225 protein-coding genes and 5 tRNA genes (2 of these 230 running past the window's edge) are annotated in these 222,681 nt (G+C 66.2%); 124 read left to right on the top strand and 106 right to left on the bottom strand.

Features of this window, described 5'->3' with window-relative positions:
- The 3 genes in view from M8312_RS09595 to M8312_RS09585 are tightly spaced (at most 49 nt apart) and all read right to left on the bottom strand, a layout consistent with a single transcriptional unit that may run on beyond the window.
- On the bottom strand, positions 1–302 hold the 5' portion of the coding sequence (locus tag M8312_RS09595) for an arginase family protein (RefSeq protein ID WP_250117481.1). The gene continues 682 nt to the left of window position 1, outside the view; the window shows 302 of its 984 coding nt (coding positions 1–302); its start codon is at positions 300–302; its stop codon lies off the left edge, out of view.
- A 7-nt stretch (positions 303–309) separates the two neighbouring features.
- On the bottom strand, positions 310–1,521 hold the full coding sequence (nhaA, locus tag M8312_RS09590; RefSeq protein WP_250117480.1) for a Na+/H+ antiporter NhaA: 1,212 nt from the start codon (positions 1,519–1,521) through the stop codon (positions 310–312).
- Positions 1,522–1,570: 49 nt separating this feature from the next.
- A complete protein-coding gene (locus tag M8312_RS09585) occupies positions 1,571–2,011 on the bottom strand; it encodes an OsmC family protein (protein WP_250117479.1) in 441 nt (146 codons plus the stop codon).
- 164 nt (positions 2,012–2,175) lie between these two features.
- On the opposite strand from M8312_RS09585, the gene M8312_RS09580 reads away from it, so the two are divergent.
- Genes M8312_RS09580 through M8312_RS09560 form a run of 5 tightly spaced genes read left to right on the top strand, consistent with a single transcriptional unit; the run spans position 2,176 to position 7,019 of the window.
- Positions 2,176–3,120: a phosphoesterase gene (locus tag M8312_RS09580; RefSeq protein ID WP_250117478.1), complete on the top strand. Its 945-nt coding sequence runs from the start codon at positions 2,176–2,178 to the stop codon at positions 3,118–3,120.
- A complete protein-coding gene (uvsE, locus tag M8312_RS09575) occupies positions 3,117–4,295 on the top strand; it encodes a UV DNA damage repair endonuclease UvsE (RefSeq protein WP_250117477.1) in 1,179 nt (392 codons plus the stop codon). Before M8312_RS09580 ends, uvsE begins: the two co-directional genes overlap by 4 nt.
- Positions 4,296–4,347: 52 nt before the next feature.
- Complete coding sequence (locus M8312_RS09570; RefSeq protein ID WP_250117476.1) at positions 4,348–5,238, top strand: SMP-30/gluconolactonase/LRE family protein; 891 nt, start codon at positions 4,348–4,350, stop codon at positions 5,236–5,238.
- Between the two features lie 31 nt (positions 5,239–5,269).
- Positions 5,270–6,412 carry a sensor histidine kinase gene (locus tag M8312_RS09565; RefSeq protein ID WP_250117475.1) on the top strand — a complete coding sequence of 381 codons (1,143 nt, stop codon included), beginning with the start codon at positions 5,270–5,272 and terminating at the stop codon, positions 6,410–6,412.
- A gap of 7 nt (positions 6,413–6,419) precedes the next feature.
- A complete protein-coding gene (locus tag M8312_RS09560; RefSeq protein ID WP_250119760.1) occupies positions 6,420–7,019 on the top strand; it encodes a response regulator transcription factor in 600 nt (199 codons plus the stop codon).
- Positions 7,020–7,021: 2 nt separating this feature from the next.
- Here the strand turns inward: M8312_RS09560 and M8312_RS09555 are convergent, their stop codons facing one another.
- From M8312_RS09555 to M8312_RS09515, 9 genes are all read right to left on the bottom strand, one after another.
- Positions 7,022–7,384: a hypothetical protein gene (locus M8312_RS09555; RefSeq protein WP_250117474.1), complete on the bottom strand. Its 363-nt coding sequence runs from the start codon at positions 7,382–7,384 to the stop codon at positions 7,022–7,024.
- A gap of 101 nt (positions 7,385–7,485) precedes the next feature.
- Positions 7,486–7,561 (bottom strand) — tRNA-Phe (locus M8312_RS09550).
- A 41-nt stretch (positions 7,562–7,602) separates the two neighbouring features.
- Entirely contained in the window at positions 7,603–7,782 is a 180-nt protein-coding gene (locus tag M8312_RS09545; protein ID WP_250117473.1) for a DNA gyrase inhibitor YacG, read from the bottom strand.
- The gene (locus M8312_RS09540; RefSeq protein WP_250117472.1) at positions 7,769–8,707 is read right to left on the bottom strand and encodes a ribonuclease; all 939 of its coding nucleotides are present in this window, start codon (positions 8,705–8,707) and stop codon (positions 7,769–7,771) included. Before M8312_RS09540 ends, M8312_RS09545 begins: the two co-directional genes overlap by 14 nt.
- Entirely contained in the window at positions 8,700–9,272 is a 573-nt protein-coding gene (locus M8312_RS09535; RefSeq protein ID WP_250117471.1) for a Maf family protein, read from the bottom strand. Before M8312_RS09535 ends, M8312_RS09540 begins: the two co-directional genes overlap by 8 nt.
- Positions 9,273–9,281: 9 nt before the next feature.
- The gene (infA, locus tag M8312_RS09530) at positions 9,282–9,533 is read right to left on the bottom strand and encodes a translation initiation factor IF-1 (protein ID WP_168067748.1); all 252 of its coding nucleotides are present in this window, start codon (positions 9,531–9,533) and stop codon (positions 9,282–9,284) included.
- Positions 9,534–9,849: 316 nt separating this feature from the next.
- Complete coding sequence (locus tag M8312_RS09525; RefSeq protein WP_250117470.1) at positions 9,850–10,143, bottom strand: hypothetical protein; 294 nt, start codon at positions 10,141–10,143, stop codon at positions 9,850–9,852.
- Positions 10,144–10,467, bottom strand: coding sequence for a hypothetical protein (locus tag M8312_RS09520; protein ID WP_250117469.1), 324 nt, complete (start codon positions 10,465–10,467; stop codon positions 10,144–10,146).
- A complete protein-coding gene (locus M8312_RS09515; protein WP_250117468.1) occupies positions 10,464–10,655 on the bottom strand; it encodes a hypothetical protein in 192 nt (63 codons plus the stop codon). The genes M8312_RS09520 and M8312_RS09515 overlap by 4 nt, the downstream gene beginning before the upstream one ends.
- A gap of 307 nt (positions 10,656–10,962) precedes the next feature.
- Here M8312_RS09515 and M8312_RS09510 point away from each other — a divergent pair, with 307 nt between their 5' ends.
- Positions 10,963–11,169 carry a cold-shock protein gene (locus M8312_RS09510; RefSeq protein WP_250117467.1) on the top strand — a complete coding sequence of 69 codons (207 nt, stop codon included), beginning with the start codon at positions 10,963–10,965 and terminating at the stop codon, positions 11,167–11,169.
- 111 nt (positions 11,170–11,280) lie between these two features.
- Here M8312_RS09510 and M8312_RS09505 read toward each other — a convergent pair whose 3' ends face one another.
- The 6 genes from M8312_RS09505 to M8312_RS09480 form a co-directional block, all read right to left on the bottom strand.
- The gene (locus tag M8312_RS09505) at positions 11,281–12,327 is read right to left on the bottom strand and encodes a transporter family protein (protein WP_250117466.1); all 1,047 of its coding nucleotides are present in this window, start codon (positions 12,325–12,327) and stop codon (positions 11,281–11,283) included.
- 133 nt (positions 12,328–12,460) lie between these two features.
- Positions 12,461–14,623, bottom strand: a complete 2,163-nt coding sequence (locus M8312_RS09500) for a sodium-translocating pyrophosphatase (RefSeq protein WP_250117465.1) — start codon at positions 14,621–14,623, stop codon at positions 12,461–12,463.
- 164 nt (positions 14,624–14,787) lie between these two features.
- Positions 14,788–15,723 carry a thiamine-phosphate kinase gene (gene thiL / locus M8312_RS09495; RefSeq protein ID WP_250117464.1) on the bottom strand — a complete coding sequence of 312 codons (936 nt, stop codon included), beginning with the start codon at positions 15,721–15,723 and terminating at the stop codon, positions 14,788–14,790.
- A 102-nt stretch (positions 15,724–15,825) separates the two neighbouring features.
- The gene (gene nusB / locus M8312_RS09490; RefSeq protein WP_250117463.1) at positions 15,826–16,278 is read right to left on the bottom strand and encodes a transcription antitermination factor NusB; all 453 of its coding nucleotides are present in this window, start codon (positions 16,276–16,278) and stop codon (positions 15,826–15,828) included.
- A gap of 11 nt (positions 16,279–16,289) precedes the next feature.
- Complete coding sequence (locus tag M8312_RS09485) at positions 16,290–17,186, bottom strand: alpha/beta fold hydrolase (protein ID WP_250117462.1); 897 nt, start codon at positions 17,184–17,186, stop codon at positions 16,290–16,292.
- A 276-nt stretch (positions 17,187–17,462) separates the two neighbouring features.
- Positions 17,463–17,717, bottom strand: coding sequence for a hypothetical protein (locus M8312_RS09480; RefSeq protein ID WP_250117461.1), 255 nt, complete (start codon positions 17,715–17,717; stop codon positions 17,463–17,465).
- On the opposite strand from M8312_RS09480, the gene M8312_RS09475 reads away from it, so the two are divergent.
- Positions 17,691–19,211: a PAS domain-containing protein gene (locus M8312_RS09475; protein ID WP_250117460.1), complete on the top strand. Its 1,521-nt coding sequence runs from the start codon at positions 17,691–17,693 to the stop codon at positions 19,209–19,211. The genes M8312_RS09480 and M8312_RS09475 overlap by 27 nt on opposite strands.
- Positions 19,212–19,299: 88 nt before the next feature.
- Here M8312_RS09475 and M8312_RS09470 read toward each other — a convergent pair whose 3' ends face one another.
- The gene (locus tag M8312_RS09470; protein ID WP_250117459.1) at positions 19,300–20,199 is read right to left on the bottom strand and encodes a pirin family protein; all 900 of its coding nucleotides are present in this window, start codon (positions 20,197–20,199) and stop codon (positions 19,300–19,302) included.
- Positions 20,200–20,218: 19 nt separating this feature from the next.
- Entirely contained in the window at positions 20,219–20,503 is a 285-nt protein-coding gene (locus M8312_RS09465) for a BolA family protein (RefSeq protein WP_250117458.1), read from the bottom strand.
- A gap of 37 nt (positions 20,504–20,540) precedes the next feature.
- Between M8312_RS09465 and M8312_RS09460 the strand changes: the two genes are divergently transcribed.
- Positions 20,541–21,125, top strand: coding sequence for a DnaJ domain-containing protein (locus tag M8312_RS09460; protein ID WP_250117457.1), 585 nt, complete (start codon positions 20,541–20,543; stop codon positions 21,123–21,125).
- Here M8312_RS09460 and M8312_RS09455 read toward each other — a convergent pair.
- The 7 genes from M8312_RS09455 to M8312_RS09425 are packed head-to-tail and all read right to left on the bottom strand — an operon-like array spanning position 21,122 to position 25,194.
- Positions 21,122–21,769, bottom strand: a complete 648-nt coding sequence (locus tag M8312_RS09455; protein WP_349773279.1) for a glutathione S-transferase family protein — start codon at positions 21,767–21,769, stop codon at positions 21,122–21,124. The two genes, M8312_RS09460 and M8312_RS09455, sit on opposite strands and share 4 nt — an antisense overlap.
- Positions 21,763–22,428, bottom strand: coding sequence for a dihydrofolate reductase family protein (locus M8312_RS09450; protein WP_250117456.1), 666 nt, complete (start codon positions 22,426–22,428; stop codon positions 21,763–21,765). Before M8312_RS09450 ends, M8312_RS09455 begins: the two co-directional genes overlap by 7 nt.
- Complete coding sequence (locus M8312_RS09445; protein WP_250117455.1) at positions 22,421–22,918, bottom strand: VOC family protein; 498 nt, start codon at positions 22,916–22,918, stop codon at positions 22,421–22,423. Before M8312_RS09445 ends, M8312_RS09450 begins: the two co-directional genes overlap by 8 nt.
- Complete coding sequence (locus M8312_RS09440) at positions 22,915–23,721, bottom strand: VOC family protein (protein WP_250117454.1); 807 nt, start codon at positions 23,719–23,721, stop codon at positions 22,915–22,917. The genes M8312_RS09445 and M8312_RS09440 overlap by 4 nt, the downstream gene beginning before the upstream one ends.
- The gene (locus M8312_RS09435) at positions 23,714–24,076 is read right to left on the bottom strand and encodes a DUF1428 domain-containing protein (RefSeq protein WP_250117453.1); all 363 of its coding nucleotides are present in this window, start codon (positions 24,074–24,076) and stop codon (positions 23,714–23,716) included. The genes M8312_RS09440 and M8312_RS09435 overlap by 8 nt, the downstream gene beginning before the upstream one ends.
- A complete protein-coding gene (locus tag M8312_RS09430; RefSeq protein WP_250117452.1) occupies positions 24,073–24,747 on the bottom strand; it encodes a glutathione S-transferase family protein in 675 nt (224 codons plus the stop codon). Before M8312_RS09430 ends, M8312_RS09435 begins: the two co-directional genes overlap by 4 nt.
- Positions 24,748–24,750: 3 nt before the next feature.
- Positions 24,751–25,194 carry a VOC family protein gene (locus M8312_RS09425; RefSeq protein WP_250117451.1) on the bottom strand — a complete coding sequence of 148 codons (444 nt, stop codon included), beginning with the start codon at positions 25,192–25,194 and terminating at the stop codon, positions 24,751–24,753.
- A 156-nt stretch (positions 25,195–25,350) separates the two neighbouring features.
- Between M8312_RS09425 and M8312_RS09420 the strand changes: the two genes are divergently transcribed.
- The 4 genes from M8312_RS09420 to M8312_RS09405 all read left to right on the top strand — a co-directional run bounded on the left by M8312_RS09420 (position 25,351) and on the right by M8312_RS09405 (position 29,916).
- Positions 25,351–25,956 carry a winged helix-turn-helix transcriptional regulator gene (locus M8312_RS09420; RefSeq protein ID WP_250117450.1) on the top strand — a complete coding sequence of 202 codons (606 nt, stop codon included), beginning with the start codon at positions 25,351–25,353 and terminating at the stop codon, positions 25,954–25,956.
- A 10-nt stretch (positions 25,957–25,966) separates the two neighbouring features.
- Positions 25,967–26,971: a cobaltochelatase subunit CobS gene (gene cobS / locus M8312_RS09415; protein ID WP_250117449.1), complete on the top strand. Its 1,005-nt coding sequence runs from the start codon at positions 25,967–25,969 to the stop codon at positions 26,969–26,971.
- Entirely contained in the window at positions 26,972–28,789 is a 1,818-nt protein-coding gene (cobT, locus tag M8312_RS09410; RefSeq protein WP_250117448.1) for a cobaltochelatase subunit CobT, read from the top strand.
- A 203-nt stretch (positions 28,790–28,992) separates the two neighbouring features.
- On the top strand, positions 28,993–29,916 hold the full coding sequence (locus M8312_RS09405; protein WP_250117447.1) for an esterase-like activity of phytase family protein: 924 nt from the start codon (positions 28,993–28,995) through the stop codon (positions 29,914–29,916).
- On the opposite strand, the gene rpmB is transcribed toward M8312_RS09405, so the two are convergent.
- Positions 29,913–30,203, bottom strand: a complete 291-nt coding sequence (gene rpmB, locus M8312_RS09400; protein ID WP_250117446.1) for a 50S ribosomal protein L28 — start codon at positions 30,201–30,203, stop codon at positions 29,913–29,915. The genes M8312_RS09405 and rpmB overlap by 4 nt on opposite strands.
- 159 nt (positions 30,204–30,362) lie before the next feature.
- Here rpmB and M8312_RS09395 point away from each other — a divergent pair, with 159 nt between their 5' ends.
- Genes M8312_RS09395 through M8312_RS09385 form a run of 3 tightly spaced genes read left to right on the top strand, consistent with a single transcriptional unit; the run spans position 30,363 to position 32,544 of the window.
- Entirely contained in the window at positions 30,363–30,665 is a 303-nt protein-coding gene (locus M8312_RS09395) for a hypothetical protein (protein ID WP_250117445.1), read from the top strand.
- A 56-nt stretch (positions 30,666–30,721) separates the two neighbouring features.
- A complete protein-coding gene (locus tag M8312_RS09390) occupies positions 30,722–31,150 on the top strand; it encodes a nucleoside deaminase (RefSeq protein WP_502957407.1) in 429 nt (142 codons plus the stop codon).
- A 59-nt stretch (positions 31,151–31,209) separates the two neighbouring features.
- The gene (locus M8312_RS09385; RefSeq protein WP_250117443.1) at positions 31,210–32,544 is read left to right on the top strand and encodes a hemolysin family protein; all 1,335 of its coding nucleotides are present in this window, start codon (positions 31,210–31,212) and stop codon (positions 32,542–32,544) included.
- 36 nt (positions 32,545–32,580) lie between these two features.
- Here M8312_RS09385 and M8312_RS09380 read toward each other — a convergent pair whose 3' ends face one another.
- From M8312_RS09380 to purD, 3 genes are all read right to left on the bottom strand, one after another.
- Positions 32,581–33,120, bottom strand: coding sequence for a helix-hairpin-helix domain-containing protein (locus M8312_RS09380; protein WP_250117442.1), 540 nt, complete (start codon positions 33,118–33,120; stop codon positions 32,581–32,583).
- Between the two features lie 108 nt (positions 33,121–33,228).
- Positions 33,229–33,606: a hypothetical protein gene (locus M8312_RS09375; protein WP_250117441.1), complete on the bottom strand. Its 378-nt coding sequence runs from the start codon at positions 33,604–33,606 to the stop codon at positions 33,229–33,231.
- Positions 33,603–34,865, bottom strand: coding sequence for a phosphoribosylamine--glycine ligase (purD, locus tag M8312_RS09370; protein WP_250119758.1), 1,263 nt, complete (start codon positions 34,863–34,865; stop codon positions 33,603–33,605). The genes M8312_RS09375 and purD overlap by 4 nt, the downstream gene beginning before the upstream one ends.
- On the opposite strand from purD, the gene xseA reads away from it, so the two are divergent.
- Together xseA and M8312_RS09360 are read left to right on the top strand one after the other, a co-directional pair.
- Positions 34,858–36,258, top strand: a complete 1,401-nt coding sequence (gene xseA / locus M8312_RS09365) for an exodeoxyribonuclease VII large subunit (RefSeq protein WP_250117440.1) — start codon at positions 34,858–34,860, stop codon at positions 36,256–36,258. The genes purD and xseA overlap by 8 nt on opposite strands.
- Before the next feature lie 8 nt (positions 36,259–36,266).
- Positions 36,267–36,476: a DUF2093 domain-containing protein gene (locus M8312_RS09360; RefSeq protein WP_250117439.1), complete on the top strand. Its 210-nt coding sequence runs from the start codon at positions 36,267–36,269 to the stop codon at positions 36,474–36,476.
- Here the strand turns inward: M8312_RS09360 and M8312_RS09355 are convergent.
- Positions 36,473–37,951 carry a putative 2OG-Fe(II) oxygenase gene (locus M8312_RS09355; protein WP_250117438.1) on the bottom strand — a complete coding sequence of 493 codons (1,479 nt, stop codon included), beginning with the start codon at positions 37,949–37,951 and terminating at the stop codon, positions 36,473–36,475. The two genes, M8312_RS09360 and M8312_RS09355, sit on opposite strands and share 4 nt — an antisense overlap.
- A 9-nt stretch (positions 37,952–37,960) precedes the next feature.
- Positions 37,961–38,350 carry a hypothetical protein gene (locus tag M8312_RS09350; RefSeq protein ID WP_250117437.1) on the bottom strand — a complete coding sequence of 130 codons (390 nt, stop codon included), beginning with the start codon at positions 38,348–38,350 and terminating at the stop codon, positions 37,961–37,963.
- Positions 38,351–38,727: 377 nt separating this feature from the next.
- On the opposite strand from M8312_RS09350, the gene M8312_RS09345 reads away from it, so the two are divergent.
- The 5 genes from M8312_RS09345 (at position 38,728) to M8312_RS09325 (ending at position 46,244) form a co-directional block, all read left to right on the top strand.
- Positions 38,728–41,931, top strand: coding sequence for a TonB-dependent receptor domain-containing protein (locus tag M8312_RS09345; protein WP_250117436.1), 3,204 nt, complete (start codon positions 38,728–38,730; stop codon positions 41,929–41,931).
- 116 nt (positions 41,932–42,047) lie between these two features.
- Complete coding sequence (locus M8312_RS09340; RefSeq protein ID WP_250117435.1) at positions 42,048–44,051, top strand: tetratricopeptide repeat-containing sulfotransferase family protein; 2,004 nt, start codon at positions 42,048–42,050, stop codon at positions 44,049–44,051.
- A complete protein-coding gene (locus M8312_RS09335; RefSeq protein WP_250117434.1) occupies positions 44,048–45,205 on the top strand; it encodes an aspartyl/asparaginyl beta-hydroxylase domain-containing protein in 1,158 nt (385 codons plus the stop codon). The genes M8312_RS09340 and M8312_RS09335 overlap by 4 nt, the downstream gene beginning before the upstream one ends.
- 77 nt (positions 45,206–45,282) lie before the next feature.
- The gene (locus M8312_RS09330; protein ID WP_250117433.1) at positions 45,283–45,543 is read left to right on the top strand and encodes a hypothetical protein; all 261 of its coding nucleotides are present in this window, start codon (positions 45,283–45,285) and stop codon (positions 45,541–45,543) included.
- A gap of 38 nt (positions 45,544–45,581) precedes the next feature.
- Positions 45,582–46,244, top strand: coding sequence for a Fe2+-dependent dioxygenase (locus M8312_RS09325; RefSeq protein WP_250117432.1), 663 nt, complete (start codon positions 45,582–45,584; stop codon positions 46,242–46,244).
- Between the two features lie 5 nt (positions 46,245–46,249).
- On the opposite strand, the gene clpB is transcribed toward M8312_RS09325, so the two are convergent.
- On the bottom strand, positions 46,250–48,847 hold the full coding sequence (clpB, locus tag M8312_RS09320; RefSeq protein WP_250117431.1) for an ATP-dependent chaperone ClpB: 2,598 nt from the start codon (positions 48,845–48,847) through the stop codon (positions 46,250–46,252).
- Positions 48,848–48,910: 63 nt separating this feature from the next.
- Positions 48,911–49,660, bottom strand: a complete 750-nt coding sequence (locus tag M8312_RS09315) for a M15 family metallopeptidase domain-containing protein (RefSeq protein WP_250117430.1) — start codon at positions 49,658–49,660, stop codon at positions 48,911–48,913.
- A gap of 62 nt (positions 49,661–49,722) precedes the next feature.
- Here M8312_RS09315 and M8312_RS09310 point away from each other — a divergent pair, with 62 nt between their 5' ends.
- The 3 genes from M8312_RS09310 to M8312_RS09300 all read left to right on the top strand — a co-directional run bounded on the left by M8312_RS09310 (position 49,723) and on the right by M8312_RS09300 (position 52,360).
- Positions 49,723–50,040: a polyhydroxyalkanoic acid system family protein gene (locus M8312_RS09310; protein ID WP_250117429.1), complete on the top strand. Its 318-nt coding sequence runs from the start codon at positions 49,723–49,725 to the stop codon at positions 50,038–50,040.
- 71 nt (positions 50,041–50,111) lie between these two features.
- On the top strand, positions 50,112–51,422 hold the full coding sequence (locus tag M8312_RS09305; protein ID WP_250117428.1) for an FAD-dependent oxidoreductase: 1,311 nt from the start codon (positions 50,112–50,114) through the stop codon (positions 51,420–51,422).
- A 35-nt stretch (positions 51,423–51,457) separates the two neighbouring features.
- Entirely contained in the window at positions 51,458–52,360 is a 903-nt protein-coding gene (locus M8312_RS09300) for a diacylglycerol/lipid kinase family protein (protein ID WP_250117427.1), read from the top strand.
- Between the two features lie 57 nt (positions 52,361–52,417).
- Here the strand turns inward: M8312_RS09300 and M8312_RS09295 are convergent, their stop codons facing one another.
- Positions 52,418–54,490, bottom strand: coding sequence for a M13 family metallopeptidase (locus M8312_RS09295; RefSeq protein ID WP_250117426.1), 2,073 nt, complete (start codon positions 54,488–54,490; stop codon positions 52,418–52,420).
- A gap of 201 nt (positions 54,491–54,691) precedes the next feature.
- On the opposite strand from M8312_RS09295, the gene M8312_RS09290 reads away from it, so the two are divergent.
- Both M8312_RS09290 and M8312_RS09285 read left to right on the top strand, forming a co-directional pair.
- Positions 54,692–56,125: a M20/M25/M40 family metallo-hydrolase gene (locus tag M8312_RS09290; protein WP_250117425.1), complete on the top strand. Its 1,434-nt coding sequence runs from the start codon at positions 54,692–54,694 to the stop codon at positions 56,123–56,125.
- Positions 56,126–56,139: 14 nt separating this feature from the next.
- Positions 56,140–56,898 (top strand): DsbA family protein, encoded by a 759-nt coding sequence (locus M8312_RS09285; RefSeq protein ID WP_250117424.1) that lies wholly within the window; start codon positions 56,140–56,142, stop codon positions 56,896–56,898.
- Between the two features lie 3 nt (positions 56,899–56,901).
- Here M8312_RS09285 and M8312_RS09280 read toward each other — a convergent pair whose 3' ends face one another.
- Positions 56,902–57,906 (bottom strand): ligase-associated DNA damage response exonuclease, encoded by a 1,005-nt coding sequence (locus M8312_RS09280; RefSeq protein ID WP_250117423.1) that lies wholly within the window; start codon positions 57,904–57,906, stop codon positions 56,902–56,904.
- 63 nt (positions 57,907–57,969) lie between these two features.
- Between M8312_RS09280 and M8312_RS09275 the strand changes: the two genes are divergently transcribed.
- Genes M8312_RS09275 through pdeM form a run of 5 tightly spaced genes read left to right on the top strand, consistent with a single transcriptional unit; the run spans position 57,970 to position 62,081 of the window.
- Positions 57,970–58,167: a hypothetical protein gene (locus M8312_RS09275; protein WP_250117422.1), complete on the top strand. Its 198-nt coding sequence runs from the start codon at positions 57,970–57,972 to the stop codon at positions 58,165–58,167.
- Positions 58,164–60,590, top strand: a complete 2,427-nt coding sequence (locus M8312_RS09270) for a ligase-associated DNA damage response DEXH box helicase (RefSeq protein ID WP_284070213.1) — start codon at positions 58,164–58,166, stop codon at positions 60,588–60,590. The genes M8312_RS09275 and M8312_RS09270 overlap by 4 nt, the downstream gene beginning before the upstream one ends.
- Before the next feature lie 43 nt (positions 60,591–60,633).
- The gene (locus M8312_RS09265) at positions 60,634–60,912 is read left to right on the top strand and encodes a hypothetical protein (RefSeq protein WP_250117420.1); all 279 of its coding nucleotides are present in this window, start codon (positions 60,634–60,636) and stop codon (positions 60,910–60,912) included.
- 26 nt (positions 60,913–60,938) lie between these two features.
- Positions 60,939–61,391, top strand: a complete 453-nt coding sequence (locus M8312_RS09260) for a hypothetical protein (protein WP_250117419.1) — start codon at positions 60,939–60,941, stop codon at positions 61,389–61,391.
- A gap of 27 nt (positions 61,392–61,418) precedes the next feature.
- Positions 61,419–62,081, top strand: coding sequence for a ligase-associated DNA damage response endonuclease PdeM (pdeM, locus tag M8312_RS09255; RefSeq protein ID WP_250117418.1), 663 nt, complete (start codon positions 61,419–61,421; stop codon positions 62,079–62,081).
- Here pdeM and pabB read toward each other — a convergent pair.
- Complete coding sequence (pabB, locus tag M8312_RS09250; protein ID WP_250117417.1) at positions 62,078–63,796, bottom strand: aminodeoxychorismate synthase component I; 1,719 nt, start codon at positions 63,794–63,796, stop codon at positions 62,078–62,080. The two genes, pdeM and pabB, sit on opposite strands and share 4 nt — an antisense overlap.
- Positions 63,797–63,841: 45 nt before the next feature.
- On the opposite strand from pabB, the gene M8312_RS09245 reads away from it, so the two are divergent.
- From M8312_RS09245 to M8312_RS09215, 7 genes are all read left to right on the top strand, one after another.
- The gene (locus M8312_RS09245; protein WP_250117416.1) at positions 63,842–65,101 is read left to right on the top strand and encodes a dipeptidase; all 1,260 of its coding nucleotides are present in this window, start codon (positions 63,842–63,844) and stop codon (positions 65,099–65,101) included.
- A gap of 10 nt (positions 65,102–65,111) precedes the next feature.
- Positions 65,112–65,783, top strand: coding sequence for an MBL fold metallo-hydrolase (locus M8312_RS09240; RefSeq protein ID WP_284070173.1), 672 nt, complete (start codon positions 65,112–65,114; stop codon positions 65,781–65,783).
- Between the two features lie 133 nt (positions 65,784–65,916).
- Positions 65,917–66,096, top strand: a complete 180-nt coding sequence (rpmF, locus tag M8312_RS09235) for a 50S ribosomal protein L32 (RefSeq protein WP_250117415.1) — start codon at positions 65,917–65,919, stop codon at positions 66,094–66,096.
- A 17-nt stretch (positions 66,097–66,113) separates the two neighbouring features.
- Complete coding sequence (plsX, locus tag M8312_RS09230; protein WP_250117414.1) at positions 66,114–67,202, top strand: phosphate acyltransferase PlsX; 1,089 nt, start codon at positions 66,114–66,116, stop codon at positions 67,200–67,202.
- A complete protein-coding gene (locus M8312_RS09225) occupies positions 67,199–68,161 on the top strand; it encodes a beta-ketoacyl-ACP synthase III (protein ID WP_284070172.1) in 963 nt (320 codons plus the stop codon). Before plsX ends, M8312_RS09225 begins: the two co-directional genes overlap by 4 nt.
- A gap of 100 nt (positions 68,162–68,261) precedes the next feature.
- Complete coding sequence (locus tag M8312_RS09220) at positions 68,262–68,600, top strand: integration host factor subunit alpha (protein ID WP_250117413.1); 339 nt, start codon at positions 68,262–68,264, stop codon at positions 68,598–68,600.
- A gap of 8 nt (positions 68,601–68,608) precedes the next feature.
- The gene (locus tag M8312_RS09215; protein ID WP_250117412.1) at positions 68,609–68,968 is read left to right on the top strand and encodes a MerR family transcriptional regulator; all 360 of its coding nucleotides are present in this window, start codon (positions 68,609–68,611) and stop codon (positions 68,966–68,968) included.
- On the opposite strand, the gene M8312_RS09210 is transcribed toward M8312_RS09215, so the two are convergent.
- Positions 68,903–71,629, bottom strand: coding sequence for an ATP-dependent DNA helicase (locus M8312_RS09210; protein WP_502957405.1), 2,727 nt, complete (start codon positions 71,627–71,629; stop codon positions 68,903–68,905). The genes M8312_RS09215 and M8312_RS09210 overlap by 66 nt on opposite strands.
- Positions 71,630–71,831: 202 nt before the next feature.
- Here M8312_RS09210 and M8312_RS09205 point away from each other — a divergent pair, with 202 nt between their 5' ends.
- Together M8312_RS09205 and M8312_RS09200 are read left to right on the top strand one after the other, a co-directional pair.
- Entirely contained in the window at positions 71,832–72,527 is a 696-nt protein-coding gene (locus M8312_RS09205; protein ID WP_250117410.1) for a DUF4214 domain-containing protein, read from the top strand.
- A 24-nt stretch (positions 72,528–72,551) separates the two neighbouring features.
- Positions 72,552–74,168 carry a lysine--tRNA ligase gene (locus tag M8312_RS09200; protein WP_502957456.1) on the top strand — a complete coding sequence of 539 codons (1,617 nt, stop codon included), beginning with the start codon at positions 72,552–72,554 and terminating at the stop codon, positions 74,166–74,168.
- Here M8312_RS09200 and M8312_RS09195 read toward each other — a convergent pair.
- Together M8312_RS09195 and M8312_RS09190 are read right to left on the bottom strand one after the other, a co-directional pair.
- Positions 74,165–75,289, bottom strand: a complete 1,125-nt coding sequence (locus M8312_RS09195) for a S41 family peptidase (protein WP_250117409.1) — start codon at positions 75,287–75,289, stop codon at positions 74,165–74,167. The two genes, M8312_RS09200 and M8312_RS09195, sit on opposite strands and share 4 nt — an antisense overlap.
- 23 nt (positions 75,290–75,312) lie before the next feature.
- On the bottom strand, positions 75,313–75,468 hold the full coding sequence (locus M8312_RS09190; RefSeq protein WP_250117408.1) for a hypothetical protein: 156 nt from the start codon (positions 75,466–75,468) through the stop codon (positions 75,313–75,315).
- A gap of 62 nt (positions 75,469–75,530) precedes the next feature.
- On the opposite strand from M8312_RS09190, the gene M8312_RS09185 reads away from it, so the two are divergent.
- The gene (locus tag M8312_RS09185; protein WP_250117407.1) at positions 75,531–76,046 is read left to right on the top strand and encodes an Lrp/AsnC family transcriptional regulator; all 516 of its coding nucleotides are present in this window, start codon (positions 75,531–75,533) and stop codon (positions 76,044–76,046) included.
- Here M8312_RS09185 and M8312_RS09180 read toward each other — a convergent pair.
- Entirely contained in the window at positions 76,040–76,357 is a 318-nt protein-coding gene (locus tag M8312_RS09180) for a DUF305 domain-containing protein (RefSeq protein ID WP_250117406.1), read from the bottom strand. The two genes, M8312_RS09185 and M8312_RS09180, sit on opposite strands and share 7 nt — an antisense overlap.
- Positions 76,358–76,404: 47 nt before the next feature.
- Between M8312_RS09180 and M8312_RS09175 the strand changes: the two genes are divergently transcribed.
- Entirely contained in the window at positions 76,405–77,712 is a 1,308-nt protein-coding gene (locus M8312_RS09175) for a cystathionine gamma-synthase family protein (RefSeq protein ID WP_250117405.1), read from the top strand.
- A 3-nt stretch (positions 77,713–77,715) separates the two neighbouring features.
- Here the strand turns inward: M8312_RS09175 and M8312_RS09170 are convergent, their stop codons facing one another.
- Genes M8312_RS09170 through M8312_RS09160 form a run of 3 tightly spaced genes read right to left on the bottom strand, consistent with a single transcriptional unit; the run spans position 77,716 to position 79,876 of the window.
- Positions 77,716–78,381 carry an HAD family hydrolase gene (locus M8312_RS09170; RefSeq protein ID WP_250117404.1) on the bottom strand — a complete coding sequence of 222 codons (666 nt, stop codon included), beginning with the start codon at positions 78,379–78,381 and terminating at the stop codon, positions 77,716–77,718.
- Positions 78,378–79,145, bottom strand: a complete 768-nt coding sequence (locus tag M8312_RS09165) for an NTP transferase domain-containing protein (protein ID WP_250117403.1) — start codon at positions 79,143–79,145, stop codon at positions 78,378–78,380. Before M8312_RS09165 ends, M8312_RS09170 begins: the two co-directional genes overlap by 4 nt.
- On the bottom strand, positions 79,142–79,876 hold the full coding sequence (locus tag M8312_RS09160; RefSeq protein WP_250117402.1) for a CDP-alcohol phosphatidyltransferase family protein: 735 nt from the start codon (positions 79,874–79,876) through the stop codon (positions 79,142–79,144). Before M8312_RS09160 ends, M8312_RS09165 begins: the two co-directional genes overlap by 4 nt.
- A gap of 109 nt (positions 79,877–79,985) precedes the next feature.
- On the opposite strand from M8312_RS09160, the gene M8312_RS09155 reads away from it, so the two are divergent.
- Genes M8312_RS09155 through M8312_RS09140 form a run of 4 tightly spaced genes read left to right on the top strand, consistent with a single transcriptional unit; the run spans position 79,986 to position 83,415 of the window.
- The gene (locus M8312_RS09155; RefSeq protein WP_250117401.1) at positions 79,986–81,065 is read left to right on the top strand and encodes an ABC transporter permease; all 1,080 of its coding nucleotides are present in this window, start codon (positions 79,986–79,988) and stop codon (positions 81,063–81,065) included.
- Positions 81,065–81,865 (top strand): ABC transporter ATP-binding protein, encoded by an 801-nt coding sequence (locus M8312_RS09150; protein WP_250117400.1) that lies wholly within the window; start codon positions 81,065–81,067, stop codon positions 81,863–81,865. The genes M8312_RS09155 and M8312_RS09150 overlap by 1 nt, the downstream gene beginning before the upstream one ends.
- A 21-nt stretch (positions 81,866–81,886) precedes the next feature.
- Positions 81,887–82,840, top strand: coding sequence for an MlaD family protein (locus M8312_RS09145; RefSeq protein ID WP_250117399.1), 954 nt, complete (start codon positions 81,887–81,889; stop codon positions 82,838–82,840).
- On the top strand, positions 82,840–83,415 hold the full coding sequence (locus M8312_RS09140; RefSeq protein ID WP_250117398.1) for an ABC-type transport auxiliary lipoprotein family protein: 576 nt from the start codon (positions 82,840–82,842) through the stop codon (positions 83,413–83,415). Before M8312_RS09145 ends, M8312_RS09140 begins: the two co-directional genes overlap by 1 nt.
- 700 nt (positions 83,416–84,115) lie before the next feature.
- On the opposite strand, the gene pepN is transcribed toward M8312_RS09140, so the two are convergent.
- A complete protein-coding gene (gene pepN / locus M8312_RS09135; RefSeq protein ID WP_250117397.1) occupies positions 84,116–86,704 on the bottom strand; it encodes an aminopeptidase N in 2,589 nt (862 codons plus the stop codon).
- Positions 86,705–86,787: 83 nt separating this feature from the next.
- Between pepN and M8312_RS09130 the strand changes: the two genes are divergently transcribed.
- Complete coding sequence (locus M8312_RS09130; RefSeq protein WP_250117396.1) at positions 86,788–88,059, top strand: M48 family metallopeptidase; 1,272 nt, start codon at positions 86,788–86,790, stop codon at positions 88,057–88,059.
- Here M8312_RS09130 and M8312_RS09125 read toward each other — a convergent pair.
- Genes M8312_RS09125 through M8312_RS09115 form a run of 3 tightly spaced genes read right to left on the bottom strand, consistent with a single transcriptional unit; the run spans position 88,056 to position 91,233 of the window.
- Positions 88,056–88,985, bottom strand: coding sequence for a DMT family transporter (locus M8312_RS09125; RefSeq protein ID WP_250117395.1), 930 nt, complete (start codon positions 88,983–88,985; stop codon positions 88,056–88,058). The genes M8312_RS09130 and M8312_RS09125 overlap by 4 nt on opposite strands.
- Entirely contained in the window at positions 88,982–89,986 is a 1,005-nt protein-coding gene (locus tag M8312_RS09120) for a threonine aldolase family protein (protein ID WP_250117394.1), read from the bottom strand. The genes M8312_RS09125 and M8312_RS09120 overlap by 4 nt, the downstream gene beginning before the upstream one ends.
- A 50-nt stretch (positions 89,987–90,036) precedes the next feature.
- Positions 90,037–91,233 (bottom strand): glycosyltransferase, encoded by a 1,197-nt coding sequence (locus M8312_RS09115; RefSeq protein ID WP_250117393.1) that lies wholly within the window; start codon positions 91,231–91,233, stop codon positions 90,037–90,039.
- 139 nt (positions 91,234–91,372) lie between these two features.
- Between M8312_RS09115 and M8312_RS09110 the strand changes: the two genes are divergently transcribed.
- Entirely contained in the window at positions 91,373–92,107 is a 735-nt protein-coding gene (locus tag M8312_RS09110) for a DUF2334 domain-containing protein (protein ID WP_250117392.1), read from the top strand.
- A gap of 77 nt (positions 92,108–92,184) precedes the next feature.
- Here the strand turns inward: M8312_RS09110 and M8312_RS09105 are convergent.
- A tRNA-Thr gene (locus M8312_RS09105) sits at positions 92,185–92,259 on the bottom strand.
- A gap of 59 nt (positions 92,260–92,318) precedes the next feature.
- Between M8312_RS09105 and M8312_RS14435 the strand changes: the two genes are divergently transcribed.
- Positions 92,319–92,441 (top strand): hypothetical protein, encoded by a 123-nt coding sequence (locus M8312_RS14435; RefSeq protein WP_284070171.1) that lies wholly within the window; start codon positions 92,319–92,321, stop codon positions 92,439–92,441.
- Here the strand turns inward: M8312_RS14435 and M8312_RS09100 are convergent.
- Positions 92,438–94,231: an aminopeptidase P family protein gene (locus M8312_RS09100; protein WP_250117391.1), complete on the bottom strand. Its 1,794-nt coding sequence runs from the start codon at positions 94,229–94,231 to the stop codon at positions 92,438–92,440. The two genes, M8312_RS14435 and M8312_RS09100, sit on opposite strands and share 4 nt — an antisense overlap.
- A 46-nt stretch (positions 94,232–94,277) precedes the next feature.
- On the opposite strand from M8312_RS09100, the gene M8312_RS09095 reads away from it, so the two are divergent.
- From M8312_RS09095 to M8312_RS09080, 4 genes are read left to right on the top strand one after another with little or no spacing between them, the layout of a single operon-like run.
- Positions 94,278–96,350, top strand: a complete 2,073-nt coding sequence (locus M8312_RS09095) for a S9 family peptidase (RefSeq protein WP_250117390.1) — start codon at positions 94,278–94,280, stop codon at positions 96,348–96,350.
- Positions 96,347–96,754 carry an acyl-CoA thioesterase gene (locus tag M8312_RS09090; RefSeq protein ID WP_250117389.1) on the top strand — a complete coding sequence of 136 codons (408 nt, stop codon included), beginning with the start codon at positions 96,347–96,349 and terminating at the stop codon, positions 96,752–96,754. Before M8312_RS09095 ends, M8312_RS09090 begins: the two co-directional genes overlap by 4 nt.
- Before the next feature lie 10 nt (positions 96,755–96,764).
- Complete coding sequence (gene maiA, locus M8312_RS09085; protein WP_250117388.1) at positions 96,765–97,406, top strand: maleylacetoacetate isomerase; 642 nt, start codon at positions 96,765–96,767, stop codon at positions 97,404–97,406.
- A gap of 26 nt (positions 97,407–97,432) precedes the next feature.
- Positions 97,433–98,218 (top strand): class II aldolase/adducin family protein, encoded by a 786-nt coding sequence (locus tag M8312_RS09080; protein WP_250119754.1) that lies wholly within the window; start codon positions 97,433–97,435, stop codon positions 98,216–98,218.
- Here the strand turns inward: M8312_RS09080 and M8312_RS09075 are convergent.
- Positions 98,215–98,682, bottom strand: coding sequence for a hypothetical protein (locus M8312_RS09075; protein WP_250117387.1), 468 nt, complete (start codon positions 98,680–98,682; stop codon positions 98,215–98,217). The genes M8312_RS09080 and M8312_RS09075 overlap by 4 nt on opposite strands.
- 165 nt (positions 98,683–98,847) lie before the next feature.
- Entirely contained in the window at positions 98,848–100,332 is a 1,485-nt protein-coding gene (locus M8312_RS09070; protein WP_250117386.1) for an NADP-dependent isocitrate dehydrogenase, read from the bottom strand.
- Positions 100,333–100,429: 97 nt separating this feature from the next.
- Here M8312_RS09070 and M8312_RS09065 point away from each other — a divergent pair, with 97 nt between their 5' ends.
- Positions 100,430–101,305 (top strand): LysR substrate-binding domain-containing protein, encoded by an 876-nt coding sequence (locus M8312_RS09065; protein ID WP_250117385.1) that lies wholly within the window; start codon positions 100,430–100,432, stop codon positions 101,303–101,305.
- A gap of 74 nt (positions 101,306–101,379) precedes the next feature.
- Positions 101,380–101,456, top strand: a tRNA-Pro gene (locus M8312_RS09060).
- Between the two features lie 122 nt (positions 101,457–101,578).
- On the opposite strand, the gene M8312_RS09055 is transcribed toward M8312_RS09060, so the two are convergent.
- Both M8312_RS09055 and M8312_RS09050 read right to left on the bottom strand, forming a co-directional pair.
- The gene (locus M8312_RS09055; protein WP_250117384.1) at positions 101,579–103,318 is read right to left on the bottom strand and encodes a putative bifunctional diguanylate cyclase/phosphodiesterase; all 1,740 of its coding nucleotides are present in this window, start codon (positions 103,316–103,318) and stop codon (positions 101,579–101,581) included.
- A 133-nt stretch (positions 103,319–103,451) separates the two neighbouring features.
- A complete protein-coding gene (locus tag M8312_RS09050; RefSeq protein WP_250117383.1) occupies positions 103,452–103,712 on the bottom strand; it encodes a DUF2171 domain-containing protein in 261 nt (86 codons plus the stop codon).
- A gap of 125 nt (positions 103,713–103,837) precedes the next feature.
- On the opposite strand from M8312_RS09050, the gene M8312_RS09045 reads away from it, so the two are divergent.
- Positions 103,838–105,358 (top strand): S10 family peptidase, encoded by a 1,521-nt coding sequence (locus M8312_RS09045; protein WP_250117382.1) that lies wholly within the window; start codon positions 103,838–103,840, stop codon positions 105,356–105,358.
- 1 nt (position 105,359) lies between these two features.
- On the opposite strand, the gene M8312_RS09040 is transcribed toward M8312_RS09045, so the two are convergent.
- On the bottom strand, positions 105,360–105,830 hold the full coding sequence (locus tag M8312_RS09040) for a hypothetical protein (protein ID WP_250117381.1): 471 nt from the start codon (positions 105,828–105,830) through the stop codon (positions 105,360–105,362).
- A gap of 139 nt (positions 105,831–105,969) precedes the next feature.
- Here M8312_RS09040 and ruvB point away from each other — a divergent pair, with 139 nt between their 5' ends.
- Both ruvB and M8312_RS09030 read left to right on the top strand, forming a co-directional pair.
- Positions 105,970–107,010, top strand: a complete 1,041-nt coding sequence (gene ruvB, locus M8312_RS09035) for a Holliday junction branch migration DNA helicase RuvB (RefSeq protein WP_250117380.1) — start codon at positions 105,970–105,972, stop codon at positions 107,008–107,010.
- The gene (locus M8312_RS09030; RefSeq protein ID WP_250117379.1) at positions 107,007–108,134 is read left to right on the top strand and encodes a DUF3089 domain-containing protein; all 1,128 of its coding nucleotides are present in this window, start codon (positions 107,007–107,009) and stop codon (positions 108,132–108,134) included. Before ruvB ends, M8312_RS09030 begins: the two co-directional genes overlap by 4 nt.
- Before the next feature lie 6 nt (positions 108,135–108,140).
- Here the strand turns inward: M8312_RS09030 and M8312_RS09025 are convergent, their stop codons facing one another.
- Positions 108,141–108,347 (bottom strand): helix-turn-helix transcriptional regulator, encoded by a 207-nt coding sequence (locus M8312_RS09025; protein WP_250117378.1) that lies wholly within the window; start codon positions 108,345–108,347, stop codon positions 108,141–108,143.
- Positions 108,340–108,867 carry a hypothetical protein gene (locus tag M8312_RS09020; RefSeq protein ID WP_250117377.1) on the bottom strand — a complete coding sequence of 176 codons (528 nt, stop codon included), beginning with the start codon at positions 108,865–108,867 and terminating at the stop codon, positions 108,340–108,342. Before M8312_RS09020 ends, M8312_RS09025 begins: the two co-directional genes overlap by 8 nt.
- A gap of 115 nt (positions 108,868–108,982) precedes the next feature.
- Between M8312_RS09020 and M8312_RS09015 the strand changes: the two genes are divergently transcribed.
- Genes M8312_RS09015 through pal form a run of 6 tightly spaced genes read left to right on the top strand, consistent with a single transcriptional unit; the run spans position 108,983 to position 113,249 of the window.
- A complete protein-coding gene (locus M8312_RS09015; protein WP_250117376.1) occupies positions 108,983–109,444 on the top strand; it encodes a YbgC/FadM family acyl-CoA thioesterase in 462 nt (153 codons plus the stop codon).
- 26 nt (positions 109,445–109,470) lie between these two features.
- The gene (tolQ, locus tag M8312_RS09010) at positions 109,471–110,130 is read left to right on the top strand and encodes a protein TolQ (protein ID WP_250119753.1); all 660 of its coding nucleotides are present in this window, start codon (positions 109,471–109,473) and stop codon (positions 110,128–110,130) included.
- The gene (tolR, locus tag M8312_RS09005) at positions 110,130–110,570 is read left to right on the top strand and encodes a protein TolR (RefSeq protein WP_250117375.1); all 441 of its coding nucleotides are present in this window, start codon (positions 110,130–110,132) and stop codon (positions 110,568–110,570) included. Before tolQ ends, tolR begins: the two co-directional genes overlap by 1 nt.
- A gap of 5 nt (positions 110,571–110,575) precedes the next feature.
- Entirely contained in the window at positions 110,576–111,430 is an 855-nt protein-coding gene (tolA, locus tag M8312_RS14430; RefSeq protein ID WP_284070170.1) for a cell envelope integrity protein TolA, read from the top strand.
- A complete protein-coding gene (gene tolB / locus M8312_RS08995) occupies positions 111,427–112,722 on the top strand; it encodes a Tol-Pal system beta propeller repeat protein TolB (RefSeq protein WP_502957404.1) in 1,296 nt (431 codons plus the stop codon). The genes tolA and tolB overlap by 4 nt, the downstream gene beginning before the upstream one ends.
- Positions 112,723–112,733: 11 nt before the next feature.
- Positions 112,734–113,249 (top strand): peptidoglycan-associated lipoprotein Pal, encoded by a 516-nt coding sequence (gene pal / locus M8312_RS08990; protein WP_250117374.1) that lies wholly within the window; start codon positions 112,734–112,736, stop codon positions 113,247–113,249.
- 45 nt (positions 113,250–113,294) lie between these two features.
- On the opposite strand, the gene M8312_RS08985 is transcribed toward pal, so the two are convergent.
- Complete coding sequence (locus M8312_RS08985) at positions 113,295–113,606, bottom strand: SEL1-like repeat protein (protein WP_250117373.1); 312 nt, start codon at positions 113,604–113,606, stop codon at positions 113,295–113,297.
- 63 nt (positions 113,607–113,669) lie between these two features.
- Positions 113,670–114,521: a pantoate--beta-alanine ligase gene (panC, locus tag M8312_RS08980; protein WP_250117372.1), complete on the bottom strand. Its 852-nt coding sequence runs from the start codon at positions 114,519–114,521 to the stop codon at positions 113,670–113,672.
- A 72-nt stretch (positions 114,522–114,593) separates the two neighbouring features.
- Here panC and M8312_RS08975 point away from each other — a divergent pair, with 72 nt between their 5' ends.
- The 11 genes from M8312_RS08975 (at position 114,594) to M8312_RS08925 (ending at position 122,459) form a co-directional block, all read left to right on the top strand.
- Positions 114,594–115,376, top strand: coding sequence for a division plane positioning ATPase MipZ (locus tag M8312_RS08975; protein ID WP_250117371.1), 783 nt, complete (start codon positions 114,594–114,596; stop codon positions 115,374–115,376).
- A 58-nt stretch (positions 115,377–115,434) separates the two neighbouring features.
- Complete coding sequence (gene pgmG / locus M8312_RS08970) at positions 115,435–116,814, top strand: phosphoglucomutase/phosphomannomutase PgmG (protein WP_250117370.1); 1,380 nt, start codon at positions 115,435–115,437, stop codon at positions 116,812–116,814.
- 92 nt (positions 116,815–116,906) lie between these two features.
- Positions 116,907–117,455: a fasciclin domain-containing protein gene (locus tag M8312_RS08965; RefSeq protein ID WP_250117369.1), complete on the top strand. Its 549-nt coding sequence runs from the start codon at positions 116,907–116,909 to the stop codon at positions 117,453–117,455.
- Between the two features lie 64 nt (positions 117,456–117,519).
- The gene (locus M8312_RS08960; protein WP_250117368.1) at positions 117,520–118,167 is read left to right on the top strand and encodes a sigma-70 family RNA polymerase sigma factor; all 648 of its coding nucleotides are present in this window, start codon (positions 117,520–117,522) and stop codon (positions 118,165–118,167) included.
- On the top strand, positions 118,164–118,898 hold the full coding sequence (locus tag M8312_RS08955) for an anti-sigma factor (RefSeq protein WP_250117367.1): 735 nt from the start codon (positions 118,164–118,166) through the stop codon (positions 118,896–118,898). The genes M8312_RS08960 and M8312_RS08955 overlap by 4 nt, the downstream gene beginning before the upstream one ends.
- A 54-nt stretch (positions 118,899–118,952) precedes the next feature.
- Positions 118,953–119,447, top strand: a complete 495-nt coding sequence (gene msrB, locus M8312_RS08950) for a peptide-methionine (R)-S-oxide reductase MsrB (protein ID WP_250117366.1) — start codon at positions 118,953–118,955, stop codon at positions 119,445–119,447.
- Positions 119,444–120,049: a peptide-methionine (S)-S-oxide reductase MsrA gene (gene msrA / locus M8312_RS08945; RefSeq protein ID WP_250117365.1), complete on the top strand. Its 606-nt coding sequence runs from the start codon at positions 119,444–119,446 to the stop codon at positions 120,047–120,049. The genes msrB and msrA overlap by 4 nt, the downstream gene beginning before the upstream one ends.
- Before the next feature lie 37 nt (positions 120,050–120,086).
- Positions 120,087–121,058, top strand: coding sequence for a ketopantoate reductase family protein (locus tag M8312_RS08940; protein WP_250117364.1), 972 nt, complete (start codon positions 120,087–120,089; stop codon positions 121,056–121,058).
- Between the two features lie 66 nt (positions 121,059–121,124).
- Positions 121,125–121,694: a glycoside hydrolase family 108 protein gene (locus M8312_RS08935; RefSeq protein ID WP_502957403.1), complete on the top strand. Its 570-nt coding sequence runs from the start codon at positions 121,125–121,127 to the stop codon at positions 121,692–121,694.
- A gap of 117 nt (positions 121,695–121,811) precedes the next feature.
- On the top strand, positions 121,812–122,225 hold the full coding sequence (locus tag M8312_RS08930) for a holin family protein (RefSeq protein ID WP_250117363.1): 414 nt from the start codon (positions 121,812–121,814) through the stop codon (positions 122,223–122,225).
- A 158-nt stretch (positions 122,226–122,383) separates the two neighbouring features.
- Positions 122,384–122,459: transfer RNA gene (locus M8312_RS08925), tRNA-Thr, on the top strand.
- Here M8312_RS08925 and M8312_RS08920 read toward each other — a convergent pair.
- From M8312_RS08920 to M8312_RS08895, 6 genes are all read right to left on the bottom strand, one after another.
- The gene (locus M8312_RS08920) at positions 122,430–124,049 is read right to left on the bottom strand and encodes a recombinase family protein (protein ID WP_250117362.1); all 1,620 of its coding nucleotides are present in this window, start codon (positions 124,047–124,049) and stop codon (positions 122,430–122,432) included. The genes M8312_RS08925 and M8312_RS08920 overlap by 30 nt on opposite strands.
- On the bottom strand, positions 124,046–124,426 hold the full coding sequence (locus M8312_RS08915; RefSeq protein ID WP_250117361.1) for a hypothetical protein: 381 nt from the start codon (positions 124,424–124,426) through the stop codon (positions 124,046–124,048). Before M8312_RS08915 ends, M8312_RS08920 begins: the two co-directional genes overlap by 4 nt.
- Complete coding sequence (locus tag M8312_RS08910; RefSeq protein ID WP_250117360.1) at positions 124,427–124,804, bottom strand: recombinase family protein; 378 nt, start codon at positions 124,802–124,804, stop codon at positions 124,427–124,429.
- 310 nt (positions 124,805–125,114) lie between these two features.
- Positions 125,115–125,516 (bottom strand): hypothetical protein, encoded by a 402-nt coding sequence (locus M8312_RS08905; protein WP_250117359.1) that lies wholly within the window; start codon positions 125,514–125,516, stop codon positions 125,115–125,117.
- Between the two features lie 94 nt (positions 125,517–125,610).
- Positions 125,611–126,339: a ribonuclease H-like domain-containing protein gene (locus M8312_RS08900; protein ID WP_250117358.1), complete on the bottom strand. Its 729-nt coding sequence runs from the start codon at positions 126,337–126,339 to the stop codon at positions 125,611–125,613.
- An 81-nt stretch (positions 126,340–126,420) separates the two neighbouring features.
- Positions 126,421–126,966, bottom strand: a complete 546-nt coding sequence (locus M8312_RS08895; protein ID WP_250117357.1) for a hypothetical protein — start codon at positions 126,964–126,966, stop codon at positions 126,421–126,423.
- Between the two features lie 622 nt (positions 126,967–127,588).
- On the opposite strand from M8312_RS08895, the gene M8312_RS08890 reads away from it, so the two are divergent.
- The 11 genes from M8312_RS08890 to M8312_RS08840 are packed head-to-tail and all read left to right on the top strand — an operon-like array spanning position 127,589 to position 138,813.
- Positions 127,589–130,075 carry a TonB-dependent receptor gene (locus M8312_RS08890; protein ID WP_250117356.1) on the top strand — a complete coding sequence of 829 codons (2,487 nt, stop codon included), beginning with the start codon at positions 127,589–127,591 and terminating at the stop codon, positions 130,073–130,075.
- A gap of 32 nt (positions 130,076–130,107) precedes the next feature.
- Entirely contained in the window at positions 130,108–131,235 is a 1,128-nt protein-coding gene (locus tag M8312_RS08885) for an amidohydrolase family protein (protein ID WP_250117355.1), read from the top strand.
- Positions 131,228–131,581 (top strand): metal-sulfur cluster assembly factor, encoded by a 354-nt coding sequence (locus tag M8312_RS08880; RefSeq protein ID WP_250117354.1) that lies wholly within the window; start codon positions 131,228–131,230, stop codon positions 131,579–131,581. Before M8312_RS08885 ends, M8312_RS08880 begins: the two co-directional genes overlap by 8 nt.
- 32 nt (positions 131,582–131,613) lie before the next feature.
- On the top strand, positions 131,614–133,989 hold the full coding sequence (locus M8312_RS08875) for a TonB-dependent receptor (protein ID WP_250117353.1): 2,376 nt from the start codon (positions 131,614–131,616) through the stop codon (positions 133,987–133,989).
- Positions 133,990–134,005: 16 nt separating this feature from the next.
- Positions 134,006–134,746 carry an SDR family NAD(P)-dependent oxidoreductase gene (locus tag M8312_RS08870; RefSeq protein WP_250117352.1) on the top strand — a complete coding sequence of 247 codons (741 nt, stop codon included), beginning with the start codon at positions 134,006–134,008 and terminating at the stop codon, positions 134,744–134,746.
- 9 nt (positions 134,747–134,755) lie between these two features.
- Positions 134,756–135,412 carry a glutathione S-transferase N-terminal domain-containing protein gene (locus tag M8312_RS08865; protein ID WP_250117351.1) on the top strand — a complete coding sequence of 219 codons (657 nt, stop codon included), beginning with the start codon at positions 134,756–134,758 and terminating at the stop codon, positions 135,410–135,412.
- Between the two features lie 34 nt (positions 135,413–135,446).
- Positions 135,447–135,911 (top strand): MaoC family dehydratase, encoded by a 465-nt coding sequence (locus M8312_RS08860; protein ID WP_250117350.1) that lies wholly within the window; start codon positions 135,447–135,449, stop codon positions 135,909–135,911.
- Positions 135,901–136,422 carry a MaoC family dehydratase gene (locus M8312_RS08855; protein ID WP_250117349.1) on the top strand — a complete coding sequence of 174 codons (522 nt, stop codon included), beginning with the start codon at positions 135,901–135,903 and terminating at the stop codon, positions 136,420–136,422. Before M8312_RS08860 ends, M8312_RS08855 begins: the two co-directional genes overlap by 11 nt.
- The gene (locus M8312_RS08850) at positions 136,419–136,847 is read left to right on the top strand and encodes a Zn-ribbon domain-containing OB-fold protein (protein WP_250117348.1); all 429 of its coding nucleotides are present in this window, start codon (positions 136,419–136,421) and stop codon (positions 136,845–136,847) included. The genes M8312_RS08855 and M8312_RS08850 overlap by 4 nt, the downstream gene beginning before the upstream one ends.
- Complete coding sequence (locus M8312_RS08845) at positions 136,844–138,037, top strand: lipid-transfer protein (protein ID WP_250117347.1); 1,194 nt, start codon at positions 136,844–136,846, stop codon at positions 138,035–138,037. Before M8312_RS08850 ends, M8312_RS08845 begins: the two co-directional genes overlap by 4 nt.
- Complete coding sequence (locus tag M8312_RS08840; RefSeq protein WP_250117346.1) at positions 138,034–138,813, top strand: enoyl-CoA hydratase/isomerase family protein; 780 nt, start codon at positions 138,034–138,036, stop codon at positions 138,811–138,813. The genes M8312_RS08845 and M8312_RS08840 overlap by 4 nt, the downstream gene beginning before the upstream one ends.
- On the opposite strand, the gene M8312_RS08835 is transcribed toward M8312_RS08840, so the two are convergent.
- Positions 138,804–139,730, bottom strand: coding sequence for an alpha/beta hydrolase (locus M8312_RS08835; RefSeq protein ID WP_250117345.1), 927 nt, complete (start codon positions 139,728–139,730; stop codon positions 138,804–138,806). The genes M8312_RS08840 and M8312_RS08835 overlap by 10 nt on opposite strands.
- A 2-nt stretch (positions 139,731–139,732) precedes the next feature.
- On the bottom strand, positions 139,733–141,349 hold the full coding sequence (locus M8312_RS08830; protein WP_250117344.1) for a flavin-containing monooxygenase: 1,617 nt from the start codon (positions 141,347–141,349) through the stop codon (positions 139,733–139,735).
- Between the two features lie 230 nt (positions 141,350–141,579).
- On the opposite strand from M8312_RS08830, the gene M8312_RS08825 reads away from it, so the two are divergent.
- From M8312_RS08825 to M8312_RS08815, 3 genes are read left to right on the top strand one after another with little or no spacing between them, the layout of a single operon-like run.
- The gene (locus M8312_RS08825) at positions 141,580–143,181 is read left to right on the top strand and encodes a class I adenylate-forming enzyme family protein (protein WP_250117343.1); all 1,602 of its coding nucleotides are present in this window, start codon (positions 141,580–141,582) and stop codon (positions 143,179–143,181) included.
- Entirely contained in the window at positions 143,178–143,936 is a 759-nt protein-coding gene (locus M8312_RS08820; RefSeq protein WP_250117342.1) for an SDR family oxidoreductase, read from the top strand. Before M8312_RS08825 ends, M8312_RS08820 begins: the two co-directional genes overlap by 4 nt.
- A gap of 22 nt (positions 143,937–143,958) precedes the next feature.
- Complete coding sequence (locus M8312_RS08815) at positions 143,959–144,612, top strand: TetR/AcrR family transcriptional regulator (RefSeq protein ID WP_250117341.1); 654 nt, start codon at positions 143,959–143,961, stop codon at positions 144,610–144,612.
- Between the two features lie 233 nt (positions 144,613–144,845).
- On the opposite strand, the gene M8312_RS08810 is transcribed toward M8312_RS08815, so the two are convergent.
- From M8312_RS08810 to M8312_RS08745, 14 genes are all read right to left on the bottom strand, one after another.
- Positions 144,846–145,928: a hypothetical protein gene (locus M8312_RS08810; protein ID WP_250117340.1), complete on the bottom strand. Its 1,083-nt coding sequence runs from the start codon at positions 145,926–145,928 to the stop codon at positions 144,846–144,848.
- A 63-nt stretch (positions 145,929–145,991) separates the two neighbouring features.
- Entirely contained in the window at positions 145,992–146,327 is a 336-nt protein-coding gene (locus tag M8312_RS08805; protein ID WP_250117339.1) for a hypothetical protein, read from the bottom strand.
- A 77-nt stretch (positions 146,328–146,404) separates the two neighbouring features.
- The gene (locus M8312_RS08800; protein WP_250117338.1) at positions 146,405–146,653 is read right to left on the bottom strand and encodes a hypothetical protein; all 249 of its coding nucleotides are present in this window, start codon (positions 146,651–146,653) and stop codon (positions 146,405–146,407) included.
- Positions 146,654–146,656: 3 nt separating this feature from the next.
- Positions 146,657–147,295, bottom strand: coding sequence for a hypothetical protein (locus M8312_RS08795; protein WP_250117337.1), 639 nt, complete (start codon positions 147,293–147,295; stop codon positions 146,657–146,659).
- Between the two features lie 184 nt (positions 147,296–147,479).
- On the bottom strand, positions 147,480–149,456 hold the full coding sequence (locus M8312_RS08790) for a MobA/MobL family protein (protein ID WP_250117336.1): 1,977 nt from the start codon (positions 149,454–149,456) through the stop codon (positions 147,480–147,482).
- 324 nt (positions 149,457–149,780) lie between these two features.
- Positions 149,781–150,146, bottom strand: coding sequence for a DUF2958 domain-containing protein (locus tag M8312_RS08785; RefSeq protein WP_502957402.1), 366 nt, complete (start codon positions 150,144–150,146; stop codon positions 149,781–149,783).
- Between the two features lie 430 nt (positions 150,147–150,576).
- Positions 150,577–151,677: a BREX system ATP-binding domain-containing protein gene (locus M8312_RS08780; RefSeq protein WP_250117335.1), complete on the bottom strand. Its 1,101-nt coding sequence runs from the start codon at positions 151,675–151,677 to the stop codon at positions 150,577–150,579.
- Positions 151,674–153,005 carry a BREX system ATP-binding domain-containing protein gene (locus tag M8312_RS08775; RefSeq protein WP_250117334.1) on the bottom strand — a complete coding sequence of 444 codons (1,332 nt, stop codon included), beginning with the start codon at positions 153,003–153,005 and terminating at the stop codon, positions 151,674–151,676. The genes M8312_RS08780 and M8312_RS08775 overlap by 4 nt, the downstream gene beginning before the upstream one ends.
- Positions 153,002–153,727 carry a hypothetical protein gene (locus tag M8312_RS08770; RefSeq protein ID WP_250117333.1) on the bottom strand — a complete coding sequence of 242 codons (726 nt, stop codon included), beginning with the start codon at positions 153,725–153,727 and terminating at the stop codon, positions 153,002–153,004. The genes M8312_RS08775 and M8312_RS08770 overlap by 4 nt, the downstream gene beginning before the upstream one ends.
- Before the next feature lie 44 nt (positions 153,728–153,771).
- Positions 153,772–155,190, bottom strand: coding sequence for a hypothetical protein (locus tag M8312_RS08765; protein WP_250117332.1), 1,419 nt, complete (start codon positions 155,188–155,190; stop codon positions 153,772–153,774).
- Complete coding sequence (locus M8312_RS08760; RefSeq protein WP_250117331.1) at positions 155,187–156,572, bottom strand: ATP-binding protein; 1,386 nt, start codon at positions 156,570–156,572, stop codon at positions 155,187–155,189. Before M8312_RS08760 ends, M8312_RS08765 begins: the two co-directional genes overlap by 4 nt.
- Positions 156,572–157,774 (bottom strand): hypothetical protein, encoded by a 1,203-nt coding sequence (locus tag M8312_RS08755; RefSeq protein WP_250117330.1) that lies wholly within the window; start codon positions 157,772–157,774, stop codon positions 156,572–156,574. The genes M8312_RS08760 and M8312_RS08755 overlap by 1 nt, the downstream gene beginning before the upstream one ends.
- Before the next feature lie 16 nt (positions 157,775–157,790).
- Positions 157,791–158,246 (bottom strand): phospholipase D family protein, encoded by a 456-nt coding sequence (locus M8312_RS08750; RefSeq protein WP_250117329.1) that lies wholly within the window; start codon positions 158,244–158,246, stop codon positions 157,791–157,793.
- Complete coding sequence (locus M8312_RS08745) at positions 158,243–159,514, bottom strand: sigma 54-interacting transcriptional regulator (protein WP_250117328.1); 1,272 nt, start codon at positions 159,512–159,514, stop codon at positions 158,243–158,245. Before M8312_RS08745 ends, M8312_RS08750 begins: the two co-directional genes overlap by 4 nt.
- Positions 159,515–159,723: 209 nt before the next feature.
- Between M8312_RS08745 and M8312_RS08740 the strand changes: the two genes are divergently transcribed.
- The 7 genes from M8312_RS08740 to M8312_RS08710 all read left to right on the top strand — a co-directional run bounded on the left by M8312_RS08740 (position 159,724) and on the right by M8312_RS08710 (position 166,459).
- Positions 159,724–160,824, top strand: a complete 1,101-nt coding sequence (locus M8312_RS08740; protein ID WP_250117327.1) for a DNA cytosine methyltransferase — start codon at positions 159,724–159,726, stop codon at positions 160,822–160,824.
- 19 nt (positions 160,825–160,843) lie between these two features.
- Entirely contained in the window at positions 160,844–161,917 is a 1,074-nt protein-coding gene (locus M8312_RS08735) for a DUF262 domain-containing protein (protein WP_250117326.1), read from the top strand.
- Entirely contained in the window at positions 161,914–162,663 is a 750-nt protein-coding gene (locus M8312_RS08730; protein WP_250117325.1) for an MAE_28990/MAE_18760 family HEPN-like nuclease, read from the top strand. Before M8312_RS08735 ends, M8312_RS08730 begins: the two co-directional genes overlap by 4 nt.
- Positions 162,614–163,099: a very short patch repair endonuclease gene (locus M8312_RS08725; RefSeq protein ID WP_502957455.1), complete on the top strand. Its 486-nt coding sequence runs from the start codon at positions 162,614–162,616 to the stop codon at positions 163,097–163,099. The genes M8312_RS08730 and M8312_RS08725 overlap by 50 nt, the downstream gene beginning before the upstream one ends.
- A gap of 317 nt (positions 163,100–163,416) precedes the next feature.
- The gene (locus M8312_RS08720) at positions 163,417–164,532 is read left to right on the top strand and encodes an efflux RND transporter periplasmic adaptor subunit (protein WP_250117323.1); all 1,116 of its coding nucleotides are present in this window, start codon (positions 163,417–163,419) and stop codon (positions 164,530–164,532) included.
- The gene (locus M8312_RS08715; RefSeq protein ID WP_250117322.1) at positions 164,529–165,782 is read left to right on the top strand and encodes an ABC transporter permease; all 1,254 of its coding nucleotides are present in this window, start codon (positions 164,529–164,531) and stop codon (positions 165,780–165,782) included. Before M8312_RS08720 ends, M8312_RS08715 begins: the two co-directional genes overlap by 4 nt.
- Positions 165,779–166,459, top strand: coding sequence for an ABC transporter ATP-binding protein (locus M8312_RS08710; protein ID WP_250117321.1), 681 nt, complete (start codon positions 165,779–165,781; stop codon positions 166,457–166,459). The genes M8312_RS08715 and M8312_RS08710 overlap by 4 nt, the downstream gene beginning before the upstream one ends.
- Positions 166,460–166,476: 17 nt before the next feature.
- Here the strand turns inward: M8312_RS08710 and scpC are convergent, their stop codons facing one another.
- The 6 genes from scpC to M8312_RS08680 form a co-directional block, all read right to left on the bottom strand.
- The gene (scpC, locus tag M8312_RS08705; RefSeq protein WP_502957401.1) at positions 166,477–167,994 is read right to left on the bottom strand and encodes a succinyl-CoA:acetate CoA-transferase ScpC; all 1,518 of its coding nucleotides are present in this window, start codon (positions 167,992–167,994) and stop codon (positions 166,477–166,479) included.
- Between the two features lie 74 nt (positions 167,995–168,068).
- Positions 168,069–169,091 carry an alcohol dehydrogenase AdhP gene (adhP, locus tag M8312_RS08700; protein ID WP_250117320.1) on the bottom strand — a complete coding sequence of 341 codons (1,023 nt, stop codon included), beginning with the start codon at positions 169,089–169,091 and terminating at the stop codon, positions 168,069–168,071.
- 77 nt (positions 169,092–169,168) lie between these two features.
- Positions 169,169–170,161 carry a L,D-transpeptidase gene (locus M8312_RS08695; protein ID WP_250117319.1) on the bottom strand — a complete coding sequence of 331 codons (993 nt, stop codon included), beginning with the start codon at positions 170,159–170,161 and terminating at the stop codon, positions 169,169–169,171.
- Between the two features lie 158 nt (positions 170,162–170,319).
- Complete coding sequence (locus tag M8312_RS08690) at positions 170,320–171,360, bottom strand: YeiH family protein (RefSeq protein WP_250117318.1); 1,041 nt, start codon at positions 171,358–171,360, stop codon at positions 170,320–170,322.
- A gap of 37 nt (positions 171,361–171,397) precedes the next feature.
- Complete coding sequence (locus M8312_RS08685; protein ID WP_250117317.1) at positions 171,398–171,988, bottom strand: 3,4-dihydroxy-2-butanone-4-phosphate synthase; 591 nt, start codon at positions 171,986–171,988, stop codon at positions 171,398–171,400.
- Positions 171,985–172,542, bottom strand: coding sequence for an NADPH-dependent FMN reductase (locus M8312_RS08680; protein WP_250117316.1), 558 nt, complete (start codon positions 172,540–172,542; stop codon positions 171,985–171,987). The genes M8312_RS08685 and M8312_RS08680 overlap by 4 nt, the downstream gene beginning before the upstream one ends.
- Before the next feature lie 197 nt (positions 172,543–172,739).
- On the opposite strand from M8312_RS08680, the gene M8312_RS08675 reads away from it, so the two are divergent.
- The gene (locus M8312_RS08675) at positions 172,740–173,984 is read left to right on the top strand and encodes an MFS transporter (protein ID WP_250117315.1); all 1,245 of its coding nucleotides are present in this window, start codon (positions 172,740–172,742) and stop codon (positions 173,982–173,984) included.
- A 66-nt stretch (positions 173,985–174,050) separates the two neighbouring features.
- Here M8312_RS08675 and M8312_RS08670 read toward each other — a convergent pair whose 3' ends face one another.
- On the bottom strand, positions 174,051–176,570 hold the full coding sequence (locus M8312_RS08670; RefSeq protein WP_250117314.1) for a TonB-dependent receptor: 2,520 nt from the start codon (positions 176,568–176,570) through the stop codon (positions 174,051–174,053).
- Between the two features lie 111 nt (positions 176,571–176,681).
- Between M8312_RS08670 and M8312_RS08665 the strand changes: the two genes are divergently transcribed.
- The 9 genes from M8312_RS08665 to hslU all read left to right on the top strand — a co-directional run bounded on the left by M8312_RS08665 (position 176,682) and on the right by hslU (position 186,743).
- On the top strand, positions 176,682–178,733 hold the full coding sequence (locus tag M8312_RS08665) for an alpha-glucosidase (protein WP_502957400.1): 2,052 nt from the start codon (positions 176,682–176,684) through the stop codon (positions 178,731–178,733).
- Positions 178,730–179,746, top strand: a complete 1,017-nt coding sequence (locus M8312_RS08660; protein ID WP_250117313.1) for a LacI family DNA-binding transcriptional regulator — start codon at positions 178,730–178,732, stop codon at positions 179,744–179,746. Before M8312_RS08665 ends, M8312_RS08660 begins: the two co-directional genes overlap by 4 nt.
- Positions 179,743–180,648 (top strand): aldo/keto reductase, encoded by a 906-nt coding sequence (locus M8312_RS08655; protein WP_250117312.1) that lies wholly within the window; start codon positions 179,743–179,745, stop codon positions 180,646–180,648. Before M8312_RS08660 ends, M8312_RS08655 begins: the two co-directional genes overlap by 4 nt.
- On the top strand, positions 180,645–181,733 hold the full coding sequence (locus M8312_RS08650; RefSeq protein WP_250117311.1) for an LLM class flavin-dependent oxidoreductase: 1,089 nt from the start codon (positions 180,645–180,647) through the stop codon (positions 181,731–181,733). Before M8312_RS08655 ends, M8312_RS08650 begins: the two co-directional genes overlap by 4 nt.
- 452 nt (positions 181,734–182,185) lie before the next feature.
- A complete protein-coding gene (locus M8312_RS08645; RefSeq protein WP_250117310.1) occupies positions 182,186–182,413 on the top strand; it encodes a hypothetical protein in 228 nt (75 codons plus the stop codon).
- A gap of 71 nt (positions 182,414–182,484) precedes the next feature.
- Entirely contained in the window at positions 182,485–183,960 is a 1,476-nt protein-coding gene (locus M8312_RS08640; RefSeq protein ID WP_250117309.1) for a phospholipase D-like domain-containing protein, read from the top strand.
- Positions 183,960–184,880 carry an alpha/beta hydrolase gene (locus M8312_RS08635; RefSeq protein ID WP_250117308.1) on the top strand — a complete coding sequence of 307 codons (921 nt, stop codon included), beginning with the start codon at positions 183,960–183,962 and terminating at the stop codon, positions 184,878–184,880. The genes M8312_RS08640 and M8312_RS08635 overlap by 1 nt, the downstream gene beginning before the upstream one ends.
- A 23-nt stretch (positions 184,881–184,903) precedes the next feature.
- The gene (gene hslV, locus M8312_RS08630) at positions 184,904–185,437 is read left to right on the top strand and encodes an ATP-dependent protease subunit HslV (protein WP_284070168.1); all 534 of its coding nucleotides are present in this window, start codon (positions 184,904–184,906) and stop codon (positions 185,435–185,437) included.
- Between the two features lie 7 nt (positions 185,438–185,444).
- Positions 185,445–186,743: an ATP-dependent protease ATPase subunit HslU gene (hslU, locus tag M8312_RS08625; RefSeq protein WP_250117307.1), complete on the top strand. Its 1,299-nt coding sequence runs from the start codon at positions 185,445–185,447 to the stop codon at positions 186,741–186,743.
- Here hslU and M8312_RS08620 read toward each other — a convergent pair.
- On the bottom strand, positions 186,724–187,440 hold the full coding sequence (locus M8312_RS08620) for a TIGR02117 family protein (protein ID WP_250117306.1): 717 nt from the start codon (positions 187,438–187,440) through the stop codon (positions 186,724–186,726). The two genes, hslU and M8312_RS08620, sit on opposite strands and share 20 nt — an antisense overlap.
- A 130-nt stretch (positions 187,441–187,570) precedes the next feature.
- Here M8312_RS08620 and M8312_RS08615 point away from each other — a divergent pair.
- The 6 genes from M8312_RS08615 (at position 187,571) to recN (ending at position 193,225) form a co-directional block, all read left to right on the top strand.
- A tRNA-Pro gene (locus tag M8312_RS08615) sits at positions 187,571–187,647 on the top strand.
- 116 nt (positions 187,648–187,763) lie between these two features.
- Complete coding sequence (yajC, locus tag M8312_RS08610) at positions 187,764–188,111, top strand: preprotein translocase subunit YajC (protein ID WP_250117305.1); 348 nt, start codon at positions 187,764–187,766, stop codon at positions 188,109–188,111.
- Positions 188,111–189,700, top strand: coding sequence for a protein translocase subunit SecD (gene secD, locus M8312_RS08605; RefSeq protein ID WP_250117304.1), 1,590 nt, complete (start codon positions 188,111–188,113; stop codon positions 189,698–189,700). Before yajC ends, secD begins: the two co-directional genes overlap by 1 nt.
- 9 nt (positions 189,701–189,709) lie before the next feature.
- Complete coding sequence (secF, locus tag M8312_RS08600; protein ID WP_250117303.1) at positions 189,710–190,672, top strand: protein translocase subunit SecF; 963 nt, start codon at positions 189,710–189,712, stop codon at positions 190,670–190,672.
- Positions 190,673–190,752: 80 nt separating this feature from the next.
- On the top strand, positions 190,753–191,553 hold the full coding sequence (locus M8312_RS08595) for an outer membrane protein assembly factor BamD (RefSeq protein ID WP_250117302.1): 801 nt from the start codon (positions 190,753–190,755) through the stop codon (positions 191,551–191,553).
- A 22-nt stretch (positions 191,554–191,575) separates the two neighbouring features.
- Complete coding sequence (gene recN, locus M8312_RS08590) at positions 191,576–193,225, top strand: DNA repair protein RecN (RefSeq protein ID WP_250117301.1); 1,650 nt, start codon at positions 191,576–191,578, stop codon at positions 193,223–193,225.
- 12 nt (positions 193,226–193,237) lie between these two features.
- Here the strand turns inward: recN and sdhA are convergent, their stop codons facing one another.
- From sdhA to sdhC, 3 genes are read right to left on the bottom strand one after another with little or no spacing between them, the layout of a single operon-like run.
- Positions 193,238–195,037: a succinate dehydrogenase flavoprotein subunit gene (sdhA, locus tag M8312_RS08585; protein ID WP_250117300.1), complete on the bottom strand. Its 1,800-nt coding sequence runs from the start codon at positions 195,035–195,037 to the stop codon at positions 193,238–193,240.
- Positions 195,038–195,469, bottom strand: a complete 432-nt coding sequence (gene sdhD / locus M8312_RS08580) for a succinate dehydrogenase, hydrophobic membrane anchor protein (protein ID WP_250117299.1) — start codon at positions 195,467–195,469, stop codon at positions 195,038–195,040.
- Positions 195,466–195,861, bottom strand: a complete 396-nt coding sequence (sdhC, locus tag M8312_RS08575; protein ID WP_250117298.1) for a succinate dehydrogenase, cytochrome b556 subunit — start codon at positions 195,859–195,861, stop codon at positions 195,466–195,468. The genes sdhD and sdhC overlap by 4 nt, the downstream gene beginning before the upstream one ends.
- 159 nt (positions 195,862–196,020) lie before the next feature.
- Here sdhC and M8312_RS08570 point away from each other — a divergent pair, with 159 nt between their 5' ends.
- From M8312_RS08570 to M8312_RS08555, 4 genes are all read left to right on the top strand, one after another.
- Entirely contained in the window at positions 196,021–197,361 is a 1,341-nt protein-coding gene (locus M8312_RS08570) for a methyl-accepting chemotaxis protein (RefSeq protein ID WP_250117297.1), read from the top strand.
- Positions 197,362–197,452: 91 nt separating this feature from the next.
- The gene (locus tag M8312_RS08565) at positions 197,453–198,154 is read left to right on the top strand and encodes an SDR family NAD(P)-dependent oxidoreductase (RefSeq protein ID WP_250117296.1); all 702 of its coding nucleotides are present in this window, start codon (positions 197,453–197,455) and stop codon (positions 198,152–198,154) included.
- Positions 198,144–199,067, top strand: a complete 924-nt coding sequence (gene bla, locus M8312_RS08560) for a subclass B3 metallo-beta-lactamase (RefSeq protein WP_250117295.1) — start codon at positions 198,144–198,146, stop codon at positions 199,065–199,067. The genes M8312_RS08565 and bla overlap by 11 nt, the downstream gene beginning before the upstream one ends.
- Positions 199,064–199,945, top strand: coding sequence for a 50S ribosomal protein L11 methyltransferase (locus tag M8312_RS08555; protein WP_250117294.1), 882 nt, complete (start codon positions 199,064–199,066; stop codon positions 199,943–199,945). The genes bla and M8312_RS08555 overlap by 4 nt, the downstream gene beginning before the upstream one ends.
- On the opposite strand, the gene M8312_RS08550 is transcribed toward M8312_RS08555, so the two are convergent.
- From M8312_RS08550 to M8312_RS08540, 3 genes are all read right to left on the bottom strand, one after another.
- The gene (locus M8312_RS08550; protein ID WP_250117293.1) at positions 199,942–200,262 is read right to left on the bottom strand and encodes a UrcA family protein; all 321 of its coding nucleotides are present in this window, start codon (positions 200,260–200,262) and stop codon (positions 199,942–199,944) included. The two genes, M8312_RS08555 and M8312_RS08550, sit on opposite strands and share 4 nt — an antisense overlap.
- A 445-nt stretch (positions 200,263–200,707) precedes the next feature.
- Positions 200,708–202,702, bottom strand: coding sequence for an NAD-dependent DNA ligase LigA (ligA, locus tag M8312_RS08545; protein ID WP_250119746.1), 1,995 nt, complete (start codon positions 202,700–202,702; stop codon positions 200,708–200,710).
- 47 nt (positions 202,703–202,749) lie between these two features.
- Positions 202,750–203,460, bottom strand: coding sequence for a dienelactone hydrolase family protein (locus M8312_RS08540; RefSeq protein WP_250117292.1), 711 nt, complete (start codon positions 203,458–203,460; stop codon positions 202,750–202,752).
- A gap of 142 nt (positions 203,461–203,602) precedes the next feature.
- Between M8312_RS08540 and creD the strand changes: the two genes are divergently transcribed.
- Both creD and M8312_RS08530 read left to right on the top strand, forming a co-directional pair.
- Complete coding sequence (gene creD, locus M8312_RS08535; protein WP_250117291.1) at positions 203,603–204,958, top strand: cell envelope integrity protein CreD; 1,356 nt, start codon at positions 203,603–203,605, stop codon at positions 204,956–204,958.
- A 34-nt stretch (positions 204,959–204,992) separates the two neighbouring features.
- The gene (locus M8312_RS08530; protein WP_250117290.1) at positions 204,993–205,874 is read left to right on the top strand and encodes an LOG family protein; all 882 of its coding nucleotides are present in this window, start codon (positions 204,993–204,995) and stop codon (positions 205,872–205,874) included.
- A 32-nt stretch (positions 205,875–205,906) separates the two neighbouring features.
- On the opposite strand, the gene M8312_RS08525 is transcribed toward M8312_RS08530, so the two are convergent.
- The 3 genes from M8312_RS08525 to M8312_RS08515 all read right to left on the bottom strand — a co-directional run bounded on the left by M8312_RS08525 (position 205,907) and on the right by M8312_RS08515 (position 208,575).
- Positions 205,907–206,674, bottom strand: coding sequence for a c-type cytochrome (locus M8312_RS08525; RefSeq protein ID WP_250117289.1), 768 nt, complete (start codon positions 206,672–206,674; stop codon positions 205,907–205,909).
- Positions 206,675–206,744: 70 nt separating this feature from the next.
- On the bottom strand, positions 206,745–207,590 hold the full coding sequence (gene nudC / locus M8312_RS08520) for an NAD(+) diphosphatase (protein WP_349773278.1): 846 nt from the start codon (positions 207,588–207,590) through the stop codon (positions 206,745–206,747).
- Positions 207,580–208,575, bottom strand: coding sequence for an A/G-specific adenine glycosylase (locus tag M8312_RS08515; RefSeq protein ID WP_250117288.1), 996 nt, complete (start codon positions 208,573–208,575; stop codon positions 207,580–207,582). Before M8312_RS08515 ends, nudC begins: the two co-directional genes overlap by 11 nt.
- 132 nt (positions 208,576–208,707) lie before the next feature.
- Between M8312_RS08515 and M8312_RS08510 the strand changes: the two genes are divergently transcribed.
- The 5 genes from M8312_RS08510 to M8312_RS08490 all read left to right on the top strand — a co-directional run bounded on the left by M8312_RS08510 (position 208,708) and on the right by M8312_RS08490 (position 216,963).
- A complete protein-coding gene (locus M8312_RS08510) occupies positions 208,708–209,172 on the top strand; it encodes a DUF721 domain-containing protein (protein WP_349773277.1) in 465 nt (154 codons plus the stop codon).
- Between the two features lie 5 nt (positions 209,173–209,177).
- Entirely contained in the window at positions 209,178–209,930 is a 753-nt protein-coding gene (locus tag M8312_RS08505) for a DsbA family protein (protein WP_250117286.1), read from the top strand.
- Between the two features lie 31 nt (positions 209,931–209,961).
- Entirely contained in the window at positions 209,962–213,366 is a 3,405-nt protein-coding gene (smc, locus tag M8312_RS08500; RefSeq protein ID WP_250117285.1) for a chromosome segregation protein SMC, read from the top strand.
- On the top strand, positions 213,363–214,724 hold the full coding sequence (locus M8312_RS08495; RefSeq protein WP_250117284.1) for a cytochrome P450: 1,362 nt from the start codon (positions 213,363–213,365) through the stop codon (positions 214,722–214,724). Before smc ends, M8312_RS08495 begins: the two co-directional genes overlap by 4 nt.
- 115 nt (positions 214,725–214,839) lie before the next feature.
- Entirely contained in the window at positions 214,840–216,963 is a 2,124-nt protein-coding gene (locus tag M8312_RS08490; RefSeq protein WP_250117283.1) for a TonB-dependent receptor, read from the top strand.
- Here M8312_RS08490 and M8312_RS08485 read toward each other — a convergent pair.
- The 7 genes from M8312_RS08485 to M8312_RS08455 form a co-directional block, all read right to left on the bottom strand.
- Complete coding sequence (locus M8312_RS08485) at positions 216,960–218,399, bottom strand: UdgX family uracil-DNA binding protein (protein ID WP_250119744.1); 1,440 nt, start codon at positions 218,397–218,399, stop codon at positions 216,960–216,962. The genes M8312_RS08490 and M8312_RS08485 overlap by 4 nt on opposite strands.
- Positions 218,400–218,512: 113 nt before the next feature.
- Complete coding sequence (locus tag M8312_RS08480) at positions 218,513–219,757, bottom strand: putative DNA modification/repair radical SAM protein (protein WP_250117282.1); 1,245 nt, start codon at positions 219,755–219,757, stop codon at positions 218,513–218,515.
- A 64-nt stretch (positions 219,758–219,821) separates the two neighbouring features.
- Entirely contained in the window at positions 219,822–220,625 is an 804-nt protein-coding gene (locus tag M8312_RS08475) for a DUF1206 domain-containing protein (protein WP_250117281.1), read from the bottom strand.
- A 71-nt stretch (positions 220,626–220,696) separates the two neighbouring features.
- Positions 220,697–221,512: a COG4705 family protein gene (locus M8312_RS08470; protein WP_250117280.1), complete on the bottom strand. Its 816-nt coding sequence runs from the start codon at positions 221,510–221,512 to the stop codon at positions 220,697–220,699.
- Positions 221,509–221,910 (bottom strand): hypothetical protein, encoded by a 402-nt coding sequence (locus M8312_RS08465; RefSeq protein ID WP_250117279.1) that lies wholly within the window; start codon positions 221,908–221,910, stop codon positions 221,509–221,511. The genes M8312_RS08470 and M8312_RS08465 overlap by 4 nt, the downstream gene beginning before the upstream one ends.
- Positions 221,911–221,946: 36 nt before the next feature.
- The gene (locus M8312_RS08460; RefSeq protein WP_250117278.1) at positions 221,947–222,510 is read right to left on the bottom strand and encodes a demethoxyubiquinone hydroxylase family protein; all 564 of its coding nucleotides are present in this window, start codon (positions 222,508–222,510) and stop codon (positions 221,947–221,949) included.
- Positions 222,486–222,681: the 3' end of a disulfide bond formation protein B gene (locus M8312_RS08455; RefSeq protein WP_250117277.1), read on the bottom strand. The gene runs 299 nt beyond the window's last position; the window shows 196 of its 495 coding nt (coding positions 300–495); the start codon falls outside the window, past its right edge; its stop codon occupies positions 222,486–222,488. The genes M8312_RS08460 and M8312_RS08455 overlap by 25 nt, the downstream gene beginning before the upstream one ends.

The following is a 222,681-nucleotide window of genomic DNA, read 5'->3' as shown; positions in this document are numbered from 1 at the left end:
GCAAGGCTGCGAGGTCGCCGATGGACCGGAAAGGCATAAGGGAGAACGTCGCCTTCCCGCCCCGCCGATCGCCACTCGTCGTGCGCAGTCCGCAGCAGATCGAGGTAGTTGGCGTCATGCACCGGGCGCAACAGCGCCATCAGTTCGGCCTCGCTATGTCGCGGTGGGATCTCCACCTTCCCAATGGCGGAAAGGACCGAATCCACCCGCTCCGGCACGTCGGCGGCCGGATGCAGCGCGCCATTGAAGAACTCGGTTTGCGGCGCGTGCGCGCGCTGCCGCTCGTCCCAGAAGCAGCGCATCAGCGGCTCAGCGGGGCGAGGCGAACGGATCGTTGCATACGGTCGGGTCCTCGTCGGCGTCCTCGCCGAATATCTCGGCGGCCTCGTCACAGTCGATGACGGAAGCCGGTGCCGCGGGCGCAGTGCGCAAGACCAGGAAACCCGCCACGCCGGACAGCAGCGAACCTGCCAGAGTGCCGATCTTGGCCGCGTCGATCATCCCCTGGTCACTGAAGGCGAGGGCGCCGATGAACAGGCTCATGGTGAAGCCAATGCCGCACAGCAGCGCCGCACCATAGATATGCCGCCAGCTGACGCCCTCGGGTCGCACCGCCGCGCCGAGGCGGACGGCCAGCCAGATCGCTGCTCCAACGCCCAGCTGTTTGCCCAGGAAGAGGCCAAGCGCGATGCCAAGGGGAAGCGGCCTGGTGAGCTGGTCGAGGCCGTTGATGGTGACGCCGGCGCTGGCGAAGCCGAACAAGGGCACGACGCCGAACATGACGAGCGGGTGCAGACCATGCTCAAGCTTTTTCAGGGGTGAGACGGGCTCGCCACGTCCGAGCGGAATGGTGAGGGCCGCCAGAACCCCGGCAATGGTCGCATGGATGCCCGACTGGAACACGGCCACCCACAGGCCGCAGAACAGCAGCAGATACGGCCACAGCCGGCGCACGCCGAACATGTTGAGCCCAGCCATCAGTGCCAGCAGCACCGCCGCCGCGGCGAGCGCGGGCACACTCAAGCCGGCCGTGTAGAACAGCGCAATGACGATGATCGCGCCGATATCGTCAACAATGGCAATCGTCACCAGCAGCAGCTTGATGGCCGGCGGGGCGCGGCTGCCCAGCAGCGCCAGCACGCCTAAGGCAAACGCGATGTCGGTTGCAGCCGGGATCGCCCAGCCACGAAACAGCGCGGCATCGCCGACGGTGACCAGCAGATAGACAAGGGCCGGAACGGCCATGCCTGCCGCCGCCGCGATCATCGGCAGGCGGCGCGCCTCGGCCGTGGCGAGCCGGCCGTCATACCATTCGCGCTTCACCTCCAGCCCGACCAGCAGGAAGAACAGCGCCATCAGAGCGTCCGCGATCCAGTATTGAACCGACAACGGCCCCAGTTGGGCGTGCAGGAGACCTTCATAGGTATGGGCAAGCGGCGTGTTGGCGACGAGCAGCGCCGCCGCCGCCGCGCCCATCAGGGCGAGGCCAGCATTCCGGTCGGTATTGTTGCTGGGGGCCATGCACGCCTCATGGCCACCAGCTTTTACTCACGCAAGCCGACCGGAAGGTTCAGGCTGCGGCCGGCGCGCCGATCTCTACTTCCAGATTCATCTCGGCCTTGAGCAGCTTGGAGATGGGGCAATTCTTCTTCGCATCTTCGGCGAGTTCGCGCAGCTTGGCTTCCTCCACCCCCGGCACGTTGGCGCGCAGACGGAGGTCGGAACGGGTGACGGTGAAGCCCGCCCCATCCTGCTCCAGCTTCACCTTCGCTTCGGTCTCCAGCGTGCCATCCTCAATGCCGGCACCCGCCAGCGCAAAGCTCAACGCCATGGTGAAGCAGCCGGCGTGGGCGGCGGCGATCAGTTCCTCGGGGTTGGTTCCGGGCCCGTCCTCGAACCGGCTGTTGAAGCCGTAGCGCTGGTCCTGGAGGACGCCCGACTGGGTAGATATCCAGCCCTTGCCGGTCTTTCCGGTGCCCTCGTAACGCGCGCGTGCCGTGCGGGTAACCATGGCTTTATGCTCCTTCGATGTGGTCCAATGGACAGGTGGGGGGTCCGTGCCGAACTGCAACGGATCATGCGAAGGCTCGTTCATTCGGCATGGTTTGTGACGCCCCGAGTACCGTATCCGCCTTCCGCGGCTGGCTTGATCGGACTGGGGCAACACCGCTCCTCATGGGCCACTTCGACGCGGACGGCCTCGCAGCGCTGGCCATTCTCGCGCGATCGTTGCCGGGCAGCGAGATCCGGGTAGTCGGGAAGGGCGAAACGCCGTGGACCGATCACGTGCGCACGGAGCTGGAGCAGTGCCAGCCATCCGCGATTGTCGCCACCGACCTTGGCGTGCGCGAGGGTGACATCCTGCCTGGCACGCCGGCCTGCCTGATCGACCACCATGTCCCGACCGGCACGCCGGGCGAGGCGCTGGTGATCAGCGGCCACGGCTGCGAACCGGAACCCACCTCGGCGCTGCTGGCCTTCTGGGCGTGCGGGAGCCCGGATGATTTGCTCTGGCTCGCGGCCATCGGGTTGATCGGCGACATGGCGGAGGAAAAGGGATTCTCCGAGATGGCGGCGGCGCAGCAGCGCTATGGCAAGACGGCGCTGCGCAATGCGGTCAGCCTGATCAACGCGCCCCGCCGCACCGCCAGCGCCGATGCCTCGCCGGCACTCGCCCTGCTGATGAAGTGCGACAGTCCCAAGGAGCTCTTGTCGGGCGCGAACCCTGAAACCGCGCAGCTGGTCGCCGCGAAGGAAGAGGTGAAAGCCGCGATGGACGACGCGAAACGGGTCGCGCCAAAGGTGCGCGGTGACGTCGCGCTCATTGCCTTAGACAGTCCGTGCCAGATCCATCCGCTGATCGCGCAGCAATGGCGGACACGGCTCAGGGACAAGGTCGTGATCGCCGCCAACAAGGCCTACCGCCCGGGCTGGGTCCACTTCGCGGCGCGCACCGGCGGGACCCAGGACCTCATCCGCTTCTTCGCCGATCGTCGCCCCGAAGGCGCCGGCACCGAATATGGCAGCGGACATCGCGCGGCAAGCGGCGGTGCACTGCGCATTCCCGAGTGGAACCGCTTTGTCGCGGCGCTCGGCTTTCCTGAGGAGCAGATTGCATGACCAAGCTTCCCGCCCGTCCCCTGCGCCTCGGCTTTCCGGTCAAGGTGATGGGCGTACCCGGCCTCAGGGCCAATGACACCCGCCGCTGGCAGAAGAACCCGCACCTCAAGTGCAGCCTCGAATATCTCGACGCGATCCTCGACTATCTGAAGAAAGTCGAGATCGATATGTACCGCCTGTCCTCGGACATCGCGCCTTATGCGACCCATCCCGACATGCCGCAGTTCCACAACATGGTGGCCGAGAGCGACGCGGAGCTCGCCGCGTTCGGCCGCAAGGCGGGTGAGCTCGACATCCGTCTGTCCTTCCATCCATCGCAATATGTGCTCCTCAACAGCCCGAACCCGGAGCTGACCAAGAAGAGCATCTGGGACCTGTCCAGCCAGGCCGAGATGCTCGACCGCATGGGCACCGGGCCGGAAGCCGTGCTCGTGACCCACGTCGGCGGGGTCTATGACGATCGCGAGGCTGCCCGCGCGCGTTGGATCGACGGCTGGAACCAGTGCCCTGAGCATGTGCGGCGGCGCCTCGTGCTGGAGAATGACGACATCCGCTTCTCGGCTGCCGACGTCCTCTGGATCCACGAGCGCACCGGTGTGCGTTGCGTGTTCGATTACCAGCACTTCTGGTGCTTGAACCCGGAGCGGCTGGATCTGCGCGACACGTTCGAGAAATTTCTCGCCACCTGGCCCGATGGCGTGCGCCCAAAGATGCACTTTTCCTCTCCCCGCACGGAGATGCGTGAGGTGAAGCGCAAGATCACGGAAAAGCAGCGCAACGCCGCCAAGGCTGGCAAGGTCAGCAAGGCCAAGGGGCTGACCAAAGCGCCGGTCAAGGCGACCGCGCGGATCAAGACCGTGCTGCTGCCGCCGATCTGGACCGGCCACAGCGACTTCACCAACCCCTTCGAATTTGCGACCTTCATGCGCGCAGTCGACGGCCTGGAGTTCGACGTGATGATGGAGGGCAAGGCCAAGGACGTCTCCATCATCAAGCTTCGGCCAGACCTGCTACGCTTTGCTCCGGACGTCGCTGCGCGGTTCGGCATCACCGACGCCGACGCCGAGGAGCTGCTCGCCGAGGAGCGCGCGCTGGACGATGGCGTTGCTGCCGAGGAGGAGCCGGACGTGGATGAAGGTGAGCGGCTTCAGGAGCCCGAAGACGTGCTTGCCTGATCGCATTGAGCTTGGACGCCGTCGCTCCTAGGCTTGACGGAGGGAGACGGTGATGACGCAGGCACGCGTGCTGGTGGACGGCATCTACTTCGGCGAGGGGCCCCGCTGGCATGAGGGGCGGCTGTGGTTCAGCGACTTTCACGCCCATGCCGTCAAATCGGTGTCCCAAGCAGGAGACATTCGAACCGAGCTGACGCTCGACGACCAGCCGTCCGGACTCGGATGGTTGCCCGATGGGCGACTGCTGGTGGTCTCGATGCGGCAGCGCAAACTGCTTCTGCGGGAAGCGGACGGCAGCCTTGTGGTGCATGCCGACCTCTCGAGCGTGCACGCGATGCTGAGCAACGACATGGTCGTCGATGCAGCGGGGCGCGCCTATGTCGGCGACTTCGGATTCGACCTGCACGGTGAGATCCGCGCGCGGGGAGACCTGTCGGTTCTCGCCGACCACCCGACCGCCGCGATTGCGCTCGTTCGCCCGGACGGAAAGGTAGAAACGGCCGCCGAGGGACTTCACTTTCCAAACGGCATGGTGATCACCCCGGACGGCCGGACACTGATTCTTGGCGAAACCCTGAGCGGCCAGTTGACCGCTTTCTCCATCGGCTCGGACGGGCGCTTGTCCGACCGCCGCTTGTGGGCCCAGACTCTCACCAATCCTGCCGCGCCGCGCATCCCTGACGGTATCTGTCTCGATGCCGACGGCGCGGTGTGGATCGCCAATCCGACCGCATCCGAGTGCGTCCGCTATGCCGAGGGCGGGACGGTGCTGGAGGTGGTCGCCACCAGCCAGAACTGCTTCGCCTGCATGCTTGGTGGGGAGGACGGCCGGACCCTGTTCATGATGACGGCGCCGACCAGCGACTTCACCTCCGCTTCAAGCGCTCCTCGCGGACGCATCGAAGTCGCCGGCGTAAGCTCGGCAAGGGCTGGTTGTCCTTGAGGTTGGGGCCCGCAGCAGCCATCTTCAGTCCATGACTCCACCGCTTTCCTCGGCCGGCTGGAGCGAAGGCGAGACTCACCTCCGCTCCATTCTGGCCACCGTTCCCGACGCCATGGTCGTGATCGACGAGTCGGCGCGGATCCTGTCCTTCAGCGCTGCCGCCGAGAAGATGTTCGGCTTCGCGGAGGCGGAAGTGATGGGAGAGAATGTCAGCCTGCTGATGCCCTCCCCAGACCGGGAGCGTCACGACCGGTACATGGACAATTACCGCGAAACCGGAATGCGCAAGATCATCGGCATCGGGCGGGTGCTGACGGCGCGTCACCGCGACGGCTTCACCTTCCCGATCGAGCTGTCGGTCGGTGAGGCGAAGGTCGGCGACAAGCGCATCTTCACCGGCTTCATCCGCGACCTGACCGAACGCCAGCGATCGGAAAACCGACTTCAGGACCTGCAATCCGAACTCGCCCATGTTGGCCGGGTCAGCGAGGTAGGCACGCTCGCCTCCGCCCTGGCGCATGAGCTGAACCAGCCGCTCACCGCCATCGCCAACTACTGCGAGGGCGCGCGCGACCTGCTGGCCGGGGAGCCCGACGGCGAGGCACTGGCGATGGCGCGGGAGGCGCTTGACGAAGCGGCGCAGCAATCCGTGCGCGCAGGTCAGATCGTCCGCCGCCTGCGCGACTTCATCACCTATGGCCATACCGAAAGGAAGGTCGAGCGGCTGCCGAGACTAGTCGCCGAAGCCAACGCCCTCGCTCTCGTCGGCTCGCGTGAATATGGGATCGAGGTCGACGTCGAGCTCGCGCCTGACGCCGACCGCGTGCTGGTCGACCGCATCCAAATTCAGCAAGTACTTCTCAACCTCATCCGCAACGCGATCGAGGCAATGATCGACAGTCCGGTGCGTCAATTGACGATTGCCGCCAAGACGGATGGAAGTGGCATGGTCGAGGTCTGCGTGGCCGATACCGGCAAGGGCATTCCGCCCGAGAGCGTCCCCCAGATTTTCCAGCCCTTCGTCACGTCCAAGGAAAAGGGCATGGGCATCGGGCTGAGCATCTGCCGCACCATCATCGAGGCTCATGGCGGGCAAATCTGGTTCGATGCCGGACCTGACGGTGGTACCAACTTCCATTTCACCATTCCCGAGGCAGAGGCGATCAGTGAGTAGCGAGCAGATGCTGGTCCACCTGGTGGACGACGACGAAGCGATCCGGCGCTCGGCCGGCTTCATGCTCAAGACGTCGGGCTTCAAGGTCCTCGCCTACGAATCGGGGGTCGAGTTGCTCAAGAACGTTCGGGCGCTGGAGCCTGGCGCCATCCTCCTCGACATCAGGATGCCGCAGATGGACGGCCTCGAAGTTCAGCGCGCGCTTCAGGAGCAAGGCTGCCGCTTGCCGGTTGTGATCATGACGGGGCACGGCGATGTCACCGTGGCCGTTCAGGCAATGAAGGCGGGCGCCATCGACTTCATCGAGAAGCCCTTCGAGAAGCAAACCCTGCTGTCGGCGCTGAGCAATGCGTCCGAACGCCTGAGCGATGCGCAGGAAGGCGGAAACCGGGCTGAACAGGCGCGGGTGCGGCTGAACGTGCTGACCGCGCGCGAACGGGACGTGCTGGAGGGACTGGTCAAGGGCCTGCCCAACAAGACCATCGCCTACGATCTCGGAATCAGCCCGCGGACGGTGGAGATCCATCGCGCCAATCTGATGGACAAGCTCGAAGTGCGATCGTTGAGCGAAGCGCTGCGGATCGCCTTCGCGGCCGGGCTGGGATAGACCTAGCGCGACGCGCTGAGGCGGGCGACGCGGAATGGCAGCGGTTCGCCGCCGCGCTCGGAGACGGTGATCGAGGCCCCTTCGCGCAGAACTGGCATGTTGAGCGTCGAGAAGATGCCGCCTCCACTATCCTGCCGGGCGTAAAACGCGAGGTGTCCATCGACCTGAACGGCGTGGCCACTGAGATCGGGTTCGCTGGGCCAGAGACGGCGCACGGTAGCCTGCTGTGGCGCCCGGGTGAGCGCCTCAGCGTCGATCGCGCCCGAAGCGGTCAGCGGCAGGCGCAGGATGTAGGCGCGGCTCGCCGAACCCTTGGGAAAGTCGCGCGTCGCTTCCAGCTCTAGTCGGATGGACTGCCAGGTCATGCTGAACTGACCATGCCGCTGGGTGGCAAGGGACGGTATACGGGAGATTACGGAAGGTTCTGCCGCAGCCGGGCCTCGAACCATCGGTCGGCTGGCAACGATGGTGCCCAGGGACGGGGTCGAACCGCCGACACTGCGATTTTCAGTCGCATGCTCTACCAACTGAGCTACCTGGGCCCACGTTTCGCGGCCGGGAAGGCCGCTGGGCAGGCGGCTCCCTAGCTGTGCCCCTCGTCGCTGTCCAGCCCGGGATCGGCCGGCGGACCTGGAATGCGATAACCTTCGCCAAGCCATTGCAGCAGGTCGCGATCCTTGCAGCCGCGGCTGCAGAAAGGCTGGTGCGGGGGCGACGGCGGCTGGCCGCATAGCGGGCAGGGCTTGGGATCAGTCTTCGGCATGTCCGGACCAGATGGCGAGGGCGGGGTCCGCGCGCAAGGTGACGGCGCCGCCGCGCCGTCGGGCAAGCTGCTCGAGCCAGTCGGCATTGGCTTCCAGCAGCCGAATCACGGACGGCGCTGCGGCGATGGTCGTGGCGCCATGACCCTGTTCGGCCCGGCGAAGCAGTTGCCGGGCGGCAAAAGCCGGCCGGTCCAGCGCGAGTTCCAGCAGAGAGGCGTGCCGGCGTGGACGGATGAGCTGAAGAAAACCGAAGCCGTTGACCGCGGTCCGCTCGAAGCGCGTTCCGGCCAGCGCGGCGTCCAGCGCACCGGCGGCGGCGGTGCGGGGCTCCTTGCCGGCAACGGTCGGCAGGTCGATGCCGATCGACCCGCCGATGGAGAGGCGGCGGATGGCGCGGCCGGCCGCCCGTGCCCCCGCCACCGCGAGCTCGGCGGGAGGGAGCGAGCCGTCGACGTCGATTAGCGTCATTGCGGGTGTGGCGAACAGCGACAGGCTTCCGCCGGGGAATAGCACGCTCCCGCCTTGCGCCTCATCGACAAGATCGTCCCAGCCTGCTGCGGCCAGTTCGCCGGGGCGGGCTTCACGGCCAAGGTTCGGCGCGGAGTCGGCCTCCCCGCAGGCGAGGCGCCCCACGGGGCGCTTCCAGCGCTCCACGACCGCAATGGCCTCGCGGGTGATCTCCACCTGGAGCGAGGCGCCTTCGCTGATCCCGGCGGGCCGCTGGGGAAGAAGGATCTCCGTCCCGTCGTCCATCCGTGCGATCGCATTGCGGCCAGCCTGGCCGATGCTGGCGAGACGGGCGGCCACCACCGCGCCCGCCGGCAATATGCCGTCGAGCAGCACGCGTGCTTCGACGATCTCGCCGCCTTCGACCAGCGCGCAGCGGGTCTCCCCGATCCCGCGCTCGCTGATCCACTCAGGCAAGCGGGTAACCAGCGGCCTTGAGCAGGTGCCGCGTTTCGGCGAGCGGCAGGCCGACCACGTTGGAATAGCTGCCGGCGATGTGGCGGACATAGACCTCGCCATATCCCTGCAGCGCGTAGCCGCCAGCCTTGCCCCGCCACTCGCCATGAGCGGCGTAGAAGTCGATCTCTTCCCCCGACAACCGCTTCATGACGATGGTCGTCTCAACGAGGCGGGTGCGCAGCTTCTGGCCGGGCGCCGCGAGAGCGACGCCGGTCATCACGCGGTGGCGGCGCCCGCTGAGCAGGGCCATGCACTGCCGCAGGGTGGCCTCATCCTCGACCTTGGGGAGGATCCGCCGCCCGACCGCCACCACCGTATCGGCGGCGAGCACCAGCGCATCGGGCTCCCGCGCGGCGACGGCTTGCGCTTTCTCGGTGGCGAGGCGCAGCGCGTGGTCGCGGGGCAGTTCGCCGGCGGGCACGCTCTCGTCGATGTCGGCGGGCAGGATGGCGTCCGGCGTGACCCCGATCCGCGCCAGCAGGTCGAGCCGACGCGGGCTCGCCGAGGCCAGGATCAGCCGCATCGGACGACCTTAGCCGGTGTAGCCCGGCGGGCCTCCGCGACCGGGCATGAAGCGGTAGGTGATCCGCCCCTTGGTCAGGTCGTAGGGGGTCAGTTCCACCAGCACTTCGTCACCGGTCAGCACGCGGATGCGGTTCTTGCGCATCTTGCCGGCGGTGTGCCCCAGGATCTCATGGCCGTTCTCGAGCTCGACGCGGAACATCGCGTTGGGGAGCAGTTCGACCACCCGCCCGCGCATCTCGAGAAGTTCTTCCTTGGCCATGCAATTCCTTGTGTCTGAAGGTGAAGTCGCGGCCCCTTAGCGGGGACAGGGCCAAAAGGGAAGGCGGAGCGCTGCTGACAGAAGGCTCGAACTTTCCCTGGACGAAGTTTCCAAGTTTCCCTGGTGCGGGCGTCGAACGCCAGCTTATCCACAGCGAAGTTTCCAAGTTTCCCTGGTGTGGGGGTAACAACCGCCGCGAGGTTCCTTTCCTGCCCGCCCGTGAATCCATGATCGAAGACGCGGTCGCCGCAGGCCAAGCCAAGCAGCCCCAATCCTATTGTTCAAGCGGGGCGCGTAGGTCGACCCTGAACGGTCGCTACCTCAGGATGAGGAACAAGATGGCGCCGGCCAGAGCGACAAAAAGGAAGAGCAGCTTTCCCGCCAACGCCCGGCCAGAGCTGGGATGCGAGGAGTTTCGCGACAGGACGCTTCTTTCCTCCGCTCGCGTGGCGTCGCTCTTGCCGCTCTCCCGCTGCTCCAGCCAGCTATTGGCCCACAGGGTCCTGTTCTCACTATATTGGCCAGAGCTGAGCTTCTGCCGAACGTCGGCTTCGCCAGCGCTTTCGCAGGAGATGACAAAGCGCTCTTCGTTGGTGCGTGCGACGTTCAATCAAGTCACTCCATGATCTGGGGCGTCGGATGCCGCACTTGCGGCGTCCTCCGCGACTTCCGCTTGAGTGAGCTGAGGCGCAGCCCGGCGAACCTTCATCCCTGACTCAAGCCGCTCGAGCATCGCCGCGCGGGTTGTCCAGCTGGCCGAGCTCTGCTCGAAGACCCTCCTCCCGTTGACGGTGCCTGCGGCGGCTGCCTGATCCGCATCGGCCGCCGCTCGCTCACGGCAGCCGCTGGCAGTGTCGCGGTTCTCCTTCCGCGGGCTGGCGCTCGAGCTCTCGCCAGAACTGCTCCCGGACCCACTGCCCTCGGAACCGCTCATAGCGCGTGCCTTGCAGAGTCCATTCGGTCGGCATCGGCGTGCAGCTGGATCGCGATCCCCTCCAAGGCCAACGCACCTTTCGAGGTTCGAGCGACGCTGGCCAGGCGACAGCACGCCCTTGCCTGCCGCCGCAACTGACCGGCCTGGCGGTCACTGATGGTGTTGTTGAGCTGAAGACCGAGGATCATGGGACGCTCCTTGCTGTAAGCGGGAGCACAAGGTCTCTCGGTCGCACGAGCCTACTGTGAAAGTTTCGCGCGATCAGCGTTGATAACACGCAACGCTCACAATTTCCTAATCGCCTGGGGGGGCAGAAGTTCACCTCCAGATGATCGCGTGGACTAAAACAGACAGCGAAGTCGAAGTGCGCTATGAGGCCCGTGCTGACGGCTGCGTTGGAAGGGCACGGATGCCTTTTCTTCAGCTTCATTCAACTCAGTTGATGCTTTTAGCGAAAAGGTCCGGTGTTCGGATCACATATTGCAGGATTCATTTATGCCCACAGGAACAGTCAAGTTTTTCAACGAGTCGAAGGGCTTCGGCTTCATTCAGCCTGAGGATGGCGGCGCCGATGCGTTCGTTCACATCTCTGACGTCGAACGTTCGGGCATGAGCACGCTGCGCGAGAATGATCGTGTTTCGTACGACGTGGCGGAAGACCAGCGCGGGAAGATGAAGGCGACCAACCTCAAGTCTGCCTGACACAATGAGAAGGGGAGGCGTGCGCGAGTGCGCCTCCCCAACCCCGGGTTAGCCGGGCAAGGCTGGGCCGCCGTATCTCGATGCGATGTCCGCAATGGGTGGAAAGCGGACCTAGAAGGCTCGCGCCACGGCGAGCGATACGCGATAGCGGTTCTTGGGGTGCGAGGCGCGGATGCGCTGCCAGGCTGGGAGGCCAACCGACGCCCCGAAAGAAAAGCCGCCTGCCGAGGTGAAGCGGGCGCCCGGCGTGAGCCAGAGGGCTTTGCCACCGCTTTCCTCCTCGACCTCCCCTGCGATGGTCTGGCGACCTTCCCACTCTCCGCTCAGTTCGACGAAGCCGTCCCAACTCGCGTGGGCCGGGTGAGCGTGATGGTCGCCGTCATTGTCGCCATCGTCATCATGGTCATGGTGATGCGCCGGCTCGGCATGGTCGTGGTCCGCGATCCCAAAACGGTGGGAAAGGGCCACGCCGGCCTGGAAGCGGTCGCCGAGGCGAGTGTCCTGCGCTCCGCGGCCGGAGAATTGGTAGAGTGCGCTTGCCGCGAGTTGCACCGGACCAAGGGTCGAGCCGGCCGAGGCTCCGACGATCGGGTCCCAGCTGCCGGTTCCAGGCTGATGCTCGGTCTCCAGCCGCTCGCCGTCGGGGCTCCGCACCCCGGTGCGGCCGGTCGGCACCTTCAAACCAATGACGGCGGCCACGTTCAACCCGTCGCCATGGGTCAGCCGATACTTGGCCAGAACATTTAAGTCGCCGATGCCAGCAACGTTGCCCAGCTGCGTGACCTCGTTGATCGCCTGGCCATCCACATGGGAATGCTCCCCTTCGCGCAAGCCGTCGCGGCGGACGTAAGGCAGCTCGGCCGACAATGTCAGCTCATGGGTGATGCCATAGGCCGCGCCCACCGAGGCATTGAGATTGTAGTTGGTGTTGTGCGCGTGGATGTGCTGGCCAGCGAGCGCTTCCAAGACCGCGTCGGAGCGTTGCTCCGGGCGGGTAAAGGTCAGTCGAAAGCCGAGCGACCCATGCCCCTCGTCAAGTGTGTCCGGGCCAAATACGATCTGCCCGCCGCCAGAGGCAACTCCGCTGGGGCCCATGTGATCGGCGAGTGCAGGAGAAGAGACGAATGCCAGCGCAAGTAGCGCGAAATGGGAACGCATCGTGGCCCTATGGCTAGCCTCGCTTATGTCCGCAATGGGTCGAAAGCGGACATGCGGGCACTCGTCGGCCATGACATGAGAAAGGGGCGGCAGGACTGGCCCGCCGCCCCTTCCTGTTCGTCCGGCGCGCGCTTCAGCCCGCGGCGTGTCCCGCCAGCGCCGCGAGCAGCAGCAGCGCGACGATGTTGGTGATCTTGATCATCGGGTTCACGGCCGGGCCGGCGGTGTCCTTGTAGGGATCGCCGACCGTGTCGCCGGTCACCGCGGCCTTGTGGGCTTCGGAACCCTTGCCGCCGTGGTTACCGTCCTCGATGTACTTCTTGGCATTGTCCCAGGCGCCGCCGCCGCTCGTCATAGAGATGGCGACGAACAGGCCCGACACGATCACGCCCAGCAGCAGTGCGCCCAGGGCCGCGAAGCCCTGCTCACGCCCGGCGACGGCCGAGATGATGAAGAACACCACGATCGGGGTCAGCACCGGCAGCAGCGAAGGAACGATCATCTCGCGGATGGCGGCCTTGGTCACCAGGTCGACGGTGCGGGCGTAATTGGGACGGCTGGTGCCGGCCATGATGCCCTTGTCGTTGGCGAACTGGTCGCGGACGTCGATGACGACGTTGCCGGCCGCGCGGCCGACGGCGGTCATTCCCATCGCCCCGAACAGGTAGGGCAGCAGTGCGCCAAGCAACAGGCCGACCACGACATAGGGGTTGGACAGGCTGAAATCGACGGCGTTGGCCCCGATGCCGAGCTGGCCCGAGAACTCCTTCAGGTCGGTGGTGTAGGCGCCGAACAGCACCAGCGCGGCCAGCGCGGCCGAACCGATGGCATAGCCCTTGGTCACTGCCTTGGTGGTGTTGCCAACCGCGTCGAGCGCGTCGGTGCGATGGCGGACGTCGTCCTCCATCCCGGCCATCTCGGCGATGCCGCCGGCGTTGTCGGTGACCGGACCATAAGCGTCGAGCGCCACGACCATGCCGGCGAGCGCCAGCATGGCGGTCGCGGCGAAGGCGATGCCGATCAGGCCGGCCAGCAGGTAGGAGGCGATGATCGCAACGCAGATCACGATCGTCGGCATGGCGGTCGATTCAAGGCTGACGGCCAGGCCCTGGATGACGTTGGTGCCGTGGCCCGTTTCCGACGCCTTGGCGATGGAGCGGACCGGGCGGAAGTTGGTGCCGGTGTAATATTCGGTGATCCAGACCAGCAGGCCGGTCACGGCCAGGCCGATCATCATGCACCAGAACAGGTCCAAGCCGGTGAATCCGGCGGTCTGCGCGGCGACGGCGCCGGTGACGTCGGTACCGGCCGCCGAAGCGCCGCCGATCACCGCGCTGAGGTCGCCCAGCGTGTACTGGGTGACGAGGTACAGCGCGGGGACGGAAAGCGCGGCCGTGGTCCAGAAGCCCTTGTATAGGGCGCCCATGATCGACTGGCCCTTGCCCAGCGTCACGAAATAGGTGCCGATGATCGAGGTGATGATGCACACGCCGCCGACGATCAGCGGCAGGCTCATCAGCGCCAGGATGTTGCCGCCCGCGTTGCCGATCAGCAGCGCGCACAGCACCATGGTGGCGCCGACGGTCACGACATAGGTCTCGAACAGGTCGGCGGCCATGCCGGCGCAGTCGCCGACATTGTCGCCCACGTTGTCGGCGATCACCGCCGGGTTGCGGGGATCATCCTCGGGGATGCCGGCCTCGACCTTGCCGACGAGGTCGGCGCCGACGTCTGCGGCCTTGGTGAAGATGCCGCCGCCCAGACGGGCGAAGATGGAGATGAGCGACGCGCCGAACGCCAGGGAAACGAGGGCGTTGACCACGGCGCGGTCGTTGGGCGCATGACCCTCGACCTGCACCAGCACGTAGAAGAAGCAGGCGATCGCCAGCAGCGCGAGGCCCGCCACCAGCATGCCGGTGATAGCGCCGGAGCGGAAGGCGGTGGTGAGGCCGCCCTGCAACGATGTGCGCGCTGCCTCGGCGGTGCGGACGTTGGCGCGGACGGAGATGTTCATGCCGATGAAGCCGGCGGCGCCGGACAAGAGGGCGCCGACCACGAAGCCGATCGCCGGGACCAGCCCGAGGAACAGACCCACCAGCACGGCGACGACGACGCCGACGATGCCGATGGTGGTGTACTGGCGGCGCAGGTAAGCGCCCGCGCCTTCCTGAATGGCGGCCGCGATGTCGACCATCCGCTGGTTGCCCGCTGGCTGGGCCAGGACCTGGCGACTGGTGACAAGTCCGTAGAGTACGGCGATCAGTCCGCAGACGATCGCAATCACGGTAACAGTCATTGGGTGAACAACCCCCTTGTTCGCTGAACCGGCATCGCGGCGCGACACCGGGAGAGAAGACCGGCGGGAGTTGTAACGGCTTAACGGAAGCTGTCTAGGCCAGCCAAATGGCGCTCAATCCGCCGCAGATCAGGCCGGCGACGAGGATCGACAAGCGGCGCCAGTCAAGCAGTGCGATGTTCATGGCCCAGGCGCTCCGGCAGCGGGACGGCGCCCCCTTTGTCGGTGAGCACGAGGGTGTCGCCGTCGGTCAGGGTGCCGATGCGGGTCAGTCTGGGCTGCGGTGGTAAAGAAAGGGTTAGGGGGTCACTCCCGGGGGGCAGCGCGGCCAGCAGGGCATAGTCGTCGCCGCCCGTCGCCGCGAACAGGCGTTCGGCCCGACCGCCGCCGCGCTCGGCGACAAAGGCGCTGGACAAGGGAAGGGCGTCGAGATCGATGGCGGCGCCGCAACCACTGGCGGCGCACAGCCGCTGGCAGTCGAGGAGCAGGCCGTCCGACACGTCCATCATCGCACTGGCGAGCGGAGCGAGGGCGCGGCCGGCGGCGAGCAGCGGCACGGGACGACGGAAGATGTCGACCAGCACGCCGGCACTGGCCGGATCGCGGGTCAGCAGCGCCAGGCCGGCGGCGCTGTCGCCCAGCGTGCCGGCGAGCCACAGCTGATCGCCCGGCCGTCCGCCCCGCCGGTCAGGCGCCAGGCTGTCCACCCGGCCGACGACCGTCAGGCCAAGCACTCGCGGAGCGCCATGGGGGAGCGCGATGGTGTCGCCGCCGACCAGCGGCAGACCGTAGCTCTCGCAGGCCGCGGCAAGGCCATCGAGAAAGGCGTTTTCCCATTCGCCGTCGCCCGAGAGCGTGAGGGAAAGCAGCGCGGCGAGCGGCTCCGCGCCCTTGGCGGCCAGATCGGACAGGTTCACCGCGGCCAGCTTCCAGCCGACGGAAGCGGGCGGGTCGGTGGGCAGGTAATGCACACCCTCGGCGATGCTGTCGTGGGTCAGCACCAGGTCGCCGAGCACCGCCACATCGTCGAGCAGCCCGCGCGCGGCAGGATCGGTCGCGATGCGCCGCAGCTGGGGGAGGATGGCGGATTCGGAAGTCATCGGTCTAGCTTACCGCCATTGCGGGCGGAGCGAAGCCACTCACTTCTCGCTCCGCCGCGAGACGGCGCTCAATCGCCGCGCCCGTGGCTCGCAAGCGCCAGATTAGCGCCGCGCTTCCTTGGCGATGTTGTCGAGCAGGCCGTTCACGAACGCCACTTCCTTCTTGTCGAAGAAGGCGTGCGCAACGTCGAGATATTCGCTGATGACGCTGCCGACGGGCACATCGGCGCGGGCGATGAGCTCGTAGGTGCCGGCACGCAGGATGGCGCGCATCGGGCGGTCGAGCCGGTCGAGCTTCCACCCCTCGGCCAGCTTGCCTTCCACCAGCCCGTCGATCTCGGTCCGGCGGGCGTCGACGCCGCGCACGATGTCGTTGAAGAAGTCGACCTCGGCGTCGGCCAGCTCGTCGCCGTCGATGGTCTCGCCCAACCGGTGCTGGTGGAATTCGTGCAGTAGCTGCGGGAGCGGCTTGGGCTCCATCTCTTGCTGGTAGAGCGCCTGAACGGCGGCGAGCCTCGCGGCGGAGCGCGAGCGGGAGCGGGTTGGAGCGGCCATGAGGCGGGCGCCTATGCCCGTTCGGGCTCGTTAAGGAAAGTCTCGAGGGCGCCTGCCACCGCTTGCGGCTTCTCCCACGGGACGAAGTGACCGGCATCTTCGACCCGCACGACGCGCAGGTCCTCGACCAGCGTATCGAGACCATCGAGCTGGAGCGGCAGTAGCGCCTTGTCCTTCATGCCCCAGACCACCAGCGTCGGCACCGTCACCCTGGGAAAGGCCCGAAGCAGGAAGTCCGGCAGGGGCACGGTGACGCTGGGCGGCGGGACCACCACGGCCGCGCCGCGATACCAGTTGAGCATGGAGGTGAAGACGCCCGGCTGGCTCCATTCCTCGATATATTCGGCGCGCTCCTCCGGGCTGATGAGCGCAAGGTCGACGTGATTGCCGAAGCTCTTGTCGAAGAAGGTTTCCCAGCCCATCGCCTCGACCGCAGCCTCGAAGCCCGGCGTGCGGAAGGCGGTGATATACTGGCTGGCCGCGCGCTGGTCGGCGTCCTCGATCAGGCTCTTCTGGAAGATGACGGGGTGCGGCGCGTTGATGATGGCGAGGCGGGTCAGCCGCGGATCGCCCTTCAGCGCCGCGGCCCAGCTGACCGCGCCGCCCCAGTCGTGCCCGACCAGGCAGAAGTCGTCGAGGCCGAGCCGGTCGACCAGCGCGAACAGATCGGCGACGATCTTGTCGGTGGCGTATTCGCTCTTGTCCTGCGGCGCGTCCGATCCGGCAAATCCGCGCTGGTCGGGCATGATCAGCCGGTACTTGCCTTCCAGCAGCGGGACCATGCCACGCCAGGTCCGGTGGCTCTCGGGAAAGCCGTGCAGCAGGATGATCGCAGGCCCGTCCTCCGGGCCCGCGAAGGCGACGTTCAGCGTGACGCCGGTCGGCAGCGGGATCTTCTCGAAGCGCACATCAGCCTCCGTCGTTGCGAACTCGGTGAAGCAATCCAGTTCCCGGGGCTGCCGTCAAGACGAGTGGCTCGCGGGGTCTCCTCCCTGCCCAGCCGCACCTACCAGACTCTCCTGCCATACAGGTAACCGCCTCGGCCCTGAACAGACAGTTCAGCCGAGCATCTGAGCTCGCCTGGAACGCCCTCCGCTGCTCGTCCGCAGCGCATGGGGGGGCTGATACTGGACGACCGCCAGAGCAACCTTTAGGGCGCTCGACCGCTTAATTCCCCTTTGCAATCATCGGAGTGACGAGTCCTGGATAGCGAGAAGAAAGAGCATGAGGGTGGCGGCGCGGACCACGGCGGTTCCAGCGGAGAGCCAGCGGGCGATCATCTCGACGACGGCAGCATTTCCCTGACTGGCCAACACCAGCGTCGGCACTGGCGTGAAAGTACGATTTCCGATGACGATCTTCAGGATCGGGGCGGCGTGTTTTTCGCCGCCGTGGAAATGACTCGAATGCCGATGATCCTCACGGATCCGCGGCAGCACGACAATCCGGTGGTGTTCGCCAACAAGGCGTTTCTCGATCTGACCGGATATGAGGAGAAGGAAGTTCTCGGCCGCAACTGCCGCTTCCTGCAAGGGCCGCGAACGGATCAGGAGCATGTCCGCGAGCTTCGCGAAGCTATCAACCGCGGTCAGGCGGTCAGCCTCGAAATCCTCAACTACAAGAGGAACGGCACACCGTTCTGGAATGCCGTCTTCATTGGCCCGGTTCACGACACGAACGGGCAGTTGTTGTATTTCTTCGCGTCCCAGCTGGATGTCACGCGGCGCCGGGAATCCGAGGACGCCCGTCGGCACAGCCAGAAGATGGAGGCGATCGGGCAGCTGACCGCCGGGTTGGCGCACGACTTCAACAACTTGCTCCAAGTTGTCGCTGGCAATCACGAGCTGCTGGAGCTCGACCTCGTTGAGCCGAAGGCCAGGCGGCGGCTGGAGATTGCCCAGCAGGCGACCGAGCGGGCTGCCCGCCTGACCAAACAATTGCTGGCCTTTGCCCGCAAGACGAGACTCAATCCCTCGCGCCTCGATCTATCCAAGACTATTTCGACCTTCGCCGACCTGCTTGAAACGACGCTGGGTTCGCAGATCGACCTGCGGCTCGACCTGCTCCGGCGCATGCCCGAGGCAATGATCGACGAAAGCCAGCTGGAGACGGCCCTCCTGAATATCCTCGCCAATAGCCGCGATGCGCTTGGACGAGGCGGCACGGTGACGATCTCCACCTCTACTCGGCACCTCAACGGCGATTCCGCCGCCTTGGGACTTCCACCCGGCGACTATTGCATGCTTGAGGTCAGAGACGATGGTGCCGGGATGAGCGAGGCGGTGCGAGCTCGTGCGATCGAGCCCTTCTACACCACCAAGTCAGTCGGCAAGGGAACGGGCCTCGGCCTCGCCATGGTCGATGGCTTCGTCCAGCAATCGCGCGGCCGGATGGAAATCGACAGCGTCGAAGGGGAAGGCACGACCGTCCGCCTGCTATTCCCGGTCGCCGGTCCGGAAGAAGCGGGTGTTGGAGACAACCGCCGTCTCGAAGCTCCCCTGGCGCACCTCGACAAGGGCTCGGGGACGATCCTGCTGGTCGAGGACAATGACGAGGTCAGGCGCCTCGCGCATGATCACCTCGTGGAGGCCGGATATGTTGTTCACGTCGCCAGCAGTGGAGACGACGCGCTGGATCGACTCGACCAGCTGAACTGGGAGATCGATCTTCTGTTCACTGACCTCATCATGCCCGGCCAGACGAATGGCCTGGCATTGGCAGAGCTGGTGCGGTCCAGGGCGCCCGGCGTGAGGATCTTGCTCGCAACCGGCTACACCGAGGACCTGGTCGGCGAAGCCAAGGCCAATGGCGCGGATGTGCTCGGCAAGCCTTACCGCAAGAGCGAGCTGCTAAGTCGAGTCGGCGTCGCCATCGCTCGCAACAATGAAGAGCCGCGCCGCGTAGCGTCGGAATTCGGCGCCGCGGAGGCCTGAGCCGCGAATGGGTGGAAAGCCGTGAGGTGATGTCGGAGCCGCTTGCGCGGTTGCGGCCAGTGTCCGCGGACGTTCGGACCAGCTGGGCTCAGGGATAGCTGACGGTCAGCGGAACTTCGGGGAGGGGAATCCACTCGTCGTCGTCTCCGGGCGGAAGCGCGAACTCGCCCGCGCGCCAGGCGCGCTTGGCTTCGTTCAACCGCTCGCGGCTGGAGCTGACGAAATTCCACCAGACGAGGCGCTCGCCATCCATCGGCTCACCGCCGCACAGCATCAGCCGCGCGCCGCCTTGGGAGCGAAGGACAGGGCGGTGCCCGGGAGCGAGGAGGACGAGGTGCTGGGCGGTGAGCGGCAGGCCGTCCACCGTCGCATCGCCGTCGAGCAGGTAAAGAGCGCGCTCGTCGGCTTCCTTGTCGATCTCGATCGACGCGCCCGGTGAGAGGTGGAGCGCGGCATAGAGGGTCGCGCTGTGCTGGGTGACGGGCGAGCGGGCGCCGAACGCCTCGCCCATGATGAGGTTGAGGCGAACGCCGTCGCCCTCGATCCATGGCAGGCGGTCGGCGGGCACATGCTCGAACGCGGGGTCGAGCTCTTCCTTGGCGCGTGGCAGCGCGAGCCAGGTCTGGATGCCGTCGAGCACCGGGCCGGCGGCGCGCTGGTCGGCGGGCGAGCGCTCGGAATGGGAGATGCCCTTGCCGGCGGTCATCAGATTGACCGCGCCCGGCTCAATCCGCTGGATGGTGCCGACGCTGTCCCGGTGCTGGATGGCGCCTTCGAACAAATAGGTGACGGTCGCCAGATTGATGTGCGGGTGGGGGCGCACGTCGATGCCCTCGCCGATGCCCAGCCGGGCCGGGCCCATCTGGTCGAAGAAGATGAAGGGGCCGACCATGGTCCGCTGCTTGTGCGGCAGGGTGCGGTGTACCTTGAAGCCTCCGAGGTCGTGGGACACCGGGGCGAGATCGAGCAGGATCGGAGGGCCTTCCATGGCTCACGCGATAGCAGAGCTATTCCCCGGGCGCGACCGCGCGGATGGTCAGGGCATGCACCCGTGCGTCCATCAGTTCGCCGAGTGCGCGGTAGACCAGCCGCTGGCGCGCGACCCGGTTCTGGCCGGCGAAGGCGGCGCTTTCGATCAGCAGGCTGAAGTGCGACTCGCCTTCCGGGTTATGGCCCGAGTGGCCGTGATGCTTGGCACTGTCATCGGTCAGCTCCAGCCGCGGTGGGTGGAGTGCTTCCGTCAGACGGCGCGTGATTTCCCGTGCGACCGGGCCCGTGAAGTCTCCGTTCATCGGACCTATATAGGCCGGCTGACACTAAGAGGCAGGTGTGGCGTCACGTAGTCCCAAATTTCATGGCCGGGTCGAAGGTGCGGCGGATCGCTGCGCCATCCCCGGCTGCAACCATCCCGGCGAGTTCAAGGCGCCGCTGACCGAGCCCAGCTTCGATGGGCCCGGCCAGTGGCGCTGGCTGTGCCTCGACCATGTCCGCGAGCATAACAGCGGCTACAATTTCTTCTCCGGCATGAGCATGGAGGAGATTGAAGCGGCGCAGTCGCCGATGGCCGGCTGGGACCGGCAGACGCGGGCGTTCGCCCATGTCGGCGGCGGCGATCCGGCGCCCGCCTGGAGCGACTTCAAGGACCCGCTGGACGCCATCGCCGGTCGCTTCCGGGCGCGGGGCGGTGCTGCGCCGAGCGCGGCGCCGACGCGGTTCAGCCGCGACGAGCAGGGCGCACTGTCGGTGCTGGGGCTGGGCGACGACACCAGCCTCAATGCCGTCCGCCAGCGATATTCGGAGCTGGTGCGCAAATACCATCCGGACCGCAATGGTGGTGACCGGCGGCACGAGGGCAAGCTCCGCAACGTGATCGACGCCTGGCAGACGCTGCGGAAGGCACCGGCCTTCGCCTAGTCCCGGTCAGGGGCTCCGAGTGGAAAATAATGGCGGAACGGCCGGGCCTGCTCGACGGCACGGCTGACCGCCGGATGGGCGAGCAGGCGCTGGCGATAGCGGGCAAGGCGCGGGCGGCGGTCGCCGATCGGCTCGACCCAGTCGGCGTAGAAGAGTGCGGGCGCGGCGGCGCAGTCGGCCATGGTGAAGGCCTCGCCCGCGGCCCAGCCGTCCTCGGCCAGGTTGCGGTCCAGCCAGTCGTAGGCGGCACGCAGCTTGGTCATGGCCTGCTCGACACCGTAGGGATCGCGCTGGTCCTCGGGACGGAGGATGTTGCCGACCGGCACCGTCGCCTTGTCCATCACGCGCTGGTCGAACACCCGATCGAGGAAGCGCACCCGAAGGCCGGCGTCGCCGTCGGGGATCCACTGGTTCGGGCCGGGATGGTGGCGGGCAAGATGCTCGATGATGATCGAGCTTTCAGCGATGACCTCGCCATCGTCGACCAGCACCGGGAATTGGCCGAAGGGCGCGAGGGTGGCGAACTCGGGCCCATGTTGCTCGACCGAGCGGAACTCGAATTCGGTGCCGTCGGCGTAGAGCGGGATCAGCGCTTTCCAGGTGTAGCTGCTGAATTCGTGGCCATAGAGGATCAGATTCACCACGTACCTGCCTTTATCCTGGCCTGACGTTCCGCCTCGGCCGCGCTGGTGCTCAAGGGGCCGATGTCCTGCAGCACGACGGGACCGGCGGGCTCGTAGGTGGCGACGATGCAGCCTTTGGACCCGACCTGGTGGTCGACCATCCGCATCGTGGCCGGCGCGGTGCCCTCGCCGAACCAGCGCTTGCCCGAGCCGATCACCACCGGCGCAGTCATCAGGGTCAGCCGGTCGATCAGGCCGGCGGCGAGCAGCGGCGGGTAAAGCGTCGTGCTGCCCTGGATGACGAGGTCCGGGCCGTCGCCCTGCTTGAGCGCGCGGATCGCGTCCACGCCACTCACCCGCTCGCTGTTCTGCCAGTCGAGCGGCTGGCTGCCGCGGGTCACCACATATTTGGTGCAGCGGTCGAACGCCTCGCCCAGCGGCTTCATCTCGCCTTCGACATAGGGCCAGTAGGCCGCGAAGATGTCGTAGGTTCGGCGGCCGAGCAGCAGGTCGTAGGGTCGGCCGAAGACTGCGCCGACGGTGGCGTCGATCGCCTCGTCGCCGACCGCGGCTAGCCAGCCTTCCTGGGTGAAGCCGCCGGTCGAATCCTCACTGGTGCCGCCCGGCGCCTGCATGACCCCGTCGAGGCTGACGAAGGCCGCGCCGATGATCCTACGCATGGGCCGGCTCACCACGGCGCGCGGCTTCGATCGCGCCATGGTCGATCTTTTGCATGGTCATCATGGCCGCGAAGACGCGCTTGGCGACGGCGGGGTCGGGATCGCTGTTGCCTTCCAGCAGGATGCGCGGGGTGATCTGCCACGAGAAGCCCCAGCGATCGGTACACCAGCCGCAATCCTGCGCCTGGCCGCCCTTGCCGGTGATCGCGTTCCAATAGCGGTCGGTCTCGTCCTGGGTCTCGGTCACGACCATGAAGCTGATCGCCATGTTCGGCTTGAAGTTGGGCCCGCCGTTCAGGCCGACGAACGGCCGGCCGAGCACGGTGAAGTTGACCACCAATTCGTCACCCTTGGCGCCGCCCGGGTAGTCGCCAGGTGCCTTCATGGGATTGCCGACATGGCTGTCGGGGAAGGTGGCGGCGTAGAACTCGGCCGCCTTGCGCGCTTCGCCATGGTCGAACCACAGGCAGGTGGTGAGCTTGTCGGTCATGCCGCCGCTCCTTCCTTGCGCGGGCCGACGATCCCGAAGGCCGCGCCGTGCGGATCGGTGGCCATGACGGTATATTCGCCGCCCGGAATCTGGTGCGGTCCGGCGATCACGGTTCCGCCGCCTTCGTTCAGCGCAGCGGTGGCACGGTCGATGTCATCGACCCCGAGGAAGTAGGTCCAGCGGCTCGCCGGAACGTGCGGCATCAGGCCCATGACCGCGCCGAAGCGCACGTCCCCGTGGTAGAGAAAGCGGTAGGGTCCGGCTGGCCCCATGTCGAACGCGCCCTCCTGCCGCCAGCCGAAATGCTGACTGTAGAAGTCGAGCGCGCGGTCGGAATCACTGCTCGACAGCTCGTTCCAGCGGACGTGCTGGGGCTGGTCGACCGAAAAGACGTCGCTGGTCGCGTCGGCCTGACCGGCCGGGGCCTCGGGCTTCATCAGGTACATCGGGGCGCCGGTCGGGTCGGCGATCATCGCCATCCGGCCGATGCCCGGCACCGACCAGGGCGGCATGATCGTCGAGGCGCCATCCGCCGCCGCACCAGCGACCGCCTGATCCACGTCGTCGACGAAGAGATATCCGAGCCACGCCGGCCGCGCGCCATGCTCCTGCATGGCCGAGTCCAGGCGCAGCACGCCACCGGCATTGCCGCCGTCCGATCGCCGGATCATGCGATAGTCCAAGTCACCGGCCGGCTGCGGCTCGATGTCCCAGCCGACCACCGCGTCATAGAACGCCTTCGACGCATCGGGATCGGGGCTCATCAGCTCATACCAGATGAAGCTGCCAGCAGGATTAGCCATTGCCTTTCTCCAATACGACGATCGGTTCGAAGCCGCCGAAGATCATCCTTTTGCCGTCGAACGGCACGGGGATCGCCATCAGGTCTTCATTCTCCATCATCTTGGCGAAGGCCCTGTCGCGCGTGGCCTTGTCGGGCCATTCGATCCACGAAAAGCAGGCGGTCTCCCCCTCCTGCGTGGCGACCGAGCGGTAGAAGTCGGTCTGCTTGCCCTCCGGCACGTCCTCCGGCCAGCATTCGACGATGCGCAGCGCGCCCTCGTTGATCAGCAACTGGTCGGCCGCACGAGCATGATCGATGAATGCCTGCTTGTCCGCGAGCTTCACCGGGATCACGAAGCCATCAACATAGGTCATGCCGCATTTCCCTTCGGCTGGTCGGCGTAGAGCGCCAGCTGGTCGGCCAGCGCTTGGCGGAAGGGGGGGCGGGCGATTCCCCGCGCGCGGTAGGCGTCCAGGGTCGGATGCTCGGCCACCGGACCACCCTCGTCGCCCATGATCCGCAGCACGGCAATCATCAGCAGGTCACCGATGGAGAAGCGATCGCCTTCCAGCCACTGCTTGTCGCCCAGCCACTCCGCGACCTTGCCGAGCCGCTTGCCCAGTTCCTCCCTGGCGCTCGGCTTCCTGAGCTTCGCCCATTCCTGGTCCGGGTAGAACGCGCTCAACGCGGCATAACCCATGACGTAGGGCTCGACGCTGTTCAGCGCGGCATAGCTCCACTGGATCGCGCGGGCCCGGGCGACCGGATCGCGGGGCAACAGGCGCTCGTCCTTTTCACCGATGTGCTGGACGATCGCGCCGCTCTCGAACAGCTGGAGATCGCCTTCGCGGTAAGCAGGCACCTGTCCGAACGGCTGCTCGCGCTCATAGCCTGGCGGGATCGGACCGACCGTGCGGACCTGATAGTCGAGCCCCACTTCCTCCAGCGCCCAGCGAACGCGCAGGTCGCGGACCTGGCCGCGCGCGAAGGGCGGGACCCAGCCGAAGGTGGTGATCTCGATGGCGGCGTTTTCAACCAGCGGCATGGTTCAGGCCTCCACCGTTTCGACCGGGTGCGCGCCCTGCTCCGCGAAGGTCGGGTCCATCCACATCGGCTCCCACTGGTGGCCGTCCGGATCTTCGAAATCCCGGCCATACATCGGACCGCCCTTGGTCTGGTCGATCGGGGAAAGGTCCGTCTTTCCACCGGCGGCCTTGGCCGCGTCGGTAATCCGGTCGACCTCCTCCGGGCTGTCGCAGGAAATGCACAGCAGGACCTGGCTGGTGCCATGCGGAGGCGCGATCGGACGCGGGGTGAAGGTCGAATAGAATTGGTGGGTCAGCAGCATGACGGCGATCTCGTCACTAAGCTGCATCATGGCCGCATTCTCGTTCGAGAACTTCGGCTCGTTGCGGAAGCCAAGGGCCTCGTAGAAGGCCTTGGACCGGTCGAGATCGGTCACCGGCAAGTTCACAAAGATCATTCGCGCCATCGGTCCTGCTCCTCCTCAAGCGACTCGGGAATGCTTGAAACATGCCGCGTAAAGTCATAACTGACAACCGTGGAGTTAGAAAAACTAACTAAGTCGCGTCGAAGCGAGCCCAAACGCAGCTATGACGACGCCTGCGGCACGGCCCACGCCCTGGAGTTGATCGGCGAGCGTTGGGCGCTGATCGTGCTGCGGGAGCTCCTGCTCGGGCCGCGCCGCTTTTCCGACTTGCGCGCCGACATTCCCGGGATAAGCGCCAACGTCCTGACCCAGCGTCTCGCCGAGCTGGAGGAGCGCGGCCTGGTTCGCCGCACCCGCTTGCCCCCGCCGGCCGCGCGCGAGGTCTATGAGGCGACCGCTTGGGGCCTGGAGGCAGAGCCGGTGATCCAGGCGCTCGGTCGCTGGGCGGCGCGTTCGCCTCGGCACGACCCGACCTTGCCGTTGTCGGCCGTGTCCATCCTGATGAGCTTCCGCACGATGATCAACGAGCAGCGGGCGAAGGGCGCCGATCTCCGCATCGGCTTCCGCTTCGGGGCGGAGACCTTCACCGCGCGGGTGAAGAAGGGCCGCATCAAGGTCGCGCGGGGCCCGATGGACGATTGCGACGGGATCATCACCGCCAAGCCGACGGAGCTCGCCGGAGTGGTCTATGGCGGTGCGCCGCTGGAGCTGCTGGGGACGGAAGGGAACGAGGCTGCAATACGGCGGTTCGTGACCCTCTTCACCCTGCCGCCGAAGGTTGAGACGCCTTCCGTAGCCAGCTAAGGGCCTCAGCATGGCCGACCTCTCCAACGAAACCCAGATTCCCACGGGCGAGACGCTGATGAGCGCGCCCGACAAGATGCTGAAAGTGCGCGACGCGTTCGGCATCGACAGCGACATGGAGGTCCCGGCTTTCTCGGAGGCCGACGAGCGGGTCCCCGACCTCGACCCCGCTTATGTGTTTGACCCGGACACCACGTTGGCGATCTGCGCCGGCTTTGCCCGCAACCGCCGGGTGATGGTCCAGGGCTATCACGGCACTGGCAAGTCGACCCATATCGAGCAGGTCGCCGCCCGGCTGAAATGGCCGTGCATCCGGATCAACCTCGACGCGCACATCAGCCGCATCGACCTCATTGGCCGCGACGCGATCGTGCTTCGCGACGGCCAGCAGGTGACCGAATTCCGCGAAGGCCTGCTGCCGTGGGCGCTGCAGCATCCGGTGGCCCTGGTGTTCGACGAATATGACGCAGGTCGGCCGGACGTGATGTTCGTGATCCAGCGCGTGCTGGAGGTCGAGGGCAAGCTGACCCTGCTCGACCAGAATCGAGTGATCCGGCCCAACCCCTTTTTCCGCCTGTTCGCCACGACCAACACGATCGGGCTGGGCGATACCACGGGCCTCTATCACGGCACCCAGGCGATCAATCAGGGGCAGATGGACCGCTGGAACATCGTCACCACGCTCAACTATCTGCCGGCGCAGGTCGAGGCGCAGATCGTGCTCGCCAAGTCGGGCGAATATGACAAGGCCGACGGCCGCCAGACGGTGGAACGGATGATCAAGGTCGCCGACCTGTCGCGCCAAGCCTTCATCAATGGCGACATTTCCACCGTGATGAGTCCGCGCACCGTGATCAGCTGGGCGCAGAACGCCTTGATCTTCGGCGATGTCGGCTTCGCCTTCCGGGTGAGCTTCCTCAACAAGTGCGATGAGGCCGAGCGGCCGCTGATCGCCGAGATGTACCAGCGCGTGTTCGGCAAGGACCTGCCGGAGAGCGTGGCCGGCAAGGCTTAGATGGCCGAAACCACGCCGCTCGACCGCTTTCGCCAGGTGCTGGCCGGGGCGGCCCGCGCGATCGCGCAGGACCCGGAGGTGGAGGTCGCCTTCGCTTCCGAGAGCGGCGCTACCGGCGGGCGCGTCGCGCGGGTGGTGTCGCCCGGGCCGGGGCTCAACCCGCGGCTGGTGGCCGAGGCACGGGGCGGTGCTGACGCGGTGGCGCTCAGGCTGCGGCACCATAATGACAAGCTGCACAACGGGCAGGCGCCGTTAGATCCCGAGGCCCGGGCGGTGTTCGACGCCTTGGAGAGCGCGCGGATCGAAGCGCTCGGCGCGCGGGCGATGCCGGGTGTGCGGGAAAATCTCGCGGCGCTCACCGAAAGCCGGGTGCGGACCGACCCGATCACCCGCGCCCGTTCAATGGAAGAAGTTCCGCTGGCGACCGCCCTCAACCTGCTCGCGCGCGAGCGGCTGACCGGTGAGGAACCACCGGCGGCGGCCAATGCCGGCCTGTCGCTGGTGCGTGAGTGGATCGAGGAGCGTGCAGGGGGGGACCTCGACGCCCTGGCGCTCGCATTGGACGATCAGTCGGCCTTCGCTTCACTGGCTCGCAAGCTGCTCGAGGACCTCGAACTCGCCTCGGCCGATGACCGGGCGGAGGAAGAGCCTGACGAGGGCGGCGAGGACGAGCAGGGGGAGGAATCGGGCGAGGACGACAGCGAGAATCCGGAGGACGACCAGAGCCCGTCCGCGGGCGAGATGGAGCAGCGCGCCGAGGAGGAGCAGCAGGAAGCGGAAGACGAGGACGTCTCCGCCGAGGACTCCGAAGATTCGGACTCCATGCCCGGGGAGGAGGGCGACGAGAGCAGCGTCCCGCGTCCGAATCGCCGCTCAACGGAGCCGGAACTGGCTGGGGACTATCGCGCCTTCACCACCCGCTTCGATGAAGTCGTCGAAGCGCCGGACCTGTGCGACGAGGAGGAGCTCAACCGCCTCCGGGCCTACCTCGACCAGCAGATGGGCTCGCTGTCGAGCGTGGTGACGCGCCTCGCCAACCGGCTTCAGCGGCGATTGATGGCGCAACAGGCGCGCAGCTGGGATTTCGACCAGGAGGAGGGGCTGCTGGACGCCGGGCGGCTGGCGCGGGTGATCGTCTCACCGGGCCATTCCCTGAGCTACAAGATCGAGCGCGAGACAGACTTCAAGGATACGGTGGTCAGTCTGCTGATCGACAATTCGGGGTCGATGCGCGGGCGGCCGATCTCCATCGCGGCGATCTGCGCCGACATCCTGGCGCGCACGCTGGAACGTTGCGGGGTGGCGACCGAGGTGCTGGGCTTCACCACCCGGGCCTGGAAGGGCGGGCAGAGCCGCGAATCCTGGCTGAGCGAGGGACGGCCGCCCAACCCGGGACGGCTCAACGACCTTCGGCACATCATCTACAAGCGTGGGGACGAGCCCTATCGCCATTCGCGCCGCAACCTCGGGCTGATGATGCGGGAAGGGCTACTTAAGGAGAATATCGACGGCGAAGCGCTGTTGTGGGCGCATAATCGCCTGATCGCCCGGTCCGAGGAGCGGCGGATCCTGATGGTGATCAGCGACGGCGCTCCGGTCGACGATTCTACGGCCAGCGCGAACGGTGGCGCCTATCTGGAGAAGCATCTTCGGCAGGTGATCGGCTATATCGAGAATCGCTCGCCGGTGGAGTTGGCGGCGATCGGGATCGGCCATGACGTGACGCGCTATTACCGGCGCGCGGTGACCATCATGGATGCCGAACAGCTGGGCGGCGCGCTGGTGGAGCAACTGGCGGCGTTGTTCGATCAGGGCTGAACGGCAGTGCGGAGAAGCAGTGGCCCGGCACGGATATGCTACTGGTGCCGGACCAGCCCTCAAACGCGACGCGAGGGAACTTATACTCCGCCGTGGCCGGCGAATGCGACGGGATGACAGGGGGGAATATCCCGTCCGCAGAAGCACTTATGCCCGCTTCGGCGTTGAACGCGCCTGAACGGAAGGTGCAGCGCAGGTTCAGGTTGCGCCGCCGGATACTGCTGGTCCTGACGGCCGCCGCGATCGCCGTGCTACCGGGTGATGGCGGACAGGAACTCCCCAATCGCAAGCCGCTCCCCGATGCGGTCGCCGCGGTGCGGTTCACGCCCCTGCGGTTGAAGGCCGGGCCGGCACTCGGGCCGGTGCGGCTGCTCGGGGCATGGACCGTGACGTCGCCCGACCGGCGTTTCTTCGGGCTGTCGGCCCTAAGCGTGACGAACACGGGTCTGCTGGCCCAGAACGATTCCGGCGTGGTCATTCGCCTGCCCAGACCAGGCATGGCCGCATCGGCCAGCCTCCACGACCTGCCTGCCGGGCCCGGCTACGCCACCTTCAAGAAGTATCGCGACAGCGAGGGCCTGCTGCGCGCGGCGGATGGCGGCTGGTTCGTCACCTTCGAATACCGCGATTCGCTATGGCACTTCGACCGCGATTTCCGGCGCGGACAGCGGGTGGTGGACCTGCGCGCCATGCACTGGCCGAGGAACGAGGGAGTGGAGGCGCTGGTCGGCGCACCTCGCGGCGGGCTGCTGCTGTTGCCCGAAACGAGGCGAGGGGCGCTGTTGCTGCGGGGCGGCAAGGCGACCTTGCTGCCGCTTGCCGGTCGGACCGGCGGACTATCGGATGCGGTGACGCTGCCTGACGGCCGGATCGTGGTGGCGGTGCGCGAGCTTGGGCTGGGGATCACCAACCGGCTGGCGTGGCTCAAACCCGACGGCCTCGGCTATCGGCTGGAGCCGTTCGCGACGCTGCCGCTGGGCTGGCTCGACAATGTCGAGGGGCTGGCCGCCGAGCCGATGGCGGGTGGTGGCACGCGGCTATGGGCCGTCACGGACAATGACGGCTGGCGGCGGACCGTGCTGCTGGAGATGATATTGCCGCCCGCACCGCGAGCGGCGACGCGTTAGGCGGCCGCAGTCGCCTTCTTCGCCAGCTCACGCTTGAGCTTGCGGGCGGTCGGCGACAGCTTCTCGGCGTTGGTCTTCTCGAGCCAGTTGTCGAGGCCGCCAACATGCTCGACCGAGCGCAGGCCGTGGGTCGAGACGCGCAGCTTGACGCTCTTGCCCAGCGAATCGCTGATCAGCGTGACGTTCTGCAGGTTCGGCAGAAAGGTCCGCTTGGTCTTGTTGTTGGCGTGGGAAACGTTGTTACCCACCTGCCGGCCCTTGCCGGTCAGCTCGCAAACGCGCGACATAATCTGATATCCTGCAAAAATAGAAAGCAGCGCCCAACAAGTGAGCGCCGGATCAGCGGGGGCCACTACAGAAGCGGGGTGACGGCGTCAACCGCGCAACCGCTTGCGCAGGCGAACGTTAAGCCCGCGATACGATCAACCCAAAGGGGCCTGCAAAACATGCGCGGCATCATTCTCATTCTCATTCTGGTGGTGGTGCTGGCGATCGCCGCCTTCGCGACCGGCCTGCTCAACCTTACTCCGACCCAGCCGGGGCAGGTGCCGAGCGTCGCGGCGCAGGACGGCAAGCTGCGGGTCCAGGGCGGGCAGTTGCCCAAGGCCAAGGTCGAGGCGGGCCAGATCGCGGTCGGCCAGGGCGAGGCGACCGTCAGGGTCCCCCGGATCGAGGTCCGGCCAGCGGGGAACCAGCCGGCCGTGCCCACCGACAATGCGGTCAGCAGCAGCAACACGGTCCAGCAGTGACGTTCGCCGGGCTTTGCCGCTAACAAGGCGGCATGGCCTTTCCGTTGCCAATGCCGATGCGCCGCGCGCTGGACCTCGCCGCCGAAGCGGCGCGGGCGGGCGAGGTGCCGGTCGGCGCGGTGGTGAGCCGGGGCGAGACGATCGTCGCGGAAGGGCGCAACATGATGCGCCAGGGCCTCGACCCGACCGCCCATGCCGAGATGGTCGCGATCCGCGCGGCCGCCGCGGCGCTGGGCAGTCCGCGCCTGGACGGCTGCACTTTGTGGGTCAGCCTGGAGCCTTGCGCGATGTGCGCCGGAGCGATCGCCCTGGCGCGGTTCGACGCACTGCGCTTCGCCGCGGAGGACCCGAAGGGCGGCGGGGTCGTGCATGGCGCACGGGTGTTCGCGCAAGACACCTGCCATCACCGGCCCGACGTGCTGGGCGGGCTGGGCGAAGCCGAGGCGGCGGCCCAGCTGCGCGACTTCTTCCTCGCCCGTCGCTGACCCAAACCACCCGGCCGCTTGGCAGGCGGTGCCCTATCCCGTTATGAGTAGCTGACCCAATGAGCGCCCAACTGCTCCCATTTCCCTGGCTCGACCTGGTTTTGATCATCGCGCTGGTGGCGCTGAATGGCGTCCTGTCGATGAGCGAGCTGGCGATCGTGTCGGCGCGCGACGCGCGCCTGAAGGCGCTGGCCAAGGCCGGCAGCGGCGGCGCCCGCACGGCGCTGGCCCTCGCCTCCGACCCGGGGCGCTTCCTGTCCACCGTGCAGACCGGAATCACCCTGATCGGCGTGCTTGCGGGGGCCTATTCCGGCGCCAGCATGGGTGAACCGACGTCGCAGCGGCTGGTGCTGCTGGGGATCGAGCCCGCGCTGGCGCACAAGCTCGGCTTCGGGCTGGTGATCGTGGTCACCACCTTTGTCTCGCTGATCGTCGGCGAGCTGGTGCCCAAGCAATTTGCCCTGCGCAGCCCCGAGCCGATTGCGGTGGTGATGGCCCGGCCGATGTACTGGCTGAGCCGCGCGACGGCGCCGTTCGTCTGGTTCCTCGACAAGACCAGCGGCGCGATCTTCGCCCTGCTCGGACTGAAGCGCGAGAATGAGAACCAGGTCACGGCCGAGGAGCTGCACCTCGTGGTTGCCGAGGCGCAGAGCGCCGGCGTGCTGGAGGAAAGCGAACGGGCAATCATCAGCGGCATCGTCCGGCTGGCTGACCGGCCGGTGCGCGAAGTGATGACGCCCCGCACGGAGATCGACTGGATCGACATCAACAGCACCCCCGAGGAACTGCGCGAGGCGCTGAAGGACACGCCGCACAGCCGTCTGCCGGTGGCGGAAGGGTCGGTCGAGAAGATTGTCGGGGTGGTGCAGACCCGCGACCTGCTCGACGCGGCGTTAGATGGGCGCCCGCTCGACCTCAGGCAGCTTTCCCGCAAGGCGCCGGTCATTCCGGACGTGATGGACGCGATGGATGCGCTGACCGTGCTGCGTTCGGCTGAGGTGCCGCTGGCGCTGGTGCATGACGAATATGGTCACCTCGACGGCATCTGCACGCCCGGTTCGCTGCTGGCGGCGCTGGCGGGCGCCTTCCGCTCGGACGGGGAGGACGACGATCCTCCGGCGGTGGAGCGGGACGATGGCAGCTGGCTGTTGTCGGGAGCGGCCAACGCCGACCTGCTGGAGGACCGGCTTGGCCTCAACATGCCGGCCGAGCGCGACTATTCGACGGTGGCGGGATTTGCCCTGTCGGTGCTCAAGCGGCTGCCGACGACCGGCGAGACCTTCGAACACCTCGGCTGGAAGTTCGAGATCGTCGACATGGACGGCCGCAAGATCGACAAGCTGATCGCCACCGGGCCCAAGCGGAAGCGCGAAGTCGAGGAAGAAGAGGCCTAGCTACTCCCCCCGGTCAGGGGGAGTAGCGGGCTGATTTCAGAGCTTGCCGAAGCTTGCCTCATAGCCGGCCTGGTCGCCGCGGGCGAGGAAGGCGGCCTGCTCGACGATCCGGTCACGCACCAGGCGGCCCTTGAAGGCGCCCAGCTCGGCATCGATCCGTTCGACATCCGACGGCGTCAAGGCGGCGATCTGCGCGTAGGTCATCAGCCCCTGGCTGTTGAGGATCGCGGCCAGCTTGGGACCGACGCCCTTCATCCGCTGCAGATCGTCCGGCTGCTCGCCTTCGGGAAGGTTCGCGTGGACGCGGGTGCCGATGACCTGGCCGACCACGTCGCTGGTGGCCGCCGCGACCTCGTCCACAATGCCTTCGTGACGCGGGGCGGTGCGGACCACCTGGGGCGGGATGTCATGCTGGGGGGTGATCGCCGGCTGCTGGCGCATGTGCGCGCGCACCGGCTCCTCTTCACGGCTCAAGGTCACCTTCTGCCTGGGGCGGAAGATCAGGATGCCGACAATCAGTCCGATCGCGACCGCGACCACGAACACCGGCCAGTAAGTGGCCCACAATTCACTCATTCCAACCTCGTGTCTGATGACGGAAAATCTTGTACGCGACCCAGGCGACGCCGAGGCCAGTGGCATAGCCGGCCAGCCCGAGCAGCGCGGCTTCGAGGAACAACGGCATCAGCTCTTGTCCGGAATGGCGACGACGGGCGGCGCCAGCACGTTTTCGGGCGGCGGTCCGGGCGGCAGCTTGGTTTCCACCGGCAGGCTGTTCGGGTCCCACTCGACCCTGGCGACGCCGGGCAGCGCCGCCATTCCCTCGGCCAGCAGGCCCCGCTGGAAGTCGTCGGCCGGGCCCGAAAGGATCAGGGTCCGGCTCATCGGTGTTTCGGCCAGGTGCGCCTGGATCTGGCTCATGTCGTTGACGTCGAGAAGCCGCCGCGCATGACCTTCGATGTCGGCCTTGAGCCGCGCGGCCGCACCTAGCGGGCCGTGAAAGAGTTCGGCGACCGCCAGGGTCGCCACGGCGCCGAGGATGAGGGGCTGGACCTTGCTCATGCGCTGGTCCGCGCCAGTTCGCGCCAGCCGATGTCACGGCGGTGGAAGCCGTCGGCGAAATCGATGGCATCGACGCCGCGATAGGCACGGGCGCGGGCCTCGGCCAGCGTCCGGCCAATGGCGGTCACCGCCAGCACCCGCCCGCCCGTGGCAAGCAGCGCGCCCGAGCCGTGGCGGGCCGTGCCAGCGTGGAAGACGGTAACGCCGTGCTCGCGTTCGGCGGCTTCGATTCCGTCGATCGTCCCGCCCTTGCGCGGCGTGCCGGGGTAACCCTCGGCGGCGATGACTACCGTAGCCGCCACCGAGTCCTTGAGCCTCGGCGCCTCGATCTCGGCCAGGCGACCGGTGGCCACCGCGTGGAGCAGGGCGGCGACGTCGCCGTCGATGCGCGGCATGATCACCTCGCATTCCGGATCCCCGAAGCGGACATTATATTCGATCAGCTTGGGTCCGTCGGCGGTCAGCATCAGACCAGCATAAAGCACCCCGCTGAAGGGCGTTCCCCGCTCGGCCATGGCGCGAGCGGTCGGACGGACGATCAGGTCCATTGCCGCTTCCTCCAGTTCGGGGGTCAGCACACGGGCGGGAGAATAGGCCCCCATGCCGCCGGTATTGGGGCCGGTGTCGCCTTCGCCGACGCGCTTGTGGTCCTGCGCGCTGGCCAGGAAAATGGCGGTGTCGCCGTCGACCAGCGCAAACAGGCTGGCTTCCTCGCCGTCGAGGAATTCCTCGATCACCAGCGGCCCGTCGCCGGCCACGCGGATGGCGGCCTCGGCATCGTCGCGGCTGAAGGCGACGGTGACGCCCTTGCCGGCGGCGAGGCCGTCGGCCTTGACCACGACCGGCAGGCCAAAGCGGTCGAGCGCGTCCAGCGCCTCGGTCATCCGATCGGTGCGGACATAATCGGCGGTCGGGATGCCCTCGCTCGCGCACAGGTCCTTGGTGAAGCCCTTGCTGCCCTCCAGAGCGGCGGCGGCGGCGTTGGGCCCGAACACGGGAATGCCCGCGGCACGGCAGGCGTCGGCGACTCCGGCGACGAGCGGCGCCTCGGGTCCGACCACGATCAGGCCGATGCCCTCGCGCTTGGCCAAAGAGACCACCATATCCGGGTCGGTGGGATCGATCGCGACGCAGTCGGCCCAGCGGGCGATGCCGGGATTACCCGGTGCCGCCAGCAGCTTGCCGCAGCTGGGGCTTTGCCGCATTGCCCACGCAAGCGCATCCTCGCGTCCGCCCGAACCCAGCAGAAGAATGTCGATGGACCCCGTCACCGCAGGCCTCCTAGCCCAGCAAGCCCCCGGCGACAATTCGCCCCCGATGACGGTCGGCGAGCTGGCCGGCGCGGTGAAGCGCGCGGTGGAGAGCGGCTTTGGCCGGGTGCGGGTGCGCGGTGAGATCAGCGGGTGGAAGCGGCACAGTTCCGGCCACTGCTATTTCACCCTGAAGGACGACGCCGCGTGCATCGATGCGGTGATCTGGCGGACCTCGGCCGGAACGCTGGCTTTCCGCCCCGAGGACGGGGCCGAGGTCATCGCAACCGGCAAGATGACGACCTACCCCGGCCGGTCGAAATATCAGATCGTCGTCGACCGGATGGAGCTGGCCGGCGAAGGCGCACTGATGGCCCTGCTCGACAAGCGTCGCCGGGCGCTGGCCGCCGAGGGACTATTCGACGCCACTCGCAAGCGTCGGCTGCCGTTCCTTCCGCGCACCATTGGGGTAGTCACCAGCCCGACCGGCGCGGTCATTCGCGATATTCTCCACCGGCTGGCCGATCGCTGCCCGACCCACGTCATTCTCTGGCCGGTGCCGGTGCAGGGAGAGGGGGCGGCGGCCAAGGTCGCCGCCGCCATCCGCGGCTTCGCCAGGCTGGACACTCCACCGGACCTGCTGATCGTCGCGCGGGGTGGCGGCTCGATTGAGGACCTGTGGGCCTTCAACGAGGAAGAGGTGGTCCGCGCCGCGGCCGAATCGCCGATCCCGCTGATCAGCGCGGTCGGCCATGAGACCGACACCACGCTGATCGACCATGCCGCCGACCTGCGCGCGCCCACGCCCACCGCCGCGGCCGAGCTGGCCGTGCCGGTCCGGGCCGAGCTGGCGGCGCAGCTGGATGAACTGATGGCCCGCAAGCGGCGCTGCCTGATGAAGCGGGCGGACGACGCGCGCGAGCGGCTGGCGCTGACCTCCTGCCGCTGGCCCGAGCCCGCTGCGCTGCTTGGTCCTAGGCGCCAGCGGCTGGATGAGATTGGCGACCGGCTGCCGCGCGCGCTCGCCGCGCGCACCCACAAGGCCGAGGCGGCGATGAACCGGGTAACGCCCTTGCTTCGCCGGAGCCTGCTCGACAGCCGGATCGAGCGCCTGTCGGACAAGCTCGCGGCCGTTTGGAAGACTGCCGAGCTGGTTCACCCCGACCGCCCGCTGTCACGCGGCTTCGCGCGGGTGACGGACCGGTCGGGGCACACGCTGATCCACGCCTCGCAAGCGCAAGCAGCGGGGGCGCTGACCCTGCGCTTCGGTGATGGCACGGTGGACGTGGTCACGTCCGACGACGCCACCGCCTCTCCCTCTCCACCCCCGCGCAAGGTTGAGCGGAAGGCGCGCTCTTCCTATGTGACCCCCCAGCCCGGATTGTTCGACGGCGAGGACTAGGACCTACGATGCTCATGCAAGGCGGCGGCCGCGAGGCCCGCATCCACTATCTCGCCGGCACCTTTCGAGTCCTCTCCGACGGCGATCATGTGAAATGCGCGGTCACCGGCGCGCGCATTCCGCTCGACAATCTGCGCTACTGGAGCGTTGCGCGGCAGGAGGCCTATGCCGACGCCGCCGCCAGCCTCGCCGCGGAGGATCGCGCCAAGGGGCGCTAGCCCCGGGGTACCGCCACGTCGAAGGCGACCGTCAGGCGCTCGCCAGACGTGAAGGGCACCGTGCCGTGCCACATGGTCGAGGGAAACAGGACCAGCCGCCCCGGACGCGGTTCGATGACCCGCGTCGGCCCTAGCGCCAGCCCCAGCGACTGCTGCGGTTGCCCGAGCGTCAGCCAGCCCGCCTGTCCGTCCTGTCCGAGGCTTTCCGGTAGCGCCACGTAAAGCGCCGAGCTGAACCACCCTTCCGGGTGGACATGCTCCTCGTGGAAACCGCCTCCCGCCAGCCGTACCGACCAGCTTCCGGCAAAACGGATCGGACGGTGCCGCGCATGCCGTAGCTGTGGGTGCGCCGGGTCGATCGCGGGCAGCTGTGCCCGGTGCCGCTCCACCGCGCCGACCAGTGCCTGCCGCAACTGCTGCACGATCGGGTCGGCCCGCAGGAGCAGGTGCGCGTCGGTCTGCGTGCCGCCGCGGACCGACTGCTCCAGCGGTTGCCGGACCTGCCGGTGAAGACCGCGCAGGAAGGCTGCCAGCTCCTCGAGCGGCGGCAGCTGCTCACCAAGGTCATAGACGCCGACCAGCTCAGGCGGCTCGAGCCATGTCGCGCGAGGGTCGCCGAGCAACCGCCAGGCAAGCCCGAAGTAAGGATAGAGGGCCTCGGCGCCGGCCGGGCCGTCCAGCATGGAGTGTAGCTGCAGGACCTGCTCCGGCTGCCCGGTCCGCAGCCAGTGGCGGCAGATGAAGATGGCGCTGGCCAGGTCGGGCAGCGGGCCGAAGGAGCGGAACAGGGCATCGGCGGCCGCAGTCTCCCCCAGTTCGCTGAGGATGCCCGCCTCGTTCCAGGCCAGTGCGGTGTCGCCGGGGAACCGCTGCCGGGCCGAGCGGACCACGTCAAGCGCGCGCGGCCAGCTCTTGGATTGCATGGCCACCGCCAGCCATTGTTGCCACAGGGCCAGGTCGGCCGGTCGATGCCCGACCGCCGCTGCGATGGCGGCGTCGGGCGCCCCATCCAGTCCGGCAGTGGCGGTCAGGCGGCTGACCAGCCAGTAGCCGGCCAGCCAGTCAGGCCGATCGGACAGGCGCCCCTTGGCCAGCGCCAGCGCCGCGCCCGGTCCGTCTTCCGCTGCGACCGCGGCCACCAGCCCCTGCGCAACGGCGTCATCCCCGGGGGCGAGCGCCAGCGCCCGCTCGAAATCGGGACGGGACCGCAGGCCCGCTTCGTAGCGGCACTGCGCCAGTCCCTGCTGAATGCGCGCATCGGCGGGAGCGAGCGCGGCGGCCCGGGCCATGGCGGCGACGGCGGGGGCAAGCTGTTCGGCGGCGCGGTGGGACAGTGCCAGACCCTGCCAGCAGGCCGCGTCGTCTGGCCAGCGGTCCACCGCCGTGGTCAACAGCTCGACCGCTTCGTCTTCGCGGCCGCCGCCGAGCAGCGCCAGCCCCCGCGCGGCGGCGCTGGCCGGGTCGGTGGCGTTCATTGGGTTTGTTTACTGGATGCGCTTGACCCGCACCGCCGGCTGGCGGTCGACGCTCAGCATGAAGCTGCCCATCGTGGCGCGGCGGATGACCACCTTGTCGCCGGGGCGCGGCTCGACGGCGATCACGTTGCTGTCGATCTGGCTCCAGCGACCGTCATCCTGAAGCACGAAGACATAGCCGCCATCGCTGTTGCGGCCGACGCCCGCGATCACCCCGTCGAGCTGCTTCACCTCCGTCGACTGGTCGTCATCGAGGATGCCGATGCGGGGCAGGGTGAGCCCGAATAGCGAACGGCGGGTGGAGCGAACCAGCTCCCGATCGACGACGACGAGGTCGCGGCGGGCGATGCCGTCCGCCATCGCACTGGTTTCACGATCGAAGCAGGCCAGCCGCTGCACACTATCGGTTAAGCTCCGACAAGCTAACAGCTTTTGAACTTGGGCCGGAGGCGTTGCGGGTGGCGCTGCTGGCTTGGCCGCCGCCGCTGGAGCAGCAATCGCACCCGCCGCCATCAACATGGCCATCATGTAACCTTGGCGCATCATCCCTCCCCCAACAGCTTGTGATTACTTCCGAAATGCCGCTCAGCCGAGCCCTGAACCTCTGTGGCAAAGATGTGACACCATGACCATCATCGGTGCCAAGCCCCACTGCTCGAATTGCCTCTTAGGATTTGCTTCGCATAGGACGCAACCAGTCGGCAATGCTGTGATTGCCGCCGTCCGCACGTCGTCGCGCCCGCTTCCTGCCGGGGCCTCGAAAGCGAAGGGGAAACATGATGAAGTTCGATTATCGCCAGCGACTGCTCGGCACCACGCTGCTGGTCGGCGCCAGCCTGATCGCCACGCCGGCCTCCGCCCAGACCCAGCCCGCTCCGGGCACCGACACGGGCGGAAGCAACGTGTCGAACCCGACCGGCCCTGCCGAAGCGCAGCCGACCCCGACCACCTCGGCCACCGGCAAGACTGTCGAGTCGGGCCAGGACGTCGTCGTCACCGGCACCCGTATTCCGCAGCCGAACCTTGAGTCGACCGCCCCGGTGACCGTTGTCACCAATCAGGACATCAAGCTCCAGGGCGTCACCAAGGTTGAGGACCTGCTCAACTCGCTGCCGTCCGTGTTCGCGGCGCAGTCGTCGACCCTCGCCAACGGCGCGACCGGCACTGCCACCGTCGACCTTCGCGGCCTCGGCTCCACCCGTACCCTGGTGCTGGTGAACGGCCGCCGCCTGACCCCGGGTGACCCGGGCTCGTCGACCGCCGATCTTAACTTCATCCCGTCCTCGATCATCAAGCGCGTCGAAGTGCTGACCGGTGGTGCCTCGTCGACCTACGGTGCCGACGCGGTCGCCGGCGTCGTCAACTTCATCATGGATACCAACTTCACCGGTATCCGCTTCGACGGCCAGTACAGCCTTTACCAGCACAACAATGGCTCGAAGGTTACGCCGCCGCTGCTCGACGCCCGTGCGCGGACCCTGCCGGGCTACCAGTATCCGAAGGGCAGCGTCGCCGACGGCGGCACCTTCGACGGCACCGTCTCGATCGGTACCGGCTTCGATGACAACCGTGGCCACGCGCTGGCCTATTTCGGTTACCGCAAGGCCAACCCGGTCCTGCAGTCGCGTCGCGACTACAGCGCCTGCACAATCCAGAACGGTGGCAACGCGCTGAGCAACCCGCGTCGTCTCGACCCGGCGGCTCCGCTGCAGTGCGGCGGCTCGCTGACCAGCTACCCGGGCACGGCCGTCTACTTCCCGTCGACGACGTCATCGTCGACCGTCGGGACGTTCGGCCCCGGTGTGCTGAATCAGGGTGCCACGACCCGCTACAACTTCGCTCCGACCAACTACTTCCAGCGGCCGGACGAGCGTTACACCGCGGGCGTGTTCGCGAACTACGAGATTGCGCCGGCCGTGAAGCCGTACCTCGAGTTCATGTTCATGGACGACCGTACGGTTGCTCAGATCGCCCCGTCGGGTGACTTCGGCAACACGCTGACGATCAACTGCGACAACCCGCTGCTGTCGGCCAATCAGCGCAGCCAGCTCTGCAACAGCGGCAACCTGATCACCGGGTTCCTCGGCAACTTCCCGCTGGTCGCCGGCACCAACACGGTCACCCCGGGTGCTGCTCCGATCAACTTCATCAACCCGGTGGTTGGTGCGCTGAACCCGACCTACAACCAGGCCTTCCTGCAGCTGCTTCGTCGTAACGTCGAAGGCGGTCCGCGTCAGAGCGACCTGCAGCACACGTCGTTCCGTGGCGTGCTCGGCACCCGCGGCGACCTGAGCAAGGCGTGGTCGTACGACGCCTACTTCCAGTATGGCCGCACCAACTACAGCCAGGTCTATTCGAACGAGTTCTCCGCTTCCCGTCTGCGCAATGCGCTGGATGCGGTGACGAACCCGGCGACTGGCCAGGTGGTCTGCCGTTCGGTCCTGACCGGCACCGACCCGAACTGCGCGCCCTACGACATCTTCACCGGTGCCGGGCCGAGCACTGCGGCGCTCAACTATCTGACCGCGACGGGCTTCCAAAAGGGCGCCACGTCGGAGCAGGTGGCCAGCGTCAACTTCACCGGCCTGCTCGGTGAATATGGCCTCCGGTCGCCGTGGGCTGAGACGGGGATCGGCGTCAACGTCGGTGCCGAATATCGGAACGAGTCGGTCTACCTGAACACGGACAACGCCTTCCAGACCGGTGACCTCACCGGCCAGGGTGCGCCGACGCTGCCGATCTCGGGTAACTTCCACGTCACCGAGTTCTTCGGCGAAGCCAACGTTCCGATTGTCGAGAAGGGCTTCTTCTACGACCTGTCGCTAAACGGCGGCTATCGTCGGTCGTCCTACAAGACGAGCTCGAACCGGTCGTTCAAGACCAACACCTACAAGCTGGGTGTTGAGTTCGCTCCGATCCGCGACGTCCGCTTCCGTGCGGCCTACAACCGCGCGGTTCGTGCGCCGAACCTTCAGGAGCTGTTCGCTGCCCAGTTCGTCGGCCTCGACGGCACCAGTGACCCGTGCACCGGCGGGCCGATCGCGGCCACCAACTATGGCTGTCTCGCGCAGGGTCTGCGCGTTGGCCAGACGGTGACGGCCAACCCGGCGGCCCAGTATAACGGCCTGCTCGGCGGTAACCCGAACCTGAACCCGGAACGCGCCACCACCAAGACGCTGGGTGTCGTCCTGCAGCCGCGGTTCCTGCCGCGCGCCGCGCTGACGGTCGACTACTTCAACATCAAGGTGAAGAACGCGATCCAGGGCTATGGTGCGGACGCCATCCTGGCGGCCTGCAGCGCCAACACCACGGCGACCACGGTCTCGCCGGTCTGCTCGCTCATCCAGCGCAACCCGGTCAACGGTTCGCTCTGGCTTACCCCGGACGGCTTCGTCCGCGATCTGCCGACCAACGTCGGTGGCGTGAAGACCTCGGGCATCGAAGTGAACGGCAGCTACTCGCAGCCGATCGGTCGCCTCGGCACCCTGTCGGCGAGCCTGGTGGGTACCTACACCAAGGACTTCATCGTCGATAACGGCCTGACGCAGGCTTACGACTGCGCCGGCTTCTATGGTCCGACCTGCGGCAGCCCGCGTCCGGATTGGCGTCACAAGGCTCGCCTGAGCTGGACGATGCGCAATGGCATCGGCATCTCGGCTCAGTGGCGCTACTTCGGTGCGGTCGACATCGAGTATAAGAACTCGAGCTCGACGCTCGCTGGCAACTTCTACAACTTCAACTCGCACATCGGTGCGCAGAGCTACTTCGACCTCGCCCTCACGGCGAACGTCCAGCGTGGCTACAACCTGCGTCTCGGCGTGAACAACTTCCTCGACAAGGATCCGCCGCTGGTCACCTCCGGCTCGGGCACCTTCGGGGGCAGCGCCTGCGCCAGCGTGTTCTGCAGCGGCAATACCTACCCGGGCACCTACGATCCGCTCGGCCGGTACCTCTACGCCGGTGTGACGATCGACTTCTAAGTCGTCGCTTCACTGACGCGAGAAGGGCGGTTGGTTCGCGAGAACCACCGCCCTTTTTCGTTGCCGATCCTTTCCCTTGTGTTCGCTGGCGAAACCGCCAATCTCTGATCGAGCTGATGACCACCGCTACCCTCTCCGATCAGGCGCTGCAGCAAGCCGCCACTCTTGTCCGCCAGGGTCGCTACCAGGACGCGATCGCCGCCGGCGAAGCCGCGCTTGGGCAGCGGTCGGACCCAGTCCTGCATGCGCTGGTCGGCACGGTCGCGCTGCGGATCGGCGATTTCGACCGGGCGGCCGAGCACCTGCATCAGACTCTCTCCGCCCGTCCGGACGATCTCACCGTTCGCGGCAACCTTGCCGAGGCGCTGAGCACCCAGGGGCGCTTCGCCGAATTGCTCGATGCGGTTCCGGCCGAGCGGGCCGCCGCCGACCCGAGCCTTCGGTTGTGGCGCTATCGTGGCCATGCCGCGCAGCAGCTCAACCGCTTCACCGAGGCGCGCGACGCCTACTCCAAGGTCGTCGCCGCCGATCCAGCGGACTGGTCGAGCTGGAACAACCTTGGAACCTCGCTCAACGCGCTAGGCGAGCATGAAGCCGCGATCGCCGCGCTCCGCCAGGCCCTCACGCTGGTTCCTGATTCCGCGCCGATCCAGCTCAACCTCTCCGAGGTGCTGATCGACAGCGGTGACGGTGCTGAAGCCGAACGGGTCCTGCTCGCCATGACCGAGCATTTCCCCGACGATCCCAAGCCGTGGACCAGCCTCTACAATCTCTACAAGCTAGCCGGGCATGAAGAGCCGAGCCTTTCGGCCCTGCGCAATGCGGTGGCGCGCGATCCTGCGGACATGGCGCTGACCGCCGACCTTGCCCAGGAGTATGGTTTCCGCAACCAGTTCGACGAGGCGGAGCGCCTGTACGACCGGGTGATTGCCCACCAGCCCACCCTGTTCGCCGCCTATCAGGGTCTCGGCTCGCTGCTGGAGCGCACCAACCGAGAAGGGGAGCTCGACGCCCTGCTGGAGAAGGCTCGGTCCGCCGGGGCACCGGAGCCGGAGATCGGCTTCGTCGAAGCTCTCAAGCGCAAGCGCGAGGGCCGCTTCGAGGAGGCCCTGACCGCGCTCGACGGATCGGCGGAGACCGTTCTGCCTGGGCGGCGCGCGCACGTCCGCGGCCAGCTGCTCGATCGTCTTGGCCGGACGGACGAGGCGTGGGACTCGTTCATGGAAATGAACCAGTATTGGATCGATGATCCAGGCAAGCCGCTCGACCGGGCGGCCCTGTACCGTGCGCAGGTTCGGACGATGAGCGACCTGCTCACGCCGGAATGGGCCGCGAGTTGGACCCGCCACGACCTCCCGCTCGATCGGCCGACGCCGGCCTTCCTGGTGGGCTTTCCGCGCTCCGGCACGACGTTGCTCGACACCATCCTGATGGGCCATCCGGGGGTGCAGGTGCTTGAGGAAGAGCCGTTCATCGCCGAGATCGAGGAGCAGCTCGGAGGACCGGCCGCGTTCCCGACCGTGACCCGGGAGCAGGTCGCCAAGGCGCGTGACACCTATTTCGAGCGGGCGAACAGCGTCGCTCCGCTTCGACCGGGCACGCTGCTGATCGACAAGCAGCCGCTGCACCTCAACAAGGTGCCGGCGATCCTTCGCCTGTTCCCCGACGCCCGCTTCATCCTGGCGCTGCGCCATCCGCTGGACGTTCTGCTGAGCTGCCTGACGACCAATTTCCGCCCGAACCACGGGATGGCAAATTTCCTCGTCCCCGAACTGGCCGCGGAGACGTACGACCTCACCTTCTCGACGTGGGAGAAGAGCCGGGCGGTGTTCAGCCCGCCGGTCCACACCATGGTCTACGAACAGATGGTCGACGATCCGGCGGCGCAGCTTCGCCCACTGGTCGAATGGCTTGGTCTGTCCTGGCAGGATGAACTGCTGGACCATCAGAAGACGGCGAGCAGCCGGGGCCATATCAGCACTGCCAGCTATGCCCAGGTGGTCGAGCCGATCTACACCCGCTCCAAGGGGCGCTGGCATCGCTATGCGCGGCAGCTGGCGCCGATCATCCCGGTGATCCGCCCCTGGGCCGACAAGTTCGGATACTCGGTCGAGCCATGAGCCAGGACGCCGCCGCCCTTACCGCTGAAGCGGACCGGGCAGCGGCAACGGGTAATCTTGTCCGCGCGCACCAGCTGCTTGGCCGGGCGGCCGAGATGGTCGGGAACGACCCGGCGCTGTGGCTGAAATTCGCGGCGGTCAGCCGCGCGCTGCGCAAGCCGCTGGTCGCGCTGGCGGCGGTGCACAAGGCGCTCGAACAAAGCCCGCTCGATTTCACGGCGCTGCTGCTCAAGGCGTCGATCCTCACCACCCAGGAGGATCCGGCCGCTGGTGAAGCGTGGGCGGCGGCCATCTCGCAGAAGCCCGAGGGGGACCTTGCGCCCCCGCTCGCGACCGCGCTCCGCCAGGGGGAGGAGGTGCATGCGCGCTGGCTGGCCGACCGTGAAGCCCGGCTCGCGTCGGCGACGGCCCAGGTCGAAGCGGAAGCGGGTGAGGATGAGCAGGTGCGTATCGCCCGCTTCCGTTCCAACACGCTGCGCAAGACACGGCCGTTCCACTCGACGCCGACGCACTTCAGCTACCCCGGTATCACCGAGCGGGAATATCATCCGCGGTCACGTTTCCCGTGGCTGGCCGAGCTTGAGGCGGCGACCGAGACCATCGCCGACGAACTTCAGACGGTGCTCACCGCCGAGCGCGCGGAGCTGGTGCCCTACATTCAATATGCGGCGCATGAACCACTCGACCAGTGGCGGTCGCTCAACTGGAATCGCGACTGGACCGCGATTCACCTGTTCCGCAACGGCGAGCGGATCGAGAGCAATGCCCGCCACTGCCCCCAAACGCTGGCGCTGCTGGAGCGGTTCGGCCAGCCGCACATCGAGGGTGCCTCGCCCAACGCCATGTTCTCGCTGCTGGCGCCGCATACGGCCATTCCCGCCCATGTCGGCTACAACAACGCGCGGCTGGTCTGCCACTTGCCGCTGGTGGTCCCTCCGGGCTGCTGGTTCCGGGTCGGGGCGGAGACGCGTTTGTGGGAACGCGGCCGCGCCTTCGTGTTCGACGACACCATCGAGCATGAAGCGATGAACCCGAGCGACGACTTGCGCATCGTGCTGATCTTCGACGTCTGGCACCCCGACCTGTCCGCTGCCGAACGGAAGGCCGTCGCGGCCCTGATCGCCTCCGAAGGGGGCGCTGCAGGCGGCCTTTGACGCCCGTCGAAAAGGCGTTGCCTCGAACGGCGGACTGAAGCACCATCCGTCTCGCTTTGTGTCTAGGGAGTATGACGATGATTGGACTTGCCCTCCTTATGATCTTCGGCGCCGATCCGGCACTCACCGGGCCGACCGCATCGGCGACGAGGGAGTCGGTCGATCGGGTCGCTGGCAAGGATCCGAATGAAGTCATCTGCGAGGTTCAGGAAGAGCTCGGCTCGCGGCTCAAGGGCCACAAGGTCTGCGCCACCCGCGCCGAATGGGCGGAGCGCCGGCGTCAGGCCCGGACCGAGGTGGACCTCCAGCAGCAGAACCGTCCGACCAAAGGAAATTGAGCAGCCACCGGCGACATCGAGAGCGGGGCGGATAAGCGATGTACCGGGTGCTTCAGTTGCTGACGGCCGACGAGGTGGCCGAGTGCCGCCGGATCGCGGCCGCTGGAAGCTTTGTCGAAGGACGGATCAGCAATCCGCATAATCGGGCCAAGCAGAACCTCCAGTTGCATGACGGGCAGGCTTACCAGCGCAGCGCCAGCCTGCTGCGCGACGCGATGCTGCGCAGCGCCGAATTCCGCGAATTCTGCTTTCCTGCGCAGCTCGCCCCGCCGCTGCTGACCCGGTACGGACCGGGCATGCACTACGGGATGCATGCCGACGCCGCCTATCTGGAGCTGCCCGGCGGCACCCTGCGCAGCGACATCAGCTGCACCATCTTCCTCAGCGATCTCGACAGCTACGACGGGGGCGCGCTGCACGTCCGCTCGGGCGATCAGGACATTCGCTTCCGCCTGCCGCCGGGCCAGGCCATCCTCTACCCGTCGACCATGCTGCATGAGGTGGAGCCCGTCACGCGGGGTGAGCGGCTGGTGGCGATCACCTTCATCCAGAGCCGTGTCGCCGAGCCGGCCAAGCGCGAGCTGCTGTTTGAGCTGAACGAGGTTGCAGCGCTGGAGGGCCTGACCATGCAGCCGGACAATTACGCCCGGCTGCAGGTCGTTCAGGCCAATCTCCAGAGGTTGTTCGGCGACCAGCCCTAGGGACGTCAGGCCGGCTGCGGCTCGGCCACCGGCTCCAGCTTTAGTCCGCCGTCGTCTTCGTCCGCGCGTACCGTTGAACCGTCGCGGACATCGCCCCTGAGGATGAGGTCGGCCAGCGGGTCCTGCAGATAGCGCTGGACCGCGCGCTTGAGCGGCCGCGCTCCGTACGTCGGATCGTAGCCCACCCGCGCCAGCCAGGCCCGTGCCGCGTCGGTCAGCTCCAGCTTGATCTTGCGATCGGTCAGCAGCTTGCGGAGCCGGTCGACCTGAATGTCGACGATCGGCGCCATGTTCGCCGCCGACAGCCGATGGAACAGGATGATCTCGTCGAGGCGATTGAGGAACTCGGGCCGGAAATGACTGCGGACCACGTCCATCACCTGCGGCTCGGCCTTTTCCACCGACTCGTCGTCCGCAAGGGCGGCGAGATACTGGCTGCCGAGGTTCGACGTCAGGATGATGATCGTGTTGGTGAAGTCGACCGTGCGGCCCTGCCCGTCGGTCAGCCGCCCGTCGTCAAGCACCTGGAGCAGAACGTTGAACACGTCGCCGTGCGCCTTCTCCACCTCGTCGAACAGCACGACCTGATAGGGCCGGCGGCGAACCGCTTCGGTCAGCACACCACCTTCCTCATAGCCGACATAGCCGGGAGGAGCGCCGATCAGCCGGGCGACGGCATGCTTCTCCATGAACTCGCTCATGTCGATGCGGACCATCGCGGTGGGATCGTCGAACAGGAATTCGGCCAGCGCCTTGGTCAGCTCGGTCTTGCCGACGCCGGTCGGACCCAGGAACAGGAAGCTGCCCAGCGGACGATTGGGGTCCTGAAGCCCTGCGCGGGCGCGGCGGACAGCGGTGGAGACGGCCTTCACCGCCTGGTCCTGGCCGATCACGCGCTTGCCGATCAGCTGCTCCATCTGCAGCAATTTGTCGCGTTCGCCTTCCATCATCCGCTCGACCGGAACCCCGGTCCAGCGGCTGACCACGGCGGCGATGTCCTGGTCGGTGACTTCCTCCCGCAGCATGGCGTGCTGGGTGGCGGTGCGCGCCTCCTCCAGCTGCTTTTCCAGGGCCGGGATGCGCCCGTAGGCAAGCTCGCCGGCCTTGGCGAGGTCGCCCCCGCGCTGGGCCTGCTCCAGCTCCAGCCGGGCGGCGTCGAGCTGTTCCTGCACCTTGGAAGCGGCGGCGATCTTCTCCTTCTCCGCGTGCCAGCGCTGGGTCAGTTCGGCCGACTGCTGTTCCAGGTTGCCGAGTTCGGTTTCCAGGTTGCCGAGCCGGTCGCGCGACGCCGCGTCCTTTTCCCGCTTCAGCGCCTCGCGCTCGATCTTGAGCTGCATGATCCGCCGGTCGAGATTCTCGATCTCCTCCGGCTTGCTCTCGACCTCCATCCGGATCCGGCTCGCAGCCTCGTCCATCAGGTCGATCGCCTTGTCCGGCAGGAAGCGGTCGGAGATGTAGCGGTTGCTGAGCGTCGCCGCCGCCACGATCGCCGGGTCGGTGATCGTGATGCCGTGGTGAAGCTCATATTTCTCCTTCAGCCCGCGCAGGATGGAGATGGTGTCCTCGACCGTCGGCTCGCCCACGAACACCGGCTGGAAGCGGCGCTCCAGCGCCGGGTCCTTCTCGACGTGCTTGCGATATTCATCGAGCGTGGTGGCACCGATGCAGTGAAGCTCACCGCGGGCAAGGGCCGGCTTGAGGAGGTTGGAGGCGTCCATCGCGCCTTCGCTCTTCCCGGCTCCCACCAGCGTGTGCATTTCGTCGATGAACAGGATGATCTCGCCCGCTGCGGCCTTCACCTCGTCGAGCACGCCCTTGAGGCGTTCCTCGAACTCACCGCGATACTTCGCGCCGGCGATCAGCGAACCCATGTCGAGGCTGAGCAGCCGGCGGTCCTTGAGGCCATCGGGCACGTCGCCGTTCATCATCCGAATGGCGAGCCCTTCGACGATGGCGGTCTTGCCGACGCCGGGTTCGCCGATCAGCACCGGATTGTTCTTGGTCCGGCGGGCCAGCACCTGGATGGTGCGGCGGATTTCCTCGTCGCGGCCGATGACCGGGTCCAGCTTGCCGTCGCGCGCGGCCTGGGTGAGGTCACGGGCGAACTTCTTCAACGCGTCCAGCCGGTCCTCGGCACCCTGCGTGTCGGCGGTGCGGCCACCCTGGAGCTTGTCGATGGCGGCGTTGAGCGCCAGCGGCCGGACGCCCGCCCGCTCCAGCGCGGTAGCCACGTCCGTGCCCTTGGCCAGCGCCATCGCCAGCAGGATCCGCTGCACGGTGACATAGCTGTCGCCCGCCTTCTTCGCGACCTGCTCGGCCTGGTCCATCAGGCGGATCACGTCGCCGTCGAGCGCGGGCGCGGAGGTCGCGCCCGTTCCGGTGACGGCGGGCACCTTGGCGACCAGCGCATCGGCCTCCCGCTGGGCGGCCTTGGCGTCGCCGCCGGCGGCATTGATCAGTCCGGCGGCCAGCCCCTGCTCATCGTCGAGCAGTGCCTTGAGCAGATGCCCGGGCGTGATCCGCTGGTGGTGTTCCCGCACGGCAATCGTCTGCGCCGCCTGCACGAAGCCCTTGGCGCGGTCGGTGAGTTTCTCGAAATCCATGAAGCTGCTGTCCCCTACGATAGGTGTAAGGTAGTGTTGCCAATCAGCAACACAAGGGTGATCTCAGCGCGGTGCCAGTGGGTCGGGCTGCGGCGTGGTGCCCAGCGGGTCGCTGGCCGGAGCGGTTGTTGGTGGCGCGGCCGGCGGCGCCATTCGCACCACGGGCGAGGGACAGGCGAGGCTGCCGCCATCGTTGCGGCCCCACGTGCGATATTTCCAGCTGTCCACGTGGAAGCGCAGCTTGGCGTAGAAGCCAAGGCCGACATTGTAGCGCGGGCCATTGATTGCATGGGCCGCGCACAGCCTGCTCATCAGGACCCCGCGGTCGATGGGGACCAGCGGCACCAGGTCGATCGCCGACATGGTCATGTGCACGCTTTCGCGCGCGCCGCCGGCGCACTGGTTGAGGATCGGGTTGCGATAGGCGCTGACCGGCTCCACCCGGCCCACGGCGGGGACGACATAGTCGCGGACGAAGCGAAGGGTCTGGACGACGTTGGGCCAGTCACTGACCGGCGGCACTTCGAACGGATCGGCCCCGCACCGGGCCCAGTCGCTGGCGGTGCGCAGCAGTTGCCAGGTCGGCACCACGAAGGCGACCTGATTGTCCATCAGGTAGCGGTGGAAGCTGGAGACCAGGCCCGGCCGCCAGCTTTGCCCCATCACCCAGCGCCGGTAACCGGGCTCATCCTGGCCGGCGATCACATAGTCCCCCGTCGGGTTCCAGATCGAGGGACCGACCTGGAACGGCGGCGCGGTCACCACGGCGGTGGTGGGCTGGGCAAGGGCAAGCAACATGACGGCCAGGGGCATAGGGTCAGCCTAAAGCACCAGCGCCGCTTGAAAAGTGATTAGCGCGGACGCACGTCGCAGGAATGAGCCAGCCCATCCATGTCGACCTGCCCCACACCCTCGGCCGCGAGGAGGCGCAGCGGCGCATCGCCGCCAACATCCACAAGCTGCAGGGTTACATCCCGGGCGGGGCGGAGGTCACCAGCAATTGGGTCGGCAGCCGCCTCGACATGACGGTAGGGGCCATGGGCCAGAGCGTCGATGCCAAGATCGACGTGGAGGAGAAGCTGGTCCGCTGCGTCATCGCCCTGCCCGGACTGCTCGGCATGTTCGCGCGGCCGATCGAGGCGGCATTGAAGGCCAAGGGCAGCGATCTGCTGCTGGAGGACCGGAGGAAGTAGGTACCCTTCGGACCGGCCCTCGCCTTCGCCTTTCGAACCCGTTAGCCTCCGCCCGACAGGAGGCCTCAACCATGCGCCATTTCGCCGTGATCGGCTCCGGACCCGCCGGCTTCTACACCGCCGAGGCGCTGCTCAAGGCCTATGGCGATCAGGCGCGGATCGACATTCTCGACCGGCTGCCGGTGCCTTACGGCCTGATCCGGTTCGGCGTTGCGCCCGACCACCAGTCGATCAAGGCGGTGGCCAAGCGCTACGAGAAGGTGGCGCTGGAAGAGGGCGCTCGCTTCCTCGGCAATGTGCACCTGGGAGCGGACGTCTCGATCGAGGAGATGCTTTCCCTCTACGACGCCGTGGTGCTGGCGACCGGCGCGCCGCATGACCGCCGGCTCGGGATTCCGGGCGACGACCTGCCCGGCGTGCTTGGCTCGGCGGCGTTCGTCGGCTGGTACAATGGCCACCCCGACTTCGCCGACCTTGATCCGCCGCTGGATGGCGCCGCGGCGGCGATCATCGGCAACGGCAATGTCGCGCTGGATGTCGCGCGCATCCTTTCCAAGACGCCCGCCGAATTCGTCGGTTCGGACATCGTTTCCCACGCCTTCGAGGCGCTGGGGCAGAGCGCCATCCGAACCATCAGCATCCTGGGCCGGCGCGGGCCGCAACAGATCGCGATGACTCCCAAGGAGCTTGGCGAGCTCGGCCACCTCGCCGACGCGCAACCCGTGGTGGAGCCCGCCGACCTGCCGCCGGTCGACACGGACGCGGCCCTCGATCCTGGCCAGCGCAAGTCGGTCGGCCACCTCCGCGACTTCGCGGCGGCGGCGGATACGGCCAAGCCCAAGCGGATCCTGTTCGACTTCTTCGCCAGGCCACTGGCCGTCGAGGGTCACGGCCGGGCCGAGCGGCTGGTGGTCGAACGCACCGCGCTTCAGCCGGACGGCACCGCCGAGGGCACGGGTGAGACCTACCTCATCCCCTGTTCGCTGGTGGTGAGCTGCATCGGCTATGCGACCCCCGCGATCCCCGGCGTCCCCTATGACGATCGCCTGGGGCGCTTCCCCAACGAGGGCGGACGTATCGCTGACCGGCTCTACGCCGTCGGCTGGGCGCGGCGGGGACCAACCGGCACCATCGGCACCAACCGGCCCGACGGTTACGAAGTGGCGGAGCAGATCGCCGCGCTGTTTCCGGCAGATGGCGCCGACAGTGGCCGGCGGGGCGGGGAGGGCCTGGACGCGATCCTGAAACTTCGCGGTTGCGACCCGGTCGAATTTCACGACTGGCAGAAGATCGAGGCCGCCGAGGTGGCCGCCGCCCGCGCCGGGGCGCCGCGCGAAAAGCTGGTCCGGGTCGAGCAAATGCTGAAGGTCCGGCACGATTGAGCGGAATTTTTCACCTGCGTTGAACCTTGCTGCGCATGCGGCTCGTTACGGAGGCGATGCAAGGTCTCGTCATTCTCAACCGCGGTGGCGGCAGCGCCGGTGACGATGTCGAACAGCGTGTTTCCGAGGCCCTGCGCTCGGCTGGCCTGACCGCCGAGGTCATCGCCCTTGATGGCGAGGAGTGCGTTCGCCGCGCCACCGCGGCGCGGGACGAGGGCCGGCCGTTCGTGGCCGCGGGCGGCGGCGATGGGACGATCAGCGCAGTTGCCGGTGTGTTGGCCGGGAGCGAGGTGCCGCTTGGGGTGCTGCCGCTTGGCACGCTCAACCATTTCGCCCGCGATCTCGGCGTTCCGACGGAGCTGGAAGAGGCGGTCCGGCTGCTGGGGAGTGACCGCCGCCGCAAGGTCGACGTCGCCGAGGTCAACGGCCGGGTGTTCATCAACAACAGTGCGGTCGGCCTCTATCCACTGATGGTGCTCGATCGTGAGGCCCAGCAGAAACGGCTCGGGCGGTCCAAGAAGCTTGCGATGCTGGTCGCGGGCGCGCGCACGTTGGCACGCTTCCGGCATCACCGGCTGCGCCTGACGATCAACGACGCGGAACAGGCGACGGTGAACACGCCGTTGCTGTTCGTCGGCAACAACGACTACGATCTCGTGCTGCCGCAAGCGGGCAAGCGCCAGACGCTCGACGATGGGCGACTGTGCGTGATGGTGCTTCGCTCGCAGGGCCGCGCCGGGCTGCTTGGCGCGATGGTGCGTGCCCTGCTGGGGCGCACACGGCCCGACGACCTCATCCGCCTGGACGATGTCACCCGGCTGCGGGTCGTCTCCCACCGCAGTCACCTGGCGGTGGCGACCGACGGCGAGACCGAGCATCTGGCGACGCCGCTCGACTATCGGATTCGGCCAGGCGCGCTGACGGTAATCGCCCCATAAGGAAAAACCGGCCGGAGCGGTGGCTCCGACCGGTTTGTCACCTCGGCGAAGAAGTGCTTACCAGATGTGGATGCGCTGCTCCGGCGGCAGGTAGAGCGCGCCGCTCTTCACGTTGAACGCCTTGTACCAGGCGTCGAAGTTGCGGACGACGTTCGGGCGCAGCTGCCCTGGCGAATGCGGATCGGTGGTCAGCTGGTTGAGCAGCGCCGCCTCCCGCATCTTGTTGCGCCACACCTGGCCGAAGCCGAGGAAGAAGCGCTGGTCGCCGGTGTAGCCGTCGATGACCCGGTCCGGCTTCCCGTGCAGGCTCATCTTGTAGGCGTCGTAAGCGACGTTGAGGCCAGCGAGGTCGGCCATGTTCTCGCCGAGCGTCAGCTCACCGTTCACATGGCTGCCCTTGATCGGCTCATAGGCGCCATATTGGGCAACGACCTTGTCGGTACCGACCTTGAATCGGCTGATGTCCTGCGCCGTCCACCAGTCCGACAGATTGCCCTGCGGGTCGTACTTGCGGCCCTGGTCGTCGAAGTGGTGGCTGAGCTCATGCCCGATCACCGCGCCGATCGCGCCATAGTTGACCGCCATGTCGGCGTTCGGATCGAAGAAGGGCGGCTGCAGGATGGCGGCCGGGAACACCACTTCGTTCATGGTCGGGTTGGCGTAGGCGTTCACCGTCATCGGGGTCATGCCCCATTCGGTGCGATCGACCGGCTTGCCCATCTTGGCGAGGTTGCGGTTGAACTCAAAGGTGGTGGCGCGGAACAGGTTGCCCACGGCATCGCCATTGGTGACGCTCAGCGCCGAATAGTCCCGCCACTTGGTCGGATAACCGATCTTGGGCGTGAAGGCGGCGAGCTTGACCCGCGCCTTGGCCTTGGTCTCGGGCGCCATCCAGGTCAGGTTGGCGAGCCGGTGATCCATCGCCTTGATCAGGTTCTGGACCAGCTCATCCATCTTGGCCTTGGTGGCTGGCGTGAAATAACGCTCGACATAGGCCTGGCCGACCGCTTCGCCGAGCGCGCCGTTGACGAGGCCGACGCCGCGCTTCCAGCGCTCCTGCAGCTGCGGGGTGCCCGACAGCGTCTTGCCGTAGAAGTCGAAATTCTCGTTGACGAAGGCCTTGGGCAGCATCGGCGCGGCGGCCGAGATGGTGCGGAAGGTGAGGTAATCCTTCCACGTGTCGATTGGGGCGTCCGCGATCAGCTTGGCCGAGCCGATGATCGCCTCGGGTTGGCTGACGATGACCCGCTCCGGAGCGCCGAGGCCGGTGCCCTGGAAATAGCCGTCCCAGTCGATGCCGGGGGCCTGCGCCTTGAGCTCGGCCAGCGTGCGCGGGTTGTAGCGCTTCTCGACCTGGCGCGACTGCACCCGGCTCCACTGCACCTGAGCGATCTGCTTCTCGAGATCGAAGATGCGCTGGGCGCGGGCTTCGGGCTCGGTCACCCCCGCCATGCGCAGCATGTTGCCGACGTGAGTGACGTACTTGGTCCGCGCTTCGGCAAACTTCGGGTTGGTGGTGTCGAGGTAGTAATCGCGGTCGGGCAGGCCGAGGCCGCCCTGGGCCAGGTAAATGGCGTACTGGCTGTTGTTCTTGAGGTCCTGCTGGACGCCGGCGCGGATCGGTCCGCCGATGCCGCTGCGGTTGGCCCAGGCCATGGTCGACGCCAGGTCGCCGCGCGTCTGGATGGCGTTGATGCGCGCCAGGTAGGGCTGAAGCGGGGCGATGCCCTTCTGCTCGATCGCGGCCTCGTCCATGAAGCTGCGGTAAAGGTCCGCGATCTTCTGGTTGTTGCTGCCGGCCGGGCCGCCGGTCTTGGCGATGTCTTCGATGAGGTCGTGGGTGCGCTGGTCGGACAGGTCGCGAAGCACGCCGAAGCCGCCCCAGCTGGACTTGTCGGCCGGGATCTCCGTGTTCTTGTCCCAGGTGCCGTTGACGTAATTGTAGAAACTGTCGCCGGGGTTCACCGACTTGTCCATGCCGGCGAGATCGACACCCCAGGTACCGAGCTGCGGCTTGGCGGTGCTGGCAGTGGCCGAGTGATGCGCCGGAGCCGGCTTGGCAACGGCCGCGCCACCGGTCGCCAGGATCGCGGACGCCGCCGTGGCGCCCAACAATAAGTGCTTGAACATGTGAGACTTGCCTCCAGGAAACTGGCCTTTGTCTAGGCCAAGCCCAAGCCGTGTAAAGCGTCACCTTCGCGCTGCTTCGACAAGGATGCTCCGGCCATCGACAAGCGACGGGAACTCCGCTCTGGCGCTTGGCCGGGGAGCGGTTTAGCCTCCGCTGCGAACGGCGCGGTTCGAGCGCCGAATGCTTCGGGGGAAACCACCATGTCCGTCCGCTCGACCTTTGCCTTCGCCCTGCTTTCCGCGACCGCCGCTCCAGCGCTCGCGCAGGCGCCCGCCACTGCCGCCAAGCCGCTCCGCCCCGACCAGGTCGAATTCCGCGCGCTCTACAAGCAGCTGGTGGAGACCAACACGACCCTGTCGTCGGGCAGCTGCACTCTCGCCGCCGAGCGGATGGCTGCCTACCTCAAGAACGCCGGCATTCCCGACAGCGGCCTTCACCTGTTCGCCGACCCGGCCCACCCCAAGGAGGGCGGTCTGGTCGTCGTCTATCCGGGGCGCCAGGCGACCGCCCGGCCGGTGCTGATGCTGGCCCACATCGACACCGTCGAGGCCAAGCGTGAGGACTGGACCCGCGATCCCTTCACGCTGGTGGAGGAGAATGGCAATTTTTACGCCCGCGGTTCGGCCGACGACAAGGCGATGGCCTCGATCTGGGTCGACACGCTCGCCCGCATGGCGCGCGAGAAGTACAAGCCGCGTCGCACGCTCAAGCTGGCGCTGACCTGCGGCGAGGAGACCAGCGGCGCGTTCAATGGTGCCGAATACCTCGCCAAGAACCAGCGCGCGTTGATCGACGCGGCCTTCGCGGTGAACGAAGGCGGCGGCGGCAAGCTCGACGAGAATGGCAAGCCGCTGTTCCTTGGCATCCAGGTGGGCGAGAAGCTCAGCCAGAATTACACGCTGGAGGTCACCAATCCGGGCGGACACAGCTCGCGCCCGGTCCCCGACAACGCCATCTACCACCTGGCCCATGCGCTGACGGCGATCGAAGGCTATCGCTTCCCGGTCGCGTTCAGCGCCACCACCCGCGACTTCTACACCCGCGTTGCCCCGACCCGCGCGCCCGATCAGCGGGCGGCGATCACCGCCTTGCTTGCCAACCCGCAGGATGAGGCGGCGCGCGCGGTGCTCGAGAAGGATCCCGACAACAACGCCATTCTTCACACCAACTGCGTCGCGACCATGCTCGATGCCGGGCACGCCACCAACGCCCTGCCGCAGCGGGCGCGGGCGAACGTCAATTGCCGCATCTTCCCCGGCACCAGCGCCGAGGAGGTGCGGCAGACGCTCGCCAAGGTCATCAACGATCCCAAGGTCGCGATCAGCCTGCGGGAGGTGCGCAATGCGCCCGCTCCGCCGCCGCCGCTCGACCCCAAGGTGCTGGGCCCCGCCGAAACGCTGGCCAAGCAGATGTTCCCGGGCGTGCCGCTGGTGCGCATCATGTCGGCCGGCGCGACGGACGGCGCCTTCCTCACCCCCGTCGGCATCCCGACCTACGGCATCAGCGGCTATTTCGGTGACCCGGACGGCAACGGCGTCCACGGTCTGAACGAGCGGGTGCGCGCCTCTGTCCTGTACAACAGCCGCGATTATCTTCAGCGGCTCATTCGTGTCTACGCCGAGCAGGCCGATTAAGCGGAGTGTTGTTCATGAATCATCGTCTCGTCACCGCGGCCGCGCTGGCGCTCAGCCTCGGCGGGCTTGCCGCCTGCAAGAAGGATGCGGCCGGCTCCGCCCCCGCCACGCCCGAACAGCCGATCAAGATCACGCAGGCCAGCCCGCCGCCGGGCGGCAGCTGGCTCGACGTCGTGAATACGACGCAGGACGGCTATGTGCTCGGCAACCCGAACGCCAAGGTGAAGCTGACGGAGATCGCCTCGCTCGGCTGCCCGGTGTGCCAGCGCTTTTCCGTGGAGGGCGTTCCGCACCTCAAGGACCTGGTGAAGAGCGGACAGCTGAGTTGGGAGATCCGGCCCTATCTGATCCACGGACCGATCGACCTCGCCGCCAACCTCATCGCCCGCTGCAACGGACCGCGCGGCTTCTTCCCGCTGGCCGAGGCGATGTACAAGGACCAGAAGAGCTGGATGGGCAAGATCGAGGCCTTGCCCCCAGCCGAGCTAACCCAGCTTCAGGCCCTGCCCGCTGACCAGGTGGTCAAGCAGATGGCGGAGCGCTCGGGCTTGCAGACACTGGCTGCCCAGCACGGACTGCCGAGCGCCAGGAGCAACCAGTGCCTGGCCGACCGCCAGGCAATGGAGCGCGAGGTGGCGGCGACCAGCAGCGTCAACGACCAGTGGCCCGAGTTCAAGGGAACGCCGTCGTTCGTCCTCAACGGCAGGCTGCTGGACCAGACGGCCAATTGGGCCGCACTCCAGCCGCAACTCGAGGCGGCGCTGAAGAGCTGACGCTCAACCGTCCTCTTCGTCGTCCTCGTAACCGACGAGGTTGAGTTCGCGGGCCTTGATCTGGCGGGTCATGCACCAGTGCATCAGCGCGTCCTCTCGGCCGTGGGTGATCCATACTTCCTTGGGCCGAAGCTCCAGGATGGTGGCGGTCAGTTCGTCCCAGTCGGCGTGATCGGACAGGATCAGCGGAAGCTCGACATTGCGTTGCCTCGCCCGCTGCCGGATCCGCATCCAGCCGGAAGCCATCGCGGTGATCGGGTCGGGCAGGCGCCGTGACCAGCGGTCGTTGAGCGCGCCGGGCGGGCACATCACGAGGTGTCCGGCCAATTCCGCCTTGCTGGCGCCGGTGGCCGGCCGAAGCTCGCCCAGGTCCACGCCCCAGTCCTGGTAAAGGGTGTTGAGGCGTTCCAGCGCCCCATGGACGTAGATTGGCGCATGATGGCCCCGGCGACGCGCTTCGCTGATCACGCGCTGCGCCTTGCCGAGCGCGTAGGCGCCGACAACGACGCAACGGTCGGGATTGTCGGCCAGGCGGGCGAGCAGCCGGTCGATCTCGCCGCCCGCATCCGGATGGCGGAAGACGGGTAGGCCGAAGGTCGCCTCGGTGACGAAGATGTCGCAGGGGACCGGCAGAAACGGTTCGCAGGTCGGGTCGGCCCGCCGCTTGTAGTCGCCCGACACGACGACCCGCTCGCCACCATGGTCCAGGATGATCTGCGCGCTCCCCAGCACATGGCCGGCGGGGACGAAGCTCACCTCCACCTCGCCGACGGTGACGCTCTGGCCATATTCGACCGGGCAGCCGTTCTGGTCGCCATAGCGAACGCCCATGATCGCCAGCGTCGCGGGCGTCGCCCACACCTGCCCGTGCCCGCCGCGCGCGTGATCGGCGTGGCCGTGGGTGACCAGTGCCCGTTCCTTGGGCTGCGAAGGATCGATCCAGGCGTCGGCCGGCGCGACATAGATGCCCTCGGGGTGGGGCTGAATCCAGGAACCGAGGCGTGCCATGCGGGCTTATACCACGGTAGACGGCGGACGGTTCCGCCCCGTAACGAGATCAGGGAGCTGAACATGGCCGAAGGCAGCGACGTCAATTACTGGACCATCGTGGTCGTGCTCGGCCCGATCCTGCTTGCGCTGGCAATCGCCTGGGCCATCATGCGCAATCGCAAGGCGACGACCAGCCTGGACGAGACGGAGCGTGGCACGCGCGAAAATTATCGGGCGGAGCAGCGCGCGCATGAGAATGAACCGGGCAGCGGCCTCTGACAGGGACTGAACTTCCGCCCGTCATCGCCGACTGGTTCTCAAGCCGGGGCTGGGCGCCGCGACGGCACCAGCTGGCGATGCTTGAGCGGGCGCGGGCCGGACGGCATGCCCTGCTGGTCGCCGCGACGGGTGCCGGCAAGACGCTCAGCGGGTTCCTGCCCACCTTGTGCGAGCTGGCCGAGCAGCCGAACTTCGACGGTCTGCACACGCTCTACATTTCGCCGCTGAAAGCGCTCGGCGTCGACGTCCAGCGTAATCTGCTCGGCCCGATCGGCGAGATGGACCTGCCGATCCGGGTCGAAACCCGCAGCGGCGACACGCCATCCGACCGCAAGGCGCGGCAACGGGCGCGACCGCCGCACGTCCTGCTGACCACACCTGAATCGCTCAGCCTGCTGCTGAGCTATCCCGACAGCTTCACCCTGTTCGCGAGCCTGCGACACGTGGTGATCGACGAGATTCACGCCTTCGCCCGCGACAAGCGAGGCGACCTGCTGGCGCTCAGTCTGGCGCGGCTGCAGCGGATCGCGCCCGCGATGCGGCGGGTGGGCCTGAGCGCCACGGTCAGCGACCCCGACGCCTATAGAGGCTGGCTGGCGCCCGACGCGGACGAGAGCGAAGTCGACCTCGTCATCGGCGATCCGGGCGCTCCGGCCGACCTGTCGATCCTGGTGCCCGACGGGCGCGTCCCCTGGTCCGGCCATTCGGGCCGCTACGCCGCGCGGCAGGTGATGGAGCTGATCGAGGCGCACAAGACGACGCTCGTCTTCTGCAACACCCGCAGTCTGGCCGAGCTGATCTTCCAGGACCTGTGGAAGGTCAACGAGCAGAGCCTGCCGATCGGGGTCCACCACGGCAGCCTGGCACTGGAAGCCCGGCGCAAGGTCGAAGGAGCCATGGCCGACGGTCGGCTGCGCGCGCTGGTCTGCACGTCCAGCCTCGATCTTGGAATTGACTGGGGTGACGTCGAGCTGGTCATCCAGATGGGCGCGCCCAAGGGATCGAGCCGGCTGCTGCAGCGGATCGGCCGCGCCAACCACCGGCTGGATGAGCCGAGCCAGGGCACCATCGTCCCCGGCAATCGCTTCGAATATCTGGAGGCGCGGGCGGCGCTGGATGCGATCGACGCCGGTGAGCTCGATCCGGAAATCTTCCGTCCCGGCACGCTGGACACGCTCGCGCAGCACATCCTCGCCTGCGCCTGCGCGGCGCCGTTCGAGCAGGCCGAGCTGCTGACCGAATTGCGCGGGGCGGCGCCCTATGCGGGGCTTCAGGAGGAAGTCTACGAGCGCGTCCTCCAGTATATCGCTACGGGTGGCTATGCGCTGAAGGCCTATGACAAGTTCCGCCGGCTCACGGAGGAGCCGCCGGGTTCGGGCCACTGGCGGATCACCAAGCCCGCGGTCGCCGTGCAGCACCGGATGAACGCCGGGATCATCGTCGACAATCCGATGATGGACGTGCGCTTCAAGAACGGCCGGATGCTTGGCCGGGTGGAGGAGGGGTTCGCCTCGACGCTCTCGGTCGGCGACCACATCTTCTTCGCCGGGCTCAGCCTGGAGGTGGAGCGGTTCAAGGATAGCGACATTGTCGTCCGGGCGTCGGCCAAGGAGGCGCGGCTGGTCACTTATGGCGGCCAGCGGATGAGCATGACGACGCACCTGGCGGACCGGGTTCGCGCCTTCCTCGCCTCGCCGCAGGAGTGGCATCGCTTTCCCGACGACGTCCGCGAATGGCTGGAGGTGCAGGGCCGCCGAAGCCGGCTGCCACAACCGGACGAACTGCTGGTCGAGACCTTCCCGTTCGAGAAGCGGCACTACATGGTGATGTACAGCTTTGAAGGCTGGAACGCGCACCAGTCATTGGGGATGCTGATCACCAAGCGGATGGAGAAAGCGGGGCTGAAGCCGCTCGGCTTCGTCGCCAACGATTATGCCATCGCGGTCTACGGGCTGGAGCCGATCGACGATCCCGCGCCCTTGCTGTCGCCCGACATCCTCGAGGGTGAGTTCGTCGAGTGGGTCGAGCAGTCCATGCTGCTCAAGCGCGCGTTCCGCGAGGTGGCGGTGATCGGCGGGCTGGTGGAGCGGCAGCACCCTGGCAAGCGCAAGACGGGCCGGCAGGTCAGCTTCTCAACCGACCTCATCTACGACGTGCTGCGGAAATATGAGCCCGACCACCTGCTGATGAAGGCGGCATGGGAGGATGCGCGGGCCAGGATGACCGAACTCGGCCGGCTGGCGCGGCTGGTGGAGCGGGCGCAGGCGCAGATGGTCCATGTGACGGCCAGCCGAGTGACGCCGATGGCGGTGCCGTTGATGGTGATCGTCGGGCGCGAAGCGCTGCCGGCGGGCGGCGAGGCGGACGACAGCCTGCTGATCGAGGCCGAGGCACTGGCTGCCGAAGCGATGCGCGAGGATTAGCGTGGTTCATCTGCCCGCAAGGTCCGACAGGCGACCACGCCGCATGCGCTTCCTGCCTGTCCTCGCCCTGCCGCTCCTGTCCGCCTGCGCCGTCGCCAGTACGGCGGTGGACGTGGTCACCCTGCCCGTGAAGGTCGTCTCCAAGGGCGTGGACCTCGCGACCACCAGCCAGTCGGAGGCCGACCAGAAGCGCGGTCGGCAGATGCGCGAGGCGGAGGAGCGCTACGGCCGCGCGCTCAGGGACTGGGACAAGGCCTGCCGCAAGGCGACTAGCCGTGGCGAAGCCTGTCCGCCCCGGCCCGAGATGCCACAGGTGCGCTGAGCGGTCGGGCCGGCTACAGCCGTCCGATGCGCTACTTTCTCGATTGCGAATATGACGGGTGGAACGGCCCGCTGCTGAGCCTCGCGCTGGTGCCGGAGGACGGCGGCGAGGAATTCTACGTCGTCATCAAGCACGAACGCCCGCTGACCGACTGGGTCGAGCGGCACGTGGCGCCTTACTTCTGGACGGTTCCGGAACCGCACAAGCATGATCCGCTAGACACTCACGAGGCCGCCGAGCTGCTGTCGCAATGGCTGGCGGGCCTGGACGAGGTCGAGATCATCGCCGACTGGCCGGAGGATATTTCGCTGTTCTGCCGCCTCATCATGACCGGCTCCGGTGAGATCGTGCGGGTGCCGCGGCTGACCTTCCGCTTCGTCCGGCTGCCGGGGTTCTCCACCGCCCGCAACAGCGTCGTGCCGCACAATGCGCTGCACGACGCCCGCAGCTTGCGTGACCACTTTACCCACTTGGAATAGCAGGCGTTTCGCGCCACAGGCGGCTTGATGGTTCCGCTTTCGTTCGCCGGTCACGACTTCCTTGCCGAGCCGCAGGGCGCCTTGTGGTGGCCGGCGCGGCAGGCGCTGCTCGTCGCCGACCTGCACCTTGAGAAAGCGAGCTGGTTCGCCAAGCTGGGCCAGTTCCTGCCGCCCTACGACAGCATCGCCACGCTGAGCGCGCTGGCCGAACTGGTCGAGCGGACGGGCGTGACCACGCTCTACTGCCTGGGCGACAGCTTCCACGACAAGTTCGGCTGCGACCGGCTTCCGCAAGCGGCGCGCGACCTGTTGCTGGGCATGACCGGTCGGCTCGACTGGGTGTGGATCCTCGGCAATCACGACCCGGGCTTCGCCGATCATTGCGGCGGCCGACTGGTCGAGGAGATTGCCGTCGACGGACTGATCCTCCGCCATGAGGCGCAGCCCGACGACGCCCGGCCGGAGCTGTCGGGCCATTACCACCCTAAGCTGCGGCTGCAGCTGCGCGGCAAGAACGTGTCGCGGCGCTGCTTCGTGGCGAGCGGGTCCAAGCTGATTCTGCCCGCCTTCGGTGCGCTGACCGGCGGGCTGGACGCACATCATCCCGAGATCATGAAGAAGGTCGGCGGCGGCGCGGCCGCGCTGATCCCGATCGCCGACCGGCTGCTGCGCTTCCCCCTGGCGGCCTAGGCCAGCCGCGCGGGGATCAGCCCGCGCACCATGTTGCCGATCAGGAATCCGCCTTCGAGGTCCCCCGGCGTCAAGTCCGCTTCGACCGCCCGGCCTTCGTCGAGCAGCTTCGCGCGGAGCACGCCGGCCAGCAGGCCGCGGCTGGCGGGCGGGGTGAGGAGCTTGCCGTCCCGTTCCACGAACAGCGATGTGAAAGTGCCCTCGGTCAGCTTGCCGTCCTGATCCACGAACAGCGTCTCGAACGCGCCGCCGTCCTCGCGCGCCTGGTCATAGAAGGCGCGATCGGTGGTCTTGTGGTGAAGGCGAAAATCGTTGGGCGCCACGGGTAGGGGGCGCAACGCCACCGGCACTGGCGGGTGGGCCGCCGCCGGCAAACCGCGCAGTTCCACCGCCATGACCCCGGTCGGCGACAGCAGCAGCCGCGCCACACCCGGCAGCTTGCGGCTGAAGGTGGCCGCCTGAAGCTCGTTGCGGGCGGCGTGGCGGTCGTAGTTGAAGCCCAGCGCCCGGGCCGAGGAACCGAGCCGGTCGAGATGGCGGTCGAGTTCCAGCACGCCCTCGCGCGGGTCGAAGCGCATGGTCTCGATCAGGTCGACGTTTGCTTGCTGGGCGGTCACGAAGGCTCCCTTGGCCAGGCACTCGGCCCATTCATCGCCGCTGTCGGAGTCGACCACAAGCCCGGAACCGAGGCCCAGCCGGGCCTGGTGCTCGTCCCGTCCGATGACGAGGGTCCGGATGAGCACGTTGAAGCTGGCGTCGCCGTTGGGATCGATCCACCCCATCGAGCCGGTGTAAGCGCCCCGCGGCTCCCGTTCGAGCCGGCGCAGCGCCAGCATGGCGGCCACCTTCGGCGCGCCGGTGACGGAGCCGCAGGGAAAGATGGTGCGAAGGACGTCGACGGCGTCCAGCCCGGGGCGCAGCCGCGCCGTCACCCGGCTGACCATCTGGCGCAGCGTCGGGTAGGTCTCCACCTTGAACAGCTCCGGGACCTCGACGCTGCCCGGCTCCGCCACGCGGGCAAGGTCGTTGCGGAGCAGGTCGACGATCATCAGGTTTTCCGCGCGGTTCTTGGGGTCGCCGGTCAGTTCCTCCGGCGGCGCGCTGAGCGGTGCGGTGCCCTTCATCGGCTTGGCTTCGATGACGCCGTTCCGCAGCGTGAAGAACTGCTCGGGACTGCACGACAGCAGCCAACCGTCCTCATGCCTGACGATGCCGCCCCAGCTCGCCGCACCGGCTTGCCGCATTCGGGCGTAGAGGGCGAGGGGCTCTCCTGCGATGCTCACGTCATAGTTGAAGGTGAGATTGGCCTGGTAGAAATCGCCGGCGAACAGATGCTCGCGGACCTGGGCGGCGGCGGCGAGATAGTCGGACCGCGCAAGCCGCGGTCGAGGGGCGCTCGCCCAGCCGCCGTCGGAGCTTGGCAGGAAAGAAGCGGCGTCGATCTCCTCATAGCTGTCGAACAGGCCGAACCAGAGCAGCGGATCGCTGCTCTCGCGGGCCGCCGGGGCAAGCGCGTCGTCCAGCGCTATTCCGGCTTCGTAGGCGAGGAAGCCCGCGGCATGGGCGCCCCCAACAACGGCGGCCTGCAACTGGCCGAGCGCATCGGCGACTTCGTTGAGATAGCGGGCGATGATGATCCGGTGGGGCGCACGATAGAGCCGCGCGGGCGAGCCTCCGGCGCGGGCGTCGTCGAACAGCAGGAAGGGCTCGGTCACTCCTTGGCGTTTGACGCTTCGTTGCGAGCCCGTAAAGTCGCACCCATGCGCTTCTTCCTTGCACTGGCGACGGCCTCGCTCCTCGCCACTTCCGCCACCGCCCAGCCGATCGATCCCGCGGTCGCCAAGCGGATCGACCGGGTCCTCAAGGCGACCCCGCTGATCGACGGGCACAACGACCTCGCCGAGCAGCTGCGCGAGAATTACAAGCTGGACGTGAGCGGGCTGGCGAGCGGGACGGACACCCGCGCGCACCCGCTGATGACCGACATGGCGAGTCTTCGGGCCGGCCGGGTCGGGGGCATCTTCTGGTCGGTCTACATCGACGGGACCATCACCGGCCCGCAGGCGATCCAGGACACGATCGAACAGATCGACACGGTGCACCGGCTGGTCGCGGCTTATCCCAATGACCTCGCCATTGCCCGCACTGCCGACGACATCGTCCGAATCCACCGGCAGGGGAAGGTCGCCTCGCTGATCGGGATCGAGGGCGGGCGGCAGATCGGCGGCAGCCTCGCGGCGCTCCGTCTCTTCTACGACGCCGGTGCGCGCTACATGACGCTGACCCACAACCAGACCACCGAATGGGCCGACAGCGCCACCGACGAGCCCAAGTGGCATGGGCTGTCGCCGTTCGGACTGAAGGTGATCGGCGAGATGAACCGGCTGGGGATGCTGGTCGACCTCAGCCACGTCTCGGCCGAGACGATGAAGGCGGCGATCGCGGCCTCCAGGGCGCCGGTCATCTTCTCCCACTCGTCGGCCCGGGCGCTGAACACCCATCCGCGCAATGTGCCCGACGACGTCCTGCGGCTGTTGCCGGCGAACGGCGGGGTGGTGATGGTCAATTGGGTGCCGCCTTTCATCAACCAGAAGGTGCTGGAGTGGCAGGCCGACCAGGAAGCGGAGACCGCGCGGCTGAAGCAGCTCAACAAGGGCAGTCAGGCGGCGGTCGAAGCGGGGGTCAAGTCGTGGATCGCGGCGCACCCCCGGCCCGCCACGACGGTCGCGATCGTCGCCGACCATATCGACCATGTGGCGCAGGTCGCCGGGCACGATCATGTCGGAATCGGCGCCGACCTCGACGGCATTCCCTTCGGTCCCGATGGGATGACCGGCGTCGATGCCTATCCGCAGCTGTTCGCCGAACTGATCCGCCGCGGCTGGAGCGATGCGGACCTTGCCAAGCTGGCCGGGGGCAACGTCCTTCGCGCGCTGCGCGGGGCCGAGGCGACCGCCCGGGCGCTGAAAGGCCAGCCGCCGGAAATGGCAACGCTTGAGGCTGCCCCCGCGCAGCCGTAAGGCCGGCGGCATGTCCGATACTCCCGAACCGCCGCTGCGCGCGGCGATCATTCCGGTGACGCCGCTGCAGCAGAATTGCACGCTGCTGTGGTGCACGGCGACCAACAAGGCCGCGATCGTCGATCCCGGCGGCGACCTGCCCAAGATCATGGACGCGATTCGGCAGACCGGGGTCACGCCGGAGAAGATCCTGCTCACCCACGGCCATATCGATCATTGCGGCCAGGCCGGGATGCTGGCGGCGGAACTCGGCATCCCGATCGAAGGACCGGAAGAGCAGGATCGCTACTGGATCGCCCGTCTGGAGGAGGACGGGCGCAACTACGGGATCCAAGCCAAGACGTTCGAGCCGGACCGCTGGCTGACCGGCGGCGACACGGTCACGGTCGGGGCGCTGACCCTGGCCGTCCATCATTGTCCCGGCCACACCCCCGGCCATGTCGTCTTCCACCACCCCGAATCCGCGCTGGCGATCGTCGGTGACGTGCTGTTCGCCGGTTCGGTCGGCCGCACCGACTTTCCGCTGAGCAACACCCAGGACCTGATCGATTCGGTGGTTCGCGAGCTGTGGCCGATGGGCGACGACACCGTTTTCCTGCCGGGTCATGGTCCGGCCTCGACCTTCGGGCGGGAGCGGGCCAGCAATCCCTTTGTTGGTGACCGCGTGCTGGCCGCCGCCTAGCGGGTTGCGTCGGCGCGGCTTTCCGCTATAGGCCGCATCGTTCGCGACGACCGTTCGCCGCCGTGGGCTTCGTGCCCGCCGGAATGGCGAGGTTCGTCGCATCTTTTTTTGTGATCACGAGACAGGTGCCGCAATGGCCGTTCCCAAGAGAAAAACCTCGCCTTCGAAGCGCAACATGCGCCGCAGCCACCATGCGCTGAGCCCGGCCAGCTTCCAGGAGTGCCCGAACTGCGGTGAGCTCAAGCTGCCGCATAACCTCTGCAGCTCCTGCGGCCATTACAACGGCCGCGAGATCGTCGCGACCGAAGCCTAAGCGCGAGAGGGTCAAGGATGGCCCGCGCTTCGGACAAGCCGCAGGGATTCGCCTCGCCGCGGATCGCGATCGATGCCATGGGCGGCGACTCCGGCCCGGCCGCGATGCTGGGCGGGGTGGCGCGCGCACTCAAGAGCGATCCTTCCCTGCGTTTCCTCGTGGTCGGTGACGAGTCGCTGATCCAGGTCGAACTCGCCAAGCACAATTTCCCCGCCGGTGCCGTCGAGGTGCTGCACGCGCCCGATTCGATCGGCGGTTCCGAAAAACCCAGCCAGGCGTTGCGCCGGGCCCGCACCACGTCGATGGGCATCGCCATCGCGGCGGTGAAGGACGGCCGCGCGCAGGCCGCGCTGTCGGCCGGCAACACCGGCGCGCTGATGGCCATCGCCAAGCTGGCGCTGCGGACCATGCCGGGGATCGACCGGCCGGCGCTGACCGCACTGCTCCCCACCATGGGTGAGCATGACTGCGTGATGCTCGACCTCGGCGCCAATACCGAGTGCGATGCCCAGAACCTCGTGCAGTTCGCGGTCATGGGCGCCGCTTACGCCCGCACCGCGCTTGGGCTGTCGAAGCCCCGGGTGAAGCTGCTCAACATCGGCACAGAGGAATTGAAGGGCACGGACGAGCTCAAGGAAGCCGCGGCCATGCTGCGCGAGGCGAGCTACCTTCCGCTGCAGTTCGATGGCTTCACCGAGGGCGACCAATTGTCCCGCGGCAAGGTCGACGTGGTCGTGACCGACGGCTTCTCGGGCAACATCGCCCTGAAGACGGCCGAGGGCACCGCGCGCTTCGTCACCGACCTGCTGCGCCGGGCGTTCACCTCCTCGCTCCGCTCCAAGGCCGGCTTCGCGCTCAGCAAGCCGGCGCTGCACATGCTCAAGGTTCACCTCGACCCCAACAACCACAATGGCGCGGTCTTCCTTGGCCTGAACGGCCTAGTGGTGAAGAGCCACGGCAGCGCGACCCCCAAGGGCGTCGCCAACGCCATCGGCGTCGCCGCCCGGATGGTCCGCAACGACATCACCCGGCAGGTCGGCGAGGACCTCGACAAGTTCCGCGCCCATGCCTTCAGCGGCGAGCAGGCCGGGACGGAGCCCAAGTGAGCGTGAAGTCGGTGATCCGCGGCGTCGGAGCGGCGCTGCCGAAGCGGCGGGTCGACAATGCCGAACTGGCTGCGCAGGTCGACACGTCCGACGAGTGGATCGTCGAGCGCACGGGCATCCGCTCGCGCTATATCGCCGGTGAGGGCGAGACGACCGGCACGCTGGCCGCCGACGCCTGCCGCCAGGCGCTGGCGCGCGCGGGGATCGCCGCGGCCGACATCGATCTCATCGTTCTTGCAACCGCCACTCCCGACCAGACCTTCCCGTCGACCGCGACCAAGGTGCAGGCGATGCTCGGCATCCCTGACGCCATCGCCTTCGACGTCCAGGCGGTCTGCAGCGGCTTCCTTTACGCCCTGTCGGTGGCGGACTCGATGCTGCGCGGCGGCAATGCCCGGCGCGCGCTGGTGATCGGCGCCGAGACCTTCAGCCGGATCCTCGACTGGGAAGACCGCGCCACCTGCGTCCTGTTCGGTGACGGCGCAGGCGCGGTGGTGCTGGAGGCCGAGGACGGCGGCGAGCGGGGAATCCTCGCAACCCGGCTCCACGCCGACGGCCGCCACAACGAAATGCTTTACGTCGACGGCGGTCCATCGACCACGGGCACGGTCGGCAAGCTCCGTATGAAGGGCCGCGAGGTGTTCCGCCACGCGGTGGTCAACCTGCACGACGTGCTCGGCGAAGTGCTCGAGGCGGCCGATCTCTCCGTCGCCGACGTCGATTGGGTCGTACCCCACCAGGCCAACGCCCGGATCATCGACGCGACCGCGCGCAAGCTCGGGCTGAGCGCCGACCGAGTGGTACTGACGGTGGACCGTCACGCCAACACGTCGGCGGCCTCCGTTCCGCTGGCACTCGAGGTCGCGGTGCAGGACGGGCGAATCAAACCGGGCGATATTGTCGTCCTGGAAGCGATGGGCGGTGGCTTTACATGGGGCGCCGCCGCACTTCGCTTTTGATTTTGTTCGTTAAACATGCTCTTAGGTCGAATTGCCGACATGGCTCGTTTGCGCTAGCGTAACGATCGGTCGACACGCGAAAAGGGGCGGAGACAAGGCGATGGCAGACGCTGGAGTGGCCAGGAGCAGGCCAGCGCAAGAGATGCATGGCGGAACGCTGACGCGGGCCGACCTGAGTGACATCGTCCACCGCAAGCTGGGGCTTAGCCGCGCGGAATCGGCCAGCATGGTCGAACGCCTGCTGTTCCACATGTGCGCCGCGCTGGCGGATGGCGAGAACGTCAAGATTTCCGGCTTCGGCAGCTTCATCCTGCGCGACAAGGGCCAGCGGGTTGGGCGCAATCCCAAGACCGGGGTCGAAGTGCCGATTGCACCGCGTCGGGTAATGACCTTCCGCGCCAGCCAGCTGATGCGCGACCGGGTCGCGCGCCGCGGCTGAGCCGCTTAATGGCCGGACCCAAGGCCGACGGTGCTTTTCGGACGATCGGCGAGCTGGCGGTCGAGCTGGGCGTGGCCCAGCACATCCTGCGCTACTGGGAAACCAAGTTCCCGCTGAAACCTCTCCAGCGCGCCGGTAACCGGCGTTACTATCGCCCGGCCGACGTCGCCTTGGCGCGGCGGATCAACGAGCTGCTCAACCGCGAAGGCTACACCGTTCGCGGGGTACAGAAGCTGCTTCGCGAAGGGCGCCTGGAGGGTGCCGAGACACCCAGGCCCGCCGACCCTGTCGAGGACCGCGCTTCAGGCGTCAGCGCCGTCGACCTGCGCGCCCTGCGCGAGCGGCTGGTCCGCGCGCTCGAGCGCTGAGCGCGCCGCGACCCGCGCCACCGCTTGGTCGAGCGGCAGCCGGCTGACGGTCACACCGGGCGGAAAGGCGGTCAGCAACCGCGAGGGACAGGCCGCTGAGAGGATTACGAAGGTACCCCGATCGCCTTCGCGCCGGATCAGCCGTCCGAACGCCTGCGCCAGCCGCGCCTTCACCACCCGGTCGTCATAAGCCGAGCCGCCGCCCGCCAGCTTGCGCGCGGCATGGAGGACGGTGGGGCGCGGCCAGGGAATGCGTTCCATCACCACCAACCGCAGCGACTCGCCCGGAACATCCACGCCGTCGCGCAAGGCATCGGTGCCGAGCAGGCTTGCACGCGGATCATCGCGGAAGATGTCGACCAGCGTGCCGGTGTCGATGGGGTCGACATGCTGGGCAAGCAGGGGCAGCCCTTCACGCGCCAGCCGGTCGGCAATTCGGGCGTGCACGGCCTTCAGCCGCTGGATGGCGGTGAACAGCCCCAGCGTTCCGCCGTCACTCGCCTCGATCAGCCGGGCGTAGGCCCCGGCCAGAGCGGGCAGGTCGCCTTGCTTGACGTCCGTGACGACGATCACTTCCGATTGCGCGGCATAGTCGAACGGGCTTGGCGCGGAGAAACGTTCGGCGGCGCCGGGGAGGTGGAGGGCACCGGTCCGTGCCTCGGCCGCGGCCCAGTCCTCGCCGCCGCCGCGCAGGGTGGCGGAGGTGACCAGCACGCCCTGTGCATTGGCCAGCACCGCCCCCGCCAGCGGGCGCGTGGGATCGAGCCAGCGCCGATGAAGGCCGATGTCGTATTCCCGCCCCTCCACCCGATCGAGCGCGAGCCAGTCGACGAAGTCGGGATCGGCCGGTCCGCCGATGCGGGCGAGCAGCTGGGTCCAGGCGGCCAGCGCCTGCCCGCGCCAGCTGAGGCCCGCGATCGCCCCCTCGACCCGGGCGCGAGCCGCGGCATCGAGCCAGTCGGGCGCATCCTCCAGCACCGCCTCCAGCCGCCGGCCCAGCGCTGCCAGTGGCCGGGCCAGCGCCTCCAGCGCCTCCAGCCCCTTGGCGGCGGCTTCGACCAGGTCGCCATCGGGCTCGGCCAGCTCGGTCTCCAGTCCATATCCCGCGTCCTGCGCCCTGGCGCGGGCGAGCACGGTGCCGCGCACCTGGCTGAGCAATCCCTCGATCGGGCCGAACGGCGCGCCTTCCACGATCCGCGCGAGCCACCCGTCGCTGGGCAGCAGCCGCGCCGCCTCGACCGCCGCGTCGAGCGCCTCGGCCCCCGGCTCGTCATAGGAGCAGACGTCCATCAGCCGCGCCGCCAGGCCCCGGCGGCGCCCGCGCGAGCTTTTCTCCGGTCCAACGATCCAGCGGCGGAGCTCGATCGCTTCCTGGCCGGTCAGCGCCACCGCGAAGGTCGAATCGGCGGCGTCGAACAGGTGGTGGCCCTCGTCGAACAGGATCCGCTCGGGCGGGCGGGTGAGCCGGCCGCGCGCCGCGGTGACCATCACCAGCGCATGGTTGGCGATCACCAGGTCGGCGTCGCGGCTGGCCCGCTCGGCCCGTTCGATGAAGCAGCGGCGATAATGGGGGCAGCCGGCGTAGACGCATTCGCCGCGCCGGTCGGTTAGCGCGGTGGCGCCCGCGCGGCGGAACAGGCTGGGTAGCCAGCCGGGTAGGTCGCCGCCGACCATGTCGCCGTCGCGGCTGTAGGCGGCCCAGCGCCCGACCAGCTGTGCCAGCACGGCGGCGCGACCGGAAAAGGCGCCCTGCAGCGCGTCCTCAAGGTTCAGCAGGCACAGGTAATTCTCCCGACCCTTGCGGATGACCACCTTTGCCCGTCGCTCCGACGGGTCGGGAAAGATGCGCTTGGTTTCGGCATCCAGCTGCCGCTGAAGCGCCTTGGTGAATGTCGACACCCACACCGCGCCGCCCGCCTCCTGCGCCCACAGCGAGGCGGGCGCGAGATAGCCGAGCGTCTTTCCGATGCCGGTGCCAGCCTCCGCCAGCAGGAGGTTGGGGCTGTCCGGCCGTTCCCGAGGGTTGAAGACGTGGGTCGCGGCGGCGGCAAAGGCGCGCTGGCCGTGGCGCCGCTCGGCACCGGCGCCGGTGATCTCCGCCAGACGATCCTCGGCGGCGGCAGCGGGAACACGCAGGGTACGCGGGGGCGGGCGATCGGCGCTTTCGTCCCATTGCGGCAGACGCGAGAAGAGCATCCGCTCGCCGCGCTCGGGCCGCTGGAGCCGCTCGCCGACCAGCGGCGCCCACGGCCAGCCGAGCCGGTGCAGCGTCGCATTGACCGTCCACGCGCCCTCCCGCTCGGCCCATTGCGGGTCGGTGAGCGTCGCCAGCAGCTCCTCGGCGATGGCGGGCAGCAGCGCGGCCGCGGCGGCATCGTCGGCGGGCGCGGCCAGTCCCACCGCCCGGGCCATGCCGGCGACGGTCGGGACCGCGAAGCGGGCGGGGTGGATCAAGGCGAACAGCTCCAGCAGGTCGAGCCCGCTGACCTCGCCATAGCCCAGCCGCTGCCCCACCAGCGGCGCGTTCAGCAGAATGTGCGGAGTCTCCGCCGCCCGCGCGATCGCCTCGCCCCGGCTCGCCTCCCGCGCGCCGTCAGCGTCGGCGATCCAGATGCCCGCATGGGTCGCGTAAAGCGCGGGGATGGTGATGGGGGAGGCCACGGCTATTGATGTGGCCATGTGAGAACGAAAGGGCAACCATCGCGAGGCCTGAAGCACTGACCGCGCGTCAGATGGAGGGCCACTGGCGACAGCGGTGGTCGCCCTTCCGCGACAAAGCGATATAAGCGTCGGTGAATGTGCGGCGGATCGCCAGGCGGCTGCCGTGCGACGACCGGCAATCTTACGAAGGAAAGATCATCTCATGGACAGCATGACCAAGACCGGGCCGGACCTGTCGTTGCGCAAGGTCAATCTTGGCTGCGGATACGACAAGCGGCCAGGTTATCTGAACGTCGATCTCAACGACTTCCATTCGCCTGACTGGGTCGCGAACATCGCCGATCTGCCGGAGTTTCCGTCGCACCATTATGAGGAGATCGTCGCCCAGGACGTGCTGGAACACATGACCCGTGACGATGCCAAGAAGGCGTTCGGCGAGTGGGCACGCATTCTCTCGCCAACCGGGGTAATGAAAGTTCGCATCCCGTCCATCATCGGCCTGTTCGGTCTGATGCGTGATCACCCGTGGACGGCCGAGGCGCACGACCACATCATGCACCTGATGTTCGGCACGCAGGCGTATAACGGCGACTTCCACCTGTCCGGATATACGCCGCCCATCCTGATCGCGATGGCGAAGAACGCCGGACTGATGATCACCAGGGCGGCCATGCGTGACGGCTGGCTCTATGACCTGGAGTTCTCCAAGGTGCGGGAGGCCACCGACGAGGAGTTCCTGCACGGGGCCTTCTTCGAACATCTGGGCCGCGCAGTTGATCCCGCGGGCCTGCAGAGCTGGCTCGCGGCACTGGCTGGCGGACAAGTTACCCGCGACGGCTTGGTCGCGGCCCTGCGTTCCTCCGAAGAGGCCAACGACAAGTTGAGGCGCCTTATCTGAGGCGTCCAAGCCCGCTTGACCAACATGGTCGCGGGCGACCAAGGGATCGTCGCAATGAATGCTCCCGACCTCCGCCAAGCCGCCCTCACCTCCAAGACGTGGGTGTTCGAGGAGGCGCGCAAGCTCTTGAAGCGCTGGCCGGAGGGCAAGCCCGACGGTTCGCCGATCGTGTTCGAGACCGGCTACGGACCGTCGGGGCTGCCGCATATCGGCACCTTCACCGAAGTGCTTCGGACGACCTGGGTTCGGCGGGCCTATGAGACGCTGACCGGCGGGACCGTTCCGACCAAGTTGATCGCGTTCAGCGACGACATGGACGGGCTGCGCAAGGTCCCGGACAACGTTCCGCAGCCGGAGCTGCTGCAGGCGGCGCTCGGCCAGCCGCTGACGGCCGTGCCGGACCCCTTCGGTTGTCACGAGAGCTTCGCGCATCACAATAATGCGCTGCTGTGCTCCTTCCTCGACCGGTTCGGGTTCGAATATGAGTTCCTGAGCGCGAGCGACTGCTATCGCTCTGGCCGGTTCGACGACACGCTACGCGAGGTGCTGCGCCGCTTCGACGATATCCTCGGCATCATGCTTCCGACCCTGCGCGAGGAGCGGCGGCAGACCTATTCGCCGGTGCTGCCGATCTCGCCGAGCAGCGGCCGCGTGCTGCAGGTGCCGGTGCGGGTGGTGGATGCGGAGGCCGGCACCATCGCCTTCACCGACGAGGACGGAAGCGAGGTCACGCAATCGGCGCTGGGCGGCATGGCCAAGCTTCAGTGGAAGGTCGACTGGGCGATGCGCTGGGTCGCGCTGGGCGTCGACTACGAAATGGCCGGCAAGGACCTGATCGACAGCACCATCCAGTCCGGCAAGATCGCCCGCGTGCTCGGCGGCCGTCCACCCGAGGGCTTCAACTACGAGATGTTCCTCGACGAGAAGGGCGAGAAGATCTCCAAGTCCAAGGGCAACGGCCTGGGGCTGGACGACTGGCTCAAGTACGGCAGCGAGCGATCCCTGGAATTCTACCTGTTCCGCGAGCCCAAGAAGGCCAAGAGCCTGCACCTCGGCCTGATCCCGCGTGCGGTCGACGAATATTGGCAGTTCCGCGGCAACTGGCCGGGCCAGCCGGTCGAGCAACGGCTCGGCAACCCGGTGCATCACATCCACAACGGCACGGTGCCGGAGCCGGCCACCCTGCCGCTCAATTTCGGGCTGCTGCTCAACCTCACCAGCCTGCCTGGCGTGCAGGACAAGGAAACGGCGTGGCGGTTCGTTCGCCGCTATGCCCCCGACACCTCGCCGGAGAGCAACCCGGAGCTCGACGAGCTGATCGGGCTGGCGGTGAACTATGCCCGCGACTTCGTGGTGCCCGGGCTAAAGCGCCGCCCGCCGCAAGGCCATGAGGTCGAGGCGCTGCGCGAGCTCGACGCGCACCTGGCGCAGCTACCGGCCGACGCGGATGGCGATGCGATCCAGAACGAGGTGTTCGAGATCGGCAAGCGCCACCCGTTCGAGAGCCTCCGTCACTGGTTCCAGGCGCTGTACGAGACGCTGCTCGGCTCGAGCCAAGGCCCGCGCATGGGCAGCTTCATTGCCCTGTATGGCGTCGACAACACCCGCAAGCTGATCGCCGAGGCGCTGGCCAGCGCCTAGCGCGCGCGCAGCTTGTCCTTGTGGACGGGCTCGGCCGGAACCTCGCCGGCGTCGATTCGCACCGCCTCGTCATGGCTGAGCCCGGCGAGCTCGAGCGCCTTGACCAGCGCCAGCTTGGGATCGACCGCGATGTCGGGCTGCACGCCGTCGCCCTCCCAGTCCTTGCCGGTCTTGATGTCGCTGGTGCGGCCGACCGGCATCCACACGGCGAAGTGGTCGTTGATCGGAGCCGGACCGCCGAAGTGGTTGGCGCCCGCCGTCGCTTCGCCGATCAGCGTCCCGCGGCCAGTGGACTTCATCGCCAGGCTGAAATGCTCGCCCGCCGACGCGGTCGCGTTCGAGGTGAGCAGATAGACCTTGGCCCGGCGCAGCGGCGTGTCGGCTCCGGGCGTTGCGGCGTGAATGGCGGTGACCCGGTCAGCCGTCTTGGTGAAGGTGAGGCTGGGCGCCTCGCCGAATGGCGAACCGAACTGGTCGAAGATCGAGCGCGCGGTTTCCATCCGCACCAGCGGGGTCTTGGTGGCGAACAGGTAAGGGAAGATCGTGTCCATCTCGCCCAGGCGACCGCCGTGGTGATTGCGCAGGTCGAAGATCATGGTCGCGGCGCTGCTGTGCTCGGCCATGAACTTGGCGACCGCGGCGACTTCCTCGTCGGTCGAGAGGAAGGCCGTGAAGCGGATGTAGGCGACGCCGGGCGCCAGCCACTTGGCCGACTGGATGAGCGGCGGGAAGTTGCGCGGCATTCCGCCCTGACCGCCGCGCGCGTCCTCCTTGGGCGCCAGCATCACGTGCAAATGCCCGTCCTTGTGCACCGCCTGCAGGTCGTCGGTGAGCAGCTCGGTCAGCGACTTGCGGGTGCCCTGGTCGTAACGGCCGGTCGGCGCATAACGGCGCAGCATGGCGGCATAGGCGCGGCCCTGTTCGGGGATGACGAACTTGGCGGCGAGCTCGTCGGCCAGCCGTGCGGCGACGGCGCGGCCTTCACCGGGCTCCAGCGGTAACTGCTCGTCCGGATCGGCGACCTTGGCGGGGGCCGGGGCGGGCGCCGGTGCCGGCGCTGCTTGGGCGAAGAGCGGCGCGGCAAAGGCGGCGGACAACAACAGGATCGCGGCAAAACGCATGAATAGGTCCTCAGGCGGAAGAATCAGAAGTTCGGCGAACGGGGAGCGAGCAGGACGAAGCGCGCGTCTTCGGCAGCGGCCGGTGGCGGCCCCTGCAGACCGCGGCGAGCGCCGGCCGGCGAACACTGGGGTTGGTGCCCCATCAGTGTCGCAAGCAGCAGCACGCAGACCAACTTCATCGCTCACCTCCCATGAGGCGCCCAGAATAGTTCATCCGGCAAGACAGTTGTGCGCTTTGCTGATGCGCTTCGCGCCAGAATTTGGCACGAACGGCCGGATGCTCGACGAATTCGATCTGGCGCTGCTGGAAGAGGTGCAGCACGACGACGGTCGCACCGCCGACCAATTGGCGGAGCGGGTGGCGCTCAGTCCTTCGGCGATCGCCCGCCGGCTGCGGCGGCTGCGCGGTGAGGGATGGGTCCGTCGTACGGTCGCATTGCTCTCGCCCCGCCTGACCGAACGGCGGCTGCGCGCGCTGGTGCTGGTGCAGCTTGCCGAACATGCGGACCAGGCGCGGAAAGCGGCGCTGCTGCGGCGGCTGGACGGCGCGCCCGAGGTGCAGTTCGCCTACGAAATCGCCGGCAGCCACGACCTGGTGCTGCTACTCGACTGCGCGGACATGGACGACTTCGTCGCGACGGCGGAAGGGCTGCTGGCGGTGGACAGCACGGTGCGCCGTTACGAAAGCCTGTTCGTAAAGCGCGAGCTGAAGTTCGCGCCCTTCGTCCGGCTGTCAGGGCGCCGGCCGGCCTACTGAGCCTTGGGCACGCCGCCGTGCGCCGCGAGCCAGCCCTGCATCTGCGCGATCTCGCGTTGCTGGTCGGCGATCACCTTGGCGGCGAGCGCGCGCATTTGCGGATCGCGGCCGCGGCTGATCTCCTGCCGCGCCATGTCGATCGCACCCTGGTGGTGGGTGATCATCATGGTGGCGAAGTCGCGGTCCTGGTCGCCGCTCATCGGGCCCATCGGATGCGCCATTGCGCCCGAATTCTGCGCCTCGGGCGGGGGCGCGCTGGAGCCGCAGGCGGCGAGCAGGGCGAGAAGCGGGAGGAGGGGCAGGGTACGCATGACCGCCACGCTATCAACTCGGGACCATACGGGCTAGGGAGCGCGCCATGACTGACGAAGCAGAAATGAGCGGCGTGCCTACCAAGCGCGCGCCCAAGCCCTCGCCCACCCATATCGGCAACCACAAGCTCGACGCGTCGACCTTGATGATGGGCTACGGGTTCGATCCTACCCTCAGCGAGGGATCGCTGAAGCCGCCGATCTTCCTCACCTCGACGTTCGTGTTCGAGAATGCGGCGGCGGGTAAGCGCTTCTTCGAAGGCGTCACCGGCAAGCGTCCGGGCGGGGCCGAGGGCCTGATCTATTCGCGCTTCAACGGCCCGAACCAGGAGATCCTCGAAGACCGCCTCGCGCTGTGGGAAGATGCGGAAAGCGCGCTCGCTTTCTCCAGCGGCATGTCCGCCATCGCCACCTTGCTGCTGACCTTCGTCAAGCCGGGCGACGTGGTGGTCCACTCCGGCCCGCTCTACGCCGCCACCGAAACGCTGATCGCCAAGATCCTTGGCAAGTTCGGGGTCAGCTGGCTCGACTTCCCCTCCGGCTCGACCCGTGAGGAGATCGACGCGGTGATCGCCGCCGCCAAGGCCAAGGGCCGAGTGGCGATGATCTACCTCGAGAGCCCCGCCAACCCGACCAACGCGCTGGTCGACGTCGAGGCCGTCCGCGCCGCACGCGATGCGGCGTTCGGCGCCGACGAGCGTCCGCCCATCGCCATCGACAATACCTTCCTCGGGCCGCTGTGGGCCAAGCCGCTGGCGCAGGGCGCCGACGTGTCGGTCTACTCCTTGACCAAATATGCCGGCGGACACAGCGACCTCGTCGCCGGTGGCCTGGTCGGGTCCAAGGCGGTGCTCGATCCGGTGCGGATGATCCGCAACACCATCGGCACCATCCTCGACCCCAACACCGCGTGGATGCTGCTGCGCAGCCTCGAAACGCTGGAACTGCGCATGAGCCGCGCGGGCGAGAATGCCGCCAAGGTCTGCGAATTCCTGCGCACCCACGACAAGGTGGAAAGCGTTGGCTACCTCGGCTTCCTCGAGGAAGGCAGCCGCCAGGCCGACATCTACAAGCGCCATTGCACCGGCGCGGGGTCGACCTTCTCGCTCTACCTGAAGGGCGGCGAGCGCGAAGCCTTCGCCTTCCTCGACAACCTCCAGATCGCGCACCTGGCGGTCAGCCTCGGCGGGACCGAGACGCTCGCCAGCGCACCGGCGGCGATGACTCACCTGAGCGTGCCGGACGAGCGCAAGCAGGCGCTGGGTATCACCGACAATCTCGTGCGGATCAGCATCGGCGTCGAGAATGCCGACGACCTGATCGCTGACTTCGAGAATGCGTTGAGGGCGGTCTAGGCGTTAGCGCCAGTTCTCCACCGGCCATCCCCGCTGCTGTGCCAGTCGGCGCAGCGGCGGGTGCGGGTTCACGGCGACCGGCTCGTCGGCCCATTCGAACACCGGCAGGTCGGAGATGTGGTCCGAGTAGAAGCGCTTGGTGCCCGGCGTGATCGCCTCTTCTGATAACCACAGGTCGAGCATCCGCTTCTTCGCCGGACCGTAGCAGTTCTCGCCATCGATTCTGGCGGCGAGGGTCTCGCCCACGCTGATCACCGTTCCGGTGGCGACCACGTCGTCGAAGCCGAGGCGGTCGGCGATGGCTTCGGCGTAGAGGCGGTAGGATGCGGTGGCGAGAACCAGGCGAAAGCCCTCGGCCTTGTCCCTGGCAATCTGCTGCCGCGCGCCGGGGCAGATGTTGTTCGCTATCGTGCGGTCGGCGAAGCTCTCGACCAGCGGCTTCAGCTCATGCGGGTGGATGTGTCCGCCCAGCATCAGCGCGTGGTTGATCTCCTTCAGCCGCGCGCGGCTGATCGCCTTGGCGACATAGCCCAGCATGGAGGCCACCGCGAGCGGGGTCAGCGCCAGCCGCCACGGCTGCCGCCGCCGGGCGCAATGCAGCAGGAAGCTCGAATAAGTGGCGCGGACGGTGACGGTCCGGTCCATGTCATAGACGGCAAGGTCGGTCATTTCTCTCCGGCGAGGATGGCGCTGACGAGGATGTGGTCGGCCGGCTTGTCGACGTCGATCGCGGCCAGCGGATCGCTCATCACCACCGCTCGCGCCGCCAGGCCGAGCCGCCGGCCGAGCGCCGCCATGGTCTGGTCGAGGTCGCGGACGCGCAGCACGGCGCCGAGGAACAGCGGCAGCCCAAGCTGCAGAAGCACGCGCCAGCCCTTCTTGCGATCCTGCTCGATCGCGCGCCAACGCTCGACCCCGAGCGCCGCCCTCGCGCTGTTGAGGGCGAACAGGTTGGCGCCGCTATAGCCTTCGCCGCCGACCCTGATCCAGGTGCGCTGGGCGCCGGGAAAGCGGCGCAGCATGGCGGTGCGCGCGACGACCCCGATCGCCAGGTCACACCCGGTCGCGGCCGCGGTGAACTGCCCGATCATCTCGGGGGTCAGCAGCGCGTGGTCGGCGGTGGTCACCAGCAGCGGGAAGCGGGTGCCCGGGTCCGCCAGCAGATCGGTCAGCGTGCTCGCGATCGTCTCGCCCGAGGCAGCAAGGCGAATGCGCGGGTCGGCCGGCAGGACGCCCGCGAGCCGCTCCGGCTGCTGCGTCAGCACCAGAATGTCGCTGACCTCTGGCGCGGCGAGCAGCGACCGCAGCGGACGAAGCACCATCGGCTCACCCGCCACCGGCAGCAGCGGCTTGTAATCGACCCCGAGCGAGCGGCTCAGCGGATCGCCGCCCGGGCGTGAGCCCGCCAGCAGGACGGCGGTCCAGCCGCTCATCCCTCCACGCTCTCGTGGAACGGACGAATCGGCTCGCCACGGTCGGCGCGGGCCTCGGCGGTGGCCAGCCGGAGCGCCAGCACGATGGTGCTGATCAGTGACCAGAAGGCGCCCACCTCGACCCCCAGGTCCGGCCTTCCCACGACCAGGCTGGCGAGCAGGATCACGAACAGGCTGTCGCGCCGCGCGGTGACCATCCGGAACAGCCGGTCACCGGGCCGCCAGTCGTGCAGCTGAATTCCGAAGCGCACGCGGAACCAGCCCTCGATCAGCAGTCCCACGACATGGCCGCCGACCATGATCAGCAGCAGTGAGCCCTTGTACACTTCCTCGAGCTGGTGTCCCGCCGCGCCAAGCCCGTGGACCCACGCCCACCACCAGAAGGGCGGGGCGATGAAGTCGATTCCGCGATCCAGCAGATTGCCTGCCCGGCTGACTTGCCCGGTGAGCCGGGCCAGCGTCCCATCCACGCTGTCCAGCAACAGGGTCAGCAGTGCGGCCAGGCTCCCAAGCCACAGATACCCGCGCCAGAACAGGACAGCCGCCGCGACGCAGAAGGCGAAGCCCGCCAGCGTCACCACGATCGGATGAAGGCCCGCGCCTACGGCCGCGCGGGTCAGCACCAGCGCCGGAGCACGCCAAACCCAGCGCGGCAGCGGGTCGACCAGATGCGCGCGCGCCGCCGTGAAGCGGCTGCCGAAATCGGCCGGGTCGTGGGCTGCGCTGTCCATCGCCGTCCCTGCTTGGCCGGGCGCTGGCGGCGGAGCAAGCGCGATCCTGCACGCATGACAAGATGACAGCGGTTGTCTTGCCGCGCTCTTTCGCGCATCTCGTCGGGCAATGGCGACGGCAGCGCAACGACCCGACAACGTCTTCGCCCCCCATGGTGCGATGACCATCGCCCGTGTCGGCTCCATGAGCCGCGAGCTCGACGCCTTGCCCGACCCGGTGACGATCGACCTCGCCGGGGTCGAGCGGATGGACACGGTCGGGGCTTACCTTATTCATCGGGCGGTCCGCGATCGCGGCGCCAACCTGGTCGGCGCCAGCAAGCAGTATGGCGACCTGCTGGAGCAGGTGGCGGAGGCCGATCACCCGGCCCCGGTGATTCCCGAAAAACAGGGCGGCGTGGTCGCCGAGATCGGCGCCTGGACCATCGAGAGCGGCCGCACGCTCACGGGCCTGATCGGTTTCTTCGGCGCGACCCTGGTCGGCTTCGCGACCCTGATCCGGCGCCCGCGGCGGTTCCGCGTCAACGCCGTGGTCCAGGGCTTCGACGTGGTCGGGGTCCGCGCGCTCGGCATCATCGGGCTGATGAGCTTCCTCATCGGCATCGTCATCGGCCAGCAGGGCGCGGTGCAGCTCCAGCAGTTCGGCGCGGAGGTCTATACCATCAACCTGATCGGCCGGATCACCGTCCGCGAGCTGGGCCCCCTGATGACCGCCATCATGGTCGCCGGGCGATCGGGCTCGGCCTTCGCGGCGCAGATCGGGACCATGAAGATCACCGAGGAGGTGGACGCCATGCGGACCATCGGCGTTTCCCCGATCGAGGCGCTGGTGATCCCTCGCCTGCTGGCGGCGGTCTCGATGATGCCGCTGCTCGCCTTCTGGGCCATGCTGACCAGCATCATCGGCGGCGGGCTGTTCTGCTGGGTCGGGCTTGGCATTCCGCCGATCACCTACGTCCAGCGCATCGCCGAAGTGGTGCCGACGACCGACCTGTGGGTCGGCCTGATCAAGGCGCCGGTGTTCGGCTTCATCATCGCCTTGGCCGGCTGCTTCCAGGGCATGCTGGTGGCGAACGACAGCGAGCAGGTCGGGCTCAAGACCACCGCCGCCGTGGTCCAGTCGATCTTCATGGTGATCGTGCTCGACGCCGTGTTCGCGGTCTTCTTCAGCTCACTCGGGTGGATCTGATGGCGGTCGCCGCCGGCGGGCCGCGCATCGACACGGATGGTCCGCCCATCATCAGCGTGCACGGCCTGCGCAACAGCTTCGGTGAACAGGTCATCCACGAGGACCTCGACCTCGAGGTCCGCCGGGGCGAGATCATCGGCGTGGTCGGCGGCTCGGGTACGGGCAAGTCGGTGCTGATGCGCTCGATCATCGGGCTGCAGACGCCGGACGCGGGCGAGATCAGCGTGCTCGGCGAGAACATGATCGGCCGCGACGAGGCGGAGGCGAAGAACATCCGCCGCCGCTGGGGCATCCTGTTCCAGAACGGCGCGCTCTTCTCGACCCTGACCGTGGCCGAGAATGTCGAGGTGCCGATCCGGGAATATTTCCCCTTCATCAAGCCGCCGCTGCTCGATGAAATCGCCAGCTACAAGATCGCCATGTCCGGCCTCTCGCCGGACACTGGCGCCAAATATCCGGCGGAGCTGTCGGGCGGCATGCGCAAGCGCGCCGGCCTGGCGCGGGCGCTGGCACTCGATCCGGAATTGCTGTTCCTCGATGAGCCGACGGCCGGTCTCGATCCGATCGGCGCGCAAGCCTTCGACCAGCTGATCCTGGACCTGCGCGCCCGTCTGGACCTCACGGTCTTCCTCATCACCCACGACCTCGACAGCCTGTACGCCATCTGCGACCGGGTCGCGGTGCTGGCTGACCGCAGGGTCGTCGCCGTCGACACCATTGATCGGTTATTGAAACTCGACCATCCGTGGATTCAAGAATATTTCAACGGGCCGCGCGGACGCGCTGCGGCGGCAGCGTGAGACGGGAGTAGCGGCGACCTTATGGAAACCCGATCCAACCATGTGCTGGTGGGTGGCGTCGTGCTCGGCCTCCTGGCCGGGCTATTGCTGTTCTTCGTCTGGATCAGCGGCGTCAACACCGAGAAGCGCAAGTGCTTCGACATCTACTTCAGCCAGGGTGTCGGCGGGCTCAACAAAGGCTCCAACGTCAGCTTCTCGGGCGTTCCGGTGGGCCAGATCACGAAGATCAGCCTGCTGCCCGACCGGCCCGAATTCGTCTGGGTCCGCATCGAGGTAGAGGACAAGACGCCGGTGCTGCAGGGCACCACCGCCCAGATCAAGGGTGTCGGCTTCACCGGCGTGAGCGAGATCCAGCTCGACGGTGCGGTCAAGGGCGCCAAGCCGCTCGACATCGCGGGGCCGCAAGGCTGCCCGGTGGTGCCAAGCTCGGCCGGCGGCCTTGGTGCGCTGCTCAACAGCGCGCCGGAACTGCTCGACCGCATCCAGCGGCTGACCGAACGCCTGACCGAGCTGCTCAGCGACAAGAACCAGAACGCCATCAGCGACATCCTCGAAAATGTCGACAAAACCAGCCGCGTGCTCGCGCAGCGGGCGCCGGAGATGGCCGACACGCTGAAGGAAGCACAGATCGCCGCGCGCAATGCGGGTGAGGCCGCCAACCAGGTTGCCAAGCTTGCCAACAACACCAGTCGCCTGGTCGACGAGGAGGGCCGCCCGGCGGCTCAGGACCTCAGGAAGTCGATCGCCTCCATCCAGCAGACGACCGCCAACATCGACGCGCTGGTCGCCGACGCCCGGCCCGGCGTTCAGAACCTCAGCAAGTCCACGCTGCCGGAGGTCAACCGGCTGGTGCATGACTTGCGCCAGCTGACCACCAGCATGCAGGGCGTGACCGAACGGCTCGACCAGGGCGGGGTCACCGGCATTCTTGGCAGCCCCAAGCTGCCCGACCACCAAGCGAGAAAGGGCCGCTGATGCGCGCCGTGACATTCCTGCCGGCCGCCGCGGCGCTGGTTCTGACCGCCTGTTTCGGCGGAAAGCCGCCGCCTACCCTGCTGACCCTCACGCCATCGGCCGCGCCCGTCGCCATCCAGCGCAGCGCCGCCGCCGGGCAGGCGGTGACGATCGACGTGCCGCTGGTCGCCCGCGAGATCCGCCAGGTGCGCGTCCCCGTGCTCGAGCGGCCGGGCGAGATCACCTACATCAAGGGCCTGCAATATACCGCGACGCCCGACCAGCTGTTCCAGGCCCTGGTCAGCGAAACGGTGCGGCGAACTACCAACCGCGTGGTGCTGGAGCCGGGCCAGACCGCGCTCGACCCGGGCCTTCGCGTCAGCGGAACGCTTCAGCGCTTCGGTTACGACGCGGCGTCACGCCAGGTGATCGTGACCTATGACGCGACCCTGGCGACCCAGGGCGGCGCTCAGGTCGAAACCCGCCGGTTCGAAGCGACGGCGCCCGCCGACGGCACCCCGGCGACGGTCGGCCCGGCGCTCAACCAGGCGGCCAATGCGGTGGCAACTCAGGTCGCTGGCTGGGTCGGCGGCTGAGGCTGCGGAAGGATTGTTGAACCTCGCGGACTGATGTCCGCTTCCGACCCATTGCGGACGTTCTGTGTTCACAATAGCTGATGCTTGTGAATAGCTCATCAAGCAGGGAAAGCTGGTTTCGCTTTGCTCACTCCTGCCTTCTGGGCTTCATTGGCGTGGCGATTAACCTTTACGGGCTGCTGATGGGGGAGTGTCTCCCTCGTGATGACAGCCCAGCAATGCGCGCTTGCGATGTCTCCAAGGCAAGAGAGCTCACGCTCTTCCTGCCTCTGCTGGCTCTTTGGTTCGCGATAACGCTGTGGCTTCAAGTTCGCAGGTCATCTTGGGCGCGAATTCTCGCCGTGCTGCTCACAATTGTGACGTCGCTTTCTGTGCGACTTATCGAAAGTATCTGGACCGCAGTCGGATAATTCGTTGTCTGCTTTCCACCCAAAGCAGACATTCCAGCTTGCAGAGTAGGATTGCGGCTGCTTGGCTACCCGCTCGGGTGACCGCGCCTTCGGCAATCGCACGCGCCCCGAGACGCCCTCCAGCGAGGGAACCTCTGCCCTGCCGAAGGTCACAGCAGGGAAACTTCGCTGGTCGGATTGGTGACCTGGTCCAGCGCCAAAATCGGCCAGAGTTTGCGGCCGATACGCGCACTGGTTACGCCCTCACCAGGGAAACTCCGTGACCCGGCGGGGCTCGCCCGGAAAGGCGCTTAGCCCAGGCTCTTGCTGACCTGTTCGAACACATCCTTGCTGAGGTTCGGCTGGGCAAAGATGCGATCAAGCGCCTTGCGCATCAGCGCGGCCCGGCCCGGCTCCAGCTTGCGCCAGCGACCGAGCGCCGGGACGAAGCGCGCGGCTGTTTGCGGGTTGATGGCGTCCGTCTTGAGAATGACGTCGGCCAGCCATTCGTAGCCCCGCCCATCGGCGCGGTGGAAGGCGAACGGCGTCGCCGCGAAGCTGCCGGCCAGCGCGCGCAGGCGGTTGGGGTTCGCCATCGTGAAGTCAGGATGAGCGGCCAGCTGCACGACCCGGTCGAGCGTCGCATCCGAGGGCACCGACGCCTGGATGCCGAACCATTTGTCGATGACCAGGGCATCCGCCTTGAAGCGATTGAAGAAGTCGGCCAGCGCCGCATCCGCCTGCGGCCCGCCAAGCATGGCGAGGACGCCGAGCGCCGACTGCCGCTCGGTCATGGTGCGAGCCGACTCATACTGCTCCCGCGCAAGCTCCCGGGCGAGGTCCGGGTCCGCCGCGGCGAGGTAGCCGAGGGTGGTCGCGCGCAACCGGCGCAGGCCCTTGTCCTCGCCGGAAAGGCTCTCCGGATTGGCTCTGGAGGCCGCGTCATAATGGTCGCGCAGCTCGGTCTTCAGCGCGGTCCCGATCGCCGCCCGCAACGTGTCGCGAACACGGTGGATGACCGCCGGATCGCTGGTCTCGCGCCGTTCGGCTAGCATGGTTTCGCTTGGCAGCAGCAGTGCGTCGGCCTTGAGGGCGGGATCAAGCGCATTGCTGGTCAGCGTGGCGCGCGCCGCGGCGATTACCGGCTCCGCATTCAACGGGCCCTCGTTGATGCCGGATAGCAGCTCGCGCAGCATCAGCTCCTGCAAGGCCTCGTAGCGCGCGAAGCTGTCGGTGTCCGACACGGCCAGCGCCTCCAGCTCACCCGGCTGGCGGGCGACGTCCATGATCACGGGCGCGGAGAAATTGCGGTTGATGGACAGCAGGGCCGGCTCGGTCAGCCCGTCGAAGCGGATGCTCTGTTCGCCCTCGGTCAGCAGGATCACCTGCTCAGGCACCAGCTCGCGGCCGCTGTCCCGGCCGATCAGCGCCGTCTTGAGCGGGAGCACGACCGGATGCTTGTCGGCTTGGCCGGGCGTCGGCGGCGTTTGCTGGCTGAGGTGCAGCGTGGCGCCGTCATCATCCTGCTCGAGCCGGGCACTGACCTTGGGCGTCCCCGCCTGGGCATACCAGCGGCGAAACTGGGTGAGGTCGCGGCCGCTGGCGTCTTCCAGCGCCTTGACGAAATCCTCGCAGGTAACCGCCTGTCCGTCGTGCCGCTCGAAATAGAGGTCGGTGCCTTTGCGGTAATCCTCCGCCCCAAGGATTGTCCGGAGCATGCGGATCACCTCCGCGCCCTTGTTGTAGACGGTGGCGGTGTAGAAGTTGGTGATCTCGATATAGCTGTCGGGCCGGATGGGGTGAGCTAGCGGTCCGGCGTCCTCGGGGAATTGCGCGGCGCGCAGGGTGCGGACCTGGTCGATCCGCTCGACCGCCGGGCTGCCCATCGCCTCGCTGAAGCTCTGGTCGCGGAAGACGGTCAGGCCTTCCTTCAGCGACAGCTGGAACCAATCGCGGCAGGTGACCCGGTCGCCCGACCAGTTGTGGAAATATTCGTGCGCGACCACGGCGGCGATGGCGTCGAAGTCGCCGTCGCTGGCGGTCTCCCGGTCGGCCAGCACGTAGCGCGTGTTGAAGATGTTGAGACCCTTGTTCTCCATCGCGCCGAAGTTGAAATCGCTGACGGCGACGATGTTGAACCGGTCGAGGTCATATTCCCGGCCATAGGCCTGCTCGTCCCACGCCATCGCCTGCTTCAGCGCCCACATGGCGTGCCCGGTCTTGGGCAGGTCGGCCTCACGCACCCAAATGCCAAGCTCGACCTCGCGGCCGGTCATGGTTGTGAAGCTGTCGCGGTTCACGGCGAGGTCGCCGGCGACCAGCGCGAAAAGGTAGCAGGGCTTGGGGAAAGGGTCTTCCCACTCGGCCCAATGAGTGCCGTTCTCACCCTCACCGGTGGCAAGTGGATTGCCGTTAGAAAGCAGGACGGGGAAAGCCGTCCGGTCCGCGCTCATCCGGACCCGATACTTGCTGAGCACGTCGGGCCGGTCGGGGAAATAGGTGATGCGGCGGAAGCCCTGGCTTTCGCACTGGGTGCAGAGCAGGCCGCCGGAGGAATAGAGCCCCATCAGCTTGGTATTGGTGGCCGGGCGGATGGCGACTTCGGTTTCCACCACGGCGGTGGCGCCGGTCAGGTCGATGACCAGCTGATCGTCCTCGATCAGCAGTTCGCGCGGTTCCCCGTCGACGCGAAGGGAAAGCAGATCGAGCTCCTCGCCCGCAAGACGCAGCGGAAGGTCGTGCTCGCCGTTCCGGCTGACCTCCAGCCGGGAGCGGACAATCGTGCGCTCGGGGTCGAGCGTGAAGTCCAGCGCGATCGCCGGCACCAGCCAGTCCGGCGGTCGGTAGTCGGCACGGTGAATGGCGGAAGGGGCAGCGGGCGCGGTACGGACATCAAGCATAGAGCGGACTTAGGGTCGCCGTGGGGCAGGCGCTAGCCCTAGCGAATCCCATCGGCTACGACCGTCACGGGGGAGGAACGATCATGCAGCTGCTGATGATGGCCGCCGGCAGTGCGCCGGCAGCCGGCGGGTTCGACGTCGACCAAGCGACGCAGGCCTATATGGCGATGGTTCAGGGCGCCGCGCGAGCGCGGTCCGACGCCTATTTTGAAGGCGGCTACTGGCTGCTGCTGTGGAATGCCTTGCTGAGCGTACTGATAAACTGGGCGTTGCTTCACTTCGGCTGGTCGGCGCGCTGGAGTGCTTGGGCCAGGCGGGTCGGCAAGGGGCCGACGCGGCGAGTGATGCTGTACGTCATCCCTTATCTATTGGTGACGACCCTCATCCTGCTGCCGTGGAGCCTCTACACCGGTTATTTCCGCGAGCATCAGTACGGTTTGTCCAACCTGTCGATGGCGGGCTGGTTCGGCGAAGAAGGCAAGGACCTGCTCGTCAACCTGGTGGTCGGACCGCTGATCATTGCGGGCATCTTCGCCGTGATCCGCCGCGCGCCACGCAGCTGGTGGGTGTGGGGCGCGCTGGTGATGACCAGCTTCACCGCGCTTGGTGCGCTGGTGTTCCCCGTGCTCATCGCGCCCCTGTTCAACCAATATACGCCGATGCAGCCGGGGCCTTTGCGTGACCAGATCCTGGCCATGGCGCATGCCCAGCACATTCCGGCCGACAACATCTACGTGTCCGACGCTTCCAGGCAGAGCGACCGAATTTCGGCCAATGTCTCCGGTCTTGGGCCGACGGTGCGGATCACGCTGAACGACAATCTTCTCAAGCGCGTCTCACCGCCCGGAGTGAAGGCGGTGATGGGTCACGAGATGGGGCATTATATGCTCAATCACGTGGTCTCCCTGATTGGTGAGTTCGCGCTGGTGTGGCTGCTGGTCTTCTTCCTCTTGTGGTGGCTCTCGCCCCGCCTGCTCAAGCGGCATGCCGGCCGCTGGAAGGTCAGCGATCCCGCTGATCCCGCCGCGCTTCCGCTCTACGTGGCGCTCGGCAGCGCAATCATGCTGCTGCTGACCCCAGTCACGAACAGCATCACTCGGGTGCACGAGATCGAGGCGGACGCCTTCGGGCTCGACGCGGCAAGGGAGCCGGACGGCTTCGCGGGTGTGTCGATGATGCTGGGCGAATATCGCAAGCTGCAGCCCGGCCGGCTCGAAGAAATCATCTTCTTCGACCATCCCTCGGGCTACAACCGGGTACGCAGGTCGATGGAGTGGAAGGCGCAGCATTTGAATGAACTGCCGCCCGAGCAGCGCGGGATCATGCGTCCAGCGCCGCTGCCGGCCAAGTTCTAGTCGGACGGAGGAGCCGGCGTCGCCGGGCGCCGGCTCATCAGCGCCAGCAGCATTCCGCCAATCGCAAGGATCGCGCCGCCCGCGGATAGCGCTGTCCACCGGTAGCCTTCGAAGGCGGTCGACAGCGCCATGGCGACGATCGGCACCAGCGCGCTGCTGTAGGCCGCCTTGCCCGGTCCGATCTTGCGCACCACCGGGAAGTACAGGGTGAAGCAGACCGCCGAGGCGAGCAGCGCCAGATAGACGAGCCCGCCCCAGTAAGCGGGACGCAGATCGAGCACCGGCGGTCCCGCGACGATCACTGCAACGGTCGCGTCCGCGATGGCGCCGGCCAGCATCGACCATGCGAGCAGGGTCAGAATGGGAATGTGTCGCGCCCGTTCGGTCGCCTGCACGACGTTGCTGATCGACGCGCCGAGCACACCGCACAGCGTCCAGCCAATGCCAAGCAGGACGTGCCAGCTGTTCGCCTGATCACGCTCCAGTTCCTGCCAGAAGAGCAGGCTGATGCCGGCAATGGCGATCCCCGAACAGGCAAGAAATCGGCCGCCCGGACGCTGGCCGAGAAGCAGCCAGGCAAACAGGCTGTTGGGGACCAGCAGCAGCGCAAAGACCGTCGCGACCAGCCCCGAGGTGATGAAATGCTCGGCCACATAGACCGAGTTGAAGTTGACGCAGAATTGGAACAGCCCGACCAGCGCGGGCAGCCACCAGTCGCGCCGCTCGACGCGGAGCGGGCTGCGCTTGACGAGCGCAATGGCGAACATGGCTCCGGCGGCGATCGCGAACCGGTAGGCGACCGACCATTGCGGCGGAACCGCGCCCAGCTGGTCGCGAATGACGATCCAGGTCGAACCCCAGATCAGCGTGAAGATGATGAAGGGGAGGACGACCCCGTGAACTGGACGTCCTTCGACGTCCTTCACAGGGCCCGGATCGCGTCCGCGAGGCGGTCAACCGCAGCGAGGTCCTGGTCCCAGCTGGTCACCATCCGTGCTTCGCCGACGCCCCAGTCATAAAAGTCGAACCCGGCCGAGCGGAGGCGGGCGGCCTCGTGGGCGTTCAAGCGCAGGAACACCTCGTTGGCCTGGACCGGATGAACCAGTCGCTCAGCGCCGGCTGCCCGGGCGAGCCGCTGCGCCGCTTCATTGGCATTGCGGGCGTTGGCGAGCCAGCGATCGTCCTCGATCATCGCCAGCAGCTGCGCCGCGAGATAGCGGCCCTTGCTAAGTAGGTGGCCCGACCGCTTGCGCAGGCGACGGGTCGGATCAGCCAGCGCCGAATCGAACAGGATCAGCGCTTCGGCCGACAGTCCGCCATTCTTGACGCAACCGAAGCTCAGCGCCTCCACCCCCGCCCGCCAGGTGAGGTCGGCCGGCGACGCCCCCGTCGAGACCACCGCATTGGCGAAGCGAGCACCGTCCAAGTGGAAGCGGAGCCCGTGCGTCTTCGCCCATGCGCCAAGCGCCGCGGTCTCCTCGGGCGAATAGGTCAGCCCATATTCGCTGGCATTAGTGATCGACAGGGCGCCCGGCTGAACCTGGTGGACGTCGCGGCGGATGCGGCTGCGCGCATCCTCCACCGCATCCACGGTCAGCTTGGCGCCCGGACCGTCGACCAGCAGCAGCTTGGCTCCCCCGGTGAAAAACTCGGGCGCGCCGGCCTCGTCCACGTTGATGTGCGCTTCGCGGTGGCACAGGACGCCACCATAAGGCGGCACCATCGATGCCAGGGCGAGGCAGTTGGCGGCGGTTCCGGTGGTGACCCACAGTGCGGTGACCGGCGTCTCGAACAGGTCGGAAAAGGCCGCGTCCAGTCGCTGCGACCAGCCATCGCCGTCGTAAGCGGTATCGAGCCGGTCGGCCTCGGCCAGTGAGGCGAGCACCGCCGGGTGCGCGGCGGCGGCGTTATCGGAGAAGAAGCGCATTGCGGGGTGAGTGACGGCTGCCGCGCGTCGGGTCAACCGAGCCGATCAGGTCAGGCGAGCGCCGCGAGCCGCGGCATGATCTCGGCGGGAAGCGAGCCACCGAGACGGCGGTAGCGGTCGAACAGCTCCACGAAATGATCGTCCATGGTCCGCGTGGTCGCATTCGCGCCGGCGAGCGCCCTGGCGCGGCCCGGGCCACCATCAACGAAGCGGACGATCGCGTCGCTGAGCGACTGGCGGTCTGCCGCCACGTAACGTTGCCCCGCGCCGGCCAGGTAATGGCTCGCGGCACCTCCGAAGTCAGGAACGATCAGCGGCAGCCCGCTGGCCCGCGCTTCGGCGGCGGCCATGCAGAAAGTCTCGGACTCGCAGCCGTGGACCAGCGCATCCGCGCTGGCGAGCAGGGTCGCGAGCGCGTCCCGGTCGCGGATCGGATTGCCGACCGAGACATGGCGGCAGTTGGCGGCAAGCTTCTCAAGCTTCGCCCGCGCATTGCCATCGCCGACCAGCAACAGGCCAACGGGGCGGCTGGCGGAAGTCTGCTCGACCGCGCGCATTACCATCGCCCAGCGCTTTTCGGCGGCGAACCGCCCCAGTCCCAGCAGCAGGGTGGCGCCGCGGGGTAGTCCCAACCGGCACAGTAGCTCTTCACGCAGACCTTCGTCCCGCAGCGACGGCGAAAAGGTGTCTGGCTCCACGCCCATTGGCACGGTCGCAACGTTCTTGAGGCCACCCGCGCGCAGTCGCTCCGACAGGCTTTGATTGGCGCTGACGACCAAGTCGTACATCCCGTCGAGCCCGCGCAGGTGCCGCCAGAACCAGTTGAACCACCGGTCGATCGTCTTGCGCTCGGCGACCTTGCCGAACCAGCGATAGGCATAACTGGCGAGCGGGTCGGCGTGCATCACCAGGCTACGGGTCGCCGCGCCTTGCCAGCGTCCGACGTGCGTGGCGCTCGACCAGGGTGAGCTGGCTTCGACATGATCAGGGCGCCAGTGATCGAGGGCGCCGTGCAGTGCGGCTTCGTCGGCGAAGTAATGATAGCGGCGATCGACCGGCAGTTCAGGGTTGCGCAGGGTGGCGATCACCGCCCCCGGTGCTACCTCGCTCCAGCCGTCCTCGGCACCGGGCGCGAGAAGGATCATTTCATGGCCGAGTGCCGTCGCCACCTCGAGCTTGCGCTCCAGATAAGTTTTTACGCCACCGCCGTGCGGAGTGTAAAAAGCGCAGACGTCTACAATCCGCATGACGGCTCTGGTCGATCCTAATTGTTACGGTTACTGAGTAGGCCCGTGTGACTGAACCGTCATTTTCCGCCAAATGAAGAATATGTCACATCGTCACCTTGTCATAGCGGTGGCCGAAAAGACACGCCATTAGCCTCCCATGTCCCGCCGTCTGCTGCTCGCATCCGTCCACGACGTCTCGCCTCGCTTCGAGCGCGAGGTCGATGCCCTCCTTGAGCGGCTCGCTCCCGTCACGGGCCAGAAGGTCGCTCTGCTGGCCGTACCCGATCATTGGGGCAGCGCGCCGATTCTGTCGGGAACGCCCTTCGCCACCCGGCTGCGGGGCTGGGCCGAGCGCGGGCACGAGGTGTTCCTGCACGGTTGGTTCCACCAGGACCGAAGCGCGCATGACAGCGCCGCCGCTCGGTTCCGCGCAAAACACATGACCGCTGGCGAGGGCGAATTCCTCGGGCTTGAAAAACGGGATGCGGAGCGGCGGATCCGTGATGGACGTGCCCTGCTGGAGGATGTCACCGGCAAGCCGATCGCCGGCTTCATCGCGCCGGCCTGGCTCTATGGCGCGGGTGCTCATGAGGCGCTCCACGCTTGCGGCGTGGCCATGGCCGAGGATCACTGGAAAGTCTGGTCGCCGCGCACCGGCAAGGTGCTGGCACGCAGTCCGGTGGTGACTTGGGCCACCCGCTCCCCCGCGCGCCTGCGTTCGTCCCTGTGGGCGGCGGCGGCCTTGCGGACCCTGCCGATGCCGGGCGTCATGCGCCTCGCGGTGCATCCGCCCGACATCCGTTCCGATGTGGCGATGGCCAGTGTGCAGAAGACGTTGGCGGCGCTTGCGCGGACGCGGCGCTGTGGGGCGTATGCGGAGCTGGCGGGGTAGGTGGTGCGTTCTACGGGCCGCCATTCGGCGGACTTTCGCCCGCGACCGTCCCCCGGACGGTCGCTGATGGTCGAAAGTGGTGCTGCCGGTGAGGATTGAACTCACGACCTCAGCCTTACCAAGGATGCGCTCTACCACTGAGCTACGGCAGCACTGTCCGGAGACGGGCGGGCCTATGGCCGTGGCCTCCGCCCCATGTCAAGGTAAGAGAATGACCAAGGAGGATAAAGCCGAGCGTCTCGCCGCGCAGCTGCGAGAGAATCTGCGCAAGCGCAAGGCACAGGCACGCGAGCTTGAGCCCAAGCCCCAGCAGGACGGCGAAAGACGCGATTAGAGCGGCGCGCAGGCCGCTTCGAGCCAAGCGCGTTCCTCCCCCTCAAGCTGCGGCCCGATCTTCGACAGCACCTCTGCATGGTAGGCGTTCAGCCACGCCAGCTCAGCGGGGAGCAGCATCTCCCTGACGATCAGGCGCCTCTCGATGGGTGAGAAGGTCAGGGTTTCGAAGCCGAGCATGTCCTTCTCGGCACCGTCGATCTGCTTCTCGACCACTAGGACGAGATTCTCGATTCGGATGCCATATTCGCCCGTCTTGTAATAGCCGGGCTCGTTTGAAAGGATCATTCCTGGCTGCAGCGGCTCGTCGGCGCCGGCGAACGCGCCACCGGGTGGTGAGATGCGCTGCGGGCCTTCATGCACGGACAGGAAGCTGCCGACGCCGTGGCCGGTGCCATGGGCGTAATCGAGCCCCGCTTCCCACAATGGCCGACGGGCAAAGCTGTCGAGCTGGCCGCCGCGGGTGCCCTTTGGAAAGACGGCGGTGGCGATGGCGATGTGCCCCTGCAGGACGCGGGTGAAGCGGTCGCGCATCTCGTTTGTGGGGCTGCCGACCGCGACCGTGCGGGTGATGTCGGTGGTGCCGTCCTCATACTGGCCGCCGGAATCGATGAGGTAGAGCGAGCCGGGCTCAAGCTTGCGGTTGGTCTTCTCGCTCGACTTGTAGTGGACAATCGCGCCATTCGGACCCGCGCCCGAGATGCTGTCGAAGCTCAGATCCTTGAGCTCGGGATATTCGCGGCGGAAGGCCTCCAGCCGGTCGGAGGCGGTCAGCTCATCAAGCTCACCCTTGGGCGCCTCCTCCTCAACCCACTTGAGGAAGCGGGTCATCGCCACGGCGTCGCGGGCCTGGGCCGTGCGGTGTCCGGTGAGTTCCGCGTCGTTCTTGATCGCGCGGGGCAGGATGGTCGGATCGCGCAGGGAGACGATCTTCGCGCCGGCGGACTCCAGCGCTTCGAAGATGGCGGCCACCGACCGCTCCGGATCGACCGCCACCGTCTTTCCGGCAAGCTCCTTCAGCGCGCTTTCGAACGCCGCGCGCTCGTGCAGGCGGACGCCGTTGCCAAGGTGCTTGGTCAGCTCGGGCGTGACCTTCTCGCCAGCCACGAACAGGTCGGCGGTGCCGTCGGCGTGGACCAACGCATAGGCCAGGGCGACCGGCGTGTGGCTGACGTCCGTGCCGCGCACATTGAAGGTCCAGGCGATGCTGTCGAGAGCGGCAAGCACGGCCGCGTCGGCGTGCTGCGCCGTCAGCCAGTCGGCGATCTCCTGCCGCTTGGCCGCGCCGCTCCGCCCGGCCAGGCGCTCGGGCTGGACCACCAGCTTGGCCTTGCTCGCCTCCGGGCGGTCGGACCAGACCCGGTCGATGGGATTGTCCTTGACCGGCACCAGCGTGGCACCCCGGGCAGCCAGCGCGTCCGTGGCCTGCTTCACCCAATCGCGGCGGTGTAGCCAAGGGTCGTAGCCAATCCTCGCGCCTTCGGGCGCATGGTCTTTGAGCCAGCCGGCGATGCTGGTTTCCGGCACCGACTGGAAGCTCCAGTGATTGCCGTCCACTTGGCTGCGCACCTGCAGCGTGTAACGGCCGTCGGTGAAGATGGCGGCCTCTTCCGGCAACACCACCGCCGATCCGGCCGAGCCTTCGAAACCCGTGAGCCAAGCGAGGCGCTGGGCGTAGCTGCCGACATATTCGCTCATATGCTCATCGGTCAGCGGAACGACGAAGCCATCGAGCTGCTGCTCGGCAAGCTGGCGGCGGAGGGCGGCGAGGCGATCGGCATGGCTGGACATGGGCTTTGCTCTAGCCCGCGCGCGCCACTGTTGGCAAAGGCCGTGCATGACCAAGCCAGCCGACCTGCCGCCACCGCCGCAAGCCTTGCAGCGCCCCCACAGCTACGAGCGGCACGGGATCACGGTCGACGATCCGTTCGCCTGGCTGCGCGATCCTGGCTACCCGAACGTCGCCGATGAGGTCGTGCTTGGCTACTTGAAGTCGGAGAACGCCTATTTCGAAGCCTGGAAGGCGCCGCATGGAGGGTTGATCGAGACGCTGTTCCAGGAACTGAAGGGCCGCCAGAAAGAGGATGATTCCTCCGTTCCGGTGAAGGACGGTGAGTGGCTCACCTGGTGGGCGTTCGAGGTCGGCGCGCAGTATCGGCGATGGTGGCGCAAGCCGGCGGCCGGGGGCGACCCGCAGCTCGTCTTCGACGAGATCGCCGAAGCCGAGGGCAAGGAGTATTTCCGCCTCGGTGCGCTCAGCGTGAGCCCGGATGGCAAGCTTGCCGCCACCCTGGTCGATGACGACGGATCGGAGCGGTTCAAGCTGCGTATTCGCGACCTCGCGACTGGCGCGGAGCTCGAGACCATCAGTGAGGTCGGCATCGGCCAGCCGGTGTGGACCAGCGATTCGGCCGGCATCGTGTTCACCGAGGTCAACGAGAATTGGCGCAGCTATCGCGCTCGCTACCACCGCGTCGGAGCCCCGCTCGATCAAACCGTCACCTTGTATGAGGAGACGCAGGACAAGGGCTTCTCGGTCGGGGTGTCGCGCAGCCAGGATCGGCGTTTCATCTTCATCGGCACCGGTGACAATACGACCAGCGAAGTTCGTTTCGTGCCCGCGGAACGACCGACCGATCCGCTGACGTTGATCTCGGCCCGCAAGACCGGGCGCGAGTATAGCGTGGATGCGGCCCGCGACCGCTTCTGGATCCTCACCAACGACACGCATGTGAACTTTCGCGTGGCGAGCGCCGACCCAGCTCGGCCGGACGCCTGGGAGGAGGTTATCCCGGGTTCGGACCGAACCTACCTGCGCGGACTGACCAGCTTTCGCGACCAGCTGGCGCTGACCACCCGCGTCGATGGGCTCGATCAGCTGCTGCTGCGCGACTACGCCAGCGGGGACACCCACCGCATCCCGTTCGCGGAGGCGAGCTACACCGCCGGCTTCGGCAGCAATCCCGAATTCGCGCCCGACCTTTACCGGATCGGCTACACGTCGATGGTCACCCCTGCGACCGTCTATGACTATGACCCCCGCCATCGTGAGCTGATCGTCCGCAAGGTGCAGGAGATCCCGTCTGGCTACGACGCCGACCAGTATGCGACCGAGCGGCTGATGCTTTCCGCGCGCGACGGAACGCTGGTGCCGGCAAGCGTCGTCTACAAGAAGGGCTACAGGAAGGACGGCAGCCAGCCCCTCTTCCTCTATGCTTATGGCGCCTACGGCCACGCCATCCCGCCGAGCTTCTCGACCGCTCGGCTGAGCCTGCTCGACCGGGGTTTCGCCTACGCCATCGCGCACATTCGGGGCGGTGACGACCTGGGCTATCAGTGGTTCCTCGACGGCAAGCTGACCAAGCGCACCAACACCTTTACCGACTTCGTGGATGTCGCGAAGGGGCTGGTGGCCGAAGGCTTCGGCAAGCCAGGCAAGATCGCTATCCAGGGCGGGTCGGCCGGCGGCGAGCTGATGGGGGTGGTGATCAACACCGATCCCGACCTGTGGGGCGCGGTCATCGCCGACGTGCCCTTCGTCGACGTGGTCAATACCATGCTTGACGATACGCTGCCGCTCACTCCCGGCGAGTGGCCCGAATGGGGCAATCCGATCACCGATCCCGACGCCTTCAAGCTGCTGCTGAGCTACAGTCCGTACGACAATGTGAGCCGCCAGGACTATCCGCCGCTGTTGATCACCGCCGGTCTCAACGATCCGCGCGTGACCTATTGGGAACCGGCCAAGTGGGCGGCGAAACTGCGGGCGAGCAAGACCGACCAGAACCTGCTGATGCTCAAGACCAACATGGGCGCTGGGCACGGCGGCAAGTCGGGCCGCTGGGACTCCCTTCGCGAAGTGGCGGAGGAATATGCCTTCGTCCTCGACCAATTGGGTGTGCAAGCATGAGCGAGCGGCCCGTCTTCACGCTGGAAATGACCGCCCAGCCCGAACACATCGACGAGCTTGGTCACGTCAACAACGCCGTGTGGGTGCAGTGGATTCAGGAGGTCGCCGTGTCGCACTGGTATGCGACCGCGCCCGAGGTTTACCGCGACGCCTACGTGTGGGTCGTGATCAGGCATGAAATCGATTACCTGCGCCCGGCGCTGCCCGGTGAGACGGTGACCGGCCGCACCTGGGTGGGCGAGGCTCCACAGGGCGCGCGGTTCGACCGGCACATGGAATTTGTCGGCAAGGACGGGAAAGTTAAGGTGCGCGCCAAGACCACCTGGGCAATGCTCGACAAGGCCAGCGGCCGGCCGCAACGGATCACCCCGGAAATCGTGGCGCCGTTCCTTGGGGCGGAGTAAGCATCAACCCATGCCCGACGCCCTGCTGCACGATTACTTCCGCTCCTCCGCCTCCTACCGGGTGCGGATTGCACTCAATCTCAAGGGCATCAGTTACCGTCAGCACGCCGTCGACCTGCGGCACGATGAGCAGAAGACGGCGGAATATCGCGCGCTTAATCCGCAGGCGCTGGTGCCCATGCTGGAAATGAACGGCGAGCGGCTGACGCAGAGCCTTGCGATCTTCGACTATCTCGATGCGCAGGTGAAGGAGCCTCCCTTCGTCCCGTCCGAGCCGAGGCCGCGCGCCCATGTGCTGGCGCTGGCCCTGACGGTGGCGTGCGACATCCACCCGCTGAACAATTTGCGGGTGCTGCGCTACCTCAAAACGGAACTCGGCCAATCGCAGGAGGCAGTGGACAGCTGGTACCGCCACTGGTGCGCGGAAGGGCTCGCCGCCCTTGAGGCGCTCGCCGCTCCGACCGCAGGCGAGTTTCTCTATGGCGACCAGCTCAGCATGGCCGACATCTGCCTGGTGCCGCAGCTGTACAACGCGCGGCGGCTCGACACGCCGCTCGATGACTTACCAACGCTCACCCGCATCGACGCGATGCTGACCCAGCTTCCGGCCTTTGCCGCCGCCCACCCCGATAAGCAGGAGAGTGCGTCATGAACCGTGTGGACACGATCAACACCGGCATGGAGCGGGTCAGCCCGCTGGCGTCCGTCGAGGTCCCGAGCCTGGAGGGCAAGGTCAACGAAGAGGAGTGGAAGCTCCGCATCGACCTCGCCGCCGCCTACCGGCTGGTCGCGCATTACGGCTGGGACGACCTCATCTTCACCCACATGAGCGTCCGCGTGCCCGGGCCGGAGCATCATTTCCTGCTGAACCCCTACAATCTGATGTTCGAGGAAGTGACCGCCAGCTCGCTGATAAAGGTCGACCTCAACGGCAATCCGGTTGAGCCCACGCCCTTCATCACCAATCCGGCAGGATTCACGATCCACTCGGCGGTTCACATGGCTCGCGAGGATGCCCACGCGGTGATCCACCTCCACACGCCGCACGGGCAGGCGGTGGCGGCGCATTCCGAAGGGCTGCTGCCGCTAACGCAGACCGCCATGCTGGTCGGCGGTGACCTCGCCTTCCACGACTACGAGGGCGTCGCGACCGATCTGGAGGAGCGCGAGCGGATCGTCGCCGACCTCGGCACCCGCAGTGCCATGCTGCTGCGCAATCACGGCACACTCACCGTCGGCGAGACGGTCGGCGAGGCGTTCATCCGCATGTATTTCCTGGAACGCGCCTGCGAGGCGCAGATCTATGCGCTGTCCGCTGGTGACAAGATCAACAACCCGCCCCAGGGAACGCCGGAAATCGCCGCCCAACAAGGCTCGATGGGCCTCAAGATCGCGGCGAAGATGCTGGCGTGGCCGGCGCTGCTGCGGAAGGCCTACCGGCTCGATCCGGCGTTCGCGAGCTAGGCTTTCTGAGCCACCGAGTTAGCAAGCGAGCGAGCGTTCCCGCGCAGCTTTTCGATCTGCTTGGTCATGAGTTCGCGAACGCTGCATGCCGCCTTCCAGGTGAGGGCATGCGTTCGCAAGGTCGGGTCGCCAGGCGTACGGTGTGCAAGTGCAAGCAGCCATTGTTCGTCGCGGCCGCGCCACACCGTCATCACGCCATGGGTAAGGTGCGCGCGCCATTCGACCCACGACGCAAGCTCGGCAAGCGTTTCGGAGATGGCCTGTCCTTTGGCGGCGAAGGGACCTTTGCTGCCGGTAAGTTCGCGTAGGTGCCCGAACGCAGGGCCGACCATTTGACCGACTTTGACCTTGCTGCCTTGCTTCGCGTCGCGGTGCAGATCCTGCAATAGGTCCTCAACCATCGTCTCAAGTTCGCAAAACTGCTGAATACATTCGCCCCGCCAGCGCTCGGCGTTTGCGGACATGCCCTTGAAGGCGTTCAGTTCGTCGTTGGCGACTGGCTGCGAATGCGCGTTCATGCGCGCTCGCTAACACCCAATTCGTAACCAGAATTTCAATGTTGCGGCGGCGTTCCGGTCGGCGGCGCAAATCTTTTGCCGCTGTGACCGAAACGCCGCTGCCGCCGTCGCTTACTGCCCCTGGCCCAAGCTGTACCCCGCATCGCCGTCGAAGGTGTAGAGGTGCTCGGTCTTGATGAAGTCGATGCCGGCATAATGAAGGTCACGGAGCAGTTCGATCACCATGGCGCGGTTGATGCAGGCATGGGCGCGCGGGACGAAGCGGCAGCGCCAGTGATCGGTGCAGAAGGTCTCGGGCAAGCCCTGCGGCCACACCTTCACCCCGCGATTGGTGATCATCTGAAGCTCGACCAGCGGATTGCCGCTCGCCTTGTTCAGTGCTGTCGCGAGCTCGTCCGGTGTGCCGGTGAAATCGACGAACACATCCACCCCGACTAGCTGCTTGAGTGCGGGCTTCGGCGGCTCCGGCGTGTAGATCGGCACGACCGCCGTCGACCGCGCGGCGGGACGAAAGTGCCGCGGCTGCTCACCCATGCGGGCGATGATAGCGTCGGCGAATGCCTCGGTCCCGACGGGGCCGCCAAGGCTGGCAGCACCATGGATGTCGGCGGTGTGGACCCCATCCTCCAAGGTCTTCAGCCAGGCGTTGCGGACCCGCGCGGCGGCGTCGCCCTGACCGACATGATCGAGCATCATCGCCCCGGCGAGCAGTAACCCCGAAGGATTGGCGATCCCCTGTCCCGCGATGGTCGGGGCCGAGCCGTGGATCGCCTCGAACATCGCGCCGTTCGCGCCGATGTTGTTGCTGGCGCCCAGGCCGACCGAGCCGGTCAGCTCCAGCGCGATATCGGACAGGATGTCTCCGTAGAGGTTCGGCATGACCAGCACGTCGAACTGCTCGGGATTGTCGGCCAGCCGCGCCGCGCCGATGTCGATGATCATGTGGTCGGTCGCGATCTCGGGATAGTCGGCCTTCACCTCGTCGAACACCCGATGGAACAGGCCATCGGTCAGCTTCATGATGTTGTCCTTGGTCAGGCAGGTGACGTGTCTGCGGCCATGCGCCCGCGCATAGTCGAAGGCGTAGCGGATGATCTTCTCGCAGCCTGGGCGGGTGATCAGCTTGAGGCACTGGTAGACGTCGCGGGTCTGGCGATGTTCGATCCCGGCGTAGAGGTCCTCCTCATTCTCGCGGATGATCACCAGGTCCATGTCGGGGTGCCTGGTCGCGACCGCCGGGGCCAGGCCACGGCAGGGCCGGACGTTGGCGAACAGGCCCAGGCTCTTGCGGACGGTCACGTTGAGGCTCTTGTAGCCGCCTCCCTGCGGCGTGGTGATCGGCGCCTTGTAGAAGACCCGGGTCCGACGAAGGCTGTCCCACGCGTCGGGCGTGATCCCGGCACTGTGCCCGGCGAGATAGACCTGCTCGCCAAGCTGTACCTCCTCGATGGCCAGCTGCGCGCCGGCCGCGGCGAGGACTCGCAGGCTGGCGCGCATGATCTCCGGACCGATCCCGTCGCCATAGGCTACGCTGACGGGGACGGCAGCGGCCGGAGTGGCGTTGGCGAAGGGGCGCGGAAGGGAGTGGGCGGTCACGGCATGCTCCTTGAAAGGTCATCGGGGCGAATATGCGACCTCGACCTTTATGAGAGAAGTTGATAAGCAGCATCACACCCATTGAGGTTTGCAATAGATGCTTGCCGCGCCGACCATCGATCCCGAGCTGCTTCGCGCCTTCGTCACGGTCGTCGACAGCGGCGGTTTCTCGGCGGCGGCGCAGCGGCTCTTGCGCGGGCAGTCGGCGGTATCGCTTCAGGTCAAACGCTTGGAGGACCGGCTCGGCGTCCGCTTGCTCGAGCGCGGCCCCAGGCATCTGAAGCTGACCGGCGAGGGCGAGGCGATCCTGGCGAGCGCCCGCAAGATCCTCGCCTTGAACGAGGAGTTGGCCGCCCGTGCCCGTGAGCCCGAGTTGGCCGGCGTGGTTCGGCTGGGTGCGCCGGAGGACTTCGCGACCACCCGCTTGCCCGCGATCCTGGCGAGCTTCACCCGCACCTTTCCCCGCGTCGCCCTGGAGGTGACCTGCGAACTGACGCTGGAGCTGCTCGATCGCTTCGCGGCTGGCGGCCTCGACCTTGCGCTGGTCAAGCGCGAACCCGCGGGCCCGTCCGAAGGGCTGCGGGTCTGGCGTGAGCCGCTGGTATGGGTGGGGGCTGAGCACGAAGCCGGGCGGGACGAAGGTCCCCTCCCGCTCGTCTGCTCACCGCGGCCCTGCATCCTGCGGAAGCGCGCGACCGATGCCCTCGACGCGGCGGGCCGCCCGTGGCGAATCGCCTACAGCTGCCAATCGCTCGGCGGCAATCATGCGGCTGTACGGGCAGGACTGGGGGTCGCCGTGCTGCCGCTGGATCAGGTGCCGTCCGACCTCGTCATCCTCAATGAAGCGGACAGCGGCCTTCCGGACCTGGCGGACACGGAAATGGCGCTGATCGAGGCGCCCGCACTGTCATCCCCAGCCGCGCGCCTTCGCGAATATATCGTCCGCGATCTGGAACATGGAGTGAGCGGCTGATGCGGGTTGCATCCCCACCAGCCGCCGCCTAAGAGGCCCCCGCCTTGGCCGCCGCATCACCAGCGGTGGCCGGTCGGGGAGTAGCTCAGCCTGGTAGAGCACTGTCTTCGGGAGGCAGGGGCCGGAGGTTCGAATCCTCTCTCCCCGACCACTATCGTACTCGGCAATCGTCCCGAGGGTAATTGCGCCGGATGTTCACGCCTTGAGCAAGCATTCGGTGCAACTTCGCCGGAGCTTCGGCTCTGAGGCGATCCGCGAACATCGTTTTCGGCCTCATCCTGCTTTCTTGAGCGACCTGGCTCCTGCTGCCCTTGCCGACCCAAAAGCCGTCAGCAAGGCGTCCGCCTGCATCGGCCGGCCGTAACGGAATCCCTGTGCTTCCAAGCAGCCGATCTGCTTGAGCATCAACTCCTGCGCGGCGGTCTCGACCCCTTCGGCGATGACCTGAAGATCGAAGGTGCTGGCCATGCACATCAGCGCCTTGACGATCGCCGCGTCGCCGGTGCGCTCGTCGATCTGCGCGATGAAGCTGCGGTCGATCTTCAGGCGGGTGAGCGGGAATTGCTGGAGCAGGCTGAGTGAGGCAAAACCTGTTCCGAAGTCGTCGAACGCAATTCCCACGCCAAGATCCTTCAGGCGCTGCAGGACGGCCGTGGAGGGTTGATTCATCTCGAGCACCGTATTCTCGGTGATTTCGAGTTCGAGCTGGCGAGGCTCGAGATCATGACGGGCCAGCGTCTCCTGCACCAGTTCGAACAGGCGGTTCGAGCGAAGCTGGACTGGGAACAAGTTGACACCCACCCGCAAGGCGCCGAGGCCCAGCCGATGCCAGTGGGCGGCGGTCGCGCAGGCCTGATCCAGCACCCATGCCCCAACCTCCTCGGCGATGACACTGTCGGCCAGGACGTCGATGAAGGCCCCCGGCGCGAGGAGGCCGAGGCTGGGGTGACGCCAGCGGAGCAGGCCCTCAACGCCGAGCAGGGACTGATCAGGAATGGACAGTTGCGGCTGGAACCAAAGCTCGAATTCGGCGCTGCTGAACGCCTGTCGCAGTTCGTTGCTCAGGCGGAGCCGTTGCTCAGTCCGGATCTTCATTCCCTGGTTGAAGAAAGTGCGATGGCCGCCACCGGCGCTCTTCGCATCGTAAAGCGCGAGGTCGGCGTTCGCGAGTAACTGATCTACCTCCGTAGCGTCCTTGGGAGCCATGGCGATGCCGATGCTGGTGCCGACGAAGACCGAGCGGCCAGCGAGTTCGACCGGTGGTCGGAGACTGGCGAATATGCGGGTCGCAAGCTCGTCGACGCGCAAGGGATCGGCGCAATCGAGCATCAATATCGCGAACTCGTCGCCGCCGAGCCGCGCTACGAACGCGCTTGGGCCCACGGCCGTCAGAAGGCGTTTGGCAACGATCCTGAGCAGGTCGTCGCCGGCATTATGGCCGAGGCTGTCGTTGACATGCTTGAATCCGTCCAAGTCGAGGATCAGCAGCGAGCAGGGTCCGCTGCCAATATTGGCATTGACGCGCGCCATCAGTGCGCTGCGGTTCGGAAGGGAAGTGAGCATGTCGCAATGGGCGAGATGCTCGAGCCGGCGGGTGGCTGCTTGGCGATCGCTGATGTCCCGGATGAGCGCGCCGAACACGGGCTGCTCACCTTCCACCCACATGGACAGGGAGAGGTCGACCGGAAGCTCGTGGCCGTCGGCGTGAAGCGCCATCACCTCAACTGCGTGGCCAGCCAGTCGCGCCTCACCGAACTGCACCGCGCGCTTGAGCCCAGCGGCGTGGGGTTCGTGGAGGTGCCGGGGGATAATGAGATTGAGCCGTTGCCCGATCGCCACGGCGGCGGAGTGTCCGAACAACTCCTCAGCGGCGCTGTTCCAGGCGATGATGACGTTGTCTGCGTCGGCGCAGATGGCGGCCGTCGCCGAGCAGGCAAGCATCTGCTCGAAGCGATGCCGGCTGGCAATTGCCGTGGCGCAATCATCTCCCGCTTTAGTCCGCCCGCCCACCATTCCCCTTTTATAGGTCAACAATGGCCCAGACGCGGAGACAGGCGAAAGAAAGCCGATGAACGGCGACGCGATGGCAGGTCTCGAGCCGCCGCGGCGAACCGCGACGGCTCGGGATGTCAGCCGGCCAGATCGCTCAGCCGATCGGCTGACCGCTTTCCTCTTCCTCGAACAGGCCGGCGGCGACGTCGCCATTGGCGCTCAGGCGGACCTTGTCGCCTTCCACTTCGGCGATCAGGCCGGAGGGAATGTAATGGTGATGGCCTTCATGAGCCACGCCGCTGTCCGCCTTGGTGAGCTTGATCCGTTCGCCCTCGACCTTGTCGACGGTGCCAAGATGCACCCCGTCAGCGCCGATGATTTCCATGTGCTCGCGAATCTGGCTGAGGTCGGCCATGTTGTTTTCTCCTTGGTTGATGACGAATGGCGTGGACTGAACGCGTAACGAGCCGCTGCGGCTCCCTCTTGCCAGGCGCTCGTATAACGGCATGGTGCGCGCCTTCGTCTTGGGGAGGGAATGCGGTGATCGACAGGTGGAGCGTTGCGGCGGTTCTGGCAACGGCGCTGGTCGTTGCAGCCCCGGCTTTCGCGCAGGACCGGGCCGGCGAAACGGCCAAGGACAAGCCTGCTGCCGAAGCTCCGGCCCAGGTCACTCCTCAGGTTGTCACCACCCGGCACAGCGGTGTTTTCGGCGGTCAGCGGGTCAACTACACGGCGACAATCGGTGAGACGATCGTCAAGAACGACGACGGCGTGCCGGAAGTGGCGGTGGTCACCACCGCCTACGTGCGTGAACCGCGCGATCCCAACCGGCCGATCACCTTCCTGTTCAACGGCGGACCCGGCTCCGGCTCGGTGTGGCTGCAGATGGGGGCGTTCGGTCCCAAGCGCGTCGCCATCCCGTCGGACGCGCGGGACGACGGCGCTCCGCCATATCCGGTCGTCGACAATCCCGGATCGCTGCTGGACGTCACCGACCTTGTCTTCATTGATCCGCCGGGAACCGGCTTCTCGCACCTGATCGGCAAGGCGGATCCCAAGAACTATTACGGCGTAACCCAGGACGCCAAGCTGGTCGCCGGGGTCATCCGCCGGTGGCTGAACGACAATGGCCGCTGGTCTAGCCCGAAGTTCCTTGGCGGTGAGAGCTATGGCACCACCCGCTCGGCGGCCGTCGCCAACCAGTTGATGAACGTCACGTACAATGATGTGGGCCTGAACGGCATCATCCTGATCTCGACCATCCTCGACTTCGCCGCCGGCAGCGATGCTCAAGGCAATGAGCTGAGCTACATCACCAACCTGCCGTCGATGGCTGCAACCGCACTCTACCATGGCAAGGCGCAAGGCGGTTCGGTCGAGCAGTTCACCGAGGAAGCGCGGCAGTTCGCGCTAGGGCCTTACGCGAGCTTCCTGCTCAAGGGGCAGCATGCAACGTCCGAGGAACGGGCCGCCATCCTGCCGCAGCTCAGCCGCTTCACCGGGCTTAGCACAGGGTTCCTCGAGCGCGCCGACCTGCGGGTCACGCCCGACCGCTTCTACAAGGAATTGCTGCGCGACCGGGGCCTGACGATTGGCCGGCTCGACACGCGCTATACGGGCAAGGATTACGACAGTGCCGGGGAAAGCGCTGACAACGACCCCAGCTTCTACGGCATCGACGCCGGCTACACCGCCGCGATCAACAGCTGGGCGCGCGGAACGCTCGGATTCAAGACCGACCGTGAGTATCAGGCCATCGGCTCGGTCGGCCGTGACTGGGACTGGCGCATCGGCGGCCGTGACAGCAACAGCTACATGAACGTGGCGCCGTACATCGGAACGGCGCTACGCGAGAACAGCGGGCTGCGCGTGTTCGTGGCGCAGGGTTATTACGACTTCGCCACGCCCTTTTTCGGTGCCGAATACAGCCTGTCACGCACCGGCATCCCGCAGGACCGGGTGCAGTTTCATTACTATCACGCCGGGCACATGATGTACGTTCGCGACGAGGACCGGGCGAAGCTGGTGAACGACGTCCGGTCCTTCATCCGCTCGCGCTGACCTACCGCAGAACTCCGGACGCGCGCTGGCGGGCGGCGTACCAGAGCTGAAGCGCGACCAGAACGATGATCAATAGGGGCATGTATTTCATCGCGCCCTCATTCATCGCGGCCGGAGCGGGTGGGCCGAGATATTGCGCGGCGAAGCTGAGCACTGCCCCAAGCAGAGAGGCCGCGAAGGCGTGAACCGCATAGCGGCTGCGCATCAGCAGCAGAACGCTGCCCGCGACCGAACCCCAGACGCCTAGACCCCAGCCGATCTGGGCGTAGAGCGGCATCGCATCGATGTAGGCGAGCATGACGTTCGGATCGCCCGTCGCGCTCAGATAATCCAGGTTTCTGAGGCGGGTCATGATGTAATCGTACCCGCCGAATGCATTCCATAGCAGCGACAAGCCGCCAAAGACCCACAAATGCCATGGTGCGCGGGCCGTGGCCGCCGACGCGTCGGCTTTGATCACGGTGTCGGTCATATCTCCAGCTCTCCCCTGCTTGCCGGGCGGGAACGCGACTGGTCCGGATGAGGCAAGGAACGCCGGTGAAGGGCGACTGTCAAGCAAGCGGCGCGCGCCCCCTCGCAGGCCATCCGCAGCTGTGCCACAAGCACGGCCAATGGCTACCGACCCCGACCGACTGACGACGCCCGAGCGCACCTCCGAGGACGCCGACGCCGCGCTTCGGCCCAAGAGCCTGGACGAATTCGTCGGCCAGAAAGGCGCGCGCGAGAACCTGCGCGTGTTCATCCAGGCGGCGAAGAGCCGGGGCGAGGCGCTGGACCATGTCCTGTTCTTCGGACCGCCTGGGCTGGGCAAGACCACGCTCGCCCAGATCGTCGCCCGCGAGATGGGGGTCGGCTTCCGGGCCACGTCGGGGCCGGTCATCGCCAAGTCGGGTGATCTGGCGGCACTGCTCACCAATCTCGAGGATGGCGACGTCCTGTTCATCGACGAAATTCACCGGCTCAATCCGGCGGTCGAGGAAGTGCTCTATCCGGCGATGGAGGATCGGGCGCTTGACCTGATGATCGGGGAAGGGCCCTCCGCCCGCTCGGTGCGGATCGACCTCCCGCGCTTCACGCTGGTCGGTGCAACCACCCGCCAGGGCCTGCTGACCACGCCGCTCCGGGACCGGTTTGGCATCCCGGTGCGGCTGAACTTTTATACCGTGGACGAACTTCGGCTGGTGGTGACGCGCGCGGCGCGGTTGCTTAGGGCCGATCTGGCCGAGGATGGAGCGGAGGAAATCGCGCGACGGAGCCGAGGCACCCCTCGTATCGCCGGGCGGCTGCTGCGGCGGGTGCGGGACTTCGCGCACGCGGCCGGCGCCGACCTGATCGACGCCGCCACCGCCGATCGCGCCTTGAGCCGGCTTGAGATCGACGCGCTGGGCCTCGATGCCATGGATCGGCGCTATCTCCTGATGATCGCTGATCTCTATGGCGGCGGTCCAGTCGGAGTGGAGACGCTCGCCGCCGGCCTCAGCGAACCACGCGACACGATCGAGGATGTGATCGAACCCTATCTGATCCAGCTCGGCCTGATCGCCCGCACCGTGCGCGGGCGGCAATTGAACGGTCGTGCCTGGACTCATCTCGGCCTCAACCCGCCAGCCGGATCAACCCCCGGCCTGTTCGATGCTCAGGAGCCTTCATGATCGCAGCGCTGTTGCTTGCCGCCACCGCCGCCGTGCCGCCGCTGCCGCTGAAGCCGGCGACCGGCCCTGCCACCGACTACAGCAGCGACGCGCACTGGTTGTGCCTGCCCGGGCGGACGGATGTCTGCTCGACCCCGCTCAGGACGACCGCGCTCAACCCGAATGGTTATGGCTCGAACGGCCAGAGCAGTGTCGCCAAGAACCCGCCGGTCGACTGCTTCTACGTCTATCCGACCGTGTCCCGCGACCGCGGCTACAACAGCGATCTCGCCGTCAGCGAGGAACGCAGCATAGCCGAGACGCAGGCGACGCGCTTCGCCGGCGTGTGCAAGGTCTATGCCCCGATCTACCGCCAGATGACCCTTGGCGCGATCACCGCCGTGTCGACCGGCGGCGACGTGAGCGACGCTTATGCGCTCGCCTATCGCGACGTGTCGGCGGCGTGGAAGAACTATCTCGCGACCCGCAACAAGGGCCGGCCCGTGATCCTCATCGGTCACAGCCAGGGCAGCCTGATGCTCCAGCAGCTGATCGCACGGGAGATTGAGGGCACGGCATCGGCGCGGCTGATGCGACTTGCGATCCTGCCGGGCATCAACACGCTGGTGCCGGAGGGCAAGCTGGTCGGCGGTACCTTCGCCTCGACGCCCTTGTGCAGCCGGACCGGACAGAGCGGATGCGTGATCGCTTATTCCAGCTTCCGCACCAACAACCCGCCGCCTCCCGGAGCGCTGTTCGGCTATTCGCCAGTGCCGGGCATGACCGTCGGCTGCGTCAATCCGGCGGCGCCCGGCAGCCGTGACTGGCGGCCGCTCGACAGCTACTGGTTCGCGAACTCGGCCCAGCCCGTCCCCGGTGGCCCCATCACCTGGTCGACCGAAGGACCACCGCCAACGCCGTACCTGCGCACCGAAGGGCTGGTCTCCGCCCGCTGCGTCAATGACGGTCCGCGCGGCTACCTTGAGATCCGGGTCAACGCCGACCCCAACGATAAGCGCACGGACCGGGTCGGCGGGGAGGTCGGAGCGCTGGGCTTTTTCCTGCCGGGGTGGGGCATGCACCTGTCCGACGTGGCGGAAGCCCAAGGTGATCTGCTCCGGCTGGTGGAGAGTGTCAGCCGCTAGTGCCCCCTATGCCTCGACCCAGAACAGCTCCTCGACCGACCGTTCGAGAGCCGCCGCCAGCTTCAGCGCCAGCAGGGTAGAGGGAATGAAGATGCCATTCTCCACCGTGTTGATGGTCTTGCGCGACACGGCGCAGCGCTCGGCGAGCTGGCTTTGGGTAAGGCCAAGCTCGGTCCGCCGCTCCTTGAGGCCGTTGGCCAGCCGCTCAGGCATCGCGGAGAGCACGGCGTTCCTGGACGGCGAAGCTCAGAATGGCTGACCCGATCCCGACGGTCATGATGATGTGGATGGCGTCCCGGGCCGAGAATTCTCGCAACATCGCCAGGAAGTAGAGCAGGACGCAGGTCAGCATCGCGTTCAGGAAGCCAAGCTGCATGGCGCGCATCCGATGCCCCCTGGTCACTTCGTCGTTCATCAGGGCGCGGATCGCCTGACCCTTGAACCACTCACCGCCCGTGCAAAGTGCAAGGAGGAGCACGACGGACAACACCAACCATGCGGCGATCTTGAAGTGGTCGACCGGTCGGTCGGCGCCGTGATCGGAAAAGAAGATCGCCTGTTGCGAGATGAAGATAACTGCCACTGCCGTGAACACACGCGCCCTCCGCTTACTGAGATAGTCCGCTCTCTCGACCGGGGTCATGTCGAGCCCCCGCTCGCGCCACTTCTGAACCAGGACGATGGCCGCGGCCGCGATCAATCCCGCAAACAAGCCGATCAGATATCCGTTCATCGTAGCCCCTCATGTAACCTGTAGGTGACAAGTAACCTATGAGTTACATCGCCGTCAAGCACCGGTTCGCCGCGCCCGGTTTGCCCTGCGCCGACGAGCCCGTTACCGCTTCTCCATGACGTCAGTATCGCTCGACACGCCCTATCGCGGCGGGTTCGTGGGCGCGGAGCATCGCTTCGCGCTTTCCGTCTATTTCGAGGACACGGACACCGCCGGCATTGTCTACTACGCCAATTATCTGAAGTTCATGGAGCGGGCCCGCTCCGACATGCTTCGGGCCGCCGGAATCGATCAGCGCGGCGCGATCGAGGCGGGCATTGGCGTCTACGCCGTAGCCGAGGCGAACATCCGCTATCTTCGTCCGGCAAAGCTTGGCGACGACCTGGTGGTGGTCAGCTCGATCCTTCAGGTGCGGGCGGCGAGCGTGCTGATACAGCAGCGAGTCATGCGGGGCACCGAACAGCTGACGGACGCGCGGGTGACCGCGGCCTTCCTGACGCCGGACGGCCGCCCGACCCGCCAGCCGCGAGAGTGGGTGAAGGTGTTCGAACAGGTGCAACGGGGAGAGGCGCTTTGACTGGCGGGGAGACTGCCGCCGGCCTGATGAGCCCATTGGCGCTATTCCTTCATGCCGACGTGGTCGTGAAGACGGTGATGATCGGCCTGCTTCTGGCGAGCGTCTGGACGTGGGCGATCATCCTCACCCATTCGACGCGCCTGCGCCGCATCAACCGTGCGACCGATAGTTTTGAAACCGAATTTGAGACTGCGCGCGACCTCGACGAGTTTCATTCGCGCCGGGGTGGCGAGGCGTTGCCGCATGCCCGGATCATGACGGCGGGCCTGACCGAGTGGCGCAAGTCGGTGCGGGCGAAGCAGCTCGACAAGGCCGGTGCGCGCGAGCGGCTGACGACGGTCATGAACTCGGAAGTGGCGAGCGAGCTCGACCGGCTGTCCGACCGCCTCAACATTTTGGCGACCATCGCCTCGGCCGCGCCGTTCGTCGGCCTGTTCGGAACGGTGTGGGGCATCATGCGCAGCTTCACCGCCATCGCCGGCGCCAACAACACCTCGCTGGCAGTGGTCGCGCCGGGCATTGCGGAAGCCTTGTTCGCCACGGCCATCGGCCTGTTCGCCGCCATTCCCGCCCTGATCGCCTACAACCGACTGACCCACGGGCTCGACCGCCTGGAGGCGCGGCTTGGCCATTTCGCCGACCGCTTCCACGCGACCTTGAGCCGCGAGCTCGAGCAAGAGGGTTGATGGCCGGTTCCCTCCAGCGACGCGGGCGCGGCAGCCGGCGGGCGCCGATGGCGGACATCAACGTCACTCCGTTGGTGGACGTGATGCTGGTGCTGCTGATCATCTTCATGGTCACCGCGCCGCTGCTGGTCGCCGGGGTGCCGGTGGACTTGCCGGAAAGCCGCGCCGCCGCGCTCGACCAGCAGGCGCAGCCGGTGCAGGTGTCGCTCGACGGGCAGGGCGCCATCTTCATCGATGATCAGGCGGTCACTGCCGCTGAACTGCCGCAACGGCTTGCAGCCATTGCGACGCAGCCCGCACCGCCCGAGGGCCGCCGCGTCTATCTGCGAGCCGACCGCAGCCTCAACTACGGTAAGGTCATGGCCGTGATGGGTGAGCTCAACCGCGCCGGCCTCAACCGCGTCGCCCTCGTCAGCGTGGGCGGCGACGGAGCACGGTGAACCTGATGGCCATGGCGCCCGATCGCGGTGAGTTGGGCGGCACGGCTGCCGCGGTCGTGCTGCACGTGCTGCTGATCGCGGCGCTGACCACCAGCCTCGCGCGCGTTCCGCCCGAGCCCGAACCCAAGCCCATGGAGGTCGAGTTCGTCGACTCGCCCGAGGTGGCGCTCACCGCAGCGGCGCCCGAGCAGACCGCCGCTCCCGCTCCCGCTCCCACTGCACCGGCTCCAGCCCCCGAGCTGGCGGAGCCGACCCCGCTGCCGCCTTTGCCACAGCCCACAGTGACGCCGCAGCCACAAGCGCCCACACCCGCACCCCAGCCGCGCCCCGCACCCGCGGTGCGTCCGAGCCCGCGCCCCGTGCCAGCGCCGACACCGCTGCGCCCCGCGCCCGCGCGGCGCCCCACCGCGCGCCCCCTCGACGGGCTCAAGCTGCCCTCTGCGCCGCCGCGCTCGCAGCTTGGCGACGACTTCCTGAAGGCCATCGGCGACTCCCCCGCCCGAAAGCCCGCGCAGTCCGCCGCCAGCTACTCGCCCGAGGCGAAGGCCAGCATCGCCTCCACCATCGCCGCGCAGGCCCAGCGCTGCGCCAATCGCCAGCCGTTTCTGGGCGAGGGTGCGGACCAGCTTCGATTGCAGGTGCGGTTAAGCTTCGCGAAATCGGGCACTCTGCTACGTCCGCCGGTGATCATGTCGGTGGAAGGGCCGGGCGATCTGCAGGCCAAATATGGCGACCGGCTGGAAGACCAGGTCCGCGCCATCTTTGCCGAATGCGCGCCCTTCCGCTTGCCGGCCGAGCTGTACGAGACGGGCAATGGCGGCTGGAAGGAGACGGTGTTGCGCTACAGGGTGAGGAAATGATGAGAACATTGCCACTGATGGCGCTGGCCTTGCTCGCCGGCCCGGCCTTCGCCCAAGACAGTGACCCGCCCGAGGTGGTCGGCGGCAGCGTTCGCGCCGCGCAGACCGTGGCGGTGCCGGTCCTGCCGACGCAAAATGCCGACCCGGCGCTCGGCAACCAGATCGCGGGCGTGATTGCTTCCGACCTCCGCTCGACCGGTGCCTTCGCCCCGATCGGTCCGCAAGGCCTTCCCCCCGTCAGCTTCGCCCAAGGCACCAATCCCGACTTCCCGACCTGGCGCTCGGCCGGGGCGGCGCAGCTGGTCACCGGCTATGTCGAGGGCGGTGCGGGCGGCTCACTGACACTGGCCTGCACCCTGTTCGACGTCACCTCCGGCCGCGAACTGGTGCGCCAGGGCTATGCGGTAGCTGCGGGCAACTGGCGCCGCGCCGCGCACAAGTGCGCCGACGCGGTCTATGCCCGGCTGACGGGCGAGCAGCCATTCCTGGATACGCGGGTGGTGTTCGTCGCCGAGACCGGACCCAAGACCAGGCGGCTGAAGCGCATCGCCATCATGGACAGCGACGGGTCTAACCTGCGCTATCTCACCGAGGGTGAGGCCACCGTGGTCACCCCGCGCTTCTCGCCCGATGGCAGCCGCCTTGCATATCTGTCCTATCAGGGCCGGCGCGGGCGGGTGTGGGTGATGGACCTCAACAGCGGGGCCAAGCGGCTGCTCGTACCCGGTCTCGTGCAGACCAGCGCGCCGCGCTTCTCGCCCGACGGTCAGCGCATCGCCTTCGCCATGAGCGCGAACGGCAATACCGACATCTACATCGCCAATGCGGACGGTAGCGGCGCCCCGGTCCGGCTGACCACCGCGCCCGGCATCGACACCGCGCCCAGTTTCTCGCCCGACGGCAGCCGGATCGTGTTCGAAAGCGATCGCAGCGGCGCGCAGCAGCTTTACGTGATGAACGCCGACGGCGCCAACCAGCGGCGCATCAGTCGTGGCGGGCCCTCGGCCTCGCCGGCGTGGAGCCCGCGCGGCGACCGCATCGCCTTTGTCCGGGTCGGTGCCTTCCGGATCGGCGTCATGAATGCCGACGGCTCCGGCGAACGGCTGCTGACCGACGGCTGGCAGGACGAAAGCCCGAGCTGGGCGCCCAACGGGCAATTCGTGATGTTCAACCGCTTCACTCAGGGCGGCACCACCAGCCTCTACGCCGTGCCGCTTGCCGGCGGCGCCGCGCGGCGTCTGCCCACCCCGCAGGACGGCTCCGATCCGTCCTGGTCACCCCTTCAGCGCTGAGGAGAACAGATATGCGCACCATGATCATCGCCGCGTCGCTTGCGGCCGTCGCGCTCGCAGGTTGCGCGAAGAAGCAGCCGATCGCGACCACGCCGCCCCCTGCGGAACAGGGTGCTGGCACCGGAAGCGGCGCCAACAATGACGAGGTCGGGCTGGTCGAGCTTCCCGCCAGCCAGCAGGCGCTGGTCGCCGCCGCGGGGACCGACACCATCTACTTCAACACCGACCAGTCGGACATCGACGACCAGGACCGGACGGTGCTGACGGCGCAGGCCAAGTGGCTGTTGGCCAACCCGAACGTCCGCGCCAGTATCGAAGGCCATGCCGACGAGCGCGGCACGCGCGAGTATAACCAGGCGCTGGGTGAGCGGCGGGCCAATGCCGCCAAGAACTTCCTGCTGACGCAAGGCGTGCCCGAAGCGCGCCTGCTGGTGATCAGCTGGGGCAAGGAACGCCCGGTGGCCAGTGGCTCGAACGAAGCGGCCTGGGCGCAGAACCGTCGGGCGGTGACGGTGGTGGTTCGCTAATCCTCGACCCTCCCTGCCGCGCGGCGGCGGGGAGGTGCTTGTCAGTTACGCCGCGTAACGCTGTCCCGCGCCGCGGCCGGCGATCGCCAGCCATGCGCGCGCCTGCCGTTGTGCTTCGGCGATCTCGCGCGCAGTCATTTCCACGCTGATTTCCGCGCGGCACTGCTGGCCACGGGTGCAGCCGTTCAGGGCCGCGAGGTTGAACCACTTGTGCGCTTCGATGAGATCGACGTCCGTGCCCCCACGGCCCGTCGAATAAGTCACCCCAAGCTCGAACAAGGCTTCGACGTCGCCGGCTTCCGCGTCGGCCATCCGGCTGCGCAGCAGAAACTCGGCACTCTTGAGACTGATCGCCATGAACTTCCCTCCTGTTGAGGGTGAAGTTCGGTTGATTCGGCTATCAAATGGTTAACGAGCCAATCACCCTCCCGAGTGTGACCCTGCGGCCACAGCCAGATTATCGATCAGCCGGGTCGTCCCGAGGGTCGCCGCAGCGAGCAGGCGCATGTTCCGGCAAGGGATTTCGAGCGGCTCCAGGCTGTCGCCATCGACCAGCGCGACATAGTCGATCCTGGTGAAGCCGTTGTCGATCAAGGCGGCCTTCGCTTCGGCCAGCGCGGTGGCGACCGGCTGGCCGGCACCAATCTGCTCGGCGGCCTGCTCCAAGGCTCGCGGCAAGGCCAGCGCCTGCCGCCGCTGCTCCGGCGAGAGGTAGGCGTTGCGGGAGGAGAGGGCGAGGCCATCCGCATCCCGCACCGTCGGCACGCCGACAATCTCCACCGGCAGGCCAAGGTCGCCAGCCATGCGCCGGATGACGGCGAGCTGCTGGAAGTCCTTTTCCCCGAACAGCGCCACGTCCGGAGCGCAGGCGATCAGCAGCTTGGCGACCACCGTCGCGACGCCGGCGAAATGGCCCGGTCGCGCTTCGCCGTCCCAGCGCTCGCTCACCCCGGCGACAGTGACGGTAGTGGCAAAGCCCGGCGGGTAGAGCTGGTCGGGCGTCGGCAGCCAGACGAGGTCACAGCCCTCGCGCTCCAGTAGCTGAAGGTCCTGCTCCTCCTGGCGGGGGTAGCGCGACAGATCCTCGTTCGGTCCGAACTGCAGCGGATTGACGAAGATGGTGGCCGCGACCTGGGTTGCCCGCGCCCTTCCTTCACGCACCAGCGTCAGATGTCCCTCGTGCAGCGCGCCCATGGTGGGCACGAGCGCCAGCGTGCCCTCTAGGCCACGCCGGGCTGTCCGAAGCTCCGCGATGGAACGGATGATTTGCACCGCGGATTCCCCTGCCGTAACCGTTAACGTAGGAAGGCGCTTGGCCTTGCGCCGGGGGAAGAATCAAGAGCGATGACCAATCCGCACACCATCGTGTTCGCCAATGAGAAGGGTGGCACCGGCAAGTCGACCACTGCGGTGCATACCGCCGTCGCGCTTGCGGCTTCCGGCCATCGGGTCGGCGTCCTCGACCTCGATCACCGCCAGCGCACCACCACCCGCTACCTTGAGAACCGGGGGGCGACAATGCGCCGGCTGGAGACCGAGCTGCCGCAGCCGGCGTTCGAAGTGCTCGAGGACCAGAGCATCGAGGCGCTCGAGGCCGCGGTGGCGCGGTTGGCCGACCGGGCCGACGTCCTGGTGATCGACACGCCGGGGCGCGACGACGCGGTGGCGCGGGCAGCCATCCTCAAGGCCGATACGCTGGTCACGCCGATGAACGACAGCTTCGTCGACCTGGACCTGATCGGCCAGGTGCACCCCGACAATTTTAAGATCACCAAGCCGAGCTTCTATGCCGAGCTGATCTGGAACAGCCGCACGCAGCGCGCGAAGACCACGGGCAAGAGCGTCGACTGGGTCGTGCTGCGCAACCGCCTCCAGCATATCCAGAGCCACAACCTTCAGCGCGTGGGCGCGGCATTGGACGAGCTGGCGCGGCGGGTCGGTTTCCGCGTCATCCCGGGACTGGGTGAGCGGGTCATCTTCCGCGAACTGTTTCCAAAGGGACTGACGCTGCTGGACCTGAAGCAACTGGGCGAGGTCGGGATCGGCCACATCGCCGCCAGGCAGGAATTGCGCGAGATGGTGGCGGCGCTTGGCGTTCCTGGCGTGGAAGCGCGCGAGGCGGCCTGAGGCCACCCTTTCGGCTGCCCGGTTGAACAAATCGCCGCCTTCCGCGTAGGGCCGCGCAATGGCTCATTCATTCCACCCCACCATCCTCCGCGAATATGACATCCGCGGGGTCGTCGGCTCCACGCTCTCGGCGCATGACGCCTACGCGCTCGGCCGCAGCTTCGCCGCGCTGGCCCGCTCCGAAAACGTGTCCAGCATCGCGGTCGGTCGCGACGGGCGCACTCACTCGCAGGAGATGCAGGATGCGCTGGTTCGCGGCCTGACCGAAGGTGGGCTGGACGTGGTGCGGATCGGCATGGGCCCGTCCCCGATGCTCTACTGGGCGACCTACAATCTGCCCGTCGGCGGCGGCATCCAGATCACCGGAAGCCACAATCCGGCCGATTACAACGGCTTCAAGATGCTGCTGAACGGCCGCTCGGTGTTCGGCGGCGAGATAAAGGCGCTGGGCGAGCGCAGTGCGGCAGGGGACTGGTCGGAAGGGCAGGGCCAGGTCAGCGACGAGGACGTGATCGATCGCTATGTCGCTCGACTCACCGAGGATTTCGAGGGCGGCGCGTACAAGATCGGCTGGGACGCCGGCAACGGCGCCGCCGGTCCCGCGCTCGAAAAGCTCGTCAAGGCGCTTCCCGGCGAGCATCACACCATCTTTACCGACGTGGACGGGCTTTTTCCCAACCACCATCCCGACCCCACGGTCGAAAAGAACCTCGACCATCTGAAGGCGCTGGTGCGTGAGAAGGGGCTCGACTTCGGCATCGCTTACGATGGCGACGGCGACCGGATCGGTGCCGTTGACGGGCAGGGACGGGTGATCTGGGGCGACCAGCTGGTGTCGATCCTGGCGGAGCCGGTGCTCGCCGCCGAGCCGGGCGCCACCATCATCGCCGATGTGAAGGCCAGCCAGTCGCTGTTCGACCGCATCGCCGAGCTCGGCGGCCAGCCGCTGATGTGGAAGACCGGCCACAGCCTGATCAAGTCGAAGATGAAGGAAACCCACGCCCCGCTGGCCGGGGAGATGAGCGGCCACATCTTCTTCAAGCACCGCTGGTATGGCTTCGACGACGCGCTCTATGCCTCGGTCCGGCTGATCGAGGCAGTGGCGAAGTCGGGCAGGAGCCTGACCGAGCTGCGCGACGCTATGCCGGACACGGTCACGACGCCGGAACTTCGCTTCCCGGTCGATGAAAGCCGCAAGTTCGCGGTGATCGACGAAGTGCTCGCCCGGCTGGAGCAGAGCGGGGCGGAGGTGAACCGCACCGACGGCGCGCGAGTGAAGAACGCCGACGGCTGGTGGCTGCTGCGTGCGTCCAACACCCAGGACGTGCTGGTCGCCCGCGCCGAGGCGCGTGACCAGGCCGGGCTGGACCGGCTGGTCAGCGAGATCGACGCCCAGCTCGCCGCCAGCGGCGTCGAGCGCACCGAAGGCGATCACTAGGTCTAAAGGCTAGGTCCGCATCCGGCGAACGGGCCGGCCCGTAACTCCCACAGGCAGCAGGCAAGGCTGCCTCAACTAGGGAGTTACCTCGCATGAAGCTCGTTCGCCTCACTGCCCTCACGCTCGCCGCCGTGGCGCTGCCGCTCGGCGCCGCGTCGGCCAAGAACCCCATGGTCGGCGGCGCCGCCATGTATCCCAGCAAGACGATCGTCGAGAACGCGGTCAACTCGAAGGACCACACCACCCTGGTCGCCGCGGTCAAGGCCGCGGGCCTCGTCGATACGCTGAACGGCAAGGGTCCGTTCACGGTCTTCGCACCGACCAACGCGGCTTTCGACCGCCTTCCCGCCGGCACGGTCGAGACTCTGGTCAAGCCCGAAAACAAGGGCACGCTGACCAAGATCCTGACCTATCACGTGGTCCCAGGCCGCGTGACCTCCGCCCAGCTCGCCGCCAAGATCCGCGCCGGACATGGCAAGGCTTCGCTGACCACCGTCGAGGGCGGCAAGCTGACCGCCCGGATGAGCGGCCGCAACATCGTGCTTGTCGACGCCAAGGGCGGTTCCTCGAAGGTCACCATCGCGGACGTGATGCAGTCCAACGGCGTGATTCACGTCGTCGACCATGTCCTGATGCCGTAACCCGAACAGGCGCGCGGGTTTTGGCCCTCCTGTACCTGCGCGCCGCCCGGTGGGAGCACCCTTCATGCCCGACCTAGCCGTCGCCCCGGGTGCTTCCACCGGGTTTCTCTTTCCCTCCACGCCGCGCTCGGCCATGAAGCGATCCATGGACCAGCCTGTTTCCGAGCCCTCCGCGGCCCGCCAAGAACTGGTCCGCCTGCTGACGCAGGTCGCGAGCGGCGATCGCGAAGCGCTCCGTTCTGTCTATGAGCGCACCTCGGCCAAGCTGTTCGGCATCTGCCTGCGCGTTACCGGCAGCGAGGATGACGCCGCCGACGTGCTTCAGGACGTCTACCTCACTGTCTGGCGCAACGCGGCGCGGTTCGATGCTGGCCGGGCCAGCCCGATCACCTGGCTTGCGCTGATCGCCCGCAGCCGCGCCATCGATCTCCTCCGCCGCCGCAAGTCGGTCGCCGAACCGATTGAGGCCGCGCTCGACATCCCCGATGAGAATCCCGACGCGCTGCAACTCGCCAGCGCCGGTGAGGATCGCGACCGGCTTCAGCACTGTCTCGGCACGCTCGACGAGCGCGGCGCCACCCTGATCCGCGCCGCCTTCCTGGACGGAATGAGTTATCCGCAACTGGCGTCACGGGAGGGAGTGCCCCTGCCGACGATGAAGAGCTGGATCCGTCGCTCGCTGCAGCGGCTCAAGGGATGTCTTGAAGCATGAGCCCCGACGAACCCACCGGCGACTGGCAGGCGGCCGAGCTGGCGCTGGGCCTGCTCGAAGGCGCCGACCTCATCGCCGCCCGCCGCCGGGCCGCGGCGGACCCTGTCTTCGCCGCGGAGGTGGCACGCTGGGGTGAGCGGCTGGCCCCCTTGCTGGACGAGATTGCCGACGTGATTCCGCCGGCCGACCGGTGGGGCCGCATCGCCGCCGCACTTGGCGGGCGGCAGGCAGGCTCGGCGGTCAATGATAACGACATGACCCTTGAGCGGCGGCTGGCATTCTGGCGCCGCTGGTCCGTCGGTGCGACATCGCTGGCCGCCGCGCTTGGCCTGTTCCTCCTCGTCGAGCCCCGCTCCGTGCCGGCTCCGACGCCCGCTCAGCCCGTCGCCGAGGCTCCAATGGTCGCCGCGATGGCGGCCAAGGACAGTGAGGCGCGCCTCGTCGCCACCTGGGAACCGACCGCCCGTAGCCTGACCGTGGCGGCGGCCGGAGACATGCCCAACGACGGCGCCCACGCACACGAACTCTGGTTCATCGTGGCCGGAGCCAAGCCGAAGTCGCTCGGCATCATGCCGCTCAACGGCCGGATGCACGCGCAGGTGGCCGCCGAGATCGCGGCTGCGCTGCACCAGGGAACCGTGCTCGCCGTGTCGGTCGAACCGGCAGGCGGATCGCCGACCGGACAGCCGACCGGGCCCGTCATTGCCTCGGGGCCGCTGCTTCCTACCTAAGCTGCATCCGGACGACGCCGATCAGCGTATCTGGAAGCGTCCCAAGGAGTTGCCATGAACTCGTCGATTGATCGTCGTGCCCTGCTCGGTGCCGCTGGCCTGGGCGTCGCTGGCTGGGCCGTGCTTCGGCCCGCACCGGCTATGGCCGGGCCGTTTCCGGTACAGAAGACGCCCGCGCAATGGCGCGCCCAGTTGGGGGCGGCGCGGTTCGAGATCCTGCGGCAAGCGGGGACGGAGAGCCCCGGCAGCAGCCCGCTCAATAACGAGCATCGCCGCGGCACCTTCGTCTGCGCCGGGTGCAACCAGCCGCTCTTCTCGTCGGCCACGAAGTTCGACAGCGGAACCGGCTGGCCAAGTTTCTTCCGGCCACTTCCGAACGCCGTGCTGACCCGCACCGACCGTTCGCTCGGCATGAGCCGGACTGAAGTCCTCTGCCGCCGCTGCGGCGGGCACCTCGGCCATGTGTTCGACGACGGGCCCAAGCCGACTGGCCTGCGCTACTGCATGAACGGTCTGGCCATGCAGTTCCGCGCCGGAGCCGCGGCATGAGCCACCGCGTGATCGGTCTGGCGCTCGCCGCCTTGCTGGCAAGCGCGCCCGCCAGCGCCGCTCCTGCGCAGCGTGCTACCGCCGTGCTCGCCGGTGGCTGCTTCTGGGGCCTCGAAGGCGTCTATGAACATGTGAAAGGCGTGATCGACGTCACGTCGGGCTACGCCGGCGGGAGCGCTGCCGACGCCAACTACCCGGCCGTCAGTAGCGAGCGTACGCGCCATGCGGAGGCGGTCAGGATCACCTATGATCCGACGAAGATCAGCTACGGCCAGCTGTTGCAGATTTTCGCCAGCGTTGCGCATGATCCGACCCAGCTCAATCGGCAGGGGCCCGACGAGGGGACCAGCTACCGCTCTGCTATCTTCCCACAGAATGCGGCTCAGGCGGCGGCGGCGCGGGCCTTCCTGTCAAGCTTGGCGAAGTCCGGCACCTACAAGCAGCCTATTGTGACCAGGATCGAGAACGGCGGCTTCTATCCGGCCGAAGCCTATCATCAGAACTTCATGCGCAAGAATCCCTATTATCCGTACATCGTGATCAATGACCGGCCAAAGGTGGCCGAACTGAAGCGACGGTTCCCCCAACTCTATCACGACTGACTTGCTCCGCGTGGCCGACGCGCGGCATGACGCGGGGATGAACGGAACGATGCGGGTCGGAGTTGTGGGGCTTGGCGCCATCGGCGGCTGGCTCGCTGCGAGGCTGGCGCTGGCGGGTCACGACGTGACCGGCTTCGTCCGGCCCGAGCGCCTGTCGGCGGGCGGCATCAAGCTGACGGCGGACGGAAGGACCAGTGTTGCTCCGGTTCGCCTGAGTGCCGATCCTGCTGCCCGCGGAGCTCAGGACCTGCTGGTCCTCGCCACCAAGGCGACCACGCTAGCCGAGGCCGCAGAGTGGGCGACCCCGTTGATCGGATCGGACACGCTGGTTCTTCCACTCCAGAATGGCGTGCCATATTGGTTCGAGAAGGATGCTCCGCTGGAGTCCGTGGACCCCGGCGGGCGGATTGCAGCAGTGCTCCCGGCGGCGCAGGTGATTGCTGGCGTGGTGCACGCCGCCGCGCGGCGCCCCAGCCCCGACGAGATCGTGCTTGTTCACGCCGACAAGCTGGCGCTTGGCGAAGCCGACGGTGGTTCCAGCGACCGGGTCGATCGGCTGGTGAGCACCCTGGCCCGTGCGGGCGTTCCGGCGGTCGCTGACCCCGATGTGCGCCGCGCCCTCTGGTACAAATTATGGGGCAACTGCACCCTCAATCCGCTCTCCGCCCTGACCCGCGCCAGCTGCGATCGCCTGCTGGCGGATCCTGAGCTGCGCGCCTTCATCGCGGAAGGAATGAACGATGCGGCGGCGGTCGGCGCTGCGATCGGCTGTCCCATCGCGGAAAGCAGTGACGCGCGGATGGCGGTGACGGCCCGGCTGGGCCCGTTCAAGACCAGCATGCTGCAAGACCTCGAAGCTGGGCGGCCGCTCGAACTGGATGCGCTGCTCGGTGCGCCGAGAGAGCTTGGTCGGCGGTACGGCGTGCCGACGCCAGCGCTTGACCGGCTGGATGCGCTCGCACGAACGCTTGCGAAAAGCCTGGGCCTTATGCCGAGCTGTTTCCGGTAAAAACAACTGTCCTACAGCGAACCAAAAAGGTTAACACTCCTACGACTCGAATGAGCGCAGGAGAAAATGACGATGGACCATGGCGAACAGTTGATCGCCGAACTGGTGGACGGCCTTATCGAGCGGGAGGGCGGCTTCGTCGACCATCCCGCTGATCGCGGCGGACCGACCAACTTCGGGATCACCGAAGCGGTCGCGCGGGCGCATGGCTATGGCGGGCCGATGTCGCTGCTGCCGCGCGGTGAGGCGGTGACCATTTACCGCCGTCTTTACTGGTCGCGGCCCCGCTTCGACCAGGTCGCCACCCGCTCCTCGCGCATCGCCTCCGAGCTGTTCGACACCGGCGCCAACATGGGGCCGGGCGTCGCCACCACTTTCCTGCAGCGTGCGCTGACCGCGCTCAATCGCAACGGCAAGGACTATCCCGACCTCATGCCCGATGGCCGCATCGGCCCGGTGACGCTCGGCGCCCTCGACCGCTTTCTCAGCCTTCGCGGGCGAGAGCGCGGCGAGACCGTGCTGATGCGCGCGCTCGAGGCGCTGCAGGGCGAGCGCTACCTCCGGCTCGCAGAGAAGCGGCCGGCGAACGAAGCCTTCCTTTACGGCTGGCTCGCCAACCGCCTCGGCAACGTCTGACGCCAAGGCAACCTGCGGGTCCTGACCGCCAACCATGGAAACATGGAAACTTCGGAACCGCCGAACACCCCCCGACCATGGAAACATGGAAACTTCGCTCAGTCGCAAGGAATCCTCATGCCTATTCTCGAAGCCATTGTCGGCCCGATCGCCAAGCTGATCGACAAGATCATTCCCGACCCCCAGGCGCGGGAGCAGGCGAAATTGAACCTGCTGAAACTGGAGGGCGACCAGGAAGCCAACACGATTGCCCAGCAGATGCAGGCGATCATCGCCGAGGCCCAGTCGCCTGATCCCTGGACCAGCCGTGCCCGCCCAAGCTTTCTCTACGTCATGTACACGCTAGTGCTGTGGGCGATCCCCATGGGCCTGATCAGCGCGGCCAATCCGGCCACGGCGAACGCGATCGCTACCGGCATGACCAGCTACCTGCGCGGGATCCCGAACGAACTCTACACGCTCTTCGGCACCGGCTACCTCGGCTACACCGCGGCCCGTACCTGGGGGAAGGTGAAGGGCGCGGAGAAGTAATCCCTGACGCATTGCGATCCCGGCGGCGCCGGGGTCGCAATGACATCGACGACGTCCATCACGACCCGTGCGTCTTCCCACATCGCCCAACAAGCGGCCGCCTGCCCCTTGTTCCGCCGCTCCACCCTTGGTAGGGCGCCCGCCGGCTACCAGGCCATGCCGCTTTAGCTCAGTTGGTAGAGCACCTCATTCGTAATGAGGGGGTCACAGGTTCGAGTCCTGTAAGCGGCACCACTCCCGGTCAAAGATGGGCACCGGCTCGCGAGCGGGATCGTCTACTTTGACCAGAGTCCGTTCGAGCGCTGCCTTGCTTCCGGTGATGACGATCTCCTCAGGTGTGACGGTCACCTGGTCAACGAACAGGCGGACGTAGGCGGACCGGAATTGACGATCGCCGTCTCGGAGGGCCGTTCTCATCCGTTCGCCAAAGGTCTTGATCATTTCCTTGGTAATGCGCACCTTCGCCTTGGCGAGCTGAGCTTCCAGCGCCTTCACGTCGGCCTCGAGCACGCTCTTGCGAGCCCGGTTGTGAGCCATGCGCTCTGCGAACTCGGGCTCATCAAGGCGGGAGACGTCACGCTCGACCAATATCATGAGGTTTGTGATCGCTCTGGACACGCTGGTCAGTTCAGAGCGCGCCAGCCCCAAATCCTTGCGTCGCCGCTTGTCAGCATCAGCAGAGCGATCCAGCAGATGGGAAAGAAGCACGGGGAGCCTTGAAGGAGCGAAGAGCCGTTCCTGCAGGGCGCCGATCACGGCACCTTCAAGTTCATCCCGCTGGGTGGAAGGGAGGTTGCACGCGGTAGCGCCCTCGTTCACGCGGGCGCTGCAGCAGTAGTAGTGATAGGCGCCGCTCTTGCCGGTGCGCACCGTCAACCCGGCGCCGCATCCCGGCTGACCACACTTGGCGATGGTGGCAGGAAGCAAGGTGGTGCCGTTCGTCACCCGTGGCGGCGTGACCCTAGGCGACCGCTTCGCGCGAAGGGCAGCGACCTCAAGGAACTCTTCTTCGCTGATGATCGCCGGGCACGGCACCGTGATCCACTGGTCCTCGGGCAACGGCTCCTTGAACTCGTTCTTCTTCCCGTCGAGGTAGTAGCCAACATAATGGGTGCGACTGAGGATGCCGGCCACGTTCGAGTTTTTGAATCGGGCGCCACGCAGCGTGTAGCCCCGCGAGTTGAGCCACTGAGCAATGCCCCTGGCGCCCAAGGGACCCTTCCCGTCGCCGTAGCGGGCGAGACGAAATATTTGGCGGACGACCTCCGCCTCGGCCTCCTGGACGGCAAGCTTCTTCTTCTCCTTGTCCTTCCGCCGCTCGACCGTGATCGACAGGTAGCCGAAGGGGATCGGCCCGCCATTCCAGAAGCCCTGCGCCGCATTCTCGTTCATGGTCCGGATCGTGTTGACCGACGACTGGTCCGACACGTGCTGGTTGAAGGCGCCGACCATCGATCGCATCAGGTTCCCGTTCGGACCCTTGCCGAACGTCTCTGTCACGGAGGCGAGCCCGACGCCGACTGCCTGAAGCTGGTCGAAGGAGTTCGTTTGCAGCGACAGTTTACGCGCGAACCGGCTGAGAGCGAAAACGACGATCACGTCGAATGGACGCAGGGCGCTCTGCGCGAGGCTCATCATCTTGCGGAAGACCGGCCGGCCCTCGTCCTTGCCGGACATGCCGGGCTCCTGCAGCACCTCGACCAGCTCCCAGCCCCGAGCCGCGCAGAACTCCTCGACCTTCGAGATCTGACTGGGAAGGCTGATTCCGTGCTGGGCCTGATCATCGGTGCTGACCCGCACGTAGCCGCATGCTCGAAGCTTCACCGCTTCTTTCCTCCGACCAGAACATCGTGCTTCGGCTGAGAACGATCGCTAATAGCCACAAGGGTCAAGCCAGCACCTAGGAGCATGGCTTCCATCCGTTCGAGCGCGGGGCCAGCCTGGGTGACGTGCGACCACCAAGGAACGACCAGGAGGTCGTACGGGCGCTCGGGCCGGCAAGCGGCGGTGACCAGCTCCACCAACCGGCCATAGTGCCGCTGCCCGTCGTACGCGGTCTCGACGATCGTGATCACATGGGCAAAGCCCCGTTGCCGGCAGTAGGCTCGGATCCGGGCGATCTGTTCGGGCACGATGGACCGGGCGTACTGCAGCTCCAGCGGCGGATGCACGTAGCCGGCGACCTTGAGGGGAGCCTTCATTTAAGCCTCCTGGCCCTGGAGGTTGGCGGCGCCGTTGTGGACCGCGATCAGCAGGACGCCGGCGGCGCTCAGCCGGTCCGCGTAGCTCTCGAACTCGCCAACGCGGCGGGCGACGCGGGAAGCCGAAGCGACCACGATGGCATCGAACGGGCGCCCTGCGGAGCAGGCGCGATTGAGCAGCTCATCGAAGTCACGCTGGCCGTCGCCCGCTCCGATGGCGTTCTTCGCGCCCTCGATGGCGGAGGACACGATCGTCATCTTGTTCGTCGCGCAGAAGGCTCGGATACTAGCCAGCTGCCGCAGTTCTTCGGTGAGGCGATGCGGCGCGTCGGTGCTGGAGCGGGCGTAAGCGGCAACGCGAAGTCCTTGGTACTTCATTTTCAATCCTTTCTTCCGTGTGCGTTGTCGTTCCCGCTGCCGGCAGACCCAAGAAGGTCCGAGACAACGTCGCCCAGCCATGCTAGGAGCAGGTCGACTTCTTCGGTTGAGACCGGAAGCTCGCTCGGCAGGTCGCAGCGGATGCGCCTGGAACCAGCGTTTCGGCCTCCTGCTTTCTGGACATCGATGGGCGAATGGAACGACATGCCCGGTCCATGTCATGCTCGCGCTCGGTCCTTTGCGACCGGGTTGCTTGCTACTTTTCGGGGCCGGAGCGGACGCTGCTTCGGCTAGCGTCCGCGCCGGTCTTTCAGTCGGCCTTTTTGCTGCGCCACGCAGCCTCGGCGGCGGCTGCCCGAAAGCCACGGAGCACGAAGGCAGCCAAGAGGTCGCTATCGCGCGCAGCCAGAACGTCGAACAGTGTGGGCGGGGATGGCTGCTGCGCCAGCCAGGCGTCCAGCTTGGCGAAGATCGCGTCATCAGCCTTGTTGCGCTGGGTGAGCAGGTAATGGCTGTTAAGCGTCTCGATGATCTCCCCGTCGGCTATCGCCTTGATCGGGCTGACGACGAGCGAGGTGGTGATGTAGCCGCCTTCCCGGAAGCGCCCCTTGCGGTCGCCGGACACCTTGCCGGCGAGAAAGCGGCGGCCGTCTGCCAGCTCGCAGACGATCCAGTTGCTGAGTGTGGCGTCGTAAGATCCTGACTTCATCATTTTTCCTCCAGGCATCATTGCCGAGGAGCTTTTCCCTCCAGTCTCACCTCGCGCCGCGAGAGCGGCGGCACCGACCCGATGCCGCCGCTGCCGGCTAGAAGTCGAAGTCGTCGAGCCCACGCGCCGGGTAGCTCTGGCGAGGCGGTCGCGGGACCGTCGTGAACGCGGCGAGGCTCGGATGTTCGGTGGCGTTCTCGGCCGCCCAAGCGGCGAAGGAACGCCACTCGGCGCGGGCGAAGCCCGGCTCCTGCACCTTGGTCCAGAAGAGACTGGCGAGCCAGCAGCCCACCACATCGGTCTCGCAGTATTCTTCGAGGGCCAGCCAGTCTTCACGAGCAGCCAGTTCGGCAACGCTGGCGGACGCATCCTGCTTCACGGGGATGGCAAAGGGCGCGCAGAGATGGGCGAGGCTCACCGGCGCCGCGTCCCGCTTCAGCTGATCGAACAGGTCGACATGCCTCCCGACCCGCGACCGGTTCTGCAGGTCGATGAGGCGGGGCACATGGACCTCATGAACCATGGCCCGGGCGAGCAGGACAGGCAGGTCGAACCGGTAGCCGTTGAAGGTGACCACCACATTGGCGTCATCGACCGCCGCCGCGAGGGCCATGACAATGCCGCGCTCGGACATGGCTCCGCGCGAGAAGCTCTCGAGCGCATAGTATTGCTCATCATGCGCGCTGCGGGTCACAGAAAAGGCGCTGGCGCAGACGATCCGGTGGACCGGCCACGGAGCGAACTCGTCTCCGGGAACGAAGCCGCAGTGCCCAGCGGCCTCCTCGTCCAACACGGTCTCGACATCGATGCTAACGGTCTTCTTCACTTGATATTCCTTATTGGAGGTGCGCGCGCCGGCTCTGCCCGCCGGAGCCCGGCGAGGAGAGCCACGGCGCGTGGAGGTGGTTCAGGCGTTGCGGCCGGGCCAGGCAGCCCATTCAGCGGCGAGGATGGCCTTGGGCGGGCCCTTCAGCAAAGGCGTGAACCCGAGAAAGTTGCTGTCATGGAGCTCGCGGGCAAAAATGAGCATGTGGACATGCGGCTTGCCTTCGGCATAGCCGCTGAGCCCGGGCTGGTGCTGGACCAACGTGACCGCCAACCGCCGCTCCACGCAGAGCTTGGCCCAGGCGAACGAGCGAGCCGCCTCGAACTGGGCGTGGAAGGTGGACCCTGGCTTGAAGCGCACCGTGAACAGGATCATCAGGTCGCGCATCTCTGGTAGACGCTGTGTTTCGTATCGCCTTGCGATAGCGCTGAGTTCCCGCAGCATCTCGGTGGCGCCCGGTGGAATCAGCGTTTCATACCGGTGACAGCTTGATCGCCCGTCGTGGAGCATGATCCGGCGCCCGATCACCTCATCGGTGCGGTTGACCTTGCCGTTGAACTCACCCTCGATGATGCCGCCAGCGACGTCGACCGGGACCTTTGTCCGGTCAGCCTTGTAGTCGGCCATGGCTCAGGCCTCCCTGCTGCGGCGCATGGTGGGTGCGAGCAAATCATGGGTCGCTGGCGCGACCTTGGGATCGTTGTGGAGAAACAAGGGCGTATCCTCTTAGGATGGATCGCTGCTCAACCCGAACTTCTTTTTCATCCGCTCGGGCGGAGCAAACCCTTGCCCCTTCTTCATTGATCCTTGCCTTCCCTTCGCCGCCGGATGTCTGCACCTGGCCGAAAGCAGACCGTCCATTTCTGGTGATGAGCTCGGCCAACCAGCCGTTCGTTCAGCTCAGGTGCGAGACTCGACACGCGGCGGCTTTTGAGAGTTGCCGTCTGAGGGAGCGGCTGTGGATCCGAGCCCTCGAGTGCCCGACCGCCTAGATCCCGAGAAGTGCCTGATCCGGCTAAATTGTCGAATATCGGCGCAGGAGCTCGTCCTTGATCAGTCAGCGTCCTGGCCGCCCTGCGGTGATCCGTAACCCACCACCTCGTCAGCCATCGCGAGAGCAATAACGAGGCCTTTGGAAGGGTCGTCAACTCTAGCGTTGAAGAAACGTCAACACCTGTATTGACAAGCGATGGCGGCTGGTGTGTTCTGAAGACGGAAGTGGGCAGGAGGAGTGCTCACTGGAGGATCAATGATGGCTCTTCTGAGGGCATCTGCGAGTGGGTTCGCGATGGCGGTCGCGTTTGCCGCGTCGCCATTATCTGCGCAGGTCGCACCCGGCGGGGGAGCGAACGGGGCGCTCCCGAAAGTCGAAACTGAAAATTCGGTCGGCGCCGACATCGTTGTCACCGCACGCAAGCGCAACGAGACACTGATCGACGTTCCCGTGGCGGTTTCCGTCGTCACCCCCACCGAGCTCAACCGCAATCTTGCTACCGACCTCAGCAAGATCGGAGAGACAACGCCGACGGTCATTGTCGGTGCCTACAAGTCCAATGGTGGCGGCTCGATCGCCATTCGCGGGATCAGTTCTCCCGCGAACCAGGCTGGGTTCGAGCAGGCTGTGTCGGTGGCGATCGATGGCGTCCAGACCAGCGATGGCCGAATCGCCCAGCTCGGCTTCTTCGACATTGGCCAGGTCGAAATCCTAAAGGGGCCGCAGGCGTTGTTCTTCGGGAAAAACAGCCCTGCCGGCGTGATTTCTTTGAAAACCGCCGACCCTGCTTCCCGGCTCACCGTAGAGGCCCGCGCGTCGTATGAGTTCGTCGGGGACGAGCTCACGACCGATGCCGCCATCTCCGGTCCGATCGCGCCCAATCTCGGCGCGCGTCTGGCCATTCGCTATCGACATCTTGATGGATGGCTGCGCAACACCGCGCGGCCGATCGCCAATCCGTTTAACACTGCGGCAGGGGCTCCTGTCGGCGCGTCGCAGCTGCCGGGTGCCTCGGACCCGCGGCCCGGCGATCAGGACCTGCTCGCGCGCTTCACCTTGAAGGGTGAGCTTGCGCCAAACTTCACCGTTCGGGTCAAGCTGTTCGGCGCGCGCAGCAAGGACAGCGGCCCGGGCGTCGCCACCCAGAACATCGGGCCCTGCTCGGGACCTTTCCCGCGCATGTATGGGATTGCCGATCCCAACGCCGATTGCGTCGCGGACAACCGCACTACCATCGGCGACCTGCCCGACGCCATAGCGCGAACCATGCTCGGCGGCCAGAACGGCGGCGCGCCCTACGGTCGGCTTCACGCCTATACGGCGGCGCTCGATCTCGACTGGGACATGGGCGCGGGCAGCCTCAACTCGCTGACCGGCTACAACTTCATCCGGTACAAGTTCCTCTCGGGTCTCGACCAGACGAGCTATTCGCAGCTCGCCTTCTTCAACGACCAGAACAACGAGGCATTCTCGCAGGAGCTGCGCTACACGTCCAAGTTCGACGGGCCCTTCAACCTAGTCCTCGGCGCCTACTATCAGAAGACGACGCTCGAGGATCATAACGACACCAAGCTGCGCGACAGCAACTACAACGCCGCGAGCGGGCGGTTCGTCACCTACGAGGACCTCGGCCACCAACATGGCAACACCATGTCGGTCTTCGGCCAGGCCTTGTTCGACATTGCGCCAACGCTGCAGTTGGCGGGCGGCGCCCGCTGGACCCACGAGAGGAAACGCTTCGACAAGCGCAATCTCTACGGGGTTGGCACTTTCAACACGTTGGCAACAGTCTATCCGGGCAGCGATCAGGTCGGGGTTCTGAAAGGACGCTTCAGCGACAGCAACGTGTCGCCGGAAGTCACCCTGACGTGGCACCCGGAAGCAAACCGTACCATCTATGCGGCCTACAAGACGGGCTTCAAATCCGGTGGGTTCGGGGTGACCAACCCGCTCCAGACCAGCACCCGGATCGGCGATGTCGACTTTGATTCCGAGACTGCATCCGGCTTCGAATTTGGGGCCAAAGGCTTGTTCCTGCGCAACCACCTGCGCGTCGGGATCACGGCCTTTGCGTATAAGTTCAAGAATCTGCAGGTGAACACCTACGACGCGAGCCGGGTGGCCTACACCATCAACAATGCCGGCGCCGTCCGCCAGCGCGGCATCGAGGCCGAGGCCAATTACAGGGTCGACAATGCCCTTACCCTGCATGGCGCGGTGGCCTATGTGCACAACCGATTCCGCGACTTCGTCGGCCAGTGCTACGGCTTCACCATCCCGGCGGGGACTGTGCAGTCGGCCGTGACGCTGCCGCCCAATTGCAGCTTCCGCTTTCCCGGCACCGCCAACCTCACGCTACAGCAAGACTTCAATGGCCGGGCGCCCGCGCGTTCACCCGACTGGGCCGGCAATGCGGGCTTCGAATACGAAGTGCCTGTTGGCAGCTATAAGTTGGGCCTGACTGGCGACGGATTCTATTCGGATGGATATTACGCCGCCGAGACAATGGCGCCGTCGACCTACCAGCGGGCGTTCTGGCGGTTTAACGCAAGCGTCCGTGTCGCTACCCGCGACGACCGCTACTCGCTCGCCCTGGTCGGGCGAAACCTCACCAACAAATATTACCTGCTCTATGGAGCCGACCGCACCGGCGGCACCAGCGTGCCGCTCACCATCGGCGAGCAGCGCGGGGTGATCGCGCGTGGTCGCGAGATAGCACTGCAGGCATCCGCGAAGTTCTGAACAACGCATTCCGCTGAGAGGAGAAGCGACCCATGATCGGCAAGTATTTCGTGCTCGACGCCGTGACGCACGCCTACAACCATCTGCCATCCAACTGGGTCGATCCGGTGCTCGGCCACGCCATGGTCGAGCTGGCGTACCATCTGGCGGCCGATCCGCCCAACCCGCGCTATGCCATGACCCGCGAGCAATATCTGATCGACTGGCAGATCGATGATGTCGCGAACTTCCTTTTCAAGGAGAGCGACACCGACGTTGCGGTGATGCATCCGCTGGCGATCGCCTCGTTCAAGGACGGCTACTCGTCGGTCGAGAAGGCGGCGGAAGCCCTCGAGAAATATCCGACGCGCTTTATCGGCGCCTACGCCTGTGTCGATCCGCTGAAGGGCGAGCAGGCAGTGCAGTCGATCGCCGAACAGGTCGACATGCTCAAACCCCTGGGCCTCAAGCTTTACCCGACCAGCTACGATGGCACCGGCCCGGTCAGCTGGAGGATGGACGATCCCAAGCTGATCTACCCGCTTTACGAGGCGGCGCAGAAACACGGGCTTAAGCATGTCGCCGTCCACAAGGCCGTTCCGATCGGGCCGTTTGCCGTGGGCAATGCCTACAACCCCAGCGACATCGAGAATGCGGCCACCGACTTCCCCGATTTAAACTTCGAAATCGTCCATGGCGGCCTGGCCTTCATGGAAGAGACTGCTTGGCTGCTGGCCCGGTTCGGGAACATCGCCGTCAATATGGAAATCCAAAACGTCATCATCGAACGGCGCCCGCGCGCGTTCGCCGAGATCCTGCTTGGTCTTTGTCGCATCGGCGGCAGCGACATGCTGCAAAGGATGTTCTGGGGTTCGGGTGGAACGCTGTGCCATCCTCAGCCGGCGCTCGAAGCCTTGTGTGACTTCGAATTTCCCGAAGACCTTCTGGAAAGCGGCGGTCTTTTCAAGCCGCTACGGCAGATCACCGAGGACGACAAACGCGGCCTTTTCGCGGAAAACTTCGCCCGGCTTCATGGCCTCGACCTCGATCGCTATCGCAAGGGCGTCGCCGACGATCAGTTCGCCCGCGCGCCGGGGCAGCCTCCGGCCGATCCGCTCACGACCCTGTCGTTCATCGACCCGAACCAGGCCCAGGCGGAGGGGAGCACCATCTATGCCTGAGCATGACGCGCTCAAGCAGCGTATCCTGTCCTGCCTCGACGAGATCAAGGATCCCTGCAGCCTCGCTGCGGGGACGCCCTTCGGGCTCAACGAAATGGGCATCGTCGACGAAGTGCTGATCGCCGACGACGGCGCCGTCACGGTCAAGCTCCGCCTGACCTCGCCCTTCTGTCACATGATCGGCTTCTTCGAGAAGGAGGCCCGCGAGCGGATCGGCGCGCTGCCGACCGTCACCTCGGTTACCCTTAAAGCCGACAATGGGCTCGATTGGTCGCCAAGTCGGATCAGTGAAGCGGCGCGCGCCCGACGTGCCCAGCATCTCCAGCGGATGGTGGAGACTGCCTGAACGAACGCGCGCGACCAAGAAAGGGGATGAAGATGACGGCCAAGATCAGAACCGCATTGTGGGTCACCACCTGCCTGTCGAGCACGGCGCTGCATGCCCAGCAGACCACACCTCCACCGCCCAACGCCGACGGGCCGGCGGTAGTGACCACCAACCAGCCCGCGCCCAAGGCGGACACTGACAATGCCGCTGAAGTCATCATCGTTACCGCGCAGCGGCGTTCGGAAACCCTGGAACGAGCGGCCGTCGCCGTGTCGGTGGTCAGCGCGCAGACCTTGGCCGAAAAGGCCATCACGACCGAGACCGACCTGCAGATCGCCGTTCCCGGCCTGACCGTGAAATCAGGGCAAAACGAGAATCAGCTAAACTTCTCCCTTCGCGGCCAGTCGGTCGACCCCTTTTCGAGTTCTCGACCCAGCGTCCTGCCCTACTTCAACGAAATCCAGGTCGGCGGAGTTGGGGGTACGGCCCTCTACGACCTCTCGTCGGTACAGGTACTCAAGGGCCCGCAGGGAACGCTGTTCGGCCGCAATTCGACCGGCGGCGCCGTGCTCTACACCAGCGCGAAGCCGACCAAGGATTTCGGCGGCTACGTCACGGGCCGGATTGGCAATTACAATGCCCGCCAGCTCGAGGGGGCGGTCAACATTCCGCTTGCGACCGATGTCGCCCTGTTGCGCGTTGCCGGCTTCATTCAGCGGCGCAGGGGCTACCAGCTCAATCTGTTTAACGGGCAGAGGCTGGGCGAGATCAAGCGTGAAAACGCGCGCGTCAGCCTGACCCTCAAGCCTACCAGCGGCTTCAGCAATGAGACCGTGGTCGACTACGGTCATTCCAGCGGGGCCAGCCTGTCGAGCGTCGTCTACAGCGTTAATCCGCTGGGTGCGCCGTCCTTCATTCCCTTCAACTTTCTCTTCTCGCCTGCCGTTGACAGCGCGTTCGGGGCCGGGAGCTGGGCGGCTTATCTTCAGGCCCACCCTCGCGCAGACCCGGCTGGATTGCTTTCCTTCTTCGGCACGCAGCAGGCGCGGGGCCCCTATATCGTCAACGTCGATTCCCCGAATTTCTACCGTCAGAAAAAGCTGATCGCCTCGAACATCACGACGGTCGACCTGGGTGCGGAGACCAAGTTCAAGAACGTCTTCGGCTATGTTCGAAGCCGGTTCAAAGGCGCCGGCGAATTCGACGGAACGCCGTACGGTATCGACGGCAACGGACCATCGGGACGCGGCGGACTGATCACCCAGGTCAGCGAGGAAGCGCAGATCCTAGGACGTCTGTTCGACAACCGGCTCGACTACGTGGCGGGCGTCTATCTGACCCGCGAAACGGACGACACCCGTTCCGAAAGCGTCATCTTCGACTTCGCACCCATCAGCCCGCCGGTCGTGCAGATCAACGACGGGAAGTTCACCAACAAGACTGCCGCCGTCTATGCGCAGGGCACCTACACGATCGTCGGCAACCTCAAGGCCACGGCTGGCGCACGCTACACCCGCGAAGCAACGAAGTTCGTTCGGGCCGTTGACGACACCTACGTCACCAATCCCCTTCCGGCCTACAATTTCAACCAGCACGACGTCTTCAAGAGGCTGAGCTGGACGCTCGGGCTCGAGGACCAAATCACTCCGAGCACGCTGGTCTACGCGAAGGCGCGGCGGAGTTTCCGCAGCGGCGGCTTCAACTATTTCGCGCCGCCAACCGTCGGGTTCGGCAACGCTACTGGTGGGGAATATCGTCCAGAGACCGCGACCGACGTCGAGCTTGGTCTCAAGTACCGGGGCCGCCTCGGCGCCGTGCCTGCCCGCTTCAGCCTGGCCGCCTACAACATGAAGGTGAAGGACATCCAGCGGGCCTTCTATGCGGCGATCTTCGGCAATCTCGCGTCGATCACGGTCAACGTGCCCGAAGCGAAGATCAAGGGAATCGAGGCCGAGGTATCGGCGGACCTCTCGCGCTGGCTGACCGTCGGCGGCAACATTAATTACACGGACGCCAAATTCACCAAGAATACGGTGGACGTCGTTGGTAATCCGCAGGCGCGCTTCGACACCTATCCCGACACGCCCAAATGGTCTGGCGCTGCCTTCGCCGCGGCCAGCATTCCAGTCACCGGTCGCCTCAACGGGACACTCCGCGGCGACGTCTACACTCAAAGCTCCACATACTTCAGCTCGACCGGCCTTAGCCTGACGCCCGGCACGAAACTGCCGTCCTACACGCTCATCAATTTGCGCGCCGGCATCGAGGACAAGGTCAGCGGCTGGTCAATCGCCGGGATCGTCAAGAACCTCACCAAGGAGGTCTATTACACCGGCGGCGTCGGGTTCGGGAACATCTTCTCGCTGAACACCGCCGTCCCCGGCGAACCCCGCACGTTCCTCGTCGAGGGTCGCTTCCGTTTCTAATTACAAGGATGATGACATGACCGGTCGGCTTGAAGGAAAGGTCGCGATCGTCACTGGGGCAGGCTCGGGCATGGGCGCCGCCATGGTCCGGCGCTTCTGCGCGGAAGGTGCCCGGACAATAGCCGTCGACGTGAGCGGCGCGCAGGACGACACCGCGCGAGATGCCGGTGCCAATTGCGTACCGGTTCATGCCGACGTGTCAGTGGCAGTAGAGGTCGAGTCATTCGTGCGTCTCGCCGTTGACCGCTTCGGCAAGCTCGACATCATCTGTAACAATGCCGGCATTCAGGGTCCGCTTGGCCTCACTGCCGACTATGCGGAAGAAGACTGGGACCGCGTGATCGCCGTCAACCTGAAGGGCGTCTTTCTCGGCATGAAGTATGCCATTCCCGAGATGCTGAAGATCGGCGGCGGTTCGATCGTCAACACATCGTCCATGGCCGCGCTGGTCGCCTTTCCGACCCTCCCCGCCTATAGTGCGTCGAAGGGTGGCGTGTCCTGCCTGACCCGACTTACGGCCGCGGAATATGCCAGCCAAAACGTGCGGGTGAATGCGATCCTGCCTGGGGCAATCGATACTGGGATGACCCGGGGAATGCCGAAGGAATATCTGCAAGGCGCCATCGACGCGACCCTGATGGGACGCATCGGCCGACCGGAGGAGATCGCCAATCTCGCCTTGTTCCTGGCCAGCGACGAGGCGAGTTTCATCACCGGGACCGAAACCCAGGTCGATGGCGGCTACACCCTCGTCTGAGCCAGGCAGATGTTGAAGCTCATCACCGCTGGCCCAAGCCCCTACGCCCGCAAGGTCGCGATCGCCCTGCTGGAAAAAGGGATCGCGTTCGAGCCGGTGGATGATCTCCCATGGGCCGAGGCGGTGGAGACACGTCGCTATAGCCCCCTCGAACAATTGCCCATCTTGGTCCCGCCGGGTGAGCCGCCGGTGTTCGATTCGAGCCTGATCTTGCAGTGGCTCGAGCTGCGGTACCCGCGCCCACCACTGCTGCCGGTCGATGTCGATGCGCGGATTGCGGCGCTGCGGCTGCAGACTTTCGGCGAGCGGCTGATGGAGATCGCGCAGGCACTGATCTTCGAAACCCACCGCCCTTCGCCAAGCGACGCCGTGATCGATCGCCTGACGCGCAAGATCGAGCATGGACTGCGGGCGGTCGACGCCGAACTTGTCGAGGCACCTGGGCCGGATCAGTCGGTTACTCTCGGGCACATCGCCCTGGGCACCACCCTCGCCGTTTGGGAATTCGTCGTTGCCGACGGCATGTGTCAGCCCATGGAGGCGCTTCGCTGGCGCGGATCGCATCAAAGGTTGACCAAATTCATGACGCAACTCGAGGAGCGCCCAACCTTTATCCAGACGGCGCCTCGGTCAATGAACGTCGACATCACGGCAGAAGTCGCCTGACCCGCACCGCCCGTTTTCACAAAGGCAGAGACCTGTGTCCGATTCCACTACCAACCTCGCCAATGTGCTGGTCACCGCCGAGACGCCCGTCGGCACCCAATTGCAGCCCATCAAGAAGAAGGCGCTGATCCAGCTGATGGGCTCGCGGCTGTGGGGCCGATTCAATCCCAACCACTGGGATCCAACCTACGCCCGCGCGACCGGCCTGCCCGGCCCGATCCAGACCGGCGAGATGACCTCGGCCTATCTGTTCGAGATGTGTGTCAATCACTTCGGAGCGGCGATGTTCTCGAACGCGCGGATGCAGTGCAAATATGTCGCGTCCACCTACGCGGACGAGGTGATCACCACCCACGGTGTCATTCGCGACAAGCAGGCGACGGACACCGGCACCCGGTTCACGGTCGACATCTCCTGCGACAATGAGGCGGGTGAGGTGAAGACGGTCGGCTTCGTCGAGGTCACTGTCGACAATAAGGAGCGCGCCCATGGCGAGTGACGAATTACGCCCGTTGAGCGACATCCAGGTCGCCCAGACCCGTGAATTCATCGCAGCGCTCGAGCAGGAGTGTCGGACTTATTGGGACATGGTCGAGGTCGGCGACGTGCTCAGCCGCGACCTCACCATCACGCCCGAACTCGTCATCCTCTATGCCGACGCGGTGGAGGACTTCAATCCGTGGTTCGAAGCGTGGACCATGAACAACTGGCGGAGCGACGGGGAGTCACCCTTCGGGGGTGCAATCGTTCCGCCCATGCTGCTGTCGCACTTCATCCTGTCCGTGCAATTCGACCACACCAAGCCCTTTGCAATCGGCTCCATTCACACCTATCACGACACCGAGATCCTGGCGCCGGTGAAGGTCGGTGCCACGGTCCGCATCACCAGCACCGCGATCGACAAGTTCGAGAAACGCGGGCGCCGCTACCTTCGCCACCAAGTCGAGATTGTCGACCTCGGCTCTGGCCAGCCGTGCTTGCGCGAAACCCGGGACATTATGTCGCGATGACCGAAGCAGCGCGTGCGGTCGCCGAGGGCTTGTTCGTCACCGACGGCGAGAATGCCGTGCTGCTGGGCGCGCGTTGCGAAGGGTGCGGCGCGGTCTACTTTCCCCGTCCGTTAAGCTGCCGCAATCCGGCCTGTCACGAAAAGCGGCTGACGGCCGTCGAGCTTCCGGGCGAGGGCACGCTGATCAGTTATACGGTGCAGCGCTATCGGCCGCCGCCGCTGTTCCGGATGGACGACTGGGCACCCTACGCAATTGGTCTGGTGTCGCTTGGGGACGGGATCGAGGTGATGGGCATGCTGAGCGGCTTCGAGCTCGACCACATCGCGATCGGCAGCCCTGTGCGCGTGATCTGCGCGCCGCTCTACACCGACGACGCCGGAGCGCCCGTTCACACCTACCAGTTCGCGCCGGCGCCCGGGCGATGAGCGGGGAGGTTCTGGTCGCGGGTGTCGGTGCGCACCCGTGGGGCAAGTGGCCCGACAAGTCACAGCTCGCGCTTGCGCTGAATGCCATCGATGCCGCGCTGGATGACGCCGGCCTGGGCTGGCGTGATGTCGGCGCGCTGGTCGCCGCCAGTTCGCGCTTCGAAGGGGGCATGGGCTGGGGTCTTCACGCTAATGAAGTGGCGCAGGCCGTGGCCGAGCAGCCGATGGCTTGCATCAACGTCGGTGGCGCCTGCGCCGCCGGCGCGATCGCCTTTCACACGGCCGCCAATCTGATCGCCAGCGGCGAATGCGACGTTGCCATCGCCTTCGGCGCGGAAAGGATGCCCAAGGGTTTCATTCCGCGGCCGCCCGGCGGGGCCGACGACATCACCGACACAGACTTTCTGCGATGGGTGGCGATGGGCGCCACCAATCCCGCTTACTGGGCTATCGAAGCCATGCGCCGACGCGCCGAGCATGGCACCACCGACGAGACACTTGCTCGCGCGGCCCAATTGATGCGGCGGCACGCGGCCGACAACCCGCTGGCCCGCTTCCGCGACCCGCTGACGGTCGAGCAGGTGCTTGCCTCGCCGATGGTCGCGGATCCGCTCCACCTGCTCGAGATCTGCCCGGTCAGCGACGGCGCCGCCGCCGTGGTGCTTTGTTCGGAACGAATGGCCCGGCGCACGGGCGCTCGGACCGCCCGGATCGCGGGCAGCGCGATCGGATCCGGTGCTTTTGGCGACCCGGCCCGGCGAATCCCGTCGATTGCGTCCACGGTGAACGGCGGCACGATCCACACCAGCGAAGTCATAAGTGCCGCGCGGACCGCACTCGACCGCGCCGGCCTCTCGCCAGCCGACCTCGACGTGCTCGAGATGGCGGACAATAGCGCTTGGCACCTGCTCGCCTGGCCCGAACTGCTCGGGCTGTGCGAGGCAGGGCAGGCGGATTGGCTGATCGATCACGATGGGTTCGGTCGTGACGGAATTGCTGCGCTCAACCCAAGCGGCGGGTTCCTGTCGTTCGGAGAAGCCACCACGGCACAGGCGCTGCTTCAGATTTGCGAACTCGTTTGGCAATTGAGAGGCGACGCCGGGCGCCGCCAGGTCGAAGGTGCTAGGGTTGCGATGAGCGCGGTGCTTGGGCTCGGTGCCAACGGCGGCTCGGTCGTGCTCACGACATGAGCGGCCTCGACCTTCAGCGCGACGGTGCGGTTGCCGTTCTGACGCTCGACCGGCCGGCGTCGGGCAATGCGATCGACCGCGAGCTTGCGGCCGCGCTGCTCGATACGGTGCTGGCCCTCGATTCCGACACGTCGGTCAGGGCCGTCGTTCTTACTGGTCGCGGGCGCTTCTTCTGCACCGGCGGAGACCTGCGCAGCTTTGCGGCGGCGGGCGACGCGGGGCAGGCCATCGAGTCGATCACGGCACCGCTGCACATGGCGATCGCGCGGCTGATGCGTCTGGCCAAGCCGCTCGTGGTCGCGGTCAACGGTCCAGCTGCCGGCGCGGGGCTAGGTCTCGCCTTGCTTGGCGACGCGGTCCTTGCTGGCCCCTCCGCTCGTTTCACCGTTGCTTATGGAGCGATCGGCCTGTCACCCGATGCCGGCACCAGCTGGCTGCTGCCGCGCCTCGTCGGGCTTCGCCAGGCGCAACGACTGGCGTTGCTCGGCGAGGCGATCGATGCCGAGGAGGCTTTCAGCCTCGGAATGGTGACGCGCGTGGTCGCCGATGACGACCTCGCCTACGAGACGATGGCGCTCGCCGGCAAGCTGGCCGCCGGCTCGATGAGCGCGCTCCAGCGCACCCGCCGATTGCTGCTCGACAGCTTCGACCGTGGCCTCGAGGCCCAACTTGAGCGCGAAGCCGAAAGCATCGCTGCCGCTTCACGCGACGCTGACGGTCGTGAGGGGATCAGTGCGTTTCTGAGCAAGCGCTCGCCCGTCTTCGATCAAGCCTGACGGAGCGCGGCTCCGGCGATCTGCTGCGCGAACCAGGTAAGGCACTGGTCCGCCGCCGGCGCTAGCTGGGGCAAGCCGACGAAGCCGTGAATCATACCTAGCTCCGTTCGCTGCTCGAGCCTGACGCCCAGCCGCCGGAGCCGCTCCGCCAATGCGTGGCCTTCGTCGTGGAGCGGGTCGCACTCGGCCAGCGCTAAGACTGTCGTCGGCAATGCGGCAAGATCCTCGTCGGCGAAGCCGAACTCGGATGATCTTTCAGCGGCGACACTTTTCCACGCCCAGGCGAGGAACTCGCGAGTGAGCATATGCCCTTCACCCAAGTCCGTCATCGACGCGGTCGATAAAGTGGGATCAAGCATCGGGTACAACAGGCCAAGCGCTCGCAATGGCTCACCTTGCCTGGTCAAATGGAGGGCTGCGGAGAGTGCGAGAAAGCCGCCGGCACTGTCGCCCAGGATCGCGAATGGAGCCTCGGTCAGTCCCAAGTCCGCCCGTCGCAGCCCCACTTCACGCAGAACGGTGAGACAGTCGTCGAGCGCGGCCGGTGCGGGATGCTCGGGCGCCAACCGGTAGTCGAGCGTGATCACGGCCCTTCCGCTCGCCAGCGCCAGCCGGCGCGCGATCGAGGCGTGCGAAGCAAGGCCGCCGAAGACGAACCCGCCCCCGTGAATGAACAGCGCCGGATCATGCGGGCCGACGCTGTCCGGACGGTCGATCTGGATGTGGATGGCGCCATCAGCCGAAGCGATGGTGCGTTGCTCGCAGCTGCCCTTCACCGGGATGGGGGCCCGTGCCATGAAGGCATTGGCCGCTGCCCGGTATCGGTCCATCCCGAGGCTTGGTGGCGGTGGCCGCAAGGCCATGCGCGGATCGGCCAGCAGTGCGGCAAAGGCCGGATCGGTGCGGGGCGACGCCATGATCAGGCGGCGCTGGCCGTTTCTCTGCTGGTCAGCACGAAACCTTCGTAGCCGCGCTCAGCGATCTTTTCGAGAACCCGGCGGTAGCCTCTTACGCCGCCCGAATAAGGCATGAAGACTCGCGGTTTCCCCGGCATCTCGGCGCCAGTGTAATAGCTCGGTGTGGAAAGATAGAGCGTCTGCCGTGCCCGGTCGTTGACGTGGTCTACCCAATCGCTTTCGGCCTTTTCGGTCGCTTCCACGGTGGCGACGCCCGACGCATCGCAGCGGGCGAACAGGCCTTCCAACCAGTCGATCTGTTCCTCGGACGAGAGCAGCACGTTCGACAGGAGCGAGGGGCTGCCCGGGCCACCGATGATGAAGAGGTTGGGAAAACTGTGCACGGACAGCCCCAGATAGGAGACGGGTCCGCCGCTCCACTTCTCCGCCAACAACAGTCCGTTGCGACCGGCGATCTTGGGCTTGAGCAGGGAGCCGGTAAACACGTCGAAGCCCGTGGCGTAGATCACGACGTCGAAGGGAAGTTCCTCGGAGCTGGTGCGGATGCCCCCGGCGGTGAACTCCTCGATCGGCGTCTCCCCGAGGTCGACCAGCCGCACGTTGGGACGGTTGAAGGTCGCGAAAAACCCGCTGTCGACCGAAGGGCGACGAGTTCCGAAGGCGAACCCCTTCGGGGTCAGCTTGTCGCGCAACACGGGGTCGTGGACCTGCTCGGCAATCTTGCGGCGGATGAACTCGGACGCCGTCTGGTTGCTCTCCTCGTTGAGCAGGATGTCCTTGAACGTCAGCGCAAACCCGAAGCCAAGCCGGTTCCAGGCCTTTTCATACGCTTCCTCGCGCTCGACCGCATCGACCTCGCTGGCGGATCGCTCGTCGGGCACGAAGCCCAACCCGCTGGGCGAGTTGCGCGCCCGCTCGCGCCGTTCGCGATAGCCCGCCTTGACCTCGCGATCCTCAGCCTCGGTGAGCGGAGCGTTGGCGGCGGGGATCGAGTAATTGGCGGTGCGCTGGAACACGGTCAGCTGCGCGGCATGGGCCGCGATCACCGGAGTCATCTGCACGCCCGATGATCCGGTGCCGATGATCGCGACCCGCTTGTCCTTGAGGTCGACGCCATCCCGCGGCCAGCGGGCGCTGTAGATCACCTGACCGCCGAAGCCTTCCTGCCCCGGGTAGGTCGTCTCCTTGGGTGTCGAGAGCTGTCCTAGCGCAAGGATCAGCCGCCGGGCCGCCCAGCGCCTGCCATCGGCGCTTTCGACCAGCCAGCGATTCCGAGCCGCGTCGTACGTGGCCCCGGCCATGCGCGTGTTGAACAGGATGTCGCGCTTGAGATCGAAGCGCTCGGCGACGTGCTCAATGTAGGAGAGTATCTCGGGTTGGGTTGCGTACCGCTCGGTCCAGCGCCACTCCTGCTCAAGTTCGGGCGAGAAGCGATAGCTGTAGTCGTAGCTTTCAACGTCGCATCGAGCACCGGGGTAGCGGTTGAAGTTCCACACGCCGCCCACGCTGTCCGAGGCTTCAAGAACCAGCGTGTCGAGCCCCAAGTCACGAAAGGTCTTGAGCGCGCGCAGGCCGGCGAAGCCCGCTCCGACAACGATCACATCCTTGTCTTCCGTCACGATCTACCCCGAACGATGATGAGGCAGAAATTGCCACAACCTCACGATCTCGTCAACGGTCACGTTGACGAGGATTTCACATCCTTCGATTGTCAACGACCGCATTGACGCATCGTGGGAGGTGGGTCAAACTGGCTATTCGAGGAGAACCGAGTAATGAACTTCGCGCCGTGTTGAGTATTGCGCAGCGGCAGGCGGACCTTGCATCGCGTCACTCACCTTGGCGCGCGTTGACCCTGCACGGCCTCTACGACCTGGCCGAAGCGCGCTGGTCCGAACGGCCCGCCATTATCTGCGACGAACGAACCTGGAACTACGCGGACCTTGGCCGCTGGTCGCGCCGGCTTGCCGCCGGCCTGCTCGAACAAGGCGTAAGGACGGGGGACCATGTCGCGCTGATCCTTGGCAATCAGCCCGAATATGTCGCGCTCAAGATCGCCCTGTCGCGCCTTGGCGCCGTCGCCGTACCGCTCAACATGCATGGCCGCCGAAGCGACTTTCGCTATCTGCTCGAGCAATCGGATGCGACGATGCTGATTACGTTGAATCGCTTCCGCGAAGTCGATTATCTAGCCGAACTGGACGGTATCTTGCCCGCCAAACTGAAGCGACTGTTCGTCCTTCCGACCGACGACCAGCCGCGTGACGGCGTAGGCGCCGCGTTTGCCGAGCTCGAGGCAGACGCGGAGGCCGTCAACCTGCCCTCAATCGATCCCCATTGGCTAGTCGACCTCATCTACACGTCCGGTACCACGGGTGATCCAAAGGGCGTCATGATCAGCCACGACATGCTCACCCGAACCGCCTTCGCTTCGGCCTATGCCCGCGCGTTCGAGGATGCACGGCGGATCATCTTCGCCCTGCCGATGTTCCATGTCTTCGGCTATGTCGAAGGGATGCTTGCCGCGCCGTGGGTGGGTGGCGCGATCGTTCCGCAGGTCCGCTTCGATTCCGGTCGCTTCCTCGCTGCCTGTGCGCGTCACCGACCAACCGATGCGCTGTTGATCCCCGCGATGAGCCTTGCCCTGATTGACGCCGTCAGAGCAGGCGCGCCGCGCCCGGAGACCTTACGTGCGGCGCTTGCGTCGGGAGGAAGGGCGCCCGAGCGCCTTTGGCAGGAGCTGAACGACACCCTCGGGATAAGTGAAATCACGACCGGTTACGGCATGACCGAGGTGACCGCGAGTTCGACCGTGACCCGGCCCGACGATCCCGCTGACCGCCTGCTAAACTCGAACGGCCGCCTGCGCGATGCTGGCCCCGCCGCCGCAGCCGAGCCGCATCAGCGGCTGGTACAATATCGCGTGCTCGACCCCGAGACTGGTGCGGAGTTGCCGCCCGGCGCGATCGGGCACCTCGTCGCCAAGGGCCCCGGCGTCACGCGCGGCTACTATAACAAGCCCGCGGAGACGGCCCTCAGCTTTACCCCCGACGGGTGGCTGCTGACTGGTGACCTCGGCACGCTCGACGCTGACGGCTACGTCACCCTCGTCGGCAGGCTCAAGGAGAGTTACCGCTGCGGCGGCGAGCAGGTGCTTCCGACCGAAATCGAGGACCTGCTCACCGGCCACGCGGACATCCTCGCCGCACACGTCGTGCCTCTGCCCGACGAAAGAATGGGCGAAGTCGGTGTCGCCTGCCTCGTTCCACGCCCGGGCCGCTCGCCCGACCTAGCAGATGTGGACCGGTTCGCCCGCGCCCGCCTCGCGCGATACAAGGTGCCGCGCCATTATCTGGTGCTCGCCGCTTCTGAAGTGCCGGCGACTGCCTCGGGCCGCGCTCGCAAGCACCTGCTCACCGCTCTGGCGAAGGATCGGATCACACCTCCATGACGGTTGCCCACCCCGCTGCCATCGTCACCGGCGCGGCCCGCGGCATAGGCGCGGCCATCGCCCACCGCCTGGCCGCCGAGGGCCACGATGTCGCGATCCTCGACCTTGCCGCTGAGGCCTGTGCGGAAACCGTCGCGGCCGTCGAAGCTTGCGGCCGCCGGGCCTTGGCGCTGTCCTGTGATGTCAGCAACGAAGACGCTGTCACGGCTGCCCTCGCGCAGGTCGAGGCGGAACTCGGACCGCCGCTGGTGCTGGTCAACAATGCCGGCCTCATCCGCGATCGCACCGTGCAGCGCATGAGTGCTGCCGAATGGGACCAGGTGCTGGCGGTCAACCTGCGCTCGGTCTTTTTGTTAAGTCGTGCAGTTCTGCCGGCCATGCGAACGGCGAACTATGGCCGCATCGTCAGCCTGTCGAGCATCGCCGCGCTCGGCGTGGCGGGTGAAGCCAATTATGCCGCGGCCAAAGCGGGGGTGCAGGGCTTCACTCGCAGCCTGGCGCTCGAAACTGGTCGCTTCGGCATCACGGTGAACTCCGTCGCCCCAGGGTTCGTGGTTACCGAGATGACCCGCGCCGTGGCCGACCGGATGCGGGTTCCATTCGAACAGTTGGTCGACGAGGCGCTTCAGCAAATTGTCGTCGGCCGGCCAGGCGAGCCCGATGACATCGCGCATGCGGTGGCCTATTTCGTCGATGCCCGCTCGTCGTTCGTCACCGGTCAGACACTCTATGTCGCGGGCGCGCCACGCGGCTGACGCGAACACGGACGGAATGAGCATGGACCAGTCGGAAAGCAACATTGGCCGTCGGCGCAAGGCAGCGCGGCAGCTACCCCGTGCAAATTATCAGGCGCGGCGGCAGGAGATCGTCGAGGCGGCCGTCAAGGTCTTCAACCGTCTCGGTTTCGCCGGCGCCAGCCTTTCCGCAGTTGCCGCCGAACTCGGCGTCGACCGTGCATCGCTGTATTACTATTTTTCGTCGAAAGAGCAGCTGTTCGACGAGATCATTCGCGCGGTGCTGATCGAGAACGATCGGCTTGCCCAGCGCATCGCGGCGACCGAGCTCTCGCCGGGGCGCAAGCTGCGCGAACTCGTCATCGCCTTCATGCAATCCTATGCCGACAATTATCCGCTTCTCTACATCTACATTCGAGAGGATTTGGCGCACGTCAGCGACGCCCGGTCCCAATGGTCTGCGGAGATGCGTGCCATCAACCGCAGCATTGAGAAGTCATTCGTCGGCATCATCGAGGAGGGTATTGCCAACGGCAGCCTTCGGCCAATTGGATCGGCGCGCTCGATTGCCTTTGCGATCCTAGGAATGCTCAACTGGACGCATCGCTGGTATCGTCCAACGCAAGGCGAAAGCTCATCCGAAGTCGGAAAAGTGTTCGCCGAAATCGCGCTGGCGGGCCTCGAGAAAACGTACTGAAGGGTTGAGGCTAGTCGCCAGCGATCAGTATGCCGGTGTTCGATCGCGAGATGAGATAGGAACTCGACCTCGCGAAAATGAACTGGTGGCCGAACTCGGGCAGTACCATTTGAGGCCGGAACGACCGCAATGGGCGCGAAGCGGACTCTGGCTCGATCACGTTCGCTCAGCCTTCAAGGATGCACGCAAGACCGGATGAAGGCCGTCCAACAGCGGCCTTCATCCGAAACGCGTTACGCCGGCGCGCTGAAGCGAACGCGTGGACGATTGTCGCACTGCCAGCCGAAGGGCGAGATGAAACGCCAGTCCAAGGGCTGGTTCTGGAGTTCCCGCCAGCACCGGTCGAAGATCTCGTGGCCACGCTGGCGCTCCCCCTCCGTTAACTCTAATGGCGCCAGCGCGCGCATGTCGAGGGGTTGCTGCTTCTCCGCCTTGGACCAATGCTCCCCGTCACGCAGGAACTCGACTCGCAAGACGTGGTAGATGTTGCGCATGCGCTCCTTTTCCGGTGCATCTCGCTTGTCTTTGCGCGGACGAAGAATGCCGGGCAGGTGGGCGTTCAGCATCGCGCGCAGATCATCGGTGGTCTTGGCGTGTCGCGCCAGTTCCGCCAGGTGGCAGGTGCGGGCAACGACGATGGCCAGGCGGTCGACGCAGGAAATCCGCGCCAACAGAGCATCGGCATGCTTGCCAGCCCTGCTCTTTCCGTCGGGGCCCTTGAGATCGGCTTGATAGCAGCGCAAGTAGACGTCAGCTGCGGCAGCTCTTTGGTCCAGTTCCTCAAGGAGACAGGCGGCCCCGCCGGCGCCGAAGGCTGCGAAAATCTCCTTCTCGCTCTTTCGATTGATGAAGCCGAGGCCGACCTCCTTCAACCGTCGTTCGATACTGTTGATGGTGCGCTTGTCGGTCACCTCGCGGATCCCGCTGGCAAGATTGGCCTCGTAGATGCCCTTCATCTCGGAAGCGAACGCATGTTGCCTCAACCGCGGCCGGAAGAGCTGACCGATGGTCACGGGCTTGTCACTGGCCAGGTTCCACAATCCGTCAAGCGGCACGTGCTTCTGGCTCCAGCCGTAGCAGGCTTCCCGCTGGCTTTCGAAGCCGCCCCAGCAGACGTACATCCAGGCCGACGCCTGGATCAAAGCGGGCTCTTCCTCCCGCCCGGCGTCGGATTCGTCGATGAGGTCAGGGACGTCGTCGACGTCGCCCCGGAAGAGTGCTTCGACGACTTGCGCGTGATCCCCGGCCAGGTCGAACAGGTCTTCTGCCAGGGTCTCCGGATCGAACTCTCCGTGCGGCGCCACCTGCCCGATCATGATGTCGATCGCTTCGGCGGAGCGGTCGAATGGATCGGTATCCGTCCGCAGCGATCCTGCGTGTCACATCCAGTTGATCCGCCCGGCCATGGCGGGAGCGCTCTCCGTTACGGCAAGGAACCGCACGCGGGGACACCAGAGGTGGACGTTCTTGACGGTGCGGAAGTCCGTCGAACCGAGCAGCACCTGTCCGCTCTGCTCAGCCTCGGGGAGCCCCGATACGGCGTTCAGGAATTCCTGGCACAAGAGCGCTCGCGCCACGCTGGGTAAGCTGGTGCCTGCCAGCAGCAGCTCACTGGCGGCAGATGTGGGTGCCGCAACAACCGCAGCAACACCCAGGGTCTCGCCAGCGCAGGCATTCTGCGCGGCTTCAAAGGCGTCGAGATTGTAGTGAAACACTTGGATACTCCCCTGCTAAACGGTTCTCGAATGAACCTGTCGAGGAGTTCCAAGTCGGCTAGAAAGTCGGGCGCCGATCAAGGTTTGTCAAGCTTTTCGCGTTGAACGGAAAACACGGTAGTGATCTCGGACAAGGCCACGAGCTTACCGCTGACCTTCGCGTAATCCTTCTGTATCTGCCCGAGGTCTTTTGCCCAGGACGGGCTCGAGCTGTCGGCAGATCGCAACGCGTCGACCTGGGCACCCATGTTCGCCTGCAGCCGTTGCACCTCGTCCAGCAGGTCGAGTGCGGCCAGAGCCTGCGAGAGGAAATCGTGGAGGTTCATGGTTCAAGCCTCCCAGAAGTTGGCGGGCGCGGGCGGCTCCACGAGGAAGCGCGGGTTGCCGCCATGGTGCGCGATGAAGTCGAACGCCTCCCCACGGGTGGCGAGCGTCGGCTTCGCGACCCCGAGGAGGCGGACGATCTCGCCGATCATGTAGTGCTGGGCCTTGGTGATCGACTTTTCGCGCCACCCGGGGCGATGAAACGCATCCGAGTTCCGGAAATCGATGACTTCCTTGCGGTAGACCACCTCCAGGCGCTTCCACTGCAGCCACACGCCCTTGGCTCGAGCCCATGCGAGGACGGCCGGCTGAGAGAGCGCAAAGCGAAGTGCGTCAACGAGCCTGTCGCCCACCTCGTCAAGGTCGTTTGCATTCTCGAAGATAGACGCGAAGCCCTCGCTCGGGATAGACAGCAGTCCGGTAAGGGCCAGACTGTCGACGCCGAGCGCTTCGTTCACTTCAAAGGCGAAGCCGAGATAGTAGATGAGGTTGTCGCGGCTCGCTTCCTTGTCGCAGCGACGCTTGCCGTACTGATGGATTTCGCGCTTGAGCTCGGCAAGCGGCGTGACCGCCGCTTCCTCGCCCAATACGAATTGCGCGAGCACTGACCTGATCCGGTGGTCTGGCTGAAACGGGGCGAACATTCTTCCTCCCAAAGCTGTGGAGGAAGTTCAGCTAGAGCATGCCGCACGCTCGCTTTGCGACCAGATTGCTTGCTACTTTCGTGTCCTGCCGGCAACGCCGTCGTCGGACCGGCAGGCAAGCCGCCCAGGCCATTTCCAGTCCCAAGGCAGTCAATCTAGCCGGCGATCTCGGCCATCGACACTTCTATCTTCTACCCAGGTCTTTTCCAGGGAGCTTGACCAATCCTTGCCGAACAGCATCGAACAGCTGGTGCTCGACACCATCGTCGACGGCCGGGCTTTGGGGCGCTGGAGGTGGCAAGGCGGCGCCGGGCTCCGATGCCGTTGCTTCTACGTCCGGGACCCGCTTGGTCGCGGCAGCCGCTGGGCGCCTCCGCAGCTCCAGCGCCGCGATGTGGCAGTCGACCATCGCTTGCCGGACGCCGTCGAGCGCCATCACGTGCTTGGGAAAGCGGTCCCGGAGCTCGGGGAGGACATTCGCGTCGCGATCGAACAGCAGCACCGGCGCGCCCCGAAGCCATGTCACCGCCTGCTTACGGATCCGCTCTTTGTCGCGTCGGACCCGCCGCTCCCAGTCGCGTTCTGCCACCATGCGCCGGTGAGCTTCACGCAGCGCCTCATCGACGATGTCGGGCAGCGCCGGGGCTTGGCAGAGTGCCTGATACTCCTCGCGCTTCTCAACGGCGAGTTCGGGCTGGCCGCCGTTGTCGCGCACCAGCTCCCAATTTCCTCGCCGAAGCTCAACCGCCAGGTTGTACGCTGGCCCGAACCAATCGTCGCTGGCGTGGTCGGCCGAGGTGAATGGGACGAGGTCGAGCCCCGACAGGCCAGCCAGCTTGAGCGGGTTCGGAAATTTCTTCCGTAGCGCCGCCAAGGCTGGCGAAATGGCTGGCTGGGGCTTGCTCGGCACTAGCGGGTGCAGGATCTGCTGTATCTCGGCTCCCAAACACGCCTGCCGGTCCATGACCGCAGCGACGTGCGCAGCGAGCTGGTTGGTCAGACGCTTCCGTTCGGCCTCGTCAGCCTCCTGTTGCCGCTTGCGGGCTGTCTTCGCCGGGCCGTCATGAGTTTCACCCGTGGACGGCACCCCTCGCTTCGCCTGACCGATCCCGGTGTAGCGAAGCGGCTTGCCTTCCTTCTCCAAGGCATGATTGAAAGCCGCAGCCGCTTGCTGGCGCAGCCAATCGTAGCCGGCCCGTGAGTTCAGTTCGGTCGCCTTGCCAGCCTCGAAGCTCCAGGTGAACGGCCCTTCGATGGCAAATGGTCGCGGCGACATGATGATGTGGGCATGGAAGTTTCGGACGTCCCCTTTGGCATCGGGCTTGTGCAAGCTGGCAACGAACGGAAGATGAAGGGCGTCTAGGCGGAAGCTGAAATCCTCCAGTGCTTTCACCCGGCCCTCGGGGCTGAGCTCATGCGGCATGGCCAGGATCAGGTGGCTGTAGACGTTGCCGTCTGCATCAGCCTCGGCCTCGAAGGCTTCGAGCGCGTTCCAGAAGGCGACGATCTGGGCACAGCGGCGATCGTCCACCGAGAACGCGTCCGTTTCGTACAGCGCGTTGGGGCCGTCGTACTCCAGAATGTTGCTGAAGCGATTGACGATCCCGGTCTCCAGAGCCTCTTCCCTCAGGATGTACCTGGCCAGGTCAGCCGCCTCACCATGCTCGTAGGCACGGGTCCCCTGTTCCTTGCGGCCATATCCGCGCGGGATCTTTCGCAGCACTATGTTCTTGAAACCGTCGGCCGCGATGCGGGAGCGCGTTGCAAGGGCGGCTTTCGTCCGCTCCGTCACCTCGGGCGCCATTCTTGCATATAGGTTGCGTGGGCAAATGGCAGTGACCTTGGGCTGGGCGCTGCTCTTCCAGCTCACCCGTACCCGGAGCATCGCTTCTGCCTCGCGCTGGCTGCGGCGGCTCAGGTAGCCGATCCGCGCCAGCAAGCGGTCGAGTTCGCGCGCTTCTCGTTCGTCCGCCCGCCTCTTCTTGGCGGTGGCGGTGGCGAGCGCCTTCGCTTCCCGCTCTTCCTGGGTGAGCGCACGGTGACGCCGCTTCCGCTCGGCAGCAGCCTTCTTCGGCCGACGATCACTGAGCCAGGCCGTCGAGGCCTTGCTGACGGCTGACTGCACCTGCTCCGGGGTAACAGACCGATCGCGAATGGTCATCGAGGGGCGTTTCATGCCCTTACGCTCCAACTACACGAAAGAAAGAGGGGGTGGTCGAAAAGGATAAAAAGCGCCCTAACGGGCAGGGCGGTTTTTGTCCTTAATTGCGCACCACCCCCTCTGACGTTTCTACTTGAATGGCTCTAAGGCGCCACGCCGCTGAACTGAGACTGGAACCAACTTTGCCAAGTCGACGCGCGTAATTCTCGATGAGCTGGGCTTCGAGCGGGGATGCATCGTCCGCCGTCGAGCACTGCGCAAGGCAGTGACGATCGTACCGTACCAGCCGTGCGCGCTTGCAGTCGATAATTCGCAACCTCGAACTCACGGTCCGCTGAGGCCCTGCAAGAGCCGATCCGCCTCCGCGATCGAGCCGGCAACTCTAGCATGATCGGCCCAGACCGCGATAGAATGCTCTGTACGGAACTGCATGTCGCGCTCGATCCGCAGCCCAAACGGAAGACGAAGGCGCTCAATCTCGCGGCGACTGAACCAGCCCAGCTCGGGACTGCCCACGCCGAGGTCAGCAAGACCGAACAGACTGTCGCCGTCGTCGGCCATCTCGGTAACCAGCCATGTCGCCGCGCTGAGCGGATTGAACAGTTTGACCAGCGGCACGTGGCTCAGCGACGGTGCGCTGCCGTTGGTCAGCAAGCGGCGTTCCAGATCTTTCGTTAGCACCTTGATCATGGTCATTCTCCTCCGAGCCGAGCTCCCGGATGCGGGAGGGGCACGAAGCGACGAGGCAGACCCGGCCGAGCACCGGGCTGCACCCCCCAGAGGCCGAAACGAAGTGAAGGACCCGGACGCCGCGCGTCCGGGTTGCGGCCCAATGCGCCGGGACTAGCCCGCCAAGCCACTCGTCCGCAGCCGGTTGGAGCCGCATGGAGACTGTCCCATTGAGCGCCGGCACGATCTTTGTAGCGCGGGGTTGACGCACGTTATCGGCAGTTCACATCAAGAGTTCGCAACGCAACGCAACGCAACGCAACGCAACGCAACGCAACCAGCCTTGAGCTTGAAAGCGTGAGCCAGCTTTGATCTGGGTTGAGCAAACGGGTCGCTGGCTAGAAAACGTTCCGGCCGAACCCGGTCAGATATGAAGCGAGCGTTCGGGCATCTAAGCCGCGGCAGAAACGGCGGAATCCAGAGTCTTGGAGAGGGCCCGCGCGCGGTCGCACGTATTGACGATCGCGCGGACCAGTCGACGCGGATTGCGGGAGGCGTTGCGGGACCAATCGACTAGCGCCTCCCGTACTTCGGCCGCGCAGTCATCGGTATCCGCATAGGCCTTGCGGTACATCGTCTCGACTGAAGCAGCGAGTTCCGCTGCTTCCTCTTCGCCGACCTCAGGCGGAGCGATCAGCTCTGCCTCGCCGTCACGCCAGAGCGTCAGAAAACGGCGACCTCGGGAGCTGGCGTTCCAGAAGAGATCGGAGCGGACGTCTTCTCGCACGATGCGAAGGAAGCGTTCCGTGATTCCGAACACGCACCATGTGTCCGGCGCTTCGAGGAACCCACCGAGCACCTCATATGCGGTAGCGCGCGAACGGCGGTTCCAGAGCTGGTCGATCGTTTCGAGCTCGTCGAACAGAAGCACCGTTCCCCTGGCGCCCGCCGCTCGGACGAAAGCCGTTGTCCAGTGAATTCTGCACATCGCCTTCGCGCGACGGTACCCATAATCGGAATGCGCGATGTCGCTGCCCATGAGTACTCGCCAGGCGGCGCTGGTGCCGACCAATGCCGTCTCGCCTCGGTTGGCGAGCCATCGCAACGTGCTTGCTGCTTGAGAGATGTCCGCCTGTGACTTCTCACCGGCCACCGCCAAGGCGACTCCCGCCTTGAGATCGTCGCGCAGTAGGGCGCCGACGACCGAACGGAGGCCTCGGTCCTCGCCCAATGCGACATCGCGCGCCATGACGGGCAGAATGCGCTGCGGGTAGTTCAGAGGGCAGGTCCTTGCATTCAGCACGGCCTCCATCGTCGCGAAGCCGGCCTCCAGAGCCAATGTGCGAAGGAGGCGGATCGAGTGCGTCTTGCCCGAGCCCCATTCGCCCATGATGAAAAGCGGCGGGGGTGGGACCTGTTTCGCCAGCGACCCCAACGAGTTCTGCGCAACGGTGATTAGGTCGGCCGCACCCACCGTCAGATGCTGGATATCGGAGTCCGGGACACAGCCGGCGCGCAAGACGCGGATCGCCGCACGAGCGGAGGCGGTCACGCGTCGATCTCGCGGAGAATGCTCGCGGCCGCATTGGAAACCAAAGTCGAGGTTTCGTGCGTTCGAAAGGCTGGCCCCTCCTGCCTCGCCCGCTCCAGTTCGTCCACGACGATTCGAGCCAGAAGGCGTGGTTTCGCGATCCGAACGCGCGAGGCGACCACCCCGGCAATGAGTTCGTCAAAATACTCGTCGGCCAACGCGCCGTCGACCGTTGCGGGATATGCGACGCGATGGACGGCGGCGATCCGCCGCGCCATTGCGAGCATCTCCTGTTCGTCCAATGGCGTTCGATCCAGATCGATGACCGTGCCCCGCCAGTTCAAGCGATCAGACACCGGCTGAATCCGCGTCGCCAAAGCATCGTAGCGGGGAAAGTAATCGGGGCTCTCGAACATCTCGGGCGTTGCAGCCAGATACATGCAGAGATGCCTGAAGCCGCCCTGACCGCCGGCATGATCAACATACTCGCGAAGCGCCTGCAATGATTGATCCTGGCGCTTGCGCGTCCGAAGTTTGGCCAACTCCTCAATCTCATCGATGCAAAGGACGAGCCCCGCGAAGCCGGCGGCGCGGATGAGCCACAGGAGGCCCCGCATCGCTTCCGTCGCGTTGCCCTTGCCAATTGATGAAAGCGTCACAACGCCCGCTTGGCCTCCCCCGATAGCGGTCTGCTTGCTCATGTATCGACGCGGGACGGACGTGCGGTCGCCGTCGGCACGAAGCCATCTCACGACGGCGACCATCGTTTCGACATCATCCTCGTTCCGGGCGCGAGCGAATGCGGTCAGCGCCGTGACGAAGTCGGCAGGGAGGTTCGACCGGTGGAGGGTCTCGCCGAGCCGTCTGAATATCCGCGCGTCCGCGTCGAAGGGTCGTGTGATTCCATCTTCGCGGATACCGGCTGCGCGTCGTAAAGCGTCCGACCATCGTTCGAGCAGGTGCCGAGCGGGATCCAGGTCGCCGTCGGCCGAAGAAGCTTCGGGCATCACTAGCTTGGCGACGAGTGCGGGATAGAGCGTTTCGAAGCGGTCGATCTCGACATGGTCAGCACTGCATTCGAGATGAGCGGTCGCCCAGCCCTTCTCCCGTGCCTCATCCTGAACGACACCCAGGAAGTGGCTCTTCCCTGCACCATAGGCACCGCGAACAAATTTAGTGTCCGAATGGCCGTCTTCGGCGATCTCTTCTAGCAGTTCCCGCTGGGCAGCCAGCCAATCGGCGTGTCCGACATGGACGTGCCGAACGCCGGTTGAGATCGTCGTCCCGCGACTCAGGCTTCGGACGATCGCCCGTGCGAGCGCCGGCGCAACTTTATCGGAGCGGTTCATCTGCGCGCCGCGACAAAATCGATGCGGCCCACATAGCCGAAGCGCCCCTCGCCGGGTTGGTGCACGAACAAAGCGTCCTTCGGATCAAGCGGTGGCAGAAGGCGCAGCTCGCTTCCGTCCGATGCGACGGTGGCGCCATCCTCCAACATCCGTGACAGTCGAGCGCGAAATTGATCAATCGAGAGGCCAACGAAGCGATCGGCGCGCGCATCCTTCCAAAAGCGCCGCGCCTGAACGTCGATGACGAAGCGCCCGTATAGCTCGAAGATCGGAACCTGACCGCCTTCGGGTCGCAACTCGCCGTGAGACCTTCGCAGCTGTTCCAGCATATCGGGGGCCGAGAAGCCCTTCGGGACGAGGTCGCGGATCGCCTTCCGCAGGGCATCCGTGATCGCGTCGCTATCGGTCGCATCGAAAGGCTCGCCGGCCACGCGGATGATTCGCTTCGCGGCGTCGACCCGGAGTTCGATGCCGCGCTCGACCTGGAATACCGGCCAGATCCCTTCCAAACGCCAACCGTTCGCCCGCGCCAGATCGCCAATATCCGTCTCCAACTCCGATATCCTGCGCGCAACGTCGTCATCCAGCTCGGCGATCGCTCCTCGCAGCACTGCGATTACGTCGCCGTCGAGTGCTGACAAGGCATCCCGCGCCGCATTGAGGAGCCGTCCGGGCGACGCTCTCTTCTCGAGCAACACGTGAAGCACCGCCACGGCACGCAATCGCGTCGAGAGGGTCACCCTCAAGTCGTCAGATCCTTCCTTCTTCATGCTGCACCATCCCTGACGAAAGCTTCCTTCTCCCAATCGACGCGCTCCGGGAGAACGGCGACGACGCGTTCCGCGAAATCCTCCCGAAGCGATACGAACATCTTATCGAGCGTATTTCCGGAGGCGAAGAAGACCTCTCCCTGAAGTAGGCCTCGGATCTTGATCACCAACATCATACGGTGGAAATCAACCATCTCGATCGCCAGACCGTCCTCCACTCCGAATGCCATTGCCATCAGCGCGGCGCTGTCGAACGGTGTGTGCCCGACTGACCGCCTGACGGCACGGTAGCCACGGGCGAGATAGGTCGCGATCGTGGCCGTATCGATCCGACGCTCCGGGCTCTCAATGCCGCCATAGGCATGACAAGATACTTCCGCGAAACCGTCCCACAGGAAGGGTGCCGTGCGATCAGCGAGGCGTTCACGCGCCGACGTCCAGCGCAGCGCAATGGACGTCGGATGCCAGCGCCATTTCCGGCGCGCTTGGAGATCGCCGCTGCACCGTTCCTTCGTCAGGAAACCGAGGTCGACTAATTGCTCGAAACGAGGGATCGTCTGGTGGTCCGCATTCTTGTGCGTTCGACGGGCTTCACTTCCCGAGGCTCCAGCAAGAAGCGCCTTTCGCCTCGCTGCCGGGTTCATGGGCTTCGGCGCACGCCGGCGAGCGTCCGTGACGCCGCCGGGCGGCGGCATACCCAGTTCCTCGAAGATGGTGGCCGTCAACTCCAGCGCCGTTCGGTAGGCTGGAATCTCGGGTGGCCGGATAACGTCCTCTGCCCCGGAGAGAACGGACGACAGCGCGGCCGCGAGCATCTTCGCCGCATCTATGGTCTCGATGTCCCTGCTCTCGGGACACGCGCCGATGGCATCGATAAGCGCCAGCGTGACGCTGTCGATCTCGATCACATGATAGAGAAAGAAGATCCGCTCGACCGTTGTGAGCGCGAAGGGATTCCAGGCTTCGGGATCGCCGCCGAGGAAGGTGTCGACGCCGGTGTCCGCGAACAAGGCGCGCAACGTGAGGCCGCGTTCGGTGATCTGATTGCCGCGGCCCAGCAGACCCACGTTGCGAGCCCAATCAACGATCTTGTATGTCGTCGGGGCGGTGATCGCGAACAACAAGGACGGCAGGTCCGCGTCGACGACCAAGGCTTCCGCGACGGTTGGCGTCTTCTTGCCGACGACCGGCTCACGCCACCATTCCCTCTCGTACCAAGACAAGCGTTCGCCGACCCGCTCCGCAAGAGAGCGATGTGCGATCGCATCCTCGAACAAGGGACGCCGCAACCGCCGCAAGATGGTTTCCGTCGGTACGCTGCGACGTTCCGTGCCGAGCACGGCGACCAGCACCTTCAGGAAGCCAAGCCGAAGGTAGAAGTCTTGGAACTTCGTCCACGGCAGTGAGGTGCTCAAAACGCCTCTCCTCCATGGGCGACGTTACGCGGCCGGACGTCGGCGACCACGAACCGTTGAACGTCGCTGACCGCGCTAGAGAAGATCGCCTGCCCGACGTCGAGACTGCGAATGAGATCGGGCAGTTCGAGTTCTCGATTGGAGAGCCGCACCTTGGCGGGACGCGCGTTCTGAAGCAATCCGCACACCGCGGCGATGTCGTCGGCGACGCTGAGGCGATGGACGATGAACGTATCGATCTGGCTGGCCGCCTTCTCGGAGACCGCGCCTTTCGGCCGCTGCGTGGCGAGCCACAGGGACAGCCCAAAGTTCCGGCCTTCGAGCACGAACGAATCCAGCGCTTGGCGGGCCGTGCTCCCGCCGCGAGCGGGCATCAGGATCTGAGCTTCGTCGATCGCGAGGATCGTGCGCGGGACGTGCTTCTCCAATTCCTCGGTCAGCTGCGCGGTCATCGCCGGATCGTCCGTCTTGAGCGCGAGCCGCCGGCGCAACTGGCTGGCATGCATCCGGTCGGCCTTAAGCTTGCGGACGATCACGGTGGTGAGCACCGTCCGAAGATCGTCGGTCAACCGCGCGAGGCAGAGGATCGACAGGCTTCCGACCCGCGCCAGTTCGGTGAGCGGCGTGCCGGACGAGGATTCGAACAGCGGCATTCTCGCGAAGCTGCGGAGCGGCTGGACGACGCTGCGCCGGGTCTCCGAGGCATAGAAGGCAACGATGTCCGGATCGCGGTCGATGCACTCGATGAGATCGTCGATGCCGTAATCGGGCATCGGTGCGCGCTCGGCACCGTCGTCGTCGGTCCAGCCGAGCTCGGTCACCTTGCGATAGGCTTCGTCGATCAATCGCCCTCGCGTCTCGGTCATCAGGTCCGTTCGTAGGAGGAGCGACCAGTCGCCGGCATCAAGGGAGGAGACGGGCAGGCGGAAGTCCTGGAACTCCGCAGGGTCGGTCTCCCAGCGATGCCCGGCGGGCATGAACACTCGGACGTCGATCGGCTCCAGCTCGAGACCGTCGCCCCACTTGTGGAAGACGGCGTGCTGTCTGCGCATGGCGTCGGGGCCGTCCGGCGTCAGCGGGTAGATGGCGGTCCAATGGATATCCAGCGGGTCGAGCAGGACGACCGCTCGCGGATCGGCGTGCACGCCGATCTTCGAGCCCGGCTGCGTCGCGAAACACTCGAGCAGCGATCCCATGCCGTAGGACTTGCCCGAGCCGCGTTTGCCAACTTCGAGGACGACGAAGTTGTCCGACGCGTCGAAGAACAGATTCTCGAGGTTGCCGCGCTCGGCCAGGCGCCCGGCGAGGATCAGCGAATCCCGCTTGTCGCTCCCGAGGTGGACCTTCCCCGAAATGCGGGGCTCAATGTCGAAGCGCTTCATCAGAAGCCTTCCTGACCGATGTCGTCGACGATCTTGGCGTCGATCGTCTTCCTGTCCTTGCGCATGGCGGTGGTCGCCGCCTTGGTCAGGCGGATGAGCGCCTCGCTTGGCTTGCCCGTAAGGTCGCCCGCGGCGATCTGCTCCACGAAATCCTCGAACGCATCCGGCTCGAACGGATAGTAGCGCAGACGCTCGACATCGCCTCCCGTCGCTTCCGCCAGGCCCTCGGGAACATCCTCCCCGAGCGCTTCGGCGGACATCGCCGGTCGATGGATCTCGGGAACTGGCCCCTTCCGAACGAGGGTCTCCAGAAGCTCGATAAGGAAATCGCGGATATCGTCCCGCCCGGGGTTCTGGAATTCGACGTAGTTCGCGACGCCGACGCGGCGGATGATCTCCTCCGACAGCAGGATGGTCGGCAGCGCGTTGCGGGTCAGCGCGCCGATGAACATGATGAGCCCGAGGCCTTCGACCTCGGTCAGTTCCCGGAACGCCGCCGTCCAGGCGGCGAAGGTGTCGATGTGGGTGATGTTCTCCAGCCGCTCGGCCTCGTCGAGGAAGTACAACAGGACCTTGCCGTCGACTTCGCGATACATATGGGTCAGCCCGCGCATCACCGCGCCGAACTCGCGGCTGTCGGTCAGCCGATCCTTGAGCTGAGCGGCGACGAGGGTCATGTTCACCTTCTCGCCTCCGAGCCAGCGCATGGTGTCGCGCACAACGTTGTCGTTCGGGAGTTGCAGCCCGTTCTCGATCGCCAGTGCGACGTCCTCGAGATGGACGATCTCGCGGATCGGCCGTGCCTTCCCGTCGGCGACCAACTTGAAGTATTCGATCGTCACGCGCCGGACGTCGTTCAGATTGAGTTCGCGCAGGAACTGCCCGAACAGGGTCGAGAAGGGTTCCTTGGCGGTATAGGCCGAGCACTTGAGATAGATCGGCACGACGCCGAGCCCCTCGTGCGCGGACTTGAACTTGAGGTTCATGCTGAGGTGCGTCTTGCCACGACCGTAGTCGCCGAAGACCACCGCCTTGTACCCCGCCCGACCGTAACAGGCGCCTTCGATCTCGCCGATCAGATAGTCGCGCTTCTTCTGTTCGCGCGTGCCGAACAGGAGACCGGGCTGGGTCTCGGGGCGGATCTGGAACGAGGAGAATCCGGGCCGCAGGAAGAACCAACCGTCCATGGTCTTCGTCATCATCGAAATCACTCCTTGCTTAGGCGGCGACCCGCCCGATGAATTCCCGCGCCGCGCGAACGACGTGGCACCCTTGCGGGGTCGCCGACGTGGCAGAGACCCCAAGTTCGAAATTTCCTGCCACCCCGCGCCGCGTGAGATTGGCGCTCGTGACGATCGCCCGCGCGAGACCGCGACCGCGCGGCGTCACCACGTAGACCTTGGCGTGGACGCGATCGTTGGCGACCACGACCTTGCGCCAGAAGGCCGTGGGTTCCGGAAGACGCGCCAGGAGCGCCACGGCCGCCGCGCTCGACGTGACAATGCGGAAGCCGCAGGCTGCGCGACGGGTCGCGACGGCGAGACGCGCGATCCGTTCCATCATCGGCTCGTCGATGAAGGGGGCGCACAGCGCGACGTCGGTCAAGCGGTCCGGCCTCGCGATCGCGCGCTCGAGCAGACGTTCCACGTCGCGGCCGGTGGAGATGTCGATCATGCCGCATCTCCCGACGCCCGGCTGCGGTCCCGACCCAGCTCCAGCACCTGCGTGCGGACGCGCTTCTCGGTGATGCCGAGCGAGGCGGCCAGGCGGCGACGGCGACCCGGATCCTCCAGGAGAGAACGCAGGCTGCGCTGATCTTCGAGGGCGAGCGCTCGCAGATGGGAGGCGACGCCGCGCCCATCGGGTGCGCGGCGGATCAGTCGATCGAACAGGTCGAGGCCGTCGCCGGCCGGCCGGACCTCGCCGATCGTTGGAAGGCGCTCGACGACGGTGGCGACGTCCTCCCGGAAGACGACGATCTCGCGGATCGCGCCGGTCAGACCGCGCATGTGTCCATGGCGCGCCCAATCCACTTCCGAGAGCTTGGCGGTGGTGCGCTCGTCGATGGTCTCGAGCGCCCCGCTCCAGCGCGACCAATAGTCCCGGTCGACCCGATCCGGCTCAATGCGGCTGGCGTCCTCCACCCGGCGACGGACGTCGTCCATCACGCCGTCCGCCACGGTCACGATGATCTCGCGGATGTCCTCCATGCGTTCGCTGAGGCCGGGCAGCGTCACGGTCATCCCGGCGATGCGGGCGAGGAGGTCCGGTCGGAACCCCGGCGGATCGAGCGACTTCCAGGTGGCCGAGATCACCGTACCGTCGAATTCCACGGCTCGCTCGGGATCGCCTTCCGCGCCGACGCGATAGACCCGTCCACCCGACAGGACCGCCAGCAGCTTGGCCTGCAGGGCGGGGGGCACGTCTCCGACCTCGTCGAGGAAGACGACGCCGCCGGTCAGCTGCGCCGCGACCGGCGCGCGGTCGCCGCGTCCGCCGGAGGCGCGTTCGAAGATGCCGGCCGTGTCGCCGGCTCCGGTGAACGCCTTCTCGACGCTGCCGAACAATTGGACGTCGGCGATCGATTCGACGAGCCCGGTCAACGGCAGCTCGACATACCAGTCGATCAGCGATCGGGCGGAGACGAGATTGCCACCCTCAATCTTGAGATCGCCGAGGATCCGCTCGGCATCCTCGGCGGTCAGCATCGCGACCCGCACCAAAGCCGCCACGGCCCGCGCCACCGTCGACTTCCCGGCGCCGGTGGGTCCTTGGATCAACAGCGTCCGCGACGCCGGGTTAAGTGCGAAGGACAAGAGGCGTTGGCGCAGATCGAGCGTGGCACGGGAGGAACCTGGCATGATCCGCTGCAGGAACCGACGCATCGCGGCCGTGGCCGGCGGCTCGGCGAGACTCATAGACTTGTCGACTTCGTTCGGCATGGCGTTCTCCGATGTGCCTCCCCATCAGCAGGATCCGTGCCAAATCGAAGAATGACGGAAATCCGCCACCTCGAACTGCCCGACTCGGTTCCGTCGCATGGCGATCGCCACGCCTGCATGGCATTCGCCGATCGAAAAGGCCATTCGCCGTGGCGGTCGTTTTCATCTAGGCAACCCGACTCCGGGTCGTTTATCGTCCGCGCATGGGCGTGAGCGGAACTCTTGACGTAGAGGCGGGCGAATTCAGCACCGCGGTGATCGATCTGTTCTGCGGGGCCGGGGGCTTGGCCTACGGTCTCGCGTCGGCCGGGCTCACGGTGAAGGCCGGTGTCGACCTCGACCCGAGCTGCAAGCATCCGCTGGAAGCGAATACAGGCGCGACGTTCGAATGCCGCGGGGTCGAGGATCTGACCGCGGCCGACCTCGAGACCTGGTTCGGCGATGCCGACGTGCGCGTGCTCGCCGGTTGCGCGCCCTGTCAGCCCTTCTCAACCTATTCCCAGAGCCGGAAGTCGGTGGATGGCCGTTGGGAGTTGCTCAAGCACTTCCAGCGTCTGTCGTTGGAACTGAAGCCCGAGATCGTCACGATGGAGAACGTGCCGGGTCTCGCCAAGCAAGAGGTCTGGGCGGAATTCATCGCTGCGCTCCGGGGCGCCGGCTACCGGGTTTCCTGGTGCGAGGTGGCGTGCGAGGAATATCAGATACCGCAGAGTCGCCGCCGGCTGGTCCTGCTCGCCTCCCTCCTAGGTCCGATCGAACTGCGCGGGTCGGACACCGCGCTCAGACTGACCGTCAAGGATGCGATCGGCGCACTGCCGAAGATCGACGCGGGCCAGGCTTCGCCCGACGACCGGCTCCATGCCAGCGCCGGTCTCGCCGCGACCAACCTCGAACGGATCCGGGCCTCGCGGCCCGGCGGTACCTGGCGTGACTGGCCCGAGGAGCTTCGCGCACCGTGCCACCGGAAGCGCAGCGGCAAGACCTACCCCTCCGTCTACGGCCGGATGGAATGGGACAAGCCGGCCCCGACGATGACGACGCAATGCTACGGGTTCGGCAACGGCCGCTTCGGTCATCCGGAACAGGATCGCGCGATCAGCCTGCGCGAAGCCGCCATCATCCAGTCGTTCCCGACGGAATACAGTTTCATTCCCGACGACAAGCCGGTGAGCTTCGAGCGCCTCGGAACGCTCATCGGCAACGCCGTCCCGCCGAAACTGGGCGAGGCGATCGGCCGGTCCATCCTTTCGCACATCGAAGCCGTGCGAAAAGGCGACCTCGCGCCCGAAGGCCAACTTGATCTGCGCTGAGCGGGTCGAAGGTTCACCGATGGCCAGACAGCCCCGCCTCCATCTCGTCTCGAGCGAACAATTGGCCGCGGCGGAGGCAGAGATCGTCGATCGCTCGCGGCGGATCGAATTCTACATGACCGAATATTCGGTCGAACTCCTGGCCGCGAAGATGGACCGGGGAGAATTCGTCATCCCGGCCTATCAGCGGGAATTCACCTGGGAGCCCAAGCGCAAGTCGCGCTTCATCGAATCGCTCATCATGGGTCTTCCGGTCCCCTTCCTCTTCTTCTGGGAAATGGAGAACGGGCGGCTCGAGATCGTCGACGGATCGCAGCGGCTGCGCACTCTGCACGAATACATCGTCGGCGGACTGGAACTCGGCGAGCTCGACGAGCTTCCCTCGCTGCAGGGAACGCGTTTCGCCGATCTGTCGACGTCCCGCCAACGCAAGATCAAGAATCGCTCCATCCGCGGAATCGTCCTCAACGAGCATGCGGACGATCAGGCTCGCTTCGATATGTTCGAGCGCATCAACACGGGCAGCAAGGTCGCCAACACCGCCGAAGTGCGTCGTGGCGCGCTTCGCGGCCCGTTCCTTGATCTGGTCCTGGAGCTGTCGCGATCGGCGTTGTTCGCGAAACTCGCGCCCGTCTCGGGCAAATCGGAACGCGAGCGGATCCGCGAGGAGTTGGTGACAAGGTTCTTCGCCTATAGCGACGGCCTTGAGGGCTACCGCGAACGGCCGGCTCAATTCCTGTTCGAATATACGGGGCGGATGAACGAGCGGATGCAGGCGGATCCGAACCTCGTCGCTGCGTATCGCCTCCGTTTCGAGCGCATGCTGGACTTCGTCCAGCGGGCCTTCCCGCTCGGCTTCCGCAAACCGACCAACCCCAACAGTACGCCCCGCGTCCGCTACGAGGCGATCGCGATCGGCAGCCATCTGGCGATGCGAGACAATCCGGCGATCTTCGACCAGGTGCCGGACACGGCCGGCTGGCTCGCCAGCGAAGAGTTCGCCGAGACCACGACCTCCGACGCCGCGAATACCCGTGCGAAGCTGCAGGGCCGGATCGAATTCGTCCGAGCCGCCCTCCTCGCCGCCGCATGAGCGACCTGACGGATCGTTTCGAGGAACGGTTCGGCGAGATCGTCGCCTACCTGGAGTTGATCGACGGTATCGAGACCCTGGTCCGCTCGGGCGTGCCACGGCTCGGCGAGGACGGTCCCACCATCACGGTACCGCAGCAGAGGATACTCAATTCGGGAGTCTACCTTCAGCTCTACAATCTCGTCGAGGCGACGATCACCAACTGTCTGGACGCGGTGAGCAAGGCGGCCATGCACGAGGCGCGCTGGGGGCCGGGCGACCTGACGGCCGAGTTGAGACGCGAGTGGGTCCGTTACATGGCCGGGACCAATCTTCCCTCCGGGCCGGACAAGAGATTGGAGGACGCGATCGGCCTGTGCGATCATCTCGTCGCAGCCCTTCCGGTCGCCGAGTTCGACCTCAAGAGGGGCGGCGGTGGGAACTGGGACGACCGGGCCATCAGGAAGATCGCCACGCGGATCGGCTTCGAGTTGCGCATCAGCCGCGGCGTCGAGCGGGAGGTGAAACGTGTGGTACGCAACGAACTCGGCTCGCTGGCCCTAGTCCTCGACCTGCGGAACGCTCTCGCCCATGGCCGGTTGTCGTTCGTGGATTGTGGCCAGGACGACAGCGCCGCGGAACTGAGTTTGCTCGCCCACCGCGTCGCCGCCTACCTGCGCGAGGTGATCGGTGCGTTCGATCGATACGTCGAGGAGCATCGCTATCTCATCCCCGAAAAACGTCCCCAACGAGCAGCCGCCGGCTGATCCGCCGGTCGCTCCCGCTCGCTCGGCACTCATGGCCAGGGTGGGTCCTCGTGATACCCTTCCGGAGATGGTCGTGCGCCGATTGCTGCATGCGATGGGCAATCGCTTCAGGCTCCATCGGCGCGACCTGCCGGGAACTCCCGATATCGTCCTTCCCGGCGCTCGTAAGGCCATCTTCGTCCACGGCTGCTTCTGGCATCGTCATCCGGGGTGTCCGAAGGCTACGACCCCGAAGACCCGACGAGAATTCTGGCGCGAGAAATTCGATCGGAACGTCGAGCGCGACCGCCGGAAGGAGGTGGAGTTAAGGCAGGCCGGCTGGGACGTGCTGACGATCTGGGAATGCGAAACACGCGATACAGTCGCCTTAGAGAAAAATCTGCGCGACTGGCTGGCCTCGTCGATCCCGAAGGAAGCTCGGCTGCCGGTTGGGTAAGTGCGGCCCTCGCCGGTGCGGTCGAAAGCAGATCGAAGACCGGCGCTGCGTCTGAATTTGCCCTAAGCGAGAAGCCGGCCACCCCTGTCGGCCAAATTTTTCGACGTTGAGCAGAAACGATGTCGCTTTCTACCCGCGACGAATGGAAACTGTCCAATGATCTGAGTGCCCAACTTTGTCATCTATGGGGCACCACTCTCCTCTGCCCGCATGCGTCCAGCAATCGCAGTGCTGACCCACGCGCAGTTGCGTAGATTCCCGCATGTCCCGGTGTTCGCTTCTTCCCTAGTCCTTTCGGCGTGGAAAAGGAGCCGAAGGTGTCTAGTGCACTGTCGCCCGAGCGATCTCGAAGTGAAGCCCCTGCGCGGCTCAAGGAAGCTGTCACTGGCAAACCGGTGGCGGTTCAGGCTGCGCCGTCGCCAACTCGCACCCGCAAGCGCCGCCACAACGGATGGCTGATAGTCGGAGCGATCCTCATTCTGGCAATCGCGGCGGCGGCATTCTGGCTATCCCAGCCGGTTCAGGTCGCTGTGATCCGACCGTACCGTGGCGCCGCGACCGAGCTCGTCTATGCCACCGGCTTCGTTGAGCCAGTGCAGCCGGTCGCCATCGCCTCTCGCCTCACCGCCCCAGTCGCAGCCGTGCTGGTGGACGAGGGCGACGCCGTGCGGAAAGGGCAACCGCTGGTACGGCTGGACGACAGCGACTTGCGCAGCGCTTATGCGCAAGCGCACGCACTGAGCATCGGCGCGTCCCTGACGGAGCGGCGCACCCTGACCCTGTTCAGGCAAGGCTGGGTCACCGCCGCTGCCCGCGACACGGCCGTGGCGAATGCGGAGGCTGCTCGCGCGGCCGAGCGGCTCGCCGCGGCGAAGATCGACCAGAGTGTTGTGCGCTCGGCGATCGACGGCACCGTGATCAAGCGGGACATCGAGCCGGGAGAGCTTGCCCTCCCGTCCCGCACCCTGATGCTGCTCGGAGACCCCAACCGCAGCCGGATTACGGCCACTGTGGACGAGCGGGACGTCCCCCGAATCCGCGCTGGGCAGCCGGCGCTGGTGTCCTCCGATGCCTGGCCGGGGCGCGTCCTCCGTGCCCGCGTCGCTGAACTCACGCCGACGGGCGACCCTACCCAACGAGCCTTTCGCGCGCGCCTCCGCCTGGAGGGCGGGCCCGCGTTGCCGCTCGGAATGAGCCTGGAGGTGAACATCGTCACCAGTGAGGACCGGAGCGCACTGCTGGTCCCCAATTCAGCCATTGCCGGCGATGCGGTCTGGACGATCGTAGATGGCCGCGCGCGGCGACGCCCAGTCACGCTGGGAATTCGCGGGCAGAAGAGCAGTGCGGTCGTCGGGCTGCCGGCCGACGCGGTGCTGATCGATCTGCCAGGCAGCGATCTCAAGGACGGCGCGCGGGTCACGGTTCGCAAATGACCCTCGGTCGTGGAGCACTGCTCCTGAATATATCGGTGAAGCACCTTGCCAAGCGGCGGCGGCAGACGGCGATCGCCGTGCTCGGGGTGGCGGTCGGGGTCGGCTTTTTCCTGGCAGTTTCGGCGCTGATGGTCGGCAGCCAGGTGGATTTCGTCCGGCGGCTGATCAACGCCGCGCCACACATCATCATCACCGATGAAATCCGCAGCCCCCCGCCACAGCCGGGAATTGTCCAGTTTGGGAACGACGCGGTCGAGCTGCGCCATTACAAGACCCGTTCCGAAGCGCGCGGCATCAGGAACTGGCCCGCAGTGCTTGCCGTGGCCCAGACGTTTCCCGGGGCGGTTGCCTCACCGGCACTCAGTGGTGGCGTTACCCTCAGGCTGGGTGGCCACCAGGAGGCCCTGGGCGTCGTCGGCATCGACCCGGAGATCGAGGCACGGGTCAGCACCATCGAGAACAATCTTCGCAGTGGCCGACTGCGCGATCTGGAGACCACGCAGGGCGGGCTGATCATCGGTGAGGAACTGGCCGCAAGGCTTGGCGTCGCCATGGGTGACGTGGTCGCCGCCACCTCTGCAACGGGGAAGATCCGGTCGCTGAAGATCGTCGGCCTGTTCAAGCGCGGCCAGCAGGGTCTTTCCGACACGTCGGGCTATGTCCTTTTGCGCGAAGCTCAGTCGCTTCTTGAACGGCCTTTCGTCATCAATCGCATTGGGATCAAACTCGCCGATCCGGACAGTGCTCAACTCGTGGCACAGCGGATCGAAGAGCAGTTCGGCTACAAGGCGCAGAGCTGGCAGGAGCGGTCGTCCGACATCCTTTCGGTACTCGTGACCCGCAACGTCATCATGTACACGGTGGTCTCGGCCATCCTCCTTGTCGCCAGTTTCGGCATTTACACTTCCGTGTCGAACAGCGTTGCCGACAAGCGCCGCGATATCGCCATCCTGCGCGCCATCGGCTTCTCGCAATCCGATCTCGAAGTGGTTTTCGTGGCGGAAGGCCTGATCGTCGCCTGCATTGGCATCGTTGCGGGATGGTTGCTCGGCTACGTGCTCATGACGGTGCTCGGCTCCCTGCCTTTCCCGGTTGCCGGCGAGAACCAGCACCTGCCGCTGGATCGAGGCGTGCGACAATATCTGATCGCCGCGGTCGCATCGCTGCTCGCCGGTATTGTGGCCGCCTGGCTGCCGGCGCGCAAAGCCGCGCTTGTCGACCCCGTCGACATCCTCCGGGGAGCGGCATGAGTTCGGTGCTGGAGGCACGCGGGCTTGGGCGCGAGTTGCCGGGGCCGCCGCCGGTGACGCTGGTTGCCGATGTGACCCTGCCGGTTCAGGCCGGGCGGTTCACTACCATCATCGGCCCGTCTGGGTGCGGGAAATCGTCGCTCCTTTACCTGCTTGGGATGTTGGACCGGCCGACCAGCGGATCGTTGCTGGTGGACGGCATGGACGTGGATCCACTCGATGGAGACGAGCGAGCGGCGCTGCGCCTCGCGAGCTTCGGCTTTGTATTCCAGTTCCACTTCCTGTTGCCGGAGTTCACGGCGTTGCAGAATGTGCTTCTGCCCATGTTGCGGCTAGGAAAGCTGGACGCCGCGGAAGCAGAGGAGCGCGCGCATGCGCTGCTCGCCTCAATGGACCTGGCGGGACGGGAGGACTCCACGCCCGAGAAGCTCTCGGGTGGCGAGCGTCAGCGGGTGGCCATTGCACGCGCGCTGGCGAACAGTCCCAAGCTCATCCTGGCTGATGAGCCAACCGGCAACCTCGACAGCAAGAATTCCGACCGGGTCCTCGAGATCATGAGGTCACTCGCTCACGACGAAGGACGCTCCGTCGTTTGCGTGACGCACGATCTCAACATTGCGGCTCAGTCGGATGTTCGGGTCGCCATGCTCGACGGCCGGATCGCATCCGTCGACTGAACGCGTCCTCGCCAGCGTTATCTCATTGATCCCGTGTTGATGAAGCGCTGGTGCCAGGACAGCGCTTCGTCCAGCAGTGTTGGGGTCTGCTGTCCGTAGGAGTTTGCCCGCGCCCGGGCAAAATAGTCCTGCAGCGCGGGGCGGAAGTCGGGATGCGCGCAATTGGCGATGATCGTCTCGGCCCGTTGCTTCGGGCTGAGACCGCGCAGATCGGCCAGACCCTGTTCGGTGACCACGACCTGGACGTCCTGAGTGATGTGATCGACGTGCGAGGCGTGGGGGACGATCGTGGAAATCTTGCCGCCCTTGGCTGTCGATGGCGACATGAAGATCGATACGAAGGCGTTGCGCGCAAAATCACCCGAGCCGCCGATCCCGTTCTGGATCCGTGAGCCCATGACATGGGTGGAATTGACGTTGCCGTAGATGTCAGCCTCGATCATGCCGTTCATGGCGATGCAGCCGAGGCGGCGGATCAGCTCCGGATGATTGCTGATCTCCTGCGGCCGAAGGATGATTCGGTCGCGAAAAAAGTCCATGCGGCTGTTCATGTCCGCTGCTGCTTCGGGGCTGAGAGAGAAGGCGGTCGCCGAGGCCACCCGCAGCTTCCCAGCCTCCAGCAGCGCCAGCATGCCATCCTGGATGACCTCGGTGTAAGCGGTCATCGTTTCGAACGGCGCGTCGACCAGGCCGGTCAGCACCGCATTGGCGATGTTGCCGACACCCGACTGGATCGGCAGCAGGGCGGGAGGCAACCGTCCCTTTGCCACTTCGTGACGAAAGAACTCGAGGAGATGGTCCGCAATGGCGCGGGCGTTCGCGTCGGATGGGGTGAACGGCAAGTTGCGATCGGGTGAGTCCGTCTCGACGACGGCCACAACCTTCGCCGGATCACAGCGCAGGCAGGGCTCACCAATGCGCTGGTCGGGACGGATCAGTGGAATAGGCACCCGATCTGGCGGAAGGGCGGTGCCGTAGTAGATATCGTGCATGCCTTCGAGGGCCGGGTTCTGCCAGCGGTTGACCTCCAGGATGACCTTGCTCGCGCGATCCAGCCAAGTCTTGTTGTTGCCGATCGAGGATGAGGGGATCAGCGCACCATCAGGCCGGATCCCGGTCACCTCCACCACCGCGACGTCCAGCGGCCTGAAGAACCCCTGCCACGCCATCGGAGCGACTTGGCTCAGGTGCATGTCGAAATAGTCCATCTCGCCGCGGTTGATCTGCTCGCGGGCGATCGGATCGCTGTTGTACGGCAGGCGGAACTCGATCCCGTGCGCCTTGGCGAGCGCCCCGTCGAGTTCGGGTCCGGTGGAAGCGCCCGTCCATACGCGGATGCGGAACGGGCGCCCCGCGGCATGCTCCGCCTCTATCCGTGCAGCCAGCGCCAACGGCACGGCCTTCGGGTAGCCGGAACCCGTGAAGCCGCTCATTCCGACCGTCTCACCCGAGTTGATGAACGCGGCCGCCTCGTCTGCGCTCATCACGCGAGAGCGGAAGTCCGGATGGGCGATACGGCGATCAGGCAGAGCCATGCTCCAGTCTCAGAAGGTATGACGTTGAACGACTAGAAAGCGCAGTGGCTGCCTCGTCTTTTGGACCAAGGCTATTACGGGCGGAGCACGACCCGGCCCTCGATCTGGCCGGCCGCCATTCGCGCGAAAACGTCGTTTACGGCTTCGAGCGGTTCGACCGTGACGTTCGCCTTCACCTTGCCCTCCACCGCAAAGGCGATTGCCTCGGCGAGGTCCTGGCGCGTGCCGACGATCGACCCGCGCACGGTGATCCGCTTCAGCACCACAGGGAAGATTGGCGTCGGGAAGTCGCCGGGCGGAAGACCGACAAGCGCCACCGTGCCACGGCGGCGAACGATCCCGAGCGCCTGGCCGAACGCCGCCGTCGATACGGCGGTGACGAGCACCCCGTGCATACCCCCGGTCTCTTCGATTAGCCGCTCGACCGCGCCCGTATGGCTGCAGTTGACGGCGACGTCCGCGCCCAGGCGGCGGGCAAGCGCCAGCTTGGTTTCGTCCACGTCGAGCGCTGCGACATGAAAGCCCATGGACTTGGCATATTGCACGGCGACATGGCCCAGCCCGCCGATGCCCGAGATGGCTACCCACTCGCCTGCACGGGCTTCGGTTTCCTTCAGCCCCTTGTAGGTCGTCACGCCGGCACACAGGATCGGCGCGATCGCATCGAAGTCGACGTTGGCCGGCAGGTGCCCGACGTAGTCGGCCTTCGCCAACACATATTCGGCAAAGCCGCCGTTCACGCCATAGCCGGTGTTGTGCTGTGCCTCGCACAGTGTCTCCCAACCGGTGGTGCAATAGGTGCAACGCCCGCAGGCATCGTGGAGCCAGGGCACGCCGACTGCGTCGCCCTCCTTTACCCAAGTCACGCCGGCGCCTACGGCAGCGACGACACCAACGCCTTCATGACCGGGAATGAAGGGGAGCGACGGCTTGACGGGCCAGTCGCCTCGGGCGGCATGAAGATCCGTATGGCAGACCCCGCTCGCTACGACCTTGACCAGGACTTCGCCTGGGCCGGGCTGAGGAATGGCGACCTGCTCGATCCGTAGCGGCTCGCCAAAGGCATGGACGACGGCAGCCTTCATCGTGCTTGGCATGACTATCTCCGTTCCTGTTGAACTGTCGGGTCGGGGTGTGCGGCAATGTCGCAGTAGGTTGCGATAAGGTTTTGCCCTTACTGGTGTTTCTTGTCCTTCAGCGACCCGTCCGGCGCCGCCCCATCGTCCAGCACCGTGAGAGCGGAACCAGTTGCGCCCGCCCGCAGGCTGTCAGCCGTGACCACGATGGAGGTGCCAGGGGCGACGATCCCGGCAACAGCCCGGCGAAACTCGTCGGGAGCACGGAACCGTGCCCATTCCGCGCGCTCGACTTCACTGCTCGGTTCGTCTTCCCCAAGGCCCAGGCGGATCCAATGCTGTCCGGCCGAGTCGACGCTGCGCAGCAGGTAAACCCAGCTCCCAGCAACCGGTGCATCCATCGTCACCGGAGCCGATCCGATCTCGATTCCATCGCGCAGCACCACAGCGCGGCCGTCACGCGTACTGACCACGATCGACACCGGTCCCGTAGGTGACCGCTCGGGAGTCCAGGTGACCGAAGTTGACGCGATCTCATGGTCTCCTCCAGCGAGCGCAAGTGCGGGCGTCGGCGCCACCCGCGGAATTGCAGCGCGACTTGTCACGACCACCGTCATGCCCAGCCGAGTTGTCCCGTACAGCAGCTTGGCGAACTCCTTGGGCAGGCGAATGCAGCCGTGAGAAGCCGGATAGCCCGGCAGGTTACCCGCATGCAGTGCGACTCCGCGCCAGGTGAGCCGCTGCATGAAGGGCATGGGCGCGTTGTCATAGGTGGAAGAGCGATGCTCCACCTGCTTCTCCAATATGGTGAACACGCCTGTCGGCGTTTCGCGACCCTCGCGACCGCTGGAGATCGTGGAGGCTGCAATCGGCACGCCGTTGCGGAAGAGGACCGCGCGCTGAGTGGGCAGGCTGACAACCAGCAGCAGCGGCCCTTGCGGCGCTGCCTGCGGCTCCCAGACAAACTCGCCCGGGTGCAGTCCCGCCACTGCGTCGGCGATCGAGCCCATCGTGGGGTGCACCCTCTGCGAGGGGGCCGCGAATGCCGTCGCGTTCAGCAGCAGGATCGTGGCGGCAAGCACTCGCAACATGGCGCAATACCAGTAATTCGTAGACGGAGCCTTCCGGAGCGGGGCTGGGGAGGACCGCTTCCCGGAAGGCTAGGTGATCCTTGCTGATCATCGCTGTGGCCAACCATCCGCAAATCTACGGAGCGGGGACCATCTGCCGTCTGGATTCGAAGCGCGGCTTACAGCAGCGCAAGCATGCCCAGTGCGAGGCAGGCCATCATGGCGTTGACGAGAATCGTCGCACCGGCCACGCGCGGGCCGACCTCACTCAGGCTCTTCAGGCGAACGCCGAAGCCCAGCCCCGCCATGGCCACGACCGCCAGCCAGTTGGACGCGAGCCCCAGAGGCTGCGCCAGCGCCGGCCCAATGAGGCCGGTCCAGCGGCACACGGCCAAAGCAAGGAAAGCGAGGATGAACCAAGGCAGGAACAGGCGCGGCCGTGCCTTGTACGATTGTGCTTTCTCCGGGTCAGCGAAGTGGGGAGCGAGCAAGGACAAGAGGAGAGTAAGCGGCCCGAGCATCAACACCCGGGCAAGCTTCACGAATGTCGCCAGGGTGACCGTGGCGGTCCCGAATGGCGCGGCCGCGGCGATCACCTGCGGCACGGCATAGACGGTAAGTCCGCTCAACAGTGCGTAGCGGGGCAATGGCAGGGAAAAGACGTAAACAGCGATTGGCAGAAGGAGTACCGTGACGACGCCGAGCAGCGCCGTGAGCGAGATGGCGGCGGCGATTTCCTCCTCGTCGGCACCGATGATCGGGGCGACCGCAGCGATGGCGCTGTTCCCGCAGATCGCGTTTCCAGCCGAGATCAGCATGGCGAGCCGGCGATTGAGGCCGAACATCCGGCCAAGCAAGAATCCGCCGGCAAGCGCCACGAAGACCATCGCGGCGATCATCAGAACCGCTACTGCTCCAAGGGTTTCGAGTGCAGCGATGCTGAGCGTCGCCCCGAGCAGTGCGACGGCAATGTCGAGTACCGTCTTGGCGCCGAACCGTATGCCTGGCTGCAGGCTCCGCGGCACGCCCCAGCTATTCGCGAGTAACATCCCGAGCAGGATGGCGATTACCAGTGGTTCAAGCCAGGCGCGGCCGAACAGCCTCGCTTCGAGAAGCCCCAGCAATGCTGCGGCGACACCAACCGCCACGCACAGAAGCAGGCCTGGCAGGAGCGACCATGCTGAACCGCTGGCCGGCTTGACCAGAGCGCTCCTGCTCACTGGGGGGCAGCCAGAAATTGCTTTCTTGGTGAACCCATCACTGCTTATGCTCCGCCACCCAGGTGCCGATGTCGACGATGGGGATGGACTGGACGGCGGCCCACTCGGTCACCTCGTTCAAGCGGGCCATGCTTCCATCCTCTCTCAGCACGGCGCAGAGGACCACCCCATCGCCCAGCCCTGCGGCTTCGACGATGGCCAGCCCAGCTTCGAGAGTGGACAGCCGTTTGGTCGGTCCGCCTGGGTCTGCGATCAGCGGAAAGATGTGCCCAGGTGAAACCAGGTCAGCAGGCCCTTTGCTGGGATCGACCGCGACGCTGATCGTCCGGGCCCGATCGGCAGCACTGATCCCGGTGGAGACACCTTCACTAGCCTCGATGGACTGACCGAACGGTCGCCCGCTGCTGCCATGCTGCTCTCTTTGTTGAAGCTCGATGCCGAGTTCGGCTGCGCGCCGTGCGCTCAGGCCAAGGCAGATGAGCCCACGAGCGTGGCGGGCCATGAAGGCGATGGTGTCGGGAGTGATCCGGCTAGCCGCAGCGGCCAGATCTAGGTCGCCGCCGCGAAACGCGTCGCCGGCCAGGATCACCAGTCCGCCAGAGGCCAGATGAGATGCAAGTTCGCTCATGCGAAGCGCTCCGCGGCCTGTGCGACCTGGCGTCCGACCAGTTCGAGCTGGCCTTGAATGCTGGGATCGAGGCAGGTCCCATTTTCGTGGAAGCTTCCGGGTCCGGTCTTGATCGCGGCGCCGAAGGGTGTCGGCCAGCCGCGCAGTGCGTGCGCAATGGTGCGCAGGGTTGTCATTCCGCTGTTCGCCGCCTGATGCCCGAATGCGGTAACGATCAAGCCCACCGGGCGACCGTCGAGGTATGGCCGGCGATCTTGGGCAAGCTCTTCCAGATAGTCGATCGCGTTCTTGACCATGCCCGATATGGTGCCGTGATAACCTGGGCTGGCTAGGATGACCCCGTCTGCGGCGCGTACTGCCTCGATCAGCTCCCGGCCGTGCTGTTCCGTCCAGTCGGGAGCGCGATAATGCGGCAGTCCGGCCATGTAGGCGCCATCGAACGTGATCACCTCCGCGCCTTCGTCGGCAGCGGCGGCGGCGCTGATGGCGAGCGCCCGCTCCGTGCTGCTGCCAGGCTTGATCGTTCCACCGATGGCGACAATGCGGCGGCTCATTCGGCGTGCTCCCTCACACAGGCGTGAAGCCGTTCGACGCCAGCCAGGTTAGTCGCTCAGGACCGCCACTTCGAGGCTGTTGGCGCGAATGCCCACTACTCACTCGACCCGTCTGTCTTACGGTGTCATACCACGATCGTGCTTAGGCCGAAGCCATGTGCTTATGCAACTGGGCAAGCGGGCGAAGGAGGTGGAGGATGGATCAGCCAACGTCGGTGCAACCGAGTGAAGCGGAGCTGCGCGTTCAACGATTGCTGATCGTCCTGATCTTCGCCGCCAGTGCACTCAACTACGTGGATCGGCAGGTGCTAGCGTTGCTAAAGCCCACGCTGGAAGCCCAGTTCAATTGGAGTGATGAGCAGTTCGCGCACCTGGGTTCGGTGTTCCAGATCACTGCAGCGGCCTCCCTGCTCGGCGTGGGATGGTTCGTGGACCGGGTTGGCGTGCGTTGGTCCTACGCCTTGGCCGTCGGTCTGTGGAGCCTTGCGGGCATGGCTCACGCGGCGGCACGTGGGGTCGGCGAGTTCGTGATGGCGCGGGCAGTTCTTGCTGCGGCGGAGTCCGTCAATACGCCCGCCGCGCTTAAGGCTGCAGCCGTTTATCTGCCCCTCGAACGACGTTCCCGGGGCATTGGGCTCGTCAACACCGCGCCCAATATCGGTGCGATCCTGACGCCCTTGCTTATCCCGCCACTGGCGCTTGCGTTCGGCTGGCAGTCCGCCTTCCTCGTGACCGGTGGCCTGGGCTTCGTGTGGCTGGCGCTCTGGTGGTGGGGCACGCGCCGGCTCAAGCCAGTGGTGTCGGAAAGCAGCTTGCACGCGCCCGCTGCACGCAACGTCGGCGCGGTGCTGTCCGACCGCGCCAGCTGGGCGGTAATCGGAGCCAAGGCGCTGACGGACCTCGTCTGGTGGTTCGTGCTGTTCTGGATGCCCGACTTCTTCAATCGGCAGTTCGGTCTCTCTCAGGCCCGGCTGGGGGTGCCAGTTGCGATTATTTTCCTCCTCGCCGCGGCCGGCGCCTTGAGCAGCGGTGCGCTCTATCCCTGGCTGTTGAAGCGTGGCTGGAGCGTCAATAGGGCGCGCAAGTCGTCCATGCTGTTCTACGCGCTCGTCGTGCTCGCCATGCCGCTCGCCTTGCTCGTTCATAGCCCCTATGCGGCCGCAGTCCTGATCGGCCTCGGCCTGTTCGCGCACCAGGGCTTCTCGACCAACATCTTCGGCATGGCGACCGACATCGTTCCGGCGGCGCGGATCGGGACGGTGATCGCATTCGGCGGGGTGGCCGGCAACCTCACGGGCAGTGCCATTATCGAACTGGCCGGGTGGGCGCTGACCAATGGCCATGGCTACACGCCGATGTTCGCGATCTGCGGCTCTGCTTACCTCCTGGCGCTCCTATTCATCCAGCTGGTCGAGCCGCGGCTGACGCTTCGCCAGCCCTGAACGCCAAAACGAACGGGGCGGCCTCCGGGTGGAGACCGCCCCGCCGTCGCGCCAAGGGGATAGCGCTTAGAAGTTCATGCGTGCGGTCACGCCATAGTAGCGATCAGCGTCGCGTGGAATCTGATAGCGGTAGCTGCCCGACGGGCCGCCATTGGTGATTGCCGCCGCGTAGCTGGTGTCGAACAGGTTGCGGACCTGGAACGTCACGCGATAGTGGTCCGCCGCATCGCCGACCCCGATCGAAGCGTTAACGATCGAGTAGCTCTTGATCGTGCCGAGCTGGCGCTGGACCGGGTCCGCCGCGAACAGGGCGAGCTGGCTCGACTGGGCGTTTCCGCTGGCGCCAAGATAAACGTCGACCGGTCCGCCTGTGCGGACATGATAGTTGGCGGTCAGCGAACCCTTCCACTTGGGCGCATAGCCGAGCGGCGTGAACGGCGGAATGATGGCCGTGCTCGCCGCGCCGGGCGGCGCATTGAACTTGTCCACGGTCGCATCGGTGTAGGCGACACCGCCGCTCACCGTCAGGTCATCAAGCGGACGCCAGATGAGGTCGGCTTCGACGCCGCGGGTCGAGACGGTGCCCGCGTTGGTGAAGCGCGTGACGACCACGCCGGCAACCAGGTCGGGATTGTTGGCCTGGAAGTTGTTGTACTTGGCGTAGAAGGCGTCGAGGTTGAGGACCAGCCGCCCGCCAAGGAAGGTATTCTTGATCCCCACCTCGTAGCTATTCGAGGTCTCGGGATCGATGCGGTTGGTGCCGGTCGCCGTCAGGTTGTAGAAGATGTTGTAGGCCGGCCCCTTGTACCCGCGCGTGTAGCTGACGTAGCCCATGATATCGCGGCTGAAGTCATATTGCAGCGCAGCCTTGCCCGACACGTTGCTGCTGCTGGTCTTGGTGCGGAACGGGACGCCGTTGGAGGCGAGCGGCGCAGCGGCAAGAGCGGCAGCGACCGTGCTGCCGGAAGCGATCAGCTGATTGTAGCGGTCGAAGACACCCTGGTCGAAGTTGGGCTGGATGCCCGGAGCGGCAGTCGGCTGCCCTGCGCTGTTCACATTGAGGCCGGTCGACACACGCTTGTGGAAGACTGACAGCCGGTCCTTGGTGTAGCGCAAGCCGGCGACCACCCGGAAACGGTCGCTCGCATTCAGCACGCCCTGACCGAACACGGCGACGTTGCGGAAGGTCGAGCCGAAGTCAGCCGTTCCGGACGGCGTCGTTGACGGGTTTGCACCGGTACCGCCGCAGGGAATGAGGACGCCGGTCGGGGCGCCGGTTGCGGCAGTGCAGACCACGTCGTTGCGAGTGAAGATGCGCTCCGACTTGGCGCGCGAATAATAGCCACCAAGCACGTAGCTGATCAGCTGCTTGGACGGGCTGGTCAGGCGTACTTCCTGCGACAGCGTGCTGCTGGTCTGCGGACCGAAATCGTGCAGCTGGTTGAAGCCGACGTAGGCGCGCGGCAGCCAGTCGCCGTCACGAATCTCGGTATTGTCCCATTTGCGATAGGCGGTGATGCTGGTGAAGGTGTCGTTGCCCACCGGCACGTCAACCTGGCCCGACACACCCCAGCCCTTTTCCTTGGTGCGGGTGATGAGGTCCTGGTTGATGGTGCGCGTCTTGTCGCCAAGCGGGGTCGGCAACATGCTGAAGATGGGTGCGGTGGTGGTGAAGCCGGTGGCAACCCCGTTGGAGACGACGGGCGTTCCCGTGGCGATCACCTCGGCACAGCAATCGTCGTTATTCTTGTGATAGTCGCCGATCACCAGCACCCGCAGACCGCTGTCGGGCCGGTACAGCAGCTGACCGCGAACGCCGTAGTGCTTGTAGCCATTCACCCGGTCATTGTTGTGGGCGACGTTGCGGATGTTTCCGTCGTAATGGCCATAGAAGCCGGTGAAACGGGTGAGCAGATCCTTGGACAGCGGCACGTTGATTGCGCCGCGCACCCGCATCTCACTGCCGCCGGTGAAGTAGCTTGCCTCGAGCGTTCCGCCAGGACGAGCGGTCGGCTGCTTGGTGATGATGTTGATGACACCCGCCGAAGCATTCTTGCCGAACAGCGTGCCCTGGGGCCCCCGGAGCACTTCCAGCTGATCGACGTCGATCAGGTCGGAGAAGGCCTCGCCCGAACGAGCATAGACCACGCCGTCGACAATGGTGGAAACCGACGGCTCACCGGCGATGGAGAAGGATGCAGTGCCGACGCCGCGCAGGAAGATGGTCTGGTTGAGCGTGGTTCCCGACTTCAGGAAGTTCAGCGCGGGCACTAACTGAGTAGCGCTTTCGATACTCGGCCGTGCCGCTGTCTCAAGGGCGGCACCACTGACGACCGAAACCGCCACAGGAATGTCCTGCAGACGCTCGCTGCGCTTCTGCGCGGTGACGACGATCTCGCCCGGCGTCGAAGCCGTATTTGCATCGGGAGCCTGCTGCTGATCGCTGGCAGTAGCAGCGGGCGCGGCTGGATCCGCGGGTGGCACGGACGGCGGTGTCTGCACCGCTGGTGCCGCCTGCGCGGCGAGCGCCGGCGCGGCCATGCCAACGGTGGACAGAATCGTCCCCACGAGAAGCTTCGTCTTCATCCCTGTTCCTCCCTTTGCCGCGAGCGGCACCTCCTCGCCCGGCAGGGTCAAACCCCACCGGCATAATCTGGAGGTTGATAACGACGGGCCGTTTATGTCAAGCGTTGTCATATGAGCGAGGGGCAAGCGGAGAAAGGTTGTCGGCTGGCGTGGCAGGAGCGCGACGGATGCGTCGCGCTGATGCTCGGCGATCTCCTTCTGCTCGACACGAGCAGGGGTCCCCTAGCGCGAGTCGCGAGAGGTCATTCCGACGTGGAGATGTTCCGGGGCAACTTCCGGATCAGCGATTCGCCCTCGGATGTGACCGCACTTGAGTCCGCTCGGCTTCAGGGCGAGCGGCTGCTGCTGGCAGCGGATCGGGCGAGCGAGCCGCTGCTCGAACTACATATCACAGACCGTCCGGGAGCCGACGGTGCTCTTCAACTTCGCACGCTTGCAGCCGGCTTTGATCGAATCTGGCTGCAGTTCGAGGGCCAAGCGGGGGAGCGCTTCTGGGGCGGGGGTGAGCAGATGAGCTACCTGTGCCTCAATGACCGATCTTTCCCGATATGGACCAGCGAGCCGGGCGTCGGACGCGATAAGTCCGACCTGTTCACGCAGGCCATGGACGAGGTCGCGATGGCCGGGGGCGATTACTGGACCACCAATTATCCTCAGCCGACGTATCTTTCGTCGCGTTGCTATGCACTGCACGCGGACGTCAGCAGTTATTGCGTGCTCGACTTCACCGCTGAGCGCGGCCCTGCATTGGAGGTCTGGCAGGAACAAGCCACCATTGAGTTCACCGCTGCTGCTTCTCCGGCCGCACTGGTAGGTAGCCTGTCGACCCGGTTCGGGCGACAGCCACCGCTGCCCGACTGGGCGATTGGCGGCGCGATCGTCGGACTAAAGGAGGGCACGCGCAGCTTCGACCGTCTTGAACGGATATTGGCGGCCGGCGCAGCGGTGAGCGGACTGTGGTGCGAGGATTGGGCCGGCATTCGTGAGACTAGCTTCGGCCGGCGCCTGTTCTGGGATTGGCAGTGGAATGGAGGAAGGTACCCCGACCTGCCCGCACGGATCGCCGGACTAAAGCAGCGCGGCATCCGTTTTCTAGCTTATGCCAACCCCTATCTGGCGGTGGATGGCCCGCTTTACCGAGAGGCTGCGGATGCTGGTCACCTGGCGCAGCAGCAGGGCAAGGACGAGCCCTATGCCGTGGACTTCGGGGAGTTCGACGCGGGCGTGGTCGATTTCACCCGGGCGGAGAGCCGCGCATGGTTCGCGGAACGCATCCTTGCGCGGGAAATGCTCGACATCGGCATCGACGGGTGGATGGCGGACTTCGGCGAGTATCTGCCCACGGATGTGCGCCTGGCGAGCGGCGAAGACCCCATGCTTGCGCACAATCGGTGGCCGGTGCTGTGGGCGCAGGTCAATGAGCAGGCGCTCCGGTCTCGCGGCAAGTGGGGCGATGCCCTGTTCTTCATGCGCGCGGGCTTCTCGGGCGTCCAGGCGCATTGCCCGCTGCTCTGGGCGGGCGACCAGAGCGTCGACTTCTCCCGTCACGACGGGATCAATACCGTGATCACCGCGGCCTTGTCTGCCGGCCTTGTTGGCAACGCCTACAGCCATTCGGATTGCGGCGGCTATACGTCGCTTGGCGGAAAGGTGCGCAGCGCCGAGTTGCTCATGCGCTGGTGCGAGTTGGCCGCTTTCGCGCCCGTGATGCGCACCCATGAAGGCAATCGCCCGGACGAGAACCTGCAGATCGACAGCACGCCCGAATTGCTGAACTGTTTTGCCGGGTGGAGCCGCGTACACGCCGCGCTTGCGCCCTACGTGCGGCACCTGTGCGATGAGGCGGTCGCAACCGGGCTCCCGGCCCAGCGCGCGATGTTCCTGCACTATCCGGACGACCCCGAGTGCGCGGTGCTGCAAAATCAGTATCTCTACGGCGCTGACCTGCTGGTGGCTCCGATCGTGGAGGAGGACACGACGCAGCGCCGCGTCTATCTGCCTGCGGGTGAAGCCTGGCGCCACTTGTGGTCGGGGGAGCCGGCCGGGCCGGGCTGGGTAACGGCGGCCGCGCCAATCGGTTCGCCTCCGGTCTACGTGCGCGGCGGCAGTGAATTCGCCGAGCTGTTCCAGCAGCTGCCAGCGGCCTTGGCCGGCTCGAAATGAACGAGCGGAGCAACATCCGTGACGTTGCCGAGCGCGCCGGAGTTTCGGTTAAGACCGTCAGTCGAGTGCTCAACAAACAGCCTTATGTCAGCGATGCCACCCGGCGCCGGGTCGAAGCGGCCGTGCAGGCGCTCGACTTTCGACCCAGCGTGGCGGCCCGCATACTGTCAGGTGCCAAGTCGAACCAGCTGGCCCTAATCTACGACAATCACAGTCCCTACTACATGCACCAGGTGCTGACTGGCTGCTGGGAGCGTTGCCATGCAGAGGGCGTCCGGCTGCTCTCCCAACCGGTGGTGGTGTCGGATGCGGACGTTGGAGAGCAGGTGCGCGGACTGATCGACGAGACCCGGGTCGACGGGGTGATCCTGTCCTCGCCGGTGACCGACTGCGAGCCAGTGCTGGCGGCGCTGGAAGCGCTCGGCACGCCGTTCGTGCGGATCAGCCCCGGCACCAACCACGCGCGTAGCTCGTCGGTGTTCATGGACGACGTCCAGGCCGCGGACGACATGACCACCTACCTCATCAATCTCGGGCACCGGCGGATTGCCTTCATTCGGGGTCACCCGAACCACCTCGCCTCCGACGACCGACTGTTCGGTTATCGTCGGGCGCTTGATCGTGCTGGCATTGATTATGAACCCCAACTGGTCGCGGACGGCCAGTTCGACTTCGACAGCGGCTGCGCGGCGGCTGCCTACTTCCTTGGTCTGCCCAAGCCGCCCACCGCCATTTTCGCAAGCAACGACGACATGGCGGCGGGTGTGCTGGCCGTGGCACACGACCGCGGCCTCGACCTGCCGACCGCGTTGTCTGTGGTCGGGTTCGATGACACGACGCTGGCGCGGACGGTGTGGCCGCCGCTGACCACCATACACCAGCCCATGTTCGATCTCGCCAGCACGGCGACCGGCTTGCTCCTGTCGGGCGAGTTCGCGCATCGGCGGCTCGATCATCGGCTGGTCGAGCGAACATCTGCGGCTCCGCCATCTCGCCGCATGGAGACCAAATGAGCGATCTTTCCCTACCGCCCGCTTCTCTTCCGCTCGGTCCGGATGGGCCGTCTGTTTCGCCCTTGGGGTGGGGCATGTGGCGCTTGTCCGGAACACGGACCGAGGCGGCAGCTTTGGTGGCGGAAGCGCTCGATTCAGGGATCACCCTGCTCGACACGGCGGACATCTATGGCTTCGACGGAAGCAGTGGCTTCGGGGCTGCGGAGGCGCTCCTGGGTGAGGTGCTGGCCGCGGACCTCGGCCTGCGCCGCCGCATGGTGCTCGCGACCAAGGGCGGCATTCGCCCACCGCTGCCCTACGACCAGAGCTCCGGTTACCTGGCGAGCGCCATTGACGCTTCACTGCGGCGCCTGCGGGTTGAGCGGGTGGAGCTCTACCAGATCCACCGGCCTGACATTCTCGCTCACCCGGCGGAGGTGGCGCGTACACTCGAGGAGGCGATCGCGGCGGGCAAGATCGGCGCAGTCGGTGTGTCGAACTACACGGCCGCCCAGACCGCAGCGTTGGCGCATTTCCTCAGTTGCCCGCTTGTCTCCACGCAGCCTGAAATCTCTCCTCTGCGGATCGACTGCTTCGAAAACGGCGAACTCGATCAGGCCATCACTCTTGGCCTGCGGCCGCTGGCCTGGTCACCGCTGGGCGGCGGCCGACTTGCCGATCCGCAGAGCCAACGCGACCGCGCGGTCGCCGAGGCGCTCGACGTCGTTGCGCTGGATCAAGGCGTTAGCCGCACCGTGGCGGCCTACAGCTGGCTGATAGCCCATCCGGCCGGCATCGTCCCGATCGTCGGCAGTCAGCGGCCCGAGCGCATTCGCGAGGCGGCGCAGGCGCTCACCGTGCGCTGGACGCGGGAACATTGGTACGCGGTGCTGGTCGCCGCCAGAGGAGAGCGTTTGCCATGACTGAGGCGCAAGGTCCGTGCGAGGTTAGCTGGTTTTCCGCGCTGTGCGACGACGACTACGAGTATCTTGGTGTTCCTGATGATCGGCTCAAATCGAGTTGGGAGCATTGCCGTAACATCGCGCTAGCGGCCGAGGATGGCGGCTTCGACAACATCCTGCTGCCCTCAGGCTATCAGCTGGGGATCGACACCACGGTGTTCGCGGCGGCGATTGCACCTTACCTGAAGCGCTTGAAGTTGCTGTGGGCGACGCGCACCGGCGAGGACTGGCCGCCGCAACTCGCCCGCCGCATCGCCACGCTCGATCGTATTCTTGGGTGGAATGCCGAGCGGACGGGCGGGCGGCTCACAGTCAACATCATTGCGTCCGACCTCCCGGGCGAGAAGCTGCCGTCTGCCGCGCGCTACCAGCGGGCAACGGAGGTGATGCACATCCTTAAAACCCTGCTCGCTGGCGAGCACCTCAGCCACGACGGGGAATTCTACCAGCTCAATCTCGAGCCGATGCGTGTGGGAACCCTCTCCGGCAAGCCGCCGCTGCTTTACTTTGGCGGGCTCAGCGATGAGGCCCGGGAAGCGGCGGCAGTCGGCAGCGATGTCTATCTGATGTGGCCCGACACCATGTCAAAGGTGAAGGAGAACATCGCGGACCTTACCGCCAGAGCCGCCAAGCACGGGCGCACCCTGCGCTTTGGCTACCGCGTCCACGTGATTGTGCGGGAAGCCGAGTCGGAAGCGCGGGCCTATGCCGACAAGCTGCTTTCCAGGCTAGACGCGGCCACAGGCGATGCGATCCGCAACAAGTCGCTTGATGCACAGAATTATGGCGTTCAGCGTCAGGCGGAGCTTCGCGGAGCCGCAGATGGCGAGGGCTTCGTCGAAGAGAATCTCTGGACTGGCATCGGGCGTGCCCGCTCTGGCTGCGGGTCCGCGATCGTCGGCGATCCAGACCAGGTACTTGCCAAGCTGCAGGCGTATCGGGCGGCCGGAATCGACGCCTTCATTCTGTCCGGCTATCCGCACATTGCCGAGTGCGACTTGTTCGCGCGCCACGTGCTGCCCAACATCGATCACGCGCCTTTCTAAGACCGCTCGCCACTTGCGTCTGGTGAGGGGGCGGCGAAGCGGCAAGACGAGCGCAATCCTGTAGTTGCCGGCGCTCGATCTCAAAGCTGGAGTGAGTTTCAACCGTGCACTTAGGCCGACGGGCGCCCCTGCGGCTTTGCTGGAGCTTCGGTAGCCCAATGTCGGCTAATGCCGCGACATCTGCTTACCGATAGATCTAGGGGTCTGACCAGAGCGGCTCGCTTACTGCGCACAAGGCCTCATTTGCGATGAATTGCGGCGCTCGACACGGACTTTGAGACAGGTGGTGCGTCCGCTGGCGAGTCGGTGCGTTGAGCAAAGGTGATCGCCGTCCCAGATACCCTGTCATGAAGCACGATGAGCTATTGCCGCGGCCAGGTCGACGCAGCTGGACGAGGCCCGAGGATTATCTTCCTCCCCGACGAAATCGCCGGGCTGCCAGCGGTCGACCGTTGACGGCTCTGCCCGCCAAAGTTGGCGGCGAGGAACGCGGGCAGGACCGGGTGCTGCTTGGCTTGGTGCCTTTCATGTTGCTGATGCTGGGCCTCGGTGTCTTGGCCGTGGCAATTGCGATCACCGCCTGGCCTGGCCGCAAGCCCGCGCACTCGACGACGGTCAAGGCGGCCGCCGCGGAATTGATGCCGACGGTGTCGATCGGGGCTTCGCAGCGACACCGCTAAACCCGGTCAGTTTCACCCTTGGAACGAAGCGGACCCTTGCAGCCTTTCTAACGGGCTGGAATGGGGGTGGCATGACGTTGTTCGAACCGGGACGAAATATCTGGCGAATGGCGCAAGCGGACCACGCGGCCGTGATCGTCGACGCTTGCGACTATTATCGCGTGATCCGGCAGGCCATGCTTCAGGCCAGGAAGCGGATCCTGATCATTGGCTGGGACTTCGACCCGCGCATCAAGCTCGACCGGACTGGCGACGGCAATCCCGAGGAAACGCTTGGCGACTTCCTGCTGAACCTGCCGAAGCAGAATCCGGAGCTTGAGATCCTCATCCTCAAATGGGATCTGGGGGCACTCAAGATGCTCCTGCGCGGAAGCGCAATTGCCTGGATCGCGCGCCTGGCATGGCAGAAGCAGGTGCGCTTCCGCCTCGACCACGCCCACCCAACCGGCTGCAGCCATCATCAGAAGATCGTTGTCATTGACGACTGCTTCGCCATTTGCGGCGGGATCGACATGACTGGTGATCGCTGGGACCGGCCGGTCCACGCCGACCACGATCCGGGCCGTGTGCGGCCCAATGGAAGTGAATATGGGCCGTGGCACGACGCGACCATGGCGGTGGACGGTCCTGCTGCTGGGGCGCTGAGCGAAATCGCCCGAGACCGCTGGTTTCGTGCCACCGGTGAACAACTGCCGATCCTCGACATGCCCGATTGCGTCTGGCCCGAAGGATTGCAGCCGCAATTCGAGAACCTCAAGGTGGCGGTCGCGCGCAATGCTGCGGCTTATCGGGAGTGGCCGGCGGTCAAGGAAGTCGAGGCGCTCTTCGTCGACATGATCGAAAGCGCCCAACGCTTCATCTACGCCGAGAATCAATATTTCACCTCGCCCGTGGTAGCCGCCGCCATCATCCGCCGGCTTGAGCGACCCGACCCGCCCGAGATCGTGCTAGTCCAGCCGCTCACCGCCGACGGCTGGCTCGAGCAGGTGGCGATGGACGCGGCGCGCATCCGGCTGGCACAGGCGATCGGCAGGCATGATCCTGACAATCGCTTCCGCATCTTTACGCCAAAGACTCAGCAAGGGCAGGACATCTATGTCCACGCCAAGTTGATGATCGTCGACGACCAGGTCCTTCGGGTCGGTTCTTCCAACCTCAACAATCGGAGCCTCGGGCTCGACAGCGAATGCGACCTCGCGCTCGAGGCGGTCGACGACGCTCAGCGCGACGGAATCGCGGCCCTGCGGACGCAGCTGATGGCCGAGCACCTGGGCACAGAACGGGAGCGCGTGGTGGACGAGTTCAGCCGCAGCGGCTCGCTGCTCGCCACCATCGAAGCCCTTCGCGGCCCCGGCCACTCGCTGGCCTTGCTGCCGATCGAGAAGCCGTCGGACGCCGCCGAGTTCATCGCCGACCGCGAGCTGCTCGATCCCAAGAGCCCTGACCTGATGTTCGAGGGCATGACGCACCGCAGCCTTTTCAGCCCGATCCGCGAACGCTGGCGTGGACGCCGCCATTTTCGGCGTCATGCTGAGGCGACGGTCTGATGACCAAGCCGCCAGCGAAGCGCGCATGGCAGGACCTGCCGCGCACCATTGCCAACCTGTTCGAAACCCGCGGCTGGAATCCTCTGTCGGTTCTCAACCGGGCGGACCGGCTGATCGCCGGGCGGGGCGGCGCGCGCCAGGTCGGCCGTGGAGTGCGCTATGGCCCGCATGACCGGCATCACCTCGACATTTGGCTGCCTCCGACACGGATCGCGAAGCCAGCAGGTGGCTGGCCGGTGGTCGTCTTCTTCTATGGCGGCGGCTGGCATGCCGGGGATCGCGGCGATTATGGCTGGGCGGCAGCGGCCTTCGCGGAATGCGGGTTTGTCGCGGTGGTGCCTGACTACCGCTTGGCGCCGGCTGTTCGATACCCCGGCTTCTTGTGGGACTCCGCATTGGCGCTGCGGTGGGTCGTCAAGAACATCGACGGTTACGATGGTGACCCCAGGCGGATCGGGTTGTCGGGGCATAGCGCCGGGGCGTATATTGCCGCCATGCTGGCGCTCGACCAACGCTGGCTGGACGGGGTGCAGCTGCCGTCCGACACGATCAAGGGCGCGGCGCTGATCAGCGGCCCCTATGATTTTCACCCCTTTCGTGAGTTTCGCGGGCGGGCAGCTTTCGGCCATTGGCCGGACCCGGTAGAAACCCAGCCGATCACCCATGTGCGTTCGGACGCTCCGCCGATCCTCCTGTTGCACGGCCAGTCGGATCGGTTGGTCTATGCCAAGAACAGCCGGACGCTCGCCGCCAAGCTGGAGGCGGCCGGCGCGCCGGTGGTGCTCAATATCTATCCCCAGGCAAACCACGTCGACCCGCTGGTTTCGCTGTCGCGAGTGTTCCGTAGCCGATTGCCGGTGCTCGAGGATGCGGTGACTTTCTTGCGCTCGGCCACCGCGCTTCCCACTTCCGCTTCGTAGAGAGAGCGGAAGGGACCAACACCTTGGAGCAGTGGCACGGGACGACGATCCTGGGCGTGAAGATGGACGGCCGGACGGTAATTGCCGGCGACGGCCAGGTCAGCATGGGCAACACGGTGATGAAGCCCAATGCCCGCAAGGTCCGGCGGATCGGCAAGGATGGCAAGGTGATCGGTGGATTCGCCGGAGCGACCGCGGACGCCTTTACCCTGTTCGAACGCCTGGAGAAGAAGCTGGAGCAGCATCACGGCCAATTGATGCGGGCTGCGGTGGAGCTGGCGAAGGACTGGCGGACGGACAAGTACCTCCGCAATCTCGAAGCGTTGATGATCGTGGCCGACGCCGAGGTGATGCTGATCTTGACCGGCAATGGCGACGTGCTGGAGCCAGAAGGCGGAATTGCGGCGATCGGATCGGGAGGCAATTACGCGCTGTCGGCGGCCAAGGCGCTGGTCGACTATGAATCAGATCCTGAGAAGTTGGCGCGCCGCGCCATGGCGATCGCCGCCGAGGTCTGCGTCTTCACCAACGACCGACTGACGGTCGAGACAGTCTAGGACATCCATGAACGACAATCTGACCCCCAAGGCCATCGTCGCGGCCTTGGACGAGCACATCATTGGCCAGGCTGACGCCAAGCGGGCTGTGGCGGTTGCGCTGCGCAATCGCTGGCGGCGGCAGCAGCTCTCGCCCGAGCTTCGCGACGAGGTCACGCCCAAGAATATCTTGATGATCGGACCGACTGGTTGCGGCAAGACGGAGATCAGCCGCCGACTTGCGAAGCTCGCGGATGCTCCGTTCGTCAAGGTCGAGGCGACCAAGTTCACGGAAGTCGGCTATGTCGGCCGCGACGTCGAGCAGATCGCCCGGGACCTCGTCGAGGAGGCGGTTCGACTGGAGAAGGAGCGTCGTCGTGAGCGGGTCCGAACCGCCGCTGAGGAGGCGGCGATGTACAGGTTGCTCGACGCGCTTACCGGCAAGGGCTCAAGCGAGGCGACCCGCGCCAGCTTCCGCCAGCGCTTTTCAGACGGAGCGCTCAACGAGGCCGAGGTGGAGATCGAGGTCAGCGATACCCCGGCGATGCCTTTCGACCTGCCAGGGGGCGGGGGCATGGGCGTCCTCAATCTCAGCGAGATGATGAGCAAGGCCATGGGCGGCCCGCCCAAGAAGCGGCGCAAGCTCAAGGTGCCGGCCGCCTTCGCCAAGCTGGTCGACGACGAAGCGGACAAGCGCCTCGATCAGGATGACGTGAACCGCGCGGCGCTGGCCGATGCGGAGGCGAATGGCATCGTCTTCCTCGACGAAATCGACAAGATCGCGGTGAGCGACGTGCGTGGCGGATCGGTCAGCCGTGAAGGTGTGCAGCGCGATCTGCTCCCGTTGATCGAAGGCACCACGGTCGCGACCAAGTACGGTCCCATCAAAACCGACCACATCCTGTTCATTGCCTCGGGCGCCTTCCATGTCGCCAAGCCGGCCGACCTGCTTCCCGAATTACAGGGCCGGCTGCCGATCCGGGTTGAGCTCAAGGCGCTCAGCGAGGATGATTTCGTCCGCATCCTGACCGACACTCGGGCGAGCCTCACCGAGCAGTACCGTGCCTTGCTCGCGACCGAGGAAGTGACCATCGAATTCGCTGATGATGGGATCCGTGGCCTCGCGCGCATTGCCGCCGAGGTTAATGAAGCGGTCGAGAATATCGGTGCTCGGCGGCTGCAGACCGTACTCGAGAAACTGCTTGAGACCGTCAGCTTCGAGGCGGAGGACCGAAGGGGCGAGAGGTTGGTGGTCGACGGGGCCTTCGTGGATGCCCAGTTGAGCGGCATCGCCAGGAACACCGACCTCAGCCGGTACGTGCTCTGACTAGAGCCTGTTCCGAACCGCTCCGATAACGCCACCGCAGTCCGATCGGGAATGGCGTCCACGCACTTACCTTGACGCCGGAGATGCGCAGCTGGTCGGCGACCCACTGGTTGCAGGTGTTGATGGCGTTCGCTCGACCACGCGCCTGATAGAAGGCGTCATCGGGCCCGTAACCGGGGTGGCGAAGCCGCTGCGGCCTTCCGTCCTCTCGCAGTTCGAGCTGCGCGCGGATCGACGCCCACAAACGTCGGTACTCTTCGGGTCGAAGGCGGATGGCGACCAGATTGTCCCCAGGAACCGCGGTTCGGTCCACGTGCAGCACGCGTTCGCCGCCGGCCAGCGCCAACCAGAGGGTGCGCGGCGTGATGTCTGCCCAGGTCGGCGTGTCGAGATACACTCTCCGCTCGCCGCCGCCAAAGCCGAACCAGCGGCTGTCGGTCGGCGGATCAGCGAAATCCTCCGCCGGAAAGTAGGATCGCCAATCCAGTCCCTGCGCCTCGGCCGGCATGATTATGTCAACATGGATCCCATTGGATCGCAGGTAAATCGTCGTGCCCTGGGCAGGCTCGCGCCAGGCGCCGTTCAGCGGGACGATCGCTCCAATCAGCGCGGCCAAGAGGTAGGTTGCCGGAACAGCCAGCAAGCCCAGCAGAAGGCGGCGCAGCCAGGGTGAACGGGAGCGGCGGCGTCGGGGCATGCGGCGCCACGCTAGCAGAGCTTGGCGGCTCGGCAATCGGGGGCGTGAATGGAAAGGCGGTCTGGCGGGCTCGACATGTCGGCCAATGCCTTGCTTATCCGCCGCTTGCCGCCTAGATGCCCCGCCGGGTCGGAGCGTAGCGCAGCCTGGTAGCGCATCACACTGGGGGTGTGGGGGTCGCAGGTTCGAATCCTGTCGCTCCGACCATCATTCGGCGCCAGCGAGCGTCCGGGGACGCTCGCGCCGAGTGATCGGATCGGCGGGCATCTCGGAGGACGCTTGCACCGGATGATCACGGCAGCCCCTAGGAACGATCTCACTCGATGACGACCCTTCTTCTCGCCACTGCCGCCGCCGGAGCGGGCTCCGGCTCGCCTGCCGGTCCGATGACCTTTCTTGTGGGTCTGGCGCCGTGGCTCGCCGTCTTCGTGATCTTCTACGTTTTGATGATCCGCCCTCAGCAAAAGCGGGTGAAGGATCATCAGGCCGCGGTGTCCGCGATCAAGAAGGGCGACGAAATCGTCACCGCCGGCGGCATTCGCGCCCGGGTCACGCGGGTGATCGACGACAATGAGGCCGAGGTAGAGATCGCCCAAGGCGTCAAGGTCCGCGTGGTCAAGGCGACCATAGCGCAAGTCCTGACCGCCGCTTCGAAGCCGGCGAACGACTGATGCTCGACTTTCCGCGATGGAAGGTTCTGGCGATCTGGCTGACCATCGCGGTCGGCATCCTTCTCGCCATTCCGAGTTTGCTGCCGAAATCGGCGGCCGATCATTATCCGCGCTTCCTGCCCCACAGCAGGATTAGCCTTGGCCTCGACCTCGCGGGCGGCAGCCAGCTGCTCGAAGAGGCCGACCTTGCCGATGCCGCCAAGCACCGGCTGACCGCCATGGAAGAAAATGTCCGGACCGAGCTGCGACGTGATCCGCGGATTGATACCGGCGACATTTCGCTCTCGGGCGGCCAGGTCAGCTTCATGGTGCGCAATCCCGCCCAGCTGGACGCGGCGGTCGAGCGGATGCGCACGCTGACGGCGCCGGTTGGCCTCAGCGGTGTGCGGTCGTGGGACGTGCAGGCGTTCGACGGCAATCGGGTGGTGATGAGCCCGACACCGCAGGGAACGGCGGAACTGCTCAAGAACGCCATGACGGATGCGCGCGACGTCGTTCGACGCCGCATCGACCCGTCGGGCACGCGCGAGATCACCGTCGTGAACCAGGGCGCCCAGCGGATCCTGGTCCAGGTTCCCGGTGTCGATAATCCCGAGGCGCTGAAGAAGCTGATCGGCCAGACCGCACGGCTCGAATTCAAACTGGTCGATCTCAATGCCGATCCGGCGCAGGTCGCGCAGGGCCGTGCTCCTCCCGGCAGCCAGATCCTGCCGATGGTCGATGGCGGCTTTATCGCGGTGCAGCGCCGGGTGATGGTGTCCGGCGATCAGCTGATCGACGCCAAGCAGGCATTCGACCAGCAGTCGGGGCGACCGTCGGTCTCGATCACCTTCAATGCGGCGGGTGCCAAGCGCTTCGGGCGGGCCACGCAGGAGAATACCGGCAAGCCGTTCGCCATCATCTTGGACGACAAGGTCCTCTCCGCGCCGAACATCAACGAGCCGATCCTCGGTGGTCAGGCGCAGATTAGCGGCAACTTCACGGTGGAGAGCGCCAATGCGCTCGCGGTCAGCCTCAAGTCCGGCCAGTTGCCGGTGAAGCTGAACGTGGTGGAGGAGCGGACGGTAAGCCCCGACCTTGGCGCGGACTCCATCCGCAAGGGCGCGATCGCCTCCATCGTATCCGTGGTTGCGGTGATCATCTTCATGCTGGTCACCTATGGCAGGTTCGGCGTCTATGCGACGATCGCCCTCATTGTGAACGCCTTCCTGATCCTGGGAATCATGGCGCTGTTCAATGCCACGCTGACGCTTCCAGGTATCGCCGGCTTCATCCTCACCATCGGTGCCGCGGTCGACGCCAACGTGCTGATCAACGAGCGCATCCGTGAAGAGCTTCGCCGAGGCCGCCGCATCCTGGACGCGATCGAGACCGGCTACCACGAAGCCCGTCGAGCGATCTTCGACGCAAATCTGACGCACGTCATCTCGGCCACGCTGATGATTTACTTCGGGTCCGGTCCGGTGCGCGGCTTTGCCGTGGTGCTGCTGATCGGCGTGGTGACCAGCTTCTTCACAGCGGTCTTCTTCACTCGGATGCTCGTCGCGCAGTGGGCGCGCCGTACGCGACCGCGCGAACTCCATATCTAAGGTTCGACAATGAAGCTGTTGAAGCTCGTCCCGGACAATACCAACATCGACTTCATGCGGTGGCGCAATGTGGCGGTGGTGGTGTCCACCCTGCTGACCATCGGCGCGATCGCCATCACCCTATGGCGTGGCCTCAACTTCGGCATCGATTTTGTCGGTGGCCAGGTGGTCCGGGCCGAGTTTGCTCAGCCGGTCCACATTGACGACCTGCGAGCGCGCGTCGAACGGCTGGGTGATGGTGAAGCCAGCATCCAGTCGTTGGGCGGAGAGAAGACCTATCAGATCCGCCTGCCAAAGCCGGCGGGGCCGGAAGCCGCCGCCAATCAGGTGGTCAGCCAGCTGCGCCAGATGATCGTCACGCAATATCCTGGCGCCAAGGTCAACGCCGGCGACTCCGTGTCGGGTAAGGTCTCGGAAGAGCTGGCTGCGAATGGCGCGATGGCCATCGCGCTCGCCATGCTCGGCATCGCCGTCTACATCTGGTGGCGCTTCGAATGGCAATTCGGCGTGGGCGCGCTGCTCACGCTGGCGCACGACGTTGCGATGACCGTGGGGTTCTTCTCCATCACTCGGCTGCAGGTCGATTTGAACGTCGTCGCGGCGATTCTGACGATCATCGGCTATTCGCTGAACGATACGGTAGTCATCTACGACCGCGTCCGCGAGAACCTGCGCAAGTATCGCAAGATGAGCATCCTGCCGCTGCTCAACTTGTCTTTGAACGAGACCCTCGCGCGGACGGTGGTCACTTCAATGACGGTGCTGATCGCACTGGCCATCCTGATGGCCATCGGACCTCAGGTCGTGTTCGGCCTTGCCATCGCCATCTTCCTCGGTGTGTTCATCGGCACCTATTCGTCGATCTATATCTCGGCTCCGGTGCTGGTGTGGCTCGGCGTCAAGCCTGACAGCTTCCTGAAGTCGAATGACGGCGAGAAAGTCGTCCCGCGCGATGATGGGGCGGTGGTCTGACCTCAGCCAGCGACCGTTCATCAATCCTTGGGCTAAAGCGGCGCTTTCCCTGCCCTCCCGTCAGCGTTAGAAGGCCTGCCATGCTGAAGTTTTCCCGGGTCGCCACTGCGCTCGTTGCCTGCGCGATCATCGTTCCGGTCACCGGTTGTGCCCGCAACCGCGCGAAGAGCGACGTCAACTACGTCGCCAGCGACGTGAACACGCTTTACGGCGTTGCCAAGCAGCGGCTCGACAGCCAGCAGTATGAGGACGCCGCAAAGCTGTTCGACGAAGTCGAACGCCAGCATCCTTACTCCGTCTGGGCTCGCCGCGCACAGCTGATGAGCGCGTTCAGCTACTACATGGCGCAGAAGTATCCGGATGCCGTCAGCTCGTCGCAGCGCTTTCTGACGATTCACCCGGGCAACAAGGACGCGCCCTACGCCAGCTACCTGGTGGCCATGAGCTACTACAACCAGATCGCGGACGTGACCCGCGACCAGAAGGTGACGGGCCAGGCGCTCGACAGTTTCAACGAGCTCATCCGTCGCTATCCCGAGAGCCGCTATGCTTCGGACGCGCGGCTGAAGCTCGACCTGATCAACGACCATCTTGCCGGCAAGGAGATGGAAGTGGGGCGCTTCTATCAGCGGTCCGGCAACTGGCTGGCGTCCGTTCAGCGTTTCCGCACCGTGGTCGACAAGTATCAGACAACCAGCCACACGCCCGAGGCGCTGATGCGCCTGACCGAGAGCTATCTGGCGCTCGGCATCCCGGACGAGGCGGAGAAGTCCGCGGCGGTGCTGGGCCGCAACTATCCAGGTAGCGACTGGTACAAGCATGCCTTCGACCTGATCCAGCGCAAGGCGCCGCGACAGGCGGCGGCCGCTCGCCGAAGCTAGAGCGGCGGAGCGGGGCGGGGGAGTGCTGCGGCAACTCGTCATCCGCGACGTGGTATTGATCGACCGGCTGGAGCTTGAGTTCGGCACCGGTCTGGGCGTGCTTACGGGCGAGACCGGCGCCGGCAAATCCATTCTGCTTGACGCATTGGGACTGGCGCTCGGTGCGCGCGCCGACAGCGGGCTGGTACGTAGCGGGCAGGAAGGCGCCGCGGTCTCCGCGGCCTTCGATCTTTCGGCCGATCATCCGGGACTGACGGTCCTCGACGAGGCTGGCGTGGAGGCGGAGCCCGGCGAACCCTTGCTATTGCGGCGGCAGGTCAAGGCCGATGGCGGCAGCCGCGCCTTTGCGGCCGGCGCACCAGTGCCAGCCGCCGTGCTACGGGAGGTCGGTGCGACCCTCGTCGAGATTCATGGCCAGCATGACGACCGAGGCTTGCTCAACCCCAAGGGCCACCGCGATCTGCTCGACGCCTTCGCCAGGATCGACGTACGGCCGGTATCCGACGCCTGGAGCCGGTGGCAGGCCGTGGAAGAGGATCTCGCCCAGGCGCGGGCTTCGGCACAAGAGGCCGAGCGCGACCGCGACTATCTGACGCATGCCGCCGACGAGATTGCCAAGCTTGCTCCCGATCCGGGTGAGGAAACATCGCTGGCGGAGCAACGCGCTGCGATGCAGGCTGGCGCGCGGGCGGGCGAGGCGCTGCAGGGTCTCGACGAGCTGCTTGGGGGCTCCGACGGGGCGCTGGCGTTGTTGCGGGCGGCGGCACGAAAGATCGAGCGCGGTGCCGCGGACCACCCCCTGTTGGCCGAGGCGCTGGCGGGGCTCGATCGGGCCGTGATCGAAACGGCCGAGGCGGAGGAGCGCATCGGCCGTGCCGCCGACGAGATGTCATTCGATCCTCAGCGGCTCGAGTTGGTGGAAAGCCGGCTGTTCGACATCCGCGCGCTGGCTCGCAAGCATCGCGTCGAGGCGGATGCGCTTGCGGCGCTTGGCGCCGACATGCAGGCAAGGCTTGCGTTGATCGAGGCGGGCGGAGAGCGGATCGCCCGGCTGGAGAGGTCGTTGGCGCAGGCCAGGCAGGACTATGAGGCCGCGGCCGCCGGGCTGACGCAGACGCGATCCGATGCGGCTGTGCGCCTCGATGCGGCCGTCAACGACGAGCTTGCCCCCTTGAAATTGGAGTCTGCTTCGTTTCGCACATCCCTGTCGCCGGCAGCCGCGGGGCCATCCGGAAGCGACCGGGTGGAATTCACCGTATCCACCAACCCCGGCGCTCCGTTCGGGGCCCTGACGAAGATCGCATCAGGGGGCGAATTGTCCCGCTTCATCCTCGCGCTCAAGGTTGCTTTGGCGGAGGCGGGGAGTGCTTCGACCATGATCTTCGATGAGATTGATCGCGGCGTCGGCGGGGCGGTCGCCAGCGCCATCGGTGAACGTCTGGCCCGGCTGGCGCAGCAGAGCCAGTTGCTGGTCGTCACCCACTCGCCGCAGGTCGCTGCCCGTGCCCAACACCATTACCGAATCGAGAAAAGCCACGGCGAGGCGGGAACCCGAACGACGGTGCGCAAGCTCAGCCCGGAGGAGCGGCGCGAGGAGATCGCCCGAATGCTGTCGGGCGCCGACGTCACCGACGAAGCTCGCGCACAGGCCGCCAGACTCCTCGCGGCCTGATCGCGGCGGCGCTTAATACACCCGAGCCTTTGGCTTGATGTACTGAACGTCCTCGGTGAGCGTGTATTCGTGCACCGGGCGGTAATCGATCGCCACGCCGCGCCCGAAATTGCCGCCCCAGCCATCGAGCCACGCAATGGTGTGCTTCATCCAGTTGGCGTCATCGCGGTGCGGATAATCCTCATGCATGTGAGCGCCGCGGCTCTCCTTGCGGTTGGCGGCGCAATGCATGGTGACGACGGCCTGCCCTAGCATGTTGTCGAGCTCGAGCGTTTCAACGAGGTCGGTGTTCCAGATGAGGCTGCGATCGGTGACCTTCACGTCGCCCATGGAGCGGAAGATCGTGTCGATCTTCTCCTGCCCCTCGGCCAGCGTCCGCTCGGTGCGGAAAACCGCGCAGTCAGCCTGCATGGTGCGCTGCATCTCGTTGCGGATCTGGGCGGTCGGCGTGTTGCCGTCGGCGTAGCGGAACTTGTCCAGGCGGCCGAGTGACAGTTCGGCACTGTCCTTGGGCAGCAGGGATTGGTTCGCGCCGGGCTTGATGATCTCGCCGAGCCGCAGGCCGGTCGCGCGGCCGAACACCACCAGGTCGATCAGGCTATTGGAGCCGAGGCGGTTGGCGCCATGGACGGAGACGCAGGCCGCTTCGCCCACGGCGAACAGGCCTGGCACCACCGCGTCCGGATTGCCGTCCTTCAGGGTGACGACCTCGCCATGATAATTGGTCGGGATGCCGCCCATATTGTAGTGAACGGTCGGCACGACAGGGATCGGCTCGCGCGTCAGGTCGACGCCAGCGAAGATCTTCGCGGTCTCGCTGATACCCGGCAGGCGCTCACCCAAGATCTTCGGGTCGATATGGTCGAGGTGAAGGAAAATGTGGTCCTTCTCCTTGCCGACGCCACGTCCTTCTCGGATTTCCATCGCCATCGAACGGGAAACAACGTCGCGGCTGGCGAGGTCCTTGGCGCTGGGCGCATAGCGCTCCATGAAGCGCTCGCCTTCGGAGTTGGTAAGGTACCCGCCTTCGCCACGCGCACCTTCGGTGATCAGCACGCCCGCGCCGTAGATGCCGGTCGGGTGGAACTGCACGAATTCCATGTCCTGCAGCGGTAGGCCGGCGCGGAGCACCATGGCATTGCCGTCGCCGGTGCAGGTGTGGGCAGACGTAGCCGAGAAGTAGCAGCGTCCGTAACCACCGGTCGCCAGCACCACGGCCTGCGCACGGAAGCGATGAATGGACCCGTCGTCCATGCACAGCGCCATCAGTCCGCGGCACTCCCCATCGACCATGATCAGGTCGAGCGCGAAATATTCGATGAAGAAGTCGGCGTCGTACTTCAGGCTCTGCTGGTAGAGCGTGTGAAGCATAGCATGACCAGTGCGGTCGGCAGCGGCGCAGGTGCGCTGGGCGGCCGGCCCTTCGCCCATGTTCTGGGTCATGCCACCAAAGGCGCGCTGGTAGATGCGTCCGTCGTCCGTGCGGCTGAAGGGCAGGCCGGCGTGCTCCAACTCATAAACTGCGGCCGGAGCCTCGCGGCAGAGATATTCGATCGCGTCCTGGTCGCCGAGCCAGTCAGAGCCCTTGACGGTGTCGTACATGTGCCAGGTCCAATGGTCCGGGCCCATGTTGCCGAGGCTGGCGGCAATGCCACCCTGCGCGGCGACCGTGTGGCTGCGCGTCGGGAATACCTTGGTGACGCAGGCCGTCTTCAGGCCTTTGCCCGCGGCGCCCATCGTGGCGCGAAGGCCCGCGCCGCCGGCGCCAACGACAACAACGTCATAAACGTGATCGACGATCTTGTAGGACATTTACGAGGCAGCTCCGAAGGCGATCTTGGCCAGCGCGAACAGCGCCAGTGCGCCAACACCGACATGTAGGAACAGGCTGACGAGATGCCACATGATGCGGCCGCCCTCATCACCCTGATAGTCGTCGATCACGACCTTGAGGCCCTCGACGCTGTGCTCGAACGAAAGATAGACGAACAGCGCCATCGGCACGAAGCCGAGCGGGCTGGCCAGCCACTCCTTGATGGTTGGCTGACTCCAGTCGGGAAGCAGCAGCAGCGAGACGAGGAACCAGATGCCGAGCAGGAGCAGGGCAATGCTGCTCACCCGCTCGCGGATCCAATGCTCCCCACCCTGATGCGAGCTGCCGAGGCCGCGGACCTGACCAAGCGCGGTCTTGCCCTCCGGCACTGCATTGCGGTCGTGGCGACCGATGTCCTTGGGACCGGTCATGCGCGAACTCCCAGGACGTAGGCCCACAGGGCGATGGTCAGCACTGCCCCGCCGACCCAGGTGGCGATTGCCATCGACTTGTTGCGCTTCAGTTCGAAGCCCTCGCCGATGTCCATGATCAGGTGGCGGACGCCTGACAACGTATGCTGGAAGAAAGACCAGCTCAGCCCGACAAGGACCAGCAGCCCGATCGGATGACCGGCGACCTTGCCGAACTCGACATAGCCGCTTGCCGGTCCGGCCAGCGCCAGCAGCCACCACGTTAGTAGCAGCAGACCACCGATCGACAGCGCAATTCCGGTCGCGCGGTGAAGGATGGAGGTCACCATATGCGGACCCCAGCGCCAGATGGACAAATGCGGGGAGAGGGGACGGGCCGTGTTGCGCGCCATGAGCTCACTCTGAAAACAGGGCAAAAAGGACTGGCAGCCGCTTAGGCGTCGTGGGGCCGGGAGGCAAGGCAGCCCAAGGGACAGGCGCTCTAACCCGCCCTTAACCATTGGGGCGTCAGAAGCCGGTGCACCGAAACTGTTCCACCCAGGTGAGATCCAATGAGCGGATGGCGTTCCAAGGCCCATGACTACGACCTCGCAAGGGGCCTTCGCTTCTACGAAGGCGCCGGCGAGCTGCCGAAGCGCTCCGCTGCGCTGTGGCAGCAGATCAGCCATGCGGAAAAGGAACTCGCCCGGGAATTCTGGCGGCGGTATCGCAGTTCCGAAGAGTTGAAAGGCTCCATCTCGGAAGACCAGATCGAGGGACTCGCGGACCGTATCGTTCCTTACATCCGGGCCAAGTTCTCCCGCCTCGATGACCCCACATGGGTGGCGACCGCTCGCGGCTATGTCGAAAAGGCGCTTGGGGCCAACCTCAGCCTTTCGACGCTGCTCGCCGGATTGAACGCCGAGACGGAGGCAGCTTATGCTGCCATTCGCCAGACGGTCACCGACGAGGCAGAACTGGTGGCGATGTGCCGAACCCTGTCAGAGGTAGAGGCGCTCGAGATCGATGTGTTCGTACACCACACGGTGTCGATCACCCGCGCCGCCGTGGACACGCAACAGCAACAGCAGGCGGAAGAATTCAATCGCAAGGTGATGAGCGTCGTCACCAAGTGCGTCAGTGAGAATGAACAGCTGCGCGGCCAAGCCAGCAGCACTGCGGGTTCGGCGCGCGGGATGCTTGGCAAGACCAGCGAAGTCGCCGCCGCGGCCGAGCAGTCGGCCGTCGCTATGCGCGAGGCCGCGCAGACCGCGGCGGGGCTCATCCGCGCCATCGAGGACGCGCGGTCGGAGGTTGAGGTCGCGGCGGGAATCGCGACCAAGGCCGGAGACCAGGCCAGCCAGGCCGTCGAAGTCAGCCGAATGCTTTCCGCGCATGTGGAGGCGATCGAATCAATCCTCGGCCTTATCCGGGACATTGCCGGGCAGACCAACCTGCTGGCGCTGAATGCGACGATCGAAGCAGCGCGGGCCGGTGATGCTGGTCGCGGCTTCGCGGTCGTGGCCCAGGAAGTGAAGAGCCTCGCCAGCCAGACGGCCCGCGCGACCGACGACATCACCGCCAAGATCACCGCTATCCAGCAAGCGACTCGCCAGACGGTGGAGGCCAATGGCTCGATCCAGGGCACGGTCGAGGAAGTGCAGACCAGCGCAGACCGGATTCGCCAGGCAATGGAGCTGCAGGCCCAGACGGTCACCATGATCACCGCCGCCGTTGACGAGACCGCGCTTGCGGCCGACTCGATGAGCTCGACGATCGCGGCGATCCGCTCGGACACCGAAAGCGTCGCGCGCGACATCGACCAGGTCGAGCAGGGCTTCGGCCGCTTCTCCGACCAGATTGGCGACTTCCGCAACGCCACGGCCGAATTCGTGAGCAAGTTCGCCGCCTGACGCGCGTCGTTTCGCCCTTCCGGCGCATCGCTCGTCCTGAGGACGGGCGATGAGGCTTTGCTGTCGAGCGCAGCAGCGCTAACGCGGGCTCATGAACATCCTCCTCACAGGCGCCAGCCGAGGCATCGGCAAGGCAGCCTTCGACGCACTCACCGTCGCTGGCCACAGGGTTGCCGGGCACTCTACCAAGGGCGGGTCCGGCTTGCTCGGGGCCGATCTCAGCGACCCCGCGGCTCCGCGCGTGCTGTGGGAGGCGGCGGTCGAGGCGCTGGGCGGCAAGGTTGACGTGCTCGTCAACAATGCCGGCATCTACGAGGCCGTCAGCGACGACGCTGCTCAAGAAGAGTGGCTGGCGGCGTGGGAGCGAACCATGCGGATCAACCTCACCGCTTCCTCCGATCTCTCCCGGCTTGCGATCGGCCATTTCCGCAAGAATGGCGGCGGCCGGATCGTCAACGTCGCGAGCCGCGCAGGCTATCGCGGCGACTCTCCCCAGCACTGGCATTATGCGGCGTCCAAGGCGGCGATGATCGGTGTCACCAAGACCATCGCCCGCGGCTATGCCGGGGAGAACATCCTCGCTTTCGCGGTTTGCCCGGGCTTCACCGTGACGGAGATGACGGAGGAGTATCTGGCCAGCCGGGGCGGCGAGAAGATCCTGTCGGAGATCCCCCTTGGGCGAGTGGCCAGCGCCGCCGAAATCGGGAAAATCATTCGCTGGCTGGCGACCGACGCGCCGCCGAGCGCCACTGGCAGCGTAATCGACGCGAACGGAGCGAGCTATGTTCGTTAGCCCCGCCCTTCTGTTGCTCGCGCTGCAGCAGATCGTGGTTCCGCTGGGCAAGCCGCCACCCCATCCCGAGCCGGTCAGGGCGCCCATCGAGACCTATGGCCCATTGTGGGCGCAGACCTGCGCTGGCGCTACCGACGAGAGCAGCTGGACCAAGCCGGCGCCTGCGGTCCGCATCCACGCCAACGTCTATCTGGTCGGAACCTGCGGCATTTCGTCCATCCTGATCACCAGCCCGGGCGGCGATGTTTTGATCGATGGCGGACCGGAGCGCGCCGCCGATTTGATCGCCGACAACATCCGCTCTCTCGGCTTCCGTATGCGTGACGTGCGCTGGATACTGCAGAGTCACGAGCATCCCGACCACGTCGGTGGCATCGCCAAGTTGCAGCAACTCACAGGTGCCAGTGTGATCGCCTCGGCGGCGGCCGCCCGGGCCATGGCCAACGGCACTACCGACCCGGCCGATCCGCAGGCCGGCTCGCTTGGTCCATACCCCAAGGTCGTCGCCGATCGGATCGTTTCCGATGGTCAGATGCTGCGGTTGGGCGACATCAATATCCAGGCGCATGCCACGCCCGGTCACACGCCAGGTGCGTTGAGCTGGTCCTGGGAGAGCTGTGATGGGGCCGTCTGCCGATCGATGGTCTACGCCGACAGCCTCTCGCCGGTCAGCGGTGACGCCTACCGTTTCTCCGCCCATCCCGACACGGTCGCCGCCTTCCGCGCTTCGCTTGCGAAGGTGGCAGGGTTGCGCTGCGAGATCCTGCTCACCCCCCATCCGAGTGCCAGTGGAACCACCGAGCGGCTGAACGGCGACAAGCCGTTGTTCAATCCCGCTGCCTGCAAGGAGTATGCCGGCCAGCAGGGCCGCGCGCTCGACGACCGGCTGAGTAAAGAGGCGGCGCGGAAGTGAGCTGGCGGGTCACCCTGCCTGCTACTCGCGCTCAGGGCGAGGCGATCGGAGGCGCGGAGGAGCTGTTCCCGCAACGTGATTCACCGCCCGTTCTGGTCGCCGACGAGCCAGACGAGAGCCGCCCGGACGAATGGCTGATCCACGCCTACTTCGAAGGGCAGCCCGATGCCGAAGCGCTGGCGGTGCTGAGCTCCCTCGCGAGCGGACCGCCGCGCATCGAGCGACTGCAGGAAGAGAATTGGGTGGCGAAAAGCCAGGCGGGGCTGGAGCCGATCCGGGCTGGCCGGTTTCACGTGCATACCCCGACGGCGTCGCCAGACCCCCAATCGATCAATTTCGAAATCGATGCGGGATTGGCGTTCGGTACGGGCCAGCATGCGACTACCAAGGGATGCTTGCAGGCGCTGGATCGGCTCGAGCAGGAGGGCCGGCGCTTCGTCAACATCGCCGATATCGGCACGGGCACTGGGCTTCTGGCCTTTGCGGCGCTGAAGCTCTGGCCGGAGGCAAAGGCAATCGCGACCGACATTGACGAGATCGCTGTCGATGTCGCGCGCGAGAATGCGGCGATCAACGGGATAATGATGGGGCATGGCGCTGGCGAGTTGCTGCTGGCACCGGCTGACGGGATGGACTCGCCGCTGCTTGCCGCGCGCGCGCCTTTCGACCTGCTGATCGCCAACATTCTCGCCGGACCGCTGATCGAACTTGCCCCGGCGTTCGTCAGCGCGCTTCAGCCGGGAGCCATGCTGGTCCTGGCCGGACTACTCGACAGTCAGGCCCCAGCGGTTGCGGAAGCCTACACCAGCCGTGGCTGCCGCCTGGTCGACGGCGGCTACGGCGAGTGGCGTATTCTCGTGCTTGATCGCTCCGTTTAGCGCGAAGCGAGACGGGGGGTCAGCGCGGCGAGTTGCGGCGCGATATCATTCCACGCCTGGTTGGCGCACTTCAGCGATCCCTGCGGGTCGGTCACGGAGAAGTGCGAACTGTCGCACAATGTCGTGATCGCCTGGTCCACCCGGCTGCGCAGCGCGCGCTGACCGCTGAGGCTCGCCAGCTTGAGATCGCCGAAACTGACCAGCTGCTGGTTGTCAGCCAGCGTGCGGGCTCCGTGAACAACGAGCGTGTCCGCCGGCTGAGCGACGGCGGCGGCCGGAGCAGCAGCGAGGGCGGCGGTGAGAAACAGAAGGCGCATGGCGAGTCTCCAATCCTTGTCAAGGATGTGTAATGCGCATGAAAAGATATTGTCAAATAACTGTAATGTTACAGTAAAGGGGTCTGTGGCGACACCCAGCGCTAAGCTGGTGCAGGCAAGCCAACCTATTCGCGATCATCTGGTGGACTTGCGAGCGCTCCATACAAGGACGAGGCACACGGCCCCAGTCGGCAGAAGCCAGTCAAGCCACGGGTCGAGATGGTTCCAGACGCGAAGGTCGAACCCGCCCCACCACGGCATGTTGGCGCGCTGCCCCTGTGCGTAGGCTTCGATCCAGCGGTATTCCGCTTGAGTGATTTCGCGCGCGATTGCCCACGCAATGGCCGCCGCAGCCCCAGCGACACGGCTGCGGCAAATCCGATCCACCAAATGCTGCATAACGAGGGCGAGCGCGATGTGCCCAAGTACGCCAAGCATCAGCCGCTCAGGCGTCCGCCACGATCCGCGCCCATTCTTCCTCGCCGATCACCCGGATGCCGAGTTCCTCGGCTTTCTTCAGTTTCGACCCTGCGCCGGGTCCAGCCACCACCAGGTCGGTCTTGGCACTGACCGAACCGGCCGATCGCGCGCCCAGCTTCTCGGCCTGCGCCTTTGCCTCCTCCCGGCTCATGGTCTGGAGGGAGCCGGTGAATACGACCGTCTTGCCACTCCATTCCGTTACGCGGGTTTGGCTGACGAACGCAGCGGGGCGGGCGAGGCCGACGAGCTCGGCGAGCTGTTCGCGGTTGTGCGGTTCGTGGAAGAAATCGCGCAACGCCTCGGCAACGACCGGACCAATCCCCTCCACACAGGCAAGCTCGGCCATTCCGTCCTCGCCGAGCGCCGCCGTCTTCAGCGCCTCGATCGTGCCGAACGCCTTCATTAAGTCACGTGCAGTCACGATGCCGATGTGACGGATGCCGAGCCCGAATAGAAAACGCGCCGGATCGAACCCTTTGCGGGCTTCAATGGCCGCGAGAAGGTTCTCGACACTCTTCTCCTTCCACCCTTCGCGGCCGAGCAAGTCGGCGCGATGCTGCCCCAGTCGGAAGATGTCGGCGGGGCCGTGGAGCCAGCCGAGCGCTACGAACTCTTCGATGGTCTTTTCGCCGAGACCGTCGATGTCCATGGCGCCGCGGCTGACGAAATGCTTGAGGCGCTCGATCCGCTGGGCCGGGCAGATGAGCCCACCGGTGCAACGGACGTCGACTTCACCTTCCTCGGCGACCGCTTCCGAGCCGCACTGGGGGCAATGGTCGGGGAAGACGAAGGGGTCGCGCCGCTCGCCTCGCGTCAGGTTCTCGACCACCTGGGGGATGACGTCCCCGGCGCGCTGGATGCGGACGCGGTCACCTTCGCGAAGGCCGAGCCGGGCGATCTCATCGCGGTTGTGGAGGGTCACGTTGGCGACGATCACGCCGCCGACGCCGACCGGCCTGAGGCGTCCGACGGGAGTTAGCTTGCCGGTTCGACCCACTTGGATTTCGATTCGCTCCAAGGTGGTTTCGGCCTTCTCGGCCGGGAATTTGTGAGCGATTGCCCAGCGTGGCGCGCGGCCCACGCTGCCCAGCCGCTCCTGCCAGTCGAGGCGGTCCACTTTGTAGACCACTCCGTCGATGTCGAACGGAAGGTCGGCTCGGGCATGTTCAATGGCGGCGTAATGGGCCAGCGCTTCATCCGCGTCGGCGCAGCGGCGGAATAGTTTGGCAAGCGGAAAGCCGAGCTTGACCAGGCAATCGACTGCTTCGGTTTGCGTCGCGCCGAGCGGCTCCGACAGCTCGCCCCAGCCGTGCAGGAGGAAGCGAAGGGGCCGTTCGCGAGTGATTGCTGGGTCCTTTTGCCGGAGTGAGCCGGCAGCGGCGTTGCGTGGATTGGCGAACAGCTTGCCACCGCTTGCCTCCTGGCGCTCGTTCAGGGCGGCGAAGTCTGCCTTGGACATGAACACCTCGCCGCGCACTTCGAGCACTTGGGGAGCACCGACAAGCGTCTGGGGAATGTCGGCGATGGTACGGACGTTGGGAGTAACGTCCTCACCGATGGCGCCATCCCCACGGGTGGCGGCAAGGACGAGGTGTCCGTCCTCGTATTGAAGCGAACAGGACAGGCCGTCGATCTTGGGCTCGGCGGTAAGCGCTACCGCCTCAGTCTCGGGCACGCTGAGGAAGCGGCGCACGCGACGGACGAACTCAAGCACGTCCTCCGCCGAAAATGCGTTTTCGAGGCTGAGCATCGGGCGAGCGTGGGTGACCTTCGCCAGAGGTCCGGACGGCGCCGCACCCACCTGGCGCGAGGGGCTATCCGCTCGGACCAACTGCGGAAAGGCGGCCTCGAGCGCAGCATTCTCGCGAACCAGCGCGTCATACTCCGCATCGCTGACCTCGGGCGTGTCGCGGTCGTGGTAAAGCCGATTGTGGCGCGCAATCTCACGCGCCAGCCGCATCAGCCGGTTGGCTGCCTCGGCCTCGCTGACTTGGGGCCCGGCCACGCTCAGCTGAACAGTTCGCCGAGGAAATCTTCCAGCGCCTGCCAGCTGCGGCGGTTGGCCGCTTCATTATACTGGACGCCCGGAATGCCGATTTCCCGAGTGGCGTTGGGGTTGGTAAAGCCGTGGCCGGTGTGGCCATAGGCATGAATCTGCCAGTCCGCCCCGGCTTCCGTCAGCTCCTTGCCCAGCGCGACGACCGCCTCAGGTGTGACCATCGGGTCGTCCCAGCCATGATAAGCGACCACCTTGCCCTTGATCGGGTTGGCAGGAAGGCCGGGCGGGTCGAACAGGCCGTGGAAGCTCGCGACGCCGGCGATGTCGACCCCGGTGCGGGCGAGGTCGAGCACGCACTGGCCGCCGAAGCAGAAGCCGATGGCGGCGATGCGGTCGGCGTCGACGCCCTGCTGCTGCCGGGCGACGTCCAGGATGGCGAGCAGCCGGTCCTTCAGCGCGGCGCGATCACTGCGCAGCCGGTTTAGCTCACCGAACATGACGTCGCGCGCGGCCCCGCGGAACTGCTTGCCGAAAGTGTCGGCGATGAAGGCATGGTAGCCCCATGTATTGAGCCGAGTGGCGAACCCACGCTCCAGGTCGGTCACACCCATCACCGTGGGAACGATGATCACGGTGCCGTGCGCCTGGCCCGCGGCCGGCATCCAGACATGCTCCAGCGACTCGCCGGCAAACTGCTGCGAAACGGGCGTTCCTGGCATGATTTCTCCATACTGCATTGGTCGTTAGGGTGCTGCGATTAGCAGGGGGTGAAGCGACACCCAAGCGGTCGAAAGGTTATAAGTTGACGACGAAACGTGCAATTCTGTAGACGAAGCGAGTTTAAGCGGCAGGAGAAGGTGGATGGATCAGCCGAGCCCGACGGCCAAACTCCTGCGCGCACTTGGCGTCGCGGCGCTCCTTTCGGTCGGCATCTTCATCACCTGGCTGCTGATTAGCGATCGGCGGTCCCAGTCAACCGAAGCGCGCAGCAGCATATCGCAGGGGTGGGGTGGGCCGCAGGTGATTGCCGGTCCGGAACTCTCTATTCCCTTCAAGGTCACCTCGCCTGGCGCCACTGATGCCGACGGGCGAGCGATCACCGGGCCGGTCACGACCGAGCGACGCCTAGTGCTCGCGCCGGCCGGTGTGGACGCAGCCACTCGAATCTCGCCGGAACGGCGGGCCCGTTCGATCTATGAAGTGGTGGTCTATCGCGCGGAAACTCAGGGGCGCGCGACGTTTGCGCTGCCCAGCGACCTTGCGCGGCTCGGGGTTCCGGCGGGGGCACTCGAACTCGATCGTGCGGAACTGCGCTTTGGGGTGAGCGACCCGCGCGGGCTGACGGCCAATCCAGACGTTCGGGTGGCAGGGCGCCCGCTGCAACTTGGTCCGGGCGGTGGGACCAGCCTGGTGAACACCGGCTTCTACGCGCCGATCGATCTGACGCAGCTCAACCCGCGACGATTTTCCGTCGATTTCCGCTTCGCGCTTCGCGGCAACGAATCATTCGCGCTGGCTCCCCGGGCGGGGGACACCGCCTGGAAGGTCAACTCTCCCTGGTCCAACCCGAGCTTCACTGGCGGCTTCCTGCCGGAGCAGCGCACGGTCAACAAGGATGGTTTCGCCGCCAGCTATCGCATCGGCAACCTGGCGCTCGGCCGGTCGTTGTTGTTCGTGGAGGGCAGCGAGGCAGCCAAGCAGGGGTCTGATGAGGCTGCCCGCGCCGTCATCGACCTCATTCAGCCCGTCGATCTCTACAGTCAGGTAGACCGCGCCAGCAAATATGGCTTCCTTTTCATCGGCTTCACTTTCCTGGCCTTTCTGCTGTTCGACATCATCGGCGGCGTGAGGGTCGCGGCGATCGAGTATCTGCTCGCGGGAGCAGCATTGGTGCTGTTCTTCGTCCTGCTGCTGGCCTTCGCCGAGGTGATCGGTTTTGCCGCAGCCTATGTCCTGGCTGCCGGCGCCATCGCGGCCCTCAACAGCGCCTATTCGGCGGCTGTGCTGGGAAGCTGGCGGCGCGGCCTGGTGATCGGCGGGATTCTGGTGGCGCTCTATGCGGTGCTCTATGTGCTGCTCAGTCTTGAAGCGTTCGCCTTGCTGATCGGCGCGCTGCTCCTATTCACTGCGCTCGCGGGGACCATGTATGTCACCCGGCGGCTCGACTGGACCGGGCAGCAGCGTGGAGGAGCGACAGACGTTGGGCCCCCGCTTTGACCTCGGGGGCAAACGGGAATAGGCCGCGCCGCCTATGACCGATCCCGTACCCCCCAAGCGTATCTTCCCCGACGCCAAGGTCGACGCCGAGGCCGCCAGGCACATCCCGTCGTCACCGCAGACCGAGGACGGCGCCTACAAGCTGGCCTTTCAGGACAAGGACTTCCTGCTTCGGCCGGATCTCCGCCCGGTCCGCTTCCAGCTCGAGCTGTTGAAGCCCGAACTGCTGCTTGAAGAACAGAGGATCGGCTCGACCTTCGTCTTCTACGGTTCCGCTCGCGTGCCGGAGCCGGCCAAGGCGGATGCGATCCTCGCGGCAGCTCGAACGGACGAACAGCGGATGGTGGCCGAGCGACTCAAGGCCAAGTCGCGCTACTATGAAGTCGCGCGGGAGCTCGCGCGATTGGTCAGCCGCACGGAGCCCGACGAGGAAGGCAAGCGCCAGTTCGTGGTCTGCTCCGGTGGCGGGCCAAGCTTCATGGAAGCCGCGAACCGTGGTGCTGCGGACGAGGGCAAGGAGTCTATCGGGCTCAACATCGTACTTCCGCACGAGCAGCTGCCGAACCCCTACGTCACACCGCACCTCAGCTTCCAATTCCACTATTTCGCCCTTCGCAAGATGCACTTCCTCTTGCGTGCACGGGCGGTGGCCGTGTTCCCGGGCGGGTTCGGCACTTTCGACGAGATGTTCGAGCTGCTCACACTGATCCAAACCGGCAAGGTTCGGCCGCTGCCGATCCTGCTATACGGTCGCGAGTTCTGGAACCGGGTGGTCAACTTCGAAGCGCTGGTCGAGGAAGGCGTGATCAGCGCTCGCGACCTTGACCTCTTCACCTGGTGCGAGACGGCCGAGGAAGGCTGGGCCGCCGTGTGCGACCATTATGCGGAGGTCGAGCGGCGGGAAGCGGCGGAGTAAGCTCCGCCGCGTCGCTATTCGCGCTTAGCTGATTACTTGCCGGTCGTGGGGCTGGCCGGCTGGTTGGACTTCGGGCCGGTCAGCTTGGACGCGCCCTCGCCGCCGATGCCACCCTGTCCAGCCTTGGCGGCCTGCTGCTCATTGAGCACCGGCTCATCTTCGGCCTTCTGAGCACCGGCGGAAGCGGCTTCGGAGGCCGCCTTGTCGCCGGCAGCGCCGGGGGTCGAGGCAACCGCGCCGGGCCCGCCGGCCTTGGCACCTGCCGCTCCGGCCGCCGGAGCGGCAGGCATGGGCAGCGGAGCCGGGCTCTTGCTGTTGAGGAAGGCGATGACGTTGGCGCGCTCTTCGGGGTTCGAAAGACCAGCGAATGTCATCTTGGTGCCCGGGGCATACTTCTTCGGGCTGGTCAGCCACTGGTTCAGCTGACCCCAATCCCAATTGCCTCCCTTGCCGCTGAGCGCGGGCGACCAGGCGAAGCCACGGCCGGAACCGATCGGCTCACCCACGACATGGTAGAGGTTCGGGCCAAGGCCATTGGGCTGACCCTGCTCGATTGTGTGGCAGGCCTGGCACTTCTTGAACACTTCGGCGCCCTTGGCCGGATCGGCCTTGGCAAGGTAGAATTCGATCGGCTGCTCGGCTTCGGCGCCTGCTTCCGTGCTGACCACTCCCTCGATCGGATATCCCATCTTCTCGGGACGCTCGGAGTTGAAATACTCTCCGGCCAGCAGCGAGCCGCCCAAGGCGACGATACCAGCGCCGAGGACCCAGCCAGCGACGGTGTTATTGGTGTCCTTCATGGAGATGTCGTGTCCGAAAAGAGGGGAGTGAGAAAGATTGGCGCTCCTTTAGTGAGCACGTCGTCATCGTTCAAGCCGACAGCCAGTGGTCCAGCAGCGACCGGGCAATCGCGAAGTGTGGTGGCGGGATGAAAGTTGCTGTCTCGTCGCCACTCAAGGCCGCCGCCACTTCAGCCCGGCTGAACCAGCGGGCATCCTCCAGCTCGGTCGTGTCGACCGTGATTTGGTCATCGATGGCGCGCGCGATGCACCCGATCATCAGCGAGGAGGGGAAAGGCCATGGCTGACTGGACAGGTAGCGCACGTCGGTCACGGTGATGCCCGCTTCCTCGAACAGTTCACGGGCGACCGCCGCCTCGATCGTCTCACCCACCTCGAGAAAACCGGCCAGCGCCGAGTATCGGTTGGGCGGATATTGTGGCTGACGGCCGAGAAGCAGGCGATCGTCATGCTCGGCAAGCATGATCACGACCGGATCGACGCGGGGATAATGTTCAGCCTTGCAAGACGGGCATTGACGCGACCAGCCGCCACGAACGCTGTCGCTGAAGCTTCCGCAATTGGCGCAGAAACGGTGGCGGCGGTGCCAGCTTGCGAGAGACAGAGCAGCGGCGAAGAGCGGGGCTTCGTCGGCAGCGAGGTGGGCGAGCGCGTTGAAGCGGGCGCGAAGGTCACCTTCGAAGAACGGCGCCGGAGAGTAGCGCGGGGCGCCGTCGGCCAGTCCAAGGAAGAGGTCGGGGCTGGCGAGGGGCTGCCACTGGAGGCGTCCCTGAGGGTCGATGGCGGGGAGTCCGTCGGCCCAGACGAGCTCCAGTGCGGCCGGATCCGACTTGAGGCGCGCGAGCTCGTCGGGTTGGCCACGAAGCGCGTCGGCCCGATCCAGGCCCGAGCCAGCGAAAAAGGGTTCAGGCAGCAAGTCGTGGCTCCCGTTCGGCTGCAAGCGCGCATTCGATCGCGCGGCGATAAAGGGTCGGAAGGCCGGCGTCGGCTAGCCCCTTGAGCGCTTGCCACCAGCCTTCCTCGGTTGGCTCGGTGCGCGGCACGAGCATGAGGTCCAATGTGAAATGGGTAAATCCGTGGCGGTGGATTGCCAGCGGGTTCGCGGACGGCCGCTCGTCGCCCCACTCGGGACCGGGCAGCGCGGCCATTCCGCCGAGCAGGCCTTGGGCGGGGCGGCGAGTCAGCCACACATGATCGCCCTGCCTGATCCACCACGCGAGGCCGAAGCGATGCGGCCGTGCCTTTTTCAGCTTGCGGGCCGGGAAGGCATGGGCTGTCCCTAACTTGGCGGCGCGGCAATCATCTTTCAGAGGGCACGATTGGCACAGGGGTTGTCTTGGCCGGCAGATGGAGGCGCCCAGGTCCATGCAGGCCTGAGCGAAGTCGCCGGCGCGACCCGCTGGCCACCAGGTCCGGGCAGCTTCGGTGACCTCGGCACGGTCGGTCAGGCCGAACACCCTTGCGACGACCCGCTCGACATTGGTGTCGATCGGCACTGCGTCAGCTCCGAAGGCGATCGCGGCCACGGCGGCGGCGGTGTAGGCGCCAAGGCCCGGCAGTTGGCGCAGTTCGGCCTCGCTACCCGGAAATCCGCCGCGTTCTGCAATCACGCGGGCGCAAGAGATCAGGTTTCGAGCACGAGCATAGTAACCAAGGCCGGCCCACTCGGCCAGGATCTCTTCGTCCGATGCAGCGGCGAGCGCATCGACGGTTGGCCAACGTTCGAGAAAGCGAAGAAAGCGCGGCGTGACCGTGGCGACCGTGGTCTGCTGCAGCATGACCTCGCTCAGCCAGACCTTATAGGGCTCCTGCCGCGCCTGTCCGGGCGGCGCGCGCCAGGGCAGCACCCGCGCATGGTTCGAATAATGGTGGAGAAGTCGGTCCGCCGCCTTTGCGTGCATCGGGGCCCTATGGCATGAGCCGGAGCAATGGCGAAGCCCCCGTCTCCCAAGCCCAGATTGCCCAGGTCCGCCGAAGCGCCGCGGCAAAATCGTGCGCGCGCCGCGGGTGAGATGGTGGCGGCGATCGGAGGCATGGCATTCAAGCGTTTCGGCTTCGTCCAGGGTGCGGTGGTCAGCCGCTGGCCCGAGATCGTCGGCGAGCGCTACGCCAAGGTGTCGGCTCCGGAATCGATTCGCTTCCCGAGCGGGCGCAAGGATGGCGGCACGCTTACCTTGGTGGTTGAGGGCAGTCACGCGCCAGTGATGCAGCACCTCGCGCCGACCATCGTGGAGCGCGTCAATCGCTTCTTCGGTCATCCCGCCGTCGCCCGGGTGCAGTTTCGCCAGGGCCGTTTGCCCAAGGCCGAGCCGCGGCGGGCCGCCGCTCCGGCTCATTCGCCGCGTGAGCTTGGCCCGGGCCTGCGGGAGATCGTCGATCCCGAGTTGAAGGCGGTGCTGGAATCGCTCGCGGGCCGGCTCGACCCGACTGACCAGCCGTCCGTAACCGAGCGGCCAAATCCGCTTTCTATCTTCACCAACATCCCGAAGGTAAGCTGACCGACATGAAGAAGATCGCTCTGCTCGCGGCCGTCGCGCTGCTCGCCGGCTGCAACGGCGGCAAGGGTAACGACAGCGCCAAGGCCGACAATACGCCAATCACTCCGGTGGCGGCGCCGAATGGCGGCGACTGGACTCAGATGGTCACCAAAACGGCTGACGGCGGCATGCTGATGGGCAATCCTAATGCCAAGGTGAAGGTGGTCGAGTTCTCGTCCATGACCTGTCCCCACTGCGCCCACTTTGCCGAGAATGGTGCACCCAAGCTCATTTCCAATTATGTGAAAACAGGTCAGGTCGCGTTCGAATTCCGCAACTTCGTGCGCGATCCGCTGGACATCACGATGGCGCTGATCGCCCGCTGCAATGGAGCAGGTCCCCAGTTCTTCACGATGACGGACGCTCTGTTCAAGGAGCAGAAGGCGCTGTTCGAGCGGGTTCAGGCGGCGCCGCCCGCGGAGCTTCAGCAGCTCGCCAACCTGCCTCCGTCGCAGCAGTTCCAGCGCTATGCGACTTATGCCGGACTGCCGGCATTCGTCGCGCAGCGTGGCCTGCCTTCCGCCAAGACGGCGCAGTGCCTGGCGAACCAGGCGGAGACTGAGAAACTGGTGCAGATGAATAGCGACGCCGTTTCCAATTACCAGATCCAGGGCACGCCGACCTTCCTCATCAACAACAAGGTCGTCGACATGCCGGGCGTGGCCGAGGACAAGGTGTGGGAAACGCTGGAGCAGAGGATCAGGGACGCGCTGGCATAAGGCACAGCCAGCACCCGGGGGGGGTGAGGAATTGCGGTTTCGCCGGCTGAAACTCAGCGGCTTCAAGAGCTTCGTGGAACCGGCCGAGCTGCGCATCGAGCCGGGGCTGACGGGAATCGTCGGCCCGAACGGCTGCGGCAAGTCGAACCTGCTCGAGGCGATGCGCTGGGTAATGGGAGAGGGCAGCCCCAAGTCCCTGCGCGGCGGCGGCATGGAGGATGTCATCTTCGCCGGAACCGCCAGCCGTCCGGCGCGGGACTTCGCAGAGGTTTCCTTGCTGCTTGAAGGTTCGGATGGGCCCGAGCGCGAGGTGACCCGGCGGATCGAGCGCGGGGCGGGATCAGCCTATCGACTGGACGGACGCGACGTTCGGCAAAAGGACGTCTCGCTGCTGTTCGCCGACGCCGCCACTGGTGCGCACTCTCCAGCGCTGGTCAGCCAGGGACGCATCGGCGCGATCATCGCCGCCAAGCCGACCGAGCGGCGGCAGATGCTGGAAGAGGCGGCCGGCATTGCCGGGCTCCACGCACGCCGCAAGGATGCCGAGCAGAAGCTCAGGGCGACCGAGACCAACCTGCAGCGGCTGGATGAGCTGCTTTCAGACCAAGAGACGAGGATCGCCGCGCTCAAGCGCCAAGCGCGAGTGGCCGAGCGCTATCGCCAGCTTACCGATCGCATCCGCCTCGCCGAAGGTCGCCTAATCTACCAGCGCTGGGCCGAAGCCGACCGGGCCGCGACTGTGGCCGCGGCGGAAGCAAAGGCAGCGCAGGAGGAAGTGCAGACGCTCTCCGCGGCGCTGACCCGCGCTCAGGAGGCGCAGGCGGCCGGCGCGGCGGAGGTCGCCCGGCGACGCGCGTCGGCGGCGGAGGTGCGCGAAGCGGCGCAGGCGCTGGCGCACCAGCTGGCGACCGCGCGGGCTCGGATCGACACGGCGAAGCGCCGCCTGGCCGAACTGGAACGTCTGCAGGCCCAGCTCGCGGTTGAGCAGGCGCGCGAGCAGGCCCTGCAGGACGACGCCGACGTGGCTGGCCGGGCACTTGCCGACGAGCAAAAGGCAATTGCCGACCGGCTGGCAAACGGTGAGGCGGAGGCGGTGCGCATCGCGCGCGCCTTGGCCGAGGCGGAGGGGAAGGCGCGGGCCTCGGAAGCCCAGCTCGCCGGCTTGCTGGCGCGGGAGGCAGCGATGAGGGCGGAGCGGAGCGTCGCCGAGGCTGCGCTCAACGCCGCCCGGTCTCATTCCGCCCGGATCGAGGAGGAGGGGCGCCGGCTTGCGGCTCAACTCCAGGCGTTGGGTGATGGCGCCAGCGAACAGGTGAGGCGGAACGAAGCGCAGGAGCAGCGCCGCACAGCGATTGCCGCACAGGCGGAAAGCGAATCGGCTCTTGCCGTCGCCGAGCAGCAGCGGGCGCACGCTGCCGAGCAGCGCGACGTCGCTGAGGCAGAGGTCGCGGCGGCCCGGGCGGCGTTGGCCGCTGCCGAAGCCGAGCAGCAGGCCCTGACACGCGCGCTTTCGAGTGGCGGCGGAACAGGCGTGCTCGCGGCGGTGCGGGCGGGCAGCGGCTACGAGCGGGCGCTTGCGGCAGCACTTGGCGACGACCTTGACGCGCCGCTCGGCAGCCAGGGCAGTCGCGGTTGGGCAGGCGCCGCCATCGGCGACGACGATCCGGCGCTGCCCCCCGCAAGCGAATGCCTGGCCAATCATGTTGCCGCCCCGCCCGAGCTGCAGCGGCGGCTGCGGCAGGTAGCCGTGGTCGATGAGGATGATGGGCGCTCGCTGGCGGTGGGCCAGCGGCTAGTCACCCGCGCGGGACATCTACGGCGGTGGGACGGGTTCGTCGCCAGCGGCTCGGGCGCCGCCGCGGCGGAGCGGCTGGTGCGGCAAAACCGCTTGGCCGAGCTCGCCAATCAGCTGGCGCCCATGCGTGAGGCCCTCGCTGCAGCCGAGGATCGGCGGAGGAGCCTTCTGGACGCACTCGCGAGCAGCCGTGTCGCCGCAGACCAGGCGCGCACGGCCATCAGCATTGCCGAGCGGCAGGCGCGTGAGGCGAGCCGAGCCGAGGACGTCGCGCTCGCCGCCCTTGAGCGGCTCGCCAGCCAGCGGGAGATGCTGGAGGAGAGGATCAGCGAAACCGAACCGGTCCGGGCAGCGGCACTGGCCGCGGTTGCTCAGGCCAGCGAGGCTCTGGCCGCGCTGCCAGACGCAGGGCTGCTCGCCGGCGAGATCGTGGCTTCGCGAGCGCTGGCGGCGGCGGACGGATCCGCCGTGGCGGACCGCCGTGCGGAACAAGCGACCCTTGCCCAAACGGCGGCAGCGGACCGGGAGCGGCAAGCGGCCGCCGCGCGTGAACAGCGCGCTTGGGCAGAGCGCGGCGAAGCTGCTGCTTTGCGGATTGCGGACGCCGCTGCGCGTGCGTTGGCGCTGGCCGACGAATATGCGGCGCTACTCCCTGAACCAGATGTCCTCGCTCAGGGGATCGCGCTGCTGGAACAGCAGAGCCGGGAAAGTGAGGGCCGGGTTTCCGCGGCGCTGGTGGCTGAGCGGGAAGCGGAGCAGGCGCTGTCAGCACTCGGCCAAGCGTTCGCGCAGGCCAACGAGGCGATGGCCGGCGCGCGCGAGCGCCGCGCCGGGGCCGACGCCAGGGCGGAAGCACAAGTCGCCCGCCGGATCGAATACGGCCGGGTCTGCGGCGAGAAGTTCGAATGCCCGCCACCGTTGCTGCCGGCCAAGCTCGGCTTCGATGCCGGTGCACTTACCGACGCGACGGAAGAATCGAACATGCTCGAACGCCTGACCGCGGAGCGCGAGAGGCTTGGGCCGGTCAACCTTGTTGCGGAGCAGGAACTGGCCGAGCTCGACCAGGCGCGCACCCAGGGCGCGGCCGAGCGCGATGAGCTGCAGGAGGCGATCAACCGCCTGCGCGGTTCGATTGGCAGCCTCAATCGCGAAGGTCGCGTGCGGCTGCTTGCCGCCTACGAACAGGTCGACCGTCATTTCCGAAGCCTTTTCACGACCCTCTTTGACGGCGGGCAGGCCCATCTTGAGCTGATCGACAGCGACGATCCGCTGGAAGCAGGTCTGGAAATCATGGCTCAGCCGCCAGGCAAGAAACTGACCGCCCTGACGCTGTTGTCGGGCGGCGAGCAGGCGCTGACGGCGGTGGCCCTGATCTTCGCCTTGTTCCTGACCAACCCGGCGCCGATCTGCGTGCTGGACGAAGTCGATGCGCCGCTGGACGACGCCAATGTCGAGCGCTTCTGCGACCTGCTGGTGCGGATGACGCAAGAGACCGAAACGCGTTATCTGATTGTCACGCACAATGCGGTAACGATGAGCCGAATGCACCGTCTTTACGGAGTGACCATGGTCGAGAAGGGCGTCAGTCGGCTGGTGTCGGTCGATCTGGGCAGCGCGGAGACGCTGCTGGCAGCGGAATGAACGCTCCGTTCGTCCCAACTCACCCGCCGCGCGGGCGCGGGCCCGTTGCGACCTGGCGGGGGTTTCTCGGCGAGCGCGCGAGGACCGCGGTCTACGGCTGGTCAGAGGCGATGTTCGAGCGGCCTTATTACCAGCGTGAGATCCTCAAGCTGCGTGTCCATGTGCTGATGGATCCGCCGCTGGTCGAGCATGTTTTGCTGACCAATCAGGCCAATTACGTGAAGCCGTCGTTGGCCAAGGTGCTGCTCGGCCCGGTGATCGGAATGGGCCTTCTGACCGCGGACGGCAGCCTTTGGCGTGAACAGCGCAAGATCGTCGCCGCAAGCTTCTCGCCCGGCTCGGTGGAGAAGGTACGGCCGTTCTTCGGAGCCGCGTCCGAATCCGCGATGACCGGCTGGCAGGATGGAGAGATTCGCAACATCGCAGTGGACGCCACGCGGGCGACCATGCTGATCATTGCCGAGACCCTGTTCAGCGCCGATCCGCGGCTGGTCAGCGAGACTGCCCTCCGGCACATTGCGGCGGCTCTCGACGGGATCTCGGGACCACGCCTTCAGGCGCTGCTTGGGCTCCCGATGGTACCAGTCACTCCCAAGGGAAGAGCCGCATCTCGAGGGAGGGAATACCTCCGGCGGACACTCTCGGCCCTAGTAGACGAACGGCTGGATCAGGATCATCCAGGCGACGATTTTCTGGGTGGCGTCATCGCTGCGCTGATCGGCAAGTTTGGGCCAGAACAGGGGCGCGAACTGGCGATCGACAATGCGGCGACCTTCTACCTCGCAGGTCATGAGACCACCGCCAATGCACTGGCATGGACGCTCTACCTTCTGTCCGAGCAGCAGCAGGTGCAGGACGCGCTTGCGGCCGAGGCGCGCGCCGCTCTGGATGGCGGAGCGTTTGACGGTCAGCCCGTTATGTCGGCGCTGCCCAAGCTCCATGCGGTGCTCCAGGAATCGCTGCGCCTTTACCCGCCCGCGCCGCGCTTCGACCGGCAGGCTGCGGCTGCCGACGTGCTGCCGAATGGCGAGGCCGTGAAGCCCGGCGATATCGTTTCGATCTGGCCGTGGCTTATTCACCGCAGCAAGCGGTTGTGGGAACATCCGGATGTGTTTGACCCGGAGCGGTTCGGGCCGGAGCGGCCGAAGCCGGGGCGCTACCAATATCTGCCATTCGGAGCTGGCCCCCGCATCTGCGTGGGTGCGCAATTCGCCACTGCCGAAGCGTTGACCGTGCTTGCCCACTGGCTGGCCCGGTGGCGCTTCGTCTCGCTGGGCCGACCGGTGGAGGTCACCGGTATGGTCACCATGCGGCCCCGCGGCGGGCTGACGCTAAAGGTTGAGCGGCGAAATCGATAGTAGCCCCCCAATTGATAATGATTATCGATAACAGATTTGGATCTGTTGCGAACGATTTTCATTAGCGTTAGGCGGTCCCTTCGAAACCGAAGCATATCGCCCTAGGGGACCTGACTTGCTGACTATCCGTGACGCGCTGCTTGGCGCCTCGCTCCTGCCTGTTCTTGGCAGTCCAGCCATCGCGGCCGACAAGGCCGGATCTGCCGTCGCTGCGTTGACCGAGAGAGAAAACTTGGAGCAGCCCACCGTCACGGTGACCGGCAAGCGCGAGGAATATGGCGTCAGTGCAACCAGCACAGCGACCCGCACGAATACGCTGCTCCGCAACGTCCCGCAGGCTATCTCCGTCGTCAGCCAGGCGCAGATCGAGGATCAGTCCCTGCGCTCGGTGGCCGACCTGCTGATGTTCGTACCGGGTGCCAGTCCAAACAGCGGCGAAAGCAACCGCGACCAGCTCACGCTTCGCGGCAACAACACGACGGCGGACTTCTTTGTCGACGGGCTGCGGGACGATGCGCAGTATTTTCGCGACTTCTACAATCTCGACCGTGTCGAGGTGCTCAAAGGTCCGAATGCCATGATCTTCGGCCGCGGCGGCGGCGGGGGGATCATCAACCGCGTCACTAAGCGCGCCTCTTTCGGCGATCATCGCCAAGTCATCGTGAGCCGTGACAGCTGGGGCGGTACGCGCGGTACTGGAGATGTGGACGCGCGGCTTGCGGGCGGGCTCGGTCTGCGGGTCAACACCGTCTATGAGAAGGGCCGGAGCTTCCGTGATTTCACCGGCCTGAAGCGCTACGGGATCAACCCGACGGTCGGCATTCTGGCCGGGCAAGACACTAGGGTCGACCTATCCTACGAATATTTTCACGACCGCCGAACTGCTGACCGCGGTGTGCCGTCGCTGTCAGGCCGGCCGCTGACCGGCTTCACCCGCACCTTCTTCGGGGACCCGAACGACTCCCATGCGGACGCCGACGTGCGGATCGCGACCCTCGGCGTGGAGCACCGTTTCAACGATGCGCTGACCCTGAGAAATCGCACGCTGATCGGTCGCTACGACAAGTTTTACCAGAACGTCTACGCGTCCGGAGCGGTTAATACGGCAGCACAGACTGTAGCGCTGGGAGCCTATAACAGCCGCAATGACCGCCGAAATCTGATCAGCCAGACCGACCTGATCTGGACGGGCACTCTGGCCGGCATGGATCAGACCGTGCTGGTCGGAGTCGAGCTGTCGGGGCAGAAGAGCCGCAACCAGCGGCTGACAGGCAGGTTCGCCACTGTGGCTGAGGGCCGGGTCTTACTGTCTGAGCCCACGGTCGATCGCGCGGTCACTTACGTTCGCTCCGGCACTGACGCCGACAACCGCACGCGAGCGTCGGTAGCAGCGGGCTATGTCCAAACTCAATTGCGTCCGTCGGATTGGCTCGAGATCGTCGCTGGCCTTCGCTTCGATCGCTTCAAGCTGACCGTTAGCGACATCAGTCCGGTCGTCCCCATCCGCAGCCGCTCCGACAATCTGCTCTCGCCAAGGCTGGGATTGGTGCTCAAGCCCCGCCGCAACCTGTCAGTATATGGCAGCTACTCGCGCTCTTACTTGCCACAGTCCGGAGACCAGTTCAGCGCGCTGAGCCAGAACACCGCCGCTCTGAAGCCGGAGCGTTTCATCAATCTGGAGGTCGGCAGCAAGTGGGAACCGGGTAACGGCCTGCTCGCGACGTTGGCGCTTTATCGGCTCGACCGCAGCAACACCCAGTCGGCCAATCCCGACCCGTCCCTACCGCCACTGCTGACCGGCGCCACCCGCACGCGCGGACTGGAGATTGGGCTGGAACGCAGCATCAGTGCGCGCTGGCAGGTGTCAGCCGGTTATGCGCTGCAGCATTCGGTGATCCGCCGCACCACCTCGGCCGCCCCCGCCGGACGGACGGTACCGCTCGTGCCGAAGCATTCGTTGTCGCTGTGGAGCAAATATCAGGTCACGCGCCCGTTCGCGGCAGGGCTGGGGCTGATCTCCCGCTCCAGGAGCTACACGTCGATCAGCAACCTGGTCGCGCTGCCGGCCTACACCCGACTGGACGGAGCGCTCTATTACAAGCTGGCACCCGGCTTCGAGGCGCAGCTCAACGTCGAAAATCTTCTCAATAAGGATTACTTTCCGACCGCGAATAACGACAACAACATCAGCCCGGGCGCACCGCGCAACGTGCGCTTGACGCTTCGCGCGGGGTTTTAGCCGGCCAGTTCCTCGCTCCGTGCCTTGATCCGCTGCAGGTCCTCGACGAACCGGGCGCGTTCTTCGGCTCGGCGATCGGCTTCCGGAATACGAAGCAGGAAGCTGGGGTGTACCGTCACCCAACATTCGCTCCCGTCGGCGAGGGTCAGCGGCCCCTCGCGTGCGCGGCTGATGGTCAGCGTCTTTCCGGTCAGCGAGCGTGCTGCCGTGGCGCCCAGCGCAACAGTAAGCGGCGGCCGGATGAGCGCACGCTCCTGCTCCTGCCACCAGCGGCACGCGTCGATCTCGGCCGTGTCGGGTTTGGAGTGAATGCGCTTCTTGCCCCGAAGCACGAACTTGAAGTGCTTCACGGCGTTGGTCACGTAGGTCTGGGTCCGATCGATGCCCGCCTTTTCAAGCGCGGCGTCGAACAGCTGCCCGGCCGGGCCTACGAAGGGGCGACCGGCCAGGTCTTCCTGATCACCCGGCTGCTCACCCACGAACAGGATACGAGCGTCGAGCGGGCCCTCTCCGAAGACCGTCTGCGTGCCGCACTTGTACAAGTCGCATCGCGTACATGACCGGGCTTCGGCCATCAGCGCTTCCCAGCTTGCCCGCAGATTGTCGCCGGGTTCCAGTGCTCGTTCTGCGGACGCCGCCGCCTTTGCACCCTCGCTTGCCACCGACCGTTCGATCATCTCCAGCTCCCGTGCCCGTGCGCCCGCGATCAACGGGCCAACGAGCGACGTCTCCGGCATGTTGCGCCAATACTTCTTGGGCATTTCCTTGAGCATGGCCTTCGTCTTGAGCCGGGCTGGGTTGAAGATGCTGGCGTAGTAGGTCCGCCAGGTCTCCTCCAGCGGATCGCCCTTTGGCGCGTCCGCCCGGTTTGCGCCGGGCCCCTCGGTCAGGGTCTCGACTGCCGGGTCCCAATGGATCGTCAGCTCGGGCGTCAGGATCGACCAGCGCATGCTTGCAAAGCGTCGCACGAAGAAGCCAGCCTCCCGCCGGACGATGTGATGGTCCGGCTCGAAGAAGGCGACGAAACGGGTGCCGCCCTCCTCCGGCACTTCGCGAAAGCGGACGAACGCGTGCATCTTGTGCGCATCGCGACGGACTTCCTTGGCGAGCTGCTCCAGCCGATCAACCAGCGGATCGGCCCGATCCTCCAGTGCCCGGCGGTTGCCCTTGAGCTTCCACAGCAGCGCATAGAGCAACGCGAAACGCTGCGGATCGGAGTGGCAGACGGCGGCCTTGGCGAGATCGATGAAGGACTTGGGCACCGAGAACATCGGCTTACCGCCGCCGCCCGGCGGCAGGACGCCTTCGCTGCCGAACAATTCGCCATCGTCGCCGGCGACCTGCCAGACAACGCTCATCGGCGGGACGCCGGCCCCGATCAGCTCGCGCGCCGCCTCACGCCAGCCGTCGAAATCGTCGGGATGGTCAAGCGTGATCTTGAGCGGATCGATCTGCGGGCCGTCGGGCAACAGCACGCCCGCCTTACCGCTGGCGCCGTGGCGCGGGTCGAACAGGTCGGCGCTGTTCCCGTGGCGGCCGTTCGCGTCGCTCACGCGGCGAACAATTCCAGTTGCTTAACCTTGGGCGCGACCAGGCTGCGCAGATCGGCGCGGTCGGTCAGCAGGGTGGGGCTCCAGTCGGTGGTGACAATGAACGGGCGAATCTTGGCGATGCTGACTGTCAGCCGGGCGACATCGTCGAGGGTGAAGCGGCGGAAGCGACGCGAGCGGATGAGGCGGTCGACCGCCTTGGTGCCGAGCCCGGGGATGCGCAGGAGCTGCTCGCGGGGGGCGCGGTTGACATCGACCGGGAAATTCTCGCGGAACTTGAGCGCCCAGGCGAGCTTGGGGTCGATGTCGAGCGGTAGCATGCCGTCGTCGCCCGCCGCCTGGACAACCTCGGCGGGCCTGAACCCGTAGAAGCGCATCAGCCAGTCCGACTGATAAAGCCGATGCTCGCGCATCAGCGGCGGGCGCTGGAGCGGCAGCACCGCGCTGGCGTCCGGAATGGGCGAGAAGGCGGAGTAGTACACGCGGCGAAGCGAGAAGCGGTCGTAGAGGGTCGAGGCCTTGGTGACGATGTCGCCGTCGGTGGCCGCGTCGGCGCCGACGATCATCTGGGTCGACTGCCCTGCCGGCGCGAAGTTTGGTGCCGACTTGTACTTCTTGCGCGCGTCCTTGCCATCCTCGATCGCACCCTTCATCCCGAGCATCGCGCTTTCGATCTGCGGGGCGCTCTTCTCCGGCGCGAGCTTTTCGAGTCCCGAGACGGTCGGCAGCTCGACGTTGATCGAGATGCGGTCGGCATGAAGCCCCGCGAGGCGCACCAGCTCAGGGTCGGCGTCGGGGATAGTCTTTAGGTGGATGTAGCCGCGAAAGTCGTGGTCCTCGCGGAGCGAGCGGGCCACCTCGACCAGTTGCTCCATCGTGTAGTTGGAGGACTTGATGATGCCCGAGGAGAGGAACAGCCCCTCGATATAGTTTCGCTTGTAGAAAGCGAGGGTGAGCTGGACCACCTCCTGCGCGGTGAAGCGCGCGCGGCGGACGTTCGAGCTCTTGCGATTGATGCAATAATGGCAGTCGAAAATGCAGCTGTTGGTCAGCAGGATCTTGAGCAGCGAGATGCAGCGACCGTCGGGCGCATAGGCGTGGCAAATGCCCATCCCCTCCGTGGAGCCGAGTCCCTTGCCGTCGCGACTGTCACGCTTGGAGGTGCCTGACGAGGCGCAACTTGCGTCATATTTGGCGGCGTCCGCAAGGATCGCCAACTTCTCGCGGGTGTCGAGTTGCGCCATGATGTTCGGTATATGTTCTTATCTGGGGGCCGGCAAGCTTTTCCGGTGATTTGAGCAGCTTAGGTCAGACCGGCAAGTGCTGGCGGGCCTTGGCTGCGACCTCCTCGACCGGCACCTCGTGGATGACCCGGTAGCGCGCCTCGATCAGGCTGAAGCAGCCAAACAGGGCGAGGCCGACGCCGACGATCACGTCCCACGGCGAGGTCAGCCAAGCGAGCGCCTCCTGCATCCCGCCGGCTTCGGCGGCGCGACTGTCCATCCCGGCGCGGTAGAGGAAATAGCCGCTGATCAGGAAGACGATGCCGCGGGCGAGATAGCCGCCGCGCCCGGTCCAGCGGACCCACGGAGCGGACCTGACGCCGCCGCCGAGCCGCTCGCAGAACTTGCAGCGATAGGCGTTGACGAATTGGGCGACCCCGACGCCGACCAGCACCGCGCCGCCGATCAGCAGCATCCAGGCGCCGCCGGGGAGGTCCATCGCGACCTTGGCGCCCTGCTCGGCGCCGCTGAGGTCATGGCCGCGCACGCCGCGCAGCAAGCGAATCGCCTGCCAGGCGAAGGCGAGGTGGACGGCACCGCTGAACCCCGCCGCGGCGCGTGGTCCCCAGCCTTTGCGGCCGGGCTTGTGGCCTTCGATGTTGAGCAGGGCATCGCTGAGCCGCCAGACACCGTAGGCGACGAAGCCGGCGATCATCACCAGCAGCAGCCACTTGGCCCGCCCGGTCGAGAGGTAGTGGAGCGCGCCGCTGGGGTCCGCGGCGCGGCCGACGGCGATGATCAGCCAGGCGATCACCAGATACATGACGCCGCGCGCGGCAAAGCCGAAGCGGGTCAGCAGGGTAAGGGTCGCGCTGGGGTCGGTCGGCATCAGTGGTCGGCTCCTGTCGCGGGTCAAACCGCAGCCCGCCCCCCTTCGTTCCGCCTGCCGAACGGCTGCGCTTAGGCCGGCTCCGCCCGGTGGGTGCCGGCGCGCTGGGGAAGGAGCCAGAGCAGCGCCACGATCAGCACCAGCAGGATCAGCGAGGCCAAGGGACGGCTGATCTCAAGCCCGCCCTTGGCGACCGGCTTGTCGAACCAGTCGCCGATGGTGGCGCCGAGCGGGCGGGTGAGGATGAAGGCCGCCCAGAAAAGGATGGCGCGGGGGAGCCGGGTGGCGAACCACAGGACTGCTACCAGCACGATGGCGGCGCCGAAGATCAGCGCTCCGCCGGCGTAACCGGGGCCGCTGTCTGCGACCCAGTCGCCGAGAGCGGTGCCGAGCGTCTGGGAGAAGGTGATGGTGATCCAGTAAAACAGCTCCTGCCCCCGGCTGACGATGTCGTCGGCGGCGATCCGGCCGAGTGTCAGCCGCCAAGCGGCGAGGCTGGCGAGGACCAGCGCGAACAGCAGCAGCGAGCCGCCCAGATAGCCAAGTCCGATCGAGCGGGTGGCGAAGTCGGCCAGGGTGGTGCCGAAGGTGGTTGAGGCAATAATCGCCGCCCAGTAGAGCGCAGGGTGGAAACGACGGGCGCGGATCTGCGCGGCGACCAGCAGCAGCAATGGGATGCCGAAGATCAGCGTCCCGATGAGGTAGCCGCTAACCGCGGCCGCCGCAGCGTCGGGAGTGGTCTCGCCCAGCCAGGTCATGGTGACCGTGTCGCCGGCGGTTTCGCCGAGCGTAGTGGCGAGAATCTTGACCAGCCAGAAGCCGAGCGTGATCGCCGGGACCTTGGCGAGGACGTCGCCGACCGAAGTCGACGGCTCGGCCGTGCTCAACGCGGCGGCGGAGAGTCGGCCGCGTCCTGCTCCGCCCGCTCGGCCCGGGCCTGATCGATCATCTTCTGCAGGCAGCCGTTCTGGCCGCCCGGGCCGATAGCGTCGCAGGTGGCGACGCCGGTGCGGGTCGCGACCTCGAAGCTACGCGCCCGGTTCGCCCATGCCTGGCGGCTCTGCCGTGAACCGCCATTCCGCAGCCGCTCGGGAATGCGGAAACGCTCCGTCTCGGGCTTGCGAGCGCAGACCACTACCTCGCTGTCGGTCGAGCGCGGACAGGGATCGTTGCCGTAGACGATGATCTCGGCGATCTTGCGCCCGGTGTCGCTGCTGTCCTGAGCCTGCGCCGGTGCGAAGGCGAAGCCGGCAAGGGCAGCGGCGGTGATGATCGGCTTGAGCATTAGACTAGTCCTTTCATCGCTCCAACGGGCGGACCGTCAGATGCGTTTCGAAATTTCGATCGCCGCGCGGCAGACACCGCGGATGGCGAAGGTGAGCAGGGGGTAAGCGGGCGCGTTCATCGCCCCGGCTTCGCGGGCAGTCTCGCGATGGGCGACCTCGTCGGCCTGGAAGTCGCGGATGTCGGCGCTGAGTTCGGGATCATCGTCACCCAGCTGTTCCAGCTGCTCGGCATAGTGGCGGTCTATCTCGGTCTCGACGGCGTCGGTACAGGCCATCGCCGCTTCCTCGGAGATGAGAGCGGTGACCGCGCCAAGCGCGAAGCCGCCGACATGCCACAGCGGCTGGAGCAGGGTAGGTCGGACCCGCCGCTCTGCCATCAGCTGGTTAAAGCGGGCGAGATGACGCTCTTCCTGCCCCGCCATGTGCGTGACCAGGTGGGCGGCTGGCGAGGAGCCGCGCAGCACCGCCAGTTGCCCGGCATAGATGCGGGTCGCGCCATATTCGCCGGCCTGGTCGACCCGCAACATGGACGCGCGATCGACCTTGCGGTCGCCTGGGCGCCAGCGGTGAGAGGTCAGCGGCGCTTCAGCGTCAGCCATGCGATCGCTCCGGCAGCGGAAAGGGAGATGATGGCGTTCCAGGCGGCCATCGACAGCCCCAGGAAGGCCCATTGCACCTGGTCGCAACGGACCAGCGGCGTGCGAAGAATGTCCTGCAGGCTGCGGGCGCCGGTGGCGGTGCAGGTGGTGAAGCCCTCCCACCAGCGGGCC

Source organism: Sphingomonas sp. KRR8 (assembly GCF_023559245.1).
Lineage (GTDB): Bacteria > Pseudomonadota > Alphaproteobacteria > Sphingomonadales > Sphingomonadaceae > Sphingomicrobium.
Note: the sequence above shows the minus strand (reverse complement) of the source record. Positions and strands in the feature narration are given on the sequence as shown.

What these genes read in the sequence shown, in the direction of transcription:
- nhaA (WP_250117480.1), bottom strand. Translation starts at nt 1,521, where the DNA reads ATGGCCCCCAGCAACAATACCGACCGGAATGCTGGCCTCGCCCTGATG.
- M8312_RS09585 (WP_250117479.1), bottom strand. Translation starts at nt 2,011, where the DNA reads ATGGTTACCCGCACGGCACGCGCGCGTTACGAGGGCACCGGAAAGACC.
- M8312_RS09580 (WP_250117478.1), top strand. Translation starts at nt 2,176, where the DNA reads ATGGGCCACTTCGACGCGGACGGCCTCGCAGCGCTGGCCATTCTCGCG.
- uvsE (WP_250117477.1), top strand. Translation starts at nt 3,117, where the DNA reads ATGACCAAGCTTCCCGCCCGTCCCCTGCGCCTCGGCTTTCCGGTCAAG.
- M8312_RS09570 (WP_250117476.1), top strand. Translation starts at nt 4,348, where the DNA reads ATGACGCAGGCACGCGTGCTGGTGGACGGCATCTACTTCGGCGAGGGG.
- M8312_RS09565 (WP_250117475.1), top strand. Translation starts at nt 5,270, where the DNA reads ATGACTCCACCGCTTTCCTCGGCCGGCTGGAGCGAAGGCGAGACTCAC.
- M8312_RS09560 (WP_250119760.1), top strand. Translation starts at nt 6,420, where the DNA reads ATGCTGGTCCACCTGGTGGACGACGACGAAGCGATCCGGCGCTCGGCC.
- M8312_RS09555 (WP_250117474.1), bottom strand. Translation starts at nt 7,384, where the DNA reads ATGACCTGGCAGTCCATCCGACTAGAGCTGGAAGCGACGCGCGACTTT.
- M8312_RS09545 (WP_250117473.1), bottom strand. Translation starts at nt 7,782, where the DNA reads ATGCCGAAGACTGATCCCAAGCCCTGCCCGCTATGCGGCCAGCCGCCG.
- M8312_RS09535 (WP_250117471.1), bottom strand. Translation starts at nt 9,272, where the DNA reads ATGCGGCTGATCCTGGCCTCGGCGAGCCCGCGTCGGCTCGACCTGCTG.
- infA (WP_168067748.1), bottom strand. Translation starts at nt 9,533, where the DNA reads ATGGCCAAGGAAGAACTTCTCGAGATGCGCGGGCGGGTGGTCGAACTG.
- M8312_RS09520 (WP_250117469.1), bottom strand. Translation starts at nt 10,467, where the DNA reads ATGAGCGGTTCCGAGGGCAGTGGGTCCGGGAGCAGTTCTGGCGAGAGC.
- M8312_RS09515 (WP_250117468.1), bottom strand. Translation starts at nt 10,655, where the DNA reads ATGATCCTCGGTCTTCAGCTCAACAACACCATCAGTGACCGCCAGGCC.
- M8312_RS09510 (WP_250117467.1), top strand. Translation starts at nt 10,963, where the DNA reads ATGCCCACAGGAACAGTCAAGTTTTTCAACGAGTCGAAGGGCTTCGGC.
- M8312_RS09505 (WP_250117466.1), bottom strand. Translation starts at nt 12,327, where the DNA reads ATGCGTTCCCATTTCGCGCTACTTGCGCTGGCATTCGTCTCTTCTCCT.
- M8312_RS09500 (WP_250117465.1), bottom strand. Translation starts at nt 14,623, where the DNA reads ATGACTGTTACCGTGATTGCGATCGTCTGCGGACTGATCGCCGTACTC.
- thiL (WP_250117464.1), bottom strand. Translation starts at nt 15,723, where the DNA reads ATGACTTCCGAATCCGCCATCCTCCCCCAGCTGCGGCGCATCGCGACC.
- nusB (WP_250117463.1), bottom strand. Translation starts at nt 16,278, where the DNA reads ATGGCCGCTCCAACCCGCTCCCGCTCGCGCTCCGCCGCGAGGCTCGCC.
- M8312_RS09475 (WP_250117460.1), top strand. Translation starts at nt 17,691, where the DNA reads ATGATCCTCACGGATCCGCGGCAGCACGACAATCCGGTGGTGTTCGCC.
- M8312_RS09470 (WP_250117459.1), bottom strand. Translation starts at nt 20,199, where the DNA reads ATGGAAGGCCCTCCGATCCTGCTCGATCTCGCCCCGGTGTCCCACGAC.
- M8312_RS09465 (WP_250117458.1), bottom strand. Translation starts at nt 20,503, where the DNA reads ATGAACGGAGACTTCACGGGCCCGGTCGCACGGGAAATCACGCGCCGT.
- M8312_RS09450 (WP_250117456.1), bottom strand. Translation starts at nt 22,428, where the DNA reads ATGCGTAGGATCATCGGCGCGGCCTTCGTCAGCCTCGACGGGGTCATG.
- M8312_RS09445 (WP_250117455.1), bottom strand. Translation starts at nt 22,918, where the DNA reads ATGACCGACAAGCTCACCACCTGCCTGTGGTTCGACCATGGCGAAGCG.
- M8312_RS09440 (WP_250117454.1), bottom strand. Translation starts at nt 23,721, where the DNA reads ATGGCTAATCCTGCTGGCAGCTTCATCTGGTATGAGCTGATGAGCCCC.
- M8312_RS09435 (WP_250117453.1), bottom strand. Translation starts at nt 24,076, where the DNA reads ATGACCTATGTTGATGGCTTCGTGATCCCGGTGAAGCTCGCGGACAAG.
- M8312_RS09430 (WP_250117452.1), bottom strand. Translation starts at nt 24,747, where the DNA reads ATGCCGCTGGTTGAAAACGCCGCCATCGAGATCACCACCTTCGGCTGG.
- M8312_RS09425 (WP_250117451.1), bottom strand. Translation starts at nt 25,194, where the DNA reads ATGGCGCGAATGATCTTTGTGAACTTGCCGGTGACCGATCTCGACCGG.
- cobS (WP_250117449.1), top strand. Translation starts at nt 25,967, where the DNA reads ATGGCCGACCTCTCCAACGAAACCCAGATTCCCACGGGCGAGACGCTG.
- cobT (WP_250117448.1), top strand. Translation starts at nt 26,972, where the DNA reads ATGGCCGAAACCACGCCGCTCGACCGCTTTCGCCAGGTGCTGGCCGGG.
- rpmB (WP_250117446.1), bottom strand. Translation starts at nt 30,203, where the DNA reads ATGTCGCGCGTTTGCGAGCTGACCGGCAAGGGCCGGCAGGTGGGTAAC.
- M8312_RS09395 (WP_250117445.1), top strand. Translation starts at nt 30,363, where the DNA reads ATGCGCGGCATCATTCTCATTCTCATTCTGGTGGTGGTGCTGGCGATC.
- M8312_RS09390 (WP_502957407.1), top strand. Translation starts at nt 30,722, where the DNA reads ATGCGCCGCGCGCTGGACCTCGCCGCCGAAGCGGCGCGGGCGGGCGAG.
- M8312_RS09385 (WP_250117443.1), top strand. Translation starts at nt 31,210, where the DNA reads ATGAGCGCCCAACTGCTCCCATTTCCCTGGCTCGACCTGGTTTTGATC.
- M8312_RS09380 (WP_250117442.1), bottom strand. Translation starts at nt 33,120, where the DNA reads ATGAGTGAATTGTGGGCCACTTACTGGCCGGTGTTCGTGGTCGCGGTC.
- M8312_RS09375 (WP_250117441.1), bottom strand. Translation starts at nt 33,606, where the DNA reads ATGAGCAAGGTCCAGCCCCTCATCCTCGGCGCCGTGGCGACCCTGGCG.
- xseA (WP_250117440.1), top strand. Translation starts at nt 34,858, where the DNA reads ATGTCGATGGACCCCGTCACCGCAGGCCTCCTAGCCCAGCAAGCCCCC.
- M8312_RS09360 (WP_250117439.1), top strand. Translation starts at nt 36,267, where the DNA reads ATGCTCATGCAAGGCGGCGGCCGCGAGGCCCGCATCCACTATCTCGCC.
- M8312_RS09355 (WP_250117438.1), bottom strand. Translation starts at nt 37,951, where the DNA reads ATGAACGCCACCGACCCGGCCAGCGCCGCCGCGCGGGGGCTGGCGCTG.
- M8312_RS09345 (WP_250117436.1), top strand. Translation starts at nt 38,728, where the DNA reads ATGATGAAGTTCGATTATCGCCAGCGACTGCTCGGCACCACGCTGCTG.
- M8312_RS09340 (WP_250117435.1), top strand. Translation starts at nt 42,048, where the DNA reads ATGACCACCGCTACCCTCTCCGATCAGGCGCTGCAGCAAGCCGCCACT.
- M8312_RS09335 (WP_250117434.1), top strand. Translation starts at nt 44,048, where the DNA reads ATGAGCCAGGACGCCGCCGCCCTTACCGCTGAAGCGGACCGGGCAGCG.
- M8312_RS09330 (WP_250117433.1), top strand. Translation starts at nt 45,283, where the DNA reads ATGATTGGACTTGCCCTCCTTATGATCTTCGGCGCCGATCCGGCACTC.
- M8312_RS09325 (WP_250117432.1), top strand. Translation starts at nt 45,582, where the DNA reads ATGTACCGGGTGCTTCAGTTGCTGACGGCCGACGAGGTGGCCGAGTGC.
- clpB (WP_250117431.1), bottom strand. Translation starts at nt 48,847, where the DNA reads ATGGATTTCGAGAAACTCACCGACCGCGCCAAGGGCTTCGTGCAGGCG.
- M8312_RS09315 (WP_250117430.1), bottom strand. Translation starts at nt 49,660, where the DNA reads ATGCCCCTGGCCGTCATGTTGCTTGCCCTTGCCCAGCCCACCACCGCC.
- M8312_RS09310 (WP_250117429.1), top strand. Translation starts at nt 49,723, where the DNA reads ATGAGCCAGCCCATCCATGTCGACCTGCCCCACACCCTCGGCCGCGAG.
- M8312_RS09305 (WP_250117428.1), top strand. Translation starts at nt 50,112, where the DNA reads ATGCGCCATTTCGCCGTGATCGGCTCCGGACCCGCCGGCTTCTACACC.
- M8312_RS09300 (WP_250117427.1), top strand. Translation starts at nt 51,458, where the DNA reads ATGCGGCTCGTTACGGAGGCGATGCAAGGTCTCGTCATTCTCAACCGC.
- M8312_RS09295 (WP_250117426.1), bottom strand. Translation starts at nt 54,490, where the DNA reads ATGTTCAAGCACTTATTGTTGGGCGCCACGGCGGCGTCCGCGATCCTG.
- M8312_RS09290 (WP_250117425.1), top strand. Translation starts at nt 54,692, where the DNA reads ATGTCCGTCCGCTCGACCTTTGCCTTCGCCCTGCTTTCCGCGACCGCC.
- M8312_RS09285 (WP_250117424.1), top strand. Translation starts at nt 56,140, where the DNA reads ATGAATCATCGTCTCGTCACCGCGGCCGCGCTGGCGCTCAGCCTCGGC.
- M8312_RS09280 (WP_250117423.1), bottom strand. Translation starts at nt 57,906, where the DNA reads ATGGCACGCCTCGGTTCCTGGATTCAGCCCCACCCCGAGGGCATCTAT.
- M8312_RS09275 (WP_250117422.1), top strand. Translation starts at nt 57,970, where the DNA reads ATGGCCGAAGGCAGCGACGTCAATTACTGGACCATCGTGGTCGTGCTC.
- M8312_RS09265 (WP_250117420.1), top strand. Translation starts at nt 60,634, where the DNA reads ATGCGCTTCCTGCCTGTCCTCGCCCTGCCGCTCCTGTCCGCCTGCGCC.
- M8312_RS09260 (WP_250117419.1), top strand. Translation starts at nt 60,939, where the DNA reads ATGCGCTACTTTCTCGATTGCGAATATGACGGGTGGAACGGCCCGCTG.
- pdeM (WP_250117418.1), top strand. Translation starts at nt 61,419, where the DNA reads ATGGTTCCGCTTTCGTTCGCCGGTCACGACTTCCTTGCCGAGCCGCAG.
- M8312_RS09245 (WP_250117416.1), top strand. Translation starts at nt 63,842, where the DNA reads ATGCGCTTCTTCCTTGCACTGGCGACGGCCTCGCTCCTCGCCACTTCC.
- M8312_RS09240 (WP_284070173.1), top strand. Translation starts at nt 65,112, where the DNA reads ATGTCCGATACTCCCGAACCGCCGCTGCGCGCGGCGATCATTCCGGTG.
- rpmF (WP_250117415.1), top strand. Translation starts at nt 65,917, where the DNA reads ATGGCCGTTCCCAAGAGAAAAACCTCGCCTTCGAAGCGCAACATGCGC.
- plsX (WP_250117414.1), top strand. Translation starts at nt 66,114, where the DNA reads ATGGCCCGCGCTTCGGACAAGCCGCAGGGATTCGCCTCGCCGCGGATC.
- M8312_RS09220 (WP_250117413.1), top strand. Translation starts at nt 68,262, where the DNA reads ATGGCAGACGCTGGAGTGGCCAGGAGCAGGCCAGCGCAAGAGATGCAT.
- M8312_RS09215 (WP_250117412.1), top strand. Translation starts at nt 68,609, where the DNA reads ATGGCCGGACCCAAGGCCGACGGTGCTTTTCGGACGATCGGCGAGCTG.
- M8312_RS09205 (WP_250117410.1), top strand. Translation starts at nt 71,832, where the DNA reads ATGGACAGCATGACCAAGACCGGGCCGGACCTGTCGTTGCGCAAGGTC.
- M8312_RS09200 (WP_502957456.1), top strand. Translation starts at nt 72,552, where the DNA reads ATGGTCGCGGGCGACCAAGGGATCGTCGCAATGAATGCTCCCGACCTC.
- M8312_RS09195 (WP_250117409.1), bottom strand. Translation starts at nt 75,289, where the DNA reads ATGCGTTTTGCCGCGATCCTGTTGTTGTCCGCCGCCTTTGCCGCGCCG.
- M8312_RS09190 (WP_250117408.1), bottom strand. Translation starts at nt 75,468, where the DNA reads ATGAAGTTGGTCTGCGTGCTGCTGCTTGCGACACTGATGGGGCACCAA.
- M8312_RS09185 (WP_250117407.1), top strand. Translation starts at nt 75,531, where the DNA reads ATGCGCTTCGCGCCAGAATTTGGCACGAACGGCCGGATGCTCGACGAA.
- M8312_RS09180 (WP_250117406.1), bottom strand. Translation starts at nt 76,357, where the DNA reads ATGCGTACCCTGCCCCTCCTCCCGCTTCTCGCCCTGCTCGCCGCCTGC.
- M8312_RS09175 (WP_250117405.1), top strand. Translation starts at nt 76,405, where the DNA reads ATGACTGACGAAGCAGAAATGAGCGGCGTGCCTACCAAGCGCGCGCCC.
- M8312_RS09170 (WP_250117404.1), bottom strand. Translation starts at nt 78,381, where the DNA reads ATGACCGACCTTGCCGTCTATGACATGGACCGGACCGTCACCGTCCGC.
- M8312_RS09165 (WP_250117403.1), bottom strand. Translation starts at nt 79,145, where the DNA reads ATGAGCGGCTGGACCGCCGTCCTGCTGGCGGGCTCACGCCCGGGCGGC.
- M8312_RS09160 (WP_250117402.1), bottom strand. Translation starts at nt 79,876, where the DNA reads ATGGACAGCGCAGCCCACGACCCGGCCGATTTCGGCAGCCGCTTCACG.
- M8312_RS09155 (WP_250117401.1), top strand. Translation starts at nt 79,986, where the DNA reads ATGGCGACGGCAGCGCAACGACCCGACAACGTCTTCGCCCCCCATGGT.
- M8312_RS09150 (WP_250117400.1), top strand. Translation starts at nt 81,065, where the DNA reads ATGGCGGTCGCCGCCGGCGGGCCGCGCATCGACACGGATGGTCCGCCC.
- M8312_RS09145 (WP_250117399.1), top strand. Translation starts at nt 81,887, where the DNA reads ATGGAAACCCGATCCAACCATGTGCTGGTGGGTGGCGTCGTGCTCGGC.
- M8312_RS09140 (WP_250117398.1), top strand. Translation starts at nt 82,840, where the DNA reads ATGCGCGCCGTGACATTCCTGCCGGCCGCCGCGGCGCTGGTTCTGACC.
- pepN (WP_250117397.1), bottom strand. Translation starts at nt 86,704, where the DNA reads ATGCTTGATGTCCGTACCGCGCCCGCTGCCCCTTCCGCCATTCACCGT.
- M8312_RS09130 (WP_250117396.1), top strand. Translation starts at nt 86,788, where the DNA reads ATGCAGCTGCTGATGATGGCCGCCGGCAGTGCGCCGGCAGCCGGCGGG.
- M8312_RS09120 (WP_250117394.1), bottom strand. Translation starts at nt 89,986, where the DNA reads ATGCGCTTCTTCTCCGATAACGCCGCCGCCGCGCACCCGGCGGTGCTC.
- M8312_RS09115 (WP_250117393.1), bottom strand. Translation starts at nt 91,233, where the DNA reads ATGCGGATTGTAGACGTCTGCGCTTTTTACACTCCGCACGGCGGTGGC.
- M8312_RS09110 (WP_250117392.1), top strand. Translation starts at nt 91,373, where the DNA reads ATGTCCCGCCGTCTGCTGCTCGCATCCGTCCACGACGTCTCGCCTCGC.
- M8312_RS14435 (WP_284070171.1), top strand. Translation starts at nt 92,319, where the DNA reads ATGACCAAGGAGGATAAAGCCGAGCGTCTCGCCGCGCAGCTGCGAGAG.
- M8312_RS09100 (WP_250117391.1), bottom strand. Translation starts at nt 94,231, where the DNA reads ATGTCCAGCCATGCCGATCGCCTCGCCGCCCTCCGCCGCCAGCTTGCC.
- M8312_RS09095 (WP_250117390.1), top strand. Translation starts at nt 94,278, where the DNA reads ATGACCAAGCCAGCCGACCTGCCGCCACCGCCGCAAGCCTTGCAGCGC.
- M8312_RS09090 (WP_250117389.1), top strand. Translation starts at nt 96,347, where the DNA reads ATGAGCGAGCGGCCCGTCTTCACGCTGGAAATGACCGCCCAGCCCGAA.
- maiA (WP_250117388.1), top strand. Translation starts at nt 96,765, where the DNA reads ATGCCCGACGCCCTGCTGCACGATTACTTCCGCTCCTCCGCCTCCTAC.
- M8312_RS09080 (WP_250119754.1), top strand. Translation starts at nt 97,433, where the DNA reads ATGGAGCGGGTCAGCCCGCTGGCGTCCGTCGAGGTCCCGAGCCTGGAG.
- M8312_RS09075 (WP_250117387.1), bottom strand. Translation starts at nt 98,682, where the DNA reads ATGTCCGCAAACGCCGAGCGCTGGCGGGGCGAATGTATTCAGCAGTTT.
- M8312_RS09065 (WP_250117385.1), top strand. Translation starts at nt 100,430, where the DNA reads ATGCTTGCCGCGCCGACCATCGATCCCGAGCTGCTTCGCGCCTTCGTC.
- M8312_RS09055 (WP_250117384.1), bottom strand. Translation starts at nt 103,318, where the DNA reads ATGGTGGGCGGGCGGACTAAAGCGGGAGATGATTGCGCCACGGCAATT.
- M8312_RS09050 (WP_250117383.1), bottom strand. Translation starts at nt 103,712, where the DNA reads ATGGCCGACCTCAGCCAGATTCGCGAGCACATGGAAATCATCGGCGCT.
- M8312_RS09040 (WP_250117381.1), bottom strand. Translation starts at nt 105,830, where the DNA reads ATGACCGACACCGTGATCAAAGCCGACGCGTCGGCGGCCACGGCCCGC.
- ruvB (WP_250117380.1), top strand. Translation starts at nt 105,970, where the DNA reads ATGGCTACCGACCCCGACCGACTGACGACGCCCGAGCGCACCTCCGAG.
- M8312_RS09030 (WP_250117379.1), top strand. Translation starts at nt 107,007, where the DNA reads ATGATCGCAGCGCTGTTGCTTGCCGCCACCGCCGCCGTGCCGCCGCTG.
- M8312_RS09025 (WP_250117378.1), bottom strand. Translation starts at nt 108,347, where the DNA reads ATGCCTGAGCGGCTGGCCAACGGCCTCAAGGAGCGGCGGACCGAGCTT.
- M8312_RS09020 (WP_250117377.1), bottom strand. Translation starts at nt 108,867, where the DNA reads ATGAACGGATATCTGATCGGCTTGTTTGCGGGATTGATCGCGGCCGCG.
- M8312_RS09015 (WP_250117376.1), top strand. Translation starts at nt 108,983, where the DNA reads ATGACGTCAGTATCGCTCGACACGCCCTATCGCGGCGGGTTCGTGGGC.
- tolQ (WP_250119753.1), top strand. Translation starts at nt 109,471, where the DNA reads ATGAGCCCATTGGCGCTATTCCTTCATGCCGACGTGGTCGTGAAGACG.
- tolR (WP_250117375.1), top strand. Translation starts at nt 110,130, where the DNA reads ATGGCCGGTTCCCTCCAGCGACGCGGGCGCGGCAGCCGGCGGGCGCCG.
- tolA (WP_284070170.1), top strand. Translation starts at nt 110,576, where the DNA reads ATGGCCATGGCGCCCGATCGCGGTGAGTTGGGCGGCACGGCTGCCGCG.
- tolB (WP_502957404.1), top strand. Translation starts at nt 111,427, where the DNA reads ATGATGAGAACATTGCCACTGATGGCGCTGGCCTTGCTCGCCGGCCCG.
- pal (WP_250117374.1), top strand. Translation starts at nt 112,734, where the DNA reads ATGCGCACCATGATCATCGCCGCGTCGCTTGCGGCCGTCGCGCTCGCA.
- M8312_RS08985 (WP_250117373.1), bottom strand. Translation starts at nt 113,606, where the DNA reads ATGGCGATCAGTCTCAAGAGTGCCGAGTTTCTGCTGCGCAGCCGGATG.
- M8312_RS08975 (WP_250117371.1), top strand. Translation starts at nt 114,594, where the DNA reads ATGACCAATCCGCACACCATCGTGTTCGCCAATGAGAAGGGTGGCACC.
- pgmG (WP_250117370.1), top strand. Translation starts at nt 115,435, where the DNA reads ATGGCTCATTCATTCCACCCCACCATCCTCCGCGAATATGACATCCGC.
- M8312_RS08965 (WP_250117369.1), top strand. Translation starts at nt 116,907, where the DNA reads ATGAAGCTCGTTCGCCTCACTGCCCTCACGCTCGCCGCCGTGGCGCTG.
- M8312_RS08960 (WP_250117368.1), top strand. Translation starts at nt 117,520, where the DNA reads ATGCCCGACCTAGCCGTCGCCCCGGGTGCTTCCACCGGGTTTCTCTTT.
- M8312_RS08955 (WP_250117367.1), top strand. Translation starts at nt 118,164, where the DNA reads ATGAGCCCCGACGAACCCACCGGCGACTGGCAGGCGGCCGAGCTGGCG.
- msrB (WP_250117366.1), top strand. Translation starts at nt 118,953, where the DNA reads ATGAACTCGTCGATTGATCGTCGTGCCCTGCTCGGTGCCGCTGGCCTG.
- msrA (WP_250117365.1), top strand. Translation starts at nt 119,444, where the DNA reads ATGAGCCACCGCGTGATCGGTCTGGCGCTCGCCGCCTTGCTGGCAAGC.
- M8312_RS08940 (WP_250117364.1), top strand. Translation starts at nt 120,087, where the DNA reads ATGAACGGAACGATGCGGGTCGGAGTTGTGGGGCTTGGCGCCATCGGC.
- M8312_RS08935 (WP_502957403.1), top strand. Translation starts at nt 121,125, where the DNA reads ATGACGATGGACCATGGCGAACAGTTGATCGCCGAACTGGTGGACGGC.
- M8312_RS08930 (WP_250117363.1), top strand. Translation starts at nt 121,812, where the DNA reads ATGCCTATTCTCGAAGCCATTGTCGGCCCGATCGCCAAGCTGATCGAC.
- M8312_RS08915 (WP_250117361.1), bottom strand. Translation starts at nt 124,426, where the DNA reads ATGAAGGCTCCCCTCAAGGTCGCCGGCTACGTGCATCCGCCGCTGGAG.
- M8312_RS08910 (WP_250117360.1), bottom strand. Translation starts at nt 124,804, where the DNA reads ATGAAGTACCAAGGACTTCGCGTTGCCGCTTACGCCCGCTCCAGCACC.
- M8312_RS08905 (WP_250117359.1), bottom strand. Translation starts at nt 125,516, where the DNA reads ATGATGAAGTCAGGATCTTACGACGCCACACTCAGCAACTGGATCGTC.
- M8312_RS08895 (WP_250117357.1), bottom strand. Translation starts at nt 126,966, where the DNA reads ATGGCCGACTACAAGGCTGACCGGACAAAGGTCCCGGTCGACGTCGCT.
- M8312_RS08890 (WP_250117356.1), top strand. Translation starts at nt 127,589, where the DNA reads ATGATGGCTCTTCTGAGGGCATCTGCGAGTGGGTTCGCGATGGCGGTC.
- M8312_RS08885 (WP_250117355.1), top strand. Translation starts at nt 130,108, where the DNA reads ATGATCGGCAAGTATTTCGTGCTCGACGCCGTGACGCACGCCTACAAC.
- M8312_RS08880 (WP_250117354.1), top strand. Translation starts at nt 131,228, where the DNA reads ATGCCTGAGCATGACGCGCTCAAGCAGCGTATCCTGTCCTGCCTCGAC.
- M8312_RS08875 (WP_250117353.1), top strand. Translation starts at nt 131,614, where the DNA reads ATGACGGCCAAGATCAGAACCGCATTGTGGGTCACCACCTGCCTGTCG.
- M8312_RS08870 (WP_250117352.1), top strand. Translation starts at nt 134,006, where the DNA reads ATGACCGGTCGGCTTGAAGGAAAGGTCGCGATCGTCACTGGGGCAGGC.
- M8312_RS08865 (WP_250117351.1), top strand. Translation starts at nt 134,756, where the DNA reads ATGTTGAAGCTCATCACCGCTGGCCCAAGCCCCTACGCCCGCAAGGTC.
- M8312_RS08855 (WP_250117349.1), top strand. Translation starts at nt 135,901, where the DNA reads ATGGCGAGTGACGAATTACGCCCGTTGAGCGACATCCAGGTCGCCCAG.
- M8312_RS08850 (WP_250117348.1), top strand. Translation starts at nt 136,419, where the DNA reads ATGACCGAAGCAGCGCGTGCGGTCGCCGAGGGCTTGTTCGTCACCGAC.
- M8312_RS08845 (WP_250117347.1), top strand. Translation starts at nt 136,844, where the DNA reads ATGAGCGGGGAGGTTCTGGTCGCGGGTGTCGGTGCGCACCCGTGGGGC.
- M8312_RS08840 (WP_250117346.1), top strand. Translation starts at nt 138,034, where the DNA reads ATGAGCGGCCTCGACCTTCAGCGCGACGGTGCGGTTGCCGTTCTGACG.
- M8312_RS08835 (WP_250117345.1), bottom strand. Translation starts at nt 139,730, where the DNA reads ATGGCGTCGCCCCGCACCGATCCGGCCTTTGCCGCACTGCTGGCCGAT.
- M8312_RS08820 (WP_250117342.1), top strand. Translation starts at nt 143,178, where the DNA reads ATGACGGTTGCCCACCCCGCTGCCATCGTCACCGGCGCGGCCCGCGGC.
- M8312_RS08815 (WP_250117341.1), top strand. Translation starts at nt 143,959, where the DNA reads ATGGACCAGTCGGAAAGCAACATTGGCCGTCGGCGCAAGGCAGCGCGG.
- M8312_RS08810 (WP_250117340.1), bottom strand. Translation starts at nt 145,928, where the DNA reads ATGATCGGGCAGGTGGCGCCGCACGGAGAGTTCGATCCGGAGACCCTG.
- M8312_RS08800 (WP_250117338.1), bottom strand. Translation starts at nt 146,653, where the DNA reads ATGAACCTCCACGATTTCCTCTCGCAGGCTCTGGCCGCACTCGACCTG.
- M8312_RS08795 (WP_250117337.1), bottom strand. Translation starts at nt 147,295, where the DNA reads ATGTTCGCCCCGTTTCAGCCAGACCACCGGATCAGGTCAGTGCTCGCG.
- M8312_RS08790 (WP_250117336.1), bottom strand. Translation starts at nt 149,456, where the DNA reads ATGACCATTCGCGATCGGTCTGTTACCCCGGAGCAGGTGCAGTCAGCC.
- M8312_RS08785 (WP_502957402.1), bottom strand. Translation starts at nt 150,146, where the DNA reads ATGATCAAGGTGCTAACGAAAGATCTGGAACGCCGCTTGCTGACCAAC.
- M8312_RS08775 (WP_250117334.1), bottom strand. Translation starts at nt 153,005, where the DNA reads ATGAACCGCTCCGATAAAGTTGCGCCGGCGCTCGCACGGGCGATCGTC.
- M8312_RS08760 (WP_250117331.1), bottom strand. Translation starts at nt 156,572, where the DNA reads ATGAAGCGCTTCGACATTGAGCCCCGCATTTCGGGGAAGGTCCACCTC.
- M8312_RS08755 (WP_250117330.1), bottom strand. Translation starts at nt 157,774, where the DNA reads ATGATGACGAAGACCATGGACGGTTGGTTCTTCCTGCGGCCCGGATTC.
- M8312_RS08750 (WP_250117329.1), bottom strand. Translation starts at nt 158,246, where the DNA reads ATGATCGACATCTCCACCGGCCGCGACGTGGAACGTCTGCTCGAGCGC.
- M8312_RS08745 (WP_250117328.1), bottom strand. Translation starts at nt 159,514, where the DNA reads ATGCCGAACGAAGTCGACAAGTCTATGAGTCTCGCCGAGCCGCCGGCC.
- M8312_RS08735 (WP_250117326.1), top strand. Translation starts at nt 160,844, where the DNA reads ATGGCCAGACAGCCCCGCCTCCATCTCGTCTCGAGCGAACAATTGGCC.
- M8312_RS08730 (WP_250117325.1), top strand. Translation starts at nt 161,914, where the DNA reads ATGAGCGACCTGACGGATCGTTTCGAGGAACGGTTCGGCGAGATCGTC.
- M8312_RS08715 (WP_250117322.1), top strand. Translation starts at nt 164,529, where the DNA reads ATGACCCTCGGTCGTGGAGCACTGCTCCTGAATATATCGGTGAAGCAC.
- M8312_RS08710 (WP_250117321.1), top strand. Translation starts at nt 165,779, where the DNA reads ATGAGTTCGGTGCTGGAGGCACGCGGGCTTGGGCGCGAGTTGCCGGGG.
- scpC (WP_502957401.1), bottom strand. Translation starts at nt 167,994, where the DNA reads ATGGCTCTGCCTGATCGCCGTATCGCCCATCCGGACTTCCGCTCTCGC.
- adhP (WP_250117320.1), bottom strand. Translation starts at nt 169,091, where the DNA reads ATGCCAAGCACGATGAAGGCTGCCGTCGTCCATGCCTTTGGCGAGCCG.
- M8312_RS08695 (WP_250117319.1), bottom strand. Translation starts at nt 170,161, where the DNA reads ATGTTGCGAGTGCTTGCCGCCACGATCCTGCTGCTGAACGCGACGGCA.
- M8312_RS08685 (WP_250117317.1), bottom strand. Translation starts at nt 171,988, where the DNA reads ATGAGCGAACTTGCATCTCATCTGGCCTCTGGCGGACTGGTGATCCTG.
- M8312_RS08680 (WP_250117316.1), bottom strand. Translation starts at nt 172,542, where the DNA reads ATGAGCCGCCGCATTGTCGCCATCGGTGGAACGATCAAGCCTGGCAGC.
- M8312_RS08675 (WP_250117315.1), top strand. Translation starts at nt 172,740, where the DNA reads ATGGATCAGCCAACGTCGGTGCAACCGAGTGAAGCGGAGCTGCGCGTT.
- M8312_RS08670 (WP_250117314.1), bottom strand. Translation starts at nt 176,570, where the DNA reads ATGAAGACGAAGCTTCTCGTGGGGACGATTCTGTCCACCGTTGGCATG.
- M8312_RS08665 (WP_502957400.1), top strand. Translation starts at nt 176,682, where the DNA reads ATGAGCGAGGGGCAAGCGGAGAAAGGTTGTCGGCTGGCGTGGCAGGAG.
- M8312_RS08660 (WP_250117313.1), top strand. Translation starts at nt 178,730, where the DNA reads ATGAACGAGCGGAGCAACATCCGTGACGTTGCCGAGCGCGCCGGAGTT.
- M8312_RS08655 (WP_250117312.1), top strand. Translation starts at nt 179,743, where the DNA reads ATGAGCGATCTTTCCCTACCGCCCGCTTCTCTTCCGCTCGGTCCGGAT.
- M8312_RS08650 (WP_250117311.1), top strand. Translation starts at nt 180,645, where the DNA reads ATGACTGAGGCGCAAGGTCCGTGCGAGGTTAGCTGGTTTTCCGCGCTG.
- M8312_RS08640 (WP_250117309.1), top strand. Translation starts at nt 182,485, where the DNA reads ATGACGTTGTTCGAACCGGGACGAAATATCTGGCGAATGGCGCAAGCG.
- M8312_RS08635 (WP_250117308.1), top strand. Translation starts at nt 183,960, where the DNA reads ATGACCAAGCCGCCAGCGAAGCGCGCATGGCAGGACCTGCCGCGCACC.
- hslU (WP_250117307.1), top strand. Translation starts at nt 185,445, where the DNA reads ATGAACGACAATCTGACCCCCAAGGCCATCGTCGCGGCCTTGGACGAG.
- M8312_RS08620 (WP_250117306.1), bottom strand. Translation starts at nt 187,440, where the DNA reads ATGCCCCGACGCCGCCGCTCCCGTTCACCCTGGCTGCGCCGCCTTCTG.
- yajC (WP_250117305.1), top strand. Translation starts at nt 187,764, where the DNA reads ATGACGACCCTTCTTCTCGCCACTGCCGCCGCCGGAGCGGGCTCCGGC.
- secD (WP_250117304.1), top strand. Translation starts at nt 188,111, where the DNA reads ATGCTCGACTTTCCGCGATGGAAGGTTCTGGCGATCTGGCTGACCATC.
- secF (WP_250117303.1), top strand. Translation starts at nt 189,710, where the DNA reads ATGAAGCTGTTGAAGCTCGTCCCGGACAATACCAACATCGACTTCATG.
- M8312_RS08595 (WP_250117302.1), top strand. Translation starts at nt 190,753, where the DNA reads ATGCTGAAGTTTTCCCGGGTCGCCACTGCGCTCGTTGCCTGCGCGATC.
- sdhA (WP_250117300.1), bottom strand. Translation starts at nt 195,037, where the DNA reads ATGTCCTACAAGATCGTCGATCACGTTTATGACGTTGTTGTCGTTGGC.
- sdhD (WP_250117299.1), bottom strand. Translation starts at nt 195,469, where the DNA reads ATGACCGGTCCCAAGGACATCGGTCGCCACGACCGCAATGCAGTGCCG.
- sdhC (WP_250117298.1), bottom strand. Translation starts at nt 195,861, where the DNA reads ATGGCGCGCAACACGGCCCGTCCCCTCTCCCCGCATTTGTCCATCTGG.
- M8312_RS08570 (WP_250117297.1), top strand. Translation starts at nt 196,021, where the DNA reads ATGAGCGGATGGCGTTCCAAGGCCCATGACTACGACCTCGCAAGGGGC.
- M8312_RS08565 (WP_250117296.1), top strand. Translation starts at nt 197,453, where the DNA reads ATGAACATCCTCCTCACAGGCGCCAGCCGAGGCATCGGCAAGGCAGCC.
- bla (WP_250117295.1), top strand. Translation starts at nt 198,144, where the DNA reads ATGTTCGTTAGCCCCGCCCTTCTGTTGCTCGCGCTGCAGCAGATCGTG.
- M8312_RS08550 (WP_250117293.1), bottom strand. Translation starts at nt 200,262, where the DNA reads ATGCGCCTTCTGTTTCTCACCGCCGCCCTCGCTGCTGCTCCGGCCGCC.
- ligA (WP_250119746.1), bottom strand. Translation starts at nt 202,702, where the DNA reads ATGCGGCTGGCGCGTGAGATTGCGCGCCACAATCGGCTTTACCACGAC.
- M8312_RS08540 (WP_250117292.1), bottom strand. Translation starts at nt 203,460, where the DNA reads ATGCCAGGAACGCCCGTTTCGCAGCAGTTTGCCGGCGAGTCGCTGGAG.
- creD (WP_250117291.1), top strand. Translation starts at nt 203,603, where the DNA reads ATGGATCAGCCGAGCCCGACGGCCAAACTCCTGCGCGCACTTGGCGTC.
- M8312_RS08530 (WP_250117290.1), top strand. Translation starts at nt 204,993, where the DNA reads ATGACCGATCCCGTACCCCCCAAGCGTATCTTCCCCGACGCCAAGGTC.
- M8312_RS08525 (WP_250117289.1), bottom strand. Translation starts at nt 206,674, where the DNA reads ATGAAGGACACCAATAACACCGTCGCTGGCTGGGTCCTCGGCGCTGGT.
- M8312_RS08515 (WP_250117288.1), bottom strand. Translation starts at nt 208,575, where the DNA reads ATGCACGCAAAGGCGGCGGACCGACTTCTCCACCATTATTCGAACCAT.
- M8312_RS08510 (WP_349773277.1), top strand. Translation starts at nt 208,708, where the DNA reads ATGGCATTCAAGCGTTTCGGCTTCGTCCAGGGTGCGGTGGTCAGCCGC.
- M8312_RS08505 (WP_250117286.1), top strand. Translation starts at nt 209,178, where the DNA reads ATGAAGAAGATCGCTCTGCTCGCGGCCGTCGCGCTGCTCGCCGGCTGC.
- M8312_RS08495 (WP_250117284.1), top strand. Translation starts at nt 213,363, where the DNA reads ATGAACGCTCCGTTCGTCCCAACTCACCCGCCGCGCGGGCGCGGGCCC.
- M8312_RS08480 (WP_250117282.1), bottom strand. Translation starts at nt 219,757, where the DNA reads ATGGCGCAACTCGACACCCGCGAGAAGTTGGCGATCCTTGCGGACGCC.
- M8312_RS08475 (WP_250117281.1), bottom strand. Translation starts at nt 220,625, where the DNA reads ATGCCGACCGACCCCAGCGCGACCCTTACCCTGCTGACCCGCTTCGGC.
- M8312_RS08465 (WP_250117279.1), bottom strand. Translation starts at nt 221,910, where the DNA reads ATGCTCAAGCCGATCATCACCGCCGCTGCCCTTGCCGGCTTCGCCTTC.
- M8312_RS08460 (WP_250117278.1), bottom strand. Translation starts at nt 222,510, where the DNA reads ATGGCTGACGCTGAAGCGCCGCTGACCTCTCACCGCTGGCGCCCAGGC.